Source organism: Salinicoccus roseus (genome assembly GCF_003814515.1).
GTDB classification, from domain to species: Bacteria; Bacillota; Bacilli; order Staphylococcales; family Salinicoccaceae; genus Salinicoccus; species Salinicoccus roseus.
On the sequence record NZ_RKQJ01000002.1, the window covers coordinates 1 to 230,686 of the forward strand.

Annotated in this window: 217 protein-coding genes, 3 tRNA genes, 1 rRNA gene, 3 pseudogenes and 2 riboswitches; of the genes and pseudogenes, 60 read left to right on the top strand and 164 right to left on the bottom strand. The window is 48.8% G+C overall.

The genetic code is table 11. The annotated features are described in order from the left end of the window. The 4 genes from EDC33_RS07105 to EDC33_RS07120 all read right to left on the bottom strand — a co-directional run. A 16S ribosomal RNA gene (locus EDC33_RS07105) occupies positions 1 to 296 on the bottom strand; the annotation flags it as partial. 130 nt (positions 297 to 426) lie between these two features. After that, a tRNA-Gly gene (locus EDC33_RS07110) sits at positions 427 to 500 on the bottom strand. Between the two features lie 33 nt (positions 501 to 533). Further along, a tRNA-Leu gene (locus EDC33_RS07115) sits at positions 534 to 619 on the bottom strand. Between the two features lie 152 nt (positions 620 to 771). Next, positions 772 to 843, bottom strand: a tRNA-Glu gene (locus EDC33_RS07120). A 349-nt stretch (positions 844 to 1,192) separates the two neighbouring features. Here EDC33_RS07120 and EDC33_RS07125 point away from each other — a divergent pair. Continuing rightward, entirely contained in the window at positions 1,193 to 2,749 is a 1,557-nt protein-coding gene (locus tag EDC33_RS07125; protein WP_124010667.1) for a catalase, read from the top strand. Positions 2,750 to 2,794: 45 nt separating this feature from the next. Here the strand turns inward: EDC33_RS07125 and EDC33_RS07130 are convergent, their stop codons facing one another. From EDC33_RS07130 to EDC33_RS07195, 14 genes are all read right to left on the bottom strand, one after another. Further along, complete coding sequence (locus tag EDC33_RS07130) at positions 2,795 to 4,930, bottom strand: Tex family protein (RefSeq protein ID WP_124010668.1); 2,136 nt, start codon at positions 4,928 to 4,930, stop codon at positions 2,795 to 2,797. A 92-nt stretch (positions 4,931 to 5,022) separates the two neighbouring features. Then, positions 5,023 to 5,799: an RNA polymerase sigma factor SigB gene (gene sigB, locus EDC33_RS07135; RefSeq protein ID WP_040105920.1), complete on the bottom strand. Its 777-nt coding sequence runs from the start codon at positions 5,797 to 5,799 to the stop codon at positions 5,023 to 5,025. Continuing rightward, positions 5,774 to 6,250: an anti-sigma B factor RsbW gene (gene rsbW, locus EDC33_RS07140; protein ID WP_040105921.1), complete on the bottom strand. Its 477-nt coding sequence runs from the start codon at positions 6,248 to 6,250 to the stop codon at positions 5,774 to 5,776. The genes sigB and rsbW overlap by 26 nt, the downstream gene beginning before the upstream one ends. A 1-nt stretch (position 6,251) precedes the next feature. Beyond that, positions 6,252 to 6,578, bottom strand: a complete 327-nt coding sequence (locus EDC33_RS07145) for an anti-sigma factor antagonist (RefSeq protein WP_040105922.1) — start codon at positions 6,576 to 6,578, stop codon at positions 6,252 to 6,254. An 81-nt stretch (positions 6,579 to 6,659) separates the two neighbouring features. Beyond that, positions 6,660 to 7,667, bottom strand: coding sequence for a PP2C family protein-serine/threonine phosphatase (locus EDC33_RS07150; protein ID WP_371128700.1), 1,008 nt, complete (start codon positions 7,665 to 7,667; stop codon positions 6,660 to 6,662). A gap of 55 nt (positions 7,668 to 7,722) precedes the next feature. After that, positions 7,723 to 8,100 carry a type II toxin-antitoxin system PemK/MazF family toxin gene (locus EDC33_RS07155; RefSeq protein ID WP_094906411.1) on the bottom strand — a complete coding sequence of 126 codons (378 nt, stop codon included), beginning with the start codon at positions 8,098 to 8,100 and terminating at the stop codon, positions 7,723 to 7,725. Positions 8,101 to 8,336: 236 nt separating this feature from the next. Next, positions 8,337 to 9,488, bottom strand: a complete 1,152-nt coding sequence (alr, locus tag EDC33_RS07160; protein ID WP_124010669.1) for an alanine racemase — start codon at positions 9,486 to 9,488, stop codon at positions 8,337 to 8,339. Between the two features lie 11 nt (positions 9,489 to 9,499). Further along, a complete protein-coding gene (gene acpS / locus EDC33_RS07165) occupies positions 9,500 to 9,847 on the bottom strand; it encodes a holo-ACP synthase (protein WP_040105926.1) in 348 nt (115 codons plus the stop codon). Continuing rightward, positions 9,844 to 10,317, bottom strand: coding sequence for a PH domain-containing protein (locus tag EDC33_RS07170; RefSeq protein ID WP_124010670.1), 474 nt, complete (start codon positions 10,315 to 10,317; stop codon positions 9,844 to 9,846). The genes acpS and EDC33_RS07170 overlap by 4 nt, the downstream gene beginning before the upstream one ends. After that, positions 10,289 to 11,809, bottom strand: coding sequence for a PH domain-containing protein (locus EDC33_RS07175; protein ID WP_124010671.1), 1,521 nt, complete (start codon positions 11,807 to 11,809; stop codon positions 10,289 to 10,291). The genes EDC33_RS07170 and EDC33_RS07175 overlap by 29 nt, the downstream gene beginning before the upstream one ends. Next, the gene (locus EDC33_RS07180) at positions 11,802 to 12,266 is read right to left on the bottom strand and encodes a PH domain-containing protein (RefSeq protein WP_124010672.1); all 465 of its coding nucleotides are present in this window, start codon (positions 12,264 to 12,266) and stop codon (positions 11,802 to 11,804) included. The genes EDC33_RS07175 and EDC33_RS07180 overlap by 8 nt, the downstream gene beginning before the upstream one ends. Positions 12,267 to 12,400: 134 nt before the next feature. Beyond that, positions 12,401 to 13,909 (bottom strand): DEAD/DEAH box helicase, encoded by a 1,509-nt coding sequence (locus EDC33_RS07185; RefSeq protein WP_040105930.1) that lies wholly within the window; start codon positions 13,907 to 13,909, stop codon positions 12,401 to 12,403. Positions 13,910 to 13,999: 90 nt separating this feature from the next. Next, positions 14,000 to 14,689 carry an alpha/beta hydrolase gene (locus EDC33_RS07190; protein WP_333907770.1) on the bottom strand — a complete coding sequence of 230 codons (690 nt, stop codon included), beginning with the start codon at positions 14,687 to 14,689 and terminating at the stop codon, positions 14,000 to 14,002. Beyond that, on the bottom strand, positions 14,679 to 16,043 hold the full coding sequence (locus EDC33_RS07195; RefSeq protein ID WP_124010673.1) for a UDP-N-acetylmuramoyl-tripeptide--D-alanyl-D-alanine ligase: 1,365 nt from the start codon (positions 16,041 to 16,043) through the stop codon (positions 14,679 to 14,681). Before EDC33_RS07195 ends, EDC33_RS07190 begins: the two co-directional genes overlap by 11 nt. A gap of 141 nt (positions 16,044 to 16,184) precedes the next feature. Between EDC33_RS07195 and EDC33_RS07200 the strand changes: the two genes are divergently transcribed. Next, positions 16,185 to 17,366 (top strand): FtsW/RodA/SpoVE family cell cycle protein, encoded by a 1,182-nt coding sequence (locus EDC33_RS07200; protein WP_040105933.1) that lies wholly within the window; start codon positions 16,185 to 16,187, stop codon positions 17,364 to 17,366. 37 nt (positions 17,367 to 17,403) lie between these two features. Here the strand turns inward: EDC33_RS07200 and EDC33_RS12650 are convergent, their stop codons facing one another. Continuing rightward, a complete protein-coding gene (locus tag EDC33_RS12650; RefSeq protein ID WP_170156377.1) occupies positions 17,404 to 17,553 on the bottom strand; it encodes an Lmo0850 family protein in 150 nt (49 codons plus the stop codon). A 135-nt stretch (positions 17,554 to 17,688) separates the two neighbouring features. On the opposite strand from EDC33_RS12650, the gene cls reads away from it, so the two are divergent. Next, entirely contained in the window at positions 17,689 to 19,170 is a 1,482-nt protein-coding gene (gene cls / locus EDC33_RS07205; protein ID WP_124010674.1) for a cardiolipin synthase, read from the top strand. A gap of 70 nt (positions 19,171 to 19,240) precedes the next feature. On the opposite strand, the gene yidC is transcribed toward cls, so the two are convergent. The 3 genes from yidC to EDC33_RS07220 all read right to left on the bottom strand — a co-directional run bounded on the left by yidC (position 19,241) and on the right by EDC33_RS07220 (position 22,382). Beyond that, positions 19,241 to 20,116 (bottom strand): membrane protein insertase YidC, encoded by an 876-nt coding sequence (yidC, locus tag EDC33_RS07210; protein ID WP_094906402.1) that lies wholly within the window; start codon positions 20,114 to 20,116, stop codon positions 19,241 to 19,243. Between the two features lie 219 nt (positions 20,117 to 20,335). Continuing rightward, positions 20,336 to 21,331, bottom strand: coding sequence for a transglycosylase family protein (locus EDC33_RS07215; protein WP_124010675.1), 996 nt, complete (start codon positions 21,329 to 21,331; stop codon positions 20,336 to 20,338). Positions 21,332 to 21,794: 463 nt separating this feature from the next. Beyond that, the gene (locus tag EDC33_RS07220) at positions 21,795 to 22,382 is read right to left on the bottom strand and encodes a single-stranded DNA-binding protein (protein WP_124010676.1); all 588 of its coding nucleotides are present in this window, start codon (positions 22,380 to 22,382) and stop codon (positions 21,795 to 21,797) included. Between the two features lie 190 nt (positions 22,383 to 22,572). On the opposite strand from EDC33_RS07220, the gene EDC33_RS07225 reads away from it, so the two are divergent. Further along, positions 22,573 to 22,998, top strand: a complete 426-nt coding sequence (locus EDC33_RS07225) for a YwpF family protein (protein ID WP_124010677.1) — start codon at positions 22,573 to 22,575, stop codon at positions 22,996 to 22,998. Between the two features lies 1 nt (position 22,999). Here EDC33_RS07225 and fabZ read toward each other — a convergent pair whose 3' ends face one another. The 26 genes from fabZ to EDC33_RS07360 form a co-directional block, all read right to left on the bottom strand. After that, positions 23,000 to 23,443, bottom strand: a complete 444-nt coding sequence (gene fabZ / locus EDC33_RS07230; RefSeq protein ID WP_124010678.1) for a 3-hydroxyacyl-ACP dehydratase FabZ — start codon at positions 23,441 to 23,443, stop codon at positions 23,000 to 23,002. Between the two features lie 4 nt (positions 23,444 to 23,447). Then, entirely contained in the window at positions 23,448 to 23,636 is a 189-nt protein-coding gene (locus tag EDC33_RS07235; protein WP_040105940.1) for a DNA-directed RNA polymerase subunit beta, read from the bottom strand. Between the two features lie 12 nt (positions 23,637 to 23,648). Beyond that, positions 23,649 to 24,941: a UDP-N-acetylglucosamine 1-carboxyvinyltransferase gene (murA, locus tag EDC33_RS07240; protein ID WP_124010679.1), complete on the bottom strand. Its 1,293-nt coding sequence runs from the start codon at positions 24,939 to 24,941 to the stop codon at positions 23,649 to 23,651. 77 nt (positions 24,942 to 25,018) lie between these two features. Next, entirely contained in the window at positions 25,019 to 25,222 is a 204-nt protein-coding gene (locus EDC33_RS07245) for a DUF1146 family protein (protein WP_229716715.1), read from the bottom strand. A 71-nt stretch (positions 25,223 to 25,293) separates the two neighbouring features. After that, positions 25,294 to 25,701: a F0F1 ATP synthase subunit epsilon gene (locus EDC33_RS07250; RefSeq protein WP_094906395.1), complete on the bottom strand. Its 408-nt coding sequence runs from the start codon at positions 25,699 to 25,701 to the stop codon at positions 25,294 to 25,296. Positions 25,702 to 25,719: 18 nt separating this feature from the next. Continuing rightward, the gene (atpD, locus tag EDC33_RS07255; protein WP_124010680.1) at positions 25,720 to 27,132 is read right to left on the bottom strand and encodes a F0F1 ATP synthase subunit beta; all 1,413 of its coding nucleotides are present in this window, start codon (positions 27,130 to 27,132) and stop codon (positions 25,720 to 25,722) included. A 22-nt stretch (positions 27,133 to 27,154) separates the two neighbouring features. Then, positions 27,155 to 28,030, bottom strand: a complete 876-nt coding sequence (atpG, locus tag EDC33_RS07260) for an ATP synthase F1 subunit gamma (protein WP_124010681.1) — start codon at positions 28,028 to 28,030, stop codon at positions 27,155 to 27,157. A 26-nt stretch (positions 28,031 to 28,056) separates the two neighbouring features. After that, positions 28,057 to 29,571: a F0F1 ATP synthase subunit alpha gene (gene atpA, locus EDC33_RS07265; RefSeq protein WP_040105946.1), complete on the bottom strand. Its 1,515-nt coding sequence runs from the start codon at positions 29,569 to 29,571 to the stop codon at positions 28,057 to 28,059. Between the two features lie 17 nt (positions 29,572 to 29,588). Then, entirely contained in the window at positions 29,589 to 30,131 is a 543-nt protein-coding gene (gene atpH / locus EDC33_RS07270; RefSeq protein WP_040105947.1) for an ATP synthase F1 subunit delta, read from the bottom strand. Continuing rightward, positions 30,131 to 30,646, bottom strand: a complete 516-nt coding sequence (locus EDC33_RS07275; RefSeq protein ID WP_040105948.1) for a F0F1 ATP synthase subunit B — start codon at positions 30,644 to 30,646, stop codon at positions 30,131 to 30,133. The genes atpH and EDC33_RS07275 overlap by 1 nt, the downstream gene beginning before the upstream one ends. A 99-nt stretch (positions 30,647 to 30,745) precedes the next feature. Continuing rightward, entirely contained in the window at positions 30,746 to 30,961 is a 216-nt protein-coding gene (atpE, locus tag EDC33_RS07280; protein ID WP_031545243.1) for a F0F1 ATP synthase subunit C, read from the bottom strand. Positions 30,962 to 31,014: 53 nt separating this feature from the next. Then, a complete protein-coding gene (gene atpB, locus EDC33_RS07285) occupies positions 31,015 to 31,749 on the bottom strand; it encodes a F0F1 ATP synthase subunit A (protein WP_040105949.1) in 735 nt (244 codons plus the stop codon). 516 nt (positions 31,750 to 32,265) lie between these two features. Continuing rightward, positions 32,266 to 33,399, bottom strand: a complete 1,134-nt coding sequence (gene wecB, locus EDC33_RS07295; protein WP_094906391.1) for a non-hydrolyzing UDP-N-acetylglucosamine 2-epimerase — start codon at positions 33,397 to 33,399, stop codon at positions 32,266 to 32,268. A gap of 21 nt (positions 33,400 to 33,420) precedes the next feature. After that, positions 33,421 to 34,050 (bottom strand): uracil phosphoribosyltransferase, encoded by a 630-nt coding sequence (upp, locus tag EDC33_RS07300; RefSeq protein ID WP_040105952.1) that lies wholly within the window; start codon positions 34,048 to 34,050, stop codon positions 33,421 to 33,423. A 64-nt stretch (positions 34,051 to 34,114) separates the two neighbouring features. Continuing rightward, positions 34,115 to 35,350, bottom strand: coding sequence for a serine hydroxymethyltransferase (gene glyA / locus EDC33_RS07305; RefSeq protein ID WP_094906390.1), 1,236 nt, complete (start codon positions 35,348 to 35,350; stop codon positions 34,115 to 34,117). 23 nt (positions 35,351 to 35,373) lie between these two features. Beyond that, a complete protein-coding gene (locus tag EDC33_RS07310; protein ID WP_094906389.1) occupies positions 35,374 to 35,919 on the bottom strand; it encodes a TIGR01440 family protein in 546 nt (181 codons plus the stop codon). Continuing rightward, positions 35,888 to 36,316: a ribose 5-phosphate isomerase B gene (rpiB, locus tag EDC33_RS07315; RefSeq protein ID WP_124010682.1), complete on the bottom strand. Its 429-nt coding sequence runs from the start codon at positions 36,314 to 36,316 to the stop codon at positions 35,888 to 35,890. The genes EDC33_RS07310 and rpiB overlap by 32 nt, the downstream gene beginning before the upstream one ends. Before the next feature lie 61 nt (positions 36,317 to 36,377). Continuing rightward, entirely contained in the window at positions 36,378 to 36,791 is a 414-nt protein-coding gene (locus EDC33_RS07320) for an arsenate reductase/protein-tyrosine-phosphatase family protein (RefSeq protein WP_094906388.1), read from the bottom strand. Further along, positions 36,788 to 37,834 carry an L-threonylcarbamoyladenylate synthase gene (locus EDC33_RS07325; RefSeq protein WP_124010683.1) on the bottom strand — a complete coding sequence of 349 codons (1,047 nt, stop codon included), beginning with the start codon at positions 37,832 to 37,834 and terminating at the stop codon, positions 36,788 to 36,790. Before EDC33_RS07325 ends, EDC33_RS07320 begins: the two co-directional genes overlap by 4 nt. Before the next feature lies 1 nt (position 37,835). Beyond that, entirely contained in the window at positions 37,836 to 38,687 is an 852-nt protein-coding gene (gene prmC / locus EDC33_RS07330; protein WP_124010684.1) for a peptide chain release factor N(5)-glutamine methyltransferase, read from the bottom strand. Beyond that, the gene (prfA, locus tag EDC33_RS07335; protein WP_124010685.1) at positions 38,674 to 39,753 is read right to left on the bottom strand and encodes a peptide chain release factor 1; all 1,080 of its coding nucleotides are present in this window, start codon (positions 39,751 to 39,753) and stop codon (positions 38,674 to 38,676) included. Before prfA ends, prmC begins: the two co-directional genes overlap by 14 nt. A gap of 99 nt (positions 39,754 to 39,852) precedes the next feature. Beyond that, on the bottom strand, positions 39,853 to 40,068 hold the full coding sequence (rpmE, locus tag EDC33_RS07340) for a 50S ribosomal protein L31 (protein ID WP_040105959.1): 216 nt from the start codon (positions 40,066 to 40,068) through the stop codon (positions 39,853 to 39,855). A 115-nt stretch (positions 40,069 to 40,183) separates the two neighbouring features. Beyond that, the gene (gene rho, locus EDC33_RS07345; protein WP_124010686.1) at positions 40,184 to 41,500 is read right to left on the bottom strand and encodes a transcription termination factor Rho; all 1,317 of its coding nucleotides are present in this window, start codon (positions 41,498 to 41,500) and stop codon (positions 40,184 to 40,186) included. Between the two features lie 185 nt (positions 41,501 to 41,685). Continuing rightward, positions 41,686 to 42,954: a UDP-N-acetylglucosamine 1-carboxyvinyltransferase gene (gene murA, locus EDC33_RS07350; RefSeq protein WP_124010687.1), complete on the bottom strand. Its 1,269-nt coding sequence runs from the start codon at positions 42,952 to 42,954 to the stop codon at positions 41,686 to 41,688. Between the two features lie 27 nt (positions 42,955 to 42,981). Next, positions 42,982 to 43,632: a fructose-6-phosphate aldolase gene (gene fsa, locus EDC33_RS07355; RefSeq protein ID WP_094906382.1), complete on the bottom strand. Its 651-nt coding sequence runs from the start codon at positions 43,630 to 43,632 to the stop codon at positions 42,982 to 42,984. 147 nt (positions 43,633 to 43,779) lie between these two features. After that, a complete protein-coding gene (locus tag EDC33_RS07360) occupies positions 43,780 to 44,637 on the bottom strand; it encodes a class II fructose-bisphosphate aldolase (protein WP_040105963.1) in 858 nt (285 codons plus the stop codon). A gap of 112 nt (positions 44,638 to 44,749) precedes the next feature. Between EDC33_RS07360 and EDC33_RS07365 the strand changes: the two genes are divergently transcribed. Further along, a complete protein-coding gene (locus tag EDC33_RS07365) occupies positions 44,750 to 45,262 on the top strand; it encodes a DUF2529 family protein (protein ID WP_040105964.1) in 513 nt (170 codons plus the stop codon). Here the strand turns inward: EDC33_RS07365 and EDC33_RS07370 are convergent. The 4 genes from EDC33_RS07370 to EDC33_RS07385 form a co-directional block, all read right to left on the bottom strand. Then, entirely contained in the window at positions 45,180 to 47,099 is a 1,920-nt protein-coding gene (locus tag EDC33_RS07370) for a heavy metal translocating P-type ATPase (protein WP_170156378.1), read from the bottom strand. The genes EDC33_RS07365 and EDC33_RS07370 overlap by 83 nt on opposite strands. Before the next feature lie 176 nt (positions 47,100 to 47,275). Further along, complete coding sequence (gene pyrG / locus EDC33_RS07375; protein WP_124010689.1) at positions 47,276 to 48,871, bottom strand: CTP synthase; 1,596 nt, start codon at positions 48,869 to 48,871, stop codon at positions 47,276 to 47,278. 221 nt (positions 48,872 to 49,092) lie between these two features. Next, positions 49,093 to 49,635 (bottom strand): DNA-directed RNA polymerase subunit delta, encoded by a 543-nt coding sequence (gene rpoE, locus EDC33_RS07380; protein ID WP_124010690.1) that lies wholly within the window; start codon positions 49,633 to 49,635, stop codon positions 49,093 to 49,095. 72 nt (positions 49,636 to 49,707) lie between these two features. Then, positions 49,708 to 50,547, bottom strand: coding sequence for a GNAT family N-acetyltransferase (locus tag EDC33_RS07385; protein WP_094906376.1), 840 nt, complete (start codon positions 50,545 to 50,547; stop codon positions 49,708 to 49,710). 160 nt (positions 50,548 to 50,707) lie between these two features. On the opposite strand from EDC33_RS07385, the gene EDC33_RS07390 reads away from it, so the two are divergent. Beyond that, complete coding sequence (locus EDC33_RS07390) at positions 50,708 to 52,285, top strand: BCCT family transporter (RefSeq protein ID WP_124010691.1); 1,578 nt, start codon at positions 50,708 to 50,710, stop codon at positions 52,283 to 52,285. A 74-nt stretch (positions 52,286 to 52,359) separates the two neighbouring features. Beyond that, entirely contained in the window at positions 52,360 to 53,157 is a 798-nt protein-coding gene (gene coaW / locus EDC33_RS07395; RefSeq protein ID WP_124010692.1) for a type II pantothenate kinase, read from the top strand. Here the strand turns inward: coaW and EDC33_RS07400 are convergent. Next, the gene (locus EDC33_RS07400; RefSeq protein WP_124010693.1) at positions 53,152 to 53,862 is read right to left on the bottom strand and encodes an ATP-binding cassette domain-containing protein; all 711 of its coding nucleotides are present in this window, start codon (positions 53,860 to 53,862) and stop codon (positions 53,152 to 53,154) included. The two genes, coaW and EDC33_RS07400, sit on opposite strands and share 6 nt — an antisense overlap. 79 nt (positions 53,863 to 53,941) lie before the next feature. Between EDC33_RS07400 and EDC33_RS07405 the strand changes: the two genes are divergently transcribed. Together EDC33_RS07405 and EDC33_RS07410 are read left to right on the top strand one after the other, a co-directional pair. Further along, on the top strand, positions 53,942 to 55,447 hold the full coding sequence (locus EDC33_RS07405) for a potassium/proton antiporter (protein ID WP_124010694.1): 1,506 nt from the start codon (positions 53,942 to 53,944) through the stop codon (positions 55,445 to 55,447). Between the two features lie 13 nt (positions 55,448 to 55,460). Beyond that, entirely contained in the window at positions 55,461 to 56,069 is a 609-nt protein-coding gene (locus EDC33_RS07410; RefSeq protein ID WP_124010695.1) for a hypothetical protein, read from the top strand. A gap of 53 nt (positions 56,070 to 56,122) precedes the next feature. Here the strand turns inward: EDC33_RS07410 and EDC33_RS07415 are convergent, their stop codons facing one another. The 3 genes from EDC33_RS07415 to EDC33_RS07425 form a co-directional block, all read right to left on the bottom strand. After that, positions 56,123 to 56,539 carry an OsmC family protein gene (locus EDC33_RS07415; protein WP_124010696.1) on the bottom strand — a complete coding sequence of 139 codons (417 nt, stop codon included), beginning with the start codon at positions 56,537 to 56,539 and terminating at the stop codon, positions 56,123 to 56,125. 68 nt (positions 56,540 to 56,607) lie between these two features. Further along, the gene (locus tag EDC33_RS07420) at positions 56,608 to 57,828 is read right to left on the bottom strand and encodes an Nramp family divalent metal transporter (RefSeq protein ID WP_094906369.1); all 1,221 of its coding nucleotides are present in this window, start codon (positions 57,826 to 57,828) and stop codon (positions 56,608 to 56,610) included. A 53-nt stretch (positions 57,829 to 57,881) separates the two neighbouring features. Then, on the bottom strand, positions 57,882 to 58,823 hold the full coding sequence (locus tag EDC33_RS07425) for an agmatinase family protein (RefSeq protein ID WP_124010697.1): 942 nt from the start codon (positions 58,821 to 58,823) through the stop codon (positions 57,882 to 57,884). 179 nt (positions 58,824 to 59,002) lie between these two features. Here EDC33_RS07425 and EDC33_RS07430 point away from each other — a divergent pair, with 179 nt between their 5' ends. Genes EDC33_RS07430 through arsC form a run of 3 tightly spaced genes read left to right on the top strand, consistent with a single transcriptional unit; the run spans position 59,003 to position 61,089 of the window. Further along, positions 59,003 to 59,347: an ArsR/SmtB family transcription factor gene (locus EDC33_RS07430; RefSeq protein ID WP_124010698.1), complete on the top strand. Its 345-nt coding sequence runs from the start codon at positions 59,003 to 59,005 to the stop codon at positions 59,345 to 59,347. Next, positions 59,347 to 60,651 carry an arsenic transporter gene (locus EDC33_RS07435; protein ID WP_040105977.1) on the top strand — a complete coding sequence of 435 codons (1,305 nt, stop codon included), beginning with the start codon at positions 59,347 to 59,349 and terminating at the stop codon, positions 60,649 to 60,651. Before EDC33_RS07430 ends, EDC33_RS07435 begins: the two co-directional genes overlap by 1 nt. Positions 60,652 to 60,669: 18 nt before the next feature. Then, positions 60,670 to 61,089 (top strand): arsenate reductase (thioredoxin), encoded by a 420-nt coding sequence (gene arsC, locus EDC33_RS07440; protein WP_094906365.1) that lies wholly within the window; start codon positions 60,670 to 60,672, stop codon positions 61,087 to 61,089. Positions 61,090 to 61,125: 36 nt separating this feature from the next. Here the strand turns inward: arsC and EDC33_RS07445 are convergent, their stop codons facing one another. The 3 genes from EDC33_RS07445 to EDC33_RS07455 are packed head-to-tail and all read right to left on the bottom strand — an operon-like array spanning position 61,126 to position 64,592. Further along, positions 61,126 to 63,108 carry a TRAP transporter permease gene (locus tag EDC33_RS07445; protein WP_124010699.1) on the bottom strand — a complete coding sequence of 661 codons (1,983 nt, stop codon included), beginning with the start codon at positions 63,106 to 63,108 and terminating at the stop codon, positions 61,126 to 61,128. 1 nt (position 63,109) lies between these two features. Next, the gene (locus EDC33_RS07450; protein WP_124010700.1) at positions 63,110 to 63,583 is read right to left on the bottom strand and encodes a DUF1850 domain-containing protein; all 474 of its coding nucleotides are present in this window, start codon (positions 63,581 to 63,583) and stop codon (positions 63,110 to 63,112) included. After that, entirely contained in the window at positions 63,573 to 64,592 is a 1,020-nt protein-coding gene (locus EDC33_RS07455) for a TAXI family TRAP transporter solute-binding subunit (RefSeq protein ID WP_124010701.1), read from the bottom strand. The genes EDC33_RS07450 and EDC33_RS07455 overlap by 11 nt, the downstream gene beginning before the upstream one ends. A gap of 193 nt (positions 64,593 to 64,785) precedes the next feature. Here EDC33_RS07455 and EDC33_RS07460 point away from each other — a divergent pair, with 193 nt between their 5' ends. The 3 genes from EDC33_RS07460 to EDC33_RS07470 are packed head-to-tail and all read left to right on the top strand — an operon-like array spanning position 64,786 to position 67,820. After that, positions 64,786 to 65,808 carry an NADH:flavin oxidoreductase/NADH oxidase gene (locus EDC33_RS07460; protein WP_124010702.1) on the top strand — a complete coding sequence of 341 codons (1,023 nt, stop codon included), beginning with the start codon at positions 64,786 to 64,788 and terminating at the stop codon, positions 65,806 to 65,808. A 17-nt stretch (positions 65,809 to 65,825) separates the two neighbouring features. Then, complete coding sequence (locus EDC33_RS07465) at positions 65,826 to 66,731, top strand: acetamidase/formamidase family protein (RefSeq protein WP_124010703.1); 906 nt, start codon at positions 65,826 to 65,828, stop codon at positions 66,729 to 66,731. Positions 66,732 to 66,740: 9 nt separating this feature from the next. Further along, positions 66,741 to 67,820, top strand: coding sequence for a glycerate kinase (locus tag EDC33_RS07470; protein ID WP_124010704.1), 1,080 nt, complete (start codon positions 66,741 to 66,743; stop codon positions 67,818 to 67,820). A gap of 33 nt (positions 67,821 to 67,853) precedes the next feature. On the opposite strand, the gene EDC33_RS07475 is transcribed toward EDC33_RS07470, so the two are convergent. Further along, positions 67,854 to 68,690: an aldo/keto reductase gene (locus tag EDC33_RS07475; RefSeq protein WP_371868325.1), complete on the bottom strand. Its 837-nt coding sequence runs from the start codon at positions 68,688 to 68,690 to the stop codon at positions 67,854 to 67,856. A gap of 186 nt (positions 68,691 to 68,876) precedes the next feature. Between EDC33_RS07475 and EDC33_RS07480 the strand changes: the two genes are divergently transcribed. Together EDC33_RS07480 and murJ are read left to right on the top strand one after the other, a co-directional pair. Further along, positions 68,877 to 69,899, top strand: a complete 1,023-nt coding sequence (locus tag EDC33_RS07480) for an ATP-grasp domain-containing protein (RefSeq protein WP_124010705.1) — start codon at positions 68,877 to 68,879, stop codon at positions 69,897 to 69,899. 14 nt (positions 69,900 to 69,913) lie between these two features. Next, positions 69,914 to 71,440, top strand: a complete 1,527-nt coding sequence (murJ, locus tag EDC33_RS07485) for a murein biosynthesis integral membrane protein MurJ (protein WP_124010706.1) — start codon at positions 69,914 to 69,916, stop codon at positions 71,438 to 71,440. Positions 71,441 to 71,489: 49 nt separating this feature from the next. Here the strand turns inward: murJ and EDC33_RS07490 are convergent, their stop codons facing one another. The 7 genes from EDC33_RS07490 to EDC33_RS12760 all read right to left on the bottom strand — a co-directional run bounded on the left by EDC33_RS07490 (position 71,490) and on the right by EDC33_RS12760 (position 77,232). Beyond that, the gene (locus tag EDC33_RS07490) at positions 71,490 to 72,017 is read right to left on the bottom strand and encodes a chromate transporter (protein WP_094906357.1); all 528 of its coding nucleotides are present in this window, start codon (positions 72,015 to 72,017) and stop codon (positions 71,490 to 71,492) included. Next, complete coding sequence (locus EDC33_RS07495; RefSeq protein WP_124010707.1) at positions 72,014 to 72,550, bottom strand: chromate transporter; 537 nt, start codon at positions 72,548 to 72,550, stop codon at positions 72,014 to 72,016. The genes EDC33_RS07490 and EDC33_RS07495 overlap by 4 nt, the downstream gene beginning before the upstream one ends. A gap of 9 nt (positions 72,551 to 72,559) precedes the next feature. Continuing rightward, the gene (locus EDC33_RS07500) at positions 72,560 to 74,149 is read right to left on the bottom strand and encodes a gamma-glutamyltransferase family protein (RefSeq protein WP_124010708.1); all 1,590 of its coding nucleotides are present in this window, start codon (positions 74,147 to 74,149) and stop codon (positions 72,560 to 72,562) included. A 77-nt stretch (positions 74,150 to 74,226) separates the two neighbouring features. Then, a complete protein-coding gene (locus tag EDC33_RS07505) occupies positions 74,227 to 75,255 on the bottom strand; it encodes a Rho termination factor N-terminal domain-containing protein (protein WP_124010709.1) in 1,029 nt (342 codons plus the stop codon). Positions 75,256 to 75,322: 67 nt separating this feature from the next. Continuing rightward, entirely contained in the window at positions 75,323 to 76,246 is a 924-nt protein-coding gene (locus EDC33_RS07510; protein WP_124010710.1) for an AEC family transporter, read from the bottom strand. A gap of 15 nt (positions 76,247 to 76,261) precedes the next feature. Continuing rightward, complete coding sequence (locus tag EDC33_RS12755; protein ID WP_040105990.1) at positions 76,262 to 76,549, bottom strand: AzlD domain-containing protein; 288 nt, start codon at positions 76,547 to 76,549, stop codon at positions 76,262 to 76,264. Beyond that, a complete protein-coding gene (locus tag EDC33_RS12760) occupies positions 76,546 to 77,232 on the bottom strand; it encodes an AzlC family ABC transporter permease (RefSeq protein ID WP_094906352.1) in 687 nt (228 codons plus the stop codon). Before EDC33_RS12760 ends, EDC33_RS12755 begins: the two co-directional genes overlap by 4 nt. Positions 77,233 to 77,330: 98 nt before the next feature. Between EDC33_RS12760 and EDC33_RS07525 the strand changes: the two genes are divergently transcribed. After that, on the top strand, positions 77,331 to 78,173 hold the full coding sequence (locus EDC33_RS07525; RefSeq protein ID WP_124010712.1) for an HAD-IIB family hydrolase: 843 nt from the start codon (positions 77,331 to 77,333) through the stop codon (positions 78,171 to 78,173). A gap of 8 nt (positions 78,174 to 78,181) precedes the next feature. On the opposite strand, the gene EDC33_RS07530 is transcribed toward EDC33_RS07525, so the two are convergent. Next, positions 78,182 to 78,784: an alpha/beta hydrolase gene (locus EDC33_RS07530; RefSeq protein ID WP_040105993.1), complete on the bottom strand. Its 603-nt coding sequence runs from the start codon at positions 78,782 to 78,784 to the stop codon at positions 78,182 to 78,184. Between the two features lie 78 nt (positions 78,785 to 78,862). Between EDC33_RS07530 and EDC33_RS07535 the strand changes: the two genes are divergently transcribed. The 3 genes from EDC33_RS07535 (at position 78,863) to EDC33_RS07545 (ending at position 81,143) form a co-directional block, all read left to right on the top strand. Beyond that, positions 78,863 to 79,789 carry a VOC family protein gene (locus EDC33_RS07535; RefSeq protein WP_124010713.1) on the top strand — a complete coding sequence of 309 codons (927 nt, stop codon included), beginning with the start codon at positions 78,863 to 78,865 and terminating at the stop codon, positions 79,787 to 79,789. A 49-nt stretch (positions 79,790 to 79,838) separates the two neighbouring features. Next, positions 79,839 to 80,420, top strand: a complete 582-nt coding sequence (locus EDC33_RS07540; protein ID WP_124010714.1) for a protein-L-isoaspartate(D-aspartate) O-methyltransferase — start codon at positions 79,839 to 79,841, stop codon at positions 80,418 to 80,420. Positions 80,421 to 80,486: 66 nt separating this feature from the next. Beyond that, entirely contained in the window at positions 80,487 to 81,143 is a 657-nt protein-coding gene (locus tag EDC33_RS07545) for a carboxymuconolactone decarboxylase family protein (RefSeq protein WP_124010715.1), read from the top strand. Between the two features lie 45 nt (positions 81,144 to 81,188). On the opposite strand, the gene EDC33_RS07550 is transcribed toward EDC33_RS07545, so the two are convergent. The 4 genes from EDC33_RS07550 to EDC33_RS07565 form a co-directional block, all read right to left on the bottom strand. Beyond that, complete coding sequence (locus EDC33_RS07550; RefSeq protein ID WP_124010716.1) at positions 81,189 to 82,154, bottom strand: ATP-grasp domain-containing protein; 966 nt, start codon at positions 82,152 to 82,154, stop codon at positions 81,189 to 81,191. Positions 82,155 to 82,479: 325 nt separating this feature from the next. Then, positions 82,480 to 83,259 (bottom strand): hypothetical protein, encoded by a 780-nt coding sequence (locus EDC33_RS07555; protein WP_124010717.1) that lies wholly within the window; start codon positions 83,257 to 83,259, stop codon positions 82,480 to 82,482. 72 nt (positions 83,260 to 83,331) lie between these two features. Next, entirely contained in the window at positions 83,332 to 84,249 is a 918-nt protein-coding gene (gene rarD / locus EDC33_RS07560; RefSeq protein ID WP_124010718.1) for an EamA family transporter RarD, read from the bottom strand. Between the two features lie 103 nt (positions 84,250 to 84,352). Next, positions 84,353 to 85,270 carry a hypothetical protein gene (locus tag EDC33_RS07565; RefSeq protein ID WP_124010719.1) on the bottom strand — a complete coding sequence of 306 codons (918 nt, stop codon included), beginning with the start codon at positions 85,268 to 85,270 and terminating at the stop codon, positions 84,353 to 84,355. 169 nt (positions 85,271 to 85,439) lie between these two features. On the opposite strand from EDC33_RS07565, the gene EDC33_RS07570 reads away from it, so the two are divergent. The 9 genes from EDC33_RS07570 to EDC33_RS07610 all read left to right on the top strand — a co-directional run bounded on the left by EDC33_RS07570 (position 85,440) and on the right by EDC33_RS07610 (position 97,090). Continuing rightward, positions 85,440 to 87,221 carry a PTS mannitol transporter subunit IIBC gene (locus EDC33_RS07570; protein ID WP_094906344.1) on the top strand — a complete coding sequence of 594 codons (1,782 nt, stop codon included), beginning with the start codon at positions 85,440 to 85,442 and terminating at the stop codon, positions 87,219 to 87,221. 24 nt (positions 87,222 to 87,245) lie between these two features. After that, positions 87,246 to 89,243 carry a BglG family transcription antiterminator gene (locus EDC33_RS07575; RefSeq protein WP_124010720.1) on the top strand — a complete coding sequence of 666 codons (1,998 nt, stop codon included), beginning with the start codon at positions 87,246 to 87,248 and terminating at the stop codon, positions 89,241 to 89,243. Positions 89,244 to 89,259: 16 nt separating this feature from the next. Further along, the gene (locus EDC33_RS07580) at positions 89,260 to 89,685 is read left to right on the top strand and encodes a PTS mannitol transporter subunit IIA (protein ID WP_094906342.1); all 426 of its coding nucleotides are present in this window, start codon (positions 89,260 to 89,262) and stop codon (positions 89,683 to 89,685) included. 1 nt (position 89,686) lies between these two features. Continuing rightward, positions 89,687 to 90,793 carry a mannitol-1-phosphate 5-dehydrogenase gene (locus tag EDC33_RS07585; RefSeq protein ID WP_124010721.1) on the top strand — a complete coding sequence of 369 codons (1,107 nt, stop codon included), beginning with the start codon at positions 89,687 to 89,689 and terminating at the stop codon, positions 90,791 to 90,793. 153 nt (positions 90,794 to 90,946) lie between these two features. Then, positions 90,947 to 92,941 (top strand): catalase, encoded by a 1,995-nt coding sequence (locus EDC33_RS07590; protein ID WP_040106003.1) that lies wholly within the window; start codon positions 90,947 to 90,949, stop codon positions 92,939 to 92,941. Positions 92,942 to 93,082: 141 nt separating this feature from the next. Next, positions 93,083 to 93,577 carry a MarR family transcriptional regulator gene (locus tag EDC33_RS07595; protein WP_229716713.1) on the top strand — a complete coding sequence of 165 codons (495 nt, stop codon included), beginning with the start codon at positions 93,083 to 93,085 and terminating at the stop codon, positions 93,575 to 93,577. Beyond that, a complete protein-coding gene (locus tag EDC33_RS07600; protein WP_124010722.1) occupies positions 93,561 to 96,203 on the top strand; it encodes an MMPL family transporter in 2,643 nt (880 codons plus the stop codon). Before EDC33_RS07595 ends, EDC33_RS07600 begins: the two co-directional genes overlap by 17 nt. Positions 96,204 to 96,245: 42 nt before the next feature. Beyond that, the gene (locus EDC33_RS07605) at positions 96,246 to 96,494 is read left to right on the top strand and encodes a DUF5683 domain-containing protein (RefSeq protein WP_040106005.1); all 249 of its coding nucleotides are present in this window, start codon (positions 96,246 to 96,248) and stop codon (positions 96,492 to 96,494) included. A gap of 80 nt (positions 96,495 to 96,574) precedes the next feature. After that, the gene (locus EDC33_RS07610; RefSeq protein WP_124010723.1) at positions 96,575 to 97,090 is read left to right on the top strand and encodes a hypothetical protein; all 516 of its coding nucleotides are present in this window, start codon (positions 96,575 to 96,577) and stop codon (positions 97,088 to 97,090) included. 48 nt (positions 97,091 to 97,138) lie between these two features. Here the strand turns inward: EDC33_RS07610 and EDC33_RS07615 are convergent, their stop codons facing one another. After that, positions 97,139 to 98,137, bottom strand: coding sequence for a PQQ-dependent sugar dehydrogenase (locus EDC33_RS07615; RefSeq protein ID WP_249036087.1), 999 nt, complete (start codon positions 98,135 to 98,137; stop codon positions 97,139 to 97,141). Positions 98,138 to 98,182: 45 nt separating this feature from the next. Continuing rightward, positions 98,183 to 99,289, bottom strand: a complete 1,107-nt coding sequence (locus EDC33_RS07620; RefSeq protein WP_124010724.1) for an amidohydrolase — start codon at positions 99,287 to 99,289, stop codon at positions 98,183 to 98,185. 99 nt (positions 99,290 to 99,388) lie between these two features. On the opposite strand from EDC33_RS07620, the gene EDC33_RS07625 reads away from it, so the two are divergent. Together EDC33_RS07625 and menC are read left to right on the top strand one after the other, a co-directional pair. Continuing rightward, positions 99,389 to 100,822: a YfcC family protein gene (locus EDC33_RS07625; RefSeq protein WP_124010725.1), complete on the top strand. Its 1,434-nt coding sequence runs from the start codon at positions 99,389 to 99,391 to the stop codon at positions 100,820 to 100,822. 12 nt (positions 100,823 to 100,834) lie between these two features. Continuing rightward, a complete protein-coding gene (gene menC / locus EDC33_RS07630; RefSeq protein WP_124010726.1) occupies positions 100,835 to 101,974 on the top strand; it encodes an o-succinylbenzoate synthase in 1,140 nt (379 codons plus the stop codon). Between the two features lie 104 nt (positions 101,975 to 102,078). Here the strand turns inward: menC and EDC33_RS07635 are convergent, their stop codons facing one another. The 3 genes from EDC33_RS07635 to EDC33_RS07645 form a co-directional block, all read right to left on the bottom strand. Further along, complete coding sequence (locus EDC33_RS07635) at positions 102,079 to 102,708, bottom strand: LysE family translocator (protein ID WP_124010727.1); 630 nt, start codon at positions 102,706 to 102,708, stop codon at positions 102,079 to 102,081. A gap of 9 nt (positions 102,709 to 102,717) precedes the next feature. Beyond that, complete coding sequence (locus tag EDC33_RS07640; RefSeq protein WP_124010728.1) at positions 102,718 to 103,557, bottom strand: metallophosphoesterase; 840 nt, start codon at positions 103,555 to 103,557, stop codon at positions 102,718 to 102,720. A gap of 62 nt (positions 103,558 to 103,619) precedes the next feature. Beyond that, positions 103,620 to 104,477, bottom strand: a complete 858-nt coding sequence (locus EDC33_RS07645; RefSeq protein WP_124010729.1) for an MBL fold metallo-hydrolase — start codon at positions 104,475 to 104,477, stop codon at positions 103,620 to 103,622. A 146-nt stretch (positions 104,478 to 104,623) separates the two neighbouring features. On the opposite strand from EDC33_RS07645, the gene EDC33_RS07650 reads away from it, so the two are divergent. Continuing rightward, positions 104,624 to 105,565 carry an aldo/keto reductase gene (locus tag EDC33_RS07650; protein WP_124010730.1) on the top strand — a complete coding sequence of 314 codons (942 nt, stop codon included), beginning with the start codon at positions 104,624 to 104,626 and terminating at the stop codon, positions 105,563 to 105,565. Between the two features lie 89 nt (positions 105,566 to 105,654). Here the strand turns inward: EDC33_RS07650 and EDC33_RS07655 are convergent, their stop codons facing one another. Further along, positions 105,655 to 106,638: a Gfo/Idh/MocA family protein gene (locus EDC33_RS07655; RefSeq protein ID WP_124010731.1), complete on the bottom strand. Its 984-nt coding sequence runs from the start codon at positions 106,636 to 106,638 to the stop codon at positions 105,655 to 105,657. A gap of 125 nt (positions 106,639 to 106,763) precedes the next feature. Here EDC33_RS07655 and EDC33_RS07660 point away from each other — a divergent pair, with 125 nt between their 5' ends. Further along, on the top strand, positions 106,764 to 107,132 hold the full coding sequence (locus EDC33_RS07660) for an ArsR/SmtB family transcription factor (RefSeq protein ID WP_124010732.1): 369 nt from the start codon (positions 106,764 to 106,766) through the stop codon (positions 107,130 to 107,132). Next, positions 107,122 to 109,185: a heavy metal translocating P-type ATPase gene (locus EDC33_RS07665; protein ID WP_124010733.1), complete on the top strand. Its 2,064-nt coding sequence runs from the start codon at positions 107,122 to 107,124 to the stop codon at positions 109,183 to 109,185. The genes EDC33_RS07660 and EDC33_RS07665 overlap by 11 nt, the downstream gene beginning before the upstream one ends. A 47-nt stretch (positions 109,186 to 109,232) precedes the next feature. Here EDC33_RS07665 and EDC33_RS07670 read toward each other — a convergent pair whose 3' ends face one another. The 11 genes from EDC33_RS07670 to EDC33_RS07710 form a co-directional block, all read right to left on the bottom strand. Further along, entirely contained in the window at positions 109,233 to 110,465 is a 1,233-nt protein-coding gene (locus EDC33_RS07670; protein ID WP_094906327.1) for a hemolysin family protein, read from the bottom strand. Positions 110,466 to 110,627: 162 nt separating this feature from the next. Beyond that, positions 110,628 to 110,837, bottom strand: coding sequence for a copper chaperone CopZ (gene copZ, locus EDC33_RS07675; RefSeq protein ID WP_040106020.1), 210 nt, complete (start codon positions 110,835 to 110,837; stop codon positions 110,628 to 110,630). A gap of 34 nt (positions 110,838 to 110,871) precedes the next feature. Beyond that, positions 110,872 to 113,256, bottom strand: a complete 2,385-nt coding sequence (locus tag EDC33_RS07680; RefSeq protein ID WP_124010734.1) for a heavy metal translocating P-type ATPase — start codon at positions 113,254 to 113,256, stop codon at positions 110,872 to 110,874. A 12-nt stretch (positions 113,257 to 113,268) separates the two neighbouring features. Beyond that, positions 113,269 to 113,571 (bottom strand): metal-sensing transcriptional repressor, encoded by a 303-nt coding sequence (locus EDC33_RS07685; protein ID WP_124010735.1) that lies wholly within the window; start codon positions 113,569 to 113,571, stop codon positions 113,269 to 113,271. A gap of 89 nt (positions 113,572 to 113,660) precedes the next feature. Then, a complete protein-coding gene (locus tag EDC33_RS07690) occupies positions 113,661 to 114,911 on the bottom strand; it encodes a cytochrome P450 (RefSeq protein ID WP_249036084.1) in 1,251 nt (416 codons plus the stop codon). A gap of 98 nt (positions 114,912 to 115,009) precedes the next feature. After that, positions 115,010 to 115,159, bottom strand: a complete 150-nt coding sequence (locus EDC33_RS12655) for a hypothetical protein (protein WP_170156380.1) — start codon at positions 115,157 to 115,159, stop codon at positions 115,010 to 115,012. A gap of 40 nt (positions 115,160 to 115,199) precedes the next feature. Continuing rightward, positions 115,200 to 115,346, bottom strand: a complete 147-nt coding sequence (locus EDC33_RS12660; protein WP_170156381.1) for a hypothetical protein — start codon at positions 115,344 to 115,346, stop codon at positions 115,200 to 115,202. 56 nt (positions 115,347 to 115,402) lie between these two features. Further along, complete coding sequence (locus tag EDC33_RS07695) at positions 115,403 to 117,187, bottom strand: S9 family peptidase (protein WP_124010736.1); 1,785 nt, start codon at positions 117,185 to 117,187, stop codon at positions 115,403 to 115,405. A gap of 135 nt (positions 117,188 to 117,322) precedes the next feature. Further along, positions 117,323 to 119,362 carry a glucose-specific PTS transporter subunit IIBC gene (ptsG, locus tag EDC33_RS07700; protein ID WP_124010737.1) on the bottom strand — a complete coding sequence of 680 codons (2,040 nt, stop codon included), beginning with the start codon at positions 119,360 to 119,362 and terminating at the stop codon, positions 117,323 to 117,325. Between the two features lie 121 nt (positions 119,363 to 119,483). Next, positions 119,484 to 120,311: a glucose PTS transporter transcription antiterminator GlcT gene (glcT, locus tag EDC33_RS07705; protein WP_229716707.1), complete on the bottom strand. Its 828-nt coding sequence runs from the start codon at positions 120,309 to 120,311 to the stop codon at positions 119,484 to 119,486. 78 nt (positions 120,312 to 120,389) lie between these two features. Then, the gene (locus EDC33_RS07710) at positions 120,390 to 121,586 is read right to left on the bottom strand and encodes a M20 metallopeptidase family protein (protein WP_124010738.1); all 1,197 of its coding nucleotides are present in this window, start codon (positions 121,584 to 121,586) and stop codon (positions 120,390 to 120,392) included. Between the two features lie 175 nt (positions 121,587 to 121,761). On the opposite strand from EDC33_RS07710, the gene EDC33_RS07715 reads away from it, so the two are divergent. Then, positions 121,762 to 122,082, top strand: coding sequence for a winged helix-turn-helix transcriptional regulator (locus EDC33_RS07715; protein WP_124010739.1), 321 nt, complete (start codon positions 121,762 to 121,764; stop codon positions 122,080 to 122,082). 56 nt (positions 122,083 to 122,138) lie between these two features. Here EDC33_RS07715 and EDC33_RS07720 read toward each other — a convergent pair whose 3' ends face one another. The 4 genes from EDC33_RS07720 to gltB form a co-directional block, all read right to left on the bottom strand. Further along, complete coding sequence (locus EDC33_RS07720) at positions 122,139 to 123,578, bottom strand: SLC13 family permease (RefSeq protein ID WP_124010740.1); 1,440 nt, start codon at positions 123,576 to 123,578, stop codon at positions 122,139 to 122,141. Between the two features lie 38 nt (positions 123,579 to 123,616). Next, on the bottom strand, positions 123,617 to 124,783 hold the full coding sequence (locus EDC33_RS07725) for an MFS transporter (RefSeq protein ID WP_124010741.1): 1,167 nt from the start codon (positions 124,781 to 124,783) through the stop codon (positions 123,617 to 123,619). A gap of 111 nt (positions 124,784 to 124,894) precedes the next feature. Further along, entirely contained in the window at positions 124,895 to 126,355 is a 1,461-nt protein-coding gene (locus EDC33_RS07730) for a glutamate synthase subunit beta (protein ID WP_040106041.1), read from the bottom strand. A 16-nt stretch (positions 126,356 to 126,371) separates the two neighbouring features. Beyond that, positions 126,372 to 130,841 (bottom strand): glutamate synthase large subunit, encoded by a 4,470-nt coding sequence (gltB, locus tag EDC33_RS07735; protein ID WP_124010742.1) that lies wholly within the window; start codon positions 130,839 to 130,841, stop codon positions 126,372 to 126,374. A 119-nt stretch (positions 130,842 to 130,960) separates the two neighbouring features. Here gltB and EDC33_RS07740 point away from each other — a divergent pair, with 119 nt between their 5' ends. Together EDC33_RS07740 and EDC33_RS07745 are read left to right on the top strand one after the other, a co-directional pair. Next, entirely contained in the window at positions 130,961 to 131,842 is an 882-nt protein-coding gene (locus EDC33_RS07740) for a LysR family transcriptional regulator (protein WP_124010743.1), read from the top strand. Positions 131,843 to 131,895: 53 nt separating this feature from the next. Then, positions 131,896 to 132,324, top strand: coding sequence for a pyridoxamine 5'-phosphate oxidase family protein (locus EDC33_RS07745; protein WP_124010744.1), 429 nt, complete (start codon positions 131,896 to 131,898; stop codon positions 132,322 to 132,324). Positions 132,325 to 132,392: 68 nt separating this feature from the next. On the opposite strand, the gene EDC33_RS07750 is transcribed toward EDC33_RS07745, so the two are convergent. The 5 genes from EDC33_RS07750 to EDC33_RS07770 form a co-directional block, all read right to left on the bottom strand. After that, positions 132,393 to 133,451 (bottom strand): tartrate dehydrogenase, encoded by a 1,059-nt coding sequence (locus EDC33_RS07750; protein WP_124010745.1) that lies wholly within the window; start codon positions 133,449 to 133,451, stop codon positions 132,393 to 132,395. Positions 133,452 to 133,478: 27 nt separating this feature from the next. Further along, positions 133,479 to 134,909 (bottom strand): SLC13 family permease, encoded by a 1,431-nt coding sequence (locus tag EDC33_RS07755; RefSeq protein ID WP_124010746.1) that lies wholly within the window; start codon positions 134,907 to 134,909, stop codon positions 133,479 to 133,481. A gap of 178 nt (positions 134,910 to 135,087) precedes the next feature. Then, entirely contained in the window at positions 135,088 to 136,569 is a 1,482-nt protein-coding gene (gene mqo / locus EDC33_RS07760; protein ID WP_124010747.1) for a malate dehydrogenase (quinone), read from the bottom strand. A gap of 51 nt (positions 136,570 to 136,620) precedes the next feature. After that, positions 136,621 to 138,363, bottom strand: a complete 1,743-nt coding sequence (locus tag EDC33_RS07765; protein ID WP_124010748.1) for an L-lactate permease — start codon at positions 138,361 to 138,363, stop codon at positions 136,621 to 136,623. 137 nt (positions 138,364 to 138,500) lie between these two features. Then, positions 138,501 to 139,193 carry a FadR/GntR family transcriptional regulator gene (locus EDC33_RS07770; protein WP_124010749.1) on the bottom strand — a complete coding sequence of 231 codons (693 nt, stop codon included), beginning with the start codon at positions 139,191 to 139,193 and terminating at the stop codon, positions 138,501 to 138,503. A gap of 187 nt (positions 139,194 to 139,380) precedes the next feature. On the opposite strand from EDC33_RS07770, the gene EDC33_RS07775 reads away from it, so the two are divergent. Both EDC33_RS07775 and EDC33_RS07780 read left to right on the top strand, forming a co-directional pair. Next, positions 139,381 to 140,820: a carbon starvation CstA family protein gene (locus EDC33_RS07775; RefSeq protein WP_040106052.1), complete on the top strand. Its 1,440-nt coding sequence runs from the start codon at positions 139,381 to 139,383 to the stop codon at positions 140,818 to 140,820. A 19-nt stretch (positions 140,821 to 140,839) separates the two neighbouring features. Then, on the top strand, positions 140,840 to 141,904 hold the full coding sequence (locus EDC33_RS07780) for a branched-chain amino acid aminotransferase (RefSeq protein WP_040106053.1): 1,065 nt from the start codon (positions 140,840 to 140,842) through the stop codon (positions 141,902 to 141,904). A 58-nt stretch (positions 141,905 to 141,962) separates the two neighbouring features. Here the strand turns inward: EDC33_RS07780 and EDC33_RS07785 are convergent, their stop codons facing one another. Continuing rightward, positions 141,963 to 142,712 carry a 2-keto-4-pentenoate hydratase gene (locus EDC33_RS07785; protein WP_124010750.1) on the bottom strand — a complete coding sequence of 250 codons (750 nt, stop codon included), beginning with the start codon at positions 142,710 to 142,712 and terminating at the stop codon, positions 141,963 to 141,965. Between the two features lie 167 nt (positions 142,713 to 142,879). Between EDC33_RS07785 and EDC33_RS07790 the strand changes: the two genes are divergently transcribed. Continuing rightward, on the top strand, positions 142,880 to 144,247 hold the full coding sequence (locus EDC33_RS07790; protein ID WP_229716706.1) for an alkaline phosphatase: 1,368 nt from the start codon (positions 142,880 to 142,882) through the stop codon (positions 144,245 to 144,247). A 72-nt stretch (positions 144,248 to 144,319) separates the two neighbouring features. On the opposite strand, the gene EDC33_RS07795 is transcribed toward EDC33_RS07790, so the two are convergent. Genes EDC33_RS07795 through EDC33_RS07810 form a run of 4 tightly spaced genes read right to left on the bottom strand, consistent with a single transcriptional unit; the run spans position 144,320 to position 147,498 of the window. Next, positions 144,320 to 144,655, bottom strand: coding sequence for a cupin domain-containing protein (locus EDC33_RS07795; RefSeq protein ID WP_124010751.1), 336 nt, complete (start codon positions 144,653 to 144,655; stop codon positions 144,320 to 144,322). Positions 144,656 to 144,667: 12 nt separating this feature from the next. Next, positions 144,668 to 145,951 carry a TRAP transporter large permease gene (locus tag EDC33_RS07800; protein WP_188358195.1) on the bottom strand — a complete coding sequence of 428 codons (1,284 nt, stop codon included), beginning with the start codon at positions 145,949 to 145,951 and terminating at the stop codon, positions 144,668 to 144,670. Beyond that, on the bottom strand, positions 145,948 to 146,424 hold the full coding sequence (locus EDC33_RS07805) for a TRAP transporter small permease (protein WP_040106057.1): 477 nt from the start codon (positions 146,422 to 146,424) through the stop codon (positions 145,948 to 145,950). Before EDC33_RS07805 ends, EDC33_RS07800 begins: the two co-directional genes overlap by 4 nt. A gap of 30 nt (positions 146,425 to 146,454) precedes the next feature. Then, entirely contained in the window at positions 146,455 to 147,498 is a 1,044-nt protein-coding gene (locus EDC33_RS07810; RefSeq protein ID WP_229716705.1) for a DctP family TRAP transporter solute-binding subunit, read from the bottom strand. 198 nt (positions 147,499 to 147,696) lie between these two features. On the opposite strand from EDC33_RS07810, the gene EDC33_RS07815 reads away from it, so the two are divergent. Further along, on the top strand, positions 147,697 to 148,863 hold the full coding sequence (locus EDC33_RS07815) for an aminotransferase class I/II-fold pyridoxal phosphate-dependent enzyme (protein WP_124010753.1): 1,167 nt from the start codon (positions 147,697 to 147,699) through the stop codon (positions 148,861 to 148,863). Between the two features lie 33 nt (positions 148,864 to 148,896). Continuing rightward, on the top strand, positions 148,897 to 150,495 hold the full coding sequence (locus EDC33_RS07820; RefSeq protein WP_124010754.1) for a M20/M25/M40 family metallo-hydrolase: 1,599 nt from the start codon (positions 148,897 to 148,899) through the stop codon (positions 150,493 to 150,495). Between the two features lie 71 nt (positions 150,496 to 150,566). Here the strand turns inward: EDC33_RS07820 and EDC33_RS07825 are convergent, their stop codons facing one another. The 12 genes from EDC33_RS07825 to EDC33_RS07880 form a co-directional block, all read right to left on the bottom strand. Continuing rightward, a complete protein-coding gene (locus EDC33_RS07825; protein WP_124010933.1) occupies positions 150,567 to 150,800 on the bottom strand; it encodes a hypothetical protein in 234 nt (77 codons plus the stop codon). A 530-nt stretch (positions 150,801 to 151,330) separates the two neighbouring features. Further along, a complete protein-coding gene (locus EDC33_RS07830) occupies positions 151,331 to 152,239 on the bottom strand; it encodes an AEC family transporter (RefSeq protein ID WP_346255833.1) in 909 nt (302 codons plus the stop codon). A 95-nt stretch (positions 152,240 to 152,334) separates the two neighbouring features. Next, positions 152,335 to 154,176: an anthrax toxin lethal factor-related metalloendopeptidase gene (locus tag EDC33_RS07835; protein WP_124010755.1), complete on the bottom strand. Its 1,842-nt coding sequence runs from the start codon at positions 154,174 to 154,176 to the stop codon at positions 152,335 to 152,337. Positions 154,177 to 154,504: 328 nt separating this feature from the next. Continuing rightward, a complete protein-coding gene (locus tag EDC33_RS07840; protein ID WP_124010756.1) occupies positions 154,505 to 156,433 on the bottom strand; it encodes an FtsX-like permease family protein in 1,929 nt (642 codons plus the stop codon). After that, positions 156,423 to 157,184: an ABC transporter ATP-binding protein gene (locus EDC33_RS07845; RefSeq protein ID WP_188358197.1), complete on the bottom strand. Its 762-nt coding sequence runs from the start codon at positions 157,182 to 157,184 to the stop codon at positions 156,423 to 156,425. The genes EDC33_RS07840 and EDC33_RS07845 overlap by 11 nt, the downstream gene beginning before the upstream one ends. Positions 157,185 to 157,286: 102 nt before the next feature. Next, positions 157,287 to 158,279 carry a sensor histidine kinase gene (locus EDC33_RS07850; RefSeq protein WP_124010757.1) on the bottom strand — a complete coding sequence of 331 codons (993 nt, stop codon included), beginning with the start codon at positions 158,277 to 158,279 and terminating at the stop codon, positions 157,287 to 157,289. A gap of 5 nt (positions 158,280 to 158,284) precedes the next feature. Next, complete coding sequence (locus EDC33_RS07855; RefSeq protein WP_124010758.1) at positions 158,285 to 158,962, bottom strand: response regulator transcription factor; 678 nt, start codon at positions 158,960 to 158,962, stop codon at positions 158,285 to 158,287. Positions 158,963 to 159,043: 81 nt separating this feature from the next. Beyond that, complete coding sequence (locus tag EDC33_RS07860) at positions 159,044 to 159,322, bottom strand: YciI family protein (protein ID WP_124010759.1); 279 nt, start codon at positions 159,320 to 159,322, stop codon at positions 159,044 to 159,046. A 58-nt stretch (positions 159,323 to 159,380) separates the two neighbouring features. Then, complete coding sequence (locus EDC33_RS07865) at positions 159,381 to 160,373, bottom strand: FecCD family ABC transporter permease (RefSeq protein WP_124010760.1); 993 nt, start codon at positions 160,371 to 160,373, stop codon at positions 159,381 to 159,383. Beyond that, positions 160,366 to 161,337: a FecCD family ABC transporter permease gene (locus tag EDC33_RS07870; protein WP_124010761.1), complete on the bottom strand. Its 972-nt coding sequence runs from the start codon at positions 161,335 to 161,337 to the stop codon at positions 160,366 to 160,368. Before EDC33_RS07870 ends, EDC33_RS07865 begins: the two co-directional genes overlap by 8 nt. Next, positions 161,327 to 162,142, bottom strand: a complete 816-nt coding sequence (locus EDC33_RS07875) for an ABC transporter ATP-binding protein (RefSeq protein WP_094906294.1) — start codon at positions 162,140 to 162,142, stop codon at positions 161,327 to 161,329. The genes EDC33_RS07870 and EDC33_RS07875 overlap by 11 nt, the downstream gene beginning before the upstream one ends. A 19-nt stretch (positions 162,143 to 162,161) precedes the next feature. Further along, positions 162,162 to 163,118 (bottom strand): ABC transporter substrate-binding protein, encoded by a 957-nt coding sequence (locus EDC33_RS07880; RefSeq protein WP_124010762.1) that lies wholly within the window; start codon positions 163,116 to 163,118, stop codon positions 162,162 to 162,164. Positions 163,119 to 163,227: 109 nt separating this feature from the next. Here EDC33_RS07880 and EDC33_RS07885 point away from each other — a divergent pair, with 109 nt between their 5' ends. Next, positions 163,228 to 164,247 carry an NAD(P)/FAD-dependent oxidoreductase gene (locus EDC33_RS07885; protein ID WP_188358194.1) on the top strand — a complete coding sequence of 340 codons (1,020 nt, stop codon included), beginning with the start codon at positions 163,228 to 163,230 and terminating at the stop codon, positions 164,245 to 164,247. 150 nt (positions 164,248 to 164,397) lie between these two features. Here the strand turns inward: EDC33_RS07885 and EDC33_RS07890 are convergent, their stop codons facing one another. Further along, positions 164,398 to 164,913, bottom strand: coding sequence for a thioredoxin domain-containing protein (locus EDC33_RS07890; protein ID WP_124010763.1), 516 nt, complete (start codon positions 164,911 to 164,913; stop codon positions 164,398 to 164,400). Between the two features lie 165 nt (positions 164,914 to 165,078). Next, a riboswitch (SAM riboswitch) is annotated at positions 165,079 to 165,178 on the top strand. Positions 165,179 to 165,261: 83 nt separating this feature from the next. Here EDC33_RS07890 and EDC33_RS07895 point away from each other — a divergent pair. Continuing rightward, positions 165,262 to 166,554, top strand: coding sequence for a Na+/H+ antiporter NhaC family protein (locus EDC33_RS07895; RefSeq protein ID WP_170156383.1), 1,293 nt, complete (start codon positions 165,262 to 165,264; stop codon positions 166,552 to 166,554). A 240-nt stretch (positions 166,555 to 166,794) separates the two neighbouring features. Here EDC33_RS07895 and EDC33_RS07900 read toward each other — a convergent pair whose 3' ends face one another. Together EDC33_RS07900 and EDC33_RS07905 are read right to left on the bottom strand one after the other, a co-directional pair. Beyond that, complete coding sequence (locus EDC33_RS07900) at positions 166,795 to 167,967, bottom strand: amidohydrolase (RefSeq protein ID WP_124010764.1); 1,173 nt, start codon at positions 167,965 to 167,967, stop codon at positions 166,795 to 166,797. A gap of 19 nt (positions 167,968 to 167,986) precedes the next feature. Further along, positions 167,987 to 169,516: an AbgT family transporter gene (locus EDC33_RS07905; RefSeq protein ID WP_124010765.1), complete on the bottom strand. Its 1,530-nt coding sequence runs from the start codon at positions 169,514 to 169,516 to the stop codon at positions 167,987 to 167,989. Between the two features lie 164 nt (positions 169,517 to 169,680). On the opposite strand from EDC33_RS07905, the gene EDC33_RS07910 reads away from it, so the two are divergent. Further along, on the top strand, positions 169,681 to 170,790 hold the full coding sequence (locus EDC33_RS07910; protein WP_124010766.1) for a M20 metallopeptidase family protein: 1,110 nt from the start codon (positions 169,681 to 169,683) through the stop codon (positions 170,788 to 170,790). 142 nt (positions 170,791 to 170,932) lie between these two features. Here EDC33_RS07910 and EDC33_RS07915 read toward each other — a convergent pair whose 3' ends face one another. The 14 genes from EDC33_RS07915 to xylA form a co-directional block, all read right to left on the bottom strand. Next, positions 170,933 to 172,429 (bottom strand): sodium:solute symporter family transporter, encoded by a 1,497-nt coding sequence (locus EDC33_RS07915; protein ID WP_124010767.1) that lies wholly within the window; start codon positions 172,427 to 172,429, stop codon positions 170,933 to 170,935. A gap of 20 nt (positions 172,430 to 172,449) precedes the next feature. Further along, entirely contained in the window at positions 172,450 to 173,829 is a 1,380-nt protein-coding gene (locus EDC33_RS07920; protein ID WP_124010768.1) for an LLM class flavin-dependent oxidoreductase, read from the bottom strand. Positions 173,830 to 173,914: 85 nt separating this feature from the next. Next, positions 173,915 to 174,015, bottom strand: a riboswitch (SAM riboswitch). A 241-nt stretch (positions 174,016 to 174,256) separates the two neighbouring features. Continuing rightward, positions 174,257 to 175,027 (bottom strand): ABC transporter permease, encoded by a 771-nt coding sequence (locus EDC33_RS07925; protein ID WP_124010769.1) that lies wholly within the window; start codon positions 175,025 to 175,027, stop codon positions 174,257 to 174,259. Continuing rightward, positions 175,024 to 175,902 (bottom strand): ABC transporter ATP-binding protein, encoded by an 879-nt coding sequence (locus EDC33_RS07930; RefSeq protein ID WP_124010770.1) that lies wholly within the window; start codon positions 175,900 to 175,902, stop codon positions 175,024 to 175,026. The genes EDC33_RS07925 and EDC33_RS07930 overlap by 4 nt, the downstream gene beginning before the upstream one ends. A gap of 1 nt (position 175,903) precedes the next feature. Further along, positions 175,904 to 176,101 (bottom strand): PLDc N-terminal domain-containing protein, encoded by a 198-nt coding sequence (locus EDC33_RS07935; RefSeq protein ID WP_124010771.1) that lies wholly within the window; start codon positions 176,099 to 176,101, stop codon positions 175,904 to 175,906. Positions 176,102 to 176,187: 86 nt separating this feature from the next. Continuing rightward, positions 176,188 to 177,240 (bottom strand): 2,3-butanediol dehydrogenase, encoded by a 1,053-nt coding sequence (locus EDC33_RS07940; RefSeq protein ID WP_031545578.1) that lies wholly within the window; start codon positions 177,238 to 177,240, stop codon positions 176,188 to 176,190. A gap of 263 nt (positions 177,241 to 177,503) precedes the next feature. After that, positions 177,504 to 178,097 (bottom strand): alpha/beta hydrolase, encoded by a 594-nt coding sequence (locus EDC33_RS07945; RefSeq protein WP_124010772.1) that lies wholly within the window; start codon positions 178,095 to 178,097, stop codon positions 177,504 to 177,506. An 18-nt stretch (positions 178,098 to 178,115) separates the two neighbouring features. Further along, complete coding sequence (gene mhqE, locus EDC33_RS07950) at positions 178,116 to 179,075, bottom strand: ring-cleaving dioxygenase MhqE (protein ID WP_124010773.1); 960 nt, start codon at positions 179,073 to 179,075, stop codon at positions 178,116 to 178,118. 154 nt (positions 179,076 to 179,229) lie between these two features. Next, positions 179,230 to 179,388 (bottom strand): hypothetical protein, encoded by a 159-nt coding sequence (locus EDC33_RS07955; RefSeq protein ID WP_188358192.1) that lies wholly within the window; start codon positions 179,386 to 179,388, stop codon positions 179,230 to 179,232. Position 179,389: 1 nt separating this feature from the next. Continuing rightward, a complete protein-coding gene (locus EDC33_RS07960) occupies positions 179,390 to 179,950 on the bottom strand; it encodes a fumarylacetoacetate hydrolase family protein (protein WP_124010774.1) in 561 nt (186 codons plus the stop codon). 85 nt (positions 179,951 to 180,035) lie between these two features. Further along, positions 180,036 to 181,427 (bottom strand): D-xylose transporter XylE, encoded by a 1,392-nt coding sequence (gene xylE / locus EDC33_RS07965; protein ID WP_124010775.1) that lies wholly within the window; start codon positions 181,425 to 181,427, stop codon positions 180,036 to 180,038. A gap of 81 nt (positions 181,428 to 181,508) precedes the next feature. Continuing rightward, positions 181,509 to 183,110: a glycoside hydrolase family 43 protein gene (locus tag EDC33_RS07970; protein WP_124010776.1), complete on the bottom strand. Its 1,602-nt coding sequence runs from the start codon at positions 183,108 to 183,110 to the stop codon at positions 181,509 to 181,511. Positions 183,111 to 183,131: 21 nt separating this feature from the next. Continuing rightward, positions 183,132 to 184,619 (bottom strand): xylulokinase, encoded by a 1,488-nt coding sequence (xylB, locus tag EDC33_RS07975; RefSeq protein WP_124010777.1) that lies wholly within the window; start codon positions 184,617 to 184,619, stop codon positions 183,132 to 183,134. A 19-nt stretch (positions 184,620 to 184,638) separates the two neighbouring features. Next, positions 184,639 to 185,958: a xylose isomerase gene (gene xylA / locus EDC33_RS07980; RefSeq protein ID WP_124010778.1), complete on the bottom strand. Its 1,320-nt coding sequence runs from the start codon at positions 185,956 to 185,958 to the stop codon at positions 184,639 to 184,641. 114 nt (positions 185,959 to 186,072) lie between these two features. Between xylA and EDC33_RS07985 the strand changes: the two genes are divergently transcribed. Next, positions 186,073 to 186,687, top strand: coding sequence for a YesL family protein (locus EDC33_RS07985; RefSeq protein ID WP_124010779.1), 615 nt, complete (start codon positions 186,073 to 186,075; stop codon positions 186,685 to 186,687). A 22-nt stretch (positions 186,688 to 186,709) separates the two neighbouring features. Here EDC33_RS07985 and EDC33_RS07990 read toward each other — a convergent pair whose 3' ends face one another. The 3 genes from EDC33_RS07990 to EDC33_RS08000 form a co-directional block, all read right to left on the bottom strand. Beyond that, positions 186,710 to 187,531: a carbohydrate ABC transporter permease gene (locus tag EDC33_RS07990; protein ID WP_094906423.1), complete on the bottom strand. Its 822-nt coding sequence runs from the start codon at positions 187,529 to 187,531 to the stop codon at positions 186,710 to 186,712. 14 nt (positions 187,532 to 187,545) lie between these two features. Then, the gene (locus EDC33_RS07995) at positions 187,546 to 188,424 is read right to left on the bottom strand and encodes a carbohydrate ABC transporter permease (protein WP_094906270.1); all 879 of its coding nucleotides are present in this window, start codon (positions 188,422 to 188,424) and stop codon (positions 187,546 to 187,548) included. Between the two features lie 73 nt (positions 188,425 to 188,497). Beyond that, entirely contained in the window at positions 188,498 to 189,760 is a 1,263-nt protein-coding gene (locus EDC33_RS08000) for an ABC transporter substrate-binding protein (RefSeq protein WP_124010937.1), read from the bottom strand. Positions 189,761 to 190,001: 241 nt separating this feature from the next. On the opposite strand from EDC33_RS08000, the gene EDC33_RS08005 reads away from it, so the two are divergent. The 3 genes from EDC33_RS08005 (at position 190,002) to EDC33_RS08015 (ending at position 193,285) form a co-directional block, all read left to right on the top strand. Further along, on the top strand, positions 190,002 to 191,195 hold the full coding sequence (locus tag EDC33_RS08005) for an ROK family protein (RefSeq protein ID WP_124010780.1): 1,194 nt from the start codon (positions 190,002 to 190,004) through the stop codon (positions 191,193 to 191,195). A 14-nt stretch (positions 191,196 to 191,209) separates the two neighbouring features. Beyond that, complete coding sequence (locus tag EDC33_RS08010) at positions 191,210 to 192,097, top strand: helix-turn-helix domain-containing protein (protein WP_094906268.1); 888 nt, start codon at positions 191,210 to 191,212, stop codon at positions 192,095 to 192,097. A 90-nt stretch (positions 192,098 to 192,187) separates the two neighbouring features. After that, positions 192,188 to 193,285, top strand: a complete 1,098-nt coding sequence (locus EDC33_RS08015; RefSeq protein WP_124010781.1) for an ABC transporter ATP-binding protein — start codon at positions 192,188 to 192,190, stop codon at positions 193,283 to 193,285. Between the two features lie 32 nt (positions 193,286 to 193,317). Here EDC33_RS08015 and EDC33_RS08020 read toward each other — a convergent pair whose 3' ends face one another. Then, the gene (locus EDC33_RS08020; protein WP_124010782.1) at positions 193,318 to 194,325 is read right to left on the bottom strand and encodes an aldose epimerase family protein; all 1,008 of its coding nucleotides are present in this window, start codon (positions 194,323 to 194,325) and stop codon (positions 193,318 to 193,320) included. A 209-nt stretch (positions 194,326 to 194,534) separates the two neighbouring features. Here EDC33_RS08020 and glnA point away from each other — a divergent pair, with 209 nt between their 5' ends. Beyond that, positions 194,535 to 195,869: a type I glutamate--ammonia ligase gene (glnA, locus tag EDC33_RS08025; protein ID WP_040106116.1), complete on the top strand. Its 1,335-nt coding sequence runs from the start codon at positions 194,535 to 194,537 to the stop codon at positions 195,867 to 195,869. A gap of 69 nt (positions 195,870 to 195,938) precedes the next feature. Here glnA and EDC33_RS08030 read toward each other — a convergent pair whose 3' ends face one another. Both EDC33_RS08030 and EDC33_RS08035 read right to left on the bottom strand, forming a co-directional pair. Continuing rightward, positions 195,939 to 196,685 carry a sulfite exporter TauE/SafE family protein gene (locus EDC33_RS08030; RefSeq protein ID WP_124010783.1) on the bottom strand — a complete coding sequence of 249 codons (747 nt, stop codon included), beginning with the start codon at positions 196,683 to 196,685 and terminating at the stop codon, positions 195,939 to 195,941. A gap of 138 nt (positions 196,686 to 196,823) precedes the next feature. Further along, positions 196,824 to 197,489: a haloacid dehalogenase type II gene (locus tag EDC33_RS08035; protein WP_124010784.1), complete on the bottom strand. Its 666-nt coding sequence runs from the start codon at positions 197,487 to 197,489 to the stop codon at positions 196,824 to 196,826. A 150-nt stretch (positions 197,490 to 197,639) separates the two neighbouring features. Here EDC33_RS08035 and EDC33_RS08040 point away from each other — a divergent pair, with 150 nt between their 5' ends. Further along, entirely contained in the window at positions 197,640 to 198,845 is a 1,206-nt protein-coding gene (locus tag EDC33_RS08040) for a hypothetical protein (RefSeq protein ID WP_124010785.1), read from the top strand. Positions 198,846 to 199,064: 219 nt separating this feature from the next. After that, positions 199,065 to 199,946: a glycerophosphodiester phosphodiesterase gene (locus tag EDC33_RS08045; protein WP_229716703.1), complete on the top strand. Its 882-nt coding sequence runs from the start codon at positions 199,065 to 199,067 to the stop codon at positions 199,944 to 199,946. A gap of 119 nt (positions 199,947 to 200,065) precedes the next feature. Here EDC33_RS08045 and EDC33_RS08050 read toward each other — a convergent pair whose 3' ends face one another. From EDC33_RS08050 to EDC33_RS08065, 4 genes are read right to left on the bottom strand one after another with little or no spacing between them, the layout of a single operon-like run. Then, on the bottom strand, positions 200,066 to 200,761 hold the full coding sequence (locus tag EDC33_RS08050) for an amino acid ABC transporter permease (RefSeq protein WP_124010786.1): 696 nt from the start codon (positions 200,759 to 200,761) through the stop codon (positions 200,066 to 200,068). Beyond that, positions 200,754 to 201,479: an amino acid ABC transporter permease gene (locus EDC33_RS08055; protein ID WP_124010787.1), complete on the bottom strand. Its 726-nt coding sequence runs from the start codon at positions 201,477 to 201,479 to the stop codon at positions 200,754 to 200,756. Before EDC33_RS08055 ends, EDC33_RS08050 begins: the two co-directional genes overlap by 8 nt. Positions 201,480 to 201,510: 31 nt before the next feature. Further along, positions 201,511 to 202,347, bottom strand: coding sequence for a transporter substrate-binding domain-containing protein (locus EDC33_RS08060; protein WP_124010788.1), 837 nt, complete (start codon positions 202,345 to 202,347; stop codon positions 201,511 to 201,513). Positions 202,348 to 202,371: 24 nt separating this feature from the next. After that, a complete protein-coding gene (locus EDC33_RS08065) occupies positions 202,372 to 203,115 on the bottom strand; it encodes an amino acid ABC transporter ATP-binding protein (RefSeq protein WP_124010789.1) in 744 nt (247 codons plus the stop codon). A 213-nt stretch (positions 203,116 to 203,328) separates the two neighbouring features. Between EDC33_RS08065 and EDC33_RS08070 the strand changes: the two genes are divergently transcribed. After that, complete coding sequence (locus EDC33_RS08070) at positions 203,329 to 204,486, top strand: acyl-CoA dehydrogenase family protein (protein WP_124010939.1); 1,158 nt, start codon at positions 203,329 to 203,331, stop codon at positions 204,484 to 204,486. A gap of 48 nt (positions 204,487 to 204,534) precedes the next feature. Here EDC33_RS08070 and EDC33_RS08075 read toward each other — a convergent pair whose 3' ends face one another. The 20 genes and pseudogenes from EDC33_RS08075 to EDC33_RS08160 all read right to left on the bottom strand — a co-directional run bounded on the left by EDC33_RS08075 (position 204,535) and on the right by EDC33_RS08160 (position 224,415). Then, positions 204,535 to 204,789, bottom strand: a complete 255-nt coding sequence (locus EDC33_RS08075; protein WP_124010790.1) for a response regulator transcription factor — start codon at positions 204,787 to 204,789, stop codon at positions 204,535 to 204,537. Then, positions 204,790 to 204,969: a response regulator transcription factor gene (locus tag EDC33_RS08080; protein ID WP_124010791.1), complete on the bottom strand. Its 180-nt coding sequence runs from the start codon at positions 204,967 to 204,969 to the stop codon at positions 204,790 to 204,792. Between the two features lie 604 nt (positions 204,970 to 205,573). After that, positions 205,574 to 205,924, bottom strand: a complete 351-nt coding sequence (locus EDC33_RS08085; RefSeq protein WP_188358191.1) for a hypothetical protein — start codon at positions 205,922 to 205,924, stop codon at positions 205,574 to 205,576. 480 nt (positions 205,925 to 206,404) lie between these two features. After that, the gene (locus tag EDC33_RS08090; protein ID WP_124010940.1) at positions 206,405 to 207,529 is read right to left on the bottom strand and encodes an ABC transporter ATP-binding protein; all 1,125 of its coding nucleotides are present in this window, start codon (positions 207,527 to 207,529) and stop codon (positions 206,405 to 206,407) included. Positions 207,530 to 207,601: 72 nt separating this feature from the next. Continuing rightward, positions 207,602 to 209,101: a UDP-glucose--hexose-1-phosphate uridylyltransferase gene (galT, locus tag EDC33_RS08095; protein WP_124010792.1), complete on the bottom strand. Its 1,500-nt coding sequence runs from the start codon at positions 209,099 to 209,101 to the stop codon at positions 207,602 to 207,604. A 5-nt stretch (positions 209,102 to 209,106) separates the two neighbouring features. Next, entirely contained in the window at positions 209,107 to 210,099 is a 993-nt protein-coding gene (gene galE, locus EDC33_RS08100) for a UDP-glucose 4-epimerase GalE (RefSeq protein ID WP_124010793.1), read from the bottom strand. Next, positions 210,096 to 211,286, bottom strand: coding sequence for a galactokinase (locus EDC33_RS08105; protein WP_124010794.1), 1,191 nt, complete (start codon positions 211,284 to 211,286; stop codon positions 210,096 to 210,098). The genes galE and EDC33_RS08105 overlap by 4 nt, the downstream gene beginning before the upstream one ends. A 199-nt stretch (positions 211,287 to 211,485) precedes the next feature. Continuing rightward, complete coding sequence (locus tag EDC33_RS08110) at positions 211,486 to 211,875, bottom strand: DUF624 domain-containing protein (RefSeq protein WP_229716701.1); 390 nt, start codon at positions 211,873 to 211,875, stop codon at positions 211,486 to 211,488. A 186-nt stretch (positions 211,876 to 212,061) separates the two neighbouring features. Then, positions 212,062 to 214,251, bottom strand: a complete 2,190-nt coding sequence (locus tag EDC33_RS08115; protein ID WP_124010795.1) for an alpha-galactosidase — start codon at positions 214,249 to 214,251, stop codon at positions 212,062 to 212,064. A gap of 208 nt (positions 214,252 to 214,459) precedes the next feature. Next, positions 214,460 to 214,575: pseudogene (locus EDC33_RS12770) on the bottom strand (carbohydrate kinase); the annotation flags it as partial. A 45-nt stretch (positions 214,576 to 214,620) separates the two neighbouring features. After that, positions 214,621 to 216,123: a glycoside hydrolase family 32 protein gene (locus tag EDC33_RS08120; RefSeq protein WP_371868318.1), complete on the bottom strand. Its 1,503-nt coding sequence runs from the start codon at positions 216,121 to 216,123 to the stop codon at positions 214,621 to 214,623. Between the two features lie 81 nt (positions 216,124 to 216,204). Continuing rightward, positions 216,205 to 216,591, bottom strand: a complete 387-nt coding sequence (locus EDC33_RS12775) for a GH36 C-terminal domain-containing protein (protein WP_346255834.1) — start codon at positions 216,589 to 216,591, stop codon at positions 216,205 to 216,207. After that, positions 216,577 to 217,748: pseudogene (locus EDC33_RS12780) on the bottom strand (alpha-galactosidase); the annotation flags it as partial. The gene EDC33_RS12775 and the pseudogene EDC33_RS12780, both read right to left, overlap by 15 nt. A gap of 239 nt (positions 217,749 to 217,987) precedes the next feature. Further along, positions 217,988 to 218,806: a carbohydrate ABC transporter permease gene (locus tag EDC33_RS08130; protein WP_124010796.1), complete on the bottom strand. Its 819-nt coding sequence runs from the start codon at positions 218,804 to 218,806 to the stop codon at positions 217,988 to 217,990. 3 nt (positions 218,807 to 218,809) lie between these two features. Beyond that, positions 218,810 to 219,667, bottom strand: coding sequence for a carbohydrate ABC transporter permease (locus EDC33_RS08135; RefSeq protein WP_124010797.1), 858 nt, complete (start codon positions 219,665 to 219,667; stop codon positions 218,810 to 218,812). Positions 219,668 to 219,720: 53 nt separating this feature from the next. Then, positions 219,721 to 220,950 (bottom strand): ABC transporter substrate-binding protein, encoded by a 1,230-nt coding sequence (locus tag EDC33_RS08140; protein ID WP_124010798.1) that lies wholly within the window; start codon positions 220,948 to 220,950, stop codon positions 219,721 to 219,723. 229 nt (positions 220,951 to 221,179) lie between these two features. Further along, entirely contained in the window at positions 221,180 to 221,410 is a 231-nt protein-coding gene (locus EDC33_RS08145; protein WP_124010799.1) for a type 1 periplasmic-binding domain-containing protein, read from the bottom strand. A 152-nt stretch (positions 221,411 to 221,562) separates the two neighbouring features. Next, on the bottom strand, positions 221,563 to 221,736 hold the full coding sequence (locus tag EDC33_RS08150) for a LacI family DNA-binding transcriptional regulator (RefSeq protein ID WP_124010800.1): 174 nt from the start codon (positions 221,734 to 221,736) through the stop codon (positions 221,563 to 221,565). Between the two features lie 188 nt (positions 221,737 to 221,924). Then, entirely contained in the window at positions 221,925 to 222,968 is a 1,044-nt protein-coding gene (locus EDC33_RS08155; protein ID WP_124010801.1) for a LacI family DNA-binding transcriptional regulator, read from the bottom strand. Positions 222,969 to 223,620: 652 nt separating this feature from the next. Beyond that, positions 223,621 to 224,415 (bottom strand): response regulator, encoded by a 795-nt coding sequence (locus EDC33_RS08160; RefSeq protein ID WP_229716700.1) that lies wholly within the window; start codon positions 224,413 to 224,415, stop codon positions 223,621 to 223,623. On the opposite strand from EDC33_RS08160, the pseudogene EDC33_RS08165 reads away from it, so the two are divergent. Beyond that, positions 224,345 to 224,632: pseudogene (locus EDC33_RS08165) on the top strand (IS30 family transposase); the annotation flags it as partial. The gene EDC33_RS08160 and the pseudogene EDC33_RS08165 overlap by 71 nt on opposite strands. 124 nt (positions 224,633 to 224,756) lie before the next feature. On the opposite strand, the gene EDC33_RS08170 reads toward EDC33_RS08165, so the two are convergent. Together EDC33_RS08170 and EDC33_RS08175 are read right to left on the bottom strand one after the other, a co-directional pair. Continuing rightward, positions 224,757 to 225,383: a rhomboid family intramembrane serine protease gene (locus tag EDC33_RS08170; RefSeq protein WP_124010802.1), complete on the bottom strand. Its 627-nt coding sequence runs from the start codon at positions 225,381 to 225,383 to the stop codon at positions 224,757 to 224,759. A gap of 159 nt (positions 225,384 to 225,542) precedes the next feature. After that, on the bottom strand, positions 225,543 to 225,695 hold the full coding sequence (locus EDC33_RS08175; protein ID WP_124010803.1) for a PAS domain S-box protein: 153 nt from the start codon (positions 225,693 to 225,695) through the stop codon (positions 225,543 to 225,545). Between the two features lie 201 nt (positions 225,696 to 225,896). Between EDC33_RS08175 and EDC33_RS08180 the strand changes: the two genes are divergently transcribed. The 5 genes from EDC33_RS08180 to EDC33_RS08200 all read left to right on the top strand — a co-directional run bounded on the left by EDC33_RS08180 (position 225,897) and on the right by EDC33_RS08200 (position 230,649). Then, the gene (locus EDC33_RS08180; protein WP_124010804.1) at positions 225,897 to 227,690 is read left to right on the top strand and encodes a GmrSD restriction endonuclease domain-containing protein; all 1,794 of its coding nucleotides are present in this window, start codon (positions 225,897 to 225,899) and stop codon (positions 227,688 to 227,690) included. Between the two features lie 136 nt (positions 227,691 to 227,826). Beyond that, positions 227,827 to 228,681 (top strand): GIY-YIG nuclease family protein, encoded by an 855-nt coding sequence (locus tag EDC33_RS08185; RefSeq protein ID WP_124010805.1) that lies wholly within the window; start codon positions 227,827 to 227,829, stop codon positions 228,679 to 228,681. 206 nt (positions 228,682 to 228,887) lie between these two features. Continuing rightward, complete coding sequence (locus tag EDC33_RS08190) at positions 228,888 to 229,865, top strand: hypothetical protein (RefSeq protein WP_124010806.1); 978 nt, start codon at positions 228,888 to 228,890, stop codon at positions 229,863 to 229,865. A 77-nt stretch (positions 229,866 to 229,942) separates the two neighbouring features. Further along, positions 229,943 to 230,272, top strand: a complete 330-nt coding sequence (locus tag EDC33_RS08195; RefSeq protein ID WP_124010807.1) for a hypothetical protein — start codon at positions 229,943 to 229,945, stop codon at positions 230,270 to 230,272. A 17-nt stretch (positions 230,273 to 230,289) separates the two neighbouring features. Continuing rightward, positions 230,290 to 230,649 (top strand): hypothetical protein, encoded by a 360-nt coding sequence (locus tag EDC33_RS08200; RefSeq protein WP_124010808.1) that lies wholly within the window; start codon positions 230,290 to 230,292, stop codon positions 230,647 to 230,649. Positions 230,650 to 230,686: the final 37 nt, after the last annotated feature.

Genomic DNA, 230,686 nt, shown 5'->3' on the forward strand with positions numbered 1-230,686 from the left:
TACGCATCGTCGCCTTGGTGGGCCGTTACCCCACCAACCAGCTAATGCGCCGCAGGCCCATCCATCAGTGACAGCCGAAGCCGCCTTTCAACTTTTCCACCTGTGTGGAAAAGGGTTATCCGGTATTAGCCACGGTTTCCCGTGGTTATCCCAGTCTGATGGGCAGGTTGCCTACGTGTTACTCACCCGTCCGCCACTCGCGTCACAGGAGCAAGCTCCTGATTCGCGCGTTCGACTTGCATGTATTAGGCACGCCGCCAGCGTTCATCCTGAGCCAGGATCAAACTCTCCATAATTGGAAGTTCTCTGACTCCGTTGCGGTTTTACTTGTCGCCCAAGTTGAATGCCGTAGCATTCGTTTTTATCGGAATTAACGTTGACATATTGTCATTCAGTTTTCAATGTTCTTAATTGATATGAATTAAATGGAGCGGGTGATCGGAATCGAACCGACAACATCAGCTTGGAAGGCTGAGGTTATGCCATTTAACTACACCCGCAGGTTATAATTGGTTTATTGAAATAAGTAATGATGCGGCTGAGAGGACTTGAACCTCCACGGGATTTAACTCCCACTAGGCCCTCAACCTAGCGCGTCTGCCGATTCCGCCACAACCGCATGTTATGTTTTTAGCGACAAAATTCATTATACATTTTGCTGTATTGATTGTCAATAACTTTTTCCGCTCTTTTGCTTCTCGTTTGAGCGACAAAAACTATTATATACTCTGCAGTATCTCAAGTCAATACTTTTGCTAAACTTTTTAAAAGTGACCCGTACGGGATTCGAACCCGTGTTACCGCCGTGAAAGGGCGGTGTCTTAACCACTTGACCAACGGGCCATTGGAATAATGCAACGATATTTATAATAAAGGGTAATGGGTTTAAAGTCAATACGTTTTTAATATATTTTTTACAGGAATTTAATATGACATATCCCCTGGTCTCTTCGGCCATCTTTCTTCATATAATAGTAACTATCCATCAATCAATTGGCTGGAGACCCGGAGCCTTTCTTTACTATGTAGGAAACGCCTGACCAGTTGATAGGATGATCGCATTTCTGAGCTTTACACAATTTTTTCAAATTATTTGGATGGTTATCTGTTGTTTTTTAGACTTAATGTGTTACTATTTATTTATAATCATTCTAAACAAGGATTATAAATATCTTCTTGGAGGGATTTATCAATGGATTTTGAAAACAAGAACAATATGCCTGGTGACGCACGTACTGGCGGCGGCACACATCCGAGGGAACAAGGGAAGGACCAGTCGAGTGATAATCTCACTACTCTATTTGGTGCACCTGTAGGTGATCGCGAAAATTCAATGACTGCTGGCCCGCGTGGACCTATGGTAATGCAGGATCCCTACTTCCTTGAACAGATGGGTCATTTCGACCGTGAAGTCATACCTGAAAGACGTATGCACGCAAAAGGTTCAGGTGCCTACGGTACTTTTACTGTAACTCATGATATCACAAAATATACAAAGGCAAAAATCTTCAGTGAAGTTGGAAAGCAGACTGAAATGTTCGCACGCTTCTCTACGGTTGCCGGTGAACGTGGCGCAGCAGATGCTGAACGTGACATCCGTGGCTTCGCCCTTAAATTCTATACTGAAGAAGGCAACTGGGACCTAGTCGGCAACAACACGCCTGTATTCTTCTTCCGTGATCCTAAGCTCTTCGCAAGCTTGAACCACGTCGTCAAGCGTGACCCTAGAACAAACATGCACAATGCTGAAAGCAACTGGGATTTCTGGACACTGCTTCCTGAAGCACTGCACCAGGTGACGATCCTCATGACTGACCGGGGTATTCCAAAAGGCTTCAGGAACATGCACGGTTTCGGTTCACACACATACAGCATGGTCAATGCAGACAACGAACGTGTTTGGGTCAAATTCCACTTCAGAACTGAGCAGGGCATCGAAAACCTGACAGCTGATGAAGCTGAAGAAGTGATTGCGAAAGACCGCGAGTCTTCCCAAAGGGACCTCTACAATGCGATTGAGGAAGGCAACTTCCCTAAATGGAAGCTATACATCCAGGTGATGACTGAAGAACAGGCTAAGAACCACTACCACAACCCGTTCGACCTGACGAAAGTATGGTACAAAGATGAATTCCCACTCATCCCTGTTGGTGAGTTCGAACTCAACCGCAACCCTGAAAACTACTTTGCAGAAGTTGAACAGGCTGCATTTGCTCCAACAAACATCGTTCCAGGTATCGGTTTCTCTCCTGACAAGATGCTTCAGGGCCGTCTGTTCTCCTATGGAGATACTCAGCGCTACCGCCTGGGTGCGAACCATCATCAGATTCCTGTCAACTCTCCAAAGGCGGCATCCAATGTATGTCCATTCAGCCGTGACGGCGCAATGAGGGTCGACGGCAACCTTGGTGGCCACACGAACTACTATCCAAACAGCTATGATCATTACAAGGATGATGCAAACGCTAAACAGCCGGCGCTTGAAATGGAAGGTCTCGTCTACGAGCACAACTTCCGTGATGATGACGACCAGTACTACGAGCAGCCAGGAAAGCTCTTTAATCTGCAGTCCGATGAAATGAAACAGACCATCTTCAAAAACACAGCAAATGAAATGCAGGGAGTTTCCGACCGCGTAAAACACCGCCACATCAGAAACTGCTACAAAGCAGATCCTGCATACGGCAGAGGCGTTGCCGAGGCAATGGACATCAACATCGACGATGTTGATATGGAAGCAAACGACTAATCAATAAATAAAATCCCAATCGGTCAATGACCGATTGGGATTTTTCTATTTCATGCTCAATGATATCCTGCCCTTTTCGGTATCCACATCCAGAACCTTTACATCGACGATATCCCCAACATTGACGACTTCCATCGGATGCTTGATGAACTTGTTCGTCATTTTTGAAATATGGACCAGGCCATCCTGCTTCACCCCGATATCGACAAATGCGCCGAAGTCCGTCACATTGCGGACGGTACCCGAAAGCTTCATGCCTTCCTTCAGATCCTCGAGTTTAAGGACATCGGATTTAAGCATAGGCACTTCATAGTCGTCACGGATGTCCCGCGTCGGCGCCTTCAGACTGTCTATGATGTCGGACAATGTCGGCACACCTATGCCAAGATCTTGAGCCGTCTTCTCGAGGTCCAGTTTCCCGACCGCTTCAGCAAGCTCCGCCGTACCGAGATCATCCTGGGTCATCCCCATGCGTTCCAACAGCCGATACGTCTCCCCATAGCGTTCCGGGTGTATTGGTGTACGGTCCAGGGGCTCTCCCCCTTCAGGCACACGCAGGAAACCGACACACTGCTCATATGTCTTTGCACCAAGGCGCGGCACCTTCTTTATTTCCTCACGTGATTTGAAACCCTTGTTCTCCTCCCTGTATTTCACGATGTTCCTGCTGATGGATGGAGAGAGGCCTGCCACATGCTGAAGCAGGATATGGGATGCCGTATTCACATTGACCCCCACCTGGTTTACCGACGTCTCGACGACGAAATCCAGCGACTCGTTGAGGAACTTCTGGTTCACGTCATGCTGGTATTGGCCGATGCCGATCGCCTTCGGATCGATTTTGACAAGTTCACTCAGGGGATCCTGAACCCTTCTCGCAATCGAGACGGCACTCCGCTCCTCCACATTGAAATCCGGGAATTCCTCCCTTGCCACATCCGAGGCGGAATAGACGCTGGCGCCCGCTTCATTGACGATGATGAACTGGACATCTAGCGCCTCATCCTTGACGATTTCACTGATGAACAGCTCAGTCTCACGTGAAGCAGTACCATTTCCAATGGCAATCAGTGTGACACCATATTCTTTGATGACCTTCAGGACTTCTCTTTTTGCCGCATCTTGTTTTGCCTGAGGCGGGTGCGGATAGATGACCCCCTTGTCCAGGAACTGTCCCGCTTCATCGATTACGGCAAGCTTGCATCCCGTACGGAATGCCGGGTCTACCCCGAGTATCACATGCCCTTTGAGGGGCGGCTGCAGCAGAAGCCTTTTCAGGTTCTCTTCAAATATATGCACCGCATGCTTCTCACTTTTTTCCGTCAGGCTCTGACGGATTTCCCTTTCGATGGATGGCACGATGAGCCTTTTCAGTCCATCTTCAATCGCCGCCCCAATATAGTTGCGGGTAGTCGAGTCCTTTTTGACCACCTGGTTGCTGATATACCTTTTGAACCTGTCGTTATCGTAATCGAACTTGATGGAGAGTACACCAAGACTCTCGCCCCGGTTGATCGCAAGCACCCTGTGGGGAACGATTTTATCGATGGGCTCACTATAGGCATAGTACATCTCAAAGACGCCATTCGGGTCATCAGCCTTCTTCTTTTTGGAGGTGGTGAGATCTGCCGTCTCCCTGAACACCTTCAATATATATGAACGGTATTTCGGATTGTCCGAAATTTCTTCTGCAATGATGTCCTGGGCCCCACTGATGGCTTCATCTATCGTCTTCACTTCATCGGTGATGAACGCTTCCGCCCTTGCTTCTATATCAGTCGCCTGCTGGTCAAGGATTACCTGGGCCAACTCCTCAAGCCCTTTCCTTTTTGCCTCGGTCGCACGTGTCTTCTTCTTCTGTTTGAATGGCCTGTACAGATCTTCCACCCTGTTGAGTACCGTCTGCTTCAGTATGTCCCGTCTGAGTTCCTCGGTCATCAGGCCCTGCTCTTCGATGCGCCTGATCACTTCAGTCTTCCTTTTTTCCAGGCTTTCCAGATAGGAGAACCGGTCGTATATGGATTTAATCTCCTGCTCATCCATACCGCCGGTCATTTCTTTCCTATAGCGTGCAATGAAGGGGACCGTATTCCCCTCTTCCAGAAGGTTCAATACGCTCCTGATGTATTTCTCCGGCTTATCCACCGTATTTCTGAGCTCTTTAATCAGTACTTCATTCATCTAATCTCTCCTAATTGCTTTGTTGACTGAAAGATTCAGCGTGACCATTATAACATTAAAGACCCCACCCTTAAGGGTGAGGTCCGGTTTGTCTATTCTTTTTCGCTTACTGCCTGGCGCAGTTTGTTGATGGCCGTCCTCTGCAGCCTGGATACATGCATCTGGCTCAATCCGACACGTTCTCCCGTTTCCTTCTGGCTCAATCCTTCCATGAAGGTGAACTGGATGATCTCCCGTTCCCTTTCGGATAGGATCGGGAGGACCTTTTCCAGAATCAGGCGCTTTTCTGAAAGGTCATAATTGTCATCGGACTGGCCCATCACATCGAGAAGCGTCACTGTAGATCCGTCTTTATCAGCTTCGATGGAGTGATCCACACTCAGCGCATTATAGCTCTGGCCCATCTCCATCGCTTCGAGCACATCCTCTTCGGAAACTTCAAGATGCTCGGCAATCTCACTGATTTTTGGTGAACGCTCCAGCCGGTTGGTCAGTTCGTCATTGGCATTTTTGATCTTCGGGCCGATTTCCTTGATCCTCCGCGGCACATGCACACTCCATGTCTTGTCCCTCAGATACCTTTTGATTTCACCGACGACGGTCGGGACGAGGAATGCCTCGAATCTCCGGTCAAAAGAGGGGTCGAAACGCTTGATCGCACCGAGGAGGCCGACCATGCCCACCTGCACAAGGTCTTCATGATGGCTCTGGCCTTTTGAATACCTGTATGCAAGAGATTCGATCAGCTTCTGGTAATGCTCCACGAGTCTCGCCTGAGCGTCCGGATCTTCATCCTCCTGATGACTGCGGATCAGTGCATTGATATCTTCAGCTGTAAGTCCTCTATCGATTGACGATTGTTTCTCCATTCAAATGCACCTGACTTTCATTAATAAACTTCGTCATACTGATTGTGACACCAGGGTCTTTTTTAAGATAGACTTCATCCATTAATGTTTCGATCAAGAATAGTCCCAAACCTCCCTCTCTCAAGTAGTTCACATTTTCATCTTCGGAATAGGGGCCGAGTTCTTCCTTTACTTCCTCATAGTTGAAGCTCTGTCCATGGTCTGCAACGATAATCTCGACTTTATTGCTGTATATTGCGAAGCCGATGAGCACCTCTCCGCTTTCATCTTCACCATAGGCATGCTTGACGGCATTCGTGACCGCTTCCGATACCGCGATCTTCGAATCCTCTATCTGATCGTAGCTCGCTCCCGCCCTTGACAGAACGCCGGAGAGAGTCAGCCTGATCAGTCCAACGTATTCTGCACTGGATGGGAATTTCATTTCTATATAATCATACTGCTGTGGCATTCTATTCAACCTCCGAAGCTTCATTGATATGCATCAGATCTCTGAGCCCTGTAATTTCGAACAGTCTGAGAATCCTCTTCGATACGCCTGTCACATACATCTCCCTATCATGCTGGTTGAGGTCTTTCAATGTACCGACAAAAATTCCAAGTCCTGTAGAATCCATATAACTTACATCTGTAAGATCTATTCTTATGTCGTGACTCCCTGATTGGCGAATCGGTTCGAGGACCTTCTGCAGTTCAGGTGCCGTATAGACATCAAGTTCTCCTTCAAGTACCACTACATATTCCTGTTCCTTCTCCGTTGCATCGATATTAATGTTCATAACAGCCTACACTCCCATTCAACTTGTATACATAAATCCTTTGGATTGTACCCGCTTATCTCAGGTATAAACATATTTTCTTTAATTTTTATTATTTTTTAATATGAAAAGGGTCAAATCATCCTTTTTATGCGGGTTCTGGATCCGCATCAAAGATTCATAGATATATTGGACGATATCCTGTGGATGATACTCCCTGACCTGACGGATCATATCCTTGACGTCCTCGAAGTCGATGAACGTATCATCATGCTTCCTGAGCTCGGTCACACCATCTGTGAAGACGATGATCATGTCCTTCGGTCCTATTTTGGTTTCCTTCTGCTCATAACGGGCATGTTCCTTTACACCCAGGACGACGCCTTTGGCATCAATCTCTTCAAATTCGTCCTCTTCATAGCGATAGATGAGCGCCGGCTCATGGCCTGCGGATGAATAATAAAGCAGGTCCGTATTATGGTCGTAGAGACCATAAAACATCGTGACGAACATATTCTGGTTCACGTTCTTTTCAACAACACGGTTCAGTTTCCTCAGACTGTCGCTCGGCAGCTGGGAATACCCGTAGGAATCCATGCCGAACTTGATCATGCTCATGGCGATGGCCGCAGGTATCCCCTTGCCGATGACGTCCGCTACCGCAAAACTGAGCATGCCATCCTTATGGTCGATGATGTTGAAGTAGTCCCCGCTCACTTTCCTGGCAGGTACACTGATGGCGCCGAGCTCCATCGTTTCGAAAGTAGGAATCTCCGTCTTCAGCATCGTTTCCTGCAGGCTGGAGGCCACATCCATCTCCTTGTCGTGGATCTCAAGCCTGTTCATCATGGATTTATAGTCCCTGTATGTAAACCCGAAAGAGATGATCACTTCCTGCAGTATGTCCAATGACTTCTTCATGAGTGCTGCATCATCGATGCCCATGTCGTCGAGCAGTTCGATATGAAGTGACACGATTTCCTCCGGAGAAGCATCCATTCCAATGACTTCCTCACTGAAGGTCTGGCACTGGTCTATAGCGTCCCCCTGCTCTTCGCCATACAGGTACAGTTCGATGATGTCCCTATAGTTGCTAACAATATTATCAATATACGTCATGTTGGTCACCTCATACTGAAAAAAGACTTTTGCGTACAAAAGTCCATCAGGATTTAGATTGGGATTTCTTCGATTTGGATTTGGATGGCATGAGATCAAGACTGACCATCAGCGCCTTGTCCACTTCCTTCATCTTTTCTTCGTTCAAATATGTAAGCTTTTCCCTAAGTCTTTTCTTGTCCACTGTGCGTATCTGCTCCAAAAGAATGACGGAGTCTTTGTCCAGATTATATGTATCTTTCGAAATTTCCACATGCGTCGGTATCTTGGCCTTATTGATCCTGCCGGTGATCGCGGCAACGATCACTGTTGGACTGTGATAGTTGCCGACATTGTTCTGTATGATGACTACCGGCCTTTTACCCCCCTGCTCAGAACCCTGCACTGGTGATAGGTCCGCAAGATATACTTCTCCTCTTTTCATCTATTCACCATCTTTACTGTAAACGAGGAAATCTTCGTTGCACTGCCAGGCTTCACACTCTAAGTCGTGATTCTCGGACGCAATCGAAAGATTAATCTCACTCATTTCTATATATCCGTGCTCAAGAGAAAGTTCCATGCTGCTAAATAATGTCATATTCGTCATTACCAGACCACTCCCTAGTCACTTCATTAAACTTATGGTAATGATAACATTTATAAATAATCATTACTAGTTTATTTTAAAACTTCATTATTGACAAGGATATCATCCCCGCCCTCATATATACGCGGAAGCCGCCTGGAGAGCATGCACAGGGACTCGTACGGAATGGTATCCACATAATCGCTGTACGCTTCCATCGACTGCTCGGATGAACGGTCCCGCACGATGACATGGACCGGGTCCCCAGCCTTTACAGTGTCCGGCACTCTGATCATGATATAGTCCATGCACACCTTTCCGATTACGGGACACGAGGTCCCGTCAGCAAGTGCCACCCTGTAGCCTGTGCGCGCACGCAGGAAACCATCTGCATAACCGATCGGCAGCGTCGCAACCCTGTCCCCCGCTTCAGCATCATATTCCAGACCATAGCTTACACCCTCACCTGCTTCCAGCACATGGAGGTCCACCACTTTGGTCGTGAATGCAACCGACGGCCTGAGGTCGACCGAGGTTATTTTCCGGATGTAATCCGAAGGATAATAGCCATAGAGGGAGATGCCGACACGGATTGCGTTACAGTAATCGTCATCGATGCGCAGTGCACCTGCGGAATTCTGTATATGGACGAACCGCGGCTTTTTCACTTGGGAGGTGATTGTCTTGAACCTCTCATACTCCATGTCGTTCTGTCCGGAATCGATATCTGCAGAACTGAAGTGGCTGTAGATGCCTTCATATACAAGATGTTCGGATTCTTCTATCAAGTCTATCATCCGGGTAATTTCGTCCGGGTCCGATGTCCCCAGCCTGTTCATGCCGCTGTTCACTTTAATATGGATCCATACTTCCTTGTCATCCATATCCATGACGTTCGACTGCGCTTCCGCGAGCCACTCAAGGTTTGGCGCAGTGATGGCTACGCGATGCTGGATCGCCTTGTTGATGTCTTCCGGGTTGATCGGGCCGAGTACCAGTATCTTCTCTTTGATGCCATGCATCCTCAGTTCGATCGCCTCATCCAGTGTAGCAACCGCAAAGAACTCGGCACCACGTGCCGAAAGGTATTCCGCTACTGCTGTACTGCCAAGTCCATAGGCATTGGCTTTTATCACTGCGATGAACATCTTGCCGGGATGCAGTCTGCTGATGGCCTGGTAATTGTGGTGCACCGCCTCCAGATCGACCTCCACTATGGAATCCCTGTAATATTTTTCTGACATATTCGTACTCCTTATCTTTCGATTATGACTGTGGCCACAACATATGCCTTTGAATGTGAAATGGATACGTGGGCATGCTGGTCATTCACTATATAGGGCTTACCCCCCGCGTCATTGAGGCAGACGATGTCCCTGAAGGCAGCGGCACTTCCGATACCCGTGCCAAGCGCCTTGCTGTATGCCTCCTTGACTGCGAAGCGGCCTGCGAGGTACTCCATTCTTCTGCCCGCGTCGGAAAACTGCCTGTACCGCTCCATCTCTTCAGGTGAGAGTATCCTTCTTGAAAGTCTGTTGTCCTTCTCTTCCACACGCTGTATGCGCTCAATTTCAATTATATCCGTTCCCAGTCCTGCAATCATGTTGTCCGCCTCGTATTCTCATTGATCAGTTTCCTTATCTCGTTCCTTATATTGTCTGCTTCATCGGACTCCAGTTCCGGAATGTGGATGCGTTCGGCTGAAGTCTTCAAAGTGACGCCCTTGAGCCCGTACCGCTTCATCAATGGGCCGACCGTCGTATCAATGTTCTGTACACGGAACAGCGGCACTGCATACTGCTCCTTGAAGAAGATGCCCTGATGTATCCTGATTTCATCCTCTGAGACCCCGAAACGGAAATACTTATACTTCAGCATCGGCAGCAGCCAGACATGGACCACGACGATATAGAGGAAGATGATGAAAAGGATGAGCGAAATCCACCATGGGAACCAGTCCCATACGAAAAGTGACAGGATGAGTGCAGCCACCGCAATCATCAGATCGACTGCCGCTACGATGCCTTCACGGATCCGCCATACTTTAATTGCCTTCGGTGAAATCTTCTGCATTCCGGTGCCCCCTTTCCGCCCATTGCCATATCTTATCGATGTCGCTCCTGTCGATGAACTTGATGGTGGCCCGTGAGCCGAGCATGCCGGCAGCGGTCACCAGGGTGATGATTCCAAGCTTCGCCCGGTGAAGGAAGGGGTTGAACACCCATTCCGCCTCAATCAGCTTCTCATGCTTGATGACATAGTGCGAGCGTTTGAAGAATCCTGCCGTCATCAGGTTGATTTCATCATTCCTTATCGCGTAGCCGCTGTTGTACGCACTGTATATGCCGGAGGCCATGAATACCAATATCAGTACCAGCCCGGCAATCCAGGCGTAGTCGAACAGGAAATACTGGGCGAGCGAGGTGATGATGAGCACCAGCAATGTGACGACCTGGAAATACCTTCTGTATCCGCGGAAGGGAACCTTCCTTTCCGGAACCTCCACATGATAGTTCGGAAAGATATGGTCGACAATCTCATAAAGGCGCGCCTTTTTGATGAAGGGCAGCAGCTCCACTGTACCGTCAATATCCTCGCTGTCGAGCGAGTCGCTCGTAATCGTGACGGAAAGGGAATAGTAGCCGATCATCCTCCTGATGATCGAATCCTTGATGATGATGTTCTGGACCCTGTTGATATTGACGCTCTGATGCTTCTTTTCAAGCAGCCCATATTCGACGACCAGGTCATCATGCTTCATCTTCAGGGTGTAACCGTAGTATTTCACCGTCAGAATAAGGATTCCTAACGCATAGCCGACAATGATGAACAACCCTATCGCAAGGCCCATCGCCAGGGCAAGATTACGGATCGCCCCTTCAAAGTATTCGAAGTAGCGTTCAATCAGGAAGTTTGCTCCAATAAGGTTGAGGAAGCCGAAAAGCAGGGCCAGGAAAGTACCGAGCGCACCGCTTGTCATGCTCATCAGCAGAAGCGACCGGCCGTTCATGCGGTAGAGGGTGTCGAAGCCTGCCGTCTCCCTCTGGTCACTCTCCTCTTCTATCCTTGGCCATTCGCTGTATGCACCGATTTCGACAGTTTCCTCCAGATACGCTTTTTCGTCGTACAGTATCCCCTGCAGGGATTCCGCCTGCGACTTTTTCATCGTGTCGATCTTTATGCCCTCTCCCGGAGTGATCACCTCCAGCTTGACTGCCCCAAAAATCCTGTGGAAGATCGGTTCGCTGAAGTCGATCGACTGGATCCTCCCAATATCGAGCTCCTTCTCATGATTCGTGATGACACCATCCTTGTAGATGAACTTGCCATCTTCGATCCAGAACCTTGTACGGTACTTGTTCAGAAAATCCATGCCGCCGAACAGGACGATTGCAAGGATGAATATTCCACCGATGATCAGTATATACTTCAATGAGATATTTCCAGAGAGCAGAGTCTCCCTCGAATTGAACAGCACAATGATCAGGGGAATCCAAAGATTTTTAATGCCGTTCACCACACTGCCGAGATAGGCGATCGGATGCAGTTTCTGTGGACTATACATCTGTATGCTCCCCCTTCACAAGCTCAATGACCTCTTCTTTCAGAATCGCGGCTTCCTCTATTTTGAGGGGTGGCATCAGCAGGCGCGAACTCGCTGTACTGACTTCCAGCAGTGCCAGATTATACTTCCTTGAAACAGGTCCTGTGGACAGTTTTGCCCCCTGTATCCGTCTCACGGGCACCATTTTCGTCGATACCCTGAAGAAGCCTTTCCTGACGATGATGTGGTCCGTCTTGAGCCTGTAGCGGGTCACTCTGCAGTAGACCAGCGGCCGGACGATTATACCGATGATGAACAGGAAGGTAAGCCACAGGGAGGCACCCCAGTACACCCAGTGCGAAAGCTCAAAATAGAAGGCGGCAGCACTTGCCAGGAGTGCGGCAAATGCCCATATGAGGAAAGTCCAGAAGAACCGCACCCTCATATAGTGGACGACATCATCATGTACTCTTTTCATATTTGCCCCCTGTTGATTTCATATGTATTAATTATACTTTAAATTAAATGGGGAGAATGTTCAATTGTCCCATTACAACATTATAACAATAAAAAGCATCCTCTGCCCCATGGGGGGGCGAGGATGCTCGATGTTTACTTGATATGATCTTTGAAGGTGCGGCCACCCTGACTGCGCTTCTGTCCGCCCTGTGGCTGACGGTTGCCGCCGCCCTGGCGTTTGTGGTTGCGTCCGCCCTGACTGCCCTGGGTGCGTCCTTTGCGGAATGGTTTCTTGCCACCGCCGCCTTGGCCTTTGCCCCGGCGCTGTCCGCCTTTGCGTGTCAGAGGCTTCTCGAATGACAGCTGGATGCTGTCTTCATTTCTGCTGAACAGGAATTCATTGAGGATAGCAGCTACAACTTCCTTCGCTTCACCCTGCTCGAGCAGACGCTCAGCCGTTTCAAATGTGTGCGTATTCTTATTCTCGGATTTCCATTGTTCGATCTTGTTGAATATTTCCTTCTCACGGGACTTCTGGACTTCCTTCTTGAGAGGCGGTCTGAGAGCAGAGATCGTCTTCTTCTTCTCGTTCTCGATCATCCTCAAGTAGTCCATCTCTACCGGATTGACGAATGTAAGTGCCATACCTTCTTTACCTGCACGGCCTGTACGTCCGATCCTGTGTGTATAACTTTCGGCATCCTGAGGGATATCGAAGTTGTATACATGGGAAACGCCGGAGATGTCGAGACCCCTTGCTGCAACATCAGTTGCGACGAGGATATCCAGCGCATCGTTCCTGAACTTCTTCAGAACTTCCAGTCGCTTCGATTGGGTAATGTCACCGTGGAGCCCTTCGGCGCGATAGCCTTTGGCTACAAGTGCACCTGTCAGTTCATCGACACGGCGTTTTGTACGTCCGAAGACGATCGCGAGTTCCGGCTGATGGACATCGAGGAAGTCAGTGAAGACTTCGAGCTTCTCAAGCTCTTTTACGATCGTGTAGTGCTCTTCGATCTGTGGATCGCTTGCGCCACCCTGATCCATCGTCTTGACGATGCTCGGGCTCTTCATGAAGCGTGTGACGAGCTCCTGGATCGCTTTCGGCATCGTTGCGGAGAACAGCAATGTCTGTCTGTCACCCTCTGGAATTTCCGACATGATGAATTTCACATCATCGATGAATCCCATGTTCATCATTTCATCCGCTTCGTCCAGCACAAGCGTATTGATGCTGTCGAGCTTCAATGTTCTGCGTTTGATGTGGTCGATTACACGTCCTGGTGTACCGACGATGATTTCCGGTTTCTTTTTAAGATCCTTGATCTGGCGGTCGATGCTCATGCCGCCGAATATCACGGATACGCCGAGTTTCTTGTACTTGGCGAATTTTTTGAGCTGCTCACTCACCTGAACCGCCAATTCCCTTGTCGGTGTGAGGATCAATACTTGTGTACCTGCCTGCTTCTCTGTGTTTTCTATAATAGGAATACCAAACGCGCCCGTTTTACCAGTACCTGTTTTAGCCTGTCCAAGAATATCTTTTCTTTCCAGAGCAAGTGGAATGCTCTCTTCCTGGATTGGGGTTGGTGTTTCAAATCCTATATCTTCCAGTGATTTTAAGGTTTCATCACTGACACCTAATTGTTTAAAAAACTTCAAATTAGAGTCTCCTTTGACTATTCGTTCTCATTTTCGTTACGCATAACTTCTCAATATTAACATTTCCAGACTAAAAATACAAGCCTGCTTCTATTCCTTGAATAAAAAGCGTTCTGCAGCGATGTTGAGCTCCAGCTGATTCCTGTCTGTAAAAGCAAAAAGGTGCGGTGCATCTTCAATCAGATCCAGTGTGGCATCGGGAATCTTCTTTGCCAGTTCGACGCTGCTTTCGTAGGGTACGAGCAGATCGAGCTTGCCATGGATGATCAATGTGCGGGAGGGGATATGCTCCACCCCATCCTTTTTTGTTTCAACGATGGTCTTGAACTCCTGATAGGCACGAAATGGGATGTCCTTGATGCGCTTCTTTATCTTCTGGTACAGTTTCATCTTCATATGCTCGCTGAAATGGCGCGGGGTCAGATTCAGCCTGTTCAGCTGTGACAGCTTTATATGCTCGAATGCTGGTGCGATGAGCACGAGTTTTTCGACCGGCTCATGCTGGGCGATATGGCTCGCGAATACTCCGCCCATCGAAAAGCCGATGATGTGAACCCGGTCCACACGCTGCTTCAGGGCGTGATACGCATCCAGAGCTTCCGCGTACCATTGGTCTCCTGTCGACGCCTTCAGATCCAGTATGGTGCCATGTCCCGGATATACCGGAAACTCATACTCGAAATCATAGCGTGACTTCAGGTAGTCGAACAATGGTTCAAGCTCGTACCTTCCTCCTGTATAGCCATGGAGGAAAAGTATTCCGATCGGTTTAGATATAATCGTTCACCCTCTCCAGCGCCATACCTCTCGATCCTTTCAGCAGAATCACACTGTCCCCCGTCATCACCTGGGCGAGATGACCGGCGAGTTCTCCGATGTCACCGTAGTGGTGCTTGGCTTCCACTTCTGCATTTTCATGGATGGCTTTCGATGACTCCCCAAAGGTGAACAGATGATCGAAGGTATAGGGCGATTCATTGATATGCTGTGCCACCGACCTGTGCAGTTCCCCTGAATATGAACCGAGCTCCAGGATGTCACCGAGCACGAGGATCCGACTGCCGGTCTCCATGCGGCCGACCGTATCGATTGCACTCTTCATGCTGGAAGGACTTGCATTGTAGGCATCATTGATTATGGTTGCACCGCCCGGGTGGCGCGTCTGTTCCATTCTCATGTCCGTTACAACCAGATCATCAAAATGTTCCTTCACTTCACTGATGTCGAGACCTGCCGCTTCCGCCGCAAGAAGCGCAAGTGTCGCGTTGGACGCATTATGCAGGCCAAGCTGGGGTATGCCCACTTCGAGATCAAGCGGATGGAGTCTGAAGCGCGTACCCTGATCCGTCTGATGGACATCTGCTATCTGCAGATCATTCTCTTTGCTTTCACCTGCGGAACGCACATTGTAGACAGCATTCCGGTCCACAATATCTTCAAGGAGCGGGTAGTCCCTGGAATAGATGAAAGTGCCTGAAGATTTCAATCCATCCACTATTTCATACTTCGCTTCCGCAATATTCTCCCTTGAACCCAGCTTTTCAATGTGGGATTCCCCCACATTCGTGAGTATGGCGATATCCGGGTTCGTCATCCTGCTCAGGAATCGGATATCTCCTTTGGCATCCATCCCCATTTCAAGTATCGAGATTTCAGTGTCCCTATCCAATTGAAGAATGGTGAGCGGCAGACCGATCTCATTATTGTAGTTTCCAATCGTCTTCTTCACTCTGAAGTGAGGGGCAAGGAGGCACTCCACCATATCTTTGGTGGTCGTCTTTCCATTGGAGCCTGTGATGGCGATCACTTTTGGTGAAACTTCCTGCAGATAGCCGCGCGCAAGATCCTGGAGTGCCGTGAGCCCGTCCTCCACATGGATGAGCGGCAGATCCGGATCGACGGCGCCTGGTGCCTGTTCAGTCAGGCTCAACGCCGCACCAGCACGAAAAGCCTGATTTATGAACCGGTGGCCGTCGACATTCTCACCTTTGAAGGGAACGAAAAGGTTGCCTTCTCCAAGCGTCCGTGTATCGATCGACACACCTTTGATCTTTTTGTCCTTCATGGCCTCGGCACGCGCATTCATTTTGCCATCGCATAGTTCTGCAATTTTCTCAATTGTCGTTTCAATCATAAGATTCGTCCAACTCCATCAATTTTTAGTATTGGAAATTATTTTTAATCCGGTTGCATTACTATTGGATAAACACACTGACTTTATTATAAAATAGTGTATACTAAATGTCATGATTTCTATATGGGTTAGGTGAATTTTTTGGACAACAACCAAAGTTATAAAAGACAGAATGCCAATATATTTTCAAGAATCGACTGGACTCTCGTCCTGCTCATCCTGCTGCTTGGGACGATCAGTGTCTTCATGATCCGTTCAGCGATGACCAGTGGACAATACAGCACCGATTTCAGCGTGCGTCAGATTATCTTCTATGGTCTTGGATTCATCATGGTCTTCATCCTGAACTTCATCCCGGTCAAGTGGATCAAGCAGTACATCTGGATCATCTACACGCTCGGCGTATTGTCGCTGATCATACTTTTCGTCGCCCCCGTCTCCCCGCTTACACCGATCATCAACGGCGCCAAGAGCTGGTACCAGTTCGGGTTCTTCAGCATACAGCCGTCCGAGATCGTCAAGATCATCTACATACTCACACTGGCCTACCTGATCAGCCAGCACAACAAATATAAATTGACGAATGATCTCAATGTAGATATCAAGCTGCTGTTCAAAATCGTTGCAGTATCCATACTTCCCATGCTGTTCATACTGCTGCAGAACGACCTTGGGACGACACTTGTGATGATTGCCATACTGTTCGGCATGGTCGTGGTCTCCGGCATCAGCTGGTGGCTCATCGTCCCTGCATTGGCGATCGTCGCGACCATCGGCGGCGCACTGATCCTCGGCATCATCTATCGGCCGGACATCCTTGAGCGCTACCTTGGCATCCACCCCTACCAGTTCGAGCGGATCTATTCCTGGCTGCGCCCGGAAGAGTATGTCACTGAAGGCGGCTTCCAGCTCAGCAACTCATTGAAGGCAATCGGTTCCGGCGGCATTGATGGCAAGGGGTTCAAGGATGGGATCGTCTATATCCCTGAGAACCACACCGATTTCATATTCACAATCATCGGGGAAGAGTTCGGTTTCATCGGATCGACGGCGGTTGTTGTACTGCTGTTCATGCTGATGCTCCACCTCTTCCGCATCGCCACCGTAGTGACTGACAGCTTTTCGTCCTATTTCATCATCGGATATCTTTCCATGCTGATATTCCATGTATTCCAGAACATCGGCATGACGATACAGCTCGTGCCGATCACCGGCCTGCCGCTTCCTTTCATCAGTTACGGCGGCAGTGGACTGTGGGCCAACATGCTGGCCATCGGCATCATAATGAGCATCTATTTCTACCAGTACCGTCAAAAGACATGAAAAACCGCAGCCTGAGAGAATCAGGCTGCGGCTTTCTTTAGATGTTCTGTTCCTTCAATCTCAACTTTTCCTTGTGTGCGATACGGTTCATGATCTCGAATCTTGATTTCGAAACTTTCACTTTGACCCCGAGTTCACTCAGCATCGTGACGACTTGCTTAACTTTGGAATGGTCGTTGCTATGCATAATGACACTCCTTCACTTACAGCTTACCTTCATCTTACCCTTATTCCGAGTAATTATCCATATATTTCAGTAAATATATATTACAGAATTTCAAACATTTCTGGTTTATAATAGAATGGAGAAGAGGTGACTTCCATGGAATGGTTCATATTCGATTACTTGCTTAACACGGGGATACTTGGAATTGCAACATTGATTACCTTCGGCATCAACTTCCTGTTTGCCATCGGTCTGATATTCCTCGAAAGAAGAAGTGCCCAGAGTGTCTGGGCATGGCTTTTCGTACTGTTCTTCCTCCCTATCATCGGCTTCATCATATATATATTCTTCGGCCGCAAGATCTACAACCAGCAAATCTTCACAGTGAATGAGGAGGACAAGGTCGGGCTTGAGCATCTGGTCGATGATCAGCTCCAGGAACTGCGCGATAACAGCATTTCATTCTCCAACAGGGTGATGGACAAGCACAGGAAAATCATCCATATGCTGCTCTACAACAACCAGTCCTTCCTGACCATCAACAATTCGATCCGCACTTTTACCGACGGTAATGAAAAGTTCGATCATCTTCTGGAGGATATACGCAATGCACGGGACCATATTCATTTCCAGTACTATATCTTCAAACTGGATGGCATTGGACAGAGGCTCTATGAGGCATTGCTCAAAAAGCAGAAAGAGGGCGTATCCGTCAGGATCCTTTATGATGATATGGGCTCCCGGGCATTGAGTCTCCGTAATTTCAGGAAACTCAGGGAAGCCGGCGGTGTCGTCGAAGCCTTCTTCCCGAGCAAACTGCCGTTGATCAATCCAAGGATAAACAACAGGAACCACCGCAAGATTGTGGTCATAGACGGCTCTGTCGGTTATGTCGGAGGATTCAATGTTGGTGATGAGTATATCGGTTTAAACAAAAAGTTCGGCTATTGGCGGGACACACACCTCAGATTGGAAGGTAATGCAGTAAAGTCACTGCAGCTGCGCTTCATGCTAGACTGGAATTCCCACAATAAGCGTAACAACATGGTGAGGGAAAACCGATATTTTCCTGAAATGGACTACATGGGAGACACACCGATTCAGATAGCGTCAAGTGGGCCGGATGAGAAATGGGAGCAGATCAAATATGGATATCTGAAGATGATCTATAGCGCCAAAAAGAGCATCTATATACAGACACCCTACTTCATCCCCGACCAGTCCTTCCTGGAAGCCCTGCGTATAGCCCTGTTGAGCGGTATCGAAGTCCACCTGATGATACCAAACAAGCCCGACCATCCTTTCGTCTATTGGGGGACCTATTCCAATGCCGGAGCACTGCTCGATATGGGCGCACAGGTCCATATATATGAAAAAGGGTTCCTTCATCAGAAGACCATAATGATTGATGATGAAGTCCTGAGTGTAGGGACGACGAACATCGATGTGAGGAGCTTCCTCCTGAATTTTGAAGTGAATGCCTTCATCTATGACGAAAAGGAAGCCATACAATACCGGCGCATATTCGAAGAGGATATCAAGGACTGTTCTCTTCTAACGAAGGAGAAATATGCAGCACGCAGCAAATGGATCCGGATCAAGGAAAGCATTGCCAACCTGATCTCACCCATACTTTAAATACATTATGAACGCACACATAAGAGGCCCGATATCATGAAGATATCGGGCCTCTTTGTATATCAATGGATTAAGATTTGTTTTTCTTCTTGCGCTTCTTCTTCGGCATCACTTTAGCATTCTTGATGCGCTGTTCCTTTTCTGCTTTTTCCCGCTCATGTGCTTCAATGATTGGTGCCATTTCTTCAGCAACCTTATTTTTATAGAAGGTATTCCCTGCCCAAGTCTGGAAGATCAGGAATACACCACCGACTGCCCAGTATAATGGGAGTGCGGAAGGGGAAATCAATGAAATCCAGATGATCATTATTGGGGAAATGTACATGAACAGCTGCATCTGCTTGCGCTGTTCTGCAGGCACGAACTGCATGGATACATAGGCCTGTCCAGCATAGACGATACCAGCGATCGCCACCATGAAGAAGTCGACTTCCGTCAGATTCATCCATAGGAAGTGCGGGTATTCTGTAATACCGCCTTCGGAAGGGAACCTGAGTGCGAAGTAGAGTGCCATGACGACCGGCATCTGTATAAGGATCGGCAGACAGCCCATGTTGAGCGGATTGATGCCGTGCTTCTTGTACAGGGCCATCATTTCCTGCTGTGCTTCCATCTTCTCTTCTTGTGTAGTCGCAACTTTAGTCTTCTTCTGAATCTCTTCCATTTCAGGTTTGACTATCTTCATCTTTTCACGCATCATCATCTGATTCTTGTATGTACGCATCATGAACGGAAAGATTGCCAGACGGACGATAAGGGTAATTACGATGATTGCCAGCCCGTAGTTATTGTTCAGGTTGTCTCCGAGCCAATGCAGCAGTGAATCCATCGGTTGAACGAATGTATTAAAGAAAAATCCGTTTCTATTTTCTTCCTGAGAATAATCGCACCCGGAAAGTACCAGGACCAGGCCGATCATTATCGGAAAGAGCCATTTTTTACTCATTTCTTCACCTCAATAATTTGTCTCACATAAGTGAAATTGTAACATAAAAGAGTATCTAAAAAAATCATTTTATGCACCCTGTCGGATAATAATATATACATATTCGAAATCACTCACAGAATAGTCAACATTTCCTAGGCTTATATAAAAAGTGTGAACGCTTATTTTCATGAAAAAAGACCCAGCTTTTGCTGGGTCTTTGGAATTGACGGCTCAAACTTACAGTCTTGAACCACATACAGGCCAAGGTTGTGATCCTCTTTGATCAAACAGTATCTGTGCTCTCTTAGTCTGTTCAGCTGGAGATGCTTGGGAAGGCAGACCGCTGCCACCTACAGAACGCCAAGTTTGAACGTCAAACTGATAGAGGCCGTGATAGAGACCATTGGAGCTTACAACACTTGCATTTCCACTGGATTCACATTGTGCAAGCGCGCCCCAGTTCTGGCCACTCGCATTGCTTGAAGTGGATGTAGACTGGTTTTGGGCTTGTGCTTGGTTACGCTGCTCACGCTCTTGTGCTGCCTGCTCAGCTGCACGTTGTTCTGCTGCTGCCTGTTCAGCTGCACGTTGCTCTTGTGCTGCCTGCTCAGCTGCACGTTGTTCTTGTGCTGCCTGCTCAGCTGCACGTTGTTCTTGCGCCGCTTGTTCAGCTGCACGTTGCTCTTGTGCTGCCTGCTCAGCCGCACGTTGCTCTTGTGCTGCCTGCTCAGCTGCACGTTGTTCCTGAACTTCTTCAGAAGGTTGTGCAGGTGCCTGGTTTACTTGCTCAGTCTGTTGAACTTCCTGAGTTTCCTCAACTTGTGGTGCTTCCACTACAGGTGCCTGTTCTACACTATTGCCTGAAACTGCAAGTGTTTTGCCTGCAAAGATGAGATCTGAAGAAAGGTTGTTCCATGCTTTAAGATCGGAAACTGTTACATCGAATTGCTGAGCGATTTCAAATAGAGTATCGCCGGACTTGATTTTATATATACCATCTTCTGCTGGAGCTTCAGCATTCTCTTCATTGCTTACTTCGAGAACCTGACCTGGCAGGATGAGGTTGGATGACAGATTGTTTTCTGATTTGATTGCATCTACTGTTGTATTGTTTTCATGGGCGATCTGGGAAAGTGTATCACCTTTGTCCACAGTGTGGCTTGCTGCTTCTGCACTGTAAGCAAGAGTTCCTGATACCGCAATTGCTGCACCGACTGATAGTACTTTTTTCATAGTTAAAATTTCCTCCCGTTAATCCCTTAATTGGATCTCTGTTTTATCAACTGTTTAGTACTATATCAGAGATAAACATTTCGTAGGTTACAGGAATATAAAATAAAACGGGCTCTTTTACAGTCGTATTACAGAAATATTTCCTGCCATGATACATTATTGCAACAATAGTGTAGAATTATAACTCAGCCATTAAGCTACTGATGAATCACCCCTGCATACTATTAAAGAAGGCTCTACGACAGGCTTGTCAACTGGGCTGGAGATTCAGCCCAGTGATTTGAATAGTCTATATTGTCTGATATCCGTAATAAATCATATGTAATATGTAATAAAAGAATGCATTCATTTTATTTGAAGTGCAAAAAAGCTCTGCATCAGGCTTGACCGCAGCGTTCAGCCTTGCGCAGAGCTTGGTGAGTAGTGTGAGTGTAGAATATAGATTGAGTGGTGTGCATATGTTTCAGGCAAGGGCTTTTGTTTTTCGGTCATGGTTGTCTCTGTTGGTTCTGGTATGTGTACTCTTTGATTCCTTTACCGGCTTGTCACCATGTTCAGCCAGTATCTTCTCCAATGGTTCCAGGTGAGTATCTTTCGGCCCGACCGGGCGCCCGTCGTCCTCCCCTTTTTCCAATGTATGGACAGCTCTTTCGCCGATGTAGTCCCATTGATCGTAATGCCTCACAGCATCATTGATCATTTTGGAAGGATTGGTCATATCCTTCTGATCCTTCATCTTGTCCGGCAGGCACTTCACATTCTCTGCCCATATCTCCATCCTGTACTCCTTCTCCCCTTCGGATGTAGTATAGACGGTTGTCGCCACCTGGCCACTGACGCAAAGAATATCCCCTTCTTTTGATTCTGAAAGTACTTTGGGTATTGCTTTACCGAAAGCCTTGCAGTAAATGAAATGGACCTCCTTCGGTTTCCTTTCATCTTTCGGCACTCTGACTGTTGCTATAATGAATGAATTGACACTTCCATTCGCTGTCTTCTGCAAAGTGACGTTCCTCACAAGTTCTCCCACAAGCAGCACTTTGTTCATCATGTATCCACCCCCCTTCTGAATCTAAGATATAGTCAGGAGAAATTTTTTGCAAAACACGGAAATTTGATTTTATATTCATTTTCTTTACAATTGAAATATATCTGATGCTGATTCACGTTATAATGGGGATAAGACCTGTACATTATGCATTTTTTGAAGATATGCATCATTTTTCGAAAGGGGAATTCAGATGAAGTCTTTTAAAGTTGTGGAATTGAAACTTGAACATGAAAATAATTTCATAATCCTGGATCTGATTGACGGCATCATCATAAATAAAGAAAAGCAGGAAGACCCTTGGCTGGTCGAAATCTCAACTTCAACCGACTTCAAGGATATACTCGAGGACCATGTCGGTACCGAGATGGAAATGCTTGTGACCATCACACGCCATTCCAACGAACCTGCCAGATTCAAAGGGGTCTTTAACGAAATGAATGAAATTGATAATGCATTGTCCCTGATCTTCAATGGCAAAATCATCGTTCAGGGCCCACACTATGCAGAAGACCTCCTGTCCCACCTGCTTGATGAAGGCTATGAGCAGGAAAAACTGCTCAATGAATTCAAAGCGATGATGGAATCGAAGGCCGAAATAAAAACATCCGATGACTAATCTAGTCATCGGATGTTTTATTATCCTGAATCGCAAAAGTGATCTCACATTTGCAGGCAATTTCACCATCGACAGTGGCGACAGCATCGCCCTTGCCGATCGGCCCCCTCAACTTTGTGATTTCCACTGAGAGTTCCAAAGTATCTCCAGGTGTCACCTGTCTTTTGAACTTGCATTTGTCGATGCCGGCAAAGAATGCGAGCTTTCCTTTGAAACGCTCTTCCTGCAGCAGGGCGACGGCACCAGTCTGGGCCAGCGCCTCAACGATGAGCACGCCTGGCATTACTGCATATTCAGGGAAATGGCCCTGGAAGAATGGTTCGTTTCCGGATACCTGCTTGATTCCCGAGCATTTGACTCCAGGCTCTATTTCAGTCACCCTGTCGATCAGGAGAAACGGGGGGCGATGCGGAATTACCGCCTTGATCTGGTCATACGTCAGCATATAATCATTCCTTGGTCATATTTATGATGTGTTCCCATGTTTCAATACGGAATACTTCCATAGGATTGTCCAGAATGCCATACCCTATCATCAATCCGCCAAAGAAGACGATGATTGCAATATAGATGAAGAGCAGAACTCTGATGATCAGCGGGAACCTGCGGTGGACTAGCTTTTTTGATTGCTCGGCCATAAAACTACCTCTTTATTTCGAAGATGTCACACTTTCCTGTGTGGAACTTTCACCTGTCCGTTCTATGTCAGCGCCAAGCTGTTCAAGCTTCTTATGAAAATCGACATATCCACGATCGAGGTGCTTTAATTCAGTAACTACAGTATACCCTTCTGCAGCCAAACCTGCAAGAATCAGGGCGGCAGCGGCCCTAAGGTCCGTCGCCTTTACCCGTCCACCGGATAGTTTCCTGCCGCCTTTGATGAATGCGTGGTTCTCTTCGACAGTGATGTCGGCGTCCATATTCCTGAACTCGTTCACATGCATGAACCTGTTCTCAAAAATTGTTTCAGTAATCACACTCGTACCGTTGACTGTGGCAAGCAGCGCCATCAGCTGACTCTGCATATCAGTCGGAAATCCCGGATGCGGGAGGGTCTTTGCCTTGATGGGCTTCAAATATTCACCCGGTATGACACGCACACTCTTCCCTTCCTCTTCAATACGTACGCCCATCTCTTCAAGTTTGGAGATGAGTGCTGTAAGATGGTCCGCAATGACATTATCCAGGACGATTTCACTTCTTGTGATTGCCCCGGCAATCATGAATGTACCTGCTTCAATCCTGTCTGGGATGACGGTATGGTCCACCCCTTTAAGGACTTCTACACCTTCAATCGTAATATGGCCTGTACCGGCACCCGATACACGGCCCCCCATGGCATTGATATAATTGGCCAGGTCTTCAATCTCAGGTTCTCTGGCCGCATTCTCCAGTTCCGTCACACCTTCGGCAAGACTCGCAGCCATCATCAGGTTCTGTGTTGCACCCACACTCGGGAAATCGAGGTAGATCTTCGCACCTTTCAGACGGTCTTCGACCTTCCCTTCGAAGCTGCCGTCCACCGTTCGGAATGTGACTCCCATCTTCTCCAGGCCTTTGATGTGCTGCTCCACTGGCCTGGAGCCTATCGCACATCCTCCCGGCATGGCGACATTGCAATACCCGTAACGGCCGAGCAGCGGTCCCATGACCAGCATGCTTGCACGCATCTTGCTTACCAGGTTGAATGGTGCATCACAGCTCAGTTCACCACTCGCATCGATGGCAACCGTCTTATCGCCCAGCTCCACAGATGCACCGAGATGTTCCAGCAATGCACTCAATGTGCCTACATCGGAAAGATTGGGTACATTATGTAGCTTTGATACCCCTTCACTTGCAAGCAACGATGCAGTTAAAATCGGCAGTACGGCATTTTTTGAACCTTCTATTTCTACAGAACCCGAAAGTTTATTTCCACCTTTAACAATTATAGAATCCATTTCACTCACTCCATACTTTTACTTACGATACACTATTCACTATTTTAAAGATGTATAAACATGTTTGCAAAGCATAACTAAAATAGAAGCGATGCTTCCTGCACCAACCGGAAGAAGTCCATGATGAAATTGCTGAGCGCGCTCCCGAGAAGCACTGCGGCAAGTATGATGAACAGCCTGATCCGCCCTGTTTCACCTTTTTTGAACCAGCTGTCGATATTCAATGCCCCAAGCACCCAGAAAGCAAAAACGACACAAAACATATGAAGAACGATATGCATAAAGGCCAATTGGGAAAACAACATCTTCATTCACCTACTAAAAAACCCGGGCCGAAGCCCGGGTGGATTTATTAACTATGTTTTGATACATCCAATCGGTTGATTGCACGGCGCAATGCCAATTCAGCACGATACCGGTCGACTTTTTCATCGCGTTCCTGCTGGAGCAGTGATTCGGCACGCTCTTTGGCCTGCTTGGCACGCTCTGTATCTATATCTTCTGCGAATTCACCAGCCTGTACCAATACTGAAACCTTTTCAGGACGTATTTCGACAAAGCCATCTGTTACTGCAAAGTATTCAAACTGGCCATCTATCTTTGCTCGCAGACTGCCAATCTTCAGTGCAGCAACCGTCGGGACGTGGCCGGCCATGACGCCGATCTCACCCTGTTTGGTCTGGAGTATAATAATTTCACAGTCCTCTTCATTGAATACGGAACCGTTTGGTGTAACTACATCCAGTGCAATTGTACTCATTTGCTAACCCTCCCGATTTTAGACTTCTACGCCCATCTCACGTGCTTTATCAAGCACATCGGAAATGCCGCCGACGAGACGGAATGCATCTTCCGGGATATGATCGTATTTGCCGTCAAGTATCTCCCTGAAGTCGCTGACAGTCTGTTCGACTGGTACGTAAGACCCTTTTTGGCCCGTGAACTGTTCTGCGACGTGGAAGTTCTGGGAAAGGAAGAACTGGATGCGGCGCGCACGTGATACTGTTCTCTTATCATCTTCCGACAGCTCATCCATACCCAGTATTGCGATGATATCCTGAAGTTCACGATACTTCTGGATCGTCGCCTGGACACCACGTGCAACATCATAGTGTTCTTCGCCGACAACTGCCGGTGTCAGAGCACGGGATGTGGAAGCCAATGGATCCACGGCTGGATAGATACCCATCTCGGAAAGTTTACGCTCGAGGTTGGTTGTTGCATCCAGGTGTGCGAATGTCTGTGCCGGTGCCGGGTCAGTATAGTCATCGGCAGGTACGAATACTGCCTGGATGGAAGTGACTGAACCGACACTTGTGGAAGTGATACGCTCCTGGAGCTGACCCATCTCTGTAGCAAGCGTCGGCTGGTAACCAACGGCTGACGGCATGCGTCCGAGCAATGCAGACACTTCGGAGCCGGCTTGTGTGAAACGGAAGATGTTATCTATGAAGAGCAGTACGTCCTGTCCTTCTTCATCACGGAAGTATTCTGCCATTGTAAGGCCAGATAGGGCGACACGCATACGTGCACCTGGCGGCTCGTTCATCTGGCCGAATACCATCGCAGTTTTGGCGATAACTCCGGAATCACTCATTTCATGATAGAGGTCGTTTCCTTCACGTGTACGTTCCCCTACACCTGCAAACACGGAAATACCGCCGTGTTCCTGTGCAACGTTGTTGATCAGTTCCTGGATAAGAACCGTCTTGCCTACTCCGGCACCGCCGAACAGGCCGATTTTACCACCTTTTGTATAAGGAGCCAGCAGATCGACTACTTTGATGCCTGTCTCAAGGATTTCAACATTCGTTGTCAGATCTTCGAACTTTGGAGCCTGACGGTGAATCGGATCTCTTCTTTCTGATTCAGGAATCGCTTCTCCAAGATCGATATGCTCACCAAGTACGTTGAACACCCTGCCGAGTGTCACCTGGCCGACAGGTACAGTAATCGGGCTACCTGTGTTTGTAACTTCAGTACCACGCTGCAATCCGTCTGTAGAACTCATCGCAATCGTTCTCACGACATTGTCTCCAAGGTGGAGTGCGACTTCAAGAGCGAGGGCTTCTTTTTCATTTTCATCATCCAAGTTGATGTAGAGCGCATTGTTCAGTTCCGGCAGTTTGCCTTCTTCGAAGCGCACATCAACTACAGGTCCCATGACTTGAACCACTTGACCTAAAGCCATTCGATTTCCTCCTAGTCTTTCTTTATTCAAGTGCAGATGCACCGCCGACGATTTCTGTTATTTCCTGTGTAATCGCAGCCTGTCTTGCACGGTTGTATTGTAATGATAGATCGTCTACCAATTCTTTTGCATTGTCCGTTGCAGCTTTCATTGCTGTCATACGAGCAGCGTGCTCACTTGCTTTCGCATCCAGAAGCGCGCCATAGACCAGGCTTTCCGCATATTGCGGAAGGATGGTTTCAAGGATTGATTCCTTGTCCGGTTCGAACTCGTATGTGGACAGGTTCGATGCCTGTGTCTGATTCGCCGCATCGTCTTCGGATAACGGCAGCAGCTTTCTTGTAGATACCTTCTGCTCGAGCACGGAAATGAACTGGTTGTATACGATATACAGTTCATCGATATCTTCATTCGAGAACTGTGCCACCGACTGCTGGGCGATTTCCTTTACGCTGCTGAAGCTTGGCTGATCATCCAGCCCAATACGATGGTTCGTAATGTTGTACCCACGGTTTTCCAGGAATTCGTATCCCATCCTTCCGATAACGAAAAGGTCATAGGAATCCGGATTATCATTATGGCGTTCCCTGATCTTGCCGGTGATCTCTTTTATGATGTTGGCATTATATGGGCCGGCTAGACCGCTGTCCGATGTAATGATCACATATCCGGTACGTTTCACTGGACGCTCCCTGAGCATAGGGTGGGAACTGGTATTATCGCCGGAAGCAATGGCTTGTACAGCTTCCTGTATCTTATCCATGTAGGGTTGGAACTTCCTGGCATTCTCCTCAGCTCTCTTGAGCTTGGAGTTCGAAACCATGTGCATGGCGCTAGTGATCTGGCTCATCTTTTTGGTTGATCCGATACGACCTTTAATTTCTCTTAATGAAGCCATGAATTCACCACCTTATTCTATATTCATCATCCTTGGTCTGAAGGATTGAATAGTTTCTTGAAGCTGTTTACTGCATTTACATAAGCTTCATCGTCCGGAAGCTGTTTTGTTTCACGAATGCCTTTGAGCAGTTCTGGTTCATTGGAATCGAGCCAGCTGAGGAATTCATCTTCAAATCGAGTGATATCCTCGACCGGGATGTCATCCAGATGACCATTTACCAATGCATAGAGGATCACTACTTGACGCTCTACTGCAAGCGGCTTGTTTTCACCCTGCTTGAGCACTTCAACAGTACGTTTACCACGCTCAAGTTTGGCAGCTGTCGCTTCGTCAAGGTCGGAACCGAACTGTGCGAATGCTTCCAGCTCACGATAGGCTGCAAGGTCGAGCCTCAGTGTGCCGGCAACCTTCTTCATCGCCTTGATCTGTGCGGAACCACCGACACGGGATACTGAAAGTCCGGCGTTGATCGCAGGCCTTACACCTGAGAAGAACAGGTCGGATTGCAGGAAGATCTGTCCATCCGTGATGGAGATTACGTTTGTAGGTACGAAGGCACTGATGTCCCCCGCTTGGGTTTCGATGAATGGAAGCGCAGTGATCGATCCGCCACCGAGTTCGTCGTTGAGCTTGGCTGCACGTTCGAGCAGACGGCTGTGCAGGTAGAATACGTCACCAGGATAGGCTTCACGGCCTGGCGGACGCTTAAGGAGAAGTGACAGTTCACGGTAGGCTGCTGCCTGTTTTGTCAGGTCATCGTATACGATGAGTACATGCTTTCCGTTGAACATGAATTCTTCTGCCATGGATACACCTGCATATGGTGCGATGTAGAGCAGAGGTGCAGGCATTGAAGCACCAGCGGAAACTACGATCGTGTAGTCCAGGGCACCATTCTGACGCAGTGTTTCAACTGTGGAACGGACTGTGGATTCCTTCTGTCCAATGGCTACATATACACAGATCATATCCTGGTCCTTCTGGTTGAGGATCGTATCGATCGCTACTGTCGTCTTACCTGTCTGACGGTCACCGATGATGAGCTCACGCTGACCACGGCCGATTGGCACAAGTGCGTCGATCGCCTTGATGCCTGTCTGGAGTGGTTCATCAACGGATTTACGGGCCATTACACCAGTTGCCGGGCTTTCGATCGGTCTCGTCTTCGTCGCACCCATCGGTCCTTTGCCATCAATCGGCTGGCCTAATGGATTGACTACACGTCCGATGAGTTCTTCCCCTACAGGCACTTCCATGATGCGGCCTGTACGTTTTACTTCATCGCCTTCTTTAATATCATCATATGGACCGAGGATTACGATACCAATATTGTTTTCTTCGAGGTTCTGGGCAAGCCCCAGAACGCCGCTTGGAAATTCGAGCAGTTCTCCAGCCATAGCATCATTCAAACCATGAGCAAGTGCGATACCGTCACCAACCTGGATGACTGTTCCCACATCAGATACTTTCATATCAGCTTCATAGTTCTCGATCTGGCTTTTCAAGAGAGCGCTTATTTCGTCAGCTTTAATTGCCATCAAATGTCACTCCTTAATTAGCTATTAGTACTTTCTCTGAACCGATTCTTCAAATCAGACAACTGTGTATTCAATGAGCCGTCATAGACTTTCGTGCCGATGAATACGCGGATGCCTCCGATCAGTTCCTCGTTGACCTTATTCTCTATAAGCAGTTTTGAAAGACCCGTCTTTTTGATGAAGACTTTTCCGATACCTTCAATTTCTTCTTCAGAGAGTGGGTAAACCGATTCTATTACTACATTTTCCTGTTTGTAGTGTGCATTGTAGTTCTGTATGAAATGATCATGGATTGCTTCAACCTCAGAAAACCTGTTGCGGTCCGAGAGAATGAGGAGCATGTTGCGGAGCGGTTCGGAAACACTGTCAAAAGTCTTTGCCACCGCCTCCCGACGACTGTCCCTGGGAACTTTCGGGTTGTTCATGAAAGTCAGGAACTCAGGAGTATTCCGCACTGCTTTGACCACTTCGTCAAAGTCCGCCTTGGCCTCATCCAGGCGTCCGGCATCCTTCACGGTACTGAACAAAGCCTGGGAATATTTTTGAGCTGAGTTAGCCATTATTTACCCCCTGCTTCCTGTAGATACCTTGCAACCAGATCTTTCTGATCCTGCTGATTGATCTCTTTGGAAATCATCTTCTCTGCAATCAGGACGGAGATGTCGCCCACCTGATCATTGATATCACGGATTGCTTTTTCTTTTTCTCTTTCGATATCTGCCTTGGCAGCTTCCATCATCTGGTTGGCACGCGTGTTTGCGTCATGGATGATCGCTTCCTGCTCTTTCTTCGCCTGCTGTTTTGCATTATCCATCATTTCGGATATTTCAGCCTGCGTTTCCCTGAGCACTGCTTCATTTTCTTCCTTAAGCTTTACAGCTTCCATCCTGCGCTGCTCTGCATCATCTATTTCCGAGTGAATCAACTGTTCACGCTCATCCATGACTTTCTTGAGCGGCTTCCATACGAAGTATGAAAGGGCTCCGAGAAGTACGAGGAAAGTGAGCAGCTGTATCAGACTGTTACCGATTGCCGCCGGAACTGTGTCCGTAGCTCCTAATATAAGAAATTCCACCTATGTACACTCCTTTCGCGAGAGTTTCATTCTGATTTCATAGTCGACATAATAAGAGGGCGAAATCTTGATAGAAGACTTCGCCAGATGTAACGATTCTTAGAACATGAACATAAGCATGAATGAAATAACAATCGCGATGATCGGAACGGCCTCAACAACACCGATACCAATGAACATGATTGTCATGAGTGGACCACGAGCTTCTGGTTGACGGGAAACCCCTTCAACTGTTTTGGATACGATAAGACCGATACCGATACTTGCGCCGAGTGCTGCAAGACCAGCAGCGATACCTACTGCGAGTAGATTCATCATAAGATATAGTTCCTCCTAAATATTTTTGAAAGTTTGATTTGAATTATATATTAATGGTCATCGCTCACCTTATGGGAAAGATAAACCATTGATAACATAACGAATATGAACGCCTGGATTGCCCCAATGTATATTGAGAATCCCTGCCAGATCATCATCGGGATGAACCCTCCGATAAATCCGATTGCTCCGGAAGCCATTACCATTATCAGCAGTGCCAGCAGAATTTCACCAGCGTAGATGTTTCCGTAAAGACGCAAGCCGAGCGTAAGGTTGTATGTGAATTCTTCGATGAATTTGAACGGTGCCATGAACCACACCGGCTGTACGTACGATTTAAGATAGGCTTTTGTGCCGCGCATCTTGATGCCATAATAGTGGGTCAGCACAATCATCAGGCTGGCCAGCGTCAGTGTGACTGAAGGGTCGGCCGTCGGTGACTTCCACCAGAGGTCATGGTCATCATTCGGTGCTACAAAAGCAAAAGGCAGCCCAAGCATATTCGAGACAAATATGTAAAGAATCAATGTCAGGGCCAGGAAGTGGAATCTTCCTCCTTGTTTCCAGGCCATGTTGCCTGAAATGATGCCTTTAACGAAGTTCATCAGTACTTCCATGAGTACTTGACTTTTTCCTGTAGGTTTCACTGCAAGATTTCTTGTCATGAAGAAAGCTATCAGGAATACAATCAGCGATGATATGACGATCATCAATGCCGTAGACAGGTTGAATGTAATGGGAAGACCAAAAACATCTATTGTCCATATCGGATTTCCGTGCTCCATTTTCTCACCTCTTTCACTTCGTCAATTCTTTAATCGCACGAAACAGAATCATGATATAGCTGAGCAGAAGCCCAAGTGCTATACCGAAAATGCTGAAAATCTCCGGGAATCTCACCCAGAACAAACATGTAACTATCACAATCACAAGCCTTGCGATCGTGCCGGTCCTGATTTTCTCCTCTCCAGGATCATACGCCTTCTCAAGATTATAATACCAGTTCAAAAGCAACAGGATGGACGCAGAGGTACCAAGAGCAAAACCCGCTGCAAAGGATGATCCGGTAAATAGATGAATGAGTAGGCTGATGAATAGAAGGGGAAGTAGAAACTTCAGGAAATGATGGGAAAATCGTCTGAAAAATGGCACTTTAAACACTGTCTCCTAGTGTATTCTGCGGCTTTGGCTGTAAACCGTTACATTACTCTTGTAATGATATCTGTTTGTATTTTTTATGTCAATATTAGGGATGGATTTATTTATTCCGCCACCATCCCCGACATATTATGGACATAATTCTATACATTAAAGCTTTCAGGTTTATCCTTCCGGATTCCATAGTAGTATTTGATGTTTTCACAGATCCTCAGGGAAGCTTTTCCATCTCCATACGGGTTGGATGCTTCGGCCATCTGCCTGTAGAGGGCATCATCAGTCAGCAGTTCCTTCGTCAATTCATAGATGTGCTCCTTCTGGACGCCGGCGAGCTTGAGCGTGCCTGCCTCCACACCTTCCGGCCGCTCAGTCGTATCACGAAGGACGAGTACGGGCTTCTGAAGGGAAGGCGCCTCCTCCTGTACACCACCGGAATCGGTCAGGATGATATGGCTTTTGGCCGCGAAATTATGGAAGTCGAATACATCGAGCGGCTCGATGATTTCGATGCGCTCATGACCTGCCAGATATTTGGAGGCTATTTCCCTGACTTTCGGATTCTTATGGATCGGATAGACGACTGTCACGTCTTCGAACTCTTCGACGATTTCACGTACGGCACTGAAGATGTTCTCCATCGGCATGCCGATATTTTCCCTTCTGTGGGCAGTCAGGAGAATCACCTTTTTATCCTTGTGCTTTTCGATGATTTCACTTTCATAGTCCGCGTTCACCGTCGTCTTCAAAGCATCGATTGCCGTGTTGCCGGTGATGGAGATGCCATCTTCCTTCTTGTTTTCCCTGAGCAGATTCTCCTTGGAGTTTTCTGTCGGTGCAAAATGAAGATCGGCAAGTACGCCTGTCATCTGACGATTCATTTCCTCAGGGAACGGTGAGTACTTGTTGTTGGTCCGGAGACCTGCCTCGACATGGCCGATGTCAACTTCGTTATAGAACGCGGCCAGACTCCCTGCAAATGTTGTCGTCGTGTCACCATGGACAAGGATCATATCGGGGCCTGCCTCTTTGATGATGGATTCGAGACCAGCGATCACCCTGCCCGTCACTTCGGAAAGTGTCTGACCCTGCTTCATGATGTCGAGGTCGTAATCAGGTGTGATGCCGAAAATATCAAGCACCTGATCGAGCATCTCGCGGTGCTGTGCAGTGACCACTACGATGGGTTCAAGTTCCGGATCATTCTTAAGTGCCAGGACAAGCGGCGCCATCTTGATCGCCTCCGGGCGCGTTCCAAATATCGTCATGATTTTCTTCATTGCTTCTTCTCCTTGTTATATCTATTTCGTTCCGAAGAGCCTGTCGCCAGCATCTCCGAGACCTGGGACAATGTAGCTCTTTTCATTCAGTTTCTCATCCAGTGCAGCAATATAGATGTCCACATCCGGATGCGCTTCCTTCAGCACCTCTACACCTTCCGGGGCGGCAATCAGACAGATGAACCTGATCTTCGTGGCCCCGCGCTTCTTGACGGCGGAAATCGCTTCTACAGCAGATGCGCCTGTCGCCAGCATCGGATCGATGACGAATATGTCACGTTCTTCTATGTCTCCCGGGAATTTCGCATAATATTCGATCGCCTGCAGTGTCTCCGGATCACGATAGAGGCCGATATGCCCCACTCTGGCGGAAGGGATGAGCTTGAGTATGCCTTCCTGCATGCCGAGTCCTGCCCTAAGTATCGGAACGATACCCAGTTTCTTGCCGCTCAGCCTCTTTGCTGTCGTCCGTGTCACCGGTGTGTCCACCTCTACATCTTCAAGGGACAGGTCCCGCGTCACCTCATATGCCATGAGCATGCCTACCTCATCAACGAGTTCTCTGAATTCCTTGGTCGATGTCTTTTCATCTCGAATATAACTCATTTTGTGCTGGATCAAAGGGTGTTCCATCACTTGTACTTTGGCCATGGTTTGTCCTCCAGTTCTCTCAATTGTGCCGGAATGGGGTGTCCCCATTCCGGCATGGTCAATTTTATTTATATAGTGGGAATTTGGATGTCAGCGCACTTACTCTGTCCTTCAGCGTTTCATACTTCGTACCTTCTGTGACAGCCGTAAGTGTTTCCGCGATAAGGTCAGCCACTTCCTGCATTTCTTCCTCTTTGAAGCCACGGCTGGTCATCGCCGGAGTTCCAAGACGGATTCCACTTGTTACAAATGGGGATTCCTCATCGAAAGGAATGGTATTCTTGTTGCATGTGATTCCGATCTCATCCAGTGCCTCTTCCGCCTGTTTGCCTGTCAGACCGAAACTTTTCACATCGACGAGGACGATATGGTTCTCGGTGCCGCCGCCAACGATGCGCAGTCCCTTTTCTGAAAGCCTTCCAGCAAGCGTCTTCGCATTTTTGATGACCTGCTCCTGATATTCCTTGAATTCAGGGTTCAGCGCCTCACCGAAAGCCACAGCCTTCGCAGCAAGAACGTGCATGAGTGGTCCACCCTGGATTCCCGGGAAGATGTTCTTGTCCACTTTTTTCGCGTGCTCTTCTTTTGTAAGGATGAGTCCGCCACGCGGGCCCCTCAATGTCTTGTGCGTTGTAGACGTGACGAAGTCGGCATAAGGGACTGGGTCCGGATGCAGGCCAGCTGCAACGAGTCCTGCAATGTGGGCCATGTCGACCATCAGATAAGCATCGATTTCATCTGCAATTTCGCGGAACTTCTTGAAATCGATCGTCTGTGTATAGGCACTTCCGCCGGCAACGATCATTTTCGGCTTGTGCTCCTTGGCAATTTTAAGGAGTTCGTCATAATCGATCAATTCATCTTCTTTTCTCACACCATAATCTACAAAGTTGAAAAGCTTACCACTGAAGTTGACTGGGCTGCCGTGCGTCAGGTGGCCACCATGATTCAGGTTCATGCCGAGAACAGTGTCTCCCGGCTTCAGAACTGAGAAATAGACGGCCATATTCGCCTGGGAGCCGGAGTGAGGCTGAACATTGGCATGCTCTGCGCCAAACAGGGATTTCACACGTTCCCGTGCGAGATCTTCCACAACATCTACATTTTCACAACCGCCGTAATAACGTTTGTGGGGATAGCCTTCAGCATATTTATTGGTGAGTATTGAGCCTTGGGCTTCCATGACCGCTTCCGATACAAAGTTCTCTGAGGCGATCAGTTCAATATTGTTGTTTTGACGATCAAGCTCTGCTTCAATTGTTTCAAAAAGTTTCGGGTCTTGTGATTCGATAAATGACATGTCTTCTCTCCTTAAATGTTTGTTTAATAATGTGCGCGAGGACCTCCAATGAGTTTTGGTCTGGAATATGCAAGAGTGACATTCGCTTTGCCGACTGTCTTCTGCTCCACCCTGAATGGCACTGCCACATGATGAAGGTGCATGCCGATCAGCGTCTGTCCGATATCCACTCCCCGGTCTGCAGCAGCATGTTCAACCACTACCGGCCGGGAAAGATGATGATAGGCGTATTCGCTCAGACTGCCCCCGGCAGACCGGTGTGGTACGACACTGACCGGCGGATACTTGTGCGCGCGTGCCACATCATATTCCATTGTCACTGCCCGGTTGATATGCTCACAGCCCTGGAACATGATGTTCAGCCGATTGCGCTCGGCCGCCTGATGGAAGGCGTCGAATATAAGCTCGGCGACTTCCATGGAACTCTCCTTGCCGATATGGTGTCCCATGACTTCCGAAGTGGAGCAGCCTATCAGAAGGTCCTCCCCCTCCTTGAAGAAATCCGACGCTTCCAGCTGCTCGATCAGAACATCCAGGTCATTCTTCAATCTTGCAAACTCTTCGTTCATGTCTGCCCCCCTCATACTCCGTGTTGAGCCAGATATCCACGATATCATCTGCGAGTCCCGGGCCGATGACCCGTTCTCCCATGGCCAGCATATTGGAGTCGTTATGCGCGCGTGTGGCTTTAGCGGAAAAAGTATCATGCACGAGGGCACACCGGATATTCCGGACCTTGTTTGCCGTGATGCTCATTCCAATGCCGGTACCGCAGATCAGGATGCCCCGGTCATATTCTCCGGAAGCGACCTTCTCCGCTACAGGGCGGGCAAAATCCGGATAGTCTACGGAGTCGTCGGAGTCCGGACCGAAATCCGTAATATCCACCCCTGTGTCCTGCAATTTTTGGACAATGGAGTTTTTCAGGTTGAACCCTCCATGGTCGGAAGCGATAATCACTTTCATATTCTTCACCTCACCTTCATTATATATCAAATGTCTCCATAAAAAAGTGGTCATGGGCAAATTACAGTCTGAATTTATCAATAAATTGCTTCAATTGGCGGAAAGCACGTTCATAATCCGCTTCACTCCCCCCGTAGGGGTCGATGACATCTTCCACGGTGCCTTCGGAAAATTCGCTGATCATACGCACATCCGAACTTGGGAACTGATCCTTCACCGCCCTCTTGTGGGCTTTGGTCATCACCAGCAGGAGTGCTTCTTCTGTATCTTCCCCCATCAGCTGTCGTGGCGATGATGGCTCTTCCAGGCCCTCCCGTTCAATTATCCTCTTCGAGAGGGGACTGATGCCATCTGCGAAGACCATAAGCCCCCTCGATTCGAAAGCGGTCCCTTCATTACAGAACTGAGTTTTGGCATAGCTTTCAGCCAAAGGGCTGCGACAGGTATTGCCTGTACACACAAAAATGATCTTCATTTCGGATCTTCCCTTATTATCTCATTTCCAGTGGCCTTATAGATCCGGTTCATCACTGCTTCAGTCGCTTCACTCTTCGGGAAACCATGGATATAGATCAGATCGACATCCGATTTATCCATCTTCCTCAGGGCGGCATATAGATTGCGCCCCGCTTCCCGGTAATCATCCTCACCTGAGCACAGGCTGATGAAGTATGCGTGTTCCGGCACATGGCCCCGGACGGCTTCCGGAGCGATGACCCCGATCTTCTGTCCCTCCTCGACCCTCAGATGCGTATTGCTCCTGAGGCCGCCTTCGATGACGGCCATGGGTTGGCGCGGCGCATAATGTTTATACTTCATCCCTGGGGCGATCGGCTTTTCTGCCGATCCCTCGTGTTTGCTGACGGTCTCTTTCAAGACGTTTTCCAGTGCCCCTTTGGTGATGCTTCCGGGTCTTGCGATGCGGTAGGGGAATTGGGTGCAGTCAAGCACCGTGCTCTCCAGTCCGTAGGTGGCAGGATCGCTTGCAACAACGCCATACACCTTGCCATTCAGATCGTCGATGACATGACTGTAGTGTGTAGGTGAAGGTTTGCCGCTCAGGTTCGCACTGGGGGCGGCAAGGGGGAAGCCGACTTTTTCAAGTATGGCATGCCCTACGGGGTGGCTCGGCATCCTGACCGCAACCGAATCAAGTTCCGCTACAGTATTGCTGGCGAGCATGTTCCCCTTCAGCGGCAGGATGAACGAAATCGGACCGGGCCAGAAATGCTTCATCAAGGTGCGCACCTTCATGTCCAACGGCTCAGTGAAGTCTTCAAGCTGATCCATGCTGTATATATGTACAATGAGCGGATTGTCACCCGGCCGATTTTTCGCTGCGAATATTTTATGTATCGCTTCCGGATTCCTTGCATCACCTGCCAGACCATAGACGGTTTCGGTCGGTATGCCGATCACCTCCCCATATTCCAGCGCTGTCCTGATCTCTTTCATCTTTTCCTCGGTAGTCCGATCCTTCAGCTGTTCCGTCCTGATTTCCCAGATTTTTGTATCCATGCTAGACCTCCCATCTGAAATAGAGTATTCTGTCATTCCCATTCATATCCTTCTTCACCCGTGGCTCCACTTTCGGCCAGCGGGCCGTAACATGGTCCGACAGGATTCCGGCCTGCCTCCAGCCGATTTCAAAATAGACCATCCCTCCCGGATGCAGTACATCCTCCAGTTGATCTATCATGCTCTTATACAGGCCGAGCCCTCCATCTTCCGCAAAAAGCGCCAGCGCGGGCTCATGGTTGATGACAGAGGCCCCCATGTCATCCACTTCATTATAGCCAATATAGGGTGGATTTGAAATCACACAGTCCACTTTCATGCTTTCCGCCATCAATGGCTCAAATAAACTCCCCTGCATGATTTTGGGGGTGACCCCAAGGGTGCGTGCATTTTCTCTTGTGATTTCGAGTGCCGCCCCGGAGACATCGGTAAGTATGACTTCATTATCATGCCATGCAGCCGCCAGCGTCAATCCGATGACTCCGGTGCCGCACCCGATGTCCACAACTTTCCTGCCATCATCCTGTTCCAGCGCCAGCACAAGCTCCACGAGCTCTTCCGTCTCATTACGGGGTATCAGCGTTTCTTTCGACACTTTGAACTTTTCGCCATAGAACCATGCTGAACCCACGACATACTGGTATGGCTCCCCATCTATGATGCGTCCCAGCGCCTCACTATACCGCTCATAGTCGGATGGAGGCACCTCACGGTCGCCATCCATGAGGAAATCCACCGTCCCCATGCCGAAGAGGTCTTCGAGCAGGAGCATCGCCGGCCGTGTTTCTCCTCCGGATACGCTCAAAGAGGCTTTCGCCTCTTTGATCATCTCCCTGTAGCTATAGGGATGCATTATTCAATTCTTCCAGTTTGCTCGTCTGTTCTTCGATCGTCAGGGCATCGATGATTTCATCTAGTTTCCCTTCTATGATCTGATCGAGCTTCTGGATCGTCAGGCCGATCCTGTGATCTGTCACACGGTTCTGCGGATAGTTGTATGTCCGGATCCTCTCGGAACGGTCCCCTGTCCCGACAGCACTCTTCCGCTTCTCTGCATATTCAGCCTCGGCCTCTTGCAGCATCATGTCGTAGACACGCGCTTTCAGCACCTTCATGGCCCGCTCTCGGTTCTTGATCTGTGACTTCTCGTCCTGGGAAGTGACCACCGTGCCTGTCGGCAGGTGGGTGATGCGCACTGCAGAATCCGTCGTATTGACGTGCTGTCCGCCGGCACCGCTTGAACGGTAGGTGTCTATCTTGAGGTCTTCGTTGCGGATCTCCACCTCCACATCCTCCACTTCCGGCAGTACTGCGACTGTAGCGGTGGATGTATGGATCCTGCCGCCGGATTCCGTTTCCGGCACACGCTGTACACGATGCGCCCCATTTTCAAATTTGAGCTTGGAGTAGGCGCCATTCCCCTGTATCAGGAAACTGATTTCCTTGTATCCTCCATGATCATTGGCATTCGCTTCAACGATTTCCGTCTTCCACCCGTTCTCTTCGGCGTAGCGCGAGTACATGCGGAACAGGTTTCCTGCAAAAATCTGGGCTTCATCGCCACCTGCTGCCCCGCGTATCTCCATTATGACGTTCTTGTCGTCATTTGGATCTTTTGGAATGAGGAGAAGCTTCAACTGGCTTTCGAGTCCTGGAATCGCCTTTTCGGATTCGGAAATCTCCTCTTTGAGCATCTCGAGCATTTCCTTGTCATCTGTTTCATTCATCATCATGCGGGACTCTTCGATCGTTTCCTTCTTCTGTTTATACTCCCTGTAGACTTCCACTGTTTTCTGGAGGTCGCTCTGCTCCTTCGAGTATTCCCTGAGCTTGTCCGAATCACTGACAACGTCGGGGTCGCTCAGCATTTCATTGAGTTGTTCATATCTGTTTTCAATTATTTCGAGTTGATCAAACATGTAATTTTCACCTTTTCGTCTCTTTAATCTCGTCAATTATATCATATTTGGACACAAAAAAACTGTACTGGAATGTAACTCCAGTACAGTTGTATAGTCTTATTCGTTTGCGCTTTTAAAACCGAATTTTTTGTTGAATTTTTCAACACGGCCATCTGCAGAAGCGAATTTCTGGCGTCCAGTGTAGAATGGGTGGCATTCAGAACATACTTCCACTTTGATGTCTTCACTGTTTACTGAACCAGTTTCGAATTCGTTGCCGCATGAGCACACAACGTTTACTTTGTTGTATTCCGGATGAATTGCTTGTTTCATTATTTCCAGCTCCTTTGCCCTGAACCATCTGGCACAGAGTTTATTAGTGGGATCCCACTTCAATACTTACATATTATACAAGGTTTCCCCAAAGAAATCAAGGGGAACGGATCAATCAGATTACAGGACGGCCTGTGGATTGGGAAGAAAGCATCCTCTCCCTCAATACATCAAAGAACTCCTCGTTCGTCTTGGTCTGCTTGAGTATCTTCAGGAAGCGTTCCGTAAAGTCGGGTGCATCGGTGAAGAGATTCCGGAGCTGCCACAGCACATCGAGTTCCGCCTTATCGAGAAGGAGCTCCTCTTTTCTTGTGCTCGACCGCCTGATGTCAATTGCCGGATAGATTCTCCGTTCACTTAAGCTGCGGTCGAGATGCAGTTCCATATTCCCGGTACCCTTGAATTCCTCATAGATGACGTCATCCATGCGGCTGCCCGTTTCAACCAGCGCCGTGGAAAGGATGGTCAGGCTGCCGCCCGCCTCTATATTCCTGGCGGCGCCGAAGAAGTGTTTCGGCCTGTGCAGGCTTGCCGGGTCCAGTCCGCCCGAAAGCGTCCGCCCGCTCGGTGGGATGACAAGGTTATAGGCACGGGCCAGTCTGGTGATCGAATCCATCAGTACGATGACATCTTCCCCCATCTCGACGAGACGCTTCGTCCGCTCGAGCAGCAGTTCAGCGACCTTGACGTGGTGCTCCGGCGGTTCGTCGAAAGTCGAATGCACGACTTCCGCATCCTCCACGGAACGCTCCAGGTCAGTCACCTCTTCGGGGCGTTCCCCGATCAGAAGGATGAAGAGCTTTGTCTCCGGGTGGTTCTTGGTAATCGCATTTGCGATCTCCTTCAGCAGGGATGTCTTGCCCGCTTTTGGCGGCGCAACGATCATGCCCCGCTGACCGAAGCCTATCGGGGTGACAAGATCCATGATGCGTGTAGAGAGGTCGGTCGGCTTGTTTTCCAGCCTGATGCGCTCCTCGGGATAGAGGGGGGTCAACGCCTGGAAGTGGGGCCTCTTCCTGATATGTTCGGCATTGTGGTCATTGATGAAGTCCACCTGCAGCAGGCCGTAGTACTTCTCATTCTCTTTGGGGCGCCGGACCTTTCCAGTGACCTTGTCCCCCTTCTTCAGTTCAAACCTTCTTATCTGGGAAGCGGAAATGTATATATCCTTCTCCCCCTTCGAGAAGTTGACGGTCCGGAGGAATCCATAGCCATCCGGCTGTATGTCATCGAGGACCCCTTCCATGTAGTAGTTGCCGTCCTTTTCCATCTCGGCTTCCATTATGGCAAGGACAAGCTCCTTTTTATTTAGGCGGCTGTAGTTGGAGAGCCCCAACTCTTTCGCACGCACAGTCAGTTCCTTTGTATTGTTCTTCTTATATAATGCATCGAAGGATTCATACTTCAACCCTGTGGATTCTCTTTCAGCCATATATTCACTTCACTTTCATGTATTGGGTTCTGCTCTTTCAGGAGGGGATGATTGGAGAGGAGGATTTTAGCCATTCCATATTCTACACCATTGTTTTATAAAAGGAAAGATGACGATCCAGGACGCATACACCTCATTAAAACAGCAAACTCGGACTGCCAGGCAGTCCGAGTTTGCTTCATCCATCAGTCTTCCTCGACTTTCTCACGCCAGATTTCTGCGCCCAGATCATCGAGTTTCTTGACGATATCCGTATATCCACGGTCGATATGGTTGACATTGTGTATGGTCGTTATACCTTCTGCCGTCAAGCCGGAGATCAGCAGACAGGCGCCCGCTCTCAGGTCGCTTGCATAGACATGCGTACCTTTAAGCTGGGACGGGAAGATGAGTGCCGAACCACTGGCCTGTTCGATTTTCGCGTCCATCCTCACCAGTTCATCCACATGTCTGAAACGGGCTGGGTAGATGGTTTCGGTGATCTTGCTCACACCGTCAGCCATGAACAGTAAAGGCGTCAGCGGCTGCTGCAGGTCTGTAGCGAACCCGGGATAAACCTGGGTCTTCACGGAAATCGGCTTATATACATCAGGCTTTGTGATCGTAGCAAAATCATCTCCGATTTCAATCTCCACACCAAGTTCCTCAAGTTTTGCAGTGAGTGATTCCATATGGGTCGGAATGATGTTGCGGACCGTGAATTTGTCGCCCACAGCCGCTCCGGTAATCATGTAGGTGCCCGCTTCAATGCGGTCGGGGATGATGTTGTGTGTAGTGCCATGCAGCTTTTCGACACCATTGATCTTAATGGTATCTGTACCGGCACCACGGATATCTGCGCCCATATTGTTCAGTAGGGAAGCGACATCCACTACTTCAGGCTCCTTGGCCACATTCTCGAGTATGGTCTTCCCTTCGGCGCAGCTTGCTGCAATCATGAGGTTGATGGTGGCACCTACGGAAACGACATCAAAGAAGATCTTGGCACCTTTCAGCTTATCCGCCACCAGGTACATCGCGCCATGTTCATTGGTCACCTTCGCACCCAGGGATTCGAACCCTTTGATATGCTGATCTATTGGGCGGGGGCCGAGTGGACATCCACCCGGCAGGCCGATGACACATTTCTTGAAGCGTGCCAGCATGGCGCCCATCATATAATAGGATGCACGGAGCGACTGTACTTTCGTGTTCGGAAGCGGCATGTTCTCTGCATCTTCCGCATTGATTTCAAGCGTCGTGCCGTCGAGTTCAGTTTCTATGTTCAAGTCATTCAGAAGGCTCATCAATGTTTTGACATCGGAAATCTCCGGAAGGCCTTCCAATACGACCTTCCCTTCTGAAGCCATCAATGATGCAGGTATGAGTGCCACTGCACTATTTTTGGCCCCGCTGATTTCAACTTCACCAGACAGCATTCTGCCGCCCCGCACTTTAATTACTTCTTTACCCATAATTCTTCTCCTTATATGGCGGACCGCCTATTGGTCCTTTATACTGTTCCAGTCTTCGAGGAACTTGTCGATGCCTTTATCCGTCAAAGGATGCTGCGTCAATTTCTTCAGAACTTTATACGGAATCGTCGCAATGTCCGCACCTGCCATCGCCGACCCATGGATATGGGACTCGTTCCTGATGGAGGCTGCTATGATCTCCGTGTCGATGCCATGCACAGTGAAGATATGCTTGATGTCTGCGATAAGGTCGAGGCCTGTCAATCCGATATCATCCAGTCTTCCGATGAACGGGGACACATAGGTCGCTCCGGCCCGTGCTGCGGTAAGGGCCTGGACAGTATTGAACACAAGGGTGACATTCGTCTTGATGCCTTCACCGGATAACACTTTAACAGCCTTCATGCCCTCCTCCGTCATTGGAATCTTGACGATGATGTGTTCGTGGAGCTTGGCGAGTTCCCTGCCTTCTTCGATCATGCCATCCGCTTCAAGGGAGATGACCTCCCCGCTGACCGGACCGCCTACAAGTTCACATATTTCCACAAGCCGGTCGTGGAATGAAATGCCTTTTTCCTTTGCAACAAGGGAAGGGTTCGTGGTTACACCTGCAAGCACACCCCACTCATTTATTTCTCTTATTTCGTCCATATTCGCTGTATCAATAAAATATTTCATGAATCGATCGCACCTCCGTCTGGGTTATTGTTTCATTATAGGGTAATCACCTTGTAATCGGCAATGGTAATATATACTATCAAACTTTATACATTTTTCGTGGATAAATCAAACAAAAGCCACCCCGGCCGGGATGGCTTCATCATGCTAGGCTCTGTTGGAAGTGCCAAATTCCTTGATTTTACCCTGAACTGTTTCTTTGATCGCTTCCCTTGCAGGGCCGAGGTATTTTCGTGGATCGTAGACATCAGCATCATTGGCAAGCACTTCCCTTACCCGCTTCGCAGACGCTATCTGACTTTCGGTGTTCACATTGATTTTGGCTGTACCGAGGGAAATCGCCTTCTGGATATCCTTTGTCGGAATGCCCGTGCCGCCATGGAGTACCAATGGAATATCCGACTGGTTGCCGATCTCCTCCATTTCCTTGAAGCCGAGGTTCGGCTCGCCCTTATAGGGACCGTGTACGGAACCAAGTGCCGGTGCAAGGCAGTCGATGCCTGTGCGCTCCACCAGTTCGCGGCATTCTTCCGGGTCGGCATAGATGACGCCATCCGCAATTACATCATCTTCCTGTCCTCCGACCACGCCGAGCTCCGCTTCAACAGAAACGCCTCTCTCATGTGCATACTCGACCACTCTTCTCGTCGTTGCGATGTTGTCTTCGAAAGGCCCGTGGGAAGCATCGATCATGACCGAAGTGAATCCCGCCCCGATAGCCTCTATGCACTTTTCGTAGCTTGAGCCGTGGTCCAGATGGATCGCCACAGGTACTGTAATGTTCATGTCGGACATGAGGCCTTCTATCATTTTGACCACAGTCTTCATGCCGCTCATGTATTTCGCAGCGCCTTCCGAAACGCCCAGGATGACTGGTGCATTCTCTTCTTCTGATGCCATGAGGATCGCTTGGGCGAATTCCATGTTGTTCACATTGTATTGTCCGACCGCGTATCCTTCTTTTCTTGCTTTGTTGAGCATTTCCGTCATTGATACTAAAGGCATTATAAGTTTCCTCCTAAAAGTTCGTTCCTTTACGTGATTATAGCAAAAACATTTAATTCGGGCCAATGTTTTGGTAACATTGCATTACCATCAAGCCGAATGGAGAGATCATATGGATAAAATACTGCAGACGCAATTGACAAACATCTACAATCATATAAACGCGCAGGAAGAGGAGATAGAAATGGCCGCACGCCTCCTCGCCCAGGCAGTGGGCAGCGAAGGTGAAATCCACCTGCAGACCTTCCATGACTTCAGGGGAATTGAACCCTTCCTGCTGACCGGTTCCCTCGCCCTTCCAAAAACAAGATCCTTCGATTCACCGGAAGCAGTGGATGCGCCCGACCGTGTGCTTGTCCTCGCCAACCAGTTCGATGAAGAGGTCAAGTCATCCATTACAGCGCTTCAGGATGCCGGGAAGGAATTTGTATTGGTCTCCAACTACAATAAGCATGAAGCTGAATTGATCGACCACCTTCACCATTATATCGATTTGTCATCCCCGCGTCCCCTCATTCCGACGCCGAATTTCGACAAAATTGTTAACCCTTATATCTCTGCATTCCTATACTTCTATGATCATCTGTTTGTCCTTGTCGATGAAATGACGAATGAGGCATATTGAACTCCCTATTGGCGAGCAGCCTCAGCCCATTCAGTATGACAAGGATTGTACTGCCTTCATGACCGATGACACCAAGCGGCAGATTGATCAGCTGAAAGAAATTGGAAGCGATCAGCACGAGTATGACTGCAATTGAAAAGGTCAGGTTCTGTTTGATTACGCCGTCAAGCCGTGAAGAAAGGCGCATCATTTCCGGCAGCCTTGAAAGCTGCTCCTTCATAAGGACGATGTCTGCCGTTTCGAGCGCTATCCCGGTGCCTTTCCCCATTGCCACGCCGATATCCGCCTGCTTGATGCCCGGAGCGTCATTGACACCATCCCCGACCATCATGACCACACCCTTCTCCTTATAGGCATTGATATGATGCACCTTGTCTTCAGGACTCTGGTTTCCGATCGCCTTTTTGAGTCCGATCGATTTTGCAACAGAGTCGGCTGCCTTCGGGTTGTCCCCGGATACCATGACCGTCTCCTTGCCCATTTCATTGAGCTTCCTGATGACCTCCGCTGCTTCCGGCCGCTCGACATCCTTCAATGCGATGAGCGCCTTTTTGACCCCATCTTCAATATATACGGTGACCGTATGCCCCGTGTCGAGGAGTTCGGATTTGAAAGGTTCCATGAAATCATCTGCCTCTGCCTTGACCACCTGGACAAGACGGCCGCCAACACGCCCTTCGACCCCGCGCCCGACCACATCATGGACCTCCTCTGCCTCAAGCCCTTCCTGCTTCGCATCTTCAAAATGTCCGCTGATCCTCACAGCCAATGGGTGGTTGCTTAACCGTTCCAAAGCGTACACATTTGCTGCGATCCTTCTGCGGTCCTCACCTTCCTGCACTTCAAAATGTGTGATGACAGGCTCCCCTTTTGTAAGGGTCCCCGTCTTGTCGAAGAGGACGTAGTCCACATCGTCAAGCTGCTCCATGAATTTGCCACCTTTGACCAGCACTCCGTTTTTGGCACTTGTGGAAATGGCAGACAGCGTTGCAGGTGTGATGGATGCCACGACCGCGCACGGCGAAGCGACTACGAGCAGCACCATCGCCCGGTAGAACGTCTCATTCCAGCTCCAGCCGAAAATATAATGCGGCATGAACATCATGAAGGCAGTCGTGATGAGAACGATCCATACATACTTGTTTTCAAACCGGTCGATGAACTGTGCACGCTTGGAAGGCACACTTTCGCTCTCACGTACCATTTCAATCATCCTGTTGAAGATGGTTTCTTCATTATCGACCGTCATCCTCACCGACACGACCCCGCCTTCATTTATGGAACCAGTCAGCACGGTGTCATCCGCCTCTTTGGTGACGAGCGCAGACTCCCCCGTCAGCGACGCCTCATCCACTTCCGTCGCCCCTTCTGTGATGACGCCATCAATCGGGAAAACGTCGCCTCTGCGTACCATGACGACATCTCCGATAGTGAGGTCTTCAACATCGACAATTTCATATTCCCCGTCGGGGAGCTCCCTGCTGGCGACATTCGGCTTCATCTTGATGAGTGACTGCACTGCATCACGCGTCCTGCCCTCTGCATAAGCTTCAAGGGTACCGCTCACACTGAAGATGAAGATGAGGATGGCCCCCTCGAACCAATAGCCGATGATGGAAGCACCGGTCGCAGCAATGATCATCAGCAGTTCAACATTCAATTTCTTCTCATTTACGGTCTTTGTAATGCCTTCCCTCGCCTGGAACCAGCCACCGATGATGAAGGCCAGTACAAAGACTGCCGGATACCATGTGATATCAGTGAAGCGTTGAATGTAGAATCCCAGTCCAATCAGTATGCCCGAAATGACTGTAAAGTATAATTGGAGTTTCTTCATATCCTTCCCTCCCGCATCTTTCCTCACTTCCATTATACTTGGTTATCCGTCAATATATGAATAAAATTACAATTCCTTTTTGAAACTTCTGTGGATGATGACAATGATTATCGTTATGGATCGGCAACCCAAAAAAGGCCATCCGGGCACTAATTGCCCGGATGGCCTTTAAAATTTTATTTTACACATGCATTGATGAGACCCTGGAATAATGGATGTGGACGTGTAGGTCTGGACTGGAATTCCGGATGGAACTGTACAGCTACGAAATACGGATGGTCACGAAGCTCTATCATTTCAACCAGACGGCCATCCGGTGATGTACCGGAGAATACCATGCCTTCCGCTTCCAACTGCTCCTTGTAGCGGTTGTTGAACTCATAGCGGTGGCGGTGTCGTTCCTCTATGCTTGCTTTGCCATAGAGTTCGCGCGCGATTGTTCCTTCCTTGATTTCACAAGGGAAACTGCCCAGGCGGAGCGTGCCGCCAAGGTCGACCACATCTTTCTGGTCGGGCATCAGGTCGATGACCGGATGTGGCGTCTCTTCATCAAGCTCACTGGAGTGTGCCCCTGCAAGTCCCGCCACATTCCTTGCAAATTCGACAGTGGCGAGCTGCATGCCGAGACATATCCCAAGCAGCGGCACATTGTTCTGGCGGGCATATTGAAGCGCATAGATCTTGCCTTCCACTCCGCGTTCACCGAATCCGCCGGGCACGAGGATGCCATCCACTTCAGCAAGCTCCGCTTCATAGTTCTCCTCTGTGAGGTGTTCCGAGTTGATCCACTTGATGTCGATGTCAGCCTGCCGTTCATACCCTGCATGCCTCAAGGATTCCGCTACTGACAGATACGCATCCTGAAGGGTGACATATTTGCCGACCAGGCCGATTGTAATCTTTCTTTCAATGCTGTTCAGGTTCTGCAGCAGATGCTTCCATTCCTTGAGCTCCGCTTCCTTTTCGGACGTCAAGTTGAGACGGTCGATGACGAGGGAGTCCATGCGCTGCTCCTGGAGTCTGATGACGATATTATAGATCGTCTCCTCATCCCTTGCCTCGATGACGCTTTCCTTGTCGATATCGCAGAACAATGCAATCTTGTCCCTCAGATCCTCGCCCATCGCATGTTCTGAACGCACAACGATCATGTCGGGCTGGATGCCCAGTCCGCGCAGTTCCTTGACACTGTGCTGGGTCGGTTTGGTCTTCATCTCTCCAGCGGCTTTGATGTATGGCAGAAGTGTGCAGTGTATATACATGACATTTTCGCGACCAAGATCGCTTCTCAGCTGCCGTATGGATTCCAGGAAAGGCAGCGATTCTATATCCCCTGTCGTACCACCGATTTCAGTGATGACAATATCTGCGTTGGACTCTTCCCCTGCCTGGATCAGACGGGATTTGATTTCATTTGTGATATGCGGAATCACCTGGACCGTCCCGCCCAGATAGTCGCCGCGGCGTTCCTTCCTGATGACTTCAGAGTATACCTTCCCGGCTGTCACGTTCGAGTATTTGTGGAGATTGATGTCGATGAAACGTTCATAGTGTCCGAGGTCAAGATCCGTTTCCGCACCATCTTCGGTGACGAACACTTCCCCATGCTGATACGGACTCATCGTACCCGGGTCCACGTTCAAATATGGATCGAATTTCTGGATCGTAATCGAGAATCCCCGGTCCTTCAGCAGTCTTCCGAGTGACGCAGCTGTAATGCCCTTGCCAAGAGAGGAAACAACCCCGCCAGTCACAAAAATATATTTAGTCATTGCACTTCCTCCTGTGATTATAGAACTTGGTCGCCACCATGTCGGTGATGGCCGATTCGATGCGGTGATGCAGCAGGATGCAGTGATGCTTCCCGGCTGCAAATAAAAATGGCCCCCTTCCACACTTGGTGAAAAGGAGCCTTTCTTTACAATCCCTTTTTCAGGGAGCCCAATAAAAATAATATCACTTTTCTAATGAATGTCAACTGGAAGTTGCAGTCCTAGAGATCAGGTTTATCCTCGTAGCTGTCCTCAAGTTCGTCTGTATCGTCATATTCGACATTTTCACCGATGGTTTCGTCCACCGAGTCGTCGAGGTCATCTTCTGTTTCAACTTCAGCTCCGTTGATTGGGGTATCGAGATTCTCCACATCGGATTCTACAAGTTCCTTGTCCTGGTCGAATGCATCACTCACACTGTCATCCTCATCCTCTGCAATCTGCGGCTCCTCATCTTCTACAGCAAGCTCGATCTTATGGATTGTAGGGGCGATCTTGTCGGAAATGTCATCGATGGAATACCAGTCTCTCAGACCCCAGACACCATCTCCTGTACTCAGGAACCTGCCATCCGTATTGAGGTCAGTATAGAACTGCAGCACACGATTTTCGATTTCCTCATCGGAGTACCCACCGATTTCCTTGAACTTATCGATGATGTCATACAGGTTCGCCTCTTTGCCGGCATCCTGCAGATACATATATGACATTTCGATGAAGGAGTTTTCGTCCATCATCTCTTTGGAGTATTCGTCCAGTCTCATTTCATTCATCCTTTCCAGTCTGGAATATCAAGGGATATCATACAGCGAAAATCCGTATGAATCAAGCACTAATTAATAGTTTATATACTTCATGAACCTTTTCTTCCCGTCCACGTCTTCAAGCCTGACAAAGCCGACCCTTTCAAACAGGCGCGTCTTCCGTTCTGCATCATCCGTGTACACCATCAGCTGCCCCGCGTCCGGAAGCGCGCGCCTCAGGAATGTGCCAAGCTGCCTCAAGGCGCTGGATGCGACCCCGCGGTCCCGCTCCGCCTCCTCGACATGCAGATGGGAAATATGCAGCACTTCTCCATTGAGCACACCCTCGATATGACCGATCTGCTTTTTCTGGTTGAGCACGATGTCGACTTTGATGTCCGGGATGTCCACGGTCTCATCCAGCTTCAATTTGATGTTATGGACATACTTCTGATCAAGGTCCAGATAGTATAGGCGCTCCTTGCCGATCGGCCCGTCTTCCTTGGTGGCGGTGTGGGCAAAGCCGGCTCGCTCATACAAGTTCCAGGCACCCTGATTTTCTGCATCCACTACCAGGTACAGATGGTCGAAATTCGAGAAATGCTCCTGTACGAACAGCGGCAGGGACATCGCGACCCTGGTGCCGTACCCTCTGCCCTGGAACGCTTCATTGATCGAGAGCGAACGGATGTACACCACTTCATGGGGAGTCGCATACCCCTCATGCTGATAATGTTTATGAAGTACGAAAAAACCGACGGTTTCGCCTGTTTCGTTCAACACGACACAAGGTGTACGGTCAGAGTCTTCAATCGCATCATCGAGTACATCCACAGGAAGGCTTGAATATATCTGCTGCTGCTCACTCAGCCTGAAAGCAGCGAGACTCGGTCTGTCCTCTTCTATAAATGGCCGGATATGTATATCACTCATTAGCCTGAACTCCTTTTGACATGTATTATCGTTTTGTTATGATACATACTATACCCTTTCAAGTATAAAATAGTCAGCTTGATATTCAACACCTTTGCAGTGTTTAATATGATAAAGTTGGGGTAGATTAAATTACAATTTAATTCTAGGGGGAAAAATTTTGGACAACGACAATTTGGATAAGTCATCCAATAACAAAGGGGAAGAAAGGCAGAAGTCCATTCTGGGTCTCGTCTTCTGGGTCTCAGCTACTGTCATCGTAATTGCAGCACTCGTTGCAACAATCATCCCTGACCGGTTCTTGATCGCTTCGGAGTCGGTGTATGGATGGATTTCGGAATACTTCAGCTGGTTCTTCATGCTTGCTGTATTCGGTTTTGCTGTATTTCTAATTTTTCTTGCACTTTCACCTTACGGACGCATCAAGCTCGGTGGTGACCAATCGAAACCCGAGTTCTCATTCCGCTCATGGATCGGCATGCTGTTTTCTGCAGGCCTCGGTGTAGGTCTCGTATTCTTCGGTGTCGCGGAACCGATGAGCCACTTCATGATATCTCCATTTCCTGGAGGGGAGACGGAGACTGTCGAGGCTGCCCGTATGGCCATGGGCTATTCGTTCTTCCACTGGGGCATTTCCCAATGGTCGATATTCGGTGTCGCCGGTCTGGCCATCGGATACAACCAATACCGGAAGAAGAAGGATGGCCTGGTTTCAACATCCCTTGAGCCTCTTCTTGGAGAGAATTATAACCAGAAGGCGAGGAAGTCCATCGACATCCTTGCAGTCATCGCTACCGTAACCGGCATGGCGACATCTGTAGGTCTCGGCATCATGCAGATGGACGGCGGCCTCAATATTGCATTCGGCGTCCCTTCCGGCGCACTCACGCAAATCATACTTACAGCACTGATGACCGGGCTCTTCATCCTTTCCACTACAACAGGACTGAAGCGCGGCATCAAATGGCTGAGCAACCTGAACATGCTGCTTGCTGCAGTCATCACCATCTTCGTCATGGCTGTGGGACCGTTCACATTCATCATGGAAAGCATCATCGTCGGTCTTGGGGACTACCTTTCAAACTATGTTGGATACTCCCTGCGCATGCAGCCATATACCGGCGAAGTCTGGGTTCAGGAATGGACAGTATTCTACTGGGCATGGGTCATCGCATGGAGCCCATTCATCGGCTCATTTGTAGCCCGTGTATCCAAAGGACGTTCCATACGTGAATACGTAATGGGCATTCTGATCATCCCGCCGATGCTCTCCTTCCTATGGATTGGAGCCCTTGGGGGTACGGCAATCTATTCCGACCTCTTCAATGGCACCAACATCGGGGAACTCGTACTTGAGGATAATACAGCTGCCCTATTTGCACTGTTTGACCAGCTGCCGATGACGCAGATCTTCTCAGCACTCTCAATCCTGCTCATCTTCACATTCCTGGTCACATCAGCAGACTCGGCAACCTTCATCGTGGCCGGCATGACATCAGGCAACACGGACTCGCCAAGCACCAGACTTAAGATCATCTGGGGTGTACTCCTTGGAACACTTACAGTCACACTCATCATCGCCGGCGGTCTGACGAGCCTGCAGGCAGCATCACTGCTGGCTGGTCTGCCTTTTGGTGCCGTCCTCATAGCGATGATCATCTCCGTCTCGAAATCATTGAGGCGTGAACCGAATGATTCCATGAAACGCCGTCAGCGCAGAGATCGCAGAAAAGCTTAAAATTAAATATTACTAATAAAGAATGTCATTGGTATAATGGAGCCAATGACATTCTTTTTATGTGGAGGCAATTTATGAAAATTGGAATTGATGCAGGCGGTACGCTCATAAAAGTGGCATATTTGGAAAATGGGTCCAGGAAATTCGAAAAATGGCCATCTGTGGAAATCGATCAGCTGATTGGGAAACTGAAGAGGGAACATGCAGCCGACCAGATCTTCCTGACAGGCGGCAAGGCGGAATACATGGCCGAGAAGCTGGAAAACACTGCCGGCACCTCGATAGAGTTCGATGCTACATACCGGGGATTGAAGATCCTTATGGAGGAGCAGGGCATCGCCCTCGACCACTTCGTCTATTTGAATGTCGGAACCGGCACAAGTTTCCATTACGCTTCCCCGGACGGCCAGGAGCGCGTCGGAGGTTCAGGCGTCGGCGGCGGCACCCTGATAGGGCTGGCGAAACTGCTGGTCGATATGGATGACTACGAGGAGATCATACGCCTGGCCGAGAAGGGCAACAGGGATGAAATCGACCTCAAAGTGCACCATATCTATGCCGGCAGGCCGACGCCGATTCCGGGAGACCTTACAGCAAGCAATTTCGGCAATGTCCTCTCCGGGAACACCTCAGATATGGGTCCTGAAGATAAGCTTCAGGCGGTCATAGGTCTCGTCGGTGAAACTGTGACTGCAGTCGGCATCAGTCTGGCTGAAGGTTTTGAAACCAATGACATGGTGTTCATCGGCTCCACCCTGCTGGACAACAACGTCATGAAGGACATCATCAACCGCTATGCCGGCTTGAAGGGGGCGAAAGCCCACATCATCCATAACGGTGAGTATTCTGGAGCCCTCGGCGCAATTCTATAGCAGGTTGCGATAGACCAGGGCCACACCTTCCTGCCGTCTGACCGTCAATGGCAGGCCGAAGCATGCGGATAGCATTTCACTCGTCACTGAGGCTGACGGCACGGGGCCTTCGGCTCTGCCGTCCTTTACCAGTGTAATTGTATCTGCATATGTCAGGGCGAGTGAAGCATCATGCATACTCGCAACTATCACTTTGCCCTCCCCCTCCCTGCATATCCAATCCATCATTTCGTGCTGATAGTTCATATCAAGCCCCTGCTCCATCTCATCAAGCATGATTACCGGCTTATCCTCCAACGCGATCTGTGCACATTGGACCCTTTTGAATTCTCCACCGGAGAGGCTTTCTATCGAATGTCCAAGTAAACATTCCAGAGCAAAATGCATGACAGTTTCATCGAATACTCTTTTTGACACACTTCCGCTGGTCATCGTAAGATATTCGTGGACAAGTACCCTGAACCTCGGATTCTCCTGGGGAAGATAGCTGATGATGCCTTCCACCCTCTCCAAAGGTTCCCCCCGGAACTGTATGGACCTTTTACTGAGCGTTTCATGACCATATCCGATTATGCCCTTCATAAAAGAACTTTTCCCACCACCATTCGGCCCCAGAACGACATTCACTCCCTGCGGAAACTCGATCTCCTCGATTTCCAATCCAAATGTTTCATATGAAATTTGAAGTTGTTCAATCTTTAACATAAAAGTACCTCTACTAGTATTTTCTAAATGAGTCACTTATAATTATATACACAAATGTTGAAAGAAAAGGAGGTTTTTGATGGATGTCCACATAGACTATCCCGTTCTATTAATTGCCATCCTTCTGGTCCTGGGTGTTGTGATGACACGGTTTTCGTCACGACTCGGTGTCCCTTCCCTGGTCCTGTTCATCATCATCGGGATACTGCTCAATCAGATCATCTATTATGATGATGTAGAGATGACCCAGCTCATTGGTATGATCGCACTCGTCGTCATATTGTTTGAAGGGGGACTTCAGACGAATATCATGGCAATCAGGAAAGTTGCCGGACCGGCGATACTGCTTGCCACCGTAGGCGTATTACTTACCAGTCTCATCCTGGGCATATTTGCCTATTTTGTACTTGGACTGGACATGATGACTTCGATGCTGCTGGGGGCAATAGTCGGTTCTACTGATGCTGCAGCCGTATTTGCTGTATTCGGCAGCAAAAACATCAAGGAAAAGCTGTCCTCGACAATCGAAGCCGAATCCGGCACCAACGATCCGATGGCCGTCTTCCTAACCGTCACCATCATTTCCATCATAGAGATGCCGGGGGACAATAATGTTTTCCTTCTATTCCTTTCCTTCTTCTGGCAGATGGGTGTGGGACTGCTTGCCGGCATCATCATCGGCCGCCTTGCGGTATTCGTCATCAACCGCATCGACCTGGAGGCTTCCGGGCTATACCCGGTCCTCTCCCTCGGTTTTGCGATGCTCGCATTCGGCGTGACCGAAGTGATCGGGGCAAGCGGCCTCCTCGCAGTCTATATCATGGCTGTACTGATGGGCAACCGGCCGCTCACCTACAAGCATTCCATCCTCCGCTTCAATGAAGGTCTGGCATGGATGATGCAGATCGTCATGTTCATCATGCTTGGACTACTTGCGTTTCCGGAAGAACTGCTGAACTATACTTTCCAAGGCATACTGATGGCACTCATACTCATGTTCATCGCCCGTCCCATCGGTGTCTTCCTTACACTGATCGCAAGCAAATACGATTTCAAGGAGAAGATATTCATCTCCTGGGCAGGACTGCGTGGTTCTGTACCCATCGTACTTGCCACCTATCCACTTGTAAGTGACATTGATAACGGGTACCTCGTCTTCAATGTCGTATTCTTCATCGTCCTGTTCTCGGCCCTGCTCCAGGGGAGTACAATCACACCTGTGGCGCGTTGGCTCGGATTCGATGAAGGCGAAACCGACACCCCAGCCTATTCTGTAGAGCTTCTTGCACTCGGGCAGACCCAGAATGATATTTACGGTATTGAACTGCCTTCGCAGTCCGCCCATGAAAATGTCAAGATCATGGACTTGGATCTGCCGACTGATGTGCTGGTGATTGCCATCATAAGGGATGACGAACTCATCACGCCGAATGGCGATACCGCAATGCATTCCGAAGATTTCATATATGTCATGATGCCGAGGAAACTGCGCGAACGGACAGAAGCCTACTTCAGCAAACCTCGGGAAATACCCAAGCCCAGAAAAGGGCGGGTAAAACCACCGGCTGCAAAAGAGGAAAAATAGGAGGTCCCGGACAATGAAACGATTCATCATTCTACTATCCATACCTATGTTCATCACGGCATGCACCAATCCTGATGATGAAACGGCAGAAAGCCAACCTCCTGAAGAGGAGACCACAGAAGAAGAGACTGAGGAAGTCACGGAAGAGGAAACTGAAGAGGAGGCACCTCCAGAAGTCACCCCGATCGATGTGACGAGCGACGCCTTCATCTCCAACTTCTTCTCGGGCAACTATGAATACCGGACGATCTCCGTCCACTCGAGCTACGACTATATGGTCGACAGGCTCGGTGAGCCGGTGGGGTCCGGCAGCACCGTGGACGGCACCTACTACCATTATGATCATATCGGCTTCAATTTCCCGGAAGCAGTCGGTAGCGTCGAAGACACTGCCGAACTCAAAGTGGATGGCATCATCATTTTTCCGGAAGAATTCTCCAAGCAGGATGCTGTAGAACATTTTGGCTGGCCAAGCAGTGATGAAGTCTCGGACTTCCGCATGTTCTATGACAGTGACGATTCCAACGGCCAGTATGTCATGATGAAATACAATCAGGAAGACCGGATCACCGAAATCATCCTGCAATACAAGGACCTTTCCGACACTGAATTCTACGACTGATGACACAAAAGGCGGATGCTCATTTGAGCATCCGCCTTTTCATTCCCTGTTTGCTATTTCAGTTCACCGTTCAGTTCAAGTCTTGTAGTTACCGTGGCATTCAAGGAGTTGATCGCCGAGCAATATTTCTTGGCAGACAGATCGACTGCACGCTGGGCCACCTTTTCAGCCACGTCCCCTTTTATCTTGACGATGATATCCACATTGGTGAAACGCTTCGGATCCTCTTCCGCACGCTCCCCATCAATTTCGATATCGATCGATTCCACTTTGTCCATATTGTGCCGCATGATGACATTGAGGTCGATGCCCATGCAGCCGGCCACGCCGTGCAGTACCATTTCCATCGGTCTCGGACCACTGTCATTGCCGCCGACTGCGCTGCTTGCATCCATCGTCACTTCATGACCTGAGCTGTCCCCTGTAGAACTGTAGGCCATGCCGCCCTTCCATTGTGCTTTGATTATCATGTTCTCATCCTTTCAGTTGCATTTGCTCCCATTATAATCGAGTTGTGAAGCTGCTGGTAAAAATCAGCTTAGAATAATGAAGAAATTGCATCCACCAGGCTGTATATCCCCAGGAATGAAACGACTGCAGTCACCAGCCAGCCGATGATGTTCAGCCACAGCGGGTTGACGTGCTTTTCCATCAGGTTCTTCTTGTTTATGATGATCATGATCAGTATGGCAATGATCGGCAGAATCAACCCATTCAATGCCTGCGCAAAAAGCAGAACTTCAAGCGGTTCGAATCCGATTGCCGAAGTGATGATTCCAAGGCCGATGACAAGGCCGAAGACGGTTTTATATTTTTTATTATCGAAACCGCCCTTCCAGCGCATGAAGCTGCTGACAGTTACAGCCGCCCCCATCGGGGAGGCGATGGCAGATGAGAAGCCTGCCGAGAAGAGGCCGATGCTGATGAACAATGGCGCAAGGTCTCCCATCAGGGGCTCGAGCGGTGCTGCCAGTTCCACGACACTCGTAACTTCCGTTCCATAGATCAATGCTCCGGCAGTGATGAGTATGGCAGCAGTAATGATACCTCCAACTGTAATTGTGATGATGGTATCCATACGGGATTCCCTAAGACCGTCCACACTGTCCCATTTCTCACTGACCGTGGATGCATGGATGAAGAAGTTGTAAGGCACGACGGTCGTACCGATCAGGGCAATGACCATCAGGATGGAACCATTCGGGATGCCCGGGATGAATGCTCCCTTCAATATCGCCCCCAAATCCGATGCTGATACGATCATCGTTGTGATGAAGGTGATGCTCATGATGACGATCAGGGCAATCATGACCTTTTCAATGATTTTATACCCACCACTAAGTCCTAAAATGAGAATGAGTATACCGATGATCGGCGCCACAAAATTCTCCGGTATGCCGAACAGATAGGAGACACCGAGTGAAGTCCCGAGCAGGTCTCCACTTATGTATGCTGCACAGCCTACAACTACGGCGATCATCACAAGCCATACGGCTGCAAATTTCAGTATGACGTTATTGAACAGATCACGGATATTTTCCCCCAGTCCTTCACCAGTGACTATGCCGATCCTCGCCACCATCTCCTGAAGTACGATTGTAGCAATAATTGCAAACACGACTGCCCAGAGCAATGCAAATCCGAAACCTGCACCGGCCCTCGTCGCCGTCGTGACCGTTCCGGGTCCGATGAATGATGCGGTAATGATTGCGCCTGGTCCGATCACTTTCAGTTTTTCAATGAACTTGTTTCTTGTCATATTTCCCCACCCCAGTTTTAAAAATGGAAGGGAGCATGCTCCCTTCCATTCATTTATTTTGCATGTCCACCATGCACATGTCCTGCAAGCACGTAGAGTACTGCTGTAGAAACGAAGTGTGCCGAGTTCTGGTTGGCATCCTGCTGCGGGTACACTTCGACGAAGTCCATACCGCATACGCCCCGCTTGCCGAATTCATAGATCATCGTCACGAGTTCATGCGATGTGATGCCGTTGCCGTCGACCGGACCGCCCGGATTGAATGCAAAATCAAGCACATCACTGCATATCGTCAGATAGACCACATCGACGTCTTTTGCCGCCATGTCATATATTTCGTTGGCATAAGCCTTCAAGTCCCCGGCCTCTTTTATATCATTGATCGTCAGGGTCACAGCACCCGCTTCCTGTGCGTACTTTCCTGTTTCTGGTTTGTTCCTCGGCCCTTTGATGCCTGTGTGGATCAGACTCTCATTCCTGACTCCTTCAGTCTCATAAAGGCGCATGAATGGTGTGCTTCTTGCAAACTCATCGCCCTCGTGGTGCGGCATATTGTCATAATGCGAGTCCAGATGGATGATGCCGACCTTCTTGCCCGTATTCGTTAGAGCTTTTACGATTGGATAGGTGATGCCGTGGTCGCCACCGAGACCGACAAGGAACTTCCCGGATTTCCACAGATTTTCGGCAAATGATTCGATCCTATCCATCGTGCCCGGCACATCATGCGGGATGACGCTGACGTCCCCCACATCGCCGAGGCTTAGATGATCTTCGACATTGATGTGATCAAGTTCCGGAAGATATGTGCTGTACCTGGCAGAAGATAATCTGATCTGCTTCGGACCCAATTCACATCCGGTGTAATCCCCCCAAGTGCAGGCGCCTTCCCAAGGGACGCCATATACCAGGACATCCGTATCATAGTCTTCCGTCTGTGTCAGATTCTTCGCGCCCAGCATCGGGGGCGTATTGCCATAAATGTTTGAAGCCATTCCAATTCCTCCATTAAGCTCATATTTCCTTCCATTATATCAGCATGATTGTATAAATGCATTGCCATTATTCCAATATTTGCTCTATTTAAATAAATATCCGTCGTTGACCATATAACCGAATTCTTATATACTTGGCAATGTCGCATAACAAAATACTTATATAGTTGAGGTGTATTATGGAAAAAGTGAAAATGGACATCGGCGAAGCAGCCGATCTATTCAAAATCATGGGTGACCGTTCAAGGCTCTCGATGGTCGCCATGATGAACAGGCGCGAATGCTGTGTCTGCGACTTTACAGAATGCTTCGGGATGAGTCAGCCGGCTGTGAGCCAGCATTTGAAGAAGCTGCGTTCGATGGGATTGATCAAGGAAAGGAAAGAAGGATACTGGACATACCTTTCGCTGAATGAGGAAAGCCCGTTCCACGAGATGATTCCAGAGATCATCGCCGCCATACCGGACATTGATGCGCAAATCTCCTCGATGATCGCAAGGTGCAGCCGGGAGAATTGCTGCTGATGGAAAGTTCAACTGCTGTCATTGCCGTCATCATATTCCTCGTCACTCTGTTCCTGGTCATCCGTCAGCCGAAAGGGCTCGGCATCGGGTGGTCGGCAATCGCCGGCGCACTGGTCGCACTGCTCTTCGGTGTCGTCAGCTTCGGCGATGTCGCCACAGTATGGGGCATCGTATGGAATGCCACTCTGACATTCGTGGCGGTCATCCTCATCTCCCTCGTACTGGATGAAATCGGGTTCTTCGAGTGGTCCGCCCTACATATGGCACGTTTTGCCAAAGGCAATGGATTGAGGCTCTTCGTCTACATCATACTGCTCGGTGCCATCGTCGCGGCACTCTTCGCCAATGATGGTGCCGCCCTCATACTGACACCGATCGTCCTGGCGATGGTCAGAAATCTGAACTTCACGGAGAAGATGATCATGCCGTTCATAATGGCCAGCGGGTTCATCGCGGATACCGCTTCCCTCCCGTTCATCGTCAGCAACCTCGTCAATATCGTATCTGCCGATTTCTTCGGCATCGGATTCATCGAATATGCTTCACGCATGATCGTGCCGAACCTGTTCTCGATACTGGCGAGTATCCTCGTCCTGTATCTGTTCTTCAGGAAGAGCCTGCCGTCGGACTATGACTTGTCTGAACTGAAGACACCGCATGAAGCGATCAGGGACCATCGCATGTTCTCGTGGTCCTGGGTTGTCCTTGCCCTGCTGCTCGTCGGGTATTTCCTCAGCGAGCCGCTCAACATTCCGGTCTCCATCATTGCCGGCATCATCGCCCTGTTCTTTGTGCTTATGGGCAGGAAAAGTGAAGCGGTACCCGTCACACAGGTCATCAAAGGTGCCCCTTGGGATATCGTCTTCTTCTCCCTTGGCATGTACGTCGTCGTCTATGGACTCCAGAACGCAGGCCTCACGAGCCTGCTCGGCCAGTTCATCGGTGCAGCGGCCGATCAGGGGCTGTTCGTCGGAACGATGGTGATGGGCTTCACTGCGGCCATCCTGTCCTCCGTAATGAACAATATGCCGACGGTCATGATCGATGCACTCGCAATCGCCGAATCCGGTGCCCAGGGACTGGTGAAGGAAGGGCTCATCTATGCCAATGTCATCGGTTCGGACCTTGGTCCAAAAATTACACCAATCGGATCGCTGGCCACACTGCTGTGGCTCCATGTACTTAAGAAAAAAGGCATCAATATTTCATGGGGGTACTACTTCAAGATCGGCATCATCCTGACCATCCCCGTCCTGTTCATCACACTGTGCGGCCTCTATATCTGGCTGCTCATCATTTCATAAACAAAGGAGCGTTCCAATATGTCAAAACCAATCGTCTATTTCCTATGTACCGGCAACTCCTGCAGAAGCCAGATCGCTGAAGGGTTCGGCCACAAATATCTGGATGACCAGTATGAAGTCCATTCCGCAGGCATCGAAGCACATGGCATGAACCCGAAAGCGGTTCAAATCATGAAAGAGGCTGATGTGGACATCACCAGCCAGCAGTCCAGTACCATCGATGATGAACTGCTCAACCGTTCCGACTATGTCATCACACTGTGCGGCGATGCCAACGACAACTGCCCGATGACCCCGCCCCACGTAACACGCATGCACTGGGGATTTGAAGATCCGGCACGCGCCACCGGCACGGAAGAGGAAGTCCACGCCGTCTTTGAACGCGTCCGTGACTCAATCGAAGAAAGGATCATCCAATTCAAAAATGAAGGCAAATAAAAAGGAGGCCCACATGGGCCTCCTTTTTGATGGCTGTTATGCCACCTGCTCCGTCTTTTTCCATTTCACATAGTTCATCGCAAGGATCAGGATTGCGACCCCGATCCCGATGATGTCGGTATATGTTTCAGGTACGATGAGCAGCAGAGCAGTGAGGATCAGCACTGCCCTGAAAATGATATTGATATGCGTCTTAAAGAATCCCTCGAGTCCGGCCGACAGTGCCAGCAGTCCGATCAGCGTAGTGGCGACGACAATCGCCACATCCATGAATCCGGCCAGCGGGTACTCTCTGGCGTTCGTCATCAACCCTTCTGTATCGACAAGCAGCAGGGCCGGTTCATAGATGAACAGGAAGGGGATGAGGAAACCGGCAATGGAAAGCTTCAATGCCTGGAAGCCTGTCGTCATCGGATCCCCTCCCGATACCCCGGCACCTGCGAATGCAGCAAGCGCCACAGGCGGCGTCACATTGGCGAATATGCCGAAGTAGAATACGAACATGTGCGCGAGCAGTATCGGAATGCCGAATTCCGCCAGGGCCGGGGCCGCCATCGTCGCTGTGATGATATACGCAGGGATGGACGGCAGTCCCATGCCGAGGATCATGGATGCGATCATTGTAAAGAACAGGGTCAGGAAGAGTGAACCTGCACCGAGACTTGCAATGGCTGAAGTCATGACAGCACCGAAACTTGTCAGGGAAACGACACCGATGATGATGCCGACCACCGCACAGGCGATCATGACGGACAGTGCCTGCTGGGCACCGACGGCCATCGCTTCAAATATCTCCTTCACCGACATGCGCGTCGTCTTCCTCATCGTTGCGATGACGACTGTCAGCAGGAGTGTATAGATGGCAGCTCTTGGAATCGGGAAGTTCATGTAGAGCATCACGATCAGCCCGATGATTGGAATGAGGAGGTGTCCCCGCTCCAGCATGACCGCCTTGACTTTCGGCAGATCCGCACGTGGAATGCCCTGGAGGTTGCGCTTGCCGGCACGATAGTGTACCTGCATGATGACGGCAAAGTAGTACAGCACGGCTGGAATCAGTGCGGCAAGTGCTATCGTGCCGTAGTTGATGCCGGTCGTCTCCGCCATGATGAAGGCACTCGCCCCCATGATCGGCGGCAGGATCTGTCCGCCGACCGAAGCACTGGCTTCGACGGCACCGGCAAAGTTCTTGTTGTAGCCGACCTTCTTCATCAGCGGGATGGTGAACGCTCCCGTACTGACCACGTTCGCAACCGCCGCTCCATTGATGCTTCCCATGAAACCGCTGGAAACGACGGCCACTTTGGCTGGTCCACCCTTGTTGGCGCCTGCCAGGGCCATCGCCAGGTCATTGAAGAACTGGCCCATGCCTGATTTCTGCAGGAAGGCACCAAAAAGGATGAACAGGAAGATGAAGTTGACGGACGCCCCGATTGCGGTCGAATAGAGCCCCTCCGTCTTCAGATAGAGCTGACCGAAGATGTCCCCGAGGTCAAACGGCCGCGTCATCATCATGTTCGGCATGAAGCCGAAGTGGCTGATGAATGGATAGAGCAGGAATACGAGCGCCAGTATCGGCAAGATGATGCCGGTGACGCGCCTTGCCGCCTCCAGTATCAGCACGACGGTAAGTATCGCCATGATGATGTCCACCGTATTCGGTATACCGCCGCGCTCGACCACGATGGCCTGGTATTCGAGGATGATGTATCCTGCCGTCGCCAGGCTCAGTGCAGCAAGAATCCAGTCATAGATCGGCAGTTTACCCCGGTCCTGCTTCTTGAATACAGGATAGAGCATATAGACGAGTGCAAGGCCGACCGCTACGTGCACAGCTCTCTGCTGCAGTGCCGGCATCGGGTTGAATACCATGTAGACATGGAAGAGCGAGTAGAGTACGGAGACGACCGTAACGATCCATACAATCGATTTTTTATCGAATTTCCGCGTTGCGGAATCCTTGTCATACTTCTCCAGGACCTCCTGTGTATCGGGTGCAGCTTGTGGTTCCTTAGTCATATTAACCTCCTGTTATCCGCTGTAGCAGCGTTGTATTTACAATCTTAACCTCTAGTGCGGTATTCGCTTCATAGAAATCATATAGTGGATACTCCTTCTGGTTCTGGATGATTGTGGTCTTCACATTTTCCGAGACATTGAGGTAGAGTGCATCATATGTATCATTGACTGTGAATTTTACAAACCCTTCCTCAGTGACTTCCGGTTCACTTTCAGATTGATGGGGGACACCTGCACCAAAGGTCTCAAAATATGTGTCCGTCAGCAGAAAAGCATTTTGCTCCACTTCATAGACCTCATACCATTCCGACTTTTCGATGGAATGGATCCAGTGCAGTTCAAATGTTTCATCCGGCAGAAACCTGGCATCGTACCCTTCCGCCTCGAGCTTTATCGTCCGTTCCGGAAAAAGGAATAGAAAGAGGAGCACCGCTAGAATGCTCCCCGTCAGTAGTACCTTGATCCTATTGTTCATCGTAGTAGCGCTGGGCTCCCGGATGGATGTCGATGACTGCACGTTCCTGGGCAGTCTCCAGACTGATGTCTTCCGCTGCCTGGTGGGAGTTAGCGAGGCTGTCCAGGTTCTCGAACAGATACTTAGTCAGTTCGTAGACATCATCTTCACTCAGGTCCTCCCTGACTACGAGTGCGTTCATGATTGCAGCCGTCGGTACGGCTTCTTCATTGCCATATGTGTCTGCTGGAATTTCAAGGGCCTCGAAGTACTCTGCATCTTCTGAGAGCGTGTCCACCGCGTCCCCTTCAATCGGTACGATCTTCAGATCCACGGAGTTTTCTAACTCCATCACTGAAGCATTCGGCAGTCCGCTTGTCAGGAAGGCCGCATCAATCTGACCACCGCGCATCGCTTCCGCTGCTTCTGCGTACCCCAGATAGTCGACTTCCATATCATCATATGTCATGCCATGTGCATCAAGAATGGAACGCGTCGCAATTTCAACGCCCGAGTTCTGGTCACCGACCGCCACACGCTTACCTGCAAGATCATCGATGCTTTCGATGCCGGCACCTTCAGTAGTGATGACCTGTACGAAGTTCGGATAGAGTGCCGCCACCTGCTGCACATTTTCAATCGGTTCGCTGAATGTCTCTTCACCATTGACGGCCTGGGTGAGTGCATCACTCATCACAAATGCCATCTCGACTTTTTCTTCTCCCAGCAGGTTCAGGTTCTCGGCCGAAGCGCCCGTCGTCTGTGTACGGGAGTTTACGTCGAATTCACTGCTGTACCCTTCTGCCAATGTCGTGGCGATGATATTATAGGGACCGGATGATCCGCCCGTCGCAATCGTTACGATGTTCGTCTCAAGACCCGCAGAGCCTTCTTCGGATGATTCACCTTCAGAAGCTTCACCTTCTTCTGTTGTCTCCGTCTCCCCTTCACCTTCGCTGCCGCCGTCTCCACATGCGGAAAGTATGAGACCGCAGCCCAGGATGACTGCAAGATATTTCTTGAATTCCATTTAACGACCCCTCCTTCTTCATTTAATAGAAGTATAGCAGAACCCCCTCTCTATGAAAACGGTTTATTTGCAATCTGCTGAATATACAGGAATTGCTTCCATATTGTCTATTTTTATCTTTTCCCGGGGCTTTATCTTTGAATTTTCATTTTATTTGCATAACAATGGAACTAATGAGAAAGGGAGGATTCTGATGAAATCATTATTTGAACCGTATGCTCTAAAAGGATTGGAATTGCGCAATAAGATCGTCATGGCACCGATGTGCCAATACAGTGCCGTTGACGGCATTCCGGATGAATGGCATTTCACCCACTACACTTCCCGCGCAGTCGGGGGCACCGGAATGATCATGATGGAGATGACGAACGTCGAAGCGCGCGGTCGCATTACAGACCACTGCCTCGGCATCTGGTCCGACGGCCATGTTCCCCACTACAAGCGCATCGTCGATGCATGCCACCGCCACGGTGCCAAAGTCGGCATCCAGCTGGCCCATGCCGGAAGGAAGGCACGGGACACGGAGACGCCGGTATCAAGCTCCCCTGTCGCCTTCAATGAGGATTTCAAGACACCGCATGAGCTGTCCACCGAAGAAGTCGATGAAGTCATCGATGCCTTCAGATGGGGGGCTGCCCGGGCAGTCGAAGCCGGCTTCGATACGATTGAACTGCATGCAGCGCACGGCTATCTGATCCATCAGTTCCAGTCCCCGCTGACCAACAGGCGGACGGATGAATATGGAGAGGACCTGAGCCTCTTCGGACGCAAGGTCATTGAAGCTGTAAAGTCGGTCATGCCTGAAGAAATGCCGCTCATCCTGCGGATATCCGCTGTGGAATTCGCAGAAGGCGGCTATGATCTCGAGCATGGCATCTGGCTTTCAAAACAGTATGCCACAGCAGGTGTGGACATGATCGACGTTTCCGCCGGCGGTGAAGGCAAGCCATCAGAAGAACGTTTCCCGGGAATCTATCCAGGTTATCTCGTCCCATACGCAAGAGCTGTAAAGGAGGAAGCAGGCCTGCCGGTCATGGCAGTCGGGCTCCTGGAGGATGTGAATCTGGCGGAACATGTCGTCGCTTCCGAAGAAGCGGATCTCGTTGCCATCGGAAGGGGACTACTGCGTGATCCGTATTGGGTGCTCAATGCAGCCCGCGAAAGGAATCCTGAGGATGCATCCTTCATTCCCGAACAATACGAACGCGCATATTAGAATCATGGAGGCTGAAAATGAAACATTCACTGGATAAATCACATTTCTATTATGCAATGTCCAAGGACAACGAAACCGCGCTTAAAGTGAACCCCGGCGATACGGTCGAAATAAGGACACATGACTGTTTCCAGGGGCAGATCACCTCTCAAGATACTGTACTCGACACGGTCGACTGGGATCAGATCAACCCTGCCACAGGCCCTATATATATTGAAGGTATCAAACGGGGGGATGTGCTTAAAGTGACGATCGACGACATCACCCTGGATGACAGGGGGGTCATGCTGACAGGACCCGGACTCGGTGTCATGGGAGAGCAGATGGAAGGCATGGAAGCAAAAATGTTCGATGTCGATGCTGCAGGCGGCCATGTCTCCTTCAATGGCCTGGAATTACCCATGAATCCAATGATCGGCGTCATCGGCGTTGCACCGGAGGGAGACCCCATCAATAATGGGACACCCGACCGCCACGGTGGCAACATGGACAGCAAGAAGATCACTTCAGGTGCCGACCTCTACCTCCCCGTCTTCCATGACGGTGCACTGTTCGGACTCGGTGACGTCCATGCCAAGATGGGCGATGGTGAAATCAGTGTCAGCGGCCTGGAAATCGGATCGACGGTCACGGTGACTTTGGACAAGGCACGCAATATGACGACCGGACACCCGGTCGTCATCGATGAGGAAGGCATCTACATGATGGTTTCCCATGAAAGCTTGGATGCTGCGGTCGATGAATCCGTCAGACAGATGATTGCACTGCTCCATCCCCATACCGATCTGAGCCTTTCTGAGCTCACCATGCTGATGAGCCTCGTCGGGGAAACACAGATCAACCAGGTCGTCGATCCACTCAAGACCGCACGATTTTTCGTTCCGAAGTCCGTGCTGGATCATTATAATATCTCTTTCAGTTAGGGTGGGACTATGAAGATAGTTGTGGCACCAGATTCATATAAGGGCACACTCGACCAGTATGAAGTGGCGAACGTGATGTCACAAAGCCTTGAAGAGCAAGGACATTCCTGTGTCATGAAACCCATGAGCGACGGCGGGGACGGACTGCTCCAATGCTTCCGGAGCGAAGGCTACAACAGGGTCGTCACCAATGTGACAGGACCGGAAGGCAGGACTGTCGAAGCTGAATATTATATGAAGGAAGGCACCGCAGTCATAGAGACTGCGGAAGCATGCGGCCTCCACCTCATCACTGACTCCCATCCTTCAGACCGCACGACTTTCGGTGTGGGGGAACTGCTCATGCATGCCGCCGATCAGGGGGTGGAACATATCATATTGGGGCTCGGTGGATCAGCGACGAACGACGGCGGATATGGGATGTTCATGGCCCTGGGGGGTGCTGCCATCGATGAAGCAGACCTCCCTATAGGGGTCTTCAACAGGGATATCCCAAAAATTTCGGAACTGAATGTCCAATCACTGCGCAGATTCGAGAAAATCAAATTGACCATCGCTTCTGATGTCACCCATCCCCTTCTAGGGCCGAAAGGGGCAGTCCACACCTTCGGTCCCCAAAAGGGAATAGATGAAGCAGATCTCGACCGCTTTGCAGACATGCTCGTCCACCTTGCAGAAAAGGCAGCCGATGCTTTCCCTGTGGACCATACGGATAGTCCAGGTGCTGGAGCCGCCGGAGGACTTGGCTGGATGCTCCTCAATATCGGTGCCGAGATGCAGAGTGGCGGCGAACTGATTGCTGAAATGATCCACCTTGAAAAAGAAATCATGGAGGCGGATGCCGTAATTACCGGTGAGGGGAAGAGCGACCGGCAGACCCTTGGCGGAAAAGCACCCTCTGTTGTGGCAGACCTTGCTGAGAAGCACCATAAGCCGTGTCATCTTGTATCAGGACAAGTCACCGAAGACCTCTCGGATTATTTTGATGGCACACATGCGCTCGTCGATGCCGACAATGATGTGGATCAGGTCATATCCGATACGGCCTTTCATTTGAACAGGAAGATGAAGGAGATATTCCCAAAATAAAACACTGCCCAAGGGAAATGGGCAGTGTTTTCATTATTCAAAGCTGAAGTTGTCGGGGTTCTTCCCCATCCGCTGATTGGAATCGAGACTGTCGATCTTCTTCATGTCTGCATCACTGAGTTCGAAATCGAAAACATCGATATTTTCCTGTATACGTGATGGTGTGATGGATTTTGGTATCGTCGACACCCTGTTCTGGATATCCCATCTCAAAATGATCTGCGCCGGTGTTTTGCCATGTTTCTCTACGAGCGCCTGAATGATGGGCTCCTCGAAGAGGCCGCCGCGCTTCAGGGGCGCCCAAGCTTCCAGCTGGATATCATGCATTTTGCAGAACTCATGCATTTCCTTCTGGGCCAGATGTGGATGGTATTCCAGCTGATTGACCATCGGCTTGGTGCGGCACATCGAGAACACCTCTTCGAGGTGCTGCCTGTGGAAGTTGCTCACTCCGATCGCCTTAACCCTGCCGTCCGCATAAAGCTTTTCCATCGCCTTCCATGCTTCCGTATATCTCCCTTCAATCGGCCAATGGATCAGGTAGAGGTCCAGGTAATCCAGTCCAAGGTTGTCCATGCTGATTTCAAAGGCTTTCAATGTCTCCTCATAGCCCAAATCGTCATTCCACACCTTCGTCGTTATGAACAGGGACTCCCGTGGCACATCTGAAGCCCTGATCGCTTCGCCTACACCCTTTTCATTACCATAGAAGGATGCCGTGTCAATATGACGGTAGCCTGCATCAATTGCAGCCAGTATGGCATCCTTCACCTGGCCCCCGTCTTCTGCCTTGTAGACACCGAGGCCGATGATGGGCATTTCCACACCGTTTTTCAATGTATAGACATCATCCGCAGTAATTTTCATCATTGCTCAATCCTTTCTTAATCGATCATTCGCTGCTGCCACCATCATATTACTTTTCGACAGTACATATCAAACAGGTTACAAATCCTTTTTTTCATTCATAAGAACACGCATCTCTGTTAAAATATATGATAAGTCAATATAATCAAATATAAAAATTATACGAACGTGCACTTAAGGAGATTTTAAATGAGTACAATAAATGTTTTAGTGACCGGCATAGGCGGCCCCATAGCCCAGGGTCTGATCCAGGGTCTGAAGAAAAGGCAGGATGTTACGGTGATCGGTGTCGACCGCCGCACGGTTACAGCCGGTCATCAGTTCTGCGACCGCACTTACCGGGTCCCGCGCTATACCAATGTAGAAGCCTATCTGGACAGGCTGAATGGAATCATTGAAAAAGAGGGAATCGATGTCATCTTCCCTTCACTGCATGAAGAGGTCAATATATTCCATGAAAACCGCGATGTCCTCAAGCCGCTCATCGCTCTGCCGACCAGCAGGGACTTTGATGTGCTGATGCACAAGGAACATGTATACCAGAAGCTCGAATCGATGGGTCACGGCAAATACATACCAAAGTACCGCGGTTTCAATACGGAAGAAGAATTGAAGGAAATCAATTCCTCACTATTTGCGGATGACTCCCATTTCGTAGTCAAGACGGTCGACAGCTATGCCTCATTGGGCTTCGCCATCCTGACCAGCAAGGAGAATTATCTTGATGCCCTGAAGAACGGCAAAAAGCATACCATCGACTTCGAAGACTACTGTAGGATCATCGACCCGTCCGAACGCAAGCTGGCGATGGAACTCATCAATGGCCAGGAATACAGTGTCGATGTCTATCTTCATAGGGGAAAAGTCGTCGTCGCCGTTCCTCGTGAACGTACAGGCGTCTCCAACAACATCGTCCTCGATGGCATAGTGGTCAACCATGAGGATCTGATCCAGGCCTCCAAGGATATTACTGAAAGTCTTGTGGAGGATGGCTTCATCAACATACAGTTCATGGAAAACGACACCGGCTACAAGCTCACAGACATCAATCCGCGTTTCTGCGGCAGCCAGGTCATGAGCCTCGGTGCCAACGTCAACTTTCCTTCATTGTTCATCGAATATCTCCACCTCGGGAATGAAGTGCCCGTTGAGCCTGTCTGGAATACACGCATGCTCAGGTTCAGGGATCAGATATTCGTACATGAAGACTGAAATAGTGTGATGATATGAAAAAAGCAGTCATTCTACTGATGGTGCTTACCATCGTCTCCAAAGTATCGGGATTCCTGAGGGACCTGACACTGGCATACTTCTATGGCGCCTCCGAAATCAGTGACGTCTTCCTGCTCGCTATCAGCATCCCGACCATTGTCTTCGGCGTCATTGCCGCAGGCATCTCCACAGGTTATATACCGCTCTATTCACGCATTGAAAACAAGCTTGGGGAACGGGCCGGCATTGAATATACGAACAACCTGATCAATGTTCTGATGGTGCTCACAACAGTGCTCGTAGCACTCGCCCTGATCTTCACCGAATATCTGGTGAAGATCTTCGCAATCGGTTTCGAGGGGGAGACCCTCGCACTTGCAGTTATGTTCACCCGCTTCAGCATCTTCGGCGTCTACTTCACCATCATCATCCGCATTTTGAGTGCATACCTCAATTATAAGAAGGTCTTTGCCGTCCCTTCCCTGATCGGCATACCGATGAACCTGGTACTGATCGCCGCCATCGCCATCAGCAGCAGGACGGAATGGCTCTATGTACTTGCCATGGCGAATGTCGTCGCGCTGTTCATACAGTTCCTCATCATCGTCGCCGCCGCATACAGGTATGCCTTCAGATTCCAGGCAGTCTTCCAGCCAAAGGACAGGCACATCAAGGAGATGGCTGCCCTCGCCTTCCCGGTCATACTGGGATCGAGCGTGTCCCAGATCAACCGGCTGGTGGACCGCTCGCTGGCTTCCTGGATATCAGTCGGGGGGATCTCCTCCCTCAACTATGCCAATACGATGAACACCGCCTTCCTTGGAATCTTCGTCTCATCATTCGTGACGGTCTTCTATCCGGACATCTCCAGGAAAGCTGCAAAGGGTGATATGGAGGGACTTAAATATACGATGAATCAGACGATCATCGGCGTATTGCTGCTGATCATCCCCGTCACGGCGGGGGCATTGGCATTCGCCGAACCGATCGTACGCTTCCTGTTCGGACGGGGTGCATTCGATGAGACGGCAGTCATCCTCACGACTTCCGCCTTCTTCTTCTACTCCATCGGGTTGATCGGGACCGGCGTCAATCTGATTCTGACCCGTGTATTCTATGCCCTGCAGGACACTAAGTCCCCGATGATCAACAGTTCAATCGGCATGGGCATCAATGTTGGGCTGAACTTTACGCTTGCCCCGCTGCTCGGCATCGGAGGGCTCGCCCTGGCCACGAGCATCTCCGCCCTCATCACAGTCATCCTGCTTACACAGGGACTCCGCAGGAAGCTTGGCCGCCTGAACCTGACCAAACTCGTCCCTTCGATCCTGAAGATAGTCATGGCTGCAGGCATTTCAACATTGATTGCCCTGATGCTTTACGGGGCGGCTGAAGGTGTGCTCGGCATGAACATCAGTCTGGTCATTGCAGTCTCTGTAATGGGGCTGCTGTATTTCTCTGCAGTATATCTAATGAAGATAGAGGGCGCCGACATATTCATCAAAGGCATCATGAGAAGATTCAAAAGAAAAAGGAATTAGGATCCCCCTGGATCCCAATTCCTTTTTTCTATGCCAATATTCGATTCTCCTACAGCAGGAATGCCCCATAAACGAGCCCGAAAATGATGACCAGTGCAGGATGGACATTGAACTTCGTCAGCATGAGGAAACTTGCCACAATCAATATGATGGTATGCAGACTGCCTGAGTCCGCGAAGGCGTTGCTGAAGAAGTCGTATGCGATGATGCCGAGCAGAATCGCGATGACCGGACGGATCAGCGTCGTCAGCGTTTCGAACTTCTTCGTCCCCTTCAATCTGTAGAGCAGTCCTGCAAGAAAGACCATGAGCATCAGTGACGGCATCACCGTTGCAGTGACCGCCACCACCGAACCGAGGACGCCACCGACTTCAAAGCCGATGAAGCCGGCCATCTTCGTCGCTATCGGCCCCGGAAGTGCATTGCCCAGTGCCAGCACTTCCGCAAACTCCTGGGAATCCATCCATTCATAGTTCTGCACCACTTCCTGCTCCACCAGCGGAATTGAAGCAGGTCCCCCGCCATAACCCAGAACTCCTGGGATGAAGAAGGCGAGGAATATCTGCAGATAGATCATATGCGTCCCTCCTTCCTGAAGAGACTGAATACTACGATGAAGAGGATGATGATCGCCGGGTGGATTTCAAGCACCACCAGCAGGAGAAAGGCGATGAGCGTGAACAGTATGATGAACTGCCATGTCGTCCGTGCCTTTGCCTTGGCGAGGAATTCATAGGTGAGTATCGCCAGCATGACGCCGACCACCGGCATGACGCCATTGCTCATCCCCTGGACCCATTCGAGATCCTTGAATTCGGTGAAGAGCTTCAGCAGGATGATCATCAGTATGATGGTCGGCAGAATCGTTGCGAACACTGCATTGGCAAGCCCCAGCCATCCTTTCTGGAGATATCCGATATAGCCGCCGAGCTTCGTCGCTATCGGACCCGGCAGTACGTTCCCTATTGCGAGTGCGTCCTGGAACGCTTCATTCGTCATCCACTTGTGCGTATCGACGACTTCCTTATGTACAAGGGGGATGGAGGACGGTCCCCCACCATACCCGAGCATGCCTACTTTGAAAAATACCCAAAAAATTTTTAAATGCATCGTCTTCTCCTAGTATATGGATATTGAGCCATCCGTCCGGGATTCAGTGCCCCCGATCAGGGCGCCATCCTCCCCACGTATGATGACCTGCCCCCGTCCGAAACTGTTCGGTTCGAGGTTCACGCTGATCTTATGTCCGCGCCTGGCGAGTGCCCGGGCGATATCCGGATCAAACCGGTCCTCGACCTCGACATCCATGCCGGACTTGAACTGCCACCTCGGAGCATCGAGTGCACTCTGCGGGTTCATATTGTAGTCGATCAGGTTCATCGCCACCTGCAGATGGCCCTGCGGCTGCATGAAGGCACCCATCACGCCGAATGGACCGACCGGCCTGTCCCCTTTCGTAATGAAGCCCGGGATGATCGTATGGAAGGGCTTCTTTCCGCCTTCGACAAAATTGGCGTGATTCTCGTCCATCGAGAAATTGTGCCCTCTATTGTGGAGGGCGAGCCCCGTTTCAGGAATGACGACGCCGGAACCGAAGCCCATGTAGTTGCTCTGGATGTAGGAGACCATGTTCCCTTCTCCATCCGCCGTTGCAAGGTAGACGGTGCCGCCCTCGGGCAGATCGCCATGATGCCTCAATTCCGCTTCTTCTTTGATCTCACCGCGGCGCGCCTTCAGATATGCTGCGTCAAGCAGTTGCGAGACGCCCACTTTCATATGATCGGGATCGGCAACGTATGTCGTCGTGTCAGCGAACGCCTGCTTGATGGCCTCAATCTGATGATGGTATGTGCGCGCATCAAGTGCACCGAACATATCATCCTTCAGCATGCCAAGTGCCATCAGTGCAGTGATGCCCTGACCGTTTGGTGGAATCTCGTGGATTTCATGCCCCTTATAGCCGATGCTGATCGGCTCCACATAATCCACCTCGAAACCTTCGAGGTCCTCATGGGAGAGAAGTCCGCCTGTTTCATTGCTGTAACGGATGATCCTGTCCGCAAGCGCTCCTTTATACACGCTTTTTCCGTCAGTTTCTGCAATGTCCCGAAGGGTTTCTGCATGATGCGGCAATGTCTTTATCTCACCCGCCGACACGGTTCCGAAGATATCGAGCCATGGTTTGATCTCCTCGAAGTTTTCGGCCTCCCTGCTGTAGTTGCTGTAGGCGGCCTGCCAATATTTCGCTGTGACCGGTGTAATCGCAAATCCTTCACTTGCTGCACGGATGGCTGGCGCCAGCACTTCCTTCAGTGTCAGGTTGCCGAAGTCGTTGATGAGCGTCGCCCATGCCTTCGGCACCCCCGGTACATTGACCGGCAGCCAGCCGAATTTCGGCATTTCGCTGAAGCCGCGCTTCCGGATCTCCTCCATGCTCAATTTTCGTGGCGAACGTCCGCTTGCATTCATCCCGTGCAGCTTGCCGTTCATCCAAGCGATCATGAAGGCGTCTCCTCCAATGCCGTTGCTCGTCGGTTCTACGACCGTCAGGGTGGCTGCAGTTGCGATGGCTGCGTCCATGGCATTTCCGCCCTGCTTCATCACTTCGATGCCTGCTTCCGTGGCCAGTGGATGTGTCGTTGCGACCATGCCGTTCTTGGCGTATGTACTGAAGCGCCGGTTCATATATGGATAACTGTAATGATTCATTTCCGATCCCCTTTTTTGAAATTTCAATCTTCTAAAGATATAAACAAGTCCTGCTTATTCACAGGACTTGTTCTTATTCATCTGCCGCAGCATTTTTTATATTTCTTGCCGCTTCCACATGGACATGGATCGTTCCTGCCGACCTTGACCTCTTTGACGACGGTCTGCGTCTTCAGTTCCGACTCCTTATGCCCCCGGTATTTGAAGTGCCGTGTATTTTCAACGATGCCGGCGATCATATCGAAAAAGCCGCGCTGCGTTTCCACATTGCTGAATTCCACATTCAATGTCATCAGATACTGGACGATTTCATCACGTTTAGACCCCTGCATGATGAGCTGGAGCAGCGAGATGTAGATGCTGTGGTGCTTCCCTGCAGGCACATCTACGTTCGCCTTCACCCATTCCTTCAGTTGTCTGTGATGTTTCGATTCATCAATGTAGTTCGGATCGCTGAATTTGATGAACTTGGCGAACTCAGGCTCGTAGTACGGCCTGTCCCCCTGCAGTTTACGCACCATCTCATACTGCGCATAATTCATGTCGTCGATGACGATCTGCTGCTTGTCCTGATCGATGGAGATGTCGTACGGTGATTTTTCGAGGAATTCTACGATCTCCTCCCCGGACATCTCCATGCTGTAGTATTTCCTGAAGAGGTGTATGAGCTGATCGAAGCTGACGATGCCGTACAGGTGCAGGGCTGCACGGATGAGGTTGAGCTTACGCTGGATCTCGAGACGCGCTTCACGGTTCTCTTCGCTGTCCACTTCACCGAAAAGACCGGGCACCCCTTCTGCGAGGAAGAAGTTGTCCTCCCGCTCAGGGTCCTCGAATGCGTAGCCCATGATGTACAGGCCGAAGATGTCTTCCAGCCTGTAGTACTCCTGGAGATGATCCGCAGATTCCTTCCACGTCGCGAATGAACGGTCATCAATGTACTTGTAGGCATACGTCGCCGTCTCGGAAGTATGCTGCTGCTCTATTATCGCATCAATCAGTTCCTCCTTCTTGTACTTGGAAAACCCCTTGACTGATATAGTACGCGCCAGCCGCTTCAGATCGTTCATATTATAATTTTTCAAATAGGTTTTAGCATTTTCCATCTTAGAAAACTCCTCGCTCTGATTCTTCACCCCATTTTACCATATCACCCCCATGATTGATAAATAATCAGAATATGGCCAGGGCGATATAGATGACGCTTGAGACCGTCAATGCGCTCAGCAGCGTGCTCATCATCACGATCTCCGCTGCGTACTCCGGATCATCACTGTACTCCTGGGCGATGATTGCACTGTTGACGGCAGCAGGCATCGCTGTTGTAATCAGTATGGCCTGCGCCACCACCCCTTCAATATTGAAGAGGAGCAGCAGTCCGACTGCCAGCACCGGGCCGATGAGGAGCCGGCTCAACGCACCTGCCAGGGCACTCCATCTGAGCCGCCTGAACTTTATGCCTGCAATCTGTGCCCCCAGTATGAAGACCACAAGGCCGATCATTGCGCTCCTCATATAGTCCAGTGATGTTTCGACCGGCGCCGGAACCTGGATGTTGAAATAGTTGAATGTGAGACCCAGGACGAGCCCGTAGAATATGGGCATCTTGAAATAGCCGAGCAGCGCCTTCGTCCTGCCGACATTTTTTGCACTCAATGAAAATATGCCGTAGGAGAACGCGAACATGTTCTGGAATACCACCATCATCACCTGGATGCTCATCGCATAGGGATCACTCCTGAAAACCAGGTCATTCACGGGCACCCCATAGTTGCCGGCATTATAGAACAGGTTGGAGTTGGTAAAAAGCACAGTCCTGTCCCGGCTCAGCCCGAGCAGCCGCGCAATCAACTTCACGACGATGAAGGAAGCGGCAGCATAGATGATCAGAAACATCATCACGTTGATGAGCAGCGCAAAGTCGATGGAGGATTCATACAGGCTCATGAATATGAAGGCCGGCATCACATAATGGATGCTCAGCTTAGCCAGCGTCGAACGGTCAAGACTGAATTTGAGCTGGATGATATATCCCGTCGCCACAATCAGTCCGATCGGCAATATGATATTTGCGAAGATAAATATGAATTCATTCATTTTTACGGCATCCTTCTATAGCATGATGATGTAAACGAAAACGATGCTTCCCAGCACAATGAAGAAGAGCGGCACCCGGAGCACCGCAAGCATGACTGCGAATATGCCGCCGAGCAGCCCATGGACCGGCCGCTCCACAGCAGTGAGGATTCCAGGAAAAATCAGTACCCCGAGGGCGGCATAGGGTATATAATTCAAGTATGTAACAATCCACTCCGGCAGGGAGAACTTGCCTATGATAAATGCCGGCAGTATACGTGTTATGATGGTGGCAGCAAAAAGGGCGGCGATGAGCAGAATCAATTGAATACCTCCAGTCTTTCCAGGATGACGCCCATCAATGCAGCAAGCAGAATGGCAGCGACGATGGCAACCCCTGCAGGCACAGACGGGATGATGCTCATGACATAATGCATCACCATGCCGAGAACCGCAACGATGCCATACTTGTAATGGACTCTCACCGCAGGTATGAGCAGCGCGATGAACAGAGCATAGAGGGCGATGCCGCTTGCCAGGATCAGTCCTTCGCTCATCCATTCACCGGCCAGATAGCCGACTGCGGAAAAGGCGACCCAAAAGGCATAGGCGATGAAGAATGTGGCGAAATAGTTCATGAACGTATGCTGGTCTTCATCATTGTTGGCGGTGACTGCAAATGATTCATCCGTCACATATGATGACAGTATCAGCCGTTTAGGAAACGACTCGTGCTTCAGGTCGTAATTGACCTTGAAGGCCATGACGAAATGCCTTGAATTGAGTATGAACACCGCAATGACGATGGCTGCCGCCCCACTTGAAGTGAGCATCTGAAGGGCCAGGAACTGGCTGGCGCCTCCGTATACCATGAAGCTCATCAATACCGTTTCAAAAAATGAAAGGAGCGGTTTTGCGGTGATTCCGAATGCGACCGCCACGGGAAGATATCCCATGCCGATCGTCAATCCATCCATGATGGACCGCTTGAGGGCTGTTTGTGTCATAATATCACCACATTTATAATAATAAAATAATATGAATATTTTAACACAATTGGAAGCCGATGATCAGAACAATTAAAAAATAATGGAGTTGAATGAAGATGAAAGCATTAGCGCTCGATATGGATGGCACGATACTGGACCACAGCGGCCAGTTTTCCCTCAATCTTGTGGATACACTGGCCGAACTCAAAAAAAGGGGGATGCATATCTTTTTTGCAACGGGCAGGACCAGTCATGAAATCATCAGCATCACCCCCGAACACTGCCCACTCGACGGCTATGTTGCTGCGAGCGGCATGGGCATCTACATCGGCGGCGAACTTGTCGATGCCGCTTCCTTCAAACCGGATTTCGTCGAACGGATGATCGAAGCCGCAAGGGAACGGGAAGTCTATTACGAGGTCCACACTTTGGAAAATTCGAGCAGGACGCTCCTCCAGGATCAGGAATATTCATTTGCCGACATCAGCCGGGATCAGCCTGAAACGATGAAGGACTTCGAATACCGGTTCGCCCAGGATACGATGAACAGCAAGACCCAGTGGGTCGAGGAGCTTCCGTTCGACCACGTCGTCAAGCTGTTCTTCTTCAGTACCGACCTCGAGAAGATAAAGGATTGGTACGACTACCTGAAGGACAGGCAGGATGAATCCGACTATTCGCTGTATACGACAAGCATCCACAACGCAGAAGTGATGCTGAAGGGCCGCGACAAGGCGACCGGAACAGCCACGCTGCTCGAGCACTTCAACATCAGCTTCCAGGATGTCCACGTGATCGGCGATTCGATGAACGACCTGCCGCTGTTCGAGAAAGCCGGACACAGGACCGCCATGAAGAATGCTACAGATGCCGTCAAGGCGGCAGCTGATGACATCACCGAATTCACGTGTGATGAAGACGGATTGAAACGTTACCTGGAAGAAACATACTTGAAGTGAGGCCGTCCTCACTTCACCCGCAGATACCAGATGTGCCCCTCCATGAGTTCTTCTGAAACGATCTCATGTCCACCATCCGTCAGTTTCACATCAACCGTGGCGCCTTTCAGTTCCAGCTTCTGCTTCAGCTGATAGGCTTCCCCTGCTGTAGCGACCATATCCCGCGCGCCCGCCGTCATGAGCACCTTCTTTCCGAGGAGGTCGACATCCCCGACCTGCCCGCTTTTGTAGGCCCCATGCATCAGCATTGCTCCGGCAACCGGAATGTCGTGGTTGAGCAGCATATGGGCTGCCATGTTTGCACCGTTCGAGTAGCCGATGTAGGCGGCCTTAGAGAGGTCCAGGCCATACTCTGCAGCAAGGTCCCGCAGCAGTTCAGCGACCTTTTCCCCTTCGGTCCTGAGACTTTCCTCATCATGCCCCTTGCCGTCCCTCTTGAAGAAGCGTACCTGGCCGCTGTCTTCGACATCCCCACGCAATGCGAGGATGTTCGCCGAGCTGTCGACCATTGCAGCCACTTCCAGCAGGTCCGTTTCCCTGCCCCCGCTGCCATGGAAAAGTATCAAAGTATTCTCTTTGTTGTTCTTCGCTTTTATAAATAGATGTTCCACTGTAATATCCTCCTTTGTTAGAGTTTACCCTATTACTATTATATAATAATAACAAATGATTCAGAAGGAGCGATACTTATGACAGTACTAGGCATCCACCATGTTTCCTCCATCACGAAGGAAATCCTTGACAACCATGACTTCTATACCAATATCCTCGGTCTGCGCCTCGTCAAAAAGACGGTCAACCAGGATGATACCAGCATGTATCACCTGTTCTATGCAGATTATGAGGGGACGCCCGGTTCCGACATCACATTCTTCAATATCATCAACGCCCCAAAATTCCAGGCCGGCACCAACAGCATTTCGAGAACCTATTTCCGGGTGCCCTCAAAGGAATCACTGGAATTCTTCAAGGGACGCTTCGAAACGCATGGCGTCTATCATGAAGGCATCATCGAGCAGTTCGGAAAGACCATCATGAAATTCGAGGATCATGAGAAGCAGCGCCTCGCGCTCATTGTCGATCAGAGCAGCGGTCACCCCACCCCAAACATGCACCCCGACATCCCACAGGCGCATGCAATCACTTCCATCGGAACAGTAGAGTTGACTGTCCAGTACATCAAGCCGATGGTCCAGTTTCTGGAGCTTCTCGGTGGAGAGGTGCAGGGGGATTTCACCGACGATTCGACGGAAGCTGAAATCAATGTCGGTGAAGACAGCGTCTATGTCATCGAACAGCGCTCCACCCAGCTTGAAAAGGAGGGCTATGGCAGTGTGCATCACTTCTCCCTGCGCGTCGAGGATGAAGCGGAGCTGCTGGAGATCGAGGAGCGTGTGGACAAGGAAAACTGGAAGAACTCCGGTCTCATCGACCGCTATTATTTCAAGGCCCTCTACATCACCACCGTCGGCGGCATTACAGTGGAAGTTTCGACAGATGGTCCTGGATTCGCCATCGATGAACCCGTCGAATCACTTGGGGAGGACCTTTCACTGCCTCCTGAACTGGAAGAGAACCGCGATCTCATTGAAGCCTATCTGACCCCACTCAGGTGATTCATACACAGGTCGCAAGGACATCCATCCTAAAAGGAAGGTGAATGCCATGAAGTATACCGAAGAAGAGATTACTGCATTTTTCCACGCACTCGACCGGAGCAGGTTCATGGAACAGTACAAGGAGGAGGCAGGACTGGATGTGCCCTTCCCCATCGGACACGGGCAGACGATATCCCAGCCCTCCCTTGTGCTCGAGATGACATTGCATCTCGACCTCCAATCGGACAGCAGGGTGCTCGAGGTCGGAACAGGATCCGGCTTCCAGACTGCCCTGCTGGCGAAGTTTTCAGAAGAAGTCTTTACCGTTGAGAGGATCGGTGCACTACATGAGCAGGCCAAGGACAGATTAAAAGCGAAAGGGTTCTCCAACATCCATTTCCATTATGGGGACGGCCATCTCGGATGGGAGGAACACGCTCCATATGACAGGATCATGGTGACGGCCGCCGCACGGGAAGTCCCTCCTTCCCTCATCCGTCAGCTTGCTCCAATGGGAAAGATGGTGATTCCCATCGGTGACGCATCCAATCAGGAGCTCAGGCTGGTCGAGAAGGATGAAGCCGGCGTCATCCACACTTCCTTCATTGAGCATGTCAGATTCGTCAAGCTCAAAAAGGAAAAAGAATAATCCTTCCCTTGAGGTATGGATTACAATACTATATAGTTGATGTAATACCTACTAGGAGGATATGAAATGACTACTGATGTACTATACAAACAGTCCTACAAGAACCGCTTCGGTGAAATCAACAAGCTTGCCCCGGAAGCCGCGAAGGCATTCGGACAGTTCGACCAGAAAGCGATGGCGGAAGGCGTGCTCCCGGCAAAACTTAAGGAGCTCATCGCTGTAGCCGTAGCCCATGTGACCGGCTGCCCCTACTGCATCGATATCCACGTGAAGAACTTGAAGAAGCTCGAAGGCTCCAAAGAGGAGATGGCCGAATCCATCATGGTCGCCACCGCCCTCAAGGCGGGCTCGGCATACGCCCACAGCATCAATGCACTCGACGCCTATGATGAAGTCGACGGCGACAGCCTCTATGCCAAAGGGGGCCTTAAGAACCTCGCCCAACTCAATAAGGTCACACCTGAAATCAATAAGGCATTCCAACAGTTCGATGCCGCTGCCATGCAGGAAGGTGCACTCACAACAAAAGAGAAGGAAATCATCGCTGTCGCCATCGCCCATGTGACCGGCTGTCCTTACTGCATCGAGATCCATACGGGAAATGCCAAAAAAATGGACGTCACGAAAGAGGAGATTGCAGAATCCATCTTCGTCGCAACAACATTGAAGGCCGGTTCCGCGTATGCCCACGGCATCAATGCACTGAACGCCTATGATGAATAGATGAAAAACGCCTCATCCATATTGCATGGATGAGGCATTTTTATATCATCTATGATTACCCACTTCTTCTTTCCCTGCCGCTTCAAGCTCTCGGCCGAGGAACTTGGCAAGTTCAAGCATGCCGTACTGGCCGGCTTCGGCTTCTGCATCACTATTGTAGTTCGTATTCGTATTGATGTCATAAGTGTAGAGGGTTCCATCTTCATCCTGGATGAATTCGATGCCTGCAACATTGATGCCGTTGTTCGCGAGCACCTCCTTATAATTTTCAAGGATTGGATGATGAAAGTCCCTGATGATCCTGAATTTCGGGGCCTCTGCTTCCTCCTGCTCCCCTGCTGGACAGAACAGGTCCTCTATCGAACATGCATCCGCCGGGCACAGTTCGAATCCTTCGGAAGTATCGACACGGACGGCATAGACGAATTCACCGCCGACGAATTCGCAGCGTGTAATGGAGGCATCCGGCGATTTGATGTAGTCCTGGAGCAGGGTCACACCGTCCACCGGCGCCTCGAATGCCTCACTGCCGACATATGCTTCGAGTGCTTCGATGGAATCGAACAGTTGGACGCCAAGACCTTTGCCGGCACGATTGTGCTTTGTAATGAAGGATTTTCCCTCGAATCGTTTCGCCGCTTCCAGGATCTGGTCCTTACCGACGGCGGCCACCGTATTCGGCGTCTTTACGCCATGTTTTTCAAGCTCCAGGTATTGGGAGACCTTGCTCACTTCCAGCTGCAGGGCCCGACTGCCGTTGATTACCGTACGGCCGTGGTACTCCAGCCACGCAAGAACAGCATTTGTAAGCTCCGGTGAATAGCGGTTGCCCCGCGTGTGTGAAGACGCGCTGATTCTGTTGTAGAAGACGCCTTCCGGCGGTTCTGCAGTCAAGTCGACCGTGCCCTCCGACAGAAGCCAGTCCTCATAGGGCAGCCCCAGTTCATCCAGCCGCTTGAAAAGGTGGTCGGTCCATTCCGGGTTTTCGTGCAGTACATATATTTTGGCCATGCTGTATCACTCCTTCAGTATTTATAGGAAGTATCCTTGGATCATCTTCCATTGCCATCCGTCGGATTAATTCATATTAAACTTATAGGCATTCTATACTATAAGTCCTACACAGTCAATCCAGTACCTTCAGCCCGCCGGCACCCTGATCATTATTTGAGAGCTGTTGAAGCAGACTAACTTGAGCTTAATCCCTTCCTCCAGAGGGTAGAGTAAAATAGTAGAGACATATTAATTCCAATCCGGTGAAACGCTCAAACCTGTCATCGAGTTCTCCTGATGAAAAAATCCCCTCCGGGACAATGGTCCCGGAGGGGATTTCCTCCTACTGCACCGCTTCCGGCAGTTCGATTTCCCCCACATCATTGAATGAAGTGAAATCGACATCGCCTGAAAGCTCGTATTCTCCTTCTGCATCTTCACCTTCCGCATCATACTCGATGGATCTGATGAGATTGTCTTCCTTGCCGACGACAATTTCTACATCATTCTGTATGACGGAAGTATCAATGGCTCCAAACTCTACGGCGAAGAGCGATTCGAATGTTTTGAACACGTCATTATTCTCTCCTTCGAATGAATAGATGACTGCATCGTCCTCCTCGACTGCCTCCAGTTCGCCCTTGATCTCTGCAAATGAGTGGACGGCATTCTCGTATGTTACATGATAGAGCTGGTCTGCGCCGACGGAATCGGAAATGTCGACCCATTCCGTACCATTGTTGTAGTATGTTTCCCCGTCTTTTGAGATTGTGCGGTCCTCCCCCTCAGATTTCAGGTGGAGGGATGGCGGATCGCCATCCTTGAACCGTACGTCCGCTGCCAGCTTTTCCGGGGCACCCCCATCGACGACCGCTTCGAGATCAAGCACAGCCTGATAGCTGTCGATCTCCTCTGCTTTATCCACGACTTCGGAAAGTGATTCATCATCCGTCTCTATATCAGACAATGAACGCTCCGTAGCGCCCGTTTCCTGTGACTCCTGTGTCGCCTCTTCCGCTGTTTCATCTATATTATTCTGATTATCCTGCGTCTCCTCTTCCTGACAGCCGGCAAGGATGGCTGTGGCGGTGAGGGTTGCGAACAGATATCTTGAAACCTTCATAGTCCCTTACTCCTTAGAACACTGATTTTTCATAAATCATATCATGGATCATTTCAATTCACTAACAATATGCTAGTGGCTGACGCGCCGCCGCGGCTTCTTCGCCGACTGTCTGCGCATCTCCTGGATACGGCTGAAGGTGTAGATGGCGAGGCCGCTCCATATCAGTATATAGGCAACCGTATGGATGTCCGTAAATGACTCATCATACATGAAGACACCGAGCAGGAGCATGATCGTCGGCGCGAAGTACTGGAGAATGCCGATCAGGGACAGGCGGATGCGCTGGGCTCCAAGCGAGAACAGCAGAAGCGGAACCGCTGTAATCACCCCTGTACCCATCATGACCAGACTGTCTGCATTGATGCCGAAGTTCCCTCCGCCACTCCCTTCAAGGAACAGTATGTAGACGAGGGCGAATGGCGCCAGGACGAATGTTTCGACGGCCAGCGCGAATACCGCGTCCATATTGATGACCTTCTTGATCAGGCCATAAATGCTGAACGACAGCGCCAGGGAAAGGGAGATCCATGGCGCGGATCCGAGACCCACAGCCAGGTATGTAACACCGAGGAAGACGATGATGATTGCCACCCATTGTAATTTTGAGAAACGCTCCCCCAGGATGACGAAACCGATCAATATGCTGATCAATGGATTGATGTAGTAGCCGAGGCTCGCATCCAGGATATGTCCGTTATTCACAGCGACGATGTAAAGCAGCCAGTTGGTGGTTATGACGGCTGAAGCGGCAAACAGTGCAACGATCTTCTTCCCATCCCGGAAGATGAATTTCAGGTCCTTGTAGAATAGATGCATCCTGTTGGTGACGAGGATGAATACAATCATGAATACGAAGGCCCACAGGACCCTGTGGGCGATCAGTTCATAGGAAGAGATGTGTTCAACCTGCTTCCAGTAGATGGGCAGGAAGCCCCATATCAGATATGCCCCGAGGGCAAAAATTATGCCTTTGCTGTTTTCACTCATGTCTTCACCTCTTTTTAAGCATTACAGCAATTTTACTCCTCTCAAATATTATTTCAAGACAAAAAATAAGATTGAAACAGCTGTTTCAATCTTCGTCCGGGATTCACGCTTGGTGTACCCGGCGGTATTCACGGTCGAGTGTATCACGGCCCTTGAAATAGTATGCGGTGATGCTGCCGACCATGAAGTACATCACCACGGCATATACTGCAACCATCAGGAGCGCCCCTGTCACCATGAGTATGGGGAAGGCGAATTCATTTACGAAAATGCCGAGCATTATCGCTGCCATGATGAATATGAGGTAGATGGCGAGCGGGATCAGCCAGAGCAGGAAATTGCTGAAGAGCAGCTTCCATATGCGCTCCCCACTGCGGAACATGACATCCCATGCCACTTTGAATTTATCGGTTGTGGGAATGAGCGGCTGGTCGACATAGGCCATATAGACAAGGAACATGTAGATGGCGATCAGTATATAAGGGATGTATGAAAGCATCACCACCAGGAAATTGAGCAGGACCACTCCGATGACCAGACCAACCTGGGTGCCCGACAATCCACTCCCCTGCTCCAATGTCTCCGCCAGCGTGATCAGCGGCGTGTTGATCGCCATCAGTATAATCTGCATGAGGAGGCCGAGTAGAAAAGAAATTACGAAATAGGCGACCAGTACAAGCAGCCCCAGCTTGATCACTTTGCTGTATCTGCCATTTGTGAACACTTTGAATGCTTCCCGGAAACCGAACTCACGCCCAAGATAGGTGCAGGCATAATAGTGCAGCACCCCTACGCTGAAGGGATATAACAGGAAGATTCCTGCAAGCAGGAAAAGGAATCCAACCGCAAAAATCCATAGAATGATGATGCCACTGTCGATGAATGAAGCTGGCAGCAACATCACCAGAAAGAACAGAAGACCGGCCGCATACATCAGTATAATTGCGAGCACTGTCAGCCAGAACGTTTTCATATGAGAGCCTGTGCCATTCCTTTTATATTTTGCCTGATAATCGAACATGAAATGTCCTCCTTTTTCTTCCAGTATACCACCACGCAGCCTGTCTTTTAATCCATAACATGTGTTTTGTCACACATTGCGTGACAAACCCGCTTTTTGTTTATATTGTAAGCGCTCACTTTTAGGATTATCATTGAATTACACTAAATATTCACAAGGGGTGACACTTATGTCCGAAGAAAAGAAAGGATTCTCCCGTAAGGTCCAGGCATTCGGCTCGTTCCTGAGCAGCATGATCATGCCGAATATCGCCGCCTTCATCGCCTGGGGTCTGATTACCGCACTATTCATTGAAGCCGGTTGGCTGCCAAATGAAGACCTCGCCGGCATGGTCGGCCCGATGATCACGTACCTCCTGCCGCTGCTCATCGCCTACACCGGTGGTAAGCTCGTCCACGACGTCCGGGGCGGAGTCGTCGGTTCGACTGCAACGATGGGTATCATCACAGCATTCCCCGACTCCCCGATGCTCCTCGGCGCCATGATCATGGGGCCGCTCGGCGGCTATCTGATCAAACAGGTCGACCGGGCGCTCGTACCGCGCATCCGCCAAGGGCTTGAGATGCTCGTCAATAACTTCTCTGCCGGCATCCTGGCCTTCCTGCTCGCGCTGTTCGGCTTCTATGGTCTTGGCCCTGTCGTATCCTGGCTGACGAACATGCTCGGAAGGCTCGTCGACATCGTCGTTGAAGCGGGCCTCCTGCCATTGGCGAGCATATTCATCGAGCCGGCCAAAGTCGTATTCCTGAACAATGCCATCAACCATGGTGTTCTGACACCGCTGGCCACAGAAGAGGTCCAGGAAGCAGGACGTTCCATCCTGTTCACGCTCGAATCCAACCCCGGTCCCGGCCTCGGCATCCTGGTCGCCTATATGGTCTTCGGCAAGGGGACTGCACGTGCCACTGCACCGGGTGCTGCCATCATCCAGTTCGTCGGTGGTATCCATGAGATCTACTTCCCGTACATCCTCATGAAACCGCTGCTCGTCGTCGCCGCAATACTCGGTGGCGCCACAGGCATCTTCACCTTCAGTCTGTTCGGTTTCGGTCTATCCGGTCCTCCGGCACCTGGCAGCATCATCGCCTACTTCGCCATGACGCCAAGGGGCGAACATCTGATCATGTTCCTCGGCGTATTCGCAGCCGCACTCGTATCCTTCATCGTAGCTTCACTCATTCTGAAATTCACACGCCAGCCCGACGATGACATTGTCGGAGCGACGGAGAAGATGGAAGCGACCAAAGGCAGGAAATCTTCCGTTGCAGGCTCCCTGACACAGGCTGAGGCTGCTGAGACGGAAACTGCAGAAGCTGCAGCGTTCGACTACAGCAAGGTGGACAAAATCGTGTTCGCCTGTGACGCCGGCATGGGTTCAAGTGCCATGGGCGCCGGCATGCTGAAGAATAAGTTCAAAAAAGAAGGGCTCGACATCGATGTCACGAATTCCGCCATCAACCAGCTGAAGGGCGATGAGGACATCATCATCACACAGGAGAAATTGACTGAAAGGGCCGAAAGCAAAGTACCTACTGCCAAGCATATCTCGGTCGACAACTTCCTGAACAGCCCGAAATATGACGAATTGACCGAAGAGCTCAAAAGGGAACAGAAAGGTGCTGTAACGGACAGTGCAGAAGCATCTGATGCAGCGTTCGACTACAGTCAAGTCGACAAGATCGTCTTCGCCTGCGATGCCGGCATGGGTTCAAGTGCCATGGGTGCGGGTATGTTGAAGAATAAGTTCAAGAAAGAAGGACTCGACATCGATGTCACGAATTCCGCCATCAACCAGCTGAAGGGCGATGAAGACATCATCATCACACAGAAGACGCTGACCGAAAGAGCCGAAAGCAAAGTACCGGAGGCCAAGCACATCTCGGTCGACAACTTCCTCAACAGTCCGAAGTATGATGAACTGACGGAAGAACTCAAGAAACATCAGAAATAGGGATGAATACAAGGAGGTACCATTATGATCAGTTCTCGGGAGAAAAAAATCATCAACGAGCTCATCTATCATAATGGCGCCTTTCTGCTCATCAAGGAACTCGCAGACACCCTGGGGGTGTCCTCAAGGACCATCCACCGGGAACTGAAGAACGTCACCGATACGCTTGGCCAGCTCGGCATGGAACTGGTCAGGGAGTACAGAAAAGGCGTAAAGCTCGAACTTGGCCCGGATGACATCGATGCACTCACCACTTTCATCAATACGCATGCGGCCAAGGATTTGAGCAATGAAGAGAAGAAGGTAGCACTCATCTATAATCTGATGCTGAATCCGGAAGGCCTCAAGAAGAGTGCCCTCGCCGTGGAACTCGGGGTGAGCGAGCACAAGGTAGATGAGCTGATCGAACAGATGACTGCACCCCTTGGGGCGTCGGGCCTTGAAATCAGGAAGACACGCGCCATCGGTATACAGCTCGTCGGAGACGGACTGAATAAACAGAATTTCCTGGCCGACATGATGGTCAATGAGCTCAACTCGAACAGCATCTACTCTGTCATCGAGAACAACTTCGTCTTCACCTCCCTCGTAAACAGCAACATCATGGAACTGCTCGAGGCCGACACCATCTTCAAGGTGGAGCGTCTGCTCATGGACGAGCTGGAGGTGCTGCCCTATCAGCTGACTGAAAATGCGTACTTGAATCTGACGCTGCATATCGTGCTCGCCATCGACCGTACTGAACATTCACAAAGCATCTCAATCAAACAGTCCCTGAAAGATGAGCTGTGGAATACCCAGGAGTTCGAAGTATCGCTTGCTCTTACGAAAAAGCTGGAAGAAGAATTTTCCATCAGATTCCCGGAAGAGGAGGTCTATTTCATCTGCATGCACCTCCGGGGCAGCAGAAGAAAGTCCCGGGAAGCTGATGAGGATTATTCCATAGAGCTGCTGACCAGTGCATTCATAGATTCGGTGAGCCAGAGGATGAACTATCCCTTCTATGCCTATCCTGAGCTCAAGGAGGGACTGATACTGCACATCGAACCCACGCTCCATCGGATGGACTCCGGCATCATCACCGCCAATCCTTTGCTCGATTCGATAAAGGAAAGCTATCCCTCACTGTTCGAAATCGTCGGTGAATGCTTCCGCCAGCACTTTAAAGTGGAGAACCTCAATGAATCGGAGATCGGTTTCCTGACCATTCACTTCGGCGGCATCCTCCATGCCAATCCAAGGATTGAAGTGACGACGGTCTGCTCCAGCGGAATTGGTACAAGCCGGATCCTGGCGAACCAGCTGAAGAGCAGATTCAACAATATATTCATACGTCAGGAACTCTCGATATCCGAAATCGGGGATACGGATATCCATGAAGGCGAACTGGTGTTGAGCACAGTGCCGCTCGACCTTGAAAACTATATACTCGTCAGTCCCCTGCTTGATGCCAATGACGAAAAGAAGATTTCAGAAGCGATTGGCCACATGGATGCCGCCCCGCTTCCAAAAACGGCGGGGACCATCACAATGGCAGAAGTCAATCCTGACCGCGTCATCCAGGTTTCGGAACTCTACCTCAACCGCACCTTCATTGAGCAAAACCACCATACAGATGCCCTCTCCTCCGTCCGTGATGCCCTGTCTTCGGAAACGACCATTGAAGAGGAAGACATCCACCGGATCCTCCGACAGATGAAGGAACGGTTTGAAGCAACAGGCTTCATCATTGGAGAAGATGGATTCTCCTATCCCCATGTCAGATCTCCGCTCATCAGACACCACCAGATGGTTTTCATCCACAATCGCGGAGGTATAGAGGATAGGAACCACCTTGGGGACGAGGTGATCGTCAACCACCAGATCGTATTGCTTGTGCCTGAAGCTACACTCGCAGTCGAGACGATCAGCGAGCTGAGTGTACTGTTCGGCGAGCACCACATGAATATCCAGAAACTGTTCGAAGAGCCTCAAATAATGGACGAAGTAATCAAGAACCAGATACGGACAATCTATAAATAGAAAGGAAATGATCATCATGTTGAAGAAGGAAAACATTCTAATGGACCAGACTGCAGGATCGAAGGAGGAAGCAATCGAAATGGCCGGCAGGCTGCTCGTACAGCAGGGCGCCGTCGAGGAGGCCTACATCGATTCCATGCTGGAGCGGGAGAAGGTCGTCTCCACCTTCATGGGGAATGGTCTGGCGATCCCCCACGGCACAGACGAGGGAAAGACCTCCGTCATCGAGAGCGGCCTCTCCCTCGTACAGGTGCCGGGCGGTGTCGACTTTGATGGGAATGAAGCCAAGGTCGTACTCGGCATTGCCGGCAAGGACAACGAACATCTTGATATGCTCCAAAAAATAGCAGTGCTCTTCTCGGAAGAAGAAAACGCCGAGCAGGTCATCAATGCCTCTTCTGCCGATGAAATCATCGCACTCTTTGAAAATGAGGAGATATGATATGAAAGCCGTTCATTTTGGTGCCGGAAACATCGGCCGTGGGTTCATCGGCAAAGTACTGCATGATAACGGATATGAAATCACATTCGCAGACGTCAATGAGGAGATCATAGATGCGCTGAACAGGGATGGGAAATATACTGTGCACATCGCCGAAGAGAATGGCGGCGCCTATGAAATCAGCGGAGTGGCCGGAATCAACACTGCAAAGGATGCAGAGAACCTGGCCCAGGCTATAGCGGAAGCGGACATCATTACGACAGCGGTCGGTGTCAACATCCTGCCGATCATCGCAAAAACCATCGCGCCCCACCTGGAAAAGCGCAGTGAAGGGAAGCTTCTCAACATCATCGCATGTGAAAATGCCGTGCTTGCCACAGATACGCTGAAAGCCGCCATTGCTGCTGAAGTCGGTACCCACGCCTTCACGAACATCGGATTCCCGAACTCTGCAGTGGACCGCATCGTCCCGATGCAGAAGAATGAAAACATCCTTGATGTGAAAGTCGAACCCTTCTACGAATGGGTCATCGAAGCCGACAATTGGATGGGGGACGATAAACTCGATGGCGTGAACTATGTACCCGACCTCATGCCCTATATCGAAAGGAAGCTGTTCACCGTAAATACAGGACACGCCGCCATCGCCTATTACGGAAAGACGCTCGGTTACACGAGCGTTTCGGAAGCAATGCAGGATGACGAGGTTGTCGTCTTCCTGAGGAATGTGCTCAACGAAACGACCCTCTACCTCACAGAAAACTATGACTTTACGCAGGCAGAGCAGTCACAGTATATCGACAAGATCATCGGCAGATTCAAAAACCCATACCTCTCCGATGATCTCGACCGTGTCGGCCGGGGCGTGCTCAGGAAGCTTGGCCCGAACGACCGCATCATCAAACCGCTCGTGTATCTGCATGAAAACGGGCACGACCACGATGCCTTGTCGGAACTGGTTGTCCATGCCCTGAAATTCGACAACGAGGACGACCCTGAACAGGTGGAGATGAACCAGATCATCTCCGGGAAGGGCATGACGCATTTCCTTTCCGAACACAGCGGCCTGGAAAAAGAATTACTGGAAGAGATTGAAGTAAAAATCTGATATGGATGCCCCGGCTCAGTAAGCCGGGGCATTTCCATGTCACATACATACAATTCATATGGCAAAAACATTAAATTTTTCGATATTTGTGTTATTTGTGGAAGGAAGCCGGGTAAAACTCCTATAGAGTCTAAATTACCAGGAGGTTTTCTAATGTCCAGGAAAAAAGATGAACTGAACCAAAGGGATACGATCGACAATACGAAGGAAGCACCTTTGACCACGAACCAGGGGTTACCCGTGAGCGAAGATGAGTTTTCTCTCAAGGCCGGTGAACGCGGCCCCACACTGATGGAGGACTTCCATTTCCGTGAAAAGATGACCCACTTCGACCATGAGCGGATTCCCGAGCGTATCGTCCATGCACGTGGATTTGCGGTACATGGTGAGTTTGAAGTGTATGAATCATTGGAAAAATACACGCGTGCCAAGTTCCTCACCGAACCCGGCAAGAAGACTCCTGTGTTCACACGTTTTTCCACAGTAGCCGGCAACCGCGGTTCCATGGATATCCCGCGTGATGTGCGTGGCTTCGCAACGAAATTCTATACAGAAGAAGGCAACTTCGACCTCGTGGCCAACAACATGCCGGTGTTCTTCATGCAGGACGCAATCAAGTTCCCCGACTTCGTCCATGCCGTAAAGCCTGAACCACATAATGAAATCCCACAGGCGGCTTCCGCCCACAACACCTTCTGGGACTGGGTATCGGAGAATACCGAAAGTGCTCATATGGTCATGTGGCTGATGAGTGACCGCGCCATTCCAAGAAGCCTTGCCATGATGGAAGGTTTCGGCGTCCATACGTTCAGACTGGTCAATGCAGAGGGCAAAAGCCACTTCGTCAAATTCCACTGGAAGCCGAAATTCGGTACCCATCAGGTACTATGGGATGAGGCACAGATGATCAATGGTAAGAATATTGACTTCAACCGCATGGAACTGTGGCAGAACATCGAAAAAGGCATCCCTGCAGAATTCGAACTTGGACTGCAGGTCATTCCAGAAGAAGATGAATTCGAAATGGAATTCGATATCCTGGATCCGACCAAACTGTGGCCTGAAGAGGAAGTGCCTGTACAGATCGTCGGCAAAATGACATTGAATCAGAACGTGGACAACTACTTCGCGGAGACTGAGCAGGTTGCGTTCCACCCAGGACATGTCGTTCCCGGCATCGACTTCAGTAATGATCCATTGCTGCAGGGCAGACTTTTCTCCTATACGGACACCCAGCTGATCCGTCTCGGCGGGCCGAACTTCCACCAGATTCCAATCAACCGCCCGGTATGTCCATTCGCCAACAACCAGCGCGATGGCTACAACCAGATGTACATCCATAAAGGCGAAACATCCTATTCCAATAATACGATAAACAATAATCAGCCAGAACCTCTGGCTCCGGAAAAAGGTGGATATGAGCATTACAGCGAAAAGGTCGAAGGCAGAAAAGTCCGTGCCAGAAGCGACAGCTTCAAAGACCACTTCAGCCAAGCCAAACTTTTCCTGAATTCGATGTCCGAGACTGAAAGGCAGCATATATATGATGCCTTAAGCTTCGAACTGGGCAAATGTGATATGGAAATCCGTGAGAACGCCATATACAAACTGCTGAACAAAATCGACCGTGATATGACGGAGTATGTCGCCGACAGGGTCGGTGTGGAAGCACCATCGGAAGTGGAGGAGTCCACCTACTCCAAACGCTCCCCTGCCCTCAGCATGGAGAATACCGAGTTCTCCCTGGAAACCCGCACAGTCGGTGTAATGCTGACACCGGATGTCGCCGAGCAGACATTGAAGGAAACGAAATCCAAGCTCGAAGAACAGGGTCTGCAGGTTACTTTCATATCTGATAAGATATATAAGATCGGGGACATCACCCTGGATGAAACATTCGATACCGTACACTGTGTACTCTTCGATTCAATGATCCTATTGAAAGGTGAAGAAAAGCCGCCTGCACCGGTTATCGAAAACCTGGAAATTGCGTATAAACATAAGAAGGCGATCGGATACGGCATTGATTCCGGCGACATATTCGATATGCTCTCCTTCACCAAGGACGACAAAGGTGTCGCAGACATTGAAAAGGACCTCGACGGCTTCCTCGAAGCGGTCAAAGGCCACAGGGTCTGGGACAGATAGCATCAAGTACTCCCCTCCTACTCAGGAGGGGTTTTTTGTTGCCATTTGTCCATGCTGCATCATTTACAAAACTGTCACAGGTTATCTTTTGACCCCACTCTTCCTGCGTGATAGAATATGGAATGTTTCAATTAGTTGAGCATGCTCAACAATCAGGCGGGGATCGATAATATGAAAAGGGAAAATGACATCGTACATAACTTGAGGGATATATATGGCTATGGCTATACGAAGGTCTTCAGTGACGTGACGGATTCCGTTGCGCGCATGCATATTTCGAAGACCCAGATGGACATCATCAAATATATCTACCTCAAAGGCCATGCAACACCCTCTGCGCTTGCCTCAGAGATGAATGTGCAGAGGAGTGCCGTCACACATACAATCAAAAAGCTTGAAAAGAAGAATCTGGTGACGGTCAAGCAGAATGAACTTACAAATGACCGGCGCTCCAAACTGATCTATATGACCCGGGAGGCTGAGGAACTCCTCGAGGAGTTCATGGACAACATACTTAAAAAGATCAGTGAAGATGTCGGGGAGCTGTCCCGGGAAGAATCACGCACCCTGCACGATGCCACACTTACAATATTGAAATACATACCTGGAGGTATAGACGATGAAACACATTCTTAAGTTCAAATGGCCGATTACAGCATTGATGCTGATCTTTGCCGTAACAACCTATATCCTTGCTCCAAACCTTACCCAGTTGGCTGCAGAGAAGGGGGACGTCCAGCTGTCCGATGATTCTCCAAGTGAACAGGCACGGCAGTTCCTTGAAGAATACGATCAGGACAAGGAAACAATGTCGCTTGTGCTGGAATTCGATGGCGAGGTCATGCCACATGAATCCGACATCGTTTCATACATCGATGAGATAGAATCGGTGGAAGGTGTTGAAAATGTCATCAACCCATTCGATTTTGAAGATGATGTGCAGGAAAACTTCATCAACGATGGGAATGGCGTGATCATGATTCCAATGGACTATGTCGGTCCGGTCAATGACATCGGTGGTGTCGCAGATTCCATCGAGGAGATGAATCCGACCGAAGCCGACACTTCCATGACTTCCAATGAACTGATCCAGAATACGGTGGAGCAGGATGCCATGGAAGGCATCCAGTCCACTGAAATGTTTACTGTGATCATCGTCGTAGCAGTACTGCTGCTCATGTTCCGCTCCATCGTCACACCTTTCATACCTGTAGCGGTAGTCGGTGTGGCCTATCTGATCGGACAGTCGTTCGTTGCCTGGTTTGTGGAATGGTTCGGGTTTCCGATCTCGCCACAGACCCAGAGTTTCCTGATCGTCATCCTGTTCGGCATCGGGACCGACTACTGTATACTGCTGCTCAACCGCTTCAAGGAGGAGCTCGAGCATCACGACAAGTACGATGCTATCATCCGCACCTTCTCCACCGGCGGCAAGACGGTCTTCATCAGCGGACTTTCAGGTGCGATCGTATTCGGTGTACTCTACTTTGCAAACTTCGAGATATACCGCTCGGCAGTCGGCGTGGCACTTGGTGTCGTCTTCCTGCTGCTGTCGCTCTTCACCCTGCTTCCCGCCCTCATGCACCTGCTCGGCAAGTACATATTCTGGCCGAACATCAAGAAGACGGAATTCAAGGAAAGCAGGCTGTGGACGCCGCTCGGCATCTTCTCATTGAAATATCCGACACGCATCATCTTCTCCATCTTCGCCATACTGATAGCAGTCGCGCTCTTCTATGATGACGAAGTGAACTTCGATTCCATCGAGGAACTGGACAATGAGTACTCTGCAGTACATGCCACCAACGTCGTCAGTGAGAACTTCGATGAAGGCCAGCTCTTCCCTGTCCGGGTCATCGTCTCGAACGGTGATGATCTGCTGACCCAGGAAAGCCTCTCAAGACTTGATGCCGTGGCTTCCACAGTCTCAAGCCTTGAAGGTGTACAGGAAGTGCAGACCATCACACGTCCGGCAGGTGAAGAGATTGAAGATCTTGGTGTCCGCAATCAGCTTGAACAGGCCAATGAAGGCATTGCTGATATGCAGGACGGGCTGAGTGACATATCAGAAGGACTGACTGATGCGAGCGACAGCCTTGCCAATAATGACATGGGAGGGGGAGACCTTTCCGAACTCGAATCCGGCATCGATGAAATCAACGGCAATATCGGCCAGATCACCGAGTACATGACACAGACCGGAGATGTTGAAGGCGCTGCCCAGCAGCTGTCACAAGTTCAGGAAGGGTTGACCACCCTTTCCGGGGAAGTCGCAGCCGCCAATACACAGATGAATGAGCAGCAGACAGCCGCCAACGAGCAGCTGACGGAGCTCTCCAATGGATTGCGCGATTCCGCCGAAGGCATCGATGAGATTCAGGATGGACTCGAAGAAGTGTCCACCCTACTTGGTGAGATCAGCGAAAACGAAGCCGTCGACCAGACCGGCATACACGTGCCGCAGTCCTTCATAGACAACGATGACATCCAGGATGCTGCCGATCAGTATGCATTCGGCGATAATGAAGCATTGATCATGAACGTCATTCTGGCTGATGACCCATACAGCCATGAAGCCATGGCGACACTGAATGAGATTGAAGAGACGGTCGACGGGGAACTTCAGCGTCTCGACCGGGAATCCACAGAATCCTACTTCTCAGGTGTAACAAGCATGAACCGGGACCTGAACCAGATTTCCAATGATGACTACAATCGTGTCGTAACGATATTCATACTGACACTGTTCGTCATCCTTGCCATCATCTTCAGATCCCTGATCCTGCCGATTTCAATGATCAGTTCCATATTCATCACCTATTTCGCCTCCGTCACCATCACACAATGGCTGCTTGGATTCTTCGGCTACGGTGAATTGAACTGGGCTGTGCCATTCTTCAGTCTGATCATATTCGCGGCACTCGGCATCGACTACTCCATATTCATCATAGACCGGTTCAGGGAGGAACTGACCGGACGCAGTATACGCGATGCCATTGAACAGTCCATCAGACGCATGGGTGGTGTCGTCATCACTGCAGTCATCATCCTGTCCGGTACGTTTGCCGCGCTGCTGCCATCCGGCATGATCATTCTGATCCAGGTCGCAAGCATCATCATCTTCGCCCTGCTATTCTATGCCTTCATCGTACTGCCGCTTCTCGTGCCGGCCTTCGTAATCACATTCGGCCGCGGCAACTGGTGGCCATTCAGGATGCCGGGCGGCAGAGAACGTGAGCATAAGTTTAGGGACAAGGAATAACGGGTAAATAATAAAAGTTAAGAATAATTGAGGAGTGAATATATGCCGTCACAAAAAAGTTCAGGTGTTGCAGCAGTATTGAGCGCCCTGATCAACGGTCTCGGCCAGATCTATAATGGGCAGATCCTAAAAGGGGTCTTCATCATCCTGTTGCAGGTGATCAACGGAGCCCTGACTATAATCCTTATCGGCTACGTGTTCCTGCCAATCGTATGGCTGTATGCCGTCATTGATGCATACCGTAGTGCCGAAAAGATAAACGCCAGAAACTACCGGAGATATGGCAGATAAATAAAGCAGGCCCATGGCCTGCTTTTCTTTTATACCGATATCGGTATATGGTATAATTTCACTGAAGGATGTGATTACGTATGGAAATTTTCGGTCTTTTTGCAGGCCTCGCCATCATCGGCATATTGCTGGCAATCTTCTTTTTCCTGCTTGGCATCGTCAAATGGCTGCTTCAGGGGTATTTCCTGTTCCGCGTTGCAGAGAAGAAGAATCTCGACATCCCATTACTGGGCTTCGTACCCTTCGGTACATTCTACCTTGGTGGACAGATGTATGATGGCCATATAACGGAGCGTGGCCAATTCAACCCCAAGACAATAGGTCTCGTGTTCGCCATCGTCGGCATCGTCATCTATATCATGGGGTTGTCCATCGGTGACATCGCAATCAGCTATGTACTGATGGAATCCATCGCCTTCCTGGGCCTCTTCAAGGCATATACGAAGAACCTCGGCGTCGCTGCACTGCTTGCCCTCTTGAACTTTGTGACTGCAGGCATCGCGGCCATCATCATCCTCTTCCTCTACAACCGTAAACTGGAAGAAGATGCATTTGGCATCGTCGACGAAACAGGCGAAGCGGATAAGAGCATTTAACCACAAAAAGGTCCTGACCATGGTCAGGACCTTTTTTCGTGGCTTCAGCTATTCCATTTTCAGCTCAAGCAGCCGGTCATCATCCTCTGATGGGTCCCCCCGTCCATCGGTGTTATTGGTGATGGTGTACAGCCGACCGTCTTCTACAAGTACATCCCGCATACGGCTGCCCTCATCATAGAAGGTGGAAGCGGAATTAGAGGACAGGTCAAAGGCGATGACCTCACTGCCCCTAAGTGCTGCGATATAAAGCGTCTCACCGTCATAGGCAATGCCCGAGGGCGCCCATGTATCAGATCCCGTATGATACAACGGAGTTTCGATCCCCGCTTCTTCTTCATCGCCTTTAACCACCGGCCATCCATAATTGGCACCCGGCTTGATGACATTGATTTCATCATGTCCGCTTGGTCCATGTTCTGTAGCATAGAGGGTCCCATTTTCATCCCATGCCAGCCCCTGCGGGTTACGATGGCCGTAGCTGAACACTTCATTATCAAAAGGATTGTCCTCCGGAATCGAACCATCTAGGGCAACCTTCAATATCTTCCCAGCCAGACTGTTTGTGTCCTGGCTGTACTCCCCATTACCGGCATCACCGGTAGTGATGTAGAGGTGACCATCCGGTCCGATATCCATTCTGCCGCCATTGTGGATAGTCCCTCCGGGAATATCTTCAACGATGACGCCGGATTCTGACCATGCAGAGCCCTCCCGCTTCATCTCGACGACCCGATTCTTCTCTCCATCATCCGAATATGTATGATAGAGGAAGGCGGTCTCGGTGTCGTTCGGGTGCACGATGAATCCTAGCAGGCCCCCTTCTCCTGAAGCATTGGTTTCCCGGTCGAGTTCAAGGGGCTGAACAGTCACTTCACCGTCACTCACCAGCTTCAGGGTGCCTCCCCTTTCGGAAATATAGAATCCTTCTTCCGTCTTCTCGATCATCCATGGCGTCTCCAAGTTCTTTGCCAATGTTTCCCCTTCCCCCGTATCGGGACCATTGCTCGCCGCTTCATTGCTGCATGCTCCAAGGACGAGAATCATCAATAAAATAATCCTCCTCATCATGCCATCCCCTCTTTCCACGGATCATTTTACATTCAATATCGCCTGGTACAGTATCTCCGCCCCGTTTGCCAGCGCAGAATGTTCGAACGTCATATTCGGGTGATGGAGCCCCGGCTTCAGATCACAGCCGAGCCCGAGCATGGCACCTTTCAATTCCGGCATCTTGACCGTATAGTAGTGGAAATCATCCCCGCCACTTGTAATGATCGGCTCAAGGCACTTCTCCTCTCCAAGCACATCCACAATCGAGTTGCGGAGTACATCAATTGCGTCCTGGTGACTCTCGCTCGCAACAATGCCGGAGAACTCCATATCTTCGATCTTCACATCATATATTTCCTCGATATTCTTCAAAATGGTGAAGACGCGCTCTTTCAGCTTCTCCATCTGCTCGTTGGTCTGCGCACGCATATCAATCCCGCATTCCGCACTCCCCGGTATGATGTTCAGCGACTTGCCTCCGGCGAGGAAGCGCGTCATCTTGACCGAGGAAGGGATGATAGGATTGATGTGTATTTTGGAGAGCATATTGACGATATCCGTACCGACCTCAATGGCATTATGGTTCAGGTGCGGCCTCGCACCATGCGCATCCTCCCCGACGATCTTGAATTCAACCGATCCTGCAGCCCCATGTTCAATGCTTGGCGCGGCAAATCCATTGACTGCCTCCTCTATCGGTCGCAAATGGATGCCGAAAAAGTAGTCCAGGTCATCCACGACGCCTTCGTCCACGACCGACAGTGCGCCCGTCCCGACCTCTTCTGCGGGCTGAAAAATGAAGCGCACGCCCCTCGATTCAAGCGCAGGGTCATCCTTTATTTTCAGCATCGTACCGATGACCATCGAAGTGTGCGCATCATGTCCACAGGAATGATTGGCCTGCTTGACGCCATCCACCTCCTGGAACAGTGCATCTATATCCGCCCGGATGCCTATGATTGGATTGCCTTCGTCAAAATTCCCGACATCACAGTAGAGCCCCGTCGTATTGCTGAATTTGACAGGGCTGAATCCAGCACCCTCCAGGTAGTCGTATATGTACGCCGTCGTCTCCGTCTCCTCATAGCTCAGTTCAGGGTGCGCATGCATATGTTCGAAAACTTCTTTCATTTTTTCCTCAATCACGTTTTTATCTCCTTTCATACAAACCATTGAATAATCATTCACTCTTCCTTATAATACATTATAAATTACTTGAAAATTCAAACAAGGGGGTATTTGATTATGAGCAACAATGATTCGACTGAAGAAAAGGATGGAAAACGCGAAAAGAGGGGATTCCGCCTCCCGGATGCCTACGCGATACTTTTCTTCTTCCTCGTGCTGGCAGCAGCAGCTACATACATAATTCCAGCAGGAACCTTTGAAACCGAACAGTCTGCAGAAGGCATCGATGTCATCATTCCAGGCACCTACAGCATCATCGATTCGAACCCGGCCGGATTCCTCGATATCTTCAGCGCAATCGTCGAGGGACTCGTCAGTACAGCGAACCTGATCTTCCTCGTTCTCATCATCGGCGGTGTATTCGCCGTCATCGAACGAACCGGTGCCATTGATGCACTGGTCACTAAGATCATCCGCATCACAAAGAATAAGGAATGGCTGCTCATCGCGCTCGTCATGATCGTGTTCTCCATATTCGGCACACTCGGCATCATCGTCAATGCGGTTATCGCCTTCATCCCGCTCGGCATCATCCTTGCCCGCTCTATGAAGATGGACGCGATCATCGGTGTATCGATCATCTACCTCGGGGCCTATGTCGGCTTCGGTGTGGCCATCCTCGATCCGCTCACAATCGGCTTCGCCCAAGAAATCGCTGAAATCCCTCTATTCTCCGGCGCGCCTGAACGTGTCGTCATGTACCTCATCACGCTTGCTGCCACCATGGCCTATGTCATCTGGTATGCGAACCGCATCAAGAAGGACCCGGAACGCAGCATACTGAAGGGCAACCCCTTCCCAAAAAACCCCAAGGAGGCTGAAGGTCTCGGTCAGCAGGATATGAAACTGAAGCACATCCTCGTGCTGCTTGCCCTGGCAGGCGGCATCGGCGCCTATGTCACAGGTGTATTCGTGGCGGAGTGGAGCCTCGGTGAAATGTCTGCCGTCTTCCTCGTCATCATGGTGGCCACGGCACTCATCGGCAGAATCCATGTGAATGAAATGATATCCACTTTCATCGAAGGGGCGAATACCGTTCTCTACGGTGCCCTCATCATTGGGATGGCCCGTTCCATCGTAGTGCTGCTCGAGCAGGGCATGATCCTGGACAGTATCGTCAATTTCATGGCCATCATCATGGATCCCTTCTCAAGCACAATGGGGGCGATCATGATGTTCATCGCCAACGGCCTGTTCAACCTGATCGTCACTTCCGGCAGCGGCCAGGCCGCCATCGTCATGCCGATCATGGCTCCGCTTGCAGACATCATGGACTTCCCGCGCCAGATTGCCGTACAGGCCTATACGATGGGTGACGGCTTCACCAACATCATCACACCGTTGTCCGGCGTCCTGATGGCAAACCTTGCCATCGCAGGCGTTCCATATACAAAATGGTTCAGGTTCGCCCTACCGCTTGTACTTATCTGGTATGTCCTCGGCATTATCTATATAATTGTACTTGTAGCAATAAACTGGGGTCCAGTATAGGAGGAAGAACTAATGAATATTAAAGAAATCAAACTGCATCAGCTCCTGATGAAGATGAAGACACCATTCACGACGAGCTTCGGCACACAGCAGGATCGCCACATCACCATTGTAGAAGCGATAGACGACGCCGGCCGTTCCGGCTTCGGGGAATGCGTCTCCGGAGAGGACCCGCTCTATTCCGAAGAATTCATGGACGCCTCAATCATCGCGATGAAGAAGTATTTCGCACCGATCGTCATCCATGAGGAAATCACCCATCCGGATGACGTATGGGAAAAGTTCAAACCGTTCAAGCGGAACAACATGGCCAAATCGGCAATTGAAGGGGCCGTCTGGGACCTCTACGCCAAGCAGAATGACATGACGCTTGCCGAAGCCATCGGAGGCAGAAAGGAGAAGGTCGACGTCGGTGTTTCCTTAGGCCTTGAGGATACGGATGAACTCCTCCTCGAGAAAGTGAAGGAGAAGGTCGACGAAGGATACAAACGGATCAAAGTGAAGATCAAACCCGGACGCGACGTAGAAATGATCCGCAGCATCAGGGACCGTTTCGGCGACATCCCACTCATGGTGGATGCGAACTCCGCCTATACGCTCGATGATATGGAGACGCTTAAGGCACTCGATGAATTCAACCTGATGATGATCGAACAGCCCCTCGCTGCCGGCGACCTCATCGACCACGCCAAACTGCAGAAGGAAATCAGCACACCGGTATGCCTCGATGAAAGCATCGACTCCTATGAAGCCGCACGCGGCGCCATAGAACTCCGAAGCTGCCGGATCATCAACGTAAAGGTCGGCCGTGTCGGCGGCATCACCCAATCCAAAAAGATCCATGACCTGGCAGCACAGCATGACATTCCACTGTGGTGCGGCGGCATGCTCGAAGCAGGCGTCGGCCGCCTGCACAACATCGCCATCACAACACTCGGCAACTTCACCCTGCCGGGTGATACCGCTTCATCCAGCCGATACTGGTATGAAGACATCATCACACCGGAAGTCGTCGCTGAAGACGGCGTCGTCGAAGTCAGCAGGGAACCGGGCATCGGTGCAGAAGTTGATTTCGGCAAGATGGAGCAATACCTGCAGAAGACGGAGTCCATTACAGAAGCAGACACCGTCGATATGATCTTCTATGATTGATTGGAACAGAAAAAGGACACGGACGGCGCATGTGCCGTCCGTGTTCTTTCTTGTATTGAATGGTCTGGAAGTTGGAAGGTCAACTTGCAGTCGCTCTTCCATATCTAAGCCTCGAGTGCCGTTCTGATGCCGAATAGGATCAGGACTACTCCGGCGCCTTTCGACAGCCAGTTCTGGAAAGTTCTGCTCTTGAGCCATCTCTTCATTATGTTTACAAGTTCGACGACGATGAGGAACCAGACTGTAGAAATCCCGATCAGTATGCCTGCGAGTATGATCAGCTGCTGGTTTTCCCCGATGCTTCCGCCCACTGTCATGAACTGCGGCATGATGGTGATATAGAGCAGCAGAACTTTCGGATTGAAGATGTTGCTGATGAGCCCCTGCCTGAAGGATGCCTTCATATGCCCCTTCGCCTGGCCGCCCCCATCCTTCAGTTCATTCATCGAAACGAGTTGACCGGCTGTGAAGCTCTTGATGCCTATGTAGACAAGGTAGGCTGCACCAATGTACTTTATTGTGCTGAATAAAAGGATCGAATTAGCGATGACGACCGCCAGTCCGATGACTGCGATGAATGTCCAGAACAGATGCCCGAGAATGATGCCAAGGATCGTCACTCTCCCGGCGTTGCTGTTATAGTTCAGCGTATTCTTCATGATGATCATCATGTCCGCTCCCGGCAGCATGGCCAACACGAGCACCACTGTGCTGTATGCAAGCAGATTATCCATTGTCCTCCCCTACTTCCTTTTCAGTTCCATCACGACGATTTCAGGATGGTTGAATACGCGGAATGGAAACCGGCTGTTGCCGAGCCCCCGGCTGACGACCATGTGTGTGCCGCTCTTCTCATGGACCCCTTCGGTATATTTCGGCAGGACGCCCTGGTGGGGGGCGTACAGGCCTTTGACGACCGGCAGCCGTATCTGACCGCCATGCGCATGCCCTGTGAATACAAGGTCCACCGGATATTTGCCGTATACATCAAGCAGTTCGGGGCGGTGGGAGAGTACAATCGTAAAGCGGTCGCCCTTTCCTTCAAGTCGGTGTTCGAGATCCCTCTCAAAGTCTTCCTTCACCTGATGATCCCCATCTTCTCCATAGAACCATAGGTCTTCCATGCCGATCAGCCGGATATACTCGTTGCCGATGTAGAGCCGGTCGTTCCGTCTGCTGATGTTCTGCATTCCCGACGCTTCAATCGCCTGCTCCAGCTTATCGAACCTTCTGTAATGTGCCTCGTGGTTGCCGGTCACATAATATGCAGGCAGAATATCCACCAGCTGTCTGACCAGGTTCATGGAGCGGCGGAAGTTCGGTGTACGCCTGTCGATGATGTCACCGGTGACGAATATCACATCCCCGTCAATTTTCCTGATCTTCCTGAGCAGTTTGGAGGAGCGCCAGCCGAACCAGGCGTTGTGGAAATCCGAGACCTGGATGATCTTATACCCATCAAACGCATAGGGTACATGTTCCGACTCGTGTGTGTAGTATGTAGTGGTGATATCTTTATCCTCTTTATATAAAAAGCGTGCCGATGCAATTAAAAATCCCAATAGGATTTGAGAGACCTTCATATGGTTACCTCGATTTTTTATCCCTATTATAGAGCATATCGGCACGCCTTGAAACCTATATTCTATTTTTCGTCATCCACGTATCTGCCATGGGAAGGCAGGGCAATGTCATCAAAGTTCGCGGCCAGATACCGCAGCCCTTCACGCAGCTCTTCACCCTGGAGCGATTTCCCATGTCCGAACACCGCCGTATACGGCTCGATGGACATCAATTTTTCCACCGACGCTCGGGCCGCTTCCCAATCTGTCGTGAAGTAGACCGGCGGCCCCTGGATCTCCTTCTTCTGGACCATCACCTTATAGAGGGAATCCTGCTGGACGGTCACAAACGCATCACCGACAATCAGTGCACCATCAGATTGACGGTAGAAGGATACATGGCCATCGGTATGGCCCGGTGTATGGATCCACTCGAAACCTGGCATGTGCGGCACAGTACCGTCTGCCGGCAGCGCGTAGACATTTCCCGCAAGATCGATCGGCTCTTTCGGGAACATCGGTGCCGTCTTCGCCATCATGCCCCCTTCAACGGTAGGGTCCGGGTCAGGATAAGGCTTCTGGCCTGTAAGATAAGGCAGTTCCATCTTATGGGCGTAGACGGGGACATTCCATTTCTCGATCAGTTCTATGATGGAACCGACGTGATCGAAGTGTCCGTGCGTCAGAACAATCGCTTCAGGCTTTGCACCTTCTCCAAAGCGCTTTTCAACCACTTTTATGATTTCCTCTGCGGAATCAGGAAGTCCTGCATCCACCAGCACAAACCGCTCTTCATCCGGATGCCCGACCATGTGCACATTCACAATCTTATTCGTGTAGGTGAACAGGTCCGGGAGCACTTCCATATCGCTCCCGCTTCCCATCGAATACGCAGGGATTTTCTTGTAGTCACTGCCATACTGCATTCTACTCATAACCATCCTCCTTGCTATTTGATGTATTCAACATATATTTACCCGGTATACACCCATCTATTCAAAAATGAAAGGGAACTGGATCCAGGCGGAGATATATGCGTATTTAACCATCCAGCGCATATGGTAGAATGTATCCGAGGTGATAGTAAATGGAAAAGATTAAACTTGGCGGCTCATCACTAGAAGCTTCCAGAATCGTACTGGGATGCATGCGCATCGCCGATATGGAGGACCGTGCACTTGCAAAGCACATCAACAGGGCGATCGAGCTCGGCATCAACCTGTTCGACCACGCTGACATCTATGGTGACGGCGAATGCGAACGCAAGTTCAGCAAAGTCCTCACTTCAGAGGTGAATCGGGAGGATATACTGCTCCAGAGCAAGTGCGGCATCCGCCACGCTGGAGACAGCAACAGAAAAGAAGACCAATACTACGACCTGTCCAAAGATTATATCCTTGATTCCGTCGACGGCATTCTGGAACGGCTCGGTACAGATTACCTGGACCTTCTGATGCTGCATCGGCCGGATGCACTGATGGAACCTGGAGAAATTGCAGAAGCCTTTGACAGGCTGCATGACAGCGGTAAAGTCAGGCACTTTGGGCTCAGCAATTTCCACACCACACAGTTCAACTTCGTGCAGAAGCATACGGACCATAAGCTCGTTACAAATCAGGTTCAGTTCGGGGTTGGTGCACCGCATATGATCAACAGCCGGATGCAGGCCAATACGCCGTTTGAAGGCGCCGGAGACCGCGATGGCGGCCTGCTTGAACATTCCCGTCTGAATGACGTCACGCTGCAGGCATGGTCGCCTTTCCATTACGGCTATTTTGAAGGCATCATCATGGACGACCCGAAATACAGAACGCTCAATGATGTATTGGAAGACATCGGCCACTCCCACGGACTGACCAAAAATGCAGTCGCTGTCGCCTGGATACTCAGGCACCCTGCCAATATGCAGACCATCATCGGAACAACGAATACATCAAGGCTCGAGGATATCGCAAAAGCCGGGGATATCAGATTGTCCCGGGAAGAATGGTACCGCATCTATAAGGCTGCCGGGCATATGCTGCCATAGACGAAGAAATCTCCCGCCAGAAATTTGGCGGGAGATTTTGTATTGTGATTCCTGACTAAGGGGGCAACTGCTTCAAAGTCCGACCTGACTCACTTCCGGTCGGCCGGATAGATGATGCCTGCACTTTCCCTTGCCTTTTCGAAGGTTTCCATCACAGACACCGAATGTTCAAGCCATGCTGCTGCCGCCCCGTAGTCCCTAGATCTATACATCGCTTCGAAATCTTCAAGCTCCGCAACCATGTTGTTCGGATTCTGTCCGAGGTCGATCGATTCCTTCTCTCCATTGGCCACCACTTCGACCGAGTCGATGATATTGGCGGAACCATTGACTTTGATGTATCCCGCATCCCCTTGGAGGAGGACGCTGTTCTCGCTTTTTGTATCCTTCGATCCGATGCATGTGGCGACACTGTTCACATACTGCAGCACGCAGACGCCGGATGTATCGACGCCTCCTTCAAATTTGTTCGGGACATAGGTGACCGCTTCCGGCCGGCCAAGCAGCCTGATGACGAAATGCAGATTGTAGATATTGAGATCGGCGAGCGCCCCGCCTGAGAATTCCAGATTAAATACGTTCGGGACCTCCCCGGCTTTCAGTTTGTCATAGCGGCTCGAATACTGGGAGTAGTTCGCCTGGATGATTTTAAGCTCCCCCACCTTGTGCAGTTCCTGCTCAATCGCCTTGAAGTGCGGCAGATGGATGCCCGTTACGGCTTCAAAAAGGAATAGCTCCTTGTTCCTGCTCAATTCGATGAGGGCTTCGAGTTCCTCCACGGTGGAAGTGAACGGTTTCTCACATATGATATGCTTGTCCGCTTCAAGGGCAGCTTTCGCATATTCATAGTGGAGACTGTTGGGGGAAGCGATATAGACCGTGTCATAACCTTGGTCTGCAAGCATTGCATCGACATCTGTAAAATAGTTCTGAACCGCATGCTTCTCTGCGAATGCCTTCGCCCGCTCCTCTGTACGTGAATACACACCGTATACTTCTATTCCGTCGACCTGCCTGGCCGCCTCCATGAAACGATCTACGATAAAACCTGAACCTATGGTTGCTATTTTCATTGGAACCCTTCCTTTTTCTGTTTTATCCATAGTTTAACACATAAACTTCATTCAAATACATGCTTGAATAACAACAGGAATTAGATATAATATAATCAAATACTCATTTGAATGAGGAGGATACGATGGAAATAAAAACATGTGATATAGAAAGCGTTGATGCCGACAAGATTGCCCGGGTGAAAGAAAGTATGGATGCAGATGCCGTGGGAAAAGTGGCTGCCATCTTCAAGGCACTCGGTGAGGTGAATCGCACGCGGATCGTCAAGGCACTGAGCCTGGAGGAATCACTCTGTGTATGCGACATCGCCACCATCATCGATGCAACCATCGCCACAACTTCCCATCACCTGCGTTCACTGCATAGACAGGGCATCATCAAATCAAGGAAAGAAGGAAAAATGGTGTACTACAGTCTCGACGACGACCATATCCGACAGATTGTCAGTATGGCCTTCCTTCACCAGGAGGAGCTGACCGATCATGACGAATGACAGGACAACCTACCGTATCGATGGATTCTCCTGTGCAAACTGCGCCCGTACATTCGAGAAGAATGTCCAGGAGATAAAGGGTGTCGAGGATGCCCAAGTCAATTTCGGGGCTTCGAAAATAACCGTCCAAGGCGCCGCCACTGTTGAAGATATTGAGAAGGCAGGCGCCTTTGAACAGCTTAAAGTCGTGAATGCCAGCGGTCCCGCACCAGAGAGTCAGTCCTTCCTCAAAAAACACCGCATGGTCATCCTCTCAGCCATATTGATGTTCATCGGTTTCGCCCTCGTCATCTACTATGGCGGACAGAATCCCATGACCACAGGCTTCTTTCTGGCCTCAGTCGTCACCGGCGGCTACAGGATGTTCTGGACCGGCTTGAACAACATGACAAGACTGCGCTTTGACATGAAGACACTGATGACCGTCGCCATCATCGGCGCCGCCCTGATCGGGGAATGGCCGGAAGCCTCAGTCGTCGTAGTGCTGTTTGCAGTCAGCGAGGCACTGGAGAGATATTCCATGGAAAAGGCCAGGACCTCCATCCAGTCCCTTATGGAAATCGCTCCGAATACCGCTTCCTTGAAGACACAGGACGGCATCCGTGAAGTTGAAGTCGGAGATATACAGATCGGGGACACAATCGTCGTCAAACCAGGTGAAAAATTACCGATGGACGGCGTAATCTCCTACGGACATTCAAGCATCAATCAGGCGGCCATTACAGGCGAATCACTTCCGGTTGAAGTGTCTGGCGCCGAAGAAGTCTATGCCGGTACGCTCAACCAGAATGGCTATCTGGAAATTGAAGTGACGAAGAACGTGGAAGATACGACCATCGCGAAAATCATCCAGCTTGTGGAAGAAGCGCAGGAGAAGCGCGCCCCAGCCCAGCAGTTCGTCGACCAGTTCGCCAAATACTATACGCCGGCGATCATGGTGATTGCGGTAATGGTTGCGGTTGTACCCCCTCTTCTGTTGGGTGCCGAATGGATGACCTATATCTATCAGGGACTCGCGATACTCGTCGTCGGATGTCCGTGCGCCCTCGTCATCTCCACCCCGATTGCGATCGTCTCCGCCATTGGAAATGCTGCAAACAGGGGCGTATTGATCAAGGGCGGCGTGCATCTGGAGAAGATCGGCCAAAGCAGCCTGGTGGCCTTCGATAAGACAGGCACATTGACGAAGGGCGAACCGCATGTCACCGACTTTGAAGCGGCTTCCGGCCGTTCACGGAAAGAAGTGCTCGCCATCGCAGCTGCACTTGAATCCCAATCTGAGCATCCAATCGCCCAGTCGGTCATCAAGTATGCAGAGTCAGAAGGCATCCGTTATAGCGATATCGATATCAACCGGTTCAAAGCTGTGACAGGCACAGGTATTTCCGGGGAAATAGGACAGCGCTTCTACGAAATCAGAAAGCCTGATGGTGAACCGTTGTCGGCACAGTACCAGGATGACGGCAAGACTGCCATGATCATTATAGAGGACGACCAAATCATCGGCCATATTGCTGTAATGGATGAGCTGAGGGAATCAAGCAGGCCAGCAATAGAAAAACTTCATAACCTTGGCATCCAGACAACCATGCTGACCGGGGACAACAGCAACACAGCCAGGACAATTGCACGTACGCTCGGCATCGACAAGATATATGCAGGTCTTATGCCGGAAGACAAGCTTGCTACCATCGAGGATCTGAAGAAGGAATATACCGTAGCAATGGTTGGAGACGGCATCAATGATGCACCGGCACTCGCGACCGCCAATGTTGGTGTCGCCATGGGCAAAGGAACCGATACTGCACTCGAAACTGCGGATATGGCACTGATGGGCAACAGTATCCATCATCTCCCGTTTGCCATCGGATTGAGCAGGAGAACACTGAACATCATCAAGGCAAACATCTCCTTTGCCATCATCATCAAGGTCATCGCGCTGCTGCTCGTCATACCTGGCTGGCTGACTCTATGGATTGCCATCCTGTCGGATATCGGCGCCACACTCATTGTTGCATTGAACGGCCTCAGACTGCTGCGGATGAAAGAATGATCTATGCAAAGAAGGCGGTCATACCATGATGGTATGATCGCCTTCTTTTATTCTTCCTGCTTGATGATATGCACTTTTCTGATCATCTGATCTTCCATTACGATGACTTCGAATTTCAGGCCAACTTCCTCCAAAGTATCCCCTTCAATCGGGAAGTCATTGAACTCCTTCAGTAGAAAACCTGAAAGTGTATCTTCCTCTTCGGGAATGTCGGTATCGAAGATGGAATTCAGGCGGTGCAGTGTAATCTTGCCATCACATACGATTTCCGTTTCAGTCAATGATTCGACCAACGCGTCATTTCTGAGGTCGGTCTCATCCTCAATTTCAAATCCGAGCATGGATTCTATGATGTCTTCGTGCGTCAGGATGCCTTCCGTGCCTCCGAACTCATCGATGACGATTGCCAGATGGCGTCTTTCCTTCGTCATCTTCCTCAATACATATTCGACCGGCTGGAACTCATGGACTGTCAATGGATCGGAATCACAGAAATCCATGAGGGGCCTATCCGGATCCACAGACCATTGAAGCAGGTACTTGGAGTGGAACACCCCGATGATATCGTCCATATCTTCTCCGTATACCGGGTAGCGCGTATACATGTGATCGATCACATGGTCGCGCACTTCCTCATATCCTGCAGTGGCGGATATCGCTTCCATTTCCGTTCTCGGAGTCGTCAGGACATCTTTGACGTTCAAGTGGCGGAAATCGAGCACACCTTTGATCCTGTAGGATTCGTCCTTCGCAAGCATCCCTTCTGAATCGGCGATATCCACAATCGTCCGGAGTTCATCCTTGGATACGGTGCCTGCCCCTTCCAACTCACCTTTTGAGAGCACTCTTGCTATCGCATCCGTCAGCCAGTTCAACACCACTGTAACGGGTTTGAAGATGACGACGAAAAAGGTGATGACCGGGGCTACAGTTTTCGCAATCGGTTCAGGGAATGTCGCAGCAATCGATTTTGGAATGACCTCCGCAAACACGATGATTGTGACTGTGAGCACAGCTGATGCGATTGCCACGCTGATGCCGTAATCAAGTGCCATAGTGGTCACCAGCGTCGGTAATAGAATATTCGCTATGTTATTGCCGATGAGTATCGTTGTAATGAAAACACTTGGTCTGGAGATGAGCCTGAGAAGCCGTTTGGCACTCGCATCCCCATTGTTCGCCCTCGACTGCAGTTTCATCTTATTCACTGCCGTCAGCGCGGTTTCGCTCCCTGAAAAGAACAGGGAGACGAAAAGTAATATAATGATCGCAACGATCATTCTTTATCCTCCTTAAGTATGGAACTCTGTTTATTTCATGTTGACTACTGTAAATGACTTTCCTACAGTTTACCACTTATCCATCGAAATGTTTATCCTGGGTGTCAACATCCTTGCAGAAAAATAGCCTACCCCTTCTCAGGAGTAGGCAGCATTCCCTGTTTATTGTTTAACGTCATAACCTTGATCTTCAATCGCTTCGGCCATGGATGCTTCCGTCACTTTGGATTCATCATATTCAACGTTGACATTATTTGCATCCAAGTTCACGTCTGCAGATTTGACACCTTCCAGTTCTGAAAGCGCGCCCTCTACAGCACTCTTGCAATGCCCGCATGTCATACCTTCTACTTCAATCGTCTTTTGAGCCATTCAAAATCTCCTCCTAATCATTTATATCCATATATTATATCTTTACCCGCTTCAACCTCAATGAATTCGTCACGACACTTACCGAACTGAATGCCATCGCCGCACCTGCAACCCATGGAGCCAGGAGGCCGAGTGCTGCAATCGGGATACCTGCACTGTTGTAGGCGAACGCCCAGAACAGATTCTGCTTGATATTGCGGATGGTCTTATGGCTGAGCCGGATTGCCTTCGGTATCAGTGTCAATTCTCCTCCGAGAATTGTAATGTCTGCCGCTTCAATGGCAATTTCGGTACCGGTACCGATTGCGATGCCGATATCTGCAGTAGCCAGGGCAGGCGCATCATTGACGCCGTCACCGACCATCGCCACAATTTTACCTTCCTGCTGCACACTTTTCACCTTATCGGCTTTTTCTTCAGGAAGCACTTCGGCAATGACATTGTCGATGCCTACGCTGCGCGCAATTGCCTGGGCGGTACGCGTATTGTCACCGGTCAGCATGATGACTTCGAGCCCTTCATCCTTGAGGGAGGCAATCGCTTCTGCAGCACTTTCCTTCACTGTGTCCATGACAGCGACGACGCCTTTGATTTCACCATCGACCGCAACGATCATGGCGGTCTTGCCGTCATACTCATACTGTTCCATTTCACTGGATATGGCCTCTTCATCCATATCATTGTCCTTCATCAGTTTGCGTGTACCGACGAGCACTTTCCTGCCTTCGATGACCGCTTCGATACCGTGACCCGGTATCGCTTCGAAATCATCGACTTCTCCAACTTCAACGCCCTGCTCAGCAGCATAGGCGACGATGGCTTCTGCCAATGGATGCTCAGATCCCTTCTCGGCAGTCGCAAGCAGTTTCAGCGTTTCTGGATCACCGGTGAAGTCGGTCACTTCCGGCTTCCCTTTTGTGATTGTACCCGTTTTATCCATAATGACTACATCCAGGGAGTGGGTCTTCTCAAGGTGTTCCCCACCTTTGAAGAGGATGCCGCTCTCGGCACCTTTCCCTGTGCCGACCATGATGGAGGTCGGCGTCGCCAATCCAAGGGCACATGGACATGCGATGACCAGTACCGCAATGGAAGCGACAAGCGCCGGTTCGATATTGCCCGGCTGGACAAGGAAGTACCATGCCAGGAAAGTGATGATGGCGATGCCGACGACAATCGGTACAAAGTAGCCGGAGATGATATCCGCCATGCGCTGGATCGGCGCCTTCTGTCCTTGCGCTTCCTCAACGACTTTGATGATGGAAGCGAGCGCTGTATCCTTGCCGACGCGTGTGGCCTCGAATTCTATCGTACCATTGACGTTCAGCGTGGAACCGACCACAGCGCTCTCAGCTTCTTTTTCAATCGGGATGGATTCGCCGGTGATCATTGATTCGTCGATGGCTGTACGCCCTTTGACCACCGTGCCGTCCACCGGAATCTTTTCACCCGGTTTGACGACGATGTGGTCACCGACGATCACATCCTCCACAGGGATCATCATTTCATCCCCATCCCTTACTACACGTGCCTGCTTCGCCTGCATGTCGAGCAGTTTGGAGATTGCTGTTGTAGTTCTGGACTTTGCCCGGTGCTCAAGGTACTTACCGAACAGGATCAGCGTGATGATCAGCGCACTCGTTTCAAAGTACAGATGCGGATGATGACTTGAGTCAGCAATCCATCTGGTCATCTCATATACACTGTAGAAGTATGCGGCACTTGTTCCCATCGCAACCAGTACATCCATATTCGCACTGCCGTTGCGCAGGTTCTTGTAGGCGCCGTCATAGAACTGCCAGCCGATGATGAACTGTACCGGCGTAGCAAGTGCCAGCTGGAACCATGGGCTCATCAGGATTGCCGGCATCTGTATGCCGAACAGGTGGTCCAGCATCGTCACGAGGAGCGGGAGTGAGAGGAGGGCCGAGATGATCAGCTTCACCTTCAGACGGTTCAACTGCTTATCTTTCGCATTCACCCTGTCCTCGGCACTCTGCTTCGGTTTCGCTCCATATCCAAGCTTTTCGACACGAGCAATCAGATCCCGATCCGTCAGCATGTTCGGATTGTACTCGATGACTGCATTTTCCGTCGTCAGGTTGACTGTGGCAGATTTGACACCTTCCTGCTTGTTCAGCACCTTCTCTATACGGTTCGAACAGGCTGCACATGTCATGCCCGTGATATCGAACTCAGCCTTTTCCATTTCGACACCATAGCCCAGTTTCTCGATCTTGCCGGTGATGTCACTGATATCGACATTTTCACTATCGTATTCAACCGTCGCCTTTTCAGTCGTCAGATTGACTGAAGCATCGACGTCGTCCATTTTATTCAAAACCTTCTCTATCCGGCTTGAACATGCAGCGCATGTCATGCCTGTGATATTCAGGTTGACCTGTTTATTGCCGGCCATTTCTTTTCCCTCCTATTTGGAAAACTGTTTGAGGACCGCCATCAGCTCTTCGATGGAATCTTCGCCTTCGCCCTTGTTGATGGCGTCTGTAACACAATGTTTCATGTGACGCTCCGTCACTGTATAGCCGACGTTCTTCAATGCCGACTGTATCGCACTGATCTGGACGAGGATGTCCACACAATAGCGGTCCTCATCCACCATCTTCTGGATGCCCCGCACCTGGCCTTCAATCCGCTTCAGCCGGTTCATCACCTTGTCCTTCTCCTCATCCGTGCGCGGCACGACAGCATGTTCATGGAGATGCTCACCCATTATGATCACTTCCTTAGTTTTTTCCTTATGTACATGATACCCCCATAGGGTATAATTGTCAATAAAAAAATCCGGAACATACGTCCCGGTCATTTGAACCTGTAATTGTTTATTTTTATCTTGTCGTTCGGCACGGCCGGAATATCATTGAATTCAAAACTGAAATCCTGTTCCGGCACATCATATTCCAGTCTGTTGACGAGAAAATCAAGCGTCGCCCGCATCATGACGATGGTCACGAATTCACCGGCACAGCGATGGCCGAAATCATAATCCCCTCCGCCCTGAGGAATGAAATTGAATGGTGTCTGCTGCCAGCCCTCAAACCTTTCCGGCATGAATGTCTGCGGATGCACCCAATCCGCCGGGTGACGGTTTGTACCATAGAGATCGAGCAGTGTCAGAGTGCCTTCCTCGAAATGGTATCCCTGCCATTCAAAATCCACATCGGTTCTTGCAGCTGCAAACGGGAAGAACGGATAGTACCTGCGGACTTCCTGGATGAACCATTCAAGCCGCTCCTGACCGGCGCCTGTAAGCTTCTCCCTTTCCTCGGGGAACTCATGCATCGCAAGTCCGATCATCGCAACCCATACACTGACTGCAGTCATCGGTCTCAGAAGGTTGAGGATTTCCACCGCTACAATTCCTTTATCCAGCAGCTCACCCTTTTCATCCCTGTGCCAGCTGAATGTATAGAGCGCCTTGCCGTGGTCTATTTCCAACCGCCCTTCCCTGACGTCCTCCACAAATCCTTCAATCCAGTCGTTCGCCTCAGAACGTGCTCGTCTACCCTTCCAGTGCTGGAGGCCGAGCGCCGCTGGGGACTCGAACAGATCTGAAATCTGTGCAGCGCGCTCTTCCGTCTCCGACGCTTCCAGCGGGACACCCGTCCATTTGGCTGCAACCTGGAGAAAGACGACTTTGGCCGCTTCATAGAGCGCCACCGTCTCAAGACTCCCCGTCTCTTCAAAATATTGCTGCCAATAATGGAGGACCAGCATTTCTATTTCTTCCATCGCTTCATTGTCCATCAAGGCCATCATCATGGCTTTCCTGTTTTTATGCGCCTCTCCATCAAGCCCCTGTACGCCCCCTTCCCCAAACAATGTCTTCTTGACACGGGAGGGCGCAGCGTCCCTTCTTCTGAAGCGTGTATCATCATAGAACAGCTCTGCTGCTTCACTGCCCGTCAGACAGATTGCCTTTTCACCCATGATCCGTGTCTCAAACACATCCGAATCCAGGGATTCACTTCTGTTCATAATGAATTCGTATCCTTCTTTCAGTACACTCAATGTCCGGTCAAAACCCGCATCTTCGGGCATTTTCTGTGCCACACTACCCCTCCTCGACCATTTATTATTATTGTACTCTTCCCGTTAATATACCCTTTATGCATGTAAAATAAAGTAAAGAAGTAGACCTGCTGCCAGGTCTACTTCTTTCCTCCATTCGGTCTGAATACGATGAAATTGGTGACGGCGAAAAATAATCCTGCAATGATGCCGATCAGCCAATTGTCGAACATGGTACCAAAAAGGACCAGGAACAGAATTCCAGACCCTACGGTTATCGCAATATGCATACATCCTCACCTTTCCTTTGAACCCACGATGAAAGATCTGCTAAAGTGCACTGAATATGCCTCTCACAAGCCTGAAGATCAGACCGATAGAACTCAGGAACATTTCAAAAAGGAAATCGTACCAGTACCCATTCCTATGAAGCGGCTCTGCACGATGGCCCTTTTCCCGATCTTTCCTTCCTCCCACAGCGCATCTCCTCCATCCCATTCATTTTATTCTTCTATACCCGGAACCTGGCGTCTTTACTGATGCTTCTCAAGAAACTCCAGCATGGTCCTGTAGACGTTGATTTCATTTTCCTTCTTTGAAAATCCATGACCCTCATCATCCAGGACAAGATAGTCGATTTCCCTGCCGGCATCCCTCAGCTCTTCTACAATCTGATCCGATTCCTCCTTCACGACCCGCGGGTCCTTCGCACCCTGGATGACGAGCATCGGTCTGGACATTGTGCTGAGATAAGTGATCGGCGAATCTTTTTCGAAGCGCTCCCTGTCCGTCTCAGGGTCACCGACCCAGCGTGTCATGATTGGCTTCCAGTGCTCCGGCACGGAATTGTAGAAGGTGAATAGATTGGAGACGCCGAATATATCGACGACGGCCCTGAAGTATTCCGGATGTCTCCCATGAAGGAGCAGCGCCATGTAGCCGCCATAGCTTCCGCCGACAAGGAAGAGCTTATCGGGGGATGAGATGCCATTGTCAAACAGCCATCTGATGCCTTCCACGTTATCCAGACGCGGGCCTTCGCCCCAATCCTGCTCGACGAGCTTCACGAATGAAGCGCCATATCCGGTACTTCCCCTGAAGTTCGGACAGAATATGTTGTAGCCGCGGTTCAGGAGCATCTGGAACATGGCACGGTAGAACTTTCGCTCGGCCGCCTGCGGACCCCCATGCGGCCAGAAGACCGTATAGCCATTCCGATTCTCCTCCTTTGCCCTGAACAGCAGGGCTTCAATCTCCATGTCATCAAAGGACTTGTAGCGCACGGTTTCAGGTTCCACCATGTCTCTTGAAGTGACCCCAAGCACCCGGTTCTTTGTAAGGGAGGTCCACTTCTCAAGCTGGTACTTCCATATGTTGAACGGCTCGGTGGCACTCCCGGCCAGGGCATAGAGACTGCCGCTCTTCGTCACGGCAAGCTGTCTGATGGCATCAAAAGGTGCTTTTATCTCATCAGAGATGTCGTGGTTCAAATCGTAATAGTACAGCTTGTCTGCCACACCCTTCTCCGTCGTGATGTAAAGCATGTTCGTATGCCGGTTGAACTGCAGTCCCGACACCGACTCCTCGCCGAAATCCATCACTTTCGAAAACTGCTTCTCCGACAGATTGTATTTTGCCAGGTAGTCGTATTCGCTCTCATAGTTCGTGCTGAACCAGACTTCATCATCCTTTATGAATGTCATATCCCCTACTGTGTGGATCACTTCCGGATCGGGGGTGATGTACTCCGTCCCGTCCTTCGTTCTGATGAATCCCAGGATATAGGTGTTCGCACGCACCTGCATATGGGCGCTGTTGTCTTCACCAACTGACACATCCGCCAAATATGTCGGGGCCTCCTCCCCCTCATGGATCAGGCGCTCCTCGCCCGTCTCGATATCAAACACTTTCGCATTCAGGAAGCTTGGATTGCCTTCAGAAGTCACATAATAGACCTTCCGTCCATCCTGTGACAGTTTGGAGAAGAAATATTTCTCATCCGGTTCACCTGTAATCAGAGGTTTAGGTACACCCCCGTCCGGGCCGATGGCGTAGATCTGAAAATTCTCATCCCCATCATGATCGAACCCTGAAAGTACAAAGCGGTTCTTCGGATCATATTTGATGAAATTTGCATTCTGGTCCTTCTGTGCAAACAAGTATGGATACGTCTCAGGGGTATCCATCGCCCATATATTCACTTTTCCGTTGAGGTTCGTCGTGAACAGGATGCGCTTCTCGTCCGGGCTCACCGTAAAGTTGTTGATGTTGTAGGATGTGAAAAACTGTTCCACTGTCGGTTTCGGAAATTCAATCATTGGCCAGACCCCTTTTTGTAAAATTGACTTCTCCTCCATTGTAGATTAAAACCATTTTTGTGACAATTTTGATAAATTATTTTTCGATATCCGCATGAAAAAAGCAGCATGCCCTTTGGCATGCTGCTTCCCCTATTACTTGATGTTGATGACGACATCGTCATTTGTAACTGAACCGAGTTCCCTGGCAGCAATTTCCGTGCCGGCCGGTCCTGTAATGATGATTGGAGTAATATCGCTCTTCGCGTTCTCCCTGATGTAGTCGAGATCGACTTCCATCAATACGTCACCTTTTTTGATTTTGTCTCCGGCTGCGACTTTGAGGTCGAAGCCTTCACCCTTCAGATTGACTGTATCGAGCCCGAAGTGGACGAGGAGTTCGAGTCCACCTTCGTTTGTGAGTCCCAATGCATGCTTTGTCGGGAAGTCCGTAACGACTTCACCGTCGAATGGTGCACGCACAGTACCGCTTGTCGGCTTGATGGCCACACCATCGCCCATCATCTTCTCGCTGAAGACCTGGTCCGGCACTTCAGTGAGCTCGACCGCTTCCCCTTCGATCGGGGAATAGATGTCCTTGTTGGCATCATCCATCATCTGGGTATCTTTTGCCTCTTCGACATCATCTTCCGTCGATTCCGTCACTGTCGCTTCGGCCGGTGAAGTGATTTCACCATCGATGATCCTCTGCATGTCATTTCTGATCTGGTCGGATTTCGGTCCGAAGATGGCCTGCATGTTCTTGCCGACCTTCATGACACCGGAAGCGCCAAGCGCCTTCAGTTCCGCCTCATCGACGGCAGCTGTGTCTTTGACTTCAACACGGAGACGTGTGATGCAGGCGTCGAGGTGTTTGATGTTCTCTTCGCCACCCATTGCTGTGAGCACGTTGAACGGCAGTTCCTGTGCTGTGGATGTGGTAGTTTCCGCACTCGCATCTTCACGACCCGGCGTCTTGAGGTCCATCGCCTGGATGAGCACTCTGAACACGACATAGTAGATGACTGCGTAGACGATACCTACGACGAGCACCCACCACCATTCTGTACGGTTCTGAAGAATTCCGAACAGGAAGAAGTCGATGAAGCCGCCCGAGAATGTATAGCCGAGATTCACATCAAGCAGATAGAGAATCAGGAAGCTCAGTCCATCGAGCAGTGCGTGGATGACATAGAGCAGTGGCGCAACGAACAGGAATGAGAATTCCAATGGCTCAGTGATACCTGTCAGGAAACTTGTCAGTGCTGCAGATATCATGATGCCGGCAACGTACTTTTTACGTTCAGGACGTGCAGCATGGTACATCGCCAGAGCCGCTGCAGGCAGACCGAACATCATGACCGGGAATTCACCCTGCATGAAGTTTCCTGCAGTCAGTTCTACGCCGTCACGCAGCTGGGCGAAGAAGATGTTCAGATCGCCACGTACAATTTCTCCGGCTGCATTCGTATACGTACCGAATTCAAACCAGAATGGTGCGTGGAATATATGGTGCAGTCCGAATGGAATGAGCAGCCGTTTGATCGTACCGAATGCGAATACGCCGATTGCCGTATTCTCTTCCATCAGCCAGAGTGAAACTTCATTCATTCCGTTTTGGATCGGAGGCCAGATGATGAACATCGCCAGTCCGATGATGAATGAGAATACTGCTGTCACAATCGGCACAAAGCGTTTCCCTGCAAAGAACCCAAGGAAGTCCGGCAGATTGATGTTGTAGTACCTGTTGTAGGCCCATGCGGCGATGACACCGATGATGATACCGCCGAATACACCTGTCTGGATTGTCGGGATGCCGAGCACGTTGGCATAGGCAGGGTTTTCAGCTGCCATTTCCGGTGTGACATTGGCAATCTGTCCCATTGTAACGTTCATGATCATGTAGCCGACGAAGGCAGCGACGGCGGCAACGCCGTCACCCCTCGCAAGTCCGACGGCGACACCGAGTGCAAACAGCAGCGCCAGGTTGTCGAAGACGACGCCACCGGCGGCCTGGAGCATATCGGATAGGGCAATGAGCCATCCGGCCTCAAGGAATGGCAGCCACTCTACCATCGCTTCAGTCTGCATGGCGGCACCGATACCGAGCATGAGACCGGCAGCAGGCAGTATGGCAACCGGGAGCATCAAAGCTTTACCGATGCGCTGCAGCTGTCCAAAAAGCTTTTTGAACATAAGTATTTCCTCCTAAGTATGAATATTATCGTTTCGTGAAGAATCCACAGAAAAAGGCATGAGTATACAGGTATAGTTAAATAAACTATTCCTATAAACTCATGCCCTTGCGGTAACACGTCTATTTAGAATAATGCTTGAAATGCTGTATGTGCATCGTAAGATAGACGACCTCCGAGTCGTACACCTTGCGCTGCAATTTATTCTGTATCATCTTCACAATTTTTACAGCTATATTATAGCACACGGGGTATTCGGTTTTCAATAGTGAATCGAAAGCATCCTGCGACGGCACACTCTCGCCCTTCATCACCCGCTGGACACAGAAGCTGATATGCCTCACGAAGCGGTCATACTGTATTGAGGACTGGTCGACCGTCGTATCGAGCCCCTGCTCGATGATGACGATGGCCTGATGGACGACTTCTGACAATACATTCATATCCCGGAGCGAACGGTTGTAGATGGACGAGTGCACATGGAGGGCGATGAATCCCACCTCCGCTTCGGGCAGCTTGATGCCATACTTGCTGTTGAACATATCGACGACCGCTTCGGCGATGCTGTACTCCTTCGGATAGAGTGCCTTCGTTTCATTGACGAAAGGATTACTGATTTCGATACCCTCCTCCAGCCGTTTCATGGCAAACAGAAGGTGGTCCGTCATGGACAGGAGAATCCTGTTATTGATGTCTTCCGTCGTCATGTCATCGATCAGCTCGATGGCTTCGAGCGTCGACTGGAACAGCTTCTCATCCGCCATCGTCAGGAGTGTCTGGTACCTGCTCGTATCCTGCTGGCCTTCAAGCTTATATACCTTGTCCGCCTCTTCGATTTCGAGCGTGTCGCCCTGCTTCTTGCCGAAGCCGATGCCACGGCCGATCAGCACGACTTCTTCAAATTCGTCTGTTCCGATCACAACATTATTGTTCAGTGCCTTTTCAATCATTACCAAGTGAATATCCCACTTTCATCATCTGCTGTATCAAATACTATAGCAGGACCCGCCTGGAATCAAGGGACATGTCTAATGTGCTTTAGTCGCAAAGTTGACCAGGGCGCGTATGCCCGTCTCCAGGCTCTTTTCAGAGAATACAATCTCGGGGCTGTGCAGTGAATAGCCGCTCTTCTCCTCGTCCTTCATCCTTGTACCGATGCGGAATGCGGCGCCGACATGGTCCTGCATGTAGAATGCAAAGTCCTCCGACCCCATGGATGGCTCTTTGAGTTCATGGAATTTCACATCATCACCGCTGTTGATGAAATCGTCCACGAGTTCAGGGTTGTTGATGACCGGCGGGCAGTATCGGCTGAATGTGACATCACATCCGGCATCTGCCATCTTCATCAGCCCACTCGTATAGTTCTCTATCATATCCTGCGCCAGTTCAAGCGACTGCTCGGAGAAGCTTCGGATCGTGCCTCCGAACTTGCACTCGTCGGGTATGACGTTATTCTTCTCTCCCGCATGGATCTGACCGACAGTGATGACGACGGGTGTCGCCGGGTTGTTGAAGCGTGATGCGACACCCTGCATGAACTGGATGATGTTCGTTGCAAGGTAGACGGGATCTGCCGTCTTTTCGGGATGGGCTGCGTGCCCTCCCTTCACCTTCAATGTCACGTCGAAGCCGATCGACCCTGCCATCATCTCTTCCTCCCTGTACCCGACGAGGCCTTCCTCAAGATCCGGCCATGTGTGGTACATGATCATCTTGTCGACCGGCACCTCGAGGCGCTTCAGTTCCTCTTTGATGTATTCGGCACCATTGAGCGTCTCTTCGGCAGGCTGGAAGATGAAGACGAGATTATATTTGAGGTCATCATAGAGGTCGTCTATGACTTTTGCGAAGCCATAGACGATGCTTGTATGGATATCGTGGCCGCATGCATGCATGACCCCTTCATTGTCCGACTTGAAGTCGAGGTCCGTCTGTTCGGTGATCGGCAATGCGTCCATATCCGCACGTACACCGATATATTCGTAGCTCGGATCCTTCTCGAGCATGCCGATCAGCCCGGTCTTCTCCGAAAGCTCATAAAATTCAATGCGCGTATCCTCCAGTCCATTCGCCACGAGCTTCGTCGTCTCGTACTCTTCAAAACTCAGTTCCGGCGCCTGATGAAGCCGTCTCCTGAAATTTGTGACATGCTTCAGATGCTTGTCGATTGCTTCGTCTTTTGCAGTTGTTTGCGTGTCGATTGCTTCGTCTTTTGCAGTCATTTAAAATCCACCTTCTCCATTTATTTTTTCGTTTTTAATAATACGGGTTTCATATAATGTTTAGCCGATTCAGATACGCTTAAACGCCCCTGCTCCGATTTAAACCGAACTCGGGTTCGCAAAATTTGTAATATGGAGGAGGAAAGAGGTATACTATTTCTCAAGGAGTGATGATATGGATTATTCGATCTGTCCTAAATTTGAAAATGCCATGGGCGTTCTCGGCCAGAGATGGACAGGACTCATCATCCATCAGCTAATGGATGGACCCAAACGTTTCTGCAACCTTGAATCGTCCATGGGCGTCAGCGGCCGTGTCCTCTCGGAGCGTTTGAAAACACTCGAAAAAGAAGGCATCGTCAAGCGTGAAGTCTACCCGGAAACCCCGGTCAGAATAGAGTATATGCTTACCGACAAAGGCAGGGCAATGGAGTCCTTCATGAAGGAGCTCCAGAAGTGGGCAGAGGAATGGTTTGAAGTTCCGCAGAATGTCTGAAACCTGGTGTGCCTGCAACAAAAACAGCGTGTGTCCGATTGGACACACGCTGTTTTTTATGGCCACAGGCCGAAAACATTCCAGAATGTGAAGGCGACAAGGATCGTGGCAAGGGCACTGATGATGGTGATGACGATGCCCGGCTTCACAAGGTCCTTCTGCCTGATGCGCCCCTCATTGTAGATGATGACATTCGGCATCGACTGGATGGCCAGGATGAAGCCGAACAGCAGGGTGATGGATGTGACGAAGGTCATCATGACTGGATTGAGGCCCACTTCGACTGAAATCGTAATGATGATCGGCACGAGTGTGACGACGGCAGTCGAGATATTGGTGACGACCATGTGGTAGAGCTGGGAGATGATGATCACCGTCACCATCGCAATCCAGGGGTTCGAGAACAGCTGGACCAGGGTATCCGTCAGCAGGGCGTCCGTCAGGACATCCAGTGCACCGGATTCGGTCAGGGCATACCCGAGTGACAGAGATGCGCCGATCAGCAGGATGAGGTCAAAATTGATGTTGACGACCTCCTTCCATTTTACGAAGCCGATCTTCGGCAACGTAATCAGGACGACCGCGAGCATCGCCGGGATGACCGGGTGGAAGCCATGCACGGATTCGAGCATCCACAGCACCACAGTGAGGATGAGCACGGCGATGCATTTCCATTCGGCCACGGACAGTTTCCCGAACGCCCTGTAGGCGGTTTCCATCTCCTTATGTAACGACTCCGTATCGACCTCTTCCGGTGGGTAGAACCACAGCAGGACGAACGGGATGACGATTGTCAGTATGACCCACAGCGGCAGGGCGTAGAGGAACCATTGGAGGTAGGTGATGCTGTACTCCGTATAGGCGTTCAGGAGCTCGACGGCAAGTATATTGCTGACGGCACCGGTCAATACACCGACGGCACTGAGGTTGGTGGCGAAAGCGATGCCGACCATGATCAGCTTATTGTAGTTTGACGTCTCCTCCGCACCGATGCTGTCGACCACCCGTGTCGCCAATGGCAGCAGAAGGGTCGCACGCACACTGTTCGTCGGGATGAAGAATGCAAGGAGCTGGATCAGCACGAATATCCCGATGAAAAGCCTCTTGAGCGAGGTTCCGAGCCTATAGACGAGCCCGTATGAAATCCTTGGAATCAGCGTCGTCTGACCGACGCCCTGGACAAGCATGACTCCTGCGACCACGAGGAAGACGGCCGGTGAGGAGAACCCGGAGAGCATGACATCGATGCTTACTGTCTGCAGTATGACGAGCAGGACCATGATGACCATCGACGTCATGCCGAAAGGGATCGGCTCGAAAGCCCACAGGATGAGTCCGAGCAGCAGAATCAACAGGGCGCTGCCTGCCGTCCAGCTGACTTCCGGAGTGATGGCGGCATATGCCAGTGAAATGAGGAATACGGCGGCCGCCAGCGACAATATGATGTTTTGGCGGGTGATGACGGATTCCGTCAAAAATTTATGACCGTTTTTCACGTGATCATCTCTTTTTCGTGAGTGTAGTTTTTAATGGATTATGCGCTTTTGCCCTCATGCCTGCCGTATACCATGTAGTACACGACGGCTCCCGCTGCGACAAGCAGGACCATCGAACTGTACAGCCCGCTGTAGCCGAGGGTCGGCACCAGTGTGCCGAGAATGTATGAGCCTACACCGAGGCCGAAATCGAGGGCGATGAAATAGGTGGAGGTCGCAAGGCCCACGTTCTTTGCATCCGCCACCTTGATGCAGAGGGCCTGGGTGATCGACTGGAAATTCCCGTATCCGAAGCCGAGCAGTATTCCTGACAGCAGCAGCATGAAGCCCGAAGTCGTCTGGCCGAGTGTCAGATAGCCGAGGGCCAGGACGATGAAGGCGGGATAGATGACGATGTTCGCGCCCTTCTGGTCCATAAGCCGCCCCGTCACCGGCCGCGTCATGAGAATGACTACGGCATAGACAAGGAAGAAGTAGCTCGCAGCGGCGACGATATTCTGTTCTTCTGCAAATAGGGCGATGAAGGAAAGCACCGTCGAGTACGTCATGCAGATGATCAGCACCACAATGCCGATCGGCATGGCATTCTTGTCGATCCATTCGAATTTCGGTTTCGGCTCTTTCGACAGGTCGATTGTCGTATTATCCGTCTTGATGAAGATGGTGAACACACTGGCGAGCAGAACGAGTGTGAACACGATCAGAAACAGCATATGATAGGTGATGTGCTGCAGCAGGAAGAAAGCCATGAAGGGCCCGAGGGCCGTCGCCATGACAAAGCTCAGGCTGAAGTAGCTGATGCCCTCCCCCCTGCGCGACCTCGGCAGGGCCAGCGCTGCAATCGTGCCCACTGCGGTCGTCGCAACCCCGTTGGCCAGCCCGTTGAAGAACCGGACGATCAGCAGCAGCTGAAGATTGCCGGCGACGAAATACAGGCCATAGGTGATGATGAACATGGCGGTGCCGATGTACATGATCTTCTTTGCCCCCATCAGGCTCAGCTGGTGGCCGGTCAGCACCCGTCCGACCAGCGATCCCACGATGAAGATGCCGGCGACGAGTCCAGCTGTACTGGTCGATACGCCAAACTCATCCACTGCATAGCCGCTGATCGTAACCATGAGCAGAAACATCGCAAGCATGATGAAGAAGTTGAATATGAATACGATGATAAAATCCTTCGTCCAGAGACGTTCTCTATCCATTTGATCATTCCTTAATATGTAAGACTCTTTGAATATGATTAGTCATATCATAACATAATTGAATTGTCTGCAAGCGCAGAAAAATACCGGCTCGATGAGCCGGTATGCCACTTATGAATATATTTTATTCTGGACTGCAAATTTATGTGCCTGACGTGCAACTTCGCGCCCTTCCTTGATCGCCCACACGACGAGGCTCTGTCCACGCCTTGCATCTCCGGCAGCGAAGACTTTCCGTCTGTTCGTCTTGTAGTCGCTGTCGTCGGCTGCAATCTTATTATGCGTCATCTGCAGCTGGAATGCTTTCGGCAATTCGCTCTCCACACCTTCAAAACCGATGGAGAGGAGCACAAGGTCCGCCTTGAAATAGCGTTCCTGGTCTTCCATGGTGATATCATTCAGGGGCTGCTGGCTGAGCACCTGTGTATTGAGCCCTTTCAGGTCGCCGACGAAATCCACGTCATATGCCATCGTCTGAACACCGTAGGCACGTGGCTCCTGACCGAATGCGCCCTCGTATTCAGCATGCGCATAGTCGAGCTTGAACACCTGCTTCTGGAGCGGCCAGAACGGGTTGCCATCCACCTTGTCTGGCAGACGGTCATATTTGTTCAGCTGGAAGACGGATTTGCACCCTTCCCTCAGGGACATCGCTACACAGTCGGCTCCGGTATCCCCGCCACCGATGACGATGACATGCTTGTCCTTAGCCGTGATGCTCGGTTCTTCGATTTCACCGAACTGGTGCTGCGTCTGTTCAGTCAGGTAGTCCATCGCGAACTGGATATCCTTGCTCTGTCTGCCTTCAAGCTTCAGGTCCCTCTGCTTGCGTGCACCCGTTGCAACGATGATCGCATCGTACTTTTCATCAAGTTCTTCATACGTCACATCTTTACCTACATTGACATCACAGATGAATTTCACACCTGCCGCCTCCATCAGTTCCACCCTGCGTTCCACGACATCCTTATCCAGCTTCATGTTTGGAATACCGTATCTGAGCAGGCCGCCGGGCTTGATGTCCCTTTCATAGATATCGACATTATGCCCCCATGAGTTCAGTTCATCTGCGGCAGTCAGGCCCGCAGGTCCGCTCCCGATGATGGCAATACGTGTATCCAGCCTATGGTTCGGCGTCCTCGGCTCGACCCAGCCCTGTTCGAAGGCTTCGTCGATGATCGTGCGCTCGATGCCCTTGATTGCGACAGGATCGTTGTTGATGGAGAGCACACATGAAGATTCGCATGGCGCCGGACATACATTCCCCGTAAATTCCGGGAAATTGTTCGTTTCAGAAAGGCGTCTGTAGGCCTCCTTGAACTGTCCTTTGTAGACAAGGTCGTTCCATTCTGGAATGTAGTTGCCTATCGGGCAGCCGACGGTCTCCTTCCCGACACCGACTCCCGTCTGGCAGAACGGTGTGCCGCATTCCATGCAGCGTGCCCCCTGCTCCTGAGCATCTTCGTTGCAGAAGCGATGCTGGAACGCCTCATAATTCGAAACTCTTGCTTTCAGATCTTCTTCCGACTGAGACTTTCTCTGATGTTTCATAAATCCTTTAAACTCACCCATCTCACATCGCTCCTTCCTAGAATATATTCATCTTCTCAAGTTCTTTATCTTCAACCGTCAGTTCCCCATTGAATGCCTTCAGTTCTGCATCCTTCAGGGAATAGCTGTTTTCGAGGCCGTACCTGATCCTCTGCTGCATCTTCCTGTATTCGACAGGAATGACTTTGATGACTTCAATTTCGCCGGATTCAATTTTTTCGATCGACTCCTGCGCCCTCTGGCTGTTCGTGAAGTACTGGTGTCCGTAGAGCAGGTGCTTCACCTTCTCCATTTCTTCACGATCTTCAACTAGACCGACTTCGATCATTTCATGGTTCATGTTGACTTGATTTTCGATGACCGACTTCTCATTTATGATATATGCGATACCCCCGCTCATGCCTGCAGCGAAATTCTTCCCGATATCCCCTATGATCACTACGCGGCCGCCTGTCATATACTCGAGACCGTGGTCTCCAATACCTTCAACGACCACTTCCGCGCCACTATTCCTGACTCCGAAACGCTCTCCGGCAACACCATTGATGAACACCTGGCCCTTGATGGCACCATACAGGCAGACATTGCCGGCGATGATGTCCCGGCTTCTTTCCTTGACCGGTGCCTGGACGACGACGCGGCCGCCGGATATGCCTTTGCCGACATAATCGTTCAAGTCACCCACATGGTGCATCGTCAGCCCTTGTGGAATGAAGGCACCATAGCTCTGGCCGCCATGGCCGAACGTATTGACCTTGTATGTGTCATGGTCGAGCGCCTCCATACCCCAGGTCTTCGTGATCAGGCTGCCGAGCTGTGTACCGATGTTCCTGTGCCTGTTCTTGACATGGTAGGCTGCTTCGTGCGATTCTCCCGCTTCGATCTTCTCCTTGAAATCAGGCAGAAGGTTGAGGTCGTCAAGCGACCATTCGAATGGGTGCTTCTGCATGTCGACTTTCCTTCTGTCCCCATCGATAGGCGTCAGTATCGGTGACAGATCAAGCTCACCGAGATGATGGTTCGCCGTCTTCTCCTTGTCCACTTCCAGGTGCTCCACGGCACCGACCAGGTCATCCATGGACTTCAGGCCGAGTTCCGCCAGAATTTCCCGGATATCCTCAGCAATGAAGTGCATGAAGTTGATGACATGTTCCGCTTTTCCGGTATACAGCTTACGCAGATCGCCATTCTGTGTGGCGATGCCGACCGGACACGTATCCTTATGGCATACACGCATCATGACACAGCCGAGTACGACTAGCGGTGCTGTCGCGAACGCGAATTCCTCGGCACCGAGTGCACATGCGATCGCAACGTCCCTGCCCGTCATGAGCTTGCCATCCGTCTCGAGGGTAACCCTGGATCTCAGACCGTTGAGCTGCAGCGTCTGATGCGCTTCCGTCAGGCCGAGTTCCCAAGGCAGACCGGCGTGCTGGATGCTTGTCAGCGGCGAAGCGCCGGTACCGCCATCGAACCCGCTGATGACAATTTTATCTGCATAGGCTTTCGCAACACCCGCAGCAATCGTTCCGACACCATTTTTGGCAACCAGCTTCACGGAAATATCCGCTTCCTTGTTGGCATTCTTAAGGTCATGTATCAGCTGTGCCAGATCTTCGATTGAATAGATATCGTGGTGCGGCGGTGGTGAAATGAGTCCGACACCTGGTGTGGAGTTCCTGATTTCAGCCACCCAAGGATAGACCTTCTGCCCCGGCAGCTGTCCACCTTCACCCGGCTTCGCCCCCTGGGCCACCTTGATCTGGATCTCCTTCGCACTGTTCAAGTATTCGCTGTTCACGCCGAAGCGGCCGGAGGCCACCTGCTTGATGGCGCTGTTCAGATTCCTGCCGTCCGATTTCGGTTCGAACCGTTCCGGATTCTCTCCGCCTTCACCACTGTTGCTGCGTCCACCGATCTGGTTCATCGCTTCGGCAAGTGTCTCATGGGCTTCCTGGGACAAGGAACCGAAACTCATGGCACCCGTCTTGAAGCGCTTGACGATTTCCTCCTTCGGCTCCACCTGATCGACTGGAATCGGTCTTCTGGATTTGAATTTCAACAGGTGGCGGATGCTGGAATGGTGGCTGTCATGCATGTTTTCCCTATACTCTTCATATGCCTGCTTATCATTCGTCCGGCATGCAGCCTGGAGCAGACGGATGGAATTCGGGTTGATGACATGATCCTCACCCTGCTGGCGCCATTGGAATCTGGTTCCGGACTCCAGGTATTCGAGCCTCCTGTCCTGCATCTTTTTATTTCTGTAATCGATATCTTCGATTGACAGCCCGCCGATCTTCGAGACGGCACTGCCAAAGTACTGGTCCATGACAGACTTTCCGATACCTACGGCTTCGAACACCTGGGCACCATGGTAACTCTGTACAGTCGAGATACCCATCTTGGCCATGACCTTGATGAGTCCCTCGGTCAATGCCTTGTTGTAGGTGCCGACCACCGTCTCGTCCCCTTCCGATACGGAGATGAGCGTTTCCTGTGCAATATGCGGATAGACCGCATTGGCACCAAAACCGATCAGTGTGGCCACATGGTGGACTTCACGCACTTCCGCCGTCTTTACAACGATGCTCGTGAGCGTACGGCGTTCGTCACCGATCAATGCCTGATGCACCGCACTTGTCGCAAGAAGTGAAGGAATGGCATACCTTTCCTCCTCTTCAAGAATACGCGCATCAGTCAGTACAAGCACACCGTGCTTTTCAGCCAGTTCTGCAGCCTGATTCTGGATGTCGGACAGTGCATCCTTCAATGCGCCTGTATATGTGATGTCGATTTCAGCTATGCCGAGCCTTTTTACATCTTCACGCGCAAGCACCCGTCCGTCGATGACAGGAAGCTCCAACTGTACACGGTCGACCGCCTTGACTCCTGGATCGAGCAGATGCCCTTCCCTGCCGAGGTATGTGATTTCGCTCGTGACGATCTTCTCACGATAGGAATCGAGCGGCGGATTGGTGACCTGTGCAAAATGCTGCTTGAAATAATCGAACAGCAGTTTTGAATGACTCGACAGGAAGGCGAGCGGCTGGTCGAAGCCCATCGCCCCGATCGGGTCCTTCACCTGCGAAGTCAAAGGTTTCATGTATTTCTCTATATCTTCCTTCGTATATCCGAAGCGTACAAGGACATTATGCAATGTATCCTTATCCACAGAGTTGCGTTTGAATGGCGCCGGTTCCACCTTCTCACTGCGTTTCTGGGACATCCATTCACTATAGGGTCTGGATGTTGCGATGCCGTGCTTCAGTTCATCGTTCTCGATGATCTTCGACTGGTCGAAATCGACAAGCAGCAGCTTGCCCGGGCTGAGCTGACCCTTATAGAGGATTTCAGACTCTTCCACATCAACGACACCGACTTCAGAGGAATAGATGATTTCATTGCTCTTCGTCACATAATAACGTCCAGGTCGCAGACCGTTGCGGTCCGTCAACGCTCCAAGCTTATGGTTGTCGCAGAAGCTGATCATCGTCGGGCCGTCCCACGGCTCCATGAGATAACTGTAGAACTCATAGAAGTCCTTGATGACCGGGTTGTCATAGTCCTGATATTTCCATGGCTCAGGAATCATGATCATCGCTGCCTGTTCAGGCGGCATGGAGAGACTCAGGAACTCCATGACATTATCGACGATAGCGGAGTCACTGCCTGATTCGTCAATGATCGCTTCGACCCTTTTTCCCTTTTCACCGAATGTATCCACCAGCCACTGCTTCGTACGTGCCTTCATCCAATTCGAGTTGCCTTTAATGGTGTTGATTTCACCATTGTGCATCAGGAGACGGTTCGGATGGGCCCTTGCCCAGCTCGGGAATGTATTCGTGCTGAAACGGGAGTGGACGGAACCGAACTTCGATACATAGCGCGGATCACTGAGATCCATATAGAACTGCCTGATCTGATCAGAACGCAGCCAGCCCTTGTAGACAATCGTCTCATTGGAGAAGGAAGCGACATAATGCTCGACATCTGCCGCTTCAAGCGCCTGCTCGATCATTTTCCTCATGAAATAGAGGTCGAGGGCATCACTGCAGTCCGTAATCACCTGCAAGAATTGCGGCAGCGTCTCCCTGACATTATCCGCCAAGGCGCCTTCGTCGACCGGAAGTTCCCTGAAGGTGATTACATTGAACCCTTCAGCCTCCACCGTCTGCTGCACAACTTCCCTGAAAGTTTCAAGAGATGCCTGACTATCGATCAGGTACATCCCGACAGAATAGCGACCGAATTCCGGCAGTTCTTCCACTTCCTCCTGCAGAAGTGCATGCGGAATTTCTGTCATGATACCAGCACCGTCACCAGTGATGCCGTCAGCACCGACACCTCCTCGATGATCTAATCTCTCGAGCATTTCAAGAGATTTGATGACAATTCCATGGGAGCGCACATTATCCATGTTGGCATAGAATCCAATGCCACATGCATCATGCTCGTTCATGAAATGATATAAACCTTCTTGTTTGATTGGCTGATACAAACTCATATCAGGTCACCTCTTTTTCAGAATATTTGAGTAAGTATATACTACCATTAAATACACCTATACAATCAATATATCAATGATATAATATTCATATCAGAATTAGATTGATGGTGAAAAACATGGAGATCAAACAACTGAAATACTTCATCGAGACCGCCAGACAGGAACATATGACAGAAGCCGCCCTGTCCCTGAACGTCGCGCAGTCGGCACTTTCACGGCAGATCGGCCTGCTTGAGGAAGACCTCGGGGTCAAACTGTTCAAAAGGGTCGGCCGCAACATAAAATTGACGGATGAAGGGAAAATTTTTTTCGAGGATGCATTGACCATCATCGAATCGGTGGAGAAATCAAGGGAGAAGCTCAATGAGGAAGTCATCCAGAAAAAACATACGCTGAACATCCATCTCACCCGCTCCGACATGACATCCAAAGTGCTCCAGTCCCTGAACCAGTTCCTGAGACAGGAGGCGGACATCGAGTTCAACATCCATACACTGGACGAATCGGCCATTGAAGACAGACTCATGGACGAAACACTCGATATCGTCATATCAGCCCAAAGATCTGAAGATCCGCTCATACAGAGTGCTCTGCTGTTCGAACAGAACTATCATTATGTATTCCGTGAAAGCAACAGGATACAACTGCCGGTCCAGGCTTCCCTGAATGAACTCGAGGAGTTCCCCCTCATAACATTCCAGCCGGTATTCGACATCAGCCATATGTTCAAAAAACAGAGCATCGGGATATATCAGGACATGACCATCATCCAGCATCTCCTGATCGAGCATGCACATGTGGCGATACTCACCCATGAAGAGGCCAAGCAGCTCACATACAGTTATCCGAAGTTCACCGTCCATAGCCTCAACCACCTCAACATCAAACATCCCATGTATGTCAGCATGCGCAAGGATAATCAGAAACCCTTCGTCAAAAAATGGTACAGCCATCTGCGCCAGACATTCAGTCCCCTTTTCAATCCATACTCGGATTAGCTCCCCGTAGAATGGGGTAGAAGGAATACAGTTATCAAATAGGAGGGAATTTCATGAACAGGGAAGAATTCAAAAATACATTGAAAGAAATTCTGGACAATAATAATATCGGTACGATGGCAACAATCCGCGACAACAAGCCGATGAGCCGTTACATGTACTTCTATAACGATGGCCTGACGCTCTATACGTACACGAGGAAAGATACGTACAAGATCGACGATCTGGAGGAAAACCCATATGCCCACATTCTTCTTGGATATGAAGAAAGGGAGGACAAGGGTGAGAGCTATGTCGAAATCCTCGGTAAGGCCAGCCTGCCTGAAGAAGTGACCCCGGATGTCGACGAAATGCTCGCCAAGCTCGGCAACCTCTATCAGAAGTTGAAAGGCGAGGACGACCTCCAGGCGATAAAGATCGACATCGAAACGGTACGTATCATGAACGATGAGGATGCGGAACCTAAGACTGTAGAACTATAGAAGCAAACCAAAAAGCCTGCTCTTTAAATGAGCAGGCTTTTTGAATGCCGATTTTCATATTTTCATCATTATTTTTCCTTCAACCTTCTGATCAGCTCTTCAGTGACTTCTCCTGTCTTCTTGTCGCCGCCGACATCGGGTGTCAGGAAGCCGTCTGCCGTTACACGCTCCATCGTGTCGAGCAGGAGGGTTCCCATCTCCTCCTCACCATGATGATCAAGCAGCATCTTGGCTGTCCATAGCTGTCCGATCGGATTGGCGATTTCTTTACCCACAATGTCTGGGGCAGAGCCGTGCACTGGCTCGAACATGGATGGATGCTTCCCGTTCAGATTGAGGTTCGCAGATGGCGCGATGCCGATGCTCCCCATGATTGCAGCACCAATATCGGTCAGCACATCCCCGAACAGGTTGCTTGCGACGATGACGTCATAGCGCTCCGGATGCGTGACGAATGTTGCTGCCAACGCATCGATGTGCTGGGAGGTGGTTTCAATGCCCCTATGCTTTTGTGCCGTCTCCTTGAAGACTTCATCCCAGAATGGCATGGAATGGAAGATCCCATTGGATTTCGTTGCGCTCGTCACATGCTGACGCCTCGATTTCGCAAGCTCGAACGCATGCTCCATCGCCTGTTTTGTCGCACGCCTTGAGAAGACATTGTTCTGTATGGCGATTTCATTTTCACCCTGGTACATCCGCCCGCCGACGGAACTGTATTCGCCTTCACTGTTCTCACGCACGACCACAAGGTCGAAGTCCTTTGGATTCAGCAAGGGGGACCGGATGCCTTCAAATACTTTTGCGGGACGTACATTGATTTCAAGTTCAAACTCCCGTCTGATCTTGAGCAGCAGCCCCCATAGGGAAATATGGTCCGGCACTTTTGAAATGTCACCGACGGCGCCCAGAAAGACGCTGTCCGACTGTCCAAGCCGCTCCAGCCCATCTTCAGCCATCATGGCGCCATGCTCCAGATAATAGTCACATCCATAGTCGAAATGCTCATATTCAAACGACAGCCCACCATGCAGTTCTGCAATGGTGTCCAAAACCTTCAGTGCGTGCGGGACGACTTCCGTTCCAATGCCGTCACCCGGCACTACAGCAAGTTTTATCTTCTTCATAATTTCCTCCTGTTTGTCTATGTTGGATTATGGCCAGAAACCGATCCATCTCCAATAAGTATACGCGATGACGATCATGATTGCGATGCTCGCAAGCGTCAGCCACAGTCCCGGCCATAGAAAATCCTTCTGGCTGACTCTGCCTGTACTGTGCACCACGACATTCGGCATGGTTTCCACTATGAGAAGAAATCCGAGCAGCATTGAGATTGCTGAAGCAAAGACGATGACTACCGGATCCACACCAGACTGTACGGACAGGCTGATCAGAACAGGCATGAGGGTGATGACTGCCGTGGATACGTTGGTGACCCCCAAATGATAGATCTGGGACACAATGATGGTGATGGGAATGGCGAGCCATGGATTACTGAAGACATCGAGAACAAATTGTGGTGATACCAGCACCTCCAAAAGGTCGATGGCCCCGGACTCTATCAATGAATATCCCAAGGAGAGTGTAGCCCCGATCAGCAGCACCATCCCGAAGTTGATGTCGAGCATACGTTTCCAGGCGGCAAACCCCGTCACCGGCAGCGCCATCAATATGACCGCAAGCAGTGCCCCGAATGTCGGATGATATCCGTGCCAGGACTCGGTGAACCAGATCAGTATCGTGAGCACCAGTATTCCGATACATTTCTTTTCATCAATCGACAGAGTGCCCAGCTCTTCATATTTGCTCTTCATTTCAACCTGAAGTTTGTCGAATGAGTATGATTCCGGTGGATAGCATTTCCATACGATGTACATCGTCGCCAAGACGAGCAGGAACCACATTGGTGCAGCATATATGAACCATTGAAGATAGGATACCGATACGCCTTCATACAGCCTCAGTATTTCAACCGCCAGAATGTTCCCTATTGCTGCCGTAAGCACCACCGCGCCACTGACATTTCCACCGAAGGCGGCACCAATGTACATCAGCTTATTGAAGTTGGACCTTTCATCCACGCCGGTCTCTTCTATAATACTGCTCAATATCGGAAGCATCAGCGAAGCCCGGACAGCCGTGGCGGGAATGAAGAAGGCCTGCACCTGCATCAGGATGAAGAAGCCGACATAGATGCCCTTGGCCGACTTTCCCATGAGTGAGAGCAGAAAATAGGTCATCCGCTTTACAAGCAGCGTCTGGTTGACCCCGACTGCCATCATCATGCCGCCGATGATGAGGAAGACGGCCGGAGATGCGAAGCCGCTCAGGATTACATCCATCTCGACCGGCTTCATCACGATGAGCAGGACGATTATGACGATTGAGGTCAGTTCGATGGGGATGGGGGCAAATGCCCATAGCACAAGACCGAACACCATGATGGCGATCGTACTCCTGGCAGGCCACGAAACTGTGTCGGGCAGAAATATGAGCACCGCTATGAACAGCAGCACGGCTGCAGCGAATACGGCTGCCTGTCCCCACCTTACACCATTGGTATCCTTATATTTTTCCGCCATCTCATCGATCCTCCATAAGGCATTTTGCGATATAAAGAAATGCAGCATCGCAATATCGTCTGTTCTGAGCTCAAGTATATATAAAAAGGCTTTGCCAAAGCAAAGCCTTTTTATTCATCTTCTACCATTATATAGGTTGTTAAAATCAGCACAGGTATACCAACGGGCAGTTTCACTTCTATTCCAAATCAAGGCCCTGGGCAGTCTGCTCCCTTATTTCCTTCAATAGGCCGCTGTCTTCTATCAGCGAGTGGCCGTATGAAGGAATCATTTCCTTAATCTTCGGCTCCCATTTATCCATATATTGTGGGAAATTCCTTTCAAAAACCTCGAGCGCAACGGATACGGATGTAGAAGCGCCTGGGGATTCCCCCAGCATGGCCATGACGGAATTGTCTTCCGAATGGACCACTTCTGTTCCAAATTGGATGAACCCTTTCCCATACTCTTCAGTATCTTTGATCACCTGCACACGTTTTCCGGCTATGATCAGATCCCAATCCTCGTCTTTTGCTTCAGGCACGAACTTCCTCAGTTCCTTCATCCGGTCCGCCTTGTCCATCATGACCTGCTGAATGGAATACTTTACGAGCGGAACGTTCTTAATGCCTGCAGACAGCATGGTCAGTAGGTTGCTCGGATTAATGGATCTGAAAAGGTCCAGATTAGACCCATTCTTCAGGAATTTAGGCCCTATGGCCGCAAAGGGACCGAACAATAGACTCTGATCACCTTGGATATACCGCCGATCCAAATGCGGCACGGTCATCGGAGGTGTATTTGGCGGCTCCTTCCCATAAACTTTGGCTCCGTGCTGCTTTACTATTTCCGGGTTCGTACACACCAGAAATGCACCGCTTATCGGGAAGCCACCGAGGTTTCTGCTCTCAGGGATTTTTGTCTTCTGCAGCATCGGTATGGCATTGCCTCCAGCACCAATGAAGAGATAATCTGCTACATGGTATTCAACTTTATCCGTTTCAAGATTACGGACCTTGACGCCCCATTTACCATCTCTTCTCCTTTCGAAATCGAGCACCTCATGATTGTAATGCACTTCTGCATTGTCATGTTCACTGATGCTTTTCATCATCTTTCGTGTGAGTTCCCCGAAATTGACATCCGTTCCCGTGTCCATCTTACTCGCAGCAACAGGCTCTTCTGATGTACGCCCTTTGGTCATCAGTGGAATCCATTTTTCCATTTCATTGAGGTCTTCTGTATACTCCATGCCTTCAAACATCGGTAATGGGGATAAAGCCTCGTATCTTTTCCTCAGGAAATTCACATTATCCGCACCCTGTACAAAACTGATGTGCGGTAACGGACGGATGAATTCCTCTGGATTCTGTATCTCTTCATTTTTGACCAGGTAGGACCAGAATTGCTTGGAAACTTCAAATTGCTCATTTATTTCCTTTGCCTTTTCAATGTCTATCGATCCGTCTTCCTGTTCAACTGTATAATTCAGTTCACATAACGCAGCATGACCTGTCCCTGCATTATTCCTTTCGTTCGAGCTTTCTATTGCCGGTTGATCCAACCTTTCAAACAGCTTGATATTCCAATCCGGCTCTATATTCTTTAAAAATGAACCAAAAGTACTGCTCAAAATACCCGCACCGATCAAAATGATTCTTTTCGGCTCTGTGTTATCCATTTTACAGCCACCTTTCCAATTTAATTGATTTATTTTAATGATGATTTTCTTCTAATTCGTCTCTGTCCGCTTCTGGGCACGTAAAATCATCGTGAATATGGTTATCAATATGGCGATGATGAGGAAGAGCCCTATATTCAGTCCAAGACCGTTCACCCATACATACCCGATAGCCCCGGCAAGCACAAGATAGAATATTGTCGGGATGAGAAGACGGGAAATCAGTGTACCCTCTTTGCCGATAAGGCCGGCAGCTGCACTGGCTGCCACGACATTATGCACACATATCATGTTCCCAGCCGCACCTCCAACCGCTTGTAGTGCAACGATATAAAGCGGGTTTGCACCAATCTCATCGGCCACTCCGAACTGGAAGAGACCGAACATCATGTTGCTGACCGTGTTGCTGCCGGCGGCAAAGGCGCCCATTGCCCCGATTGCCGGAGAAATCAACGGCCAGCTGTCACCGAACAGGTTTGCAGCGCCCTGAGCGAGCACGAGCGGCATCGAATCGAGCCCTGCATCATTGATGCCCGAATTGATGAATACCTGTACAAGGGGCACGGAAACGATCAATGCAGCCATCGCAGCAAGTATCGTCCTGCCTGACAGCCTGAACGCATTCGCCATCCCCTTTCCATCGACCTTGTGCAGCCAACCTGTAAATACCGCCACTACGATGAAGACTACCCCGGGAATCATGAACGGGGTGAAGCTATGATTGATTCCGGTTCCAAAAATATCTTCAAAGGCGACCACCCACCCTGAAACGAGCGACTTCAGCCCCAATGCCTCCACACGTGTGACGACGAGCAGGATTGCGACCAGAACATAAGGCAGCCAGGCTTTAATCATTGAAATTTCCTTTGAAGGCCCTACTTCTGCAGAAATATCACTGAACCAGGATTTCTGCCATGTTTCCCGAGGCTCGAAGTCGAATGTCTGCTTCGGCATGAGGAAGCCTTTCTTCGCCAGAGGGATGACGATCGCCATGCCGACGAGTCCACCGAGCAGCGACGGGAACTCAGGTCCCAGGAAATTGGCTACAAGTGTAAACGGAATGACGAAGGCCAGACCTGCGAAGATGGCAAACGGCCATACGGCGAAACCTTCCCTGAAGCTTCTGTTCCTGCCGAAGAATTTTGTCAGCATGGCCGACATGAGCAGTGGAATGAATAATCCGACGAGGGCATGGAATATCGAGACCTGGCCGCCCACATCAAAGATGAAGCGCGACATTTCCTGACCCGTTCCTCCCAGGTAGCTGTTCACCACCGGCTGGTTCTCAAGGCTTGTATTCACCCCGACAAGTATCGGTGTACCCACCGCACCGTATGAAACCGGAGTGGATTGGAGCATCAGTGCAATCATTACCGCAGCAAGTGCGGGAAAGCCGAGGGCAATCAGAAGCGGTCCGACGATCGTCGCCGGTGCGCCCCATCCTGCAGCCCCTTCAAGAAAAGTTCCGAAGAGCCAGGCTACAATGATCGCCTGCACCCTCCTGTCCGGTGAAATGCTCGTGAATGAGGAGCGGATGGTGTCTACGGCACCACTTTCCTTCAACACATTCAGCAGCAGTACCGCACCAAATACGATGACACCGACTTCAAGCGCAGTCATGACCCCTTTCAATGCTGCGGCTGAAATGCTGACCACTCCCATCTGCCACCCGAAGTAAGCGATGAGCACGGTAATGATGAAGCTGTAGAGCATCCCCTTTTTGGCGGACCATCTCAAAACGACGAGAAAGAAGAAAATAGATAATATCGGTAAAAGGCTTAACAGAATCAGCATAAATAACCCCATCTCCCATGTTCGATTATAATCATCTAGTCATCAGATGACCATGTGTCTATTTGCTAATTCTATGAAAACGATTTCCAAATGTCAAACTTTTTTCAAAAAAAAAAAAAGAGACCTTACGGCCTCCCCTACTTATGATGTTCCAATAATACCGACTCCACACCATTGAGATGTGTGAGCATGGCTTCCTTTGCTCCTTCAATATCTTTCTTTCTGATTGCTTCGTATATTGCCTTATGTTCCTCATGAATTCTTCTGATGGATTTCTTCTCTTCATAAAGCCAGATCCTTCTTGTCTCCTTCATCGTCTCCAGCATTTTTTCCGAAACATCATCCAGCAGGTCCACAAGCATCTGGTTGCCTGTGGACTCTGCGATTGAAATATGGAATTCATAATCCGCCTGTTCCCCGAGCTCATTGTTCATGACTGCCGTCTGCATCTTCTCCAGAGCCCCATGAAGCTTCACCAGATCATCTTCATCTGCATGGGTACATGCCAGTTCAGCACATCCCACTTCAATGATTTTTCTGAGGCCCAGGAGGTTTTCGATATCCTTTCTCGTGATGATTTCGAATTCATATTCAAAGCCGAGCGGCATCCTTTCCTTTACATAGGACCCCTGTCCGTGTTTTACTTCAATGACATCCATTACCCTGAGCGTATTCAGTGCTTCCCGGACCGAAGCCGAAGATACTTGATGGGATTCGGCCATACTGCTGATCGAGGGGAGCTTGTCACCAGGGGTCAATATGCCTTTCCTAATATCTTCCATGATCAAATCTGCAATCTCTTCATGCACCTTTTTCCTTGAAATGCCCATTTGGATATACCTCTTTTACATTATTAATGTTCGTATATGATAGCACAAAACGAATGATTACAGTGATTTATCATTATATGAATATTTTGTAATGAAAATGAAATCGAAATTATCAGAAAACATATTGATTTATGTCTCGAAAATTGATAAGATGTATACAATTTTTAAATGCAGGGAGGCATTCGATATGTTGACACTCACTTTCTCAATCCTACTACTCATACTCGGTTATATGGTGTATGGAAAGATTATTGAGAGGATTTTTGTCATCGATGATAGTAACGAGACGCCGGCTTACAAAAGCGGCGACGGTGTCGACTATATTCCAATGCACCCGATCAAAGGCTGGCTGGTACAGTTACTTAACATCGCAGGGCTCGGCCCTGTGTTCGGCGCAGTGGCGGGTGCACTTTATGGACCCGTCGCACTCATTTGGATCGTAGTCGGCTGTATCTTTGCTGGCGCAGTACACGATTATTTTTCAGGAATGCTGAGCATCCGCAACAACGGCTCACAGTTTCCTGCACTTGTTGAGAAATACCTGGGAAAGAGCGTCAAGCTCTTCATCTATGTAGTTTCATTGGCACTCATGATTCTGGTTACAGCAGCCTTCACCGCTGGACCAGCTGAACTGATATCAATCAAAACAGGTGGAGCTATTCCATTCTTTGTCGCACTTGTACTTATTTTTGCGTATTTTCTACTTGCAGCAATGCTGCCGATCAACAAGATCATCGGGAAGATATACCCGATTTTCGGTGCCATACTCATCATCATGGCAGTTGCGGTATTTGGGGGACTTCTCCTGTCGGGAGCCCAGATACCGAATCTTACTTTATCCACGGCACACCCTGAGGGACTGCCTGTATGGCCACTGCTTATGGTCACCATCTCATGCGGTGCCATTTCCGGCTTCCACTCCACTCAGAGCCCGATCATCGCACGTACTGTGAGGAAGGAATCCGAAGGCCGCAAAGTCTTCTTCGGGGCCATGATTGCAGAAGGCATCATCGCCCTCATCTGGGCCACTGCCGGAATGACTTTCTTCGGTGGTACAAACGGCCTTGGAGCAGCACTGGCGAACGGTGGCCCTGCCGGGGTCATCGATTCCATCTCAATCGGGTACCTTGGCACCGCCGGGGCATTCCTGGCATTCATGGGAGCCATCGTACTGCCGATCACAACCGGTGACACAGCACTCCGTTCATCCAGAATGATCCTGACAGAAGCAACAGGAAAATTCGTTAAAGTCGCAAACAGGCCAAAACTTCTCATCATGACGGCCTGCGTCGCAATTCCTTCGTTCCTGCTTGCTACAATCGACTATTCCTTCTTATGGAGGTACTTGGGATTCACAAACCAGATGGTATCAGCAACGATGCTATGGGTAGCAGCAGCCTACCTGATCAAGGAAGAGAAATTGCACTTCGTTGCAGGACTTCCTGCAATTTTCATGACTGGCGTAGTCGGAACATACTTCTTCTACGCACCGGAAACACTGAACATGAGCTATGAAGTTTCGCTCGTTCTAGGGATGATTCCGGTCATCGCAACAACAGCACTCTATGCGAGAGCTGTATACAGACAGAAAGCAAGAAGCGTTGCTGAACCCACGCATATCGGTTAACAATTAAGGAGGAATTATTATGGCACAGACATTACAGATAGAACGGGCAAATCAATTGAAGGAAAAACCGGATGTTTCCACAGTAAAATTCGGAACAGTTTTTACAGACTATATGTTCACAAACAGATATACACCGGAACACGGCTGGTCACAGCCTTCCATCGTTCCCTACCAGAACCTTGAAATCTCGCCGAGCTGCCAGGCCATCCACTATGGGCAGTCTGTCTTCGAAGGACTGAAGGCATATAAGAATGGAGATGAGGTACTGCTCTTCAGACCGGACGAGAACTTCAAACGGATGAACCAGTCCCTCTCCCGCCTGTCCATGCCGGAGATCAATGAGGAAAACGCACTGAATGCACTCTACGAACTGCTGAAGGTCGAGCGTGACTGGGTACCGGGTGGTCCGGGGCAATCACTATATGTGAGGCCTTTCGTATTCGCGGATGAACCATTCCTTGGGGTCCGGCCATCTGAAACGTATCAGTTCAGCATCATCCTTTCCCCTGTAGCGAGCTACTACGGCGGACAGGCCGATCCGACCAGCATCTACGTGGAAGATGATTTCGTCCGTTCCGTACGCGGCGGCGTCGGTTCTGCCAAAGTCAGCGGCAACTATGCAGCCAGCCTGCTTGCGCAGAAGAAAGCTAACGAACTGGGATATGAACAGGTACTCTGGCTCGATGGCGTCGATCAGAAGTATGTTGAAGAAGTCGGCAGCATGAACATCTTCTTCGTACGTGATGGGGAACTCGTCACACCTAAACTTAACGGTTCCATCCTCCCTGGCATCACACGCAAATCAATCATCGAACTTGCCAAGTATAAAGGATATACCGTAAGGGAAGAGAAGATCCACATCGATGATCTTGCCAATGATCTGCACAGCGGCAGAATCACGGAAGTATTCGGTGCAGGAACAGCAGTCGTCATCTCCCCTGTCGGCAAGCTCAATATCCATGGTGTCGACCATATCGTCAATGACAACCAGGTCGGCCCGATCTCCCAAGAACTCTATGAGAACCTGACGGATATCCAGTACGGTCGTGCGGAAGATCCGTTCGGCTGGGTCGTAAGGCTATAGGACGCAAAAGAAGGATGTGAGACCTACTCACATCCTTCTTTTTTATGCAACGATCCATTTATTGCTGTACGACTCTGAAATCGACACTTCCGACATTTTCATACTCCACCCTGTATGTGCCTGTCTTCAGCGGCAGAGGCAGGTTGAAGGTACCCGAAGAGATGAAGAGCCCAGGGTTCAATTTTTCCCCTTGGGCTGCAAGGGTGCCGGCGAGCCATTTCACTGCACTGGCGGGATGGCCCAGAACTTCCGTTGATCGCCCCTCCTTGATTGCTTTCCCTTCATGGAACAGCGTGCCTTTGATATCTTCAATCGCTTTATAATCATAATGTGACGGCTCTCCATATACCACTGCGCCGTTCACTGCACCGTCGGCGATGATCTCCGTCAATGAAGTGTTCGGGAACCAATCCTTATACCGGCCGTCCGGCACTTCGGCTCCTGGAGCCACCCTGCACTTCTGCATGATGGCTGCCTCATCATCTTCAGGCAATATTTCTTCATCGACCAAAAAGACCAGTTCCATTTCAAGAAGTGGAATATTGTAATCGTTAAGGTTGATCTCCTTCTTAACCGTGCGGTCTGTCATCGCTCCGTATAGCGGAGAATCGCTGTGGAAAAGATCCTGTGTCTCCCGGCTAGTCAGACTGATCTTATAGCCTGTGAGCACTTCCCCATTCTCCTCCTTCAATTTCAGCACACCCCTCTGTACATCGTAGGCGGCCTCCTTCGATTCGATCTCAAGCACTCCCAATTCCAACGGTTCATTTGCAGCATAAGCAGTGTACAGCTGTTCAACAGATGACATGAAACCCCTCCTTGACTTTATACTAAATATAACACAGCTTTCCAAAATTTTTTTGGATTGTTAATTCAATCTTTAGTTGCCGTTTACATATAATTAATATTCTTAAACCGGAATTAATATCCAGTTGCTATGATTAAAACATCATGAAAAGGAGGAGATATTCACTTATGAAAAAATGGTTTATTGCTTCAATGCTCACTTTACTTGTTCTGGCATCTGTCTTCGGTTCCAACCCGGCTACAGCTGCTGGCGGAGGTTCCGGTTCACAAGGTGCGGATCAGGACTCGGACACTCCAAAGAATGTAATATATCTGATTGGTGACGGAATGGGTGTTACATACAACACCGCCTACAGATACTATAAGAATGGCGGATTTTCCGAAGACATGGCCGATACCGAATTCGACCATCACCTTGTGGGACAGCAGAAGACACATCCACATGACGAAGAGGAAAACATCACAGATTCTGCCGCTTCTGCCACAGCAATGGCTACAGGCTCCAAAACATACAACAATGCCATTGCGGTCGACCACGAGCTGAATGAGCTTGAAACTGCACTCGAGGTCGCCAAAGCGGCAGACAAGTCCACAGGCCTCGTCGCAACAAGTGAAATCACACATGCGACACCGGCAAGCTTCGGCGCCCATGACGAATCCAGGCACAATCATGCCGAGATCGCTGATGATTATTTTGACGAAAGAATAAATGATCAGATGAAAGTGGATGTCCTGCTTGGCGGCGGCATCGAATACTTCGACCGTGAAGACCGCAATCTGATTGAAGAATTCCAGAATGAAGGCTATGACTTCGTCAGCAATGCCCAGGAAATGCAGCAGTCACAGAACAACCAGCTGCTCGGCCTGTTCTCAGAAGGCGGCCTGCCTAAAAAATGGGATCGCACAGAAGAGACGCCTTCCCTTGAGAACATGACACAGACGGCGATTGATACGTTGAGTCAGGATGAAGAAGGTTTCTTCCTGATGGTTGAAGGCAGCCAGATCGACTGGGCCGGCCACGCCAATGACATAGCTGGTGCCATGAGCGAAATGGAAGACTTTGAAGCGGCATTCGCCGCAGCAATAGACTTTGCCGAACAGGATGGAGAAACGCTCGTCGTCACTACGGCAGACCATAACACAGGTGGCTTCTCCCTCGGACTGGATGGAGAATACAACTGGAATGCAGAACCACTTCATGAGATGCACCGCACACCTGAATTCATCACCGAAGAAATCCTCGAAACTGAAGATATCGAAGGTACACTGGATGCATACATCGACTGGGCTTTCACATCAGAGGAAATCGGTGCGCTGGAAGAAGCCCTGCTCCTTCCGACAGCCGACCGCTATGGTGAAATCGAAGGCATCATCAAAGGGGCCGTCGACAAGCGTACCTTCACCGGCTGGACGACAGGGGGACATACTGGAGAAGACGTCAATGTCTACGCCTATGGTCCAGGAAAGGAAAAATTCCAGGGTCTCACAGACAATATCGAACATGGCGACTTCATCAAGTCATTCATGGCACAATAATCCAATGTAATATGAAGAAAACCGGCACACTGCATGAAGCATGGCAGTGTGCCGGTTCTTATTTTCGTCTCCTTAGAATACTACCGCAAGGAATTCGAGAGCCCCTTCGCCCGTGTTGACAATGCCATGGGATTGGCCCCTGGTAATCAGGCAGAGGTCGCCAGGAACAACAGATTTGTGTGTACCATCCGCATCGATGAAGTCGGCTTGGCCACTCAGGATATAGTAGCCTTCCGAATCCTCCAGATGCTCGTGATAGCCGATGCTGCCACCCTTTTCGACCACCACTTTCGCAAAAAGGTCAAGTCCGTTCACATCATGCGCACCCAGATGCTTGGATATGGTGACGTTGCCCCTTCCACCGTGCAGGTCCGTGTAGTGTTCTGCAGTTTTTGGTTTCAATATCATGATTGCCCTCCTCTACTTGAATAGTCCGGGCAGGAATGTTGAAAGTGGCGGGAAGAAGATGATGATTGCCACCATCACTCCCACGATGGCCAATACATGAAGGATGTAGGGCAGCGTCTCTTCTATTCCCATCTTCCTGTCCGTGATGCTGCACCCTGCAATCAGTGACAGGCCGACAGGCGGTGTGATGTTCGCAAGCGCAAAGTTCATGATCAGTACCATCCCGAAGTGCACAGGATCGATGCCGTACTGGGTGGCGATCGGCATGAATATCGGACTCAGGAGGACGATCAGTGATGTCACTTCCGTCAAAGTCCCGAGAATCAGCAGAATGATCGACACGATGATCAGGAACATCCATGGGGAAGTAGCATACTCCAGAAAGAAGTTCGAAATCATGACCGGTATCCTGTTCGCCGTCAATACATATGTAAATGCATTGGCCGCCGAGATGATGATGAGGATCGTCGCAGATGTGACGGCGGAGGAAACCATGATTTCCCTATATGTCCTGAAATTGAGCTCCCTGTATACAAGAGCAAGGATGAATCCATAGGCAACCGCAATGACGGCCGCTTCCGTCGCTGTGGCGAAGCCGCTGAATATGCTCCCGAGGATGAATATCGGCGTAAGCAGCGGAAAGAATGCCTGCCACGCAATCTTCCAGAACGCCTTGCCCTTCGGCGTCTCGACCGAAATCTCACCATAACCCTTCTTCCTCGCGATGACGGCAACATATACCGACAGGGCCACCGTCAGCAATATACCAGGGATGACCCCCGCTATGAACAGGTCCCCGATTGAAATGTTCGCCGTAATGCCAAGTATGACCATCGTAATGCTTGGCGGGATGATGAGTCCGAGCACCCCTGCAGGGCCGATGATGCTTGCGATGAATGAATTGCTGTATTTCTCTTCCTGAAGACGTGGCACAAGCACCGAACCGACCGCATAGGTCGTAGCGACCGTCGAACCGGACACCGCACCGAACAGTGCCGTCGTCACGACAGTGGTGATTGCCGTGCCGCCTGTGAACCGCCCGACGATTGCACTGGATAGTGCCATCAGCCGCCTGGTCAATCCACCTTTGCCCATGATGTTGCCTGCCAATATGAACAGCGGCAGGGCAAGATAGGAGAAGCTGTCGACGCCTGCAAACATCCTCTGGATGACGATTTCAAGGGACACGCCGCCAAACAGCAGCATGGCAATCGATACCAGTCCGATGACATAGGCGATGGGCATGCCGATGAAGAGGAGCGCAAAGAATATGAGCAGTATGAGTACGATCATCATGATGCCGTCCCCCCTTCCTCTTCAGTCGCAGAGCCCGTCAGGTTGATTGCGATGAAATAGATTGAAAAGAGTCCGCTTACCGGAATCGCCAGATAGGAAATGCCAACCGGCATCTGCAATGTCGAGGTCGTCTGCGACATCGCACTCATCGACAGCATGAATCCGTAGTATGTCAGCACCGCATAGAATATGATGATCAGAACGTTGACCAGGATGTAAAGCACCTTGCGCTGCCTTTTCTTGAACTTATTGACGAAATAGTTCACCGCCAGGTGCATCTTCTCATAGATGGCCAGACTGCTGCCGAGGAAGGTCAGCCAGACGATGAACAGTCTGGACAACTCCTCTGTGCCCGGCATCGAATAGTCGAAGAACCTGGTGATGACCTGGAGCAGGACGATGAATGTAAGTAATGTGATTGTAATGATGCACATCCATGTCAGTACTTTGACAAGAATTCTTGTAAGTCCCATTTCATTTACGCCCCTTTGTCGGATGGATTCCTATTCTTCCCATCCGGATGCTTCTCTGTATACATTCATAAGTTCTTCGCCGAAGACTTCCTCTTCCCATTGGTCATAAACAGGGAGCATCGCTTCCCTGAATGCTTCGGTATTTACATCATCATTGATCTGCATGCCGTTCTCTTCGAGTTCAGTGAGGTATTCCTCTTCTTTCGTGTCATTCATTTCGGCAACCTCTTCTGAAATGCTGGACGCTTCATCCTTTATGAGCTGCTGGTCCTCTTCTGAAATCTGATCCCAAGTATCCGTTTCGACCACCATCATTACAGTGTTGTAGAAGTGGCCCGTCAATGAGAGATAATCCTGGACTTCATAGAATTTTGCTGCATTGATGACTGACAGCGGATTCTCCTGTGCATCCAGTGCACCCTGCTGAAGGGCACCGTATACTTCACTGAAAGCCATGACCGTCGGCAATGCGCCCACCTGTTCGAATGCATCAACCCTGAGTGCCGTTTCCGCTACACGGATATTCACACCTTCAAGGTCTTCCGGCTCGACAATCGGCTTTTCATTATTGGTGACATGCCTCGGCCCCCACTCAAGGTATCCGATCTGGGTCAGCCCCTGTTCGGAGATGATATCTGCGAGCTGTTCACCGAATTCACCCTTATATGCTTCACGTGCATGCTCGACGTCCTTCCACATATATGGAAGATCTTCGATGGCCATCTTCATATCAAGCGTCTGCATGGAACCGATCATGATGGCTCCTGCCTGCATGGAACCCACTTGGATCTGTTCAAGCATTTCCGTTTCGGATCCCAGCTGGCTGTCCGGGTAGATATCGAATTCCACGCGCCCTTCCGTCTCTTCTGCCACCGTCTCCGCCATTTCATCAATCTTGTCGGCAGCAGGTGTTCCCGGTGACAACGCATGACCCAACTGCAGCGTCACCGTCTCAGTGTTCTCCGCACTGCCGGATGACTCCCCTGACGACTCACCTTCCTCACCCGATCCTCCACATGCAGTCAATACGAACGACATGCCTACTGCAGCAACTAAACCTGAAAATTTCTTCATCATTTCCCTCTCCTCATTAAAATGCGTTTTTTTGCATAATGTATACAAAATATTAAACCAATAGTTATAAGGTGTCAATATTTATTAATATTATTGTATTATTATAAATTATATTCATATATATGCAGAGGTTGCGTTCATACCCTTATAAAACTATAATTAGCGCTATATGCAGTTGAACAATAAAGGAGGGCTTGCATGCTGAAGATGAACACAATAGCAGAGAAACTCGAAGTGCCCGGCATACGGGTATTCGCCAACAGGGTTGCTGAATATGAAGATGGGGTGAATCTCACCATCGGACAGCCGGATTTTCCGACACCAGAAAACATCAAGGAAGCCGGCATGGCTGCCATACGTGAAAATAGAACAGGATATTCCCATAATGCAGGACTGCCACAGCTGAGACGCAGCGTTTCAAACTTTTTCATGGAAACATACGGCTTCAAATATGCACCTGAAGATGAAATTATTGTTACCAACGGAGCCAGTGAAGCACTGGATTCTGTGCTGAGGACGATCCTCGAGCGTGGGGACGAAGTCATACTCCCCTCCCCCTCATATTCCGGCTATGAGGCATTGATCAGATTGAATGGTGGTGTACCTGTCCACCTGGACATTTCCGGTACGAATTTCAAGCCTGAGGCACCTGAAATCAAAAAACTGATTACAGAACGCACGAAGGCGATAATATTCAATCATCCATCAAACCCGACAGGCGTCTCCCTTTCACATGAGGAAACGGGGGAGATCACAACCATGCTTGCAGAGGAGAGCATATTCGTCATATCCGATGAAATATACAGTGAAAACACTTTTGCTGGAAAACATGTCTCCTTTGGTGCCTTCGATGCTCTGCGTGACCGACTGTTCATTATTCATGGCCTGTCGAAATCCCATGCCATGACGGGCTGGCGTCTCGGTTTTGTGCTTGGGCCGGCGGACTTCATGAAGTATGTGCTCAGAGTCCATCTGAACAACTCCATCTGCGCTTCCCTCCCCAGCCAGCATGCTGCAATCGAAGCCCTCGACAACACGAGAAGCTTTCCGGGAGAAATGAACGAGAGATATATCAAACGCAGGGACTTCATTCATAAGAAGTTGAACGATATGGGATTGGAATGCGAGACACCCACCGGTGCTTTCTATATCTTCCCAAGTGTAGAGAGGACTGGACTCGATGACCTCACATTTGCTGAAAGACTGTTGTCGGAAGAGCATGTCGCCGTTGTACCCGGGTCTACATTTTCCAAAGAAGGCAGAAACCATATAAGAATTTCGTACGCCAGTTCCATGGAGAACCTGGAAGAGGGGATGCGCCGCATGGAGCATTTCCTTGAGAAACACCGGAAAAGTCAAGTATAGATAGAGATCCTAATCAATAAGGGAGGACCATCGATGTTCTGGAACACACAGCAGCAGCTCGAAGATCTAATATGCCAGCTGGTATCATGGGACAGCCGTACAGGTACCGAAGGGGAACTGCACTTTCCCTTCAAGCTGAAAGATGAACTGTCGAAACTCGACTACTATAAGGCGCACCCAGACCATATCGCATTGCACGATGCCGGCAGGGAGCGGAATGCACTCACTGCCCTCTGCAGGCATGATGACGCCAAAAAGACAATTGTTCTGATGAGTCATTTCGATACTGTACATACAAAGGAGTTCGGCTCCAAGAGCCACCTTGCGTTCACGCCGCGTGAACTCGGCAACCGCTTCAAGGAAATTGCGGATGACTTTTCACCGGATAATAGAAAGGACGCCCTCTCTGGTGAATACTTATACGGCCGCGGCACGATGGACATGAAGATGGGCATCGCCCTGCATATGCATCTGATCGAGAAGGCTGCTGCAGAGGACTGGCCGATCAACCTCCTGCTCATGACCGTACCCGATGAGGAAGTGGACTCCGCCGGCATGCGTGCCGCTGTGGACCAGTTGGAGTCCATCTCAGATGAACATGGACTGGACTACTCGCTGTTCCTCAACAGTGAACCGAGCTTCACCCAGTATCCTGACGACCCGAACTACTACTTCTATTCTGGATCCATTGGAAAAATCATGCCCTCGGCCCTCTTCTATGGTGTGGAAACACATGTGGGTGAACCGTTACGGGGCCTCAACGCCCACTATATGGCGTCATTCCTGAACCAGCAGATGGAATTCACGGACATTTTCTCTGAGGAGGAATACGGTGAGAAGACGCCACTGCCGGTTTCACTGAAATATTACGATATGAAGGAAGACTATTCCGCCCAGACATCAAACCACGTTGCTGTGCTATACAACGTATTCACGATGCAGCAGAATGCCGAAGATATCTTCAGCAAATACCATTACCTGGTTGAGCAGACGATGAACCAGTGCCAGAAGCAGTATGAAGAAATCTGCCAGCGGGAAAACATACCGCCGGTCGGCAGGATCCGCACGATGTCCTATCAGGATCTGCATGCATACCTCGTCAAAAAGTTCGGCCAGGAAAAGGTCGATGACATCATTTCCGACTACATCGGCCGGGACGACCTGGATGACCGTGAAAAGTCTACGCACATCGCGAACCGCATGATCACCTACTGCAAAGAGCTTGTACCGCTCGTCGTCACACTCTTTGCGCCGCCATACTATCCTGCAGTCAATGCTTCAGAAGATTCCCTCGTCAGAAGCATTTCGGCACTGACAAATGATTTCCTCGGCAAGGATTATGGCATCGAACCAAAGGAGATCCATTATTTCAACGGCATCTCGGACCTCAGCTACGTCACTTATGACAAGCATGATGACGGTTGGGAAACGTATCAGGACAACACGCCTGTATGGGGCAGGACATACTCGATCCCATTCGAGTCCATGCAGAAGCTCCAGGCACCGCTCATCAACATCGGCCCGTTCGGCAAGGATCCGCACAAGCTCACCGAACGGCTCCACAAGAAGAGTGCTTTTGAAATTACACCGAAATTGCTGGAGGCTGTAGTAAAGCACTGCATCGACCACTAGAAATAAACACCCACGCGTAAAAACAGGCGATCGAGATGAACTCGATCGCCTGTTTTCTATATCCCATATCTTCACCTGATCATGCGTTCTGCTTCTCTGTTGTGAATGCCCCTTGCATCGACACCATATCCTTTTCCTGAAAGTTCAACAAACAGCAGGAAGCTGGAGTAGACGCCTGGGTAGCCCAGCGTCAATGACAGACGGTCGATCTGTACAGGTCCTTCCATCATCACCTTCATCAGGTTCTTTTTCGCATCCATCGACTTGTACAGGTCGAGGTTGTGTGAGATGTCCATCCTGTTCATCACTGCCACAAGCTGTTATGTCGCCGTATTTCCTGTATACGTCAGGAGCGAGCCCCCTTCCCTTCAAATTCCGCGGACACGATGTCATCCTTGACCACCTCTTTAAGTATCGGTGTATTGTGTGCCCGAGGTTGCCTCATATACGATACCTGCCAATTCAAGTTGCTCCTTCAAGCTTTGGATGCCATTTGAAATGACCACGAGACCATTCTCTTCAGCCTTTTGGGTCCCTTAGAATGCTCCTTTAGAAAATTTCCGGCATAAACCTCCCCAAGTGCATCCCTGACCGGTCTGCGGCTGAATCCAAGTTCGTGGGACAAGCGTTTTCCATCAGGGCCTCCCTTTTTGCATTTCCCGATACGATGCCTTTGCGAAGGTGATTTATAATTTGATAAGCGATATTCGTTTTGGTCATCAAATTGTTTTCACCTCCGTGGATATTCTGAAGTTTAGACAGTATACATTGCCTACGTTTTAGAAGCTGGTGGCAAAGAGTCAAGTAAAAATTCAGAAATTTATCCCTTTGATTTTTAAATGCCGAGCAGGATGAGGCATATGGGTATTGTAATCAGGCTGATCAATGTGGTCACCAATGTAGAGAAGGAAACGAGGTTGGGCTTTACATTGAACTGCACTGCAAGCATGGTCGAGTTGGCGGCAACAGGCATGGCGTTCAGTATGATGAATACCAGTTTCATCGTCTCATCCACCGGCATGAAGAGGACGAGGATTGCTGCCACTATGGGTGAAATGAGCATACGGACGACAACGACAGTTGTAATATCCTTCACTTCAAACTTCTCTTTCGTAATCTGTGCAAGCTGCATTCCGAGGATCAGCATGACGACTGGAATCGCCGCATTGCCTGTCATCTGTATGATCTCCATCAGCTTGTCATCGATTGTAATGTTGCCAAGCTGCAGTAGGACACCCGCCAGTGCGCCATATATGACCGGAATCCTGAAGATGCTTGCGAGTGCTTCCTTGGCAGATATCGTTGCCCCATTGCCGAAGGAGGCGATGAATATGCCGACCGTACTGATGATGAAACCGTGCAGCACCATCAGGACTATGGCGTAGTCGAATGCAGTCGCCCCGATTGCAAACAGCACGACGGGGGAACCATAGTTGCCGCTGTTCGGAAACAGGGTACCGAGCAGCATCGCCGAAATGTCCTCCTTCCCCGACCTCATGAAAAGACCTATGGCTACGGTCACTCCAGCAAGAATGGCTGTAATGACCAGGGAGAATATGAACAGATACAGATAGTCGACCGTGATTGCGTTGCTGTAGAATGTATCGAAGGTCAGCAGCGGCAGCAGTATGTATAACGATAATGCGGAGATTGATTTTATATCCATGTGAAGCAGTTTCTGGGCTATATATCCTGTAGCGAATATAAGAAAAACCGGGAGTACAATCATCACAAGTTGCATCATCTTCACCTTCCTTTCGTATTTTCAGCCTCTTTCCATCATAGATTATTATGGCATCAAAAAGAAGCCAGGCAGATGCCTGACTTCAATATTCAAAACTAGCTTCTTCTTAGGAAGAGCACGATTGCTGCAATGATGCCGAGCAGGAAGAGGACGACTGCCCCGATGATCAGCCCGATATTCGAACCGCCTGATTCAGTCTGCTCGCTCTCCTGTGCAGTATCGACCGCTTCTTCACTGGTCTCATCCTCTGCTGTCTCCTCAGTGGATGCTTCGCTGTCTTCCGTCTCTTCTTCTGTTGCTTCTTCAGTATCTTCACTTTCCTCATTGGAGGATTCAGCATTCGATTCTGTCGTTTCTTCTTCAGCACTCTGCTCTGAAGTTGCCTCGGATGAAGGTTCGGCACTTTCTTCCTGGCTTGGTTCGCCAGTCAATTCTTCTGTACTTTCCTCAGCGGAAGGTTCTGTACTCTCTTCTCCCGTTACTTCCTCAGTACTCTGCTCTGAGGTTGCTTCTGATGAAGGCTCGGCGCTTTCTTCCTGGCTTGGTTCGCCAGTCAGTTCTTCTGTGCTTTCCTCAGTGGAAGGTTCTGTACTCTCTTCTCCCGTTGCTTCCTCAGCACTCTGCTCTGAGACTGCTTCTGATGAAGGCTCGGCGCTTTCTTCCTGGCTTGGTTCGCCAGTCAGCTCTTCTGTGCTTTCCTCAGCGGAAGGTTCTGTGCTCTCTTCTCCCGTTGCTTCCTCAGAACTTTGTTCGGAGGTTGCTTCTGATGAAGGTTCTGTGCTCTCTTCTTCCGTTGCCTCTTCAGTACTTTCTTCTGCAACTTCCGGTTCTTCATTATTCTGCAAAGCTGTAGACAGCGCCGAACGCGCTTCATCCAGCTGGTCCTGCGTAGCCTGATTGTCATTCAGCAGTGCATTGGCATTCTCAAGTGCAGATTGCAGTTCTGGCGTCCTGGAGGCGACCGGCACCTGTTCTGCCTCATTGACCGTCTGTTCCAGTCCTGACGTATCCACTTCAGGCGCATCGCTTACATTCGTCGTCGTGGCGGTCCTGAAATAGGAATTCAGCAATGGCCTGTCATTCTGGTCCATTGCCCGGACATGATATTTGTATGTCGTTGAAGTATCGAGTCCTCTGTCCTGGTAGTTCGCTGCCTGCGTCGTATCGATCAGCTGATCATCACGGTATATTTCATAGTATGCTGCACCTTCAAGTGCATCCCATGAAATTTCCACAGTATTGCCTGTGACACCCTGAACGGTCACCAGCCTGTTGTGGAACGTCTCCATGAATTGATAAGTCTGTGGAGCACGCTCGGCCAGACGGGCGCCTGCATTGCCGCCCAGATAATACATCGCAAATGTTTCTGCGAAATATTCACCCGGAGTATTGAAGTAGCCCGGCACCTGATGGTCACGGAAAAGGTTGTCCTTCTCCTGCGCCATGATATCCCTGAATGCCTGCGACTCACTTACTGTGAATCCTGCTGCATAGCTGTCCACGGCATGGCCGTATTCGTGGAGCTCGAGATTGATTGTCGAGTGTGAGTTCCCGGGATTGCTGTATCCGATCCGTGCGGCAGTCGTATAACCGCCGGCGCCCGGGACATCATCCCAGGTGCGTCCTGTGCCTTCCCAGCCTCTCGGTGTCACACCCGATAGATATTCGAATTCCGGCAGCTCCGTGAGCGGCTGATCCATAAGTATGATTCTGACGCCTGCGCGGTTCGTATGTGCCAGGATCCGTTCATCGACCCTTGCGAGCCGGTTGATCATCGCCTGGGCTTCATTTGCATCATAGCTTCCGTCATTGTCCCTGACTTCGACCATATTCTGTAGACTCGGGCTGGCAGCAGATGCCTGCTGGGACGCAAATCCAGTAAACATTAACATGAGTCCAAGAGCCATCACAATTCCTGTGAGGGTTTTCTGTTTCATATTCTTCCCCTACCTTCGCATATGTTACCTGGTATTTCTCTTCCCTTAAATCGGATGTTTAGACACGAAGTTTATCCTCATTTGATGTTATTCTACACTATAGTGCCAAACCCGTTTAAAGGCAACCAAAAGAAGACAATCTTCCAGAATCTTTCACAATTGACTCTAGTAGACTGTCTTCCCTTCACTACACATCACAATGGATTTTCAGACACATTTCTGAAGAAACGATGATGATGATTCACCCCATAGTGTCTAAACAGACTCCTGAAAAATAAAAATGACCATCCGTCATATGAATGCAGAATGGCCACACCTTCAGCAGTATCTAGGTCAGACTTTCCCTCACGACTTTCTTGTAGTGGACCAGTGACAGCAGTGCAAAAAGGGAATAGAAAAGTGCATATACACCCATCACAATCAGCATCGGCGTCCACATTTCAGTGCCAAAAAGGAACCATCCGGCGTTCACTGCGAAATAGGCATGCAGCAGGCCGATCAGCAGTGGCACCCCGAAGGTGATGATCATTTTGAACGATAGCCCCCTGATGATTTCACGTTCCGAAAAGCCGAGTTTCCTGAGTACATTGTAGCTCCCCTTTTCATCCTCGCTTTCGCCGACCTGCTTGAAATAGAGGATGCATCCTGATGTCACGAGAAAGGCGAAGCCGACAAAAGCAATGACGAACATTGTCATGCCAGAAGCCTGGAGCTGACCCGTTTGCTGCTGTATTTTCGATTCGAAGAGCGGGTTTTCCTCATGATCCATCATGTTCAATATATCCATGCTGTCGCCTTCAGTGATATCGATGGCATGCAACATCTTGACGCCCTGCTCCTGCACCTCTTCGGACTGATGCTCGGAGAGCTCCTGATAAACCGTTTCATCGACAATGGCTGTAGGTGAACCGTAGGAAACCATGCTCGGGAGAACCGCCGCCTCCTGTATGTCAACGAGTTCAAGGGAGCGTTCGTAGTCACCCGAGACGAATGTCATGGGTGCATGCAATGTATAGTTTATGAAGGTCTGCATGACACTCGGCGTGCCGGTGATGATGGTTTCATTGGGACCGAGTGCGACTGAACCAAAATGCGCCTCACTCACAACATTCACATACAGAGTCGAACCGTTAAAATCCAGTGCCTCGAGATCAGCGCTGATTGCACCTTCCGTCTTTGCCTCGTAGTCGACCGCCGGCATTTGGATGCTTTCGTAATCCACTCCTTCCTCATCGAGGAGGTCTTCATAGAATTCCAGCGCTTCCTCTTCATGGAACACGTAATCATGCGGCATCGTGTTTTCGACCATCTTCTCTGTAGAGTAGTAGGTGATATAGGACAGCGACATGAGGCCGATGCTGAGGGCACTGATGACGACGATCAGTGTCAGCAGGAATGCATTGGACTTCATCTTGAACATGATTCTCGTCAGGGAGAGGACATCCGTCACATTCACGTGTCCCTTCTTCGATTTTCTGATCATGTTCAGCACGAAGGCAACTGAAAACTTGAAAGTGATATATGTCCCGATGATCGTCAGCCCCAGTACACCGAATACAAGCAGAAAGATGAGCGTGATATTTTCCATCAGCTGTGTAGAGAAATAATAGCCGACTGCAACCATAACGAGGCCAAGGATGCCCATCAGCACTGTACCTGCACCGAGACGCCTTGTATCCGATTCGCTTGTACGGTTCATCGTCATCATCTGCAGCAGTCTTGTCCGCTTCAGGAAAATGAAATTCTGGATCATCAGCAGAATGAATATGCCGATGAACAGCAGCGCCGTCTTGCCCACTGCCGCCATTGAAAAGTTGAGTCCGACGGAAAGTTCGACCTGCATGATCCTGAGCAGGATCATCATCAGCATCCTCGACAGCAGGAACCCGAAAAGGATGCCCACCATCAGGCTGCCGAAGTAGATGATGGCATTCTCCAGCACCAGTATCCTGAACACTCTGCCCCGGTTGAGTCCGATGAGCTGGAAGAGCGCCAGTTCTTGGTTCCTCCGCTTCAGGAAAATCGTATTTGCGAACATTACGAACGTGACGATGATGACGATCAACAGGACTGAACCGACTATAAAGCCGGTAGACATCATCGTGCCTGAAGACAATTCCTCGGCGGCACTCTCGTCCTTCGACATAAGGACGAAAGAAAAGTACAGGGAAACGCTGAAAATGAGCGCGAAGATATACAATCCATAGTTTTTGATGTTCCTGAAGAAATTCTTCAGGATGATGCGGTTAAGATTCAACGCCGACACCGCCCAGCACGCTCTGTGTATTCATGATTTCCTTATAGAATTCCTCCTGGGGACGCCCGCCCCGACGCAGCGTCGAATATACCAGTCCATCCTTCAGGAAGATCACCCTGCCCGAGTAGCTTGCAGCAGTCGCGTCGTGTGTCACCATCATGATGGTGGACCGGCTTGCCACATTCATCTGCTGGAGTTTCTTAAGAAGATTGCTAGCCGACTTCGAGTCCAATGCCCCTGTCGGCTCATCGGCAAAAATGATTTTCGGCTGATGTATGAATGCCCGGGCGGCGCTGGTACGCTGCTGCTGGCCGCCGGATATTTCATTCGGATACTTTCCACTCAGTTCATGGATGCCGAGTTCCCCGGCCACCCGTTCGAACTGACGGTCCACCTCATCCTTCTTCATATTCCGAATGGACAGCGGAAGCAGGATATTCTCCTTCACAGTCAGTGTATCAAGCAGGTTGTATTCCTGGAAGATGAACCCGAGATCATTCTTTCTGAAGTGCGCAAGCTGCTTGTCCTTCATTTGGGTAATATCCGCGCCTTCAATCTGTATATGGCCGCTGCTCACACGATCGATTGAGCTCAGTACATTGAGCAGGGTTGTCTTCCCGGACCCTGATGCCCCCATGATGGATACGAATTCACCCTTTTCGATATTCATATCAATCCCTTTCAGTACTTCTGTCCGGTTGAATCTGTTGCCATAGGACTTTTTGATGTCCTTTGCTTCCAGTATCATAATGACGCCTCCATCTGTTTTTTATCATACTTATATTCTATATGTATCCTGTCGGACAATCGTTCGATTTACATGACAGAAACAGAAGACCATGTGACATTTTCGTCACATGGTCTTCACTCTATGGAAAGTATTCTGCCCCGGAAAAATGATTACGACCCGTGTGCCTTCCCCATATTCGGAATCCACTTCAATTTTCATATTCATGGCCGCTGCAGCTTCCTGTGCAAGGTACAGCCCCATGCCGGTTGCCTGTGCATCCTCATGATCGCTGGTCGATGTAAAGCCTGCTTCGAATATCCGGGGGAGGTCCTCACTCCGAATTCCCCTGCCATGGTCGGTGACAGTGAGGACAAGCCGCCCATCTTCCATGGCGCTGCTGATGCGCACATCATCATCATCCGTATATTTGACACTGTTTGTAATGATCTGGTCAAGGATGAACGTGAGCCATTTGACATCCGTCTCCACTTCTTGTACTGCCAGGTCGATATCAAAGCCGACCCCCTTCTCCATGCACAGGCGTCTGACCTTCTGGATGCTCCGCCTTACAAGCGGTTCAATTTCAACGCTTTCGAAATAGAGGTCATTCCGGATGTTCGGCAGGCGCTTCATATACAGCATCTCATTCAGCATGCCATCAAGCCGCTGCCATTCATTGGCAAGCTTCGCCTTCTCCCGGCCTTCCAGATCGTCGATCAGCAGATTCATCGTCGTCATAGGCATCTTCATGTCATGGATCCAGCGGGTAAGGCCGTCCAGGCTTTCCTTCGTTCGGCCAGACTCCGCGTCCAGCCGCTCGTCATGCGAGCGCTTCACCCTGATCAGACGCTCATGGATGGCCTGCTGCTCGGCCGTGACGGGCAGGGGCAGTGTGTCGATGTCCTCCACTTTCTCCAGGGAAAGCAGTTCCCTCTTATACTGCATCCCCCTCGTATACTGCCATGCCACGAAAATGACGAGGAGCACACTATTGATGGCGACGATATAGAGGACGGAAAGATCCGGGATGGACGCATCCAGAAGCCCAAGCAGGAGGATCATTCCATTGAAAAGGAGGAACAGGAGCCACCAGGGCAGGTGCTGCTTCAGATACATCAGTCTCACTCCTTCAGCATATAGCCTATTCCGGTTTTTGTAATAATGGCATCCTCAAGACCCATCTCCTCGAGCTTTTTGCGTATGCGGTTGATATTGACGGTCAGCGTATTATCACTGATGAACTTCGCATCATCCCACAACTGTTCGATAAGCGTCTCCCTTGGAACCACCTGATTCCTGCTTCCGATGAGTATGGAGAGGATGAAGGATTCGTTTTTGGTAAGGTCAAGGACAGTCCCCTCCCTCGAGACCGTGAGCTTTTTGAAGTCAAACACCGCGTCACGGAATCCGACCACATCAACCTCCTGCTGCCTGTACTGGTAGGCACGTCTCAGGAGCGCCTGGACCTTCGCCACCAGTACTTCGAAGTTGAAGGGTTTCTGTATATAGTCGTCGCTGCCCATCTGCATGCTCATCACCATATCCGACGGATGATCCCGTGAAGACAGGAAGATGATCGGCACGCTCGATATATCGCGGATCCGCCTGCACCAGTAGAACCCGTCATATTTCGGCAGCGTAATATCGATGATGACCAGGTCCGGCTCAGACTGGATGAAGTCATGCACGACATTGCCGAAATCGGACACCCCCGTGACCGTGTGATTCCATTCCTCAAGGCGTGATTTCAATTCGTCATAAAGCGTCATGTCGTCTTCAACAATGAATATTTTCGACATTATGGCTTCCCCCGATTTCTTTTGAGAAAAATAAATATCCAGTTCCCATTATAGAGGAAACTGGATATTTTGCATCGTTTTCTATGACTGTATCGTGTAGTCCGTCTGCATGTCCCACTCATGGACCTCATAATGACGGGCGCCGCTTGTCACATATGGATCCTGTCTGACGAGGGCTTCTACCGCTTCAAGTGATTCTCCCCGATAGATGACGAGCCCGCCGGCGCCATCGGCAAACCTTCCATACATGAAAACATTCCCGGCTTCCCTCTGATCCTTCAGGAAGTCGAGGTGCTGCTGACGGTATTCCTTACTTTTCTGTGCATCCTTCATTGGTGCCAATGCTGCAAAATATTTCATTCCATCCCTCTTTCCAAATATTCTTTCCTATATATTACCATTATATCTCAGTTTTCTTCTATATCTGTTTGGCTTTCAGGAGCAGCCTCAGGAAATAGGGGCCGCCGATCAGTGCCACTACGATGCCCGTCGGGATGATCATCGGGGCAAGGAGAAGCTTGCCGACAAGATCCGCTCCTGTGAGGAGCACCCCGCCGATCAGCAGGGAAGAGAAGAACAGGACCTTCATATTCTGACCGAACAGGAGCCTTGAGATGTGCGGTGCAATCAGACCGATGAAGCTTATGGCACCACATACGCTCACCGCAAGGCTCGAGAGCATCGCAGACAGGATGATCAGAATGATCTTTTCCTTGTTCACATTCATGCCAAATCCGATCAGCATTTCATCATCCAGGTTCAGCATCCCCATCTCCCTGATGCGGAAGAAGACAAAAGCCGCGATGATCAGGATATACGGCACCGATATGAAGACGAACGGCCATGTATCCCCCCATATGTTACCGGCGAAATAACGGTTCAGCATCTCCATCTGGGTTTCGTCGAACATGGACGTGAATACATAGACGAATCCAGTCACTCCCATCGCCGTAGCAATACCGATGAGGATGAATATGTTGCTTTTGAACGTCCCGCCCATGAATGACAGGAAGAAGATGATGAGTACCGTCGCCAAGCCCCCGATGAAGCTCATCAGAGGCAGTGCATACAGGTGCTGGCTCATAGACCCGCTGACGAACATGATGAAGAGGACCACGCCGAATCCGCTGCCGGCATTGACACCGATGATGCCTGGATCGGCAAGTGGATTCTTCGAGATGACCTGCAGTATGAGACCGCTCAGTGCAAGGGCGGCGCCACAGACCAGGGTGACGATGATGCGCGGCATCCTGAACTCGAACAGTACGAGCCGCACATCCTCCCCTGCCTGATTGATCAGCAGATCTATCAGGTCGCCAGGAGCCAGACTGAAGGTTCCCGTAAGCAGATGAGTGACTACGATTGCGATGAGCAGGGCGATGATGATGATGAATTTCATACTGTTACGCATATTTCCGCCCCCGCTTCTTGATGATATAGATGAAGAAAGGCAGGCCAATCACCGCAATGATGGCGTTGACAGGTGTTTCATTGAACACTCTGGCGAACATGTCGGACAGGGCGAATATCATCGCTCCGAGCATCCCGGTATAGATGATGGTGAACCGGTGCATATTGCCGAAAAGCATTTTGACGATGTGGGGCACAAGCAATCCCAGGAACACCACGTTACCCACCATGGCGACGGCCATGCTTGCAAGCATGATGGCAAGAACCAGCGTCACTCCGCGATAGAGTGTCTGATTCTGGCCGAGCGAAACCGCCATTTCGTCCCCGAACAGAAGGATATCAAGCTCTTTCGCCAAAAAGAGCAGTACCGTGACGAGCACCAGGGCAATCGGAAAGACCAGGACGATGTTCGACATCGACTGTCCGGCAGCACCGCCTGCCGTGAAGAACGCAACATACTGGCCCAGGCCGAATGTGATCACCAGAAAATCCGTCACCGCATAAAGCAGGAGGCTGATTCCAGCGCCGGCCAGGATCAGGTGCATCGGGGAACGGTAGCGGGTCATTGAAAGGATCACCAGCCCGACCAGCATGCCACCGATGAAACCGATGCCCATCACCCCGATGAATGGCAGTGTAGGCAGCAGCAGTGCCCCGACGATGATCGCCAGGTTGGCCCCGGCATTGATGCCGAGTATGCTCGGCTCACTCAGGTCATTGTGCGTGACGGACTGGAGGACGAGACCCGATATGCTGATCATGAAACCGGCGAGAAGTGCGCCGAGCACACGGGGCATCCGGATTTCGTACAGGATCTGATGGGCCTGATCCGTCATGTCCAGGCTGAAGATCACCTCAAGCACCTGCTGGAGCGTGTATGTATTCGTTCCGAACATCATCGCTGCCACAAAAGACAAAAGAATGCCCATCGCTACGATGGGCAAAGGATACCATTTACGATCCATGCTGGACCTCTTTGACTGTCTGGCAGAACAGATCGTAATCTGCAAGAATCGGTTTGCCTGTCAGCGGATCGATGGTGATTTTTCCATTGATGTTGAATACATTGTTCAGGATGTCATTTGTCAGCACATCGGTCGGATGGCCACTTTCTATGATTTCACCCTGATCCATGATGATGAGGTGATCGGAATATTTTATTGCGTGGTTGATGTCATGCAGCACCATCACGACCGTCTGCTTCGTCTGTTCATTCAGCCGTTTGACGATGTTAAGTGTCTCAAGCTGGTGGTGGATGTCGAGATATGTCGTCGGTTCGTCGAGCAGCAGGACGTCTGCCCCCTGCGCGAGGAGCAGGCTGATCCATACGCGCTGTGCCTGACCACCCGAGAGTTCACTCATCATGCGTTCGCTGAACTCGATGGCGCCGGTCTCCTTGAGTGCCCAATCGATGATCTTGTAATCATCCGGTTTCAGGCTCTGGAACCGTTTCAGATGGGGATACCGGCTGAAGCTCACCAGGTCGCGCACTTTGACATCATACTGGAGACGGTTCTTCTGGGAGAGTATGCCGACCTTTTTGGCGACATCCTTCGACTTCATCTGACGGATGTCCATATCGTTGATATAGACACCGCCCTCCTTGGCTGAGATGATTCTCGAAATCGTCTTCAGCATCGTCGACTTGCCGCAGCCGTTCGGGCCGATGATGGTCGTCACCTTGCCCTCCACCAGTTCCATATTGATGCGGTTGAGGATCGTGCGCTCATTCAGTTCGACTTTTATATCTTTCAGCATTACACTCGTCATCCATGACACCTGCCTATTTTTATTTCGTCAATGCGTCTACAATGATCTCCTTCTGATATTCCAATGAATAAGGGTCGTTATAGTAGAATGTCGGGGAATCGAATTCGATGACATTGTCATTCTGTACAGCGTCGAGGCCGTTCCATACTTCCGTGTCCTTGTAGGCATTGTCCGCACCGGAATCGCCTGTGCCGACGAACATGTAGTCGCCCGCATATTTCTCTATCTCCTCAGCGGAAATCTTCTTCCAGCCGGCTTCGACGACTTCGTCCTGGACGGCTTCAGGCACTTTTACATCCAGTCCCTGATAGATGATTTCGGTGCCGCGGCCCCAGTTTGTACCATATACATATATGTCTTTGGCGAACTGTTCTATGACGCTTGCGGTTGTGTCTTCACCGATTGCTTCCTGGACCACTTCGCGGTCCTCTTCAAGTTCTGCTTCCCAGTTCTCGATCCACTCTTCCGCCTTCTCTTCATTGCCTGTAATCTTGCCGAGCTCCCTGTGGATGTCAAGATAGTTCCACTTGGCATAATCGATTGGAATTGTAGGAGCTACCGCTTCCAGTTTATCTAAATTTTCGTCGGAATTAAAGGTAATTATCAAATCCGGGTCAACGTTCATCACTTGTTCAATATTTCCCTCTTCAATCAGCTCGATACCCTCAGTGTATGGCTCGAGCACTTCGCTTTCCGTCACCCTCGCATGTGCGCCGACAACGTTGGCATCCATATGCATCAGATTCCCGAAATAGCTCATCCCGAGGATGACGATGCGCTGGGGGTCTTCAGGGATCTCAATCTCTTCTCCTGCATCCGTAGTATATGTAACCATTTCTCCGGATTCATTGGAGCCGCCCCCTGCTTCCCCAGCTGCAGATTCGTCCGTAGCCTCTTCCGATGATTCTTCTGAATTGCCGCATGCCGCAAGAACCAGTACCATAAGCAGTGCGAATAAACTGATGAATTTCTTCATTTCCCTACCCCATTTTAAATTTATTTGAAATCGCGAGATTGATAATCATTCTCATTGACTATATAATAAACGAGAATAGAGAATATTTCAATAGAAAAGAGGAAAGGCCATGAATATTTCTGACACACTCATCATAGGCGGAGGGCCTGCAGGTTTGTATGCAAGTTTCTATGCAGGGCTGCGCGGCATGAGTGTCCAGCTCATCGATCATCATTCGGAACTTGGCGGAAAACTCAATATATATCCCGAGAAGATAATCTGGGACATCGGTGGCATACCCCCTCAGCCGGCCGAGGACATCAAGCAGCAGATGATCACCCAGGCAAAGACCTTCCATCCTGAAATCCATGTATCGACTACATGCCAATCGGTCATCCGACACGCGGACCATTTCGAAACCGTCACCGACCGGGGATCCTTCTACAGCCGGACACTGATCATCGCCTCCGGACGCGGCATCTTCACTCCAGTCAGGTTGAAGATCGAAGGCGCTGAAGCATACGAACTGACGAACCTCCACTATACCGTCAAAAGGCTCGAACGCTTCAAAGACCGGAATGTGCTCATCTCAGGCGCCGGCAATACGGCGGTCGACTGGGCGGATGCACTCTCGGAAGTCGCTGCCTCGGTCACGATGGTCTACAGGAGTGAAGAAATGAAGGGGCATGAAGCGATGATCGCCTCCCTTCACCGGAAAGATAATATTCAGATGTGCGCGCAGTGTGAAATAGAGATGCTCCATCCGAACGATGCGGGTGATGCCATCGCCTCGGTCAAACTCAATAATGGCCTGTCACTCGATGTCGACGATGTCCTTGTCAGCCACGGCTATGAATCGAACTGTGAATTCCTCACTTCCCTTGAAGGCGACATCAGATACAACGACCATCAGATGATCAAGACCCATGACGTCGCGGACACACCTGTGCCCGGCATCTATGCCTGCGGCGACCAGGTAGTCTATGACGGCAAAGTCCGCCTGATCGCCGGATGCTTCACAGAGGCCGCACAGGCCGCAAACCATGCGAAGACATTCATCAAATCGGATGCCCCTGAAGACGGCATGGTCTCTTCACACAATGACATCTTCAAGGAAAAGAACAAGGCTCTGATAAGGAAAATGCACTGATCAATCAATAGACTTCTCATGTCGGGCTCTCCTCCGTCCTTCCGGCAGACCAGTCCGACATCTTTATGGCAGCGAAAGCTGCTTCTTTTTATTGTACCTCCATTGTCCTTGATGTAAGTTTGACTTGGTTGTTTTCAGCAGATATGTCACTCACCAATCCAGTATATTTGCCAGCTTTTCAGATATCTGCCTTGGCTCACTCATGCTGTCGAACTCGAATTTTTCGCCATTGATGAAGACAGTCGGAACAACCAAAATTGAACGTTCCAGCGCCTCCTTTGTAATATCGAGGCTCAAGTTCATCGTGCTCCTCTGCTCCTGGCAGCCATACTCCTGCTCCATCATCTGTTCGATTTCCCCACTGTCGAGATGCGCCCATTCCTTCTGCGTCAAGAACAGGGACTTCATGATTTCATACGCTTCATTCGGCTGGTTGTAGTCTATGAAAAGGTTCGCTATCGTTCCGTGAAGCAGCCGCACCTTCGGTTTGTCATAATGCTTGATGGTGTAGCGTACTTCCCCCGATTCGACACGCGGCATCACAGCTTCGTGCGCAGCCAGGAAGAAGTTCAGGCAATACGGACAGGCGGTGTTAAGAAAAACTTCAACATGCTTTTTGGCCCCATCCGGTCCAAAGCTTAAAGGTGGTGCATATTCCATATTCATGGTATCCCCTCCAATATATTATTTTTGCCACTCAAGTATAGAGCAAAGTGCAATCGTTGTGAAGATTCGTTCATGTTGTGCTTTGAATTATTCAAATAAAGCGTACAATCCTATTGACAGTGCCGGAAAAAGGCGGTAAAGTTTGTCTTAAATTAAATGAGATGATTCTTATCCAGAGAGGTGGAGGGACTGGCCCTTTGAAGCCTCGGCAGCAGCCCATGCGGGCCTGTGCCAATTCCAGAAGCGTAATGCTTGAAGATAAGAAGAGATGAATTTCTGCCCTCTTCTTCTATGAAGTGGGCTTTTTTGTTTCTCAGATCATCATCAAACCATTGGAGGCTTTTCATCATGAAGGATAATACACGGGGCAATCCACTTGCACTGCTCCCCCTGCTCGTTTTTGTTGCGCTGTTCATCGGTACCGGCATCATCGCCCGGGACTTCCAGGCGATGCCGATCACCGTAGCAGTCATCATCGCCATCGTTGCAGCGATGTTCATAAAACCGAAAGACCGGCTGAATGAAAAGATCGGCATCCTGACCCGGGGTGCCGGCCGGGAGAACATCATGCTGATGGTGCTCATCTTCCTGCTCGCCGGTGCATTTTCACAAGTTGCCGAGAACATGGGTGCTGTAGAATCCACAGTCAACCTTGGCCTGTCACTCCTGCCGAGCAGCCTCCTGCTGATCGGGCTGTTCATCACCTGCTGCTTCATCTCCATTTCAATGGGGACATCAACAGGCACGGTTGTGGCACTCGCCCCCATTGCGATCGGCATAGCCGGACAGACAGACCTTTCATTGGCGCTGGCACTTGCCACGGTCATCGGTGGTGCCATGTTCGGGGACAACCTGTCGGTCATCTCCGATACGACGATCGTTTCCACCCAGTCGCAGGAAGTCAAGATGTCCGATAAGTTCAAGACGAACTTCTTCATTGTACTGCCGGGCGCAATTGCGACGGTCATCATACTCTGGTTCATTTCATCCGGACAGTCGACGACCCCTGCGACGGACCTTGACTACAACCTGTTTAAAGTACTGCCCTATCTCGCCGTTCTGGTGATTGCCCTGCTCGGGGTCAATGTGTTGATCGTACTTTCCGGAGGCATTGTCTTTGCCGGGCTGGTCGGTGTGCTTGATGGTTCCTATACATTCACATCATTCGTCGCCGCTGCCGGTGAAGGCATCAGCAATATGCAGAACATCGCCATCATCGCCATTCTGATCGGTGGACTCATTGCGCTGATCCAGCATTATGGCGGCATCGACTACCTGCTCCATTTTATCACAAGCAGGATCCGTTCCCGGAAGGGTGCGGAATTCGGCATCGCCGCACTCGTCAGTGCCACAGACCTCAGCACCGCCAACAATACTATTTCCATCATCATCACCGGGCCACTGGCCAGGAACATTGCCGACGAATATGGTGTGGACAGAAGGAAATCGGCGAGTGTGCTCGACATCTTCGCCGCCGCCTTCCAGGGGCTCATCCCCTACGGGGGACAGATGCTCGCTGCTGCAGGCCTCGCCGCCATTTCACCCGTCGCCATGATTCCATATTCCATCTATCCCGCAATGCTCCTGATCTGCGGCATCATCGCGATACTCATCGGTTTCCCGAGGAGACTGAATGCGTAACGGAGGTCGCCTATTCACCATCGCAACCGAAACGATGGCAAGTTAACCTGCCAATTCACCATCGCAGCCGAAACGATGGCAAGTTAAACCGCTAATTCACCATCGCAGCCGAAACGACGGCAAGTTAAACCGCTAATTCACCATCGCAGCCGAAACGATGGCAAGCTGGACGAAAAACACTCCTCCATCAGAAATGACCTGGTCCTCTTAGGACCAGGTCATTTCTCTTTTGGTTCAAAACTATTCAGGCTGTGTCATCTCAAATGCTGTCAGGACCATCATCTTCACGCCGTCGATGAAGCTGTCTTCATCGATGCCGAACTTCGGATGGTGGTGCGGATATTCCATATCCTTCTCCTTGTTGCCTGCACCGATCCAGGCGTAGGTCGCCGGTATGATGCGGGAGAAGGCGGCGAAGTCTTCCCCGCCCATTGCGAGCGGATACTCAAATACCTTGTCCCCAAATTCCTCTGTCGCCATCTTTCTGACCCTGTCCGTCACAGCATCTTCATTCACTACAGCGGAATAGCCGTAGTTGAATGAAAAGTCATAAGTTGCCCCATACATGTCGCAGATGCCTTTGACCGCCTTTTCCATACGCTCTCTGACCATCTCCCGTGTCTCATCATTGATGGTGCGTACGCTGCCTTCCAGCATCGCGCTGTCCGGGATGATGTTCTTCGCACTGCCGGCATGGAATTTCGTCGTCGAGATAACGGCGGAATCGAGCGGTGATGCAATTCGTGAAATGATTGTCTGGAACTGGTTCAGGACCTGGCCGCCGATGACGATTGGGTCGATCGAGTTCTCGGGTTGGGAAGCATGACCGCCCCGCCCCTGGATTTTCAGGTCGAATGTGTCGGAATTCGATGTGATCGGTCCATTCGTAATGCCGATTTTGCCCGTCGGTATCGGCGTGAACAGATGCTGACCATAGATGAAGTCGAGATCATCAAAAAGTCCGGTCGCCACCATTTCCTGCGCCCCGCCCGGCGGTTCCTCCTCAGCATGCTGGAAAATCAGGTAGACTTCGCCATGAAGGTCATCGATATTCTGCACGAGCACTTTAGCAGCCCCGAGCAGGATGTCGGCATGTCCATCATGTCCGCACGCGTGCATCGCGCCGTCATTTTTAGAGACGAAATCGATGTCTGTACGCTCTTCCTGAACCGGGAGTGCATCGATGTCTGCCCGAAGACCGATTTTCCGCCCTGGCTTCGCTCCTTTGATGATGCCGAGGATGCTCGTTTCCGTCGGCTGGGAGATTTCAATATCCCCCATTTTCTCAAGCTCCGACTTTATATAGCCGCTTGTCCAGTGCTCCTGGAATGACAGTTCAGGATGCTTATGCATCGTACGGCGCCATGTGACGACTTCTTCTATTACATTCTCAATCTGTTGTTGCATGTTCATTTTCCATTCTCCTCAATTATCAAGATTCAGGCAGGTAGATCGGGCCATCGATACCGAGAGGTATGCCGATCAGGTACCATACGATGAGCAGTATCGTCCATGCGAAGAACAGGACGATCGAATACGGCAGCAGGGCCGACAGCAGTGTGCCGAGTCCCGCATTCTTATCGTAGCGCTGTGCAAATGCAAGCAGCAGAGGCAGATACGGCAGCATCGGTGTGATCGGGTTCGTGAATGAATCCCCGATGCGGTAGAGCATCTGCGTGAATGCCGGGTCATAGCCGAGCAGCATGAACATCGGCACGAATACGGGTGCCAGGATGGCCCATTTTGCCGAGGCACTGCCGATCAGCAGGTTGATGAGGCCGGCCAGCAGGATGAAGCCGATGATGAGCGGAATGCCGGAGGCGTTCACCGCCTCAAGCGCATTCGCCCCCTTGATGGCGATGATCGGCCCGAGGTTGCTCCAGCTGAAGTAGGCGAGCATCTGGGCAGCGAAGAATACGAGGACGACATAGCTTCCCATCGTACCCATCGCATCCCCGAGCATGCTGCCGAAGTCTTTCGTCGAACGGATCGTGCCCGCCTTGAGGCCATAGACGAGACCCGGAACGAAGAAGAAGATCGTCAATATGAATATGATTGAATTCATGAACGGGGAATCCTGGATGATGGAGCCCGTTTCGGCATTACGGAATATCGCATTCTCGGGCAGAAGCAGCACCATGAAGACGATGAATGTCAGGAGTGCGGAGATGTTCGCCCACCTGAGCGCCGTGACCTCTTTTTTCTCCAATGGTTCATGATCCGCCGTCTCCAGACCTTCATATGTACCAAGTCGCGGCACTGTAATCTTCATCGTCACGAAATAGACGATGATGAGCAGGAATACAGTCGCCACTGCCGTAAAGTAGTAGTTCATGAGCAGGCTGCCCGTATAGTCCGGGTCGATCAGCTGGGCAGCAGGTTCCGTGAACGCAAGTGCCAGCGCTTCAGTCATCCCCGGGATGACGTTGGCTGCGAATGCGCCAAGTGAAGCAGCATACGCCATGACCAGTCCGACGAACGGATGGTAGCCGAGCTTCATGACGACCATCGCCGCAATCGGCGGCAGGATGATCGGCGCTGCGTCACCGGCAACGTTGCCGACGATGCCGACCAGGATGATGGCAGGCAGGATGAGTTTCTGTGGAGATACTTCGATGGCCCGCTTCATGGCCGTCTCGAAGTACCCTGATTTCTCGGCCATTCCGATACCGATCATGACGACCAGCACCATGCCAAGTGGTGGAAATTCACTGAAGTTTGTAATTGCTTCCGTGAAGATGCGGATGATTCCTTCCCCATTGAGCAGGTTCACCGCCTGGATCGTTTCACCGTCTGCAGGGTTTACGGCTTCCCATTTGAGCATGCCGCCGATGAATGAGGCACCGAGAATCGTAAACATCAGGATGATGAACAGTACAATCGGATCGGGAAGTTTATTCCCCACCCTTTCGACCACATCAAGGAAACGGTTGAAGATTCCCCTTTTTTGATTGTTTTCCATATGTATACCCTTCCTCTTTTTCAAATTTCAAATAATAGTAACATTATTGCAGACAACCCGTTAAACCACAAGACCAATTTTCAGAACAATCATAAATTTACTTATGGATGACGGCATGCTAGAGTTTTCTTGAAGATATACGAATATTGATGAGGAGTGGAGATATGGATATCAACAACTTTGAACGCGCCAGAGAACTGCGTCATGAACTGCATGCGAACCCCGAACTCTCGAACGAAGAGACCTGGACGAAGCAGCATCTGATGGATTTTCTGAAGAGACATACTTCGCTTGAAATCATCAACCGCGGTACCTGGTTCTATGCCGCATACCGCAGTGGGGCTGATGGACTCAGCATTGCCTTCCGTGCAGATTTCGATGCACTCCCGATGGACGAAACCATCGATGTCCCCTGGGCTTCGAAATTCCCGGGCAAAGCACACAAATGTGGCCATGACGGCCACTCGGCGACCCTGGCAGCCTTTGCACTCGAAATCGACCAGAAAGGCTGCAGCAACAACATCTTCTTCCTTTTCCAGCCCGCTGAAGAGACCGGGGAAGGGGCAAAGCAGTGTCTTCCCCTGCTTAAGGATGAGGACATCGACAGGATGTATGGCTACCATAATATGAGCGGCATGCCATACCAGTCGATCAACATAAAAGATGGAAACCTCCAGTGTGCCTCGACAGGGATGACCATCAGAATGACGGGAAAGCCCGCCCATGCGAGCACACCGGAAGACGGCATCAATCCGTCCTATTCCATCGCACGCCTCATCAATGAAATTCCAAAGCTGGCCGAAGCAAGCCGCAGCCTCCTGCTCGCTACCATCGTCAATGTGGATATCGGCACCCGCGACTTCGGCATGGCGGCATATGAAGGGGAACTGTCGCTTACCATCCGCGCCCTTCATGAAAAGGAACTCGAGGTGCTGAAGGCGGATATCATCACCATTGCGCATGAGGAGGCGATGAATCGTGGAATGAAGGTTTCATTCGAGTATTCGGATGAATTCCCTGAAACCGTGAACGATTCGGCGATGGCCGACGAAGTGCGCTGGGCCGCTGGGGAATGCGGACTCGAGGTAAATGAACTCCAGGAAGCAATCCGCGGCTCTGAAGATTTCGGCCACTATGCCAAAGAAGTCCCTGCTGCATACTTCTATATCGGCAATGGGGAGAATCACCCACCCCTCCACACTTCAGAATATGATTTCATCGATGAGCATATAAAAACAGGGTGTAATATGTTTGAAATGTTGGCAAATGTATAATAATGATAAAGACGCCATGCGAGTACTCGCATGGCGTCCTTCTATTATTCCTTCATATAGCCCTTCCATATGAACAGGCCGATGAAGGTCAACGCCCCAGCAAACCCGTAAAGCCATATGGACAGCATTTCATTTACGAACATCAGGATCCCCCCTCTTCTGCCGGTTTCACCTCTCTGGACGCGTGGAGCACCCATGAGGCGATATTGATGGTGGCGATTCCGATGAAGGTCGCCACAGCCCCTGCCGACATCGTACTTGGGATGATCCCGCTGAAATAGAGGAACAGGTAGGAGCCCAAGCCCACGATCATCGACAGCTCAGCAGCACGTGCCGGTGCCCGCCGTTTCGCATAGACAGCCTGCAGTATCGGCCCCATCGTTCCGGCAGCGATGCCGGAGATGCCGATCCACATGACGTCACCCATATATTCAGGCGGGCGGATGACGATGAGCAATGCCAGCAGACCGATGACCGGAACGGTCATGCGACTGATCTGGAAGGCGATGCGCTGTGCTTTTTCATCGCTCACCTTGACGATTCTGCGCTTCACCAAGAACTTCAGGAAGATATCATTGGCGAACACCGTCGAAATGGATACGAAGATGCCGTCCGTCGTGGACATCGCAGCAGCCAGGATGACGACGCCGAAAAATGCGACGAAGATGGCGGGGAAGGCCCAGATGATGTAGTCGACGAGTGCCAGGTCCGCTGCAGCAACCGAATCGCCGAGTGCCGCCCGGCTGTATAGGCCTCCGAAGAGGACAAGCACACATAGGGAAGCGACGACGACGTAGGTCGCAATCATCTTGCCGAGATCCTTCTCATGCTTCAGTCCGAGCACCTTATTGAACAGGTGCGGAGCGGAAGCGAACGCCCACTGGATGGCGATGGCGCCGAATACGGCCCCAAAGGAATAGAAGTGGAAGGATTCGGGATTGAATACCCTCACGAGATTTTCATTCTGTGAAGCAAGGTTGCCTGAAATACCGGAAAATGTATCCGTGATGCTCCCGCGCCAGAATATGACGATGCCCGAGATGAATATGACGATGGCTGTGACCGCCATCAGCACGGCCTGGATGGCATCGGTATATATGTCGGCCAGGGCACCGCCTGCAAATACATAGACGACGACGATGGCTGCGATGAGAATGAGGCCGGTCGTATAGGACATGCCGAGCAGATACTCAAATATCCGTGCACCTGCAACGAACTGGGCGGCGATGTAGAATATGTTGAACAGCAGGATGAGGGCCGTCCCAACCCGCAGGATGTCACTATTATAGAAATCCCCCAGCCAATCCGGCAGGGACAGGGATTTCTGCTTCGTATTCAGCTTACGCACCTTTTTGGCGACCATGAGTACACCGATCGGTCCACCACCGATCATGGCCAGGAACAGCCAGAGGTTGGACAGCCCCCACTCATGGGACCATCCCGGATACCCGAGGAAGGTTGCTGCACTTAAATACGTTGCGGCGAATGAAAAGCCCAGTACATATGGACCAAGCTTGCCGCCGCCTGTCGCAAAATCACCGATGGTCTTCATTTTTCTTGAACTCAGATAGCCGACCGCAAGCATCAGTAGAAGGAATGCGGAAAAGCCGATCCAAGTATATAAAGTTATCTGTTCCATATGTGTCTCCTTTCCCTACCCTAGTGCCACTGCCCTGCAAGGCTTGGCCTCTTTGCGGGATGATTGTCTGCAAGATGTTTCCTTCCTTTTCCGAACATATTCTCCCTGAGCGTCTCCCCTTCATATTCCGTGCGGTAGATGCCGCGCGCCTGCAGTTCAGGTACGACAAGGTCGACGAACTCTTCAAACGTGCCCGGCGAATAGGTCTGGGCGATGTTGAATCCATCTGCGTCGCCCTCTGTGGCCCACTCTTCTATCCGGTCGGCAATCTGGGCAGGCGTACCGATGAACTTCACGGTCCCGTTGCCGAGGCCGTGGTTCTTGATTGCTTCACGCAATGTCCATTTGCGGTTCGGGTCCTTCGTATACATGTCGAGGTTCCCCTGCACCGCTTCGGTTTCGATATCCTCGATATACTGGTCCGGATCATACTGGGAGAAGTCGATGCCCGTATGGCCGGACAGGAGGGATGCCGTGCCTTCATAGCTCACGCTGTCCTGGAGTGCTTCATACTTCTCATAGGCTTCCGCCTCGGTCTCCCCGATGATCGGCAGGATCATCGGAAACACTTTGACGTCATCTCCATTCCTGCCCTGGGCCACCGTACGTTCCCTGATATCCTTCACATAGGCTGCCAGCGCTTCGAGCGAATGATTCTTCGTGAAGACCGCTTCCGCATGCTTTGCTGCGAAGTCTCTCCCCTTCGGTGAGGCACCCGCCTGGAAGAGCACTGGCGTCCTCTGGGGCGAAGGTTCCACAAGGTGGGGGCCCGGCACATTGAAGAATTCACCGCGGTGGTTGATCATGTGCACCTTATCCGGGTCGGCAAACGTGTCCTTCTCCCTGTCATATTGGACCGCATCCGCTTCCCAGCTGTCCTCCCAGAGCTTGTACACGACTTCGAGGAATTCGTCTGCACGGTTATAGCGCATCTCCTTCGGCAGACGCTGTTCGAGCCCCATATTCACCGCCTCGCTCTCAAGATATGAAGTCACGACATTCCATGCCACCCGGCCTTCCGTCAGATGATCCAGCGTCGACAGTTGGCGGGCCAATGAATAGGGCTGTGCGTATGTAGTCGAAATCGTCGGCGCGAAGCCAAGATGCTTCGTGACGGCCGCCATGGCAGGAATCACAAGTGTCGGATCATGGGCGGGAAGCTGGACTGCGTGCTTCGCTGCTGCGTCATGACTGTTGCCGTAGACGCTGTAGGTGCCGAGGACATCCGCAATGAAGAGCGCATCGAATTTACCGCGTTCCAGCGTCTTTGCTGTACCGGTCCAATAGTCCAGACGATTGTGGCGTGTCCCCTGGTCCTTTTCATGCTTCCAGAGACCCGTGGAATGGGGGGACGGTGAATTTTGGATGAATCCGTTGAGATGGATCTGTTTTTTTGACATGTTCATACCTCCGATTTTTGATAGTGAAAAGCCCCTGCTTCCTGTAGATAAGAAGAGGGGCTTTATTTATAGAATAGACCATCCCTTCTCATCTTCTAGCAAGTCGCTACTGGAATTGGCACAGTTCACATACGGTCTGTTGCCGAGGTCTCAAAGGGCCAGTCCCTCCACCTCTCTTGATAAGAATTTTCTGAATTTATTAAGTTATGTCGACTAATATATCCCATGGCTGAATCAATGTCAATACTAAATCTTATTTTTTTAGTAGGAATTAAATTTCCGTCTGTTCACAAGCATAAAAAATCAAATATCAGCCAGTATCATCTAACGTTATGTTCAGAATGAAAAGCAAAAAAGACGAACATCCTCATTATCATCGTAAAATGACAGTGAAGAATATTCGCCTTTATTAATTTCCCGGGAAATATCAATTCATCGGCACCTTTTTAAACCTGATTACGGCCAGAAGTATGAACACCAGGCTCACTGCTGCAGTGATTACCATCGGCCAAACTACATCTCCTGCAGCAATCTCCCCTGCAAGAAGACCCACATTGTTGCCGATCAGATATTGTGGCAGATATTCTGCGATATCCGGATGAATCCCCGCCATCAGCATCACGATGACGACTGCGACAACACTGAACAGCACTGCGATGAAGCTGTTCGTGAAGAGGGTTGAAGCTAACAGAATGAGGCTGATGATGAATAGACCGTATAACCACGTCATACTGAATGCCAACAAGAGATGGTCCACCGGCTCATCCCAGTAGTAGATCGTGTATGCATAGGCCACCAGTGCACTGATGACATATCCCACAGTCCAAACGAGCATGAGGAATGAAGCTTTGACCACAATCACATACGTCCGCTTCAGCCCCTTGGTCACCAGGTTCACCAGCGTGTTGCGGGTGAATTCATGCGTGAGGATGCTGCCGAAGACGATGACGAAGATCACCAGTCCCATCTGGTTCATGTTGCTGAAGAACTGCATGTAGGAATCCAGTGACGTAGATTCAGGAATGTCGACCGTAACGCCCGAGTCGTCCATGACCATGCCGAGTATATCAGGCAATATGAGCGCCGTGAACGGACTGAGTATCCCAATGATCGAAAATACGATGACGATCGCCGCAAACTTGAAGTTGCGCCACGATTCGATGAGCTCCTTTTTGAAAAGCGGCACCATCTGGCTCATGTGGTCACCTCCAGGTAAACATCCTCAAGAGATTTCCGTTCCTTCACTATTCTTTCCGGGTATACTCCATGCGCATGCAGTACACCATAGATTTCCTGCAGGGAATGGTCCTCTATGACATATGATGCCCCGCCTATGTGACGCATATCAAGTGCCGGTGAAATTTTATCATAAGATTCCTGATCAAATTCGACGACGATACCCTTTTCGCCGAGGGATTCCTTGGAAAGGTCGATCTCCTTCACGATCTTCCCCTCATACAGGATCCCGACCCTGTCGGAAATACGCTCGACGTCGGTCAGTATATGCGTGGAGAAGATGACCGTCGTCTCTTTTGTGATCTCCTTCAATATCTTCAGTATCTCCATCCGTCCCTTCGGATCGAGGGCACTCGTCGGTTCATCGCAGATCAGGAGCTTCGGCCGGTGGATTAGCGCCTGTGCAATGCCGAGTCGTTGCTTCATCCCGCGTGAATAGTTCCTGATCCGCGCCTTCTCTCCGCGGAGCCCGACCAGCTTGAGGAGTGCATCAATCCGTTCACGCTGCTCCGCCTTCCCCATCCGGGTGATGTCGGCACACAGCTTCAGATACTCCTCCGCATTCATATAAGTATAGAATTCCGGCACATCCGGCAGATAGCCGACATGACGGTTCGTCGGTGTATCCCCGAACCGAACTTTTTCACCGCAGACATATATCTCTCCACCGTCCGACTTCAACAGGCCGAGCACCATCTTCATCGTAGTCGTCTTGCCGGCACCATTGCTGCCGATGAATCCATAGATTTCATTTTCTGCAACTTCAAGGTTCAGATCCTCGATCACCGTCTTATCGTTGAACGTCTTCTTCAGCCCTTCAATCTTAAGTATTCTCATATCATCTGCGCTCCAGTACGAAGTATAGGATCGGTCCGATGATGTTCAGAACGAGCACGACGATGATCCAGACCACCTTATTCAAATACTTGAAATGCTCCTGCCTGATGATCATCACCAGCGCAGTCACCATCAATACCAGCTGCAGCAGAAGCAGTGGTATCAAGAACGGCAGATATTCCTGTACATCCATATTCATATGGCCACCCCTCCCTATCACTCTCCTCCATTATATAAAAAAACAGCCATGACAACATCAATTATTGCCATGGCTGGAAAATATATTTACTTGTCGCCACTGAGTTTCACAAGAATTTTGGACTGGCTCTTGTCATTCAGCAGGGCCTCAAATCCCTTGTCGACGATTTCGTTCAATTCGATGTGGTCGGTGATGACCGGGAATGGATCGATCTGTCCACTTTCCATCATCTTGACCGTCGCCTCAAAAATGTCCGGCTCGTAGGCCAGAGTGGATGCGATACGTACACCGCTTGCGGTGAGGGACATCGGATTGAATTCAATCGGCTTTTCGAAGATGGAGACGAGCGTCACCATGCCGCGCGCACGTGTCGCCTGGATGGACTGGTCGACTGTCACACCGACACCAGCCACTTCGAATGTCCGGTCAACACCGTCGGGATAGTACTCATGAATATAATCGATCGGATCTTCATTGCCGGAATTGACCACATGTGTCGCGCCGACTTCCTTCGCCTTCTTAAGACGTTCATCGCTGAGGTCGAATGCAAAGATGTCCTTTGCACCCGCAGCCCGGGCGGCAATGATCGTCAGCAGTCCGATTGGACCCGCTCCGAATACTGCAACTGAGTCGCTGAACTGCATTTCGGATTCTCGGATTGCCTGAAGGGCAACAGCTGTCGGTTCGACAAGTGCACCGAGTTCGAGGGAAGTGTCATCTTCAAGTTTCACTATATTTTTCCTGTCTACAACAACATAGTCGGCAAATCCGCCGTCACTGCCGAGACCCACGAAAGTGAACCCCTTGTACATGTCGACCAGCGGTTCATCATGCACTTCCTGGGTGATGAGCGGATTGATCGTCACCTTGTCTCCAGCCTTAAGGCCTTCAACACCTGCACCGACTTCCTCCACAGTACCTGAAAACTCATGGCCCATGGTCAGCGGTGCCTTTCTGCCGGTCATCGGAGATGCTTCCCCTTTCGGGATGAAGATGGGACCAGCGTTATACTCATGGAGATCACTGCCACAAATGCCGGCCCAGGCAACTTTGACCTTAACTTTACCTTCACTGATTTCCGGTGTTTCAACGTCTTCTACGCGAATATCCTTTGCATCGTGAAATACTGCTGCACGCATATAAAGCCCTCCTATTTGTTATATCTTTCACAATCATTATACACCCATCCGTCTGATAATGTAAATGATTATGTAGTTGCCCGCCCCGTTTTCCATAATAAATTGCCTATTTATGATGGGTCGGCCATATTTATCTCGAATTCGAAGTATATCATATAATTACCTCGAATTCGAGATAAACATTAAAAAGATGATGCATATCGTAAATAAGAAACGAGTCACTTTTACTAGGCTCTTATTCGATATGCACCCTTTTACTTGAATTATCTACCCAGCCATTCTTTCGCCTTCATCGCAGCTTCCTGAGGTAGACTGTGTCCATTCACCCAGGTGGTGGTCACATCGGCTCCGCGTGATTCGAACAGCTCGATGACGCGCTTGCTTTCCTCTTCTGGTGCCATCGGATCATTCCTGCCCATGGAGAGGAATACTTCCGCACCACTGAGGTCCTTATCATGGTCGATTGTAACAGGATAGAGCGGTGCAAAAAGAATCGCCTTCCTGTAGTCGGTATCTTCCCTCAGCATCATGTTGATGGCGATGTTCGAACCGTTGGAGAATCCGACGAAGATTACGTCACGGACATCGAATCCATAGTCTTCGGATGATTCAACGATGAAGTCATGCAGTTCCTTGCCACGGAAATTGAGGTCTTCCACATCATACTGTCCTTCCCCGTGCCGCTTGAAGTAGCGGTTCATGCCATTTTCGGAAACATTGCCCCTCACACTGAGAACGTTATACTCCGGGTTGAGCATCCCTGCGAGCGGCAGGAGGTCATGCTCCGTACCGCCGGTGCCGTGCAGCAGTACGAATACCGGTGCACCTTTTTTATTTTCATTATATATATGCTTCATTGATAACACTCCTTAATTCTATTTCGAACGCTTCGTATCGAATGGACGAACCTGATTTTCGATATACTCGCGCCGCTCCTCGAGGAAAGGCGGCAATGCGAGGCTTTCGCCGAGCGTTTCATACGGTTCGTCATCCATGAACCCTGGGCCGTCGGTGGACAGTTCAATCAGGATGTGTCCTACCCGCGTATATAGCGCCTCAAAGTAGAAGCGGTCCACATTGCCGGAATGACGCATGCCGATTTCGTTATACTTATCTTCCCATTTTTTGATCACTTCATGGTCCGCCACCCTGAACGATACATGGTGCACTTCACCATAACCCTGCATCGCAGATTCAGACTCGTCCTTCCTCAGGATGACCTGACCGCCGTTGCCACCTTCACCAACGTCGAGAAGGGCCACGTCCGGCTCTTCCACAACCGGCTTCATGCCATAGACATCCGTCAGCACCTTCTTGAAATCCTCGAAGTAACTGATGTGGATCTCAATCGGTCCGAGGCCGTATATCGCCTTGTCCTCAGGTACAGGTCCATTCTTCCATGGAATTCCGGGTGCGACCCCTTCATTCTTTTCATCGGAAATCAGCTGGTACTTCTGTCCATCAGACTCCTCGAACGGCAGCACCTTCTTGCCGAAGAGCTCCTGAACGCCGTCATGCTTCACCCCGAATTCATCGAAGCGATCCCTGTAGTATTCGATCGCCGCATCATCCGGCACCCTGAATGCCGTTCTATAGATGGAGTTCGACCCAGGCGATCCTTTCGGGTTGTTCGGGAAGTCAAAGAATGTCATATCCGTTCCCGGCGAACCGACATCATCCGCAAAAAATGTGTGGTACGTGTGTATGTCATCCTGGTTCACCGTCTTCTTCACAAGACGCATGCCCAAAACATCTGTAAAGAACTCATAATTTCTCACCGCGTCATCCGTCATTGCTGTGACATGGTGTATGCCGAGCAGTCCTTCGTTTTTCATAATAGAATCCCTCCAAGAGTTGATACGTATATAATATCTCGAATTCGAGATATTATCAAGATGTCTGCTTATATATCCTACCCAGGTAGGGAGGCAAGTAAAATCAAACTCCCCTCAAAGTCCAACCTTGAGGGGAGTCCATTCTTGTATATGATCATTTGAAAGATGCAGAGACCTCATCGGCCTTAAGTGAGATGCCATATTGATGCAGGGCTTCGGCCAGCCAGACGACCGCTTTGAGCGGGTTGCCGAGTACGGCCGCACCCTGCCCCTCATCAATCTTCTCGCCGTTCTTGAAGACTTCCATCTTCACTTCAGGGAGATCGAAATCCTGGGGCGCAACTTTCCGGCTGTCGATGATGGCACCGGCGGATCACATCCCCATCCTTCAGATATCTTCCGTTGCCTTCCTGATCTTCAACCAACATGTCGATCTTATCCTGACCCGGCATCGCAAGGCTCGTCACTTTGCCGAGGAGCTCAGGTGTCAGATTCATTGCGACACCGCCGGTCGTTCCAGTCATGACGAGGTCGCCTCTTGAGAGATCCATGATGCCGGCAAGCTCCACCAGCGTCTCTGCAGGCTTGAACAGAAGCTGGTCCGTGTTTGCGGACTGGCGCAGGTCATCGTTGACCCATAGATCAAGTTCCAGCTCATGGATGAGTGGCATTTCCTCCTCATCAAGCAGATACAGGTATGGACCTGTCGGACAGAATGTACGATAGCTCTTACCCTTCAGCCACTGGCCCTGAGGCAGTTGTATGTCACGTGCCGATATGTCATTGGTGATGACAAGCCCCGCCACATACCCATGCAGGTTGTCTTCATTTATATCCGAATGCTCTGTAACCTCCGCACCGAAAAGTATTTTCATTAAAAATAAAAAAGCTCGGACCGTAGTCCAAGCCTTCAATATATCTACCACTTCGTAGAGATTGTATTGTAAGAAATTTTTATGATCATCTCTTTACCCACAGCTCTTCAAGCTCTTCCAACGTTTTCCCTTTCGTTTCAGGAACGAACTTCCATACGAAGAGACCTGAAAGGACACACATCAGAGCATAGAAGCCGTATGTCATGGCTCCGCTTATTTCCATCATGAAAGGATAGAAGGAAGTGATTGTGAAGTTCGCCAGCCACTGCACCGCTACCGCTATGGCCATCGCACTGCTCCGGACCCTGTTCGGGAATATCTCGGAAAGGAGCACCCAGGCAATCGGTCCCCAACTCATCATGAATGAGGCTGTGTAGATGACGATGAATACAAGGGTTGAAATGCCGATGATGCCGAAACCTGCAAGCGTACTTACACCCATCATGCCCACTGCCATACCAGTTGAACCTATGATGAGCAGCGGCTTACGGCCGAACTTATCTACATACATGATGGCAACGAGTGTGAATATGACATTCACAAGCCCCATCACAACTGTCTGTACCATCGATGCGTTTGCACCTGCACCGAGATCTGCAAATATACGTGGTGCATAGTACAGTGCCACATTTATGCCGATGAACTGCTGGAAGAAGGAGATCAAGATGCCGATGATGATGACCTTCTTGCCGAAAGTGAATAGCGGCGTCTTCTGCTCGCTCTGTCCATCTTTCGTTGATTTGATGTTCGCCAGAATCTTTTTGGCATGGGATGGTGAGCGGTAGATTCTGTTCAGCACCGTCAAAGCCTTGTCTTCTTCATCGTTCAATGTCAGATGGCGCGGGGTTTCAGGTACCATGAACAGCAAGAGGAAGAAGACCAATGCCGGCACTGCTTCTGATGCGAACATGTATCTCCAGCCCATATCGTCGATCCATAAGTCCGACTGTCCGAATGTAATGGCATAGTTGACGAAGTAGACGACGAGCATCCCGAATATGATGGCGAACTGGTTCCATGAAACCAGACGACCCCTGATGCCCGAAGGTGCCATCTCACTTATGAACATCGGAGAAACGGCTGAGGCAAGTCCGACCCCGATCCCCCCTATAATACGATAGATGTTGAACATGATGAGCAGGGCGAGACCCGACTCTCCGACCTCAAAGAAAATAAGTTCAGGATAGGCGGAAAGAAATGCAGAAACCATCAGCAGCAGTGCTGCCAACTGCAGTGATCTCTTACGTCCGAAAGCTGCAGCAATCCGACCGGACAACAGCCCGCCGATTACACAACCGATGAGGGCACTGGAGACCGTCACCCCATGGATGAACGAATTGTAATCCGCAGTTATGTACTTCTGAAGCGATTGTTCAGCCCCGGAAATGACTGCGGTATCGTAACCGAATAATAACCCACCCAGTGTTGCAATCAGAGTGATTGCAACGATGAAACCTCTGTTATAGTGTTGCGCCATAATATGAAAACCCCTTTATCTTGAACCTATACTTAAAAAGTGGAGACGCATGAACATCTCCAGCCTTCTTCATGCCTAAGCCTAATTTTCGCTGTATCTGAAATATTTGAAGTCGGCATGCTTTCCTCTGCCGCTTGTATCCTGGCACTGCATCCCTACAAAGGCGCCTGTAAAGAACCCCCCGCCTTCAACATAATCGTCAGACAGTTTACGACTTTCAAAAGTCACCCCTATGTCCATCCACGATTCTCCATCAAATGAATAAGAATAGTTATAGTGATGTCCATCAACTTTTACTTTCAGGTAGATGTATTCTACACTTTCGGGCACTTCGACAGGATGTTCCAGATGTGCTGAAAAACTAAAATTATCGCAGGAAGTCAATTCCAGCACCCTCCCCTTCTCTTCATCGAAAGAGACCTGAAGGGCCGTCCAGTTTTCTGTATTATAATAGTTGACCAGACCAGCTGCCTGCTGGAAAGTTTCAGGAATATACTTGAGTGCCGTTTCAGCTTCGAAGTCCAGGCTTTGCCACCTTCTTGCAACAAATGATTGGGTGAAGAGGGAGGTCAGTGATTCCCGGCCATACAACCTAAGGTGATCGGGACTTTCCTTAAGAGAGCCGATTGTGTCGTTAAACGGTATTCTGAGAGTCTGGAAATTGATGTTCAGTCCATCCTCTTCAAAAGTTTCCAATTCCTTATACGTAGAGGACACAGGATACGGCGGCAAGTCGGGTGCTTCTACTAGCAGGCTACCTGCCTTGCTGCCGATTACATACGGCCATCCGTCGCGCCACTCCAGACGCTGAAGTGCGGTTTCTCTGCCGAGCGGACAGTATCCTCGATTGTGATAGATGGATTCCGACTCCACCATTAACGGACGCCCCGTGAGATGCGCTATGTACCACTCGCCATTCTGTGTCTCGACGATGGAGGCATGCCCCGCCTTCTGCAGTGGGTTGGAGGGATCGTGCCAAGAGCTGAGCAGTGGATTGTCGGGATGGAGCTCATAAGGTCCCCGCAAGTTTTTTGAACGTGCCAGGGTGGCCGCATGTTCATATCTCGTTCCGCCTTCGGCAGTAAGAAGATAGTAGTAGCCGTCTATTTTATAAATATGCGGCGCCTCAGTCAGTTTTATTTCCGTCCCCTCGAAAATAATCTCCGGCTTTCCTACGAGTTCCTTGCCTTCCGGAGAATATTCCTGGAGGACGATCCCCCGGAAAGGATGATGGCCGACCCGGTGGTTCCATACCATATTCACCAGATACTTCTTCCCATCTTCATCATGGAACAGCGAAGGGTCAAACCCTGAACTGTTCAGGAAGATGGGTTCACTCCATTCTCCATCTACAGCGTCTGCAGTCACCAAATAGTTGTGGCAATCCTTCCATTGGCCATTGACCACCTTTACATCTGTATAGATGAGCCAAAATTGACCATCACTGTAGGAGAGGCATGGGGCCCACACGCCACCGGAGTTTGGATTGCCCTTCATGTCAAGCTGGGATACCCGGTTAAGCGGATGGGAAACCAGCTCCCAGTTCACCAAATCTCTCGAGTGATGGATCTGGACTCCCGGGAACCATTCAAATGTGGAGACAGCTATATAGTAGTCGTCGCCCACCCTCAATATACTCGGATCTGGGTTGAACCCTTTAAGTATCGGATTTTCTATTTTCATGATCATGCACTCCCGTCGATATTATTTGTACACCATCAGGTCATGATTCAACTTTCGTGTTGCAGGATAGACCTGTTTATATAGCTCGTATACTTTCTCATACTGCTCCACTTCGACTTTTGAAGGTTTGAAGCTTTCCGCCTCCTCCGTGAAGGTTTCCGCACACGCTTTCAAAGAATCGAACCAGCCTGAACCGACTGCGGCAATCATCGCCGCCCCCATCGCCGGACCTTGCTCGGTCTTCAATTTCACTATCTCTGCATTGAAGACATCCGCCTGGATCTGCAGCCATTCTGCATTTTTAGCCCCACCACCTATGGAGATGATGCGGTCGATCTGCTTTCCATGATTCCTGATGATTTCCAGGGATTCCTTTAATGAGAAGGTGATGCCTTCCACCACTGCACGCATGAAATGATCACGTGTGTGCGATGTATCTATGCCGTTGAACCCGCCGCGGATACTGCTGTCGATATGCGGCGTCCGCTCACCGGATATATATGGGGTGAAGAGCAGTCCATTGGCACCAGCCGGAACTCCCCTAATGCCTGCAAGCAACTCTTCAAAGCCCGTGTCTGGTGCAAAGGTGTTCTTGAACCAGGAAAGGCTGTCCCCTGCAGCGAGTGTCACTCCCATCGTATAGAAGGCTCCCGGCGCCCCATGGTTGAAATAATGGATGGCGCCGCCGAAGTCTTTATCTCCGGTCGATTCATAGGAGAGTACTACACCGGAAGTCCCGATGCTGCAGAGTGCATCACCTTCGGCTAGTATGCCTGCCCCGATGGCACCGCATGCATTATCCGCTCCGCCCGCGAACACTTTCACTTTTTCTGACAACCCTGTCGCTTCCACTGTTTCCGTATTCAAATGACCAGTCTGGGCTGTTGATTCCACGAGTGGTGGGCAGAGGGAGAAGTCGAGGCCAAGCGCCTCGCAGAGTTCCCGACTCCACTCCCTGTGTTGCACATCCAGCAGCAATGTTCCGGCAGCATCCGAATATTCCATGTTCAGCTCACCTGTGAGCCTATATCTCAAGTAGTCTTTCGGTAATAGGAAACGATATGCTTTCTCCAGCATCTCAGGTTCGTGCTTCTTCACCCATAACAGCTTTGGAAGCGTAAAGCCTTCCAGAGCTGTATTTTTTGTGATGCCAACCAATCTGTCGCTTCCGATAGTCTGTAGAATTTCTTCACATTCCCTGGTCGTCCGGGTATCATTCCACAGAATCGCATTCCTCAATGCCATTCCGGATTCCCCTACAAGCACCAGCCCATGCATCTGACCGGAGAAACTCAATGCTTCAATCTCTTCAGTGCCTGTGTCGCCTATTTCCTTGAGCGCCAGCAGCGTCTTCTCAACCCACTCTTCAGGGTCCTGTTCACTGTATCCTGGTTTTTCATGAAATATATTGAGCGGTTGGACAGACTCTTTTACGACTGCCCCCGCTTCATCAACCATGATTACCTTGATTGAACTTGTGCCAAGGTCAACACCCAGTACATGCGCCATCTTGAATACCTTCTTTCTTCTATTTATACATCGTCAGCATATATTGATTGATTTTCGCTTTAATCTTCTCGAGGCTGCCGGATTCGAGGTTGATTTCACCAAGTCCAAGCGCGTGTGCTTCGAGTTTCTTGAAATCTGTAGTACCATCCACGATCTCTTTGCCGATGCCCTGGTTAAAGGAGTCGTAGCGTTTGCTGATGAGGTCTTCGATCACACCATCATCAAGCAGCCTTTGGGCGAGTTTAAGCCCCACTGCGAAGCTGTCCATTCCTGCAATATGGGCATGGAAGAGGTCGTCTGCCTTGAATGATCCCCTTCTCACTTTGGCATCGAAGTTGAGTCCGCCTTTTCCGAGGCCACCATTTTTGAGGATTTCGTACATTGCCAGAGTCGTCGAGTAGATGTCTGTCGGGAATTCGTCCGTATCCCACCCGAGCAGCGGGTGCCCCTGATTCGCATCGACGGAGCCGAGCATATCGTGGATTCTTGCATAGTGCAGTTCATGCTCGAATGTATGACCGGCCAATGTTGCATGGTTTGCTTCTATATTGAATTTGAAATCCTTCTCAAGACCATAATTTTGGAGGAAGGCATATCCACTTGCCACATCAAAGTCATACTGATGGGAAGTCGGCTCCTTCGGCTTCGGCTCGATCAGGAACTGGGCATCGAATCCGATTTCCCTTGCATAGTCCTTTGCCATATGGAAGAACCTGCCCAGGTTATCCAATTCAAGTTTCATATCCGTGTTCAGCAGCGTCTCGTACCCTTCACGGCCACCCCAGAAAACGTAGCTTTCTCCACCAAGCTCCTTGCCGATTTCAAGTCCTTTCTTCACTTTCGCAGCTGCATAGGCAAATACATCCGCACTGTTGGAAGAAGCAGCTCCATGGACGAATCTTGGGTGGGAGAAGTTGTTGGCAGTATTCCAGAGCAGCTTTACATCGCTCGTCTTCTGGTAATCTTTGATCATTGCGACGATCTCATCAAGATTTTTATAGGTTTCTTTCAGGGAATCTCCCTCAGGTGCAATATCTACATCATGGAAGCAGAAGTACGGAACACCAAGCTTGTCGTAGAATTCGAAAGCCGCTTCGACCCGTGCCTTGGCCAGATCCATTCCACTAAATTTGTCCCAAGGCCTCTGTGCTGTACCGGCACCGAATGGGTCCGAAAGATCCTCGGTGAACGTATGCCAATAGGCGACGCCGAACTTCAGGATATCCTCCATGCGTCGGCCATTGATTTTTTCATCCGGATTATAGAACTTGAACGCCATGTCCTTGTTTGAATTCGGTCCCTCATAATTGATTTTTCCTATGTTGTTGAAGTATGCCATTGTATTTCCTCCTAATTTTAAATATACTTATTAATAGTTAGTTCGTCTGAAAGACAAACTAAGTAATTGTGATGTACTTAACATGAATAAACTAATCCAAACGGGGTGGTCTTAATGTATAACTCATTCATATACAGAATACTTGAGTGGATTATGCGTCTTGCGTATGTGCAGCTCCTCTGGGTAGTATTCACTCTAATCGGTCTGGTGGCATTCGGTCTCTTCCCTGCTACATTCTCCCTATTCCATGTGGTTCGGAGATGGTTGAGGGGAGAAACCGATGTATCGGTTTCAAGGACTTTCTCCAGCCACTACAGGGAGACCTTTTTCCAAAGCAACCTGCTCGGCCTGTGCGTTATCTTCGGAGTGGCCCTGATTGCAGTGAACCTCATCTTCATCGATGTCACTGCACCCGACAACCTGACGCTGATACACATCCTGCTTTTTGCTGTCATATTACTCTACACCCTGTTCCTGTTCTATCTGTTCCCCGCTTTCGTCCATTTTGAAGACAGCATATTGAAAGTCATGAGAAACGCATTCCTCTTCATGCTGGTCAGTCCTGTGCATACAGCACTGATGGCTGTATCACTTGCAGCACTTGGCGCAATCTTCTACTTCCTCCCGCCGCTTGCCTTCATCTTTGGCATGACTGCCTATTCATTAACGACCACCTGGTTCGCCCTCATGGCTTTCAATAAGCTCAATTCAAAGGCACCGAACAGCTAAGACACCGCATAGGTGTCTTTTTTCATCCTTTGACCGCACTGGAAGCGAGTCCCTCCACCACTTTATTGCTGAAAAAGATGAAGGCGATGAGGATAGGCAAGATACTGATGATGAGGGTGGCCCCAATAGCCCCCCAGTCCGTCATATACTGGCCTATGAAGTTCTGTATCCCGACTGTCAACGTCTTGTACTTATCGGAGCTGATGAAGGTGTTGACGAATACGAACTCATTCCAGTTGTAGATCATGTTGATGATGATCGTCGTGGACATGATCGGCATCGTCATGGGTAGTATGATCCTGAAAAACACCCCATGGATATTACAGCCGTCAATGACTGCCGCTTCCTCTATCTCTCTTGGGAGTGTGTAGTAGAAGCCGAGCAGGATCATGATGGTGATTGGCAGATTATAGGCCGTATAGGTGATGATGATCGACAATGGATTGTCGATCAGATTGACTTGAAGGAACATGCTGAACAGCGGAATGATGGCCGAATGGACGGGGATCATCAGGCCGACCATGATCAGCCCCAGCACCAGGCCGCTGAGTTTCCATTTCATCCTGGTCAATGCAAATGTAGCCATGCTGGCTATCACTACAGTGAGTATTACAGCAGTAGCTGTAATCCATATGCTGTTCCAGAAGTAGAGACCGATGCCGCCCTCCCATACCTTCAGGTAGTTCTCCCATTTGAATTCACTTGGCAGGGCAAAGGGAGACCCGGAAAAGATCTCCCTGTTGTCCTTGAGGGAAAAGAGGAACAGCCAAAACAGCGGAAAAAGTTGTATCACTGCCACGATTCCAAGGAAGGAATAGAGCAGTATGTAACCTAAACGATTCAACATACACATCCCCTTTAATATTGAAGTTTCTCATCACTTGAAGTGGCTTTACGGATGAGCAAGGTTGCTATCAATGTAATTATGAGCATCAGGAATCCAATCGCACTTCCGTACCCGAAGTCATTTACCGAGAAGGCGAGCTTATACATATATGAGGCCATGACCTCACTTGCACCGTTCGGTCCCCCATTGGTCATTACATAAATCAAATCAAAGTATTTCAATGACCCGACAACCGCCAGCACTACCGTAACAAGGATGACTTCCCGGATCAGAGGTAATTTTATCTTGAGTGCAATCTGCAGCGGCGATGCCCCATCTATACGGGCCGCCTCAATCACCGTCTCGGGAATATTCTTCAGTGCAGCATAGTATATGAGTATGTAGAACCCTGCATACTGCCACACTATCGGCAGAAATATGGCATAGAGTACGATATTCGGGTCAGCCAGCCATGAAGGTGGATTTTCAACCCCCACCTGCATCAGGATCCAATTTAGGATACCATTGGAAGGATTGTAGACTTTGATCCACAACTGCGCAATCGCAACAGACGACAGCAACATTGGGATAAGATAGATTTTTCTCAGGAGACCGGCCCCTTTTATTTTGGAAGCCAACACAAGGGATACAGCCAGATAGAGTATGAGGCTCAGTGTAGAAAATAGAGCCAGAAGTGTCGAATGCCATACACTTGTCCAGAACATGCCGTCTTGCAAGCCCCTGATATAGTTTTCCAATCCGATGAATTTCATTTCCCCTATACCGTCCCACTCCATCAATCCATAATAGCCTGACAGGATAAGTGGAATGAAGATCAGCACCCCCACCAGCAGAAGCGCCGGTGACATGTAGAGGAGTATCATCCATTTATTAGACATTACCTTATTCATCACATTCACCTACATTTGAGGGAGGAGGCAACGGTAAGATCGCCACCCTCCCAGAATCATGATGCGTGTACAACTATTCGCCCTCGAGCACTTCCGTATGTGCTTCAGTGAATTCTTCAGGTGTCACTTCTCCGCCGAACAATGCCTGTATCTGATTCAGGTGCACATCTGCTGCGTCTGCACTCATCTGTACATCTGCATAAAGAGTGATGTTAGAAGCCGAATTCAAATCGTTCAGCACATCTACATACATCTGAGGCAGGTCCAGCGATTCGGGATCGATTTTGGTTGCCGGAATTATACCTACATCGGTCACTGCACGCTCGCCCCATTCTTCTACGAAGAATTTGGTAAATGCCTTCGCCTCTTCCTTTACATCCGAGTTTTCAGCAACGAACATGCCAACGCCCGGACCGCCGACATAGCTGTCCATATCTCCCTCACCGTCAACGGTTGGGAATTTGAAATAGCCGACCGAGTCGCGGAACTCCTGTGGAACGTCTTCATTCGTCGTGTAGTTCGGCAGATCCCATGTAGCAATCAGGTACATTGCCGCCTGCTCATTCATGAATGAACTCTTGGCTTCCTGGTCGGACAGACCATTCGCCCCTTGCATGAAGGTATCATTATCCACGAGGTTCTGTACTTCTTCTGCAGCCTGTATAAGTTCAGGCTTGTTGAAATCGCCGGATTCAATGGCTTCCGTCAGCAGTTGGGAGCCCCCGAGCCTGTCAGCCAGATACATATACCACATCGAGCCTGTCCAACTGTCTCCATTTCCAAGAGCGACAGGCGGTACACCATTTTCGTTCAGTGTATCCACCACCGAATTGAACTCCTCCAGTGTCTCAGGCGGCTCCAGGCCGTATTCATCGAATATGGCTTTGTTGTAGTAGACGTTCGCCGTATTCAGTTCCAATGGCAGGCCATACGTCTGACCGTCGATTTCATAGCCTTCAGTCGTCCCTTCTACAAACTGTTCGCGCAATCCATCATCCAGCATGTCGTCCAGTGGCGCGAACTTTTCTCCGCTGACATAAGGCTCCAGATATCCCGCTGCCCATGTCATGCCGACATCCGGCAATTCATCAGAGGAGGAGAGCACCTTCACCTTATCCTTATACTGCTCGTTGCTCAAGACTTCAACATCCACCGAGACTCCTTCATTCTCTGCTTCAAAATCTGAGATGATCTCCTCGACCACCCTATGATGCTGGGCCGAATTGCCTTCCGGCCATAGATGCATGAATTCGACCGTTTTTTCCCCTTCGTTCCCTTCACCCGCTGAAGCGGACTCGTCCTCTCCACCGGAACAAGCTCCAAGCATCAGAACCATGGCCGTAGCCCCTGTAGCCGTAAGCGCTTTCAAATAACCCAATAAAAAAACCCCCTGTTTGATTTTTCAATCATTTTTTATTTCTTGTTGATAGAATAGCACCCCTAACTTCATTTGTCTAGTGGATGAACAAAGTTTTGCCAAAATCCATTTCGTCATTTCTTTTAGGAATGATGTACTGTATATTTAACATTATCATGAGGGCTGTCCCGATAAGGATCAATTGGAAGGAGTCGACTCAATGAAGAAAACAAAGACTTGGAACCAACATGTGGTCAAACAGGAGAATAAGGACCTCGTACTGCATACGATCATGCGCTACGCCCCGATCTCCAGAGCAGAAACGGCAATTAAAACCAGCTTGAACAAAGGGACGGTCTCCTCCCTCGTCAATGATCTGATTGAAGAGAATATGGTCTACGAGTCCGGACCTGGGAAATCCAGTGGCGGCAGACGTCCGGTCATGCTGAACTTCAACCGGATGGCCGGCTGTTCCATAGGAATCGACCTTGGCGTCAACTATATCCTTGGGGTGCTTACCGACCTCACCGGTGAGATTCTGATGGAAAAGTATATCAAATACGAATATGAATCCTACGAGATAACCATCCAACATACGTTGGAAGTAATCGATTACCTCATTGCCAGACAGCCCGACACCCCCTACAGCATTGTGGGGATCGGGGTCGGCATTCCAGGAGCAGTCGACTTGAAGGGCCAGGTCATGCTCGCACCCAATCTCAACTGGGAAAACATAGAGATAAAAGACAAGCTGCAAGAGCGGTATGGGGTCCCGGTAGTTATCGAAAATGAGGCGAATGCAGGATGTTATGGTGAAAAGAAATACGGTGTTGGCAGCAAAAGCAATCATATCCTCTACATCAGCATTGGTATCGGCATCGGCATCGGCATGATGCTGAATGGAGAGCTCTATCGCGGCAACAACGGTTTTTCTGGCGAAATGGGACACATGACCATCGATCTGAATGGCAATCCCTGTCCATGTGGCAACCAGGGGTGCTGGGAGCTCTATGCTTCTGAAAAGGGGTTGCATGCAGCGATGTCTGCATATGGGATTCCTCCTCAATCAAATGATCAGAGGGACCTCGAATATCTGATCGGCCTCGCCCGGCAGAAAGATGAGCAGGCCATCGCACTCTTCAATACGGTCGGCGGCTATATCGGCCTTGGTGTCAAGAATATCGTCAATACATTCAATCCTGAACAGGTCATCATCGGAAACCGCATGAGCTCTGCACAGGAATGGATTGAACCTGCAATAAGAGAAAAACTGGATGGGACACTATGGTTCCAAAAGGAAGGGCTGCACCTTGAATTCTCCGGTCTCTCCACCCACTCTTCAGCAATGGGCATGGCCGCCTTTTCCATCGAAAACTTCCTGATGAACTACCAATATAGCCAAACCGCACTTTAGGAAAGGAGAATTCCATGCTTTCAAGACTTAAGGCCGCTTTCCCTTCCCTCATTCCTTTCACATGGGAAGAGTCGGAACGGGAAAGGTACATATGGTTTGTGATGGAGGATGATGAAATAATCGGCATCGATAAGTCCGAGCTCACCGAACGTGATTTTTCAGTACTTTCCGCCTTCCTCATCCCCTACCGGGAGAAATTTCCAATGCCCACAGATGAAGAGAAGAAGTGGATCGATGCCCTGCAGGGAAGACAAGAACGTGAGGGGGAATCCAGCTACCGCTTCATCCACTTCCACATCCTCACCAGGCATGTTGAACCCAAAGCCGTCGATCAGGCACTCAGGGAGGCAATCGACCGGGAGGTGAAAATCATCTGGAAGGATGCCCATGAAGGCATCATCATAGAAGAAATCGAGCAGGCGAAGGAAACCATCAAATTCGAAGAAATCATCGATTTGATCATGAGCGACCTCTACCTGAACATAAAACTGTATGTGGCGCCTGCCAACTATGATGCCATGAGCCCAAAAACTTATCATGACCGGACCTCAGAGCAGGCCCATCTCCTTTTCAACACCCTGGGACAATCCGTCATATCCTTCACCGACGGCATGACGGACCTCATACTCGACAGAACTTCCCAGGAGGACAGACAGAACATCATTTCAGTGCTCGGTGATTATGCAGACGACCTTGCCTGGCTCGAGGCAATGACAATCCTCTTCAGTAGTAGCCTGAACATATCGGTAGCTTCGAAAAAGCTGTTCATGCACAGGAATACACTGCTGTACAAGATGGACAAGTTCAGTGAAAATACTGGGCTTGACCTACGTAATTTCGATGATGCGGTAAAGGTCCAGCTTGCCATTAGATGCCTCAATATGGAGAAGTGCACAAAATAAGCGTCAATCATTGTGCACTCCTTCCATATACATCCCACCCCCCTGCCCTCTAGAATAAAAGGCAACCACACGACAAAGGGGATATGAAATATGGCAGAACTCATGTTGAACGATATCAAAAAGGTCTATGATAACGGGGCAGTCGCGGTTGAAGATTTCAACCTACATATCAAAGACAAGGAATTCGTTGTTTTCGTTGGTCCATCAGGGTGCGGTAAGTCGACCACACTTCGAATGATTGCCGGTTTGGAAGAAATCAGTGGGGGTGAACTACGCATCGATGATGCGGTCGTCAATGATGTGGAACCAAAAAACCGGGATATTGCGATGGTCTTCCAGAACTATGCGCTTTATCCACACATGACCGTATATGATAATATGGCATTCGGTCTGAAACTGAGGAAGCAGAACAAGAAGGATATAGACCAGCGAGTCAGGAACGCCGCCAAAATATTGGGGCTTGAAGAATATCTCGACCGCAAACCCAAAGCACTCTCAGGCGGGCAGCGCCAAAGGGTCGCACTGGGCCGTGCAATCGTCCGGGATGCAAAAGTCTTCCTCATGGATGAGCCGCTCTCGAACCTCGATGCGAAGCTCCGGGTCCAGATGCGTGCCGAGATACAGAACCTCCATCATAAACTTCAGACGACAACCATATATGTCACACATGACCAGACCGAAGCAATGACCATGGCCACAAGACTTGTCGTCATGAAGGATGGCTACATCCAGCAAGTCGGCACACCGAAAGAAGTCTATGACCACCCCGACAATATATTCGTTGCTGGATTCATCGGTTCGCCTGCAATGAACTTCTTCCGCGGAAAATTGATGGATGAGGATTTCGTGACCAATTCACGCAAACTCAAAATCCCAGAGGGTAAGCTGAAAGTATTGAGGGAACAAGGCTATACGGATCAGGATGTGATTCTTGGAATACGACCGGAAGACATCCACGATGAACCGCTCTTCATACAATCAGCACCAGGTACTGCGCTGACTGCAGATGTTGAAGTCGCAGAACTTATGGGCGCGGAGATTTTCCTGCATTCCAATTATGACGGCCAGAAGTTCATTGCTCGTATCGATTCTCGGACGGATGTCAAACCCGATTCACAGATAGAGCTTGCTTTCGATATGAACAAGGCGATCTTTTTTGATGCACAGACTGAAAAAACCATCAGATAACCAAAAGAGAGGCTGCTTTGCAGCCCCTCTTTCTATTTCTCCACGCTGAACCTGAATACTGTTTCTTTCTTATACATGCCCTGTGACTCCATCTCAAACTCGAGATCCATATGCTGGGCAGCGGGCGTCACCTGAGCCTCCATGCAGAACCCCATGTATTTTTGCGGTTTTCTTTCTGCGAGTGGCAGCCCATCATCCAGGTTGTTGCCCGTGTAGAATACAAGTCCAGGAAAATCCGTTGTGATTGTGACCTTGCGGCCGCTTTCCGGCTCGTACACTTCAAAGTGGTCTTCATCCTCCAACAGGAAGTAATGGTCATAACCGCCATTCGCCACTTTGATCTGTGCATCACCGTTTTCGAACACTTCCTGCAGCGCTTTGCCCTCCTGAAGGTCGAATATGCCTTCACATGTTTCAATGGATTCCGGAATCAGCGTATCATCCATCTTGAGGTATCGGGAGGCCCCGCTCCTCACAAAATGGTTGCCTATGGTGGTCTCAGTATCGCTGTTCAGGTTGAAATAGACATGGTTGGTCGGTGCCACCGCTGTCGGCCCCATGCTTTTCACTTCATACTCAAGCTTCAGTGCATTGTCCTCATCGAGGGAATAGAGGATGCTCACTTCAGGGGTCCCGGGATAGTCCTCGATCGATGTCGTGAACTTCACTTTTTGGGTGCCATCCTCCTCAACGACTGCATCCTCCCACATCTTCGTATGCACGCCTGCGTCACCGCTGTGGAGCAGATGCGGGCCGTCGTTGCTGTCGAAGTGATGCTTCTCTCCATCGACTTCAATCTCGGCATCCTTCACCCTGCCCGCCACGGGGGCGATGGTGGCCCCGAGGAAGTGCAGGTTCCCCCGGTATTCCTCAAGTGAATCATTGCGCAGCACGACATTGGTGAGATTCCCATTACGGTCAGGCACATGGATTCCCGTGATGCTCGCTCCGATGTTCAGCAATTCGACCTTCATGCCTGTACTGTTCTCCAGCACGTATTCCACAATCCCATCTTCATGATTCTTTCTATTGATTTTCATATTATACCCGTCACCTTCCCAGTATCATTTCCAATAATGACAATATACCCATTCTTTCAGTCAAAAACCAATACATCGTCTAAACTTGTTTTCCTGAATTTAAGTGCAGTTATCATTTTTACGTTTATCAATGTAATGTTAAGGTTAAAGAGTATGGAATAGTGTCAAAAATCAAAAGGCACAAAATATATTAGGAGCGTGTTTACTTTATGACCGAGTACTCGAGGGAAGATATTTTAAGGATTGCTGAAAATGAAAACGTAAGATTCATCAGATTGCAGTTCACTGATATTCTGGGTGCAATCAAGAACGTGGAGATTCCAGTCAGCCAGCTGGACAAGGCGCTGGACGGCGAAATGATGTTCGATGGCTCCTCCATCGAAGGTTTCGTAAGGCTGGAAGAATCCGATATGTACCTGAAACCCGACTTCAACACTTGGGTGATCTTCCCATGGGAACACAACGGCAGAAGGATAGCCCGACTGATCTGTGATGTCTATGACATCGACGGCAATCCATTCGAAGGCGATCCGAGATCCAACTTGAAAAGGGTCGTCAAAGAGATGGAGGAAATGGGGTATGAAGGCATGAACCTTGGTGCCGAGCCGGAATTCTTCCTCTTCAAGCTGGATAAGGAAGGCAACCCGACTACAGAACCGAGTGACGAGGGCGGCTACTTCGACCTCGCAGCAATGGACGACGGGGAGGAATGCCGTCGTGAGATTTCCCGTACACTCGAGGAAATGGGATTCGAAGTGGAGATGTTCCACCACGAAAACGCCCCGGGACAGCAGGAGATCAGCTTCAAGTATGCAGACGCCGTCACGTCCTCCGACAACCTGCAGACATTCAAGCTTGTCGCTAAAACAGTTGCAAGAAGATACAACCTGCATGCAACATTCATGCCGAAGCCGATCTACGGACAGCCGGGAAGCGGCATGCACTATAATGTCTCCCTTTTCCGTGAGGGAAAGAACGTCTTCTATGACGAGAATGACGAATTCGGCCTCAGCAAGGAAATGCGCCACTTCATGGCGGGACTGCTGATGCACGCCAGAGGGTACACTGCCGTCTGCAACCCGCTCGTCAACTCCTACAAGCGACTGCAGTCCGGTTTTGAAGCACCGAAGTACATCGCATGGAGCGGCCGCAACCGTTCTCCATTGCTCAGGATTCCATCCACACGCGGTGCGGCGACACGGGCTGAAGTCCGTTCCCTCGACCCGTCCGCAAACCCATACCTTGCGACCGCTGCCATCCTGAAGGCTGGACTCGAAGGCATACGCAATGAGACAGAACTCGATACACCGGTCGACGAAAACATCTATGAGATGACGAAGAAGCAGCGCGACGTCGAAAACATCGAGGACCTCCCGACAACACTCTACACAGCACTCAAAGCATTGAGGGAAGATGAAGTCATCCAGGAAGCACTCGGCAAGCACATCTACAAGCAGTTCTACGATAATAAATACCTCGAGTGGCAGATGTACAGCGCCCAGATCACTGAATGGGAACTCGATGAATATCTGACACAGCACTAGAACATGTTAATACAAACAGAAACCTGCCGGTTGGAATGATTCCAACCGGCAGGTTTTTTGGTTTTTATTCTATCTGACGAGCAGGATGACTGCGAAGAAGATGATGGCGATGATCAATATCTTCTCCAGCAGTTTGTCGGGCAGGGTGCTCGCATACCTGCCGCCGATGGAGCCGCCGATTGCGGAACCGATGGATAGCGCAATGGCGAACTTCCAGCTGATCAGGTCATTGAAGATGAAGACGAAGGTCGAGACCGAGATGTAAATGGTGACGACGAGCGTCTTGAGCCCGTGCATCTCCCCCATCGGTATGTTCGGAATGAGCATGAGCAGGGTCAGGCTGATGAAGAAGCCGACCCCTGCCTGAAGTGCGCCGCCGTACAGACCGATCAGGATGAAGGCGACCCCGAGCAGCGGGATGGCGACTTTCGGATTGAACTTGCCTTTTATGTAGCGCTGGGGCTTGATGATGAGCAGCACTGCGAAGATGACCATGAAGACGGCCAGGAGCGTATCGAATGTATCATCTGCGATGTTGACCGCAAACCGGGCCCCATATATCGAAGCGATCGTGGTCGGGATGGCCAGCAGCAGGCCGAACTTCCAGTTTAGGTGCCCATTCTTCTGGAACTGGTACAGTGCAAATCCATTCTGGAACAGTATGGCGATACGGTTCGTCCCGTTCGCCACATTCGATGGCAGACCAAAGAATATGAGCATCGGCAATGTGAGCATGGAACCGCCCGCTGAGACGATATTGATGAAGCCGACGACGATGCCGACGAGAAATATTGCGATGAGCGATAATACTTCCATATGACAGCTTCTTCCCTCTTAGTTTTCTACATTAAAATAGTTCCAATGTTTAAGCATTATCATATCAGTTTTATATGAAAAATACACCGGAATGTCCGAAATTCATCAAAAAGGACAGCCATGGCTGCCCTTCCGCATCTACATCCACTCGAGTATGCCTTTCAGGTCGGTATACGCCCTATCAGGCTGGATATCCAGTGTTTCAGGTTGTTCACGCCCCCTGTTGATCCAGGCTGTATGGAAACCAAAGCTCGCCGCCCCCATGATATCCCAGGAATTCGATGACATGAAGAGCACCTCATTCCTTTCGATCCCCAGTCTGTCCAGTGCATGGGCGTAGGCGGCCGCAGCCGGCTTATACTGCTTGATTTCATCCGCGCTGATGACCATGTCGATGTCGTCTGCAATATCGGAGCCATTGACGAGCGGGTCAATCATATTCCCAGAACCATTCGAGAATACGACGCGCTGCTTGTCCGAGAGATTCCCGAGTACATCCCTTACCTCTTCGAACAACTCAAGTTCCAGGTAGGCCTCCATCAGCATATCTTCATTTTCCTTTGTAAGTTTTGCGCCTTCCGCCTTGCAGGCATAACGCAATGCGTCACGGGTCACGTCTTCAAAAGGCCTGTAACGCCCCATCACCTGCCTCTGGAAAAAGTACTCCAACTGCTTCTTGCGCCACTCCGCGCTGATTGCCTCTCCCTTCTCCGGAAATAGCGAATCGCATGCCTCCTTGACTGAATGGACATCATACAGTGTCCCATATGCATCGAACACAAGCGCTTTGATCATCCTTCTCATCCCCTTCCATATGTTGGTGTACAGCTTCCCTGTGACGCCATCGGTAAACTTCAGTCTCCATAAAAAATATGCATATTGCAGGCATATCTTCCTCCAAATACGGTTATAAGAAAGGAAAGCATGAAATCAGACAGCAATGGAGGTGGCCATATGGAAAAGAAAAGCATCGCATTGATTACAGCACCCGGCATCGCAGAGCACCTCGGTGCGGACCTCGTCGAAGAACTGCCCGAGATGCTCGACTACTACATCACGGATGATTATGAGTGGGATGTCCACTATTATGAAGATATACTTACCGGCGGTACGAATGATTCGAAGGAAGTCATCGAGGCCGTCTGTGATAAGAAGGAAAATGAAGAATGGGATTTTGCCATCGCCCTGACGGACCTGCCGCTCTTCAAAGACAAACGTCCTGTCGTCGCCGAGGCCCTGAAGGACAAGTCGGCTGCATTGATCAGCCTGCCCGGTTTCGGCTTCACCACAATGAAGAAACGCGTTCAGGAGTCAATACTCCAGCTGATGAACGAGATGTACTATGGCACATCCGATGAAGGACGGCAAGCCTCTGCGGCCCATATGGAATCCCAAGACAAGCAGAAGTTCGATGCCCTCAGGAACAAGGATTCACGCAAGCTCATCGGTTCGCGGATTTTCGAACGCATCTCACCCCTGATCCGTGAAACGCCCCAGGAAGAAGAAGAGGGTGTCGATGTCCGATATACCGTCAAGTCAAAGCCGGGCGGCTACCTGCGCATCATTTCCGGCATGGTGTTCGCGAATGAACCATGGAAGATGTTCCCTGCCTTCAGCAAAATCATCGTCATCGCATTTACCACAGGCTCCTATGCCCTTGTATTCTCGACAGTGTGGCAACTCAGTATGAACTTCAGCGTGCCGAGGGCAACCCTGCTGACTTTCTTCTCAATACTTGCCCTTACCCTGTGGATCATCATGGCCCATCAGCTCTGGGAGAAAAAGGGTGAGGAGAACAGGACCTTCCTTAGGAAGATCTACAATGTAACGACTTTCTTCACCCTGCTCATGACCGTCCTCATGTATTACATCATACTATTCGGCATGTTTTCCATCTGGACGATACTGCTCATGCCAATGGCACAGGTTGAAGCCTATACTTCAGCCTCGCCAGGTATAGGAATCTACTTCTATACGTCTTGGATCGGCGCCAGCATCTCCACCATCATCGGTGCACTTGGCTCCTCATTCGAGGACGAGGAGGTCGTACTCGACAGCACATATGGATATCGCCAGCGCCAGCGTCATGAGAAACTGAAGGAAGAACGTGAGCAGGAGAAAGAAGAGGAGAAAGAAGAAGCCAAGGAGTATGAAGAATAAAATAACGGCGCATTCAATCAGCATCCTTCAAATTATTGAAGGGTGCTTTCCTTATGCGCATCAAAAAGGACAGGAAAACCTGAAGCATTTACAGCATATTAACACGAATTTCATCGCGTCTGAACATTGTCTCTTTAGACTGTTGATGTAGCTCACTTTACAAGAAGAGCTATGAAACCATTAGAAGATGGACTAATTTTAATGAAGGAGAGACGATTCATGAAAAATTTTGCAGGCACCTTGATGAAAACTTTATTGATGGCACTCCTTTTGGTCGCCCTGTTGGGAATATCGAATGGCCAAGATGCAATTTCTGCAGCCGGGAAAAACAATATCTCCCAAAATGCCGCAAAACATACGATGAACATTGCGCATCGGGGCGCCTCCGGCTATGCACCTGAAAATACAATGGCCGCATTTGACAAAGCTCTGGAGATGAGAGCCGATTACATCGAAATAGATGTCCAATTGAGCGAAGATGGGGAAGTCGTTCTGATGCATGACGGAATGATCGACAGGACGACGGATGGTTCAGGCAGTGTGGACGACTACACCCTCGAGGAGTTGAAGCAGCTCGATGCAGGCAGCTGGTTTGAACCTCAATTTGCGGGAGAACAGATTCCTACATTGGAAGAAGTGCTCGACACTTACCGCGGAAAGATCGGCATCCTGATTGAAATCAAGAATGCATCCCAGCATCCAGGTATAGAAGAAGAAATTGCTGCTGCACTCGAAGAAAAAAATATGGACAAACCGAATAACGGCAAGACCATCGTACAATCATTCGACCACGGGTCAATCGCACACTTCAATGCCCTCTTGCCGAATGTCGACACCGGTGTTCTCGTGGGCTACAACGCTGAAGGCATATCTGATGCACAACTCGCCCAGTTCTCCACATACGCTGATTATGTAAATCCCAACCACCAGATGGTAGACACGGATCTTGTCAGCCGTATCCATGACTACGGCATGCAGATTGCTCCATATACAATAAATGATCAATCAAGGATCAATGAACTGATGGATTATGGGGTTGATGGAGTCATTTCAGATTACCCGGACCTCGTGGGGCATAGCAGTGCACCATATTACAATTAGGAGATGTTTCTCATTCTGAGATTCGATATATATGATTAAATGAAAAACCATAGGTGGCTTGCTATCTGCGCAAGACATCTATGGTTTTTAGCACTGATGAAGTTAACTACTCTCTTCATCTACGCATACCCTCTCCGCATCCTGTTCTCCAGCTTATCGATGACGTACGTAAGCAGGACACAGATGCCCCAGTACACAAGTGCAGCGGCGACGAAGGCTTCCAGATAGCTGAAGCTCTGTGCCCCGACGAGCCTTGCCTGGGCGAAGATGTCGACGACGGTCACGAGGAAGGCGAGTGACAGCGCCTTGATGATGATCAGGAATGCATTCATCGTATCGGGCAGTGCCTCCATCATGACCTGTGGAATGATGACTTTCCTCAACACTTGGGTCGTGCTGTAGCCGAGCGACTGTGCCGCTTCTATCTGATCCTTATCCAATGAATGCAGTGCACCCCTGATAATCTCGGACTGGAATACGGAATAACAGATGCTGAACGTCACGATGACGATGGCCGTGGAATTCAGACTTGTCGGATCGAAGGTGACATTGAACAGCCCGAGGAACCACGCGAGCACGAGCGGCAATGAATAATAGACCAGGTAGAGGAGCACGACATTCGGTGTGCCCCTGAGAAATGACTGCAGGACACCGATGACCTGCCTTACCACCGGTATATTCAAACTCTGGATGTACGTAATCGTAGCACCGAGCGTGAATGAAAGAACAAGGATGATGAGCGCCAGAAGCAGCGTCTTCGGCACGACTTTGAGGATTTCAACGAAGCTTTCGAAAACGACTATGATATCAAACACTGTAGCCCGCCTCCTTCTTCTTCATTTCGTAGCCCGTCCTTCTCAGCACCCGCTTCTTCCTGCGTTCGAGCCTTCTGATGATCTGCTCGGAAATCATGGAGATGCCCCAGTAGATGAGGGCGACCGTCAGGAAGACTTCCACCTGCTTCATGCCGAATGTATCCCCGCTCATGATCGTCGCCATCCCCATGATATCCACGACACCGATGGCGAAGACGAGGGAGCTGTCATGGATGAGGTGGATGATCGCATTGCCGAGGCCCGGGAGCGCAATGGGACCCATCTGCGGGATGATGATCCGCTTCATCTTCTGGACCGGTGTATAGCCGAGGCTTTCGGCCGCTTCATGCTGTCCCTTATCGATCGCCAGATAAGCCGGGCGCAGCACTTCCGACATATACGCACCATTGAAGAAGATCAGGCACACCGTCGCTGCGGTGATGGGACCGATGTTCCTTATGTCGAATCCGATCAGCTGCAGCAGCACCGGCAGTCCGAAGAAGAACAGGAACAGTTGCAGGAGTATCGGTGTACTCCGGGTGAATGATATGTATGCCCCGAGCAGCTGGCTCAGGACAGGAATCCTCCTGATCCGTGCCGCCGCTATGGGAATGCTGAGTAGAAAACCAAATACAGCGGCGAGTACAACGATCAGGATCGTTATGGGAATCACAGACAGGAACTGTGGAAGTATCTCCAGCATATATTGTACATCCATGATTACCCCTCCTCTTCATTCATTGCCATTTCTACTCTTCGTACTGCAGAATGTCTTCCCCGTAGAATTCATTGGACAGTTCCGACACGGTGCCTTCTTCCTTCAGTTCGGCCAGTGCTTCGCTGACCTTGTCACGCAGTTCAGTATTCTCCTCGGAATCATGGATCAGGAAGTATGTCGGATTGATTTCCACCGGTTCCGTCACATGGATGTCGAGACCCGCCTCTTCAATGATTTCCTGCTGACCCAGGTTGGATGGATGAACGAGCGCATCATACACGCCATCATTCACTTCCTGCAGGCGGTCGGATGTCGGGATGCCGCCGTCCGATGTATCGAACTCGATCTGGTTGTCCGGATGTTCTTCATTGTAGCCGTTCAGCAGGTTGAAGACGCCGCCTGTCGGTGTGACCGGTACGACGTTCTTGCCCTGCAGATCGTCTAGACTTTCGATTTCACCTTCCTGATCGCCTGTCGCAAAAATCTTCATCAGACTCGGTCCATTGCTTTCGTCGGGAACCAGATAGCTCTCCTCCCTTTCCGGAGACAAGATCAACCCTTGGGCGAGCATGTCATACTGTCCTGTATCGAGTCCGATTTCCCCAGCACTGTCACTCGCGCCTTCCATGTTGAATTCATAGCCCTCAAGTTTTTCGTCTATGGCACGCAGCAGTTCGGGTTCATAGCCTGTCAACTCCCCATCGTCACCGACATAGCTCAGCGGACGGGAGGATGAAGATACCGCTACTTCCACTGTCCTGACCTCTCCGCTTTCTTCAGCACCCTCTGCACTCTCTTCTTCCCCACCACATGCCGCGAGCACCAGCAGCACTGCTGCAAATGAAATTGATAAAAGTAACCTTTTCATGATATGTATGCCTCCTTATGATTTTTAATGGGTCGTCGTATAGAACTTGCGTAGAAACTGCTGGGTCCGTGCATTTTCGGAGTGGTTGAATATCTGTTCCGGCGGTCCTTCTTCAGCCACCCTGCCCTGATCCATGAAGATGACACGGTCGGATATGTCTTTGGCGAATGACATCTCGTGTGTCACGAGGATGATCGTCATCCCCGAATCCGCAACTTCACCGATCGCCTTCAGCACCTCGCCGACCAGTTCAGGGTCGAGTGCCGAAGTCGGTTCATCGAAAAGGATCACTTCCGGCTCCACAGCGAGTGCCCGGGCGATGCTCACCCGCTGCTGCTGGCCCCCTGAGAGCTGATGTGGATATGCATCCGCCTTCGCTTCGAGGCCGACTCGCGTGAGCTCCTCCATGCTTTTGTCATGCGCCGCCTTTTTCGACTTCTTCTGGACCACGATCTGGGCATCCATGACATTCTCGAGCACCGTCTTGTTCTTGAACAGGTTGTACTGCTGGAACACCATCGCCGTCTTCCGGCGAAGCGCAAGCGTCTCCTTCTTCGTGATTGATGAGAAATCATACGTATCTCCCCCCAGGGTGATGCGGCCGCTCTCCGGCTTCTCGAGCAGGTTGATGCATCTGAGCAGGCTCGTCTTCCCCGTACCACTCGGTCCGATGAATGTGATCACCTCGCCCTTTTTGACTTCGAGGCTGATATCATCCAGCACCTTGTGGTCCCCAAAAGACAGATTCAGATTCTCTATGTTCAGCACATGACACACCTTCTTCCATTATGTAGTCTGAAAATTAAAATGATACGATTCATTATAACTATTATTCCCGACTTGTCAAATGGGAATTTAAGTTGTATTATTGCACTTATCTATTGAAAAAGAATTTGTTTGGTGGAATAATGAAATAATTATGATGATACATATAGGATTGAGGAGAGGAGCATCACTTTGAAGACATTAAATGAACTTGAAATGAATGAACGCCTCCAGCTGATGGAGGAAACCGCGAAGAATTTCAGCGGGACTTCTCAGCAGCACGATGAGGACGTCACCTTCCCCTTCGAGAATTTCCAAGCGTTGAAGGATATCGGCTATCCGCATCTGTCCATCCCATCGGAATATGGTGGAGGCGGCATTACGCTGCGTGAACTGATGAAGCATCAGGAGATCATTGCGAAATATGACGGGGCCACCGCGCTTTCCATCGGATGGCATATGGGCATCATCATGGACCTCGGCGAGAAGAAGACATGGGACGACACGAAATACAGGAAGGTCGTCCAAGATGTCATCGAGAACGGTGCGCTCATCAACAACCTGGCCACGGAACCTGCGACCGGGAGCCCGACACGTGGCGGCAGGCCGGAGACCACGGCACGGAAAGAAGGCGACGGATGGATTCTGAACGGCAGGAAGACATTCGCCACACTGTCACCGATATTGAAGTACGGCGTCGTCAGTGCCGCGATTGAGGGCAGTGATGAGGTCGGGAACTTCGTCGTCGACAGTGCACTCAAGGGTGTCCGTGTCGATGAGACATGGAATTCCGTCGCCATGCGCGCAAGCGGCAGCCATGACTTCATCATGGAGGATGTACATGTGCAGGAAGAGGACCTCGTCTCCTACCGTACACTCGGTAAAAAGGATCCCGCCGGCTGGCTGCTGCACATCCCGGCGTGCTACCTCGGCATTGCGCGCGCCGCACAGGATGCGGCACTCGAATTTGCGACCACCTACTCCCCAAACAGCATCAAGGGCACCATTTCAGAGCTGCCAAACGTCCAGGAGAAGCTCGGCCGCATCGAGATGCTGCTGATGGAATCCGAGCACTTCCTCTATTCCGTCGCCAGACAGTGGGATGAAAGCGATGAAGAAGAAAGAAGCAGGATGGGCAGCGAACTCGGCGCCGTCAAGACATCCATCGTCAACAAGGCCGTCGAAGCCGTCGACCTCGCCATGCGCGTCGTCGGGGCAAAAAGCCTGTCGGCCGACAATGAACTGCAGCGGTACTACAGAAATGTCCGTGCCGGTCTCCACAATCCGCCTATGGATGACATGGTCATCATCGGACTCGCCAAGAGTTCTATTGGCTGGGTGGAAAATAAGAAGAATGAAAAACAAAAGATATAGGCATGAAAAAAGGAGAAGATCCGCGGATCTCCTCCTTTTCCTATATATTTATACTGTCTGCTCCATCTCTTTGAGTACACCGTCGGAAATTTCGTAGACACGGTCACAATACTTCAGCATGCGTTCATCATGGGTGACCATGACTGCAGCTTTATTACGCTTCTTCGCACCTTCTGGTATCAGTTCGTTCGGATCGAACGACTTCACGATATAGCTATCTGCCCCCATGTCGAGACCATGGATGGTGTCGTAGCTCTCGCGCCTGCCCGTCAGCATGAGGATCGGCACTCTTCTTTCATCCATCTACGGCAGCACCAAATCCAGGATGATGCAGTTCGGCTCTTCATCATAATACTTTGCGAGCCCCTCTTCCCCATCCCGGGCAACAAGGATGCCATAGCCCGATTTCTCGAGATAGAGCGCCAACAGTTCCACGATAGTCGGATCATCTTCAACAATCAGCACTTTAATATTATGGCCCATTTCCCATTCCTCCTAAAATTCCATTCTGCACATTTATATGAATGGAATGTTAACGACAACACAGCTTATTTTCAATTGTATAGAATACTCTATTTTCATCTCATCATCTTTTCTAAATATATTTAAAATACAACCTAATCAAACACTTAAAAACCAGCGAAATCAACACTCTGTACTGTCTATTTAGGGTGTACCCAATTCATACAGATAGTATATTTAAAATCTATTGACTAAAATTAAGATGTGCATTTATCTTATTATATTCAAATTGATTTTTCGTAAAGTATAAATACCAACCTAATGATGATATGCTGAAAATTATCATAAATAGCCCTTTTCTAGACTGGTCAGATGGACGTATTAAAATTATAGCTATTTTTTGAATCAGAAATAAAAAGACTGCTGTGTAAATTATTAAACGGGAGTCAACATAAATAGCTCCAGTTCGTCGGAGCTGAGTAATTCAAGAAGAGATAGATACTTCAGAAAAGAAGAGAAAATGATTAAAACTTCATCCCATTTAGTATTGGGTACTGACCCCCAAAAGTTAGAGTCGTAAATCTAACTTTTGGGGGTTTCTTTGTGGTTAAATATAGCGATGCATTTAAAATAAAACTGGTGACTGAATATCTGAATGGGAATCTGGGGTATGATCGGCTGCCCGCATCTCATATTCTTTATGCAGCAGCCGTAAGGTCATATGTTTTTTTAATTCCGCATGGACATAGCGCCAGTCTTCCTTGATGAACCCCCGTCCTTTTGGTGTCTGGGATGGAAATAGCTGTAACTTTAACCACGCATTTGTCATTTCATCTGTCAGTACTGTCATCTCCCTTTCTCTCGCCCGGTTGATCACTTTACTGACCGTCTGTCTTGAACTCCTAATCGATGCACTGATGGTGCGTTGGCTCACCCCTTTCTCATAAAGTTCTAGTATTTCCCGGTACTGAATCACATTAAAAAACCTCCTGTATCATGATGTCACACCATTGGTGTGCGCAATCGTTATACAGAAGGCGCTGATATATTTTCATAGTGGCACAATACTTCTGCACTGGGTGGCATCATTTGATGCACAGCCTGGTTCAATTCGAATGCAATATTCAAAATCTTCCGATACCTAGTAATGCGTGTAAAATTCATCATCAGACAGTGACATGCATAGACATTTCAGAAATGTCCGTGTCAACTTCCATAGCCTACCAATGGAATATACAGTGACTGTTATTGGGTTGGCTGAAGGCTCGATGAGTAGGATAGAAAGTGAAGTAAAGAAGAAGAATGTGTGGGTGACTAAATAAAAAATAAGAGAGGCGATTGAATTTCGACCGTCTCTCTTATCTACAATATCGTTACTAAATCCATACTATATAATTGTATCTAAAACCACTTCTTCCAATCTTATCTAAGAAATATCTTTCTTACTAATAATTCTTTATTGTGTCTGTAACTTTTCATGCTTCGCAAAAATTCTATTTTCTGTCTGATAATCAAAAAAGTGACACTTGTTCATATCAAATGCAAATTTTATAGTATCTCCTGAATCTAAATCATTCCTTGCATCTATTCTCGAAATAAACTCTTGGTCATTTAACTTAGAATAAACCATTATCTCTGAGCCAAGCAATTCACTTACTTTGACTTCTGCATCAAAAGGAGAGGCGATTTCTGACTCTACGAACACTGATTCTTCTCTTACATCTTCTGGTCTTATACCAAATTTAATTTTCTTATTATCATAACCTTGATTAATGAGCATTCTTTTTTTAGCTTCTGGAATATTTATACTCGTTTCTCCGATTAATAACGAACCTTCTCTTATCTCCGCCTCGAATATATTCATTGAAGGGGATCCAATGAATTGTGCTACAAATATGCTTTCCGGATAATCATAAACTTCTTTAGGGGAGCCCACTTGCATGATATCTCCCTTATTCAACACCACGACTCTAGTCGCCATTGTCAGTGCTTCAGTCTGGTCATGGGTAACATATACTGTTGTAGTTTTTAATCTATCATGCAGTTTGATGATTTCCGCCCGCATCTGAACCCGCAATTTAGCATCCAAGTTGGATAATGGTTCATCCATCAGAAATACACCTGCGTCTCTGACAATAGCTCTTCCCAATGCTACACGTTGCCGTTGTCCGCCAGAGAGTGCTTTAGGTTTTCTGTCTAAGTAGTCGGTCAGACCGAGAATATTCGCAGCATTTTCAACCTTCTGCTTAATTTCGTTTTTTGCGTGTTTTCTCAACTTCAAACCAAACGCCATATTATCATAGACAGTCATATGCGGATAAAGTGCATAGTTCTGAAAGACCATCGCAATATCCCTGTTTTTTGGTTCTACATCATTCATTAGCTTATCATCAATATAGAATTCACCTTCTGTAATTTCTTCCAGTCCAGCAATCATTCTAAGCGTAGTCGATTTACCACAGCCTGATGGTCCTACGAAAACTATGAATTCACCATCATGTATTTCTAAATTAAAGTCACTGACTACTGTAAGTCCATTATCATATGTTTTTTTGATATTTTGTAATTTTAGTTCTCCCACTGTCTCACTCCTAAGCTTATTTTGATGGTCTTTATTTACTTTTTTCTGTTTGATATGCATATTATCATCTTTTTACTTTGTTACATTCAACGCATTGGTAAATCGTCGGAATGCTGCTAAACCTTCCTCTGTTTGTTTAAATACTCCGGCATCTTCAAGCACCCTGGCAAATTTCCTGCCAAGTTCTTTTTCAACAATCCTGTCAATAACTTTCAGGTCTGTTTGCTGGCCATGTTCTGCTTTTATTTCATCTGCCCAATCACGATGATATGCTTCCACTGTCTTGGTCTTCCCTGACAGGTATTGTTTTATTTCTTCCAATTCCTCTTTTAATCGAGCTGGTAACACAGCAAGCCCCATCACTTCGATCAAGCCAATATTTTCTTTCTTGATATGATGGACATCTGCATGTGGATGGAATAGTCCCATTGGGTGTTCATTTGTTGTCCGGTTGTTTCGCAACACAAGATCAAGTTCAAACAGTTCACCAAGTCTTCGGGCAATCGGTGTGATGGTGTTATGCGGGGTATCCTCCGTGAATGCCTGCACCTGAACTTCTCCGTCACTATATGATTTCCAAGTCTTTAAAATGCGATCGGCTGCTTTAAGGAGCTCCTCTTTTTGCCTGCTCTGCAGTCGAATAACAGATAACGGCCACTTTAAAACAGCCGTATGAACCCCAGGGAATTCATTTAATTGGAATGTGTAAGCTTCTTCAGCAGCACTCATTGCGAACTCATAACGACCAGCTTGATAGTGGTCATGGTTGAGAATGGAGCCGCCAACAATAGGTAAATCCGCATTGGAACCGATAAAATAATGCGGAAACTTTTCCGTGAATGTTACCAGCCGCTCAAACGCTTTTTTCGATACTTCCATGTTCCGATGCTCTTCAGCCAGTACAATACTGTGTTCGTTGTAGTACACATATGGCGAATATTGCAGATACCAGTTTTCATCAAGTAATGGAACTTTAACGATTCGGTGGTTTGCTCTTGCAGGATATCCGGTTCTCCCGGCATACCCTTCATTTTCCGCACATAACATGCATTTCGGATAATGAACATCTTGCTTTACCTCACGTTCCCGTTTAATTTGTTCGGGGTCTTTTTCCGGCTTGGATAAATTAATCGTAATGTCAAGTTCTCCATAAGCTGATTCTGCCTTATAATGGATGTTCTTTTTAATACGATTCATCTGAATGTAATTGCTGTTTTTACTTAAATTGTAAAAGTAATCTGTTGCTGCTTCTGGCGACTGTTCATATTTTTCATAAAAGACTTTGTTGATGACAGAAGGGCGTGCGATAAAACAATTCATGATATTTGCAGAGAGAATTTCTTTATCATCAAACACATCTTCAATGACACCTGATTCAACTGCATAGCCAACGAGTTTTTCCAGTAGATTTGGTATTGTATCCTCTACAGGGTTTTCAACTGACTCGGGAAAAGAGGCTACATTTAATTGATCCATGACCTGATTACGTACATAATTTTTATCATCTACTTCTATCAATCTTGCATCCAATGCTTGTAATAAAAGGCCTTCGATAACTTGAAAAGGTTCCATTTCGTTCACTCCTTTCCGTATCCATCTGGATGGGATACATGCCAGTTCCATGCATCTTTGACAATTTTTTCAATGGATGTGCGTGATGGCTCCCATCCAAGAATCTGTTTCGCTTTTTCCGCACTGGCGATCAGCGTGCCAGGATCACCGGCACGGCGTGAACCGATTTGGACTGGTATTTCCTCACCTGTTACTTCTCTTGCCGTATCAATCATCTCTTTCACTGAAAATCCTTGGCTGCTTCCCAGATTAATGATGTCACTCTCTCCTCCATTATTCAGATAATCCAGCGCCAGCAGATGTGCATGAATTAAATCTTCCACATGGACATAATCTCTGATGCACGTACCATCAGGTGTATCATAGTCATCACCGAAAATGGTTATCTGTTCCCGCTGGCCGAGTGCAGCTTGTAAAATGATTGGGATTAAGTGGCTTTCCGGTTGATGGTCTTCACCGATTTCTCCCGTTTCTCTTGCACCACCGACATTAAAATAACGTAGAGCAACATATTGAATACCGTGTGCTTTTTCCGTCCATTTCATTAATTTCTCCATTGTCAGCTTTGTTTCGCCATAGGTACTTGTCGGGTTCGTTGACATCCTCTCAGTTATTGGTACAGCTTCTGGTTCACCGTAAGTTGCAGCTGTTGAGGAAAATACGATTCGTTTCACATCGAATTCCGTCATCACTTGAAGCAGTATTTGTGTTCCGTAAACGTTATTGTTGAAGTATTTCAATGGTGCTTCCATCGATTCACCGACAAGAGAATGTGCTGCAAAATGGATGATAGCATCAATTTTTTCTTGTTGAAAGACAGTGCGCAAAAATTCTTTATTTCGAATGTCACCTTCATAGAAAGCTGCCTCTGGATGTAATGCTTTTTTATGCCCTGTCTCCAGATTGTCGATAACCACAACTTCTCTCTTACTGTCGATTAGTTGATGTACGGCATGTGACCCAATGTACCCTGCCCCACCTAAAACTAAGATACTCATATAGCCAACACTTCCTCTATATTGATTTCTTTTGCCCCATCTTTAATACTCGCAGTATAGAATGTGGCATCATACCCAATAGTGTCACGGTAAATGCTGTTTACATTTTTCTTGAACGCCTCTGCCTTGTTTGTTTCCACGATGGCAATGGCACAACCACCGAAGCCGGCACCTGTCATGCGTGCACCAAGAACTCCCTCTTGCTTCCTTGCAGCATCAACGATTGTGTCTAATTCCAGTCCTGTTACTTCATAATCATTTTTAAGTGAATCATGGGAGGCATACATCAACTGACCAAATGCCTGAAGATCTCCTTGTTGTAGCTTTTCTAAAGCTTCCAAAGTTCTGGCATTCTCATAAACGGCATGTTTCGCACGTTTTCTGTCGACGTCATCTTTGATTAGATGCTGATTATTATCGAATGTTTCTTTTGTTAATTGACCGAGACTATCAATCGAAAGTTCGGTTTGTAAATCTCCCAAAGCCTTCTCACACTGGGAACGCCGCTCATTATATTCAGAGTCTGCCAATGTTCTGCTTTTGTTCGTGTTAATAATCATGATGATATGTTCTGTTAATTCCACTGGCGCATAGTGATATTCCAACGTATCACAATTCAACAAAATCGCATGGTTTTCTTTCCCCATACCAACTGCAAACTGATCCATGATTCCACTGTTTACACCAATATAGTCGTTTTCCACTTTTTGGCCAATTTGCACCATATCAACTCTATTAATCTCTAAATCATATAGACCTTCTGCCAATACACCTGTAGCTAACTCAATCGATGCAGATGATGACAGGCCAGCACTATTCGGGATGTTTCCATAATAAAGGATATCTGCACCTGAAGTAATATTATAACCCGCTTTTATCAGGTGTTGTATCATCCCTTTTGGATAATTTGCCCAGCTATCTTCTTCCTTGAAGTCCAGATCAGAAAGGCTGCACTCGATTACTCCTTTGCCTGCTAGATTCATCGAGTAAAAGCGAAATTTTTGGTCTTCTCTTTTTTGAGCAAGCGTATAGGTACCGCTCGAAATGGATGCGGGAAAAACATGTCCTCCATTGTAATCCGTATGCTCTCCTATTAAGTTAATCCGACCTGGAGCAAAGAAAGCCTTTGGAGTATTTGTTGTTTGGTAGATGGTTTTGAATTCTTCCATTAAATTAAACGTGTCCATAGTAAACCTCCTATGATTTTGAAGATAGTTAATTAAATTAATTTATTAAGTTTATCTTACTACTCAACTTTCTTTACAATCCTGCTTAGTCTATGTTTACTCAAATAAGTCATACTGATCGCCATTACACTTCCCGTAAACAACGGAATAATTCCTGGAATCCACAATATAAAACCAAATAGTGCTGCAGCAATTAAAACTATACCAATAATCTCCAACGGGGAACAACGGCAAGTAAAAATGCTCGTTTAATATATTGGAAAAACTTAAAATTATAGTGAGCGAATACCGGAAAGAAAAATAGTAATATAATGAGATATGCAATAATCAATAATAAAACTCTCGGGATTAAATATTGAAAGCTACCTGAATCTAGAAATAAGAAAGCAGCATCAAAATATAGGAAAAACCCAAAAGCATAAAAAAGAAGGGCAAACCCATTTAACTTGAAAAAGTCTTGACGATAAAATTCCCAAAACATTGGCAGTACATTAAAGTCTCTTTCCCCTAATATAATCCATTTACGAACAATCGCAAACATAGCTGCCGCGGCTGGAAACAGACCAAAAATACCAAGCCCAAGAATCATAAATATTATCCATAAAATATTAATGAAAGCTATATTAAAAATACAGTTTGAAATGATATATTATCTATGCCATCCCCTACTCAAGTGAATCACTCCTACTTTGTTACATCTACTTTGGTTGCACCGAAAACCAACAGGAGAATTTAAAGGGACACCAATAAATAATGTGTGCCCCTATTGATTATTTTATATTTTTCTTAATTTAAATACTTGAGAAGTGTAATCACCAAATGCAGGATTCAGGTGAATACCAGCATGCATTAATTCATCCCCATAGTACGTACCTTCAACACCTTCCACTTCATACTCATAGTCTTCCTTTAACCCTGCTAATAACAGACGGCTATGTCCAGGGTTTGGTACGCCTAGAACCTGGTATCGACCAACAAACGCTTCTGATTGATCGTCTGAGACAACCATCCAACTTGTAACATTTCCTTCAAACGGGCTTTGCATTCGATAAAAAGTACCTTTCTGGATTAGCTCTCTATTTTCTTTATAGAATGCAACTTGTGCTTTGACAATTTCTTTTTCATCTTCAGTCATTGTGGTGACATCTAATTCATAACCAAAGTCACCGAAGTAAGCGACATTTCCTCTTGTATCAAGACTAGTCATACGACCTACCTGATGGTTTGGAATTGCTGAGACGTGTGCTCCAATGGAACTTAGTGGGTAAACAAATGATGTACCATATTGGATTTTCAAACGTTCGATTGCATCTGTATCATCACTTGTCCAAGCTTGTGGTGCATAGTAAAGCATGCCCGGATCGAATCTGCTTCCACCACTTGCACAGGATTCAAACAAAATTTCCGGGAATTCTGTTGTTAATCTTTCGTACAAATCATATACACCTAAAATATAACGGTGTGCTACTTCGCTTTGTCTTTCTGCCGGCAATTGATTTGAGCCTATTTCAGTCATGTAACGGTTCATGTCCCATTTAACATAAGAAATTGGTGCATCATGTAATGTTTTTGCCATCATTTCATAGATATAATCAACAACTTCTTTTTTGGAGAAATCCAGTATGAATTGGTTTCTGCCGTGGGACAGACGACGATTAGGAACTTGAATCAACCAGTCTGGATGCTTTTCATATAGTTCACTAACTTTCGAAATCATTTCCGGCTCAAACCATAATCCAAATTCGAGTCCAAGCTCTATTATTTTATTAGCAAGCCCGGTAATTCCGTTTGGTAGTTTTCGTGTATCAACGAACCAGTCTCCAAGGGAAGTGGTATCGTCATCTCGCTTTCCGAACCAGCCATCATCAAGGACAAATAATTCAATACCTAGCTTTTTGGAATCCTTTGCAAGAGAAAGAATTTTCTCTTCATCAAAATCAAAGTAGGTTCCTTCCCAGTTGTTCGTTAATATTGGTCTTGGTTTATCACGCCACGTACCCCTGGCTAATCTAGTACGATATAACTTATGATAAGTCTGACTCATCCCATTTAAACCTTCATCAGAATATACCATGACTGCTTCTGGTGTTTGGAAAGTTCCGCCTCTTTCTAGTAACCAATTGAAATCAAAAGGATTAATCCCCATCTGTACACGAGTAACATCGTAATGATCCACTTCAACTTGTGCCAAGAAATTACCACTATATACAAGACTGAAGCCATAAACTTCTCCTTGGTATTCGTTGGCATCCGGCCGTTTGACTGCAATAAATGGATTTTGATGTGCGCTGCTTGTACCTCTAGCACTTGATATACTTTGGATGCCTTGTTCTAATTTCCTGGTTTTTACATGTCTTTCTCTTGACCATGACCCGGATAAATGAACCATTTCAAAATCATTATCGAAGAAATCGACATTAGCACTTAAAGCTCTTGTTAAGTTCAGTTTTTCTTTTCCATTATTATGAAACTTAGCAGAACGTGTAATAACATTTAAATCTTCGTAGACTGTATATAACAGTACAAGTTCTGCATCGATTACTTCATCATATAATGTGATCTCCAATGTTGTTGCTTCATTTTCATCTTCTACATAAGTAGCAGGGAGCCCTTCTAAGCTGGGCTTCCCTTTGTAAATTTTATGCTCTTGGTATTCAAAGTTCGTAATACGGCTACCATTCTCTTGCAGTATTTGGTACACTGGTTCGCGGAAGTCGGTTGTGCCATAAGCAGGAAATTCTTGCTTTAAAGTATCTAAAGAGAAAGTCTGATCTCCTTCAAATACATTCGTACTATTATCTCTATATTCTTCCCTATATAAGTGATTGAATGAGTCTCTATGCCTTAATTTCTTTCCGTAATACAGATGGCCTAATTGGCTATTTCTGAGTATATTAAGGATATAACTTACATTCTTTCCTTGTAAGTGAAATTCTTTACTTTCATTGCTATAAAAAATTGGCATCGACTTTACTCCTTTTATATCGTGTTATTGTTACTTATCTTGCTTTAACTTTTAACAGCACCGCCAGCTAGTCCTTGAATAAAGAACCTTTGTAAGAACAGGAATAGCGTGGCCATCGGTAGCATCGCCCCAACAAAATCATCGCCTGCACCGGTAGAGTCAATACTCTTAACAGGAATGGTCGAGAGAAGTTCTCGCTCATTCCCATAGAAGCACTCCCTCCAAGCTCTGCAATCGTTACAGCCAGATTAGCAGGTGCACCACCAGTCATTTTTAAAAATTTCCTCTATTTTTCAACTCAATTTCTACATCTGTACAAAACATATCAATCAACAGCTCTCCAATACAACAAACTGTAGAATCCACCAATCAACCCAACCCACTTTCTTCTTCCCAAATATCTTTCAGACTCCAGGATTCTAAATGCATCATATTTACATAGCCTTGGTCGGTAAATAACTTCATTTTATTGCTTGTTTCACTTAGATAAATTCTACTAGTCATTACAAGTAAGCCATCATTAGCAAATACTTCAATCGATGATCTGTCCAAATAGATGTGAAGCTTTAATTTTCCATTTGGACAAGTAAGTTCACTCTGTCTTAAACTGTCCTGTGGCATACCAGCCCGTTTTCGATCAAGGAACAGGTTATTACTTTCCACATTATATCCAATTACTACATCCTCTTCTCCATCGTCCGAACACCTTAGCTTGATCCCAAATACTTTCGCATTTGTATTGAGAAAGTTAAATGTCATCTCTAGTTCGACCAGTTGGCCAAATGTAACTAACTCTGACTCCAAAGTGATCTGCTTATTTTCCAATTTTTCAATCTGTTGGTTGCGTAACAAGTCCAATTCTGGAACGGGATTCATGACTACCTGATCATTTTCCTCTAGTGTTAGTATACGAGGCAGTGTATGCGCCCCGGCCCACCCCTCTTCTTTAGTAGGCATTTTCGATTCCCACATATCCATCCAGCCAATTATTATTCTCCGACCTTGGGTATCTTCAAAAGTCTGGGCGGCGTAAAAATCATGTCCCTTATCCAATTCAAGAAAATCCTGATTCCTTGTATACTTATTATGTTCATAATTATAAGAACCTGAAATATAACCTGTCTGATAAAGGTTATTAAATTGATCCCCATTTGCCTTAATCCCCTGTGGTGAGATCAGCAAAATATCTTTTCCATCCAAATGGAAAAAGTCGGGACATTCCCACATATAGCCCATGATATCATCACTTTTTGCCAATACGCCCCTATACTCCCAATCAATCAAATCAAGCGACGTGTACAGAACAACTTTTCCTACATCTTCTTTAGTAGTGCCAACAATCATGTACCAAGACCCATTATGCTCCCATACTTTCGGATCCCTGAAATGGTAAGACCCCTCTGCAGGAGGTTTTGAAATAATGGGATTCTGATCAACTTTTGTGAAATTAATTCCATCCTCACTAACCGCCATACATTGCACCTGGGTTGAAATTGCCTTTTCTGCATCTTCTAGCACAAAGCCTGTGTAAAATAATATAAGTACTTCATCTTTTACAATTGCACTTCCAGAAAAACATCCATCCTTGTCATACTTTTCTGTTGGTGCAAGGGCAATCGGAAGACGCTCCCAATGTACTAAATCTTTACTTTTTACATGCCCCCAATGCATCGGTCCTCCACTTTCACTGTATGGGTGATGCTGATAAAATACATGGTATTCTCCCTTATATTCGACGAGCCCATTCGGATCATTTATCCATGCTGGTGTCGAAATATGGTAGCCTAGATTATATTTTCCTCCATCATACTCTTTACTTCTTTCCTCCACATGTTTTGTTGCCTCAAGGACTTTACTCTTATGTATATTCAAAAAATCACCTTCCCCGTTAAATCTATTAATCAAAAAACTCCAACTAAAATCGTTACTTATTCTAGCTGAGCTTGCTATCAATCACCTATTCTTTCGAGACAGCTTAAATATTTGCGATGAAAAATCAGCCGATCGTTCTTCAATTGGAAAGAGACCTATTTGCAATCCCGCATGCATTAATTCATCACCAAAAAAAATACTTTCCAATCCTTCTATTCCATATTCATAATCTGAATTCAACCCTTTTAGCAGCACCCGTTTTAATCCAGTATTAAGTAATGACAGTACCTGGTAACGACCTACTAAAGCTTCTTGTTGGTCTTCTGAAACAACCATCCAAATTGTCACATTTCCCTCTTTATTAAACGAGCTGTCGATTCGATAAAATTGTCCATTAAAAATCAGGCTTCTGTTTTCTTTATAGAAAGCAACCTGCTGATTCACTTGAGCTTTTTCTTGTTCGGTCATTTTGATAACATCCAATTCGTACCCAAATACTCCAAAATAAGCTGCATTTACTCTAGTATCAAGTCTCGTCTCTCTACCTAATTGATGGTTTGGTATATCTGAAACATGGGCATCAATAGAACCGATTGGGTATACCAATGATATTCCGTATTGGATTTCCAACCGTTCAACCGCATCCGTATTATCACTTGTTCATGTTTGTGGAGCATAGTACAGCATTCCCGGATCAAATCGGGCGCCCCCACTGCCACAAAATTCAAACAAAACATCGGGAAATGCTGCGGTAAGTCTTTCATATAAGTCATAGACTCCCAGAATACATCGATGAGCGACTTCTTGTTGTTGCTCCGCTGCTAGTGCCACTGATCCAATTTCTGTCATATACCGATTGATATCCCATTTCACATAGGAAATAGGTGCATCTCCCAATATAGTTGCCATTCTTTGATAAATATGATCGACCACTTCTTTTCGGAAAAAACCGAGAATATATTGATTTCTACCGTGTGAGCGATGGCCTCTGGGTTCATGAATAATTCAATCTGGATGCGTCTTATACGACTCACTGACTTTGGATACCATCTCCGGTTCGAACCATAACCCGAAATCAAGCCCCATTGCCGTAATCTTTTCCGCAAGTGTCGTGATTCCATTTGGCAATTTTCGTTCATCCACAAACCAGTCTCCGAGTGAAGTCTTATCATCACCCCGCTTACTAGAAATGCGTTGAATCCCAGGGGCTAGTTTTCGGGAGTGCCCATGCCGTTCCCGTGACCATGCACCTGATAATTGAATCATTTCAAAATCAGAGTCAAGGAAGTCCACACTGGCGCTTAATACCCTTGATAGGTTGATATTTTCTTCACCATGATTGATAAACTTTGCTGACCTAGTGATTACATTAAATTTTTCATAAACCGTATACAAAAGCTTGAGCTCTGCATCAATGAGCTTGCCGTATAAAGAAATTTCCAGACTTTTCGCTTCATCATCATTTTCCACATATGTTGCCGGCAATCCGTTAAGTTGCTTTTTTCCCGAAAAATTTGATGGCCATTATACTCAAAATTAGTGATCCGGCTGACATTTTCCTGCAATAACTGAAAGGCAGGTTCGCGGTAATCGGTCGTACCATGGACAGATACTCCTGTTTGAATATTTCCAGGGAAAAGCTCTCTTCCCCTTCATAGACACTGCTCACATTGGATCAGTTTCGCTTCGTAATGAGATGGATGAATGAATCCTTGTGTCTTATTTTTTGACTATAATACACGTGTCCGAGCTGATTATTTCGTAATACAGAAAAATATAGTTGTTATCCTTTGCTTGTAGGTGAATTTCTTTCTTGTTTCGTTAAATATGATTATGTTTTTTTCTCCTCATTATATAAACGTCATCATTTACCAGACCCGCGCATTACACCACCGATAATCCATTTTTGAGCAAATACGTATATAATAATCATTGGCAGCATCGCCATTAAGTAGGAAGCGAATGCCAAATTATAATTCGTACTAAACTCACCTTGGAATGCATGCTGAATGAGCGGCAAAGTATACATGCTGGAATCACTTAAGAGCACAAGTGGCAGCATAAAATCGTTCCAGGCAAAAAGGGCGGTAAGAATGGCAACAGTAGCATGAATTGGCGTCATCAATGGAAATGCCACTTTCCAGAAAACCTGCCATGTACTTGCTCCATCAATAATCGCAGCTTCTTCCAGTTCTACAGGAATAGCCTTAATATACCCAACATAAATAAATACGTTAAGTGCCAACTGCATCACAAGGTTTAGCAGCACAAGACCGACTAAATTATCCAGACCAATGAAACTTGCCTCTTTAACAACCGGTAACATAATGACCGGGAAGGGCACGAACATAGCACTAATAATATAATAATAAAGAAGTTTAAATCTTTTTTTGTGCAAATTACGAGCAATCGCATACGCAATCATCGAATGGACAATCAACGTCAATACGACGGTAAAAAAGGTTACGAAGATACTATTGCCCAAGGCTCCAAAGAAGTCTGTCACTTTTATCGCTTCTAAGAAGTTATCTAAACTCCAAGATTTAGGTAAAGCTAACACATTCTCTGACATTTCTGCTGGAGACTTAAAGGCTACGACAATCGTTAAATAGAGCGGAAACAAAATAAAAATGGAACCCGCAATTAAAAGAGTAGTTATTTTCCAATTGACTCGTTTATTCATGATTTACTGCTCCTCCCTTCGTTCAAGAAGACGAAGTTGGAATATGGAAATAGCGACAACTACAATAAAGAATATCACCGCATTTGCCGATTGATAGGCAAATTCTCCACCAAAACCACTGCTGAAAATCAATAGTGAAATCGATTCGGTTACATGACCTGGTCCCCCATTTGTCAATGCGACAATTTGATCGAAGACCATGAGAAAGTTTTTCATCGCAACTACCATATTGATGGTGAAAAATGGAGCAATCATCGGAAACGTTATTTTCCAAAACTTAGTCCATGATCCAGCCCCATCAATATTTGCCGCTTCATAAATTTGTTCATCAACGGTTGCAAGTCCAGCCAAATATAGTAATGTATTAAACGCTGCCGCCTGCCACACCGCAACGATAACCACTCCAACCCAAGCCAAATCCGGATTGCCCAAAATATTCGTAGAAAGGAAATCCCAGTCGAGTGTTCGTCCGAGTTGTGGTAAAAGATGCGTAAACATAAATTTAAAGATATAGCCGATGATTAACAGACTTAAAATATACGGCAAGAAATAAATGGCTCGTAATGATTTGCGAAATTTGATTTTGGCGTTCAGCCCCATGGCAATTAGTATACTAATGATGTTTACGATGATCGTTGACACGATAGCAAACTTAAAGGTAAATCCATACGCATTTAGTGCACGCCCATCCTGAAACACGTTAAAATAGTTTTTAAATCCTACGAAATCCCACGTACCATATCCTCGATAATCGGTGAGACTATAAAATATTCCCTGCAGGAGTGGAAGTGTATGAAAGGAAAAAAATACAACTAACGCAGGAATAATCATTAGTAGATACGTTTTATTTATCTTCGCCATTTTTTTCTCTCCTTCTTAAGATGATGAATTGTGTCCGTTCCTTGTACCTATTCCTAGCGATTCTGTACTTTTTCCCATTCCTTATCTAATTTTTGTAAAAACGCTTCCTTATCTTGATCGATTAAAAAACTTTGAATGTTATTTTCAGGTCCTAGGCCTGTAGGGTAATAATGATCTTGAAAGCTTACTAATTTTCCTTTTTCAAAATAGCCCCTAATCCCATCATAGGTCGAGTTATCTTGTGTAACACCTTTAATCGCTGAAAATGTTTTTTGATCCTCTAAATACTTCTGGGAGTTTTCCTTTTTCATCAAAAATTCAATAAACTGCAACGCTTCTTTTTTATGTTTGGTATCCTTACTAATACTTAACGCCACGTCCACTCCGGAAACTAATTTTGTTTCTGTCGGATCATTGGTGACAGGTAATGGGAAAGTTCCCAGTTCGATATCCGGATTGATCCTTTTGATCTCAGGAACGCTCGAGTTTATTTGTAAATAGAAAACCCCCTCTCCAGATGCAAAGGCACGATTTCCACCATTATAATCAATACCAAAATTATCTCTATGGCCATATTGAAGTAATGTTAACATTTTGTCTGCAACTTCCTGATGAGTTTCTGCAAACGATGTCTTTCCAGCATCCTTTAGTTCACCAAAATTTTCTGGTACAAGGTTAGCTGCGAGCGTATTCCACACCGGCAAGGTTGTCCAAGGTTCCAACAGTGTAAATTCAATTGGCGTTTCTCCCGCCTTCTTTGCTATTTCCAAGCAATTGATAAATTCATCCCATGTTTTTGGTATTTCCAGGCCTAACTCTTGGAATTTTTGCTTATTGTAAACAACGACATCGGCATTTGTCGCATATGGCAACCCATACACACCATCGCGCTCCGGACCTACCAAACGGTCAAGCATATCAAAGTATTTTGGCTGAACCTTATCTACCAGATCCGAACCCGAAAAGTCGTGCAAGACCCCGACTTCCGCTATCTCTCCATAGGTTGGGTTCCCATTAAAAGCGATAATATCCGGTGTATCATTTTTGGTTAATTTCATTCTCAATACTGTTTCCGCTTCTGGTGGCTGCTCTAAATCAACATGAATATTGGGGTGCTTTGCTTCGAACTCCTTGATCAACTCTTGATAAATACCAATATTTTCTGATTTAACCGAGAAAAATTCTAAAGTTATTTTGCCATTAGCTGAACTGCTTCCCGTACACCCGGCAAGTAAAATGGTGCTCATGGCAATGCATAATAATTTTTTTGTTATCTTTGTCATCGTAAACCCCTCCTTCACCATTCCCTACATTTTGAGAAAGCATTTGCCTAAATACATAAAGGTAGCCTTTTCATTCTATGAACTGATTTCTAAAACCCTAATAGTTCAAAACTTTACCCAAAAAGTTGTAAAGCATCCCCTATGAATTAGAATTGATAAAACGTTGCAAGGGGGTTTTCATGTACTAGAATGGAGATCTTCCCTAACCCCCCGCAGCTCTCTCTTATTGTCAATTCAGAACAACTAGTTTCAATAAATGATGTAATGCATCCCCTGTTGCCTTTTCAAAATCGACAATGACGGAATCATATTTATCTTCTTCTGTTGAGTGGTTAATATAACCAATGTTCTCTATATGGTCACTAACCAACTCTAATTCTTCTTTACTTAACCGAGCAACAACGATTAATCCATCAGATTCATTTAATGTTAATTTGGATTGAATACTGTTCAAACGCAAAATACGGGGATATACCACCTCTTGTTCCGAACATTCTTTTTCAATTCCTTGCTAGTTTGATAAAAAATAGGAGACGTCCAATTCTTCCTCAAGCGATTGGCATAGGATAATACCAATATTCAAGACGTCTCCGTTATTCTCTTTTTCCATCTCTATGCGGCTATGCGGCTTTTTCGCACCGGCTCATACTTTAATTCCTGAGCTATTGTGTTAATACGGTTACGGGTTTCCTCAGTAACTGATAGTGAACTATCACCATTCAATACTCTTGAAATCGCAGAAGTTGATACATTAGCATTTTTTGCTATATCTTTAACCGTCGCCATCTAATTACCTCTTAACTTTACTAAGTATTTACTGACTTCTTCATATAATTCTCCTTTTTCCCATTTTAGTAATCGCTTTCATAATGTATGAAAAAAGGTTAACCGAGTATAAGTTTTGGCAACTAGCCTAATATTTTCTATTACAGCCTAGCATCCAACATTCCTCACCCCCTTAAAATTTAAAAAAGTTATCCCATTTGCTTACTTCTTATACGACTCCCACAACTATCTCGAATGATTAATTTACTTGGAACAGTGATTTTCAAAGGGATTTCCCTTCCCTCAAAACGGTCTAACAGTAATTTCACCGCTATTTTTCCCATTTCTTCTGCAGGAAGTTGGATAGTAGTTAATGGAGTACTTGCAAACTTTGCCATTTCGACATCGTCAATACTTACAATGGCAACATCTCCAGGAACTTTCAGGTCACTTTCTTGTAATGCACTCAGAGCACCGATGGCCATTGGGTCACTGGCAACAATGAATGCCTCTGGAAGCTTTCCCTTTTCTAAAGCCATTTTCATTAATCTATAACCTTCCGTCATGGTAAATTTACCGATATAGACATATTCTTCATCATATAGCCCAGCTTGCTTCATTCGATTTTCGAAAGTAGTTTGCCGATCATCTACAAATGCAATGTTTCCTTCTTTCGAATGCTTCTCTTGTACTCCACCTATATAACCTATTTGCTGATAACCAAGACCAAATAAATGATCCAATAATAGGTCAGTCGCTTTTGTCAATTCAACAACAACAGAATCGTATTTCATTACGTCCGGACTATAATCAATATAAACAATTTTGCTCTCATCAATATTCAAACGAGCAATTTCTTCATCATCTACCTTACCAACTATAATAAGCGCATCCATTTCTTCCCTATTCATCTTGTCTGGATTGAAATGATGATATCTGAATAATTCACTATTAAATAATCCTAGTTCATTACATTTGTTTTCAATCCCGTGTCTTATAGAAAGAAAATAAGGGTCATCTAACTCTTCATCTAATGACTGACAAAGCATAATTCCAATTCTAGGTGTATCACCTTTTTGGGATTGCTTGCTGCGACGTGTTTGTACAGTTTTATAATCCATTTCCTTAGCAATTTGTATAATTCTCATTCGCGTCTCATCTGCCACAGACAAAGTTTCATCTTGATTTAAAACTCTTGATACAGTGGACGAGGAAACTTTTGCTCGGTCAGCAATATCTTTTATCCTTACCATATTATCAAATCCCACCGCTTGGTATTTACTAAATATTTACTAACTATGTTTTCATAATATCAGATGTGTGAAGCGCTTTCAATAACAAATATATAAAATAAATCGAATTTTATAAAAAATCATGCTTATTATCGTATAATTCTTTTATTTTTAGTAAAAGTTTACTTGTGATAAAGGGGTCTTAATAGATTTTTGTAGTCAAACAATAAGAATTTTTATTGAATTATGGAGTTTTTAGTAGGAAGTAAATAGGAGCTAAGGCTAAGGAGAAGGGAATTGGTAAGGAACAAAAACCCATATCAATTATCTAGAGTGATACGGGTTTTAGAAGGATTAAATAATATATTCTACTGTATTGCCATTCATATCATTATAAGTAATGACAGACTTATTCGTATTTAAATCAATTGCAAGCTTACAGAAGTCTTGATCCTTTTCCCAGGAGATACATACTTCATCTTCACGGGATTTTATTGTTTTAAATTGACCGTTAAATGCAGGATGTATATGGTGGATTTTATAATCAACTTAGCCACCTTTGATGCAAAAAACGCCATGTGAATTTCATGTTATATTGAAGTTAACCACAGTTAAGGATATAGGCATGAAAAAAGGAGAAGATCATCTGATCTTCTCCTTTTCCTATATATTATTATACTGTCTGTTCCATCTCTTTAAGTACACCATCGGAAATCTCATAGACGCGGTCACAATACTTCAGCATGCGTTCATCATGGGTGACCATGACTGCAGCCTTGTTCCACTTCTTTGCCCCTTCTGAAATCAGTTCGACGATCCCGAAGGCACGGCTGCTGTCGAGACTTGCCGTCGGCTCATCCACCAGTATGATGTTCGGGTCATTGATGAAAGCACGCGCGATTGCGGTACGCTGGCGTTCCCCACCGGAAAGCTGTGATGGGTATTTCTTGAGCTTATCGCCCAATCCTACCTCTTCCAGAAGCTCTGTTGCGAACTTCCTGTCGGCCCCGGTGATGCGCCCTGCCATCTTCTTCACCACCAGCAGCTGCTGCCTCGATAGGACCTGGTCCGGCCAGGTGACGAAAAAATGCAGCAGCGCCATTTCACGCGGCGGCATGAAGAGTTCCACGCCATTGATCACCAGCCTGTGTTCATCCGGTATGATGGTCATGTTTGCCATCTCGATGATTTCCTCCACTCCGGCCGCATGGACGGACCGCCTAAGGACCGATTTCATCCGTGCAATCAGTTCGTTCGGATCAAACGGCTTCACGACATAGTCATCCGCCCCGATGTCGAGGCCATGGATGATGTCGTAGCTCTCCCCCCTGCCCGTCAGCATGAGGATCGGCACCCTCCGGTCATCCAGCTGGATCGTCCGGCACACTTCCAATCCATCCATCACCTTCGACTGTGGCAAGGAATTCTCAAACTGGCAGTCGATGAGCAATCGAAATGATCTGTCCATCTACTTTGCCGATCCAGGGACACCGTCCCAACGGGGATTGAATGAACATTCCAATGGACTGCTCAGAAAGGATGGACTGCCCAAAGACATGGGTTTCAACACGGTCGATCAGGCTTTCGTCTCATCCGTCGCCGCAAGAAGAAACCACATACCGAGAAAACCATTGGACTACCGTACACCGTTGGAAGTGTTTTTGAGTTACATGGGTGATAAGTAACTGTCTAGCTTATTTTGACAAACGAAATTACAAGAAAAGGATGCCCTTTTTCTATTTATTCATTTACACAAACTATTTTACGCTCTCTATACAATTCAAAATTAAAATAACTCGCATGATTTGATTAGACTTCAATTTTAACTTTCAACTGATTTTTTTTACGAAATGTATTAAAAATAACAGCAACTATAAACCCAACAAGAAATCCTCCAATATGGCCTACAATAGAAATATCAGGTATTACAAAAGTTGATATAACAAAAGATCCGATAATCATTAATAGAAAACTATAATCTTGTTTATAAAATTTATCTGAATAAAATAATATAAAGAAAAAATATATTCCTAAATAACCACTGCCAAAACTAGAACTTCCACTAAGAGGGTAAATCCCATAATGAAACATAGTTATTAGAATTCCTGTAATTAAGGAAATAAATATAGTAACAGCTATAAAGTTAAGACTTCCAAAATATTTTTCTAACGGCCTCCCTAAGAAATAAATCATAGGAAGATTAAGTATTAGATGTAAGACACTCATATGGCCTAAAGAGTAAGTGAAAAGTCTCCAAAGCTCTAATTCTCTAATATTCGAATCAACCAATGCCCCCATTTTTTCAACACTCTGATCATTATAACTACCATAAAAAACCAATGTAATAATACCATTAAACAAAACAAGAAAAATTAATAAAGCCGTAACTTTATAATTTTTCAAAAAATGCTTAAATGAAAGATCAAAAATAAACATGTGTTGTCCTCCTTATAAATACCATTATAGTATAATATGTTAATTTTTTAAATATTCTAACAATAAATTGTATTTTACAACGGCTTATATTATTTTATAATTATATGGTAAATATATATAATATTTTCCAATTATATATACTTGTTATGTAAAGAATAATCATATGATATCCTCTTTGCTTATACCTTCTATCTCCTCACACGCCCTATTGTAGAAACGCGTCACTCCCTTGTCATCGGTGATGTGGATACCATCATAGGAAGAATCGATCAGAGACTGAAACTCTTCATATGTAAAAAGTTTTTTTGTCATAGTGCCCACCCTTTGTACAGAATATTGGTATTTACAAATATACCATGTCTACACTCAAATATGGCAGTAGCCTGGGGAGAAAGACACTCTTCCTCTACCTTCATCATCAAATTCTGCACATGTTAAATTTTCAGATTATTATACCAGCATTAAAGAATTCTGCTATCATGAAATCAAACACACTCGTAAAGGATGTATACCATGTCCAACTATAATGTGAACAACAGTACAGTAAATGCCCTGCTCGGCTGGATTGACGAAGGCATCGTCGCGATTCCTGAAATCCAGCGCCCCTTCGTCTGGAGTGCAACGAAAGTCCGTGATCTCCTGGACTCCCTATATAAGGACTATCCCATCGGCTATATCATCACATGGCAGAACCCCGATGCACGGCTCAAGGACGGCACCGTTTCACACGGGAAGAAGATACTGATCGATGGACAGCAGCGTGTCACTGCCCTTATGGCTGCCATTTCAGGGCATGAAGTGCTGGATGGGAAGTACAAGAAGAAGCGCATCAAAATCGCCTTCCACCCGAAAAAGGAGAAATTCGAAGTCCAGAACTCGGCGATACTGAAAGACAAAAGGTGGATTCCGGATATCGCAGAGATATTCAAACCCACCTTCAGTTCATTCAATTTCATTACGGAGTACTGCAACAATAACCCTGGCATGAATCCTGATGAACTGAACCGGATCATCCAGCGTCTGATCAACATCCGTCATAGTACGCTCGGCATCATAGACTTGAACCATACACTCGACATCAAGATGGTGACGGAAATCTTCATCCGCATCAACTCTACAGGCGTCAGCCTGAGCCAGGCCGATTTCGTCATGTCCAAAATATCGGTGAACAGCCAGCACGACGGACCGATCATCCGCAAGACCATCGACTACTTCTCACACCTCATCGAGCATCCGAACATCTTTGAGAACATCCGTGCGAATGATGCAGAGTTCTCACAGACGGAGGCCTTCAGGAAGATACAGTGGCTCAAGGACTACAACAGTAACATCTATCAGCCAAGTTATTCCGATGTACTGCGGGTCGCCTATACATTCAAGTTCCTGCGCGGCCCCCTCTCCAACCTCGTCAGTCTGTTGTCGGGCAGGGATTTCGAGACACGGGAATTCAAGGATGAAATCATAGAATCATCCTTCACCGACCTGAAGGACGGTGTAATGCAGTTTGTCGATGAAACGAACTTCAAGAGATTCCTCATGATCGTCAAATCAGCCGGCATGATCGATAAGAAGCTCGTCCGATCGATCACCGTGCTGAACTTCGCATATGCCCTATACCTGCTGCTGAGGGAACAGAACTACTCTTCCTCGGACATCAACCACGCCGTCAGGAAATGGATCGTCTCATCCACCTTGACCGAACGGTATTCAAGCTCCATCGAAAGCCGCTTTTCCGCCGACATCAAGCGGTTCGCCAAAGAAAATCCGCGTGATGTCATTCAATCCGTCGAGAAGGGGGAACTCTCCGATGCATTCTGGGAGAACACATTCCTCGAAAATCTGGAAACATCCACATCCAACAGTCCATTCTTCAACCTTTATGTAATGGCGCAGATCTATGACAACGACTACGCATTCCTATCCAAATCCATCAGAGTCCAGCAGCTGATAGAAGAACGGGGAGATGTGCATCATGTGTTCCCGAAGAACTACCTTCAGAAGAACGGTTTCGACCATTACTCTATCTACAACCAGATCGCCAACTACGTATACACTGAGCAGACGGTGAACCTCGCACTCAGCAATCAGCCGCCCGCCCAATACATGGAAACAGTGAAGAAACAGATTGAGAATCAGGAACATGTGATTGGAGAAATATCGAGTGAAGCGGAGCTGGAAGATAATTTGAGGATGAACTGTATCCCCGAATCCATTTTTGAAATGGATGCTGGAGACTTTCAGGAGTTTCTCAAGGAGAGAAGACCGTTGATGATGGAGAAGATACGAAATTATTACAGAACATTATAAATAAAAACATATTAACTATTCAATTTATAGTATCAAAAGATCAGGATGCACAAAATGAATGAAGGAGAATACTGGATAAGTATTTACAGAAAAGAGACTTAGATAAAGAACATGAAGATACTCGAGGTGGATAATATTGAAAAAAAGGCCCTTCACAATTCAAACATATTTTCCAAGTGGTAATACTAGAGGCTATAGAATATCACAAATTCCCACACGTACTGTTCAAGCAATATATATACCAAGATTCGATCTTGATGTAGCAATCGAGAATAGACCAGAACTCAATTATAACGGCATATACTTTTTGTTCGAAGAAGAGGAGCCGGTTATAGATCACAATAGAGCGGCAGCATATATTGGTGAAAGTGAAACTATATACAATCGTTTAAAGCGTCACCATAAAGAAAGAGGAGATTGGTCTGTGGCTGTAGTATTTACGACTACAGGCGAAGAGAATCAACTAACAAAAGCAGACATAAAATACTTAGAGAATTACTGTTATCAAAGAGCGTTAGAAGCGGATCGGTATTCATTGAATCAGAATACACCTACTCAGTCTTTTGTACATGAAGCTAGAGAAGCGGATTTAATGGATATGTATAGTTCTATCGCAGATCTATTATCTTTTTTGGGCTTCCCTATATTTATGCCAAAAATGAATGAAAAAGAGATGAGAGATCAAGACAATTATTATTATATTACTAGCAGAGGATCGGATGCTAAAGCTATATATTCTCAGGATGGGATGACAGTTATAAAAGGGTCAAGAATTGCTTCAAGCTCAACCAAAAGTTTTTCAAATGGCAGATTACTTAATGAGCTAAAGGAAACTAAAATAATCGACGATGAAGGTATATTTGTAAAAGACTATACTTTCACTAAACCTTCTACTGCAGCTTCAATTGTCGCACTCCAACCCGCTAATGGATGGATCATGTGGAAGAGGAAAGACGGGAAGACATTAGATGAGTGCGTGACCCGATATTAGTCTCCTTATTAATGATGAGATCGAAGTTGGTTATAATAAACAGGTTATGTCAGCCAAGATAATAAACGTTGCTAAATAGCATATCTTTAATTTTAAAATTAAATCTAATTAGGAATGGTTAAAAGTAAGTTAAGCATACAGAAAGTGAGGAAGAGAATATGCCAGATATTCATTATTTTCAGCGGTATTCCAGTAAGGAGAATACGGTGACGAATAACACACTGCTTTTGTTCAGCAGATTATATCATCATGATAGCAGAGTTTTCAAAGAGTTCTTAAATCAATTACCTAATGATGAACAGACCATGCCAATAAACTCTACGATAAAGTTTGAACAACAAACAAGTGCGAACCATAGTGTTCCAGATGGAGCAATTACACAGGAAAGCTTTAAAATTGTTATAGAGACAAAGCTATACGGACAAGAAGATATCGACCAGATTATAAAACATACTGATAGTTTTGACGGAGAAAAAAATAAGTATCTGATGCTCATCAATGTTCACCAAATACACGAAGATTATAAAGTAAAGATAAGAAATAAATTAAATGAGAAAGGAACAGACGTTCAACTAATCGACACTGCCTTTGAGGATATAATTACCAGTTTCAGATCAGTTATTAACGAATATGACACAGAAATGAGTATGATTATTGATGACTATGAAGATTACTGTAACGGTGCTAATCTCATTAGCATCGAAGACCGGTTGATGCGTGCACTTCCGGTTGGGGATACATTAGATCACAATTTTAAATACAAACTGTACTACGCACCTGCAAGCAGATCATATAATAGACGCCACAGATATTTAGGGTTATACACAAGAAAAGAAATAAAAGGTGTCGGAAAAATTGAACTCATTGTCGATGCTGACTATTACAAGGAAAGCAAAAAATTCAAATGGGAAGTAGTGGAAGGCAATAAAGATCAATTAACAGATGAAGTCATAGATAATATTGTGCAGTCGATGTTTCATGGAGAAGAAGAATTTGGTTATCAAATTTATAAAGGGCATAGATTTTTTATAGTCCCAGAATTCATTGAAACAAAATTTGAAAAAGTCTCTCCAGGTGGGCTATTGGGAGCCAAATATTTTGATTTGACTGATTATGGATTAGTGAAAGAAGAACTCGATACTCAGTTGATTGCTGAAAAGCTTAAAGAAGAAACATGGAAGTGATTTTATTAGCATACCGTGAATTATAGAGAGAATAGAAATAAAAGAGGTTAAATATAAGTGAGATAGGAGGAAGAGCAATGGAACTTGAAGTGTTTATTGGGGATTTAGAAGACGATTTATTTGATTATGAGAACGGCGATTATAATGGTAATATTCCTAAACGAATTAGTATGTTTTTCCCAAAATCACATAGCACATTTCATTTTATCCTTCAGAAAATTGAAGATAAAGAAATCGAAGGTAAACAAACAGATTGGGGTGCATGGGTAGCACTTTTATACCTTCACGAAATGAAAGATTTATTAAAAGGATTTTATAATGAAGCAGATTTCAAAGTAGTTGAGAAGGAAATGATAAAGTTAGATGCAAATAAAAAATATGCACTCGTAGCTTGTGAAATGATATGAGAGAAAGGTGACTTGAATTGCATATCAAAGAAAACGAAGCAGGCCTTATTTATATAGACGAGGAAATAATCCGAGCAATCTTTAGTTGCGTATATGGTTTGAATGAAAATGACAGTAAAACAAAAAAGCTATTAAAGGACAAGAAATTTAACGATTTCATGCATATGTTGTTACTGATGCAAGAGTATAATTATCAATATCGTTTTTCACAGTTCGAAGAATTATTTCCATTGTTTGAGGAGACAGTCGGCCCCATGGAGCGTAATTCTGAGGGGACAAGTTTTTGGCTTGCTATGGGTCTAGCTTTAAAAGATTTATACGGATTTAGAAATAAAACATTAAAGTCATTGCTGATTAAATTGAAAAACAGCAACTAAATACAATATTATATTAGGAATATGATGACAGTAATAT

Excerpts from the sequence above, each read along its gene's own strand:
- EDC33_RS07125 (WP_124010667.1), top strand. The coding sequence starts at position 1,193 with ATGGATTTTGAAAACAAGAACAATATGCCTGGTGACGCACGTACTGGC.
- EDC33_RS07130 (WP_124010668.1), bottom strand. The coding sequence starts at position 4,930 with ATGAATGAAGTACTGATTAAAGAGCTCAGAAATACGGTGGATAAGCCG.
- sigB (WP_040105920.1), bottom strand. The coding sequence starts at position 5,799 with ATGGAGAAACAATCGTCAATCGATAGAGGACTTACAGCTGAAGATATC.
- rsbW (WP_040105921.1), bottom strand. The coding sequence starts at position 6,250 with ATGCCACAGCAGTATGATTATATAGAAATGAAATTCCCATCCAGTGCA.
- EDC33_RS07145 (WP_040105922.1), bottom strand. The coding sequence starts at position 6,578 with ATGAACATTAATATCGATGCAACGGAGAAGGAACAGGAATATGTAGTG.
- EDC33_RS07155 (WP_094906411.1), bottom strand. The coding sequence starts at position 8,100 with ATGAAAAGAGGAGAAGTATATCTTGCGGACCTATCACCAGTGCAGGGT.
- alr (WP_124010669.1), bottom strand. The coding sequence starts at position 9,488 with ATGTCAGAAAAATATTACAGGGATTCCATAGTGGAGGTCGATCTGGAG.
- acpS (WP_040105926.1), bottom strand. The coding sequence starts at position 9,847 with ATGATTGCAGGACTGGGAACGGATATAATTGAAATTGAGCGCATACAG.
- EDC33_RS07170 (WP_124010670.1), bottom strand. The coding sequence starts at position 10,317 with ATGCAGAAGATTTCACCGAAGGCAATTAAAGTATGGCGGATCCGTGAA.
- EDC33_RS07175 (WP_124010671.1), bottom strand. The coding sequence starts at position 11,809 with ATGTATAGTCCACAGAAACTGCATCCGATCGCCTATCTCGGCAGTGTG.
- EDC33_RS07180 (WP_124010672.1), bottom strand. The coding sequence starts at position 12,266 with ATGAAAAGAGTACATGATGATGTCGTCCACTATATGAGGGTGCGGTTC.
- EDC33_RS07195 (WP_124010673.1), bottom strand. The coding sequence starts at position 16,043 with ATGATTGAAACGACAATTGAGAAAATTGCAGAACTATGCGATGGCAAA.
- EDC33_RS12650 (WP_170156377.1), bottom strand. The coding sequence starts at position 17,553 with ATGCATAGCAACGACCATTCCAAAGTTAAGCAAGTCGTCACGATGCTG.
- cls (WP_124010674.1), top strand. The coding sequence starts at position 17,689 with ATGGAATGGTTCATATTCGATTACTTGCTTAACACGGGGATACTTGGA.
- yidC (WP_094906402.1), bottom strand. The coding sequence starts at position 20,116 with ATGAGTAAAAAATGGCTCTTTCCGATAATGATCGGCCTGGTCCTGGTA.
- EDC33_RS07215 (WP_124010675.1), bottom strand. The coding sequence starts at position 21,331 with ATGAAAAAAGTACTATCAGTCGGTGCAGCAATTGCGGTATCAGGAACT.
- EDC33_RS07220 (WP_124010676.1), bottom strand. The coding sequence starts at position 22,382 with ATGATGAACAAAGTGCTGCTTGTGGGAGAACTTGTGAGGAACGTCACT.
- EDC33_RS07225 (WP_124010677.1), top strand. The coding sequence starts at position 22,573 with ATGAAGTCTTTTAAAGTTGTGGAATTGAAACTTGAACATGAAAATAAT.
- fabZ (WP_124010678.1), bottom strand. The coding sequence starts at position 23,443 with ATGCTGACGTATGACCAGATCAAGGCGGTAATTCCGCATCGCCCCCCG.
- EDC33_RS07235 (WP_040105940.1), bottom strand. The coding sequence starts at position 23,636 with ATGGCCGAGCAATCAAAAAAGCTAGTCCACCGCAGGTTCCCGCTGATC.
- murA (WP_124010679.1), bottom strand. The coding sequence starts at position 24,941 with ATGGATTCTATAATTGTTAAAGGTGGAAATAAACTTTCGGGTTCTGTA.
- EDC33_RS07245 (WP_229716715.1), bottom strand. The coding sequence starts at position 25,222 with ATGCATATCGTTCTTCATATGTTTTGTGTCGTTTTTGCTTTCTGGGTG.
- EDC33_RS07250 (WP_094906395.1), bottom strand. The coding sequence starts at position 25,701 with ATGAGTACAATTGCACTGGATGTAGTTACACCAAACGGTTCCGTATTC.
- atpD (WP_124010680.1), bottom strand. The coding sequence starts at position 27,132 with ATGGCTTTAGGTCAAGTGGTTCAAGTCATGGGACCTGTAGTTGATGTG.
- atpG (WP_124010681.1), bottom strand. The coding sequence starts at position 28,030 with ATGGCTTCATTAAGAGAAATTAAAGGTCGTATCGGATCAACCAAAAAG.
- atpA (WP_040105946.1), bottom strand. The coding sequence starts at position 29,571 with ATGGCAATTAAAGCTGACGAAATAAGCGCTCTCTTGAAAAGCCAGATC.
- atpH (WP_040105947.1), bottom strand. The coding sequence starts at position 30,131 with ATGGCTAACTCAGCTCAAAAATATTCCCAGGCTTTGTTCAGTACCGTG.
- atpE (WP_031545243.1), bottom strand. The coding sequence starts at position 30,961 with ATGAATCTACTCGCAGTAGGTATCGCTGCTGGTCTTGCAGCACTCGGC.
- atpB (WP_040105949.1), bottom strand. The coding sequence starts at position 31,749 with ATGGAGCACGGAAATCCGATATGGACAATAGATGTTTTTGGTCTTCCC.
- wecB (WP_094906391.1), bottom strand. The coding sequence starts at position 33,399 with ATGAAGAAAATCATGACGATATTTGGAACGCGCCCGGAGGCGATCAAG.
- upp (WP_040105952.1), bottom strand. The coding sequence starts at position 34,050 with ATGGCCAAAGTACAAGTGATGGAACACCCTTTGATCCAGCACAAAATG.
- glyA (WP_094906390.1), bottom strand. The coding sequence starts at position 35,350 with ATGTCATTTATCGAATCACAAGACCCGAAACTTTTTGAAACAATTGAA.
- EDC33_RS07310 (WP_094906389.1), bottom strand. The coding sequence starts at position 35,919 with ATGAACGAAGAGTTTGCAAGATTGAAGAATGACCTGGATGTTCTGATC.
- rpiB (WP_124010682.1), bottom strand. The coding sequence starts at position 36,316 with ATGAAAGTGATTATCGCTTCCGACCATGGAGGGTTCAACCTGAAAAAC.
- EDC33_RS07320 (WP_094906388.1), bottom strand. The coding sequence starts at position 36,791 with ATGAAGATCATTTTTGTGTGTACAGGCAATACCTGTCGCAGCCCTTTG.
- EDC33_RS07325 (WP_124010683.1), bottom strand. The coding sequence starts at position 37,834 with ATGGATACAAAAATCTGGGAAATCAGGACGGAACAGCTGAAGGATCGG.
- prmC (WP_124010684.1), bottom strand. The coding sequence starts at position 38,687 with ATGCATCCCTATAGCTACAGGGAGATGATCAAAGAGGCGAAAGCCTCT.
- prfA (WP_124010685.1), bottom strand. The coding sequence starts at position 39,753 with ATGTTTGATCAACTCGAAATAATTGAAAACAGATATGAACAACTCAAT.
- rpmE (WP_040105959.1), bottom strand. The coding sequence starts at position 40,068 with ATGAAACAAGCAATTCATCCGGAATACAACAAAGTAAACGTTGTGTGC.
- rho (WP_124010686.1), bottom strand. The coding sequence starts at position 41,500 with ATGGCTGAAAGAGAATCCACAGGGTTGAAGTATGAATCCTTCGATGCA.
- murA (WP_124010687.1), bottom strand. The coding sequence starts at position 42,954 with ATGGGTAAAGAAGTAATTAAAGTGCGGGGCGGCAGAATGCTGTCTGGT.
- fsa (WP_094906382.1), bottom strand. The coding sequence starts at position 43,632 with ATGAAATATTTTATTGATACAGCGAATATGGACGAAATAAGAGAAATA.
- EDC33_RS07360 (WP_040105963.1), bottom strand. The coding sequence starts at position 44,637 with ATGCCTTTAGTATCAATGACGGAAATGCTCAACAAAGCAAGAAAAGAA.
- EDC33_RS07365 (WP_040105964.1), top strand. The coding sequence starts at position 44,750 with ATGGATAAAATACTGCAGACGCAATTGACAAACATCTACAATCATATA.
- EDC33_RS07370 (WP_170156378.1), bottom strand. The coding sequence starts at position 47,099 with ATGAAGAAACTCCAATTATACTTTACAGTCATTTCGGGCATACTGATT.
- pyrG (WP_124010689.1), bottom strand. The coding sequence starts at position 48,871 with ATGACTAAATATATTTTTGTGACTGGCGGGGTTGTTTCCTCTCTTGGC.
- rpoE (WP_124010690.1), bottom strand. The coding sequence starts at position 49,635 with ATGAGACTGGACGAATACTCCAAAGAGATGATGGACGAAAACTCCTTC.
- EDC33_RS07385 (WP_094906376.1), bottom strand. The coding sequence starts at position 50,547 with ATGAGTGATATACATATCCGGCCATTTATAGAAGAGGACAGACCGAGT.
- coaW (WP_124010692.1), top strand. The coding sequence starts at position 52,360 with ATGAAAATTGGAATTGATGCAGGCGGTACGCTCATAAAAGTGGCATAT.
- EDC33_RS07400 (WP_124010693.1), bottom strand. The coding sequence starts at position 53,862 with ATGTTAAAGATTGAACAACTTCAAATTTCATATGAAACATTTGGATTG.
- EDC33_RS07405 (WP_124010694.1), top strand. The coding sequence starts at position 53,942 with ATGGATGTCCACATAGACTATCCCGTTCTATTAATTGCCATCCTTCTG.
- EDC33_RS07410 (WP_124010695.1), top strand. The coding sequence starts at position 55,461 with ATGAAACGATTCATCATTCTACTATCCATACCTATGTTCATCACGGCA.
- EDC33_RS07415 (WP_124010696.1), bottom strand. The coding sequence starts at position 56,539 with ATGATAATCAAAGCACAATGGAAGGGCGGCATGGCCTACAGTTCTACA.
- EDC33_RS07420 (WP_094906369.1), bottom strand. The coding sequence starts at position 57,828 with ATGACAAGAAACAAGTTCATTGAAAAACTGAAAGTGATCGGACCAGGC.
- EDC33_RS07425 (WP_124010697.1), bottom strand. The coding sequence starts at position 58,823 with ATGGCTTCAAACATTTATGGCAATACGCCCCCGATGCTGGGCGCGAAG.
- EDC33_RS07430 (WP_124010698.1), top strand. The coding sequence starts at position 59,003 with ATGGAAAAAGTGAAAATGGACATCGGCGAAGCAGCCGATCTATTCAAA.
- EDC33_RS07435 (WP_040105977.1), top strand. The coding sequence starts at position 59,347 with ATGGAAAGTTCAACTGCTGTCATTGCCGTCATCATATTCCTCGTCACT.
- arsC (WP_094906365.1), top strand. The coding sequence starts at position 60,670 with ATGTCAAAACCAATCGTCTATTTCCTATGTACCGGCAACTCCTGCAGA.
- EDC33_RS07445 (WP_124010699.1), bottom strand. The coding sequence starts at position 63,108 with ATGACTAAGGAACCACAAGCTGCACCCGATACACAGGAGGTCCTGGAG.
- EDC33_RS07450 (WP_124010700.1), bottom strand. The coding sequence starts at position 63,583 with ATGAACAATAGGATCAAGGTACTACTGACGGGGAGCATTCTAGCGGTG.
- EDC33_RS07455 (WP_124010701.1), bottom strand. The coding sequence starts at position 64,592 with ATGGAATTCAAGAAATATCTTGCAGTCATCCTGGGCTGCGGTCTCATA.
- EDC33_RS07460 (WP_124010702.1), top strand. The coding sequence starts at position 64,786 with ATGAAATCATTATTTGAACCGTATGCTCTAAAAGGATTGGAATTGCGC.
- EDC33_RS07465 (WP_124010703.1), top strand. The coding sequence starts at position 65,826 with ATGAAACATTCACTGGATAAATCACATTTCTATTATGCAATGTCCAAG.
- EDC33_RS07470 (WP_124010704.1), top strand. The coding sequence starts at position 66,741 with ATGAAGATAGTTGTGGCACCAGATTCATATAAGGGCACACTCGACCAG.
- EDC33_RS07475 (WP_371868325.1), bottom strand. The coding sequence starts at position 68,690 with ATGATGAAAATTACTGCGGATGATGTCTATACATTGAAAAACGGTGTG.
- EDC33_RS07480 (WP_124010705.1), top strand. The coding sequence starts at position 68,877 with ATGAGTACAATAAATGTTTTAGTGACCGGCATAGGCGGCCCCATAGCC.
- murJ (WP_124010706.1), top strand. The coding sequence starts at position 69,914 with ATGAAAAAAGCAGTCATTCTACTGATGGTGCTTACCATCGTCTCCAAA.
- EDC33_RS07490 (WP_094906357.1), bottom strand. The coding sequence starts at position 72,017 with ATGATCTATCTGCAGATATTCCTCGCCTTCTTCATCCCAGGAGTTCTG.
- EDC33_RS07495 (WP_124010707.1), bottom strand. The coding sequence starts at position 72,550 with ATGCATTTAAAAATTTTTTGGGTATTTTTCAAAGTAGGCATGCTCGGG.
- EDC33_RS07500 (WP_124010708.1), bottom strand. The coding sequence starts at position 74,149 with ATGAATCATTACAGTTATCCATATATGAACCGGCGCTTCAGTACATAC.
- EDC33_RS07505 (WP_124010709.1), bottom strand. The coding sequence starts at position 75,255 with ATGGAAAATGCTAAAACCTATTTGAAAAATTATAATATGAACGATCTG.
- EDC33_RS07510 (WP_124010710.1), bottom strand. The coding sequence starts at position 76,246 with ATGAATGAATTCATATTTATCTTCGCAAATATCATATTGCCGATCGGA.
- EDC33_RS12760 (WP_094906352.1), bottom strand. The coding sequence starts at position 77,232 with ATGACACAAACAGCCCTCAAGCGGTCCATCATGGATGGATTGACGATC.
- EDC33_RS07525 (WP_124010712.1), top strand. The coding sequence starts at position 77,331 with ATGAAAGCATTAGCGCTCGATATGGATGGCACGATACTGGACCACAGC.
- EDC33_RS07535 (WP_124010713.1), top strand. The coding sequence starts at position 78,863 with ATGACAGTACTAGGCATCCACCATGTTTCCTCCATCACGAAGGAAATC.
- EDC33_RS07540 (WP_124010714.1), top strand. The coding sequence starts at position 79,839 with ATGAAGTATACCGAAGAAGAGATTACTGCATTTTTCCACGCACTCGAC.
- EDC33_RS07545 (WP_124010715.1), top strand. The coding sequence starts at position 80,487 with ATGACTACTGATGTACTATACAAACAGTCCTACAAGAACCGCTTCGGT.
- EDC33_RS07550 (WP_124010716.1), bottom strand. The coding sequence starts at position 82,154 with ATGGCCAAAATATATGTACTGCACGAAAACCCGGAATGGACCGACCAC.
- EDC33_RS07555 (WP_124010717.1), bottom strand. The coding sequence starts at position 83,259 with ATGAAGGTTTCAAGATATCTGTTCGCAACCCTCACCGCCACAGCCATC.
- rarD (WP_124010718.1), bottom strand. The coding sequence starts at position 84,249 with ATGAGTGAAAACAGCAAAGGCATAATTTTTGCCCTCGGGGCATATCTG.
- EDC33_RS07565 (WP_124010719.1), bottom strand. The coding sequence starts at position 85,270 with ATGTTCGATTATCAGGCAAAATATAAAAGGAATGGCACAGGCTCTCAT.
- EDC33_RS07570 (WP_094906344.1), top strand. The coding sequence starts at position 85,440 with ATGTCCGAAGAAAAGAAAGGATTCTCCCGTAAGGTCCAGGCATTCGGC.
- EDC33_RS07575 (WP_124010720.1), top strand. The coding sequence starts at position 87,246 with ATGATCAGTTCTCGGGAGAAAAAAATCATCAACGAGCTCATCTATCAT.
- EDC33_RS07580 (WP_094906342.1), top strand. The coding sequence starts at position 89,260 with ATGTTGAAGAAGGAAAACATTCTAATGGACCAGACTGCAGGATCGAAG.
- EDC33_RS07585 (WP_124010721.1), top strand. The coding sequence starts at position 89,687 with ATGAAAGCCGTTCATTTTGGTGCCGGAAACATCGGCCGTGGGTTCATC.
- EDC33_RS07590 (WP_040106003.1), top strand. The coding sequence starts at position 90,947 with ATGTCCAGGAAAAAAGATGAACTGAACCAAAGGGATACGATCGACAAT.
- EDC33_RS07595 (WP_229716713.1), top strand. The coding sequence starts at position 93,083 with ATGCTCAACAATCAGGCGGGGATCGATAATATGAAAAGGGAAAATGAC.
- EDC33_RS07600 (WP_124010722.1), top strand. The coding sequence starts at position 93,561 with ATGAAACACATTCTTAAGTTCAAATGGCCGATTACAGCATTGATGCTG.
- EDC33_RS07605 (WP_040106005.1), top strand. The coding sequence starts at position 96,246 with ATGCCGTCACAAAAAAGTTCAGGTGTTGCAGCAGTATTGAGCGCCCTG.
- EDC33_RS07610 (WP_124010723.1), top strand. The coding sequence starts at position 96,575 with ATGGAAATTTTCGGTCTTTTTGCAGGCCTCGCCATCATCGGCATATTG.
- EDC33_RS07615 (WP_249036087.1), bottom strand. The coding sequence starts at position 98,137 with ATGATTCTCGTCCTTGGAGCATGCAGCAATGAAGCGGCGAGCAATGGT.
- EDC33_RS07625 (WP_124010725.1), top strand. The coding sequence starts at position 99,389 with ATGAGCAACAATGATTCGACTGAAGAAAAGGATGGAAAACGCGAAAAG.
- menC (WP_124010726.1), top strand. The coding sequence starts at position 100,835 with ATGAATATTAAAGAAATCAAACTGCATCAGCTCCTGATGAAGATGAAG.
- EDC33_RS07635 (WP_124010727.1), bottom strand. The coding sequence starts at position 102,708 with ATGGATAATCTGCTTGCATACAGCACAGTGGTGCTCGTGTTGGCCATG.
- EDC33_RS07640 (WP_124010728.1), bottom strand. The coding sequence starts at position 103,557 with ATGAAGGTCTCTCAAATCCTATTGGGATTTTTAATTGCATCGGCACGC.
- EDC33_RS07645 (WP_124010729.1), bottom strand. The coding sequence starts at position 104,477 with ATGGTTATGAGTAGAATGCAGTATGGCAGTGACTACAAGAAAATCCCT.
- EDC33_RS07650 (WP_124010730.1), top strand. The coding sequence starts at position 104,624 with ATGGAAAAGATTAAACTTGGCGGCTCATCACTAGAAGCTTCCAGAATC.
- EDC33_RS07655 (WP_124010731.1), bottom strand. The coding sequence starts at position 106,638 with ATGAAAATAGCAACCATAGGTTCAGGTTTTATCGTAGATCGTTTCATG.
- EDC33_RS07660 (WP_124010732.1), top strand. The coding sequence starts at position 106,764 with ATGGAAATAAAAACATGTGATATAGAAAGCGTTGATGCCGACAAGATT.
- EDC33_RS07665 (WP_124010733.1), top strand. The coding sequence starts at position 107,122 with ATGACGAATGACAGGACAACCTACCGTATCGATGGATTCTCCTGTGCA.
- EDC33_RS07670 (WP_094906327.1), bottom strand. The coding sequence starts at position 110,465 with ATGATCGTTGCGATCATTATATTACTTTTCGTCTCCCTGTTCTTTTCA.
- copZ (WP_040106020.1), bottom strand. The coding sequence starts at position 110,837 with ATGGCTCAAAAGACGATTGAAGTAGAAGGTATGACATGCGGGCATTGC.
- EDC33_RS07680 (WP_124010734.1), bottom strand. The coding sequence starts at position 113,256 with ATGGCCGGCAATAAACAGGTCAACCTGAATATCACAGGCATGACATGC.
- EDC33_RS07685 (WP_124010735.1), bottom strand. The coding sequence starts at position 113,571 with ATGGGTGAGCATCTCCATGAACATGCTGTCGTGCCGCGCACGGATGAG.
- EDC33_RS12655 (WP_170156380.1), bottom strand. The coding sequence starts at position 115,159 with ATGCATATTGCGATAACCGTAGGGTCTGGAATTCTGTTCCTGGTCCTT.
- EDC33_RS07695 (WP_124010736.1), bottom strand. The coding sequence starts at position 117,187 with ATGATTGAATTTCCGAAACCGACAGTGGAACAGTTTTTCACATCCTAC.
- ptsG (WP_124010737.1), bottom strand. The coding sequence starts at position 119,362 with ATGTTCAAAAAGCTTTTTGGACAGCTGCAGCGCATCGGTAAAGCTTTG.
- glcT (WP_229716707.1), bottom strand. The coding sequence starts at position 120,311 with ATGATTGAAAAGGCACTGAACAATAATGTTGTGATCGGAACAGACGAA.
- EDC33_RS07710 (WP_124010738.1), bottom strand. The coding sequence starts at position 121,586 with ATGACTGCAAAAGACGAAGCAATCGACACGCAAACAACTGCAAAAGAC.
- EDC33_RS07715 (WP_124010739.1), top strand. The coding sequence starts at position 121,762 with ATGGATTATTCGATCTGTCCTAAATTTGAAAATGCCATGGGCGTTCTC.
- EDC33_RS07725 (WP_124010741.1), bottom strand. The coding sequence starts at position 124,783 with ATGGATAGAGAACGTCTCTGGACGAAGGATTTTATCATCGTATTCATA.
- EDC33_RS07730 (WP_040106041.1), bottom strand. The coding sequence starts at position 126,355 with ATGGGTGAGTTTAAAGGATTTATGAAACATCAGAGAAAGTCTCAGTCG.
- gltB (WP_124010742.1), bottom strand. The coding sequence starts at position 130,841 with ATGAGTTTGTATCAGCCAATCAAACAAGAAGGTTTATATCATTTCATG.
- EDC33_RS07740 (WP_124010743.1), top strand. The coding sequence starts at position 130,961 with ATGGAGATCAAACAACTGAAATACTTCATCGAGACCGCCAGACAGGAA.
- EDC33_RS07745 (WP_124010744.1), top strand. The coding sequence starts at position 131,896 with ATGAACAGGGAAGAATTCAAAAATACATTGAAAGAAATTCTGGACAAT.
- EDC33_RS07750 (WP_124010745.1), bottom strand. The coding sequence starts at position 133,451 with ATGAAGAAGATAAAACTTGCTGTAGTGCCGGGTGACGGCATTGGAACG.
- EDC33_RS07755 (WP_124010746.1), bottom strand. The coding sequence starts at position 134,909 with ATGGCGGAAAAATATAAGGATACCAATGGTGTAAGGTGGGGACAGGCA.
- mqo (WP_124010747.1), bottom strand. The coding sequence starts at position 136,569 with ATGGATAACACAGAGCCGAAAAGAATCATTTTGATCGGTGCGGGTATT.
- EDC33_RS07765 (WP_124010748.1), bottom strand. The coding sequence starts at position 138,363 with ATGCTGATTCTGTTAAGCCTTTTACCGATATTATCTATTTTCTTCTTT.
- EDC33_RS07770 (WP_124010749.1), bottom strand. The coding sequence starts at position 139,193 with ATGGGCATTTCAAGGAAAAAGGTGCATGAAGAGATTGCAGATTTGATC.
- EDC33_RS07775 (WP_040106052.1), top strand. The coding sequence starts at position 139,381 with ATGTTGACACTCACTTTCTCAATCCTACTACTCATACTCGGTTATATG.
- EDC33_RS07780 (WP_040106053.1), top strand. The coding sequence starts at position 140,840 with ATGGCACAGACATTACAGATAGAACGGGCAAATCAATTGAAGGAAAAA.
- EDC33_RS07785 (WP_124010750.1), bottom strand. The coding sequence starts at position 142,712 with ATGTCATCTGTTGAACAGCTGTACACTGCTTATGCTGCAAATGAACCG.
- EDC33_RS07790 (WP_229716706.1), top strand. The coding sequence starts at position 142,880 with ATGAAAAAATGGTTTATTGCTTCAATGCTCACTTTACTTGTTCTGGCA.
- EDC33_RS07795 (WP_124010751.1), bottom strand. The coding sequence starts at position 144,655 with ATGATATTGAAACCAAAAACTGCAGAACACTACACGGACCTGCACGGT.
- EDC33_RS07800 (WP_188358195.1), bottom strand. The coding sequence starts at position 145,951 with ATGATGATCGTACTCATACTGCTCATATTCTTTGCGCTCCTCTTCATC.
- EDC33_RS07805 (WP_040106057.1), bottom strand. The coding sequence starts at position 146,424 with ATGGGACTTACAAGAATTCTTGTCAAAGTACTGACATGGATGTGCATC.
- EDC33_RS07810 (WP_229716705.1), bottom strand. The coding sequence starts at position 147,498 with ATGAAGAAATTTTCAGGTTTAGTTGCTGCAGTAGGCATGTCGTTCGTA.
- EDC33_RS07815 (WP_124010753.1), top strand. The coding sequence starts at position 147,697 with ATGCTGAAGATGAACACAATAGCAGAGAAACTCGAAGTGCCCGGCATA.
- EDC33_RS07820 (WP_124010754.1), top strand. The coding sequence starts at position 148,897 with ATGTTCTGGAACACACAGCAGCAGCTCGAAGATCTAATATGCCAGCTG.
- EDC33_RS07825 (WP_124010933.1), bottom strand. The coding sequence starts at position 150,800 with ATGAACAGGATGGACATCTCACACAACCTCGACCTGTACAAGTCGATG.
- EDC33_RS07830 (WP_346255833.1), bottom strand. The coding sequence starts at position 152,239 with ATGATGCAACTTGTGATGATTGTACTCCCGGTTTTTCTTATATTCGCT.
- EDC33_RS07835 (WP_124010755.1), bottom strand. The coding sequence starts at position 154,176 with ATGAAACAGAAAACCCTCACAGGAATTGTGATGGCTCTTGGACTCATG.
- EDC33_RS07850 (WP_124010757.1), bottom strand. The coding sequence starts at position 158,279 with ATGTATCTGAAGCAGCACCTGCCCTGGTGGCTCCTGTTCCTCCTTTTC.
- EDC33_RS07855 (WP_124010758.1), bottom strand. The coding sequence starts at position 158,962 with ATGTCGAAAATATTCATTGTTGAAGACGACATGACGCTTTATGACGAA.
- EDC33_RS07860 (WP_124010759.1), bottom strand. The coding sequence starts at position 159,322 with ATGAAATATTTTGCAGCATTGGCACCAATGAAGGATGCACAGAAAAGT.
- EDC33_RS07865 (WP_124010760.1), bottom strand. The coding sequence starts at position 160,373 with ATGCGTAACAGTATGAAATTCATCATCATCATCGCCCTGCTCATCGCA.
- EDC33_RS07870 (WP_124010761.1), bottom strand. The coding sequence starts at position 161,337 with ATGGATCGTAAATGGTATCCTTTGCCCATCGTAGCGATGGGCATTCTT.
- EDC33_RS07875 (WP_094906294.1), bottom strand. The coding sequence starts at position 162,142 with ATGACGAGTGTAATGCTGAAAGATATAAAAGTCGAACTGAATGAGCGC.
- EDC33_RS07880 (WP_124010762.1), bottom strand. The coding sequence starts at position 163,118 with ATGAAGAAATTCATCAGTTTATTCGCACTGCTTATGGTACTGGTTCTT.
- EDC33_RS07885 (WP_188358194.1), top strand. The coding sequence starts at position 163,228 with ATGAATATTTCTGACACACTCATCATAGGCGGAGGGCCTGCAGGTTTG.
- EDC33_RS07890 (WP_124010763.1), bottom strand. The coding sequence starts at position 164,913 with ATGAATATGGAATATGCACCACCTTTAAGCTTTGGACCGGATGGGGCC.
- EDC33_RS07895 (WP_170156383.1), top strand. The coding sequence starts at position 165,262 with ATGAAGGATAATACACGGGGCAATCCACTTGCACTGCTCCCCCTGCTC.
- EDC33_RS07900 (WP_124010764.1), bottom strand. The coding sequence starts at position 167,967 with ATGAACATGCAACAACAGATTGAGAATGTAATAGAAGAAGTCGTCACA.
- EDC33_RS07905 (WP_124010765.1), bottom strand. The coding sequence starts at position 169,516 with ATGGAAAACAATCAAAAAAGGGGAATCTTCAACCGTTTCCTTGATGTG.
- EDC33_RS07910 (WP_124010766.1), top strand. The coding sequence starts at position 169,681 with ATGGATATCAACAACTTTGAACGCGCCAGAGAACTGCGTCATGAACTG.
- EDC33_RS07915 (WP_124010767.1), bottom strand. The coding sequence starts at position 172,429 with ATGGAACAGATAACTTTATATACTTGGATCGGCTTTTCCGCATTCCTT.
- EDC33_RS07920 (WP_124010768.1), bottom strand. The coding sequence starts at position 173,829 with ATGTCAAAAAAACAGATCCATCTCAACGGATTCATCCAAAATTCACCG.
- EDC33_RS07925 (WP_124010769.1), bottom strand. The coding sequence starts at position 175,027 with ATGAGCCAGATGGTGCCGCTTTTCAAAAAGGAGCTCATCGAATCGTGG.
- EDC33_RS07930 (WP_124010770.1), bottom strand. The coding sequence starts at position 175,902 with ATGAGAATACTTAAGATTGAAGGGCTGAAGAAGACGTTCAACGATAAG.
- EDC33_RS07935 (WP_124010771.1), bottom strand. The coding sequence starts at position 176,101 with ATGAATATGGATGTACAGGAATATCTGCCGTTCTTGATACCACTGCTT.
- EDC33_RS07940 (WP_031545578.1), bottom strand. The coding sequence starts at position 177,240 with ATGCGTGCAGCAGTATTTCACGATGCAAAGGATATTCGCGTAGAAGAC.
- EDC33_RS07945 (WP_124010772.1), bottom strand. The coding sequence starts at position 178,097 with ATGAAGCATATATATAATGAAAATAAAAAAGGTGCACCGGTATTCGTA.
- mhqE (WP_124010773.1), bottom strand. The coding sequence starts at position 179,075 with ATGAAAAACGAAGGACTGCTCGGCATACACCATGTCACAGCAATGACG.
- EDC33_RS07960 (WP_124010774.1), bottom strand. The coding sequence starts at position 179,950 with ATGAAAATACTTTTCGGTGCGGAGGTTACAGAGCATTCGGATATAAAT.
- xylE (WP_124010775.1), bottom strand. The coding sequence starts at position 181,427 with ATGGCGCAACACTATAACAGAGGTTTCATCGTTGCAATCACTCTGATT.
- EDC33_RS07970 (WP_124010776.1), bottom strand. The coding sequence starts at position 183,110 with ATGAAAATAGAAAATCCGATACTTAAAGGGTTCAACCCAGATCCGAGT.
- xylB (WP_124010777.1), bottom strand. The coding sequence starts at position 184,619 with ATGGCGCATGTACTGGGTGTTGACCTTGGCACAAGTTCAATCAAGGTA.
- xylA (WP_124010778.1), bottom strand. The coding sequence starts at position 185,958 with ATGGCATACTTCAACAACATAGGAAAAATCAATTATGAGGGACCGAAT.
- EDC33_RS07985 (WP_124010779.1), top strand. The coding sequence starts at position 186,073 with ATGTATAACTCATTCATATACAGAATACTTGAGTGGATTATGCGTCTT.
- EDC33_RS07995 (WP_094906270.1), bottom strand. The coding sequence starts at position 188,424 with ATGAATAAGGTAATGTCTAATAAATGGATGATACTCCTCTACATGTCA.
- EDC33_RS08000 (WP_124010937.1), bottom strand. The coding sequence starts at position 189,760 with ATGGTTCTGATGCTTGGAGCTTGTTCCGGTGGAGAGGACGAGTCCGCT.
- EDC33_RS08005 (WP_124010780.1), top strand. The coding sequence starts at position 190,002 with ATGAAGAAAACAAAGACTTGGAACCAACATGTGGTCAAACAGGAGAAT.
- EDC33_RS08010 (WP_094906268.1), top strand. The coding sequence starts at position 191,210 with ATGCTTTCAAGACTTAAGGCCGCTTTCCCTTCCCTCATTCCTTTCACA.
- EDC33_RS08015 (WP_124010781.1), top strand. The coding sequence starts at position 192,188 with ATGGCAGAACTCATGTTGAACGATATCAAAAAGGTCTATGATAACGGG.
- EDC33_RS08020 (WP_124010782.1), bottom strand. The coding sequence starts at position 194,325 with ATGAAAATCAATAGAAAGAATCATGAAGATGGGATTGTGGAATACGTG.
- glnA (WP_040106116.1), top strand. The coding sequence starts at position 194,535 with ATGACCGAGTACTCGAGGGAAGATATTTTAAGGATTGCTGAAAATGAA.
- EDC33_RS08030 (WP_124010783.1), bottom strand. The coding sequence starts at position 196,685 with ATGGAAGTATTATCGCTCATCGCAATATTTCTCGTCGGCATCGTCGTC.
- EDC33_RS08035 (WP_124010784.1), bottom strand. The coding sequence starts at position 197,489 with ATGAGAAGGATGATCAAAGCGCTTGTGTTCGATGCATATGGGACACTG.
- EDC33_RS08040 (WP_124010785.1), top strand. The coding sequence starts at position 197,640 with ATGGAAAAGAAAAGCATCGCATTGATTACAGCACCCGGCATCGCAGAG.
- EDC33_RS08045 (WP_229716703.1), top strand. The coding sequence starts at position 199,065 with ATGAAAAATTTTGCAGGCACCTTGATGAAAACTTTATTGATGGCACTC.
- EDC33_RS08055 (WP_124010787.1), bottom strand. The coding sequence starts at position 201,479 with ATGGATGTACAATATATGCTGGAGATACTTCCACAGTTCCTGTCTGTG.
- EDC33_RS08060 (WP_124010788.1), bottom strand. The coding sequence starts at position 202,347 with ATGAAAAGGTTACTTTTATCAATTTCATTTGCAGCAGTGCTGCTGGTG.
- EDC33_RS08070 (WP_124010939.1), top strand. The coding sequence starts at position 203,329 with ATGAATGAACGCCTCCAGCTGATGGAGGAAACCGCGAAGAATTTCAGC.
- EDC33_RS08075 (WP_124010790.1), bottom strand. The coding sequence starts at position 204,789 with ATGGATGAAAGAAGAGTGCCGATCCTCATGCTGACGGGCAGGCGCGAG.
- EDC33_RS08080 (WP_124010791.1), bottom strand. The coding sequence starts at position 204,969 with ATGGGCCATAATATTAAAGTGCTGATTGTTGAAGATGATCCGACTATC.
- galT (WP_124010792.1), bottom strand. The coding sequence starts at position 209,101 with ATGGAACCTTTTCAAGTTATCGAAGGCCTTTTATTACAAGCATTGGAT.
- galE (WP_124010793.1), bottom strand. The coding sequence starts at position 210,099 with ATGAGTATCTTAGTTTTAGGTGGGGCAGGGTACATTGGGTCACATGCC.
- EDC33_RS08105 (WP_124010794.1), bottom strand. The coding sequence starts at position 211,286 with ATGGACACGTTTAATTTAATGGAAGAATTCAAAACCATCTACCAAACA.
- EDC33_RS08110 (WP_229716701.1), bottom strand. The coding sequence starts at position 211,875 with ATGATTCTTGGGCTTGGTATTTTTGGTCTGTTTCCAGCCGCGGCAGCT.
- EDC33_RS08115 (WP_124010795.1), bottom strand. The coding sequence starts at position 214,251 with ATGCCAATTTTTTATAGCAATGAAAGTAAAGAATTTCACTTACAAGGA.
- EDC33_RS12775 (WP_346255834.1), bottom strand. The coding sequence starts at position 216,591 with ATGACCGAACAAGAAAAAGCTCAAGTGAATCAGCAGGTTGCTTTCTAT.
- EDC33_RS08130 (WP_124010796.1), bottom strand. The coding sequence starts at position 218,806 with ATGAATAAACGAGTCAATTGGAAAATAACTACTCTTTTAATTGCGGGT.
- EDC33_RS08135 (WP_124010797.1), bottom strand. The coding sequence starts at position 219,667 with ATGGCGAAGATAAATAAAACGTATCTACTAATGATTATTCCTGCGTTA.
- EDC33_RS08140 (WP_124010798.1), bottom strand. The coding sequence starts at position 220,950 with ATGACAAAGATAACAAAAAAATTATTATGCATTGCCATGAGCACCATT.
- EDC33_RS08150 (WP_124010800.1), bottom strand. The coding sequence starts at position 221,736 with ATGGCGACGGTTAAAGATATAGCAAAAAATGCTAATGTATCAACTTCT.
- EDC33_RS08155 (WP_124010801.1), bottom strand. The coding sequence starts at position 222,968 with ATGGTAAGGATAAAAGATATTGCTGACCGAGCAAAAGTTTCCTCGTCC.
- EDC33_RS08160 (WP_229716700.1), bottom strand. The coding sequence starts at position 224,415 with ATGGACAGATCATTTCGATTGCTCATCGACTGCCAGTTTGAGAATTCC.
- EDC33_RS08170 (WP_124010802.1), bottom strand. The coding sequence starts at position 225,383 with ATGTTTATTTTTGATCTTTCATTTAAGCATTTTTTGAAAAATTATAAA.
- EDC33_RS08175 (WP_124010803.1), bottom strand. The coding sequence starts at position 225,695 with ATGACAAAAAAACTTTTTACATATGAAGAGTTTCAGTCTCTGATCGAT.
- EDC33_RS08180 (WP_124010804.1), top strand. The coding sequence starts at position 225,897 with ATGTCCAACTATAATGTGAACAACAGTACAGTAAATGCCCTGCTCGGC.
- EDC33_RS08195 (WP_124010807.1), top strand. The coding sequence starts at position 229,943 with ATGGAACTTGAAGTGTTTATTGGGGATTTAGAAGACGATTTATTTGAT.